A 227281-nucleotide genomic window follows, 5' to 3' on the forward strand; every position below is an offset into this window, starting at 1 on the left:
GACGCCGGTGCCGCTCAGGCGGAGGCGGCACCGGTGATCCGGTGGATCGAGAAGCTGCGCTCCACGTTCGACCCGTCGACCGTGCCGTAGGCCCGCCCGCCCTCGATCCGCCTGGGGTAGAACAGGATCCGGGAGGCGCGGCCGTCGGCGTCGGCGTAGCCGATCCACACGCCGTCGCGCTCGGCGGCCGCCTCGCGCAGCAGGGCCATGGTCACCGTCGGGTCCGTGGCGGGCAGGGGCCCCGGGCCGGGCTGACCCTCCGCCCGCGCCCGCTCGTAGGCCGCGGCCTCCTCGCCGGCGCGCAGGGCCGTCACCAGCGCCCCAGCCAGCTCGTCGTCGACCGACTGCACCGTCATCGGGGGAGCCGGCGACCGGCGGGCCGGGGTGCGGTGGTGCGAGGTCGGCGGCACGACGACGCCCCCGTCCATCGTCTCCGCGACGGGAGCAAAACCCTTGTCCCGCAACAGCTCCAGCACCGTCGCCGAGTCGACGGGGGAGACGACGACGGTGGGGGCGATGCGGCGCAGCTGGAGCAGGTGCAGTGAGCGCTCGGCCAGCATCGTGTCGAGCACCGCCTCGTCGTCGCTGCGGACGAACGTCGCCGCGGAGCCCACCCGGGTCTGGCCGTGACGGCGGGCGACGTCGCCGACGAGGTACTCCAGGGGCTGGGGGACCGGGGTCAGGCTCGACTCGTGCAGGGCGCTCAGGACCTGGGCGCTCGACCAGCCCGCGTCCAGGGCGCGCCGGACGCTGCCGGCCGAGAAGCGGTGGACGGTGGCGCCGCCGCGGGACTCGACGTCGGCGACCAGGCGCATGAACTGGGCCAGGCGGCCCTCGAGCCGTCCGGGGGCCACGGCGGTGAGGTCGGCCTGGAGCAGGACGTGCTCCACCGGGGCGGGCAGGTGCCCGGCCATCGCCTCGGCGGCGGCCTCGTCCTGTCCGTCGAGCAGGGCGCGCCCGGCGGCGCCGAGCGCTCCTCGACCGGTGACGCCCAGCCACTCCGCCTCGCGCAGCACCGCGCCGACGACCGCCTCGACGTTGGCCGGGGTGCGCAGCGGTCGCCGCCACCCGATCCGGGCGGTCAGGCTCGCGCGGTCGGGGGCCTCGCCGGGCGGCAGCGTGGCCAGCTCGCGCAGCACGTCCAGCCGCAGCTGGCGGCACATCGGCCAGAGGACCTCGGAGCTCAGCGCGTTGACGGTGCCGCCGGCGGCAGCCGTCGTGCCGACGAGGTGCGGGGCGCGCCCCGTCGCCAGCCACGCCGTGGCGAGCCGCACCCAGCGGTCGGCCGAGGGGCGTTGCTGCCACTCGTCATACGCCGGGGTGGGCGCCCACACCGGCTCGATCGCGCCGTCGTCGGCCACCAGGCCGGCGGCGAACGCCGCCTCGACGAGGAACGCGGCATGCGCGGACGGGACGTCCAGGCCGGTCGCGACCCGCTTGAGGTCGCGCACCGACAGGCCGCCCGCCCGCAGCACCCGCGGCGGGCGCGGTCCCCAGTCGGCGGCGAGCTCGTCGACCAGCCCGAGCAGGTCCGAGGCCTGGCCGCCGGCCGCCGCGTCGACCGACGACGGGGCGTGGGTGGTGGTGGTCAGCGGCGGCGGCTCGAGCAGGAGCTCCCGGTGCAGCCGTCCGCCCCGCAGGTGCAGAGCGACCTCGCGGGGCAGGCAGACCTGCTCGGTGGTCACCGCGGTCAGCAGGTGATGGGCGAGCATCCAGCTGCCGGCGAAGGCCAGCGGGCCGCCCGGGGTGAGGACGCCCACGGGCGGGCCCCACGTGAGCTTGTCCAGCACCGCACGGGCCTCGGGCGGGGCCTCCGCCAGCGAGTCCTCCAGGGCCTGCGGGGTGGCCACCTCCTCGGGCAGCGAGCCACGCAGGTCCGCCAGCGCCGGGCCGAGGCCACCGGGGTAGGGGCCCATCACCTCGGTGACCGTGCGCACCACGTGCCAGCCGTCCGCGCCACGCCAGACGAGGGCGCGCTCCCACAACGGGTCGAGGTGGCGCAGCAGGACGCGCGGGCCCAGGCCCAACAGGGCGGCGGCCCGGTCGGTGTCGACCGGGTCGCCGGCGACGACGAGGGCCTCGAGCACCTGAAGCCGGCCCCGGTCGAGCCCGTCGAGGGCGCGCTGGACGCTGGCCCGGGTGGACGCGCGGGCGGCCAGGGAGGTCAGGTCCGCCGGGGCGGGCCGGGCGAGGTCCGGGCGCAGCGAGATCAGGCGGCGCAGCTGGGGGTCGGAGCGCCCGCGCACGTCCTCGGCGAGGCTGCGGGCCCGGGAGGCGGGCCGGGAGGAGGAGGCAGGCACACGCCATACGGTAATCGCGGCCGTGTCCCTCTTGCCGCTGCCCGGGGGCGTGGTGAGGATGGGGCGCGTGCAGACACCGGTGATGCTGTCCTACAGCTCAGGCCCGTCGCAGACCCCGCTGCTCGGTGACACGATCGGCGACAACCTCGAGCGCACGGTCGCGCGGCACGGGGACCGGGAGGCGCTCGTCGACGTGCCGAGCGGGCGCCGGTGGACCTACGCCGAGCTCAACGCCGACGTCGACGCCCTCGCCCGAGGGCTGCTGGGTCGCGGGATCGAGGCCGGGGACCGGGTGGGCATCTGGTCGCCGAACTGCGCCGAGTGGACGCTGCTGCAGTACGCCACCGCCAAGGTCGGCGCGGTGCTGGTCAACGTCAACCCGGCCTACCGCAGCCACGAGCTGGCCTACGTCGTGCGGCAGTCAGGCATGCGGATGCTCTTCAGCGCGGTGGCGCACAAGACCTCGGACTACCGGGGCATGGTCGAGGAGGTGCGCGGAGACTGCCCCGACCTGGCCGAGGTCGTGTGGATCGGCGAGGGCTCCTGGTCCGACCTGGTCGCCTCGGGCGGGGCGGTCGAGGACTCGGCGCTCGCCGCCCGGATGCGCACGCTCAGCACCGACGACCCGATCAACATCCAGTACACGAGCGGCACCACGGGCTTCCCCAAGGGCGCCACGCTGAGCCACCACAACATCCTCAACAACGGCTACTTCGTCGGCGAGCTGGTCAGCTACACCGAGGCCGACCGGGTCTGCCTCCCGGTGCCCTTCTACCACTGCTTCGGCATGGTGATGGGCAACCTCGCGGCCACCTCGCACGGCGCGTGCATGGTCATCCCGGCGCCGTCCTTCGACCCCGCGGCGACGCTGGAAGCCGTTGCGGCAGAACGCTGCACGTCGCTCTACGGCGTGCCGACCATGTTCATCGCCGAGCTCGGGCTGGCCGACTTCGGCACCTACGACCTGTCGACCCTGCGCACCGGCATCATGGCCGGGTCGCCGTGCCCGGTGGAGGTGATGAAGCGGGTCGTCGCCGAGATGCACATGTCGGAGGTGGCCATCTGCTACGGCATGACCGAGACCTCGCCGGTGTCGACGATGACCCGCATCGACGACGACCTGGCCCGGCGCACCGAGACCGTCGGTCGGGTCATGCCCCACCTGGAGGTCAAGGTCGTCGACCCCGTCACCGGCCTGACCGTGCCGCGCGGCGAGCCGGGCGAGCTGTGCACCCGCGGATACAGCGTGATGCTCGGCTACTGGGAGCAGGCGGACAAGACCGCCGAGGCGGTCGACGCGGCGCGGTGGATGCACACCGGCGACCTCGCGACGATGGACGAGGCCGGCTACCTCTCGATCGTCGGCCGGATCAAGGACATGGTCATCCGCGGTGGCGAGAACGTCTACCCGCGCGAGATCGAGGAGTTCCTCTACACGCACCCGGCCATCGCCGACGTGCAGGTGATCGGCGTGCCGGACGCGAAGTACGGCGAGGAGCTCATGGCCTGGGTCGTCATGAAGCCCGGCCAGGAGGCGCTCACGGTCGAGGCCGTCCGGGAGTTCTGCAGCGGCCAGCTCGCGCACTACAAGGTGCCGCGCTACGTCCACGTCGTCGACGGGTTCCCGATGACGGTGACCGGCAAGATCCGCAAGGTGGAGATGCGGGCGCAGGCCGTGGAGATCCTCGGCCTGCAGGACGCCGCCGGCATCCGGCACGCCTGAGCCGGTGCCCTCCACAGCCCCCGGTATGCCGCGCCTCCTCACCCGCCTGCCGTGCCCCGCCTCCTGCTGCTGAACGGCTTCCCGGCCAGCGGGAAGTCGACGCTGGCACGGCGCTACGTCGCCGACCACCCGCTGGCCCTCGACCTCGATGTCGACCGGCTGCGCGGGCAGCTCGGCGTGTGGCGCGAGGACCGGCACGCTGCCGGTCTGGCAGCCCGGGACCTCGCCCTGGCGATGGCGCGCACGCACCTGGCGGCCGGTCACGACGTCGTGGTGCCGCAGTTCCTGGGCCGGCGCCGCTTCGTCGACCAGCTCGCCGAGGTCGCCGCGCACAGCGGTGTGCCGTTCCACCATGTCGTCCTCCTGGCCGACCGGGAGGGGGCGATCCAGCGCTTCCACGAGCGGGCGGCCCGCGCCGCGGAGGAGGACCACGTCGACGCGGCCCGCCACGTCGCCGGGGACGGCGGCGAGGCCGCCCTGCACCGCATGTACGACCACCTCCTCGAGGTGGTCGCGGAGTGCCCGGGAGTCGTCCTGGCGCCGACCGTCGACGGCGAGGTGGAGGGCAGCTACCGCGCCGTGCTCGCCGCGGTCCGGGCCTGAGGGCGCGGGGACGCCGGGCAGAACCACCCGGTTGGGGCGGTTCGTCCGGTGCAGCCGGATTGGTGTGAGTCATAGCCGATTCCTAGGAAAGGGCCTGCCGGGCCTCAGGATCGGAGCGCATCCTGTGGGTGTCGAAAGGACTGCCATGTCGCAGCAGCCGCCCCCCGAACCACACGGGCCGAGCGAGCCCACCCAGCCGATGCCCCCCAGCCCCACCGCGCCGCAGCCGCAGGTGCCCGCCGCGCAGCAGCCCCCCGCCCCGCCGCCGGCGACGTCGTCGACGCAGGCCGCCCAGGGCGCGCCCCCGGCCGCCGCCGGACCGGCGGGCGCGACCGGCGCGGCCCAGGGCCCGCCGCCGGGTGGACCGGGTCAGCCGACGCCGGTGGGCTACGGCGGCCCGCCTCCCGGCCGCTGGCAGCGGGCGACGGCGACCACCGGGCGCCGGTGGGCCCTGGCCGCGGTGGCTGCCGTGGTCGCGCTCGTCCTCGTCGCCGTGGTGGCGGCCACCGGGTTCTTCATCGGTCGTCGGGTGGCCTTCGGTGGCGACCGGTCCGGCTTCATGATGGGCCAGCGTGACGACGGCCTGAACGGCAACCGCGGCGACCGCAACGGCCAGGGCAACGGCCAGGGCAACGGCCAGAACCGTCGCCCGCTCATGCCCGGTATGCCGGGTGGTCGCCTCCCGTCGCTGCCCGGCAGCGGCGCGGCGCACGGGGAGTACACGGTGCAGGGCCGCACCGTGCTCTTCCAGTCCGGCCAGGTGACCGCCCTGTCCAGCACCTCGGTCACCCTGCGCAGTGACGACAGCTTCACGCAGACCTACACGATCACCAGCCAGTCCCGCGTCCGCGGGATGCAGCTCGGCGCCGTCCGCACCGGTGACACCGCTTTCGTCATCGCAGCCAAGGACACCCGCGAGGTCGTGCTGCTGACCGTCATGGGCCCCCAGGGTTCCGGCGGGACGAGCTGACCCTTTAGGTTCTCGGGGCGTGAGCACTCCCGAGCTGCCCAGCGGGGCCCAGTGGACCATCCGGCACGGCGACCAGGAGGCCGTGGTCGTCGAGGTGGGCGGTGGCCTGCGCACCTGGACCCGTGGCGGCGAGCCGGTCCTGTCCGGCTATGCGCCCGACCAGCAGTGCACCGCCGGTCGGGGACAGCTGCTCATCCCGTGGCCCAACCGGGTCGCGGACGGCCGCTACTCCTTCGGGGGCAAGGACTTCCAGCTCGCGCTCAACGAGCCGGCCCTGCGCAACGCCAGCCACGGGCTGGTCCGCTGGGCCCTGTGGACGCTGCTGGAGCACGAGCCGCACCGGCTCACGGTGGGCTACCGGCTGCATCCCCAGCAGGGCTGGGCCGGCTGCCTGGACCTCGAGGTCACCTACGAGCTCGACGACGCCGGCCTGACCGTGACACCGCGGGCTCGCAACGTCGGCGCCTCCGCCGCGCCCTTCGGGTTCGGCGCGCACCCCTACCTGACCGCGGGGGAGGACCTCGTCGACGAGCTGGAGCTCCGGCTGCCGGCGAGCCGGCGCCTCCTCGTGGACGAGCGGCTGCTGCCCACCGGCCTGGAGCCGGTCGCGGACGGCCCGATGGACTTCCGGGACGGGCGGAGGGTCGGTGACACCGCGCTGGACACGGCGTTCACCGACCTCGCCGTCGACGGCGACGGACGCTGGCGCGTCGAGCTGACCCGACCCGGGGCCGGGCGGGCCGTCACCCTCTGGGCGGACGCGGCATACGGCTGGGTGCAGGTCTTCTCCGGCGACGCGTTCGCGCCGGACCTGCGGCGTCGCAGCGGACTGGCCGTCGAGCCGATGACCTGCCCGCCGAACGCCCTGGCGACGGGCACCGACCTGATCGTGCTCGAGCCCGGCCAGGAGTGGTCCGCGGCATGGGGGATCACGACGGCCTGACGGCTGCGGGTGGGAGATGGGGGCACGGACTGGGCGAAACCGATTTTCGGGTGCACCACCGGCCGGATAGCCTTGGCACAGCGCACCGTGCGCCAATGTGTCATGCCCGGCATCGGCCGGGCTGGCCAACCTGACGAGCAAGAGGTGGACAGTGCCGACGGGCAAGGTCAAGTGGTACGACGCGGAGAAGGGCTTCGGCTTCCTCAGCGACGACGAGGGTGGCGACGTGTTCCTGCACGCCAATGCGCTGCCCGAAGGGGTGACCACGCTCAAGGGCGGCACACGCGTCGAGTTCGGCATCGTCGAGGGCCGGCGCGGGGCGCAGGCCCTGTCGGTGCGGCTGCTGGACCCGGCGCCCTCCGTGGCGGCCGCGGTCCACGAGAAGAAGCGCCTCAAGCCGGATGAGATGGCCGTCGTCATCGAGGACGTCATCAAGCTGCTCGACGGGGCCTCCAACAGCTACCGCCGGGGCCGTCACCCCGACAAGGCCATGGCCGCCAAGGTGGCCAAGGCGCTGCGCGGCGTGGCCGACCAGCTCGACGGATCTGCGGGCTGATCGTCATGCCACCCAAGGACGACGCCACCCTCCGCAGCGCGGTCGACCTCGCCCGTGAGGCGGCCGAGGGCATCGCCGAGCGGGGCACCGTCGGCGACCACATCGGCTTCTCCATGGACGACGAGCGGCTGGCCACGCACTACTTCGCCTGCACCGCGCCGGCCTACCCCGGCTGGCGCTGGGCGATCACCGTGGCCCGGGTCTCCCGCGCCCGCAAGGTCACCGTGTGCGAGACCAACCTCGTCCCGGGCGACGGCGCGCTGCTGTCTCCGGAGTGGCTGCCCTACGAGCAGCGCCTGGCGCCGGGGGACCTCGGCGCCGGCGACGTGCTGCCGTTTATCGAGCAGGACCCCCGCCTCGAGCCCGGCTTCGAGGCCACCGGCGACGAGGACGTCGACCAGGTGGCGCAGTGGGAGCTCGGGCTCGGGCGACAGCGCGTCCTGTCGGCCGAGGGCCGCGAGGAGGCGGCGCAGCGCTGGTACGACGGCGAGAACGGCCCCACCTCCCCGGTCGCCGAGCAGGCTCCCGCTCCGTGCTCCACCTGCGGCTTCTTCATGCCGATGGTGGGTGCCCTGCGCTCTTTTTTCGGCGTCTGCGCCAACGCCTGGTCTCCCTCCGACGGTCGCGTCGTGAGCCTTGACCACGGCTGCGGCGCGCACAGCGAGGTCGACATCGAGCGCCCCGAGCCGGCTCCGGCCGACCAGCCGATCGTCGACGACTTCGCCTACGACGTCCTGACCTGACCCGGCGGGCGCGCCCCGACCGGTGCCGGGGCGTACCCGCGGGTAGCCTTGCCCGCATGCCGTGGACCCCCGCCGACCTGCCCCGCATGGAAGGCCTCCGTGCCCTCGTGACCGGTGCCAACTCCGGGATCGGCTGGCACACCAGCGCCGCGCTGGCCCGTAGCGGTGCGCACGTCACCCTGGCCTGCCGCAACACCGAGTCGGCTGACACCGCGGCCCAGCGCATCCGGGCGACGGTGCCGGACGCCAAGGTCGAGGTGCGCCACCTCGACCTGTCTTCGCTGGAGTCGGTGTCCCGCCTGAGCCAGGAGTGGGACGGGCCGCTGGACCTGCTGTTCAACAACGCCGGCGTCATGACGCCTTCGACGTGGCAGCCGACCAGCGACGGCTTCGAGCTGCAGTTCGGCACCAACCACCTCGGCCACTTCGCCCTCACAGCGGGGCTGCTGCCGGCGCTGAAGGCGGCGCGCAACCCGCGGGTCGTGACCGTCTCCTCGATCCGCCACCACTGGGGCACCGAGTCGGTCCTGGCGGGCAACCCCGCGGAGGACTACCGCCCGGGCCCGGCCTACGGCAACTCCAAGCTGGCCAACCTGCTCTTCGGCCGGGAGCTGCAGCGCCGCGCCGCCGTCCACGCCCCGCACCTGACCTCGACGATGGCCCACCCCGGCGTCTCCGCGACCGGCCTGGTCACCGACACCCAGGGCATGGGCGCCAACCCGGTGGTGCGCGCCCTCGCCCCGGCCGCCCTGCGGCTGGCCTTCCAGTCCGCCGCTGCCGGGGCCAACCCCAGCCTGTATGCCGCGACCGAGGCCGAGCCGGGCTCCTACACCGGGCCGCAGTGGCTGGGGGAGACCCGGGGGCCGGTCGGCCCGGCCCGCCTGAGCGCCCAGGCCGAGGACGCCCGGCTCGCCGATCGGCTGTGGGAGCGCAGTGCCGAGCTGACCGGGGTGGGCTTCGGCTGGGAGTCCTGACCCGTAATACCGGGCTGGTCTTGCCTCGCGCGCAGGCGGGGTGAGCCGGAACGGAAGCGGTGGGTCTCAGGCGTCGGCGGCGTTGCCGCGACCGCGGCGCACGTAGGTCCAGCCGATGCCGCCCAGGACGATGCCGGCGACGCAGGCCCACGGCCACCAGTGGCGCGAGCCGGTGTGCAGGGCCGGGACGACCAGCGTGACGACCAGCGCGACCGCCCAGACCAGCATGCCGACCTCGATGACGCGCGTGGTCCTGACCTTCAGCGGCTCGGGCGCGGGGCGGGACGGCGTGATCACCCTCGCACTCTATGCGGCATCGTGCGTCAGGTTGCGGCCCCACCCCCTACCCTGTAGGCCATGCCGTCTACCGCCACGTCGCCACGGCCCACCGCTACGCGCGGTGCCCTGGACAACTTCTTCCGCATCACCGAACGCGGCTCGACCATCGGGCGGGAGGTGCGCGGCGGGTTCGCCACCTTCTTCACGATGGCCTACATCGTGGTCCTGAACCCGCTGATCATCGGCACCCAGACCGATGGCACCGGCCACTTCCTGGGGGGCGGCAACGCACCCAACCTCGCCATGGTGGCTGCGGCCACGGCCCTGGTGGCCGGCGTCATGAGCCTGCTGATGGGCGTCGTGGCCAACTACCCGCTGGCCATCGCGGCAGGCCTGGGCCTGAACGCGTTCGTGACCTTCGGGATCGCCAAGCTGCCGCAGATGACCTGGGCCGACGCCATGGGCCTGGTCGTCATCGAGGGCATCATCATCACGGTGCTGGTGCTCACCGGCTTCCGCCAAGCGGTCTTCCGGGCCGTGCCGCCGCAGCTGAAGATCGCCATCAGCGTGGGCATCGGCCTGTTCATCACGATCATCGGCCTCGTCGACTCCGGCTTCGTGCGCAAGCCCGTCGCCGGTCCCGTGCCGGTCGAGCTGGGCATCGGCGGCTTCCTCGCCGGCTGGCCGCTGCTGGTCTTCATCGTCGGCCTGCTGGCGATCATCGTGATGATGGTCAAGAAGGTGAAGGGCGCGATCCTCTACGGCATCGTCGGCGCCACCCTGCTGGCCATGCTCGTCGAGCTGACGTTCAACGTCGGCAGCCAGACCGACAAGACCGGCAAGGTCGTCAACCCGGCCGGCTGGGGCCTCAACGTCCCCAAGCTCCCGGACAACGCCTTCGACATCCCCGACTTCGGCCTGCTGGGCCACTTCTCGCTGCTGGGCTCCTTCTCCAAGATCGGCATCGTCTCCGCGGCGCTGCTCGTCTTCACCCTGGTGCTCGCCGACTTCTTCGACACGATGGGCACCATGGTCGCCATCGGCGCCGAGGGCGGTCTGCTCGACAAGGACGGCAACCCGATCGGCGCCCAGAAGATCCTCGTGGTGGACGGCCTGGCGGCTGCCGCCGGTGGTGTCGGCAGCGTGAGCAGCAACACCGGCTTCATCGAGTCCGCGGCCGGCGTGGGCGAGGGCGCCCGCACCGGTCTGGCTGCGGTCGTGACCGGCGTGCTCTTCCTGGCGTCGACGTTCGTCGCCCCCCTCGTGGCAGTGGTGCCCTACGAGGCGGCCACGCCGGCGCTGGTCGTCGTCGGCTTCCTGATGATGCAGCAGGTCAAGGGCATCGACTGGGACGACCTGGAGATCGCCTTCCCGGCGTTCCTCACCATCGTCCTCATGCCGTTCACCTACTCGATCACGGTCGGCATCGGCGCCGGGTTCGTGCTCTACGTGCTGATCAAGCTGGTGCGCGGCAAGGCCCGCACGCTGCACCCGATCATGTGGCTGGTGTCGGCGCTGTTCGTCGTCTACTTCGCGATCGACCCGGTCAAGGAGATCCTCGGCGTGAAGTGAGCAGGGCCGCTTCGGCGGTCAGTGGTGAGCGGCGGGTCCATGGTCTCCATGGGCCCGCCGCTTCGCGTTGCACGGGGTAGAAACGGAATACTTAGCACAGGTAATGAGTTATGCTAACGACATCAGGGAGGCAGCATGACCACCAAGGCGAAGGCGCCGACGTCGACCTCTCTCGCGACGTTGGCCAACGACCTGCGACTGGCCTGCATGAGGATCAGCCGGCGGGTCCGCTTCGAGAGCACCGACCTCGTGGCGCCGCACCAGTTCAGCGTGATGGCACGGCTCGAGGAGACGCCCCGCACCCCGCGCGAGCTCGCGGACATCGAGCGGGTGAGCGCACCGAGCATGAGCCGCACCGTCGCGGCCCTGGTCGAGCGGGGGCTCGTCCTGCGCGCCGACGACCCCACCGACGGGCGACAGGTCATTCTGTCGCTGACGCCCGAGGGTGCACGCACGCTCAAGGACATCCGCCGCCGCCGCGACGAGTGGATGGCCAGCCGGATCAAGGACCTGTCCGCCGAGGAGCGCGAGGTCCTCACCAGGGCGAGCGAGATCCTGCTGAGGGTGGCGGGACAGTGAGCCCCACCTTCCGTTCCCTCGCCATCTACAACTACCGGGTCTATGCCGCTGGCGCGCTCATCTCCAACGTCGGCACGTGGATGGGCCGGGTCGCCCAGGACTGGCTGGTCCTGACCGAGCTCACCCACCACTCCTCGGTGGCGCTCGGCGTCGTCACCGGCCTGCAGTTCCTTCCGCTGCTCCTGCTCGCCCCGTGGTCGGGCATGATCGCCGACCGGTTCAACAAGCGACGCATCCTCACCGTGACCCAGAGCTCGCTCGCGCTCACGTCGGCGCTGACCGGCGTGCTCGTGGTGACCGGCACCGTTCAGCTCTGGCACGTCTACGCGCTCGCGTTCCTCCAGGGCGTGGCGACCGCGGTGGACAACCCGGCCCGGCAGACCTTCGTGTCCGAGATGGTGCCGCGCGACGAGCTCGCCAACGCCGTCGGGCTCAACAGCGCCTCCTTCAACGCCGCCCGCCTGATCGGCCCCGGCGTGGCCGGGCTGTTGATCGCCGCCGCGGGCACCGGGCCGGCGTTCCTCATCAACACCCTGACCTTCGTCGCGGTGCTCGTCGCGCTCTGGCGGATGCGGGTCGGTGAGCTCAAGCCGGCTCCCCGCGCCCGCGGCAAGGGCCAGATCGTCGAGGGCGTGCGCTACGTGCGCAGCCGTCCGGACCTCATGCTGATCATGGCCATCGTGTTCGTGCTCGGCACGTTCGGGATGAACTTCCAGATGACGACGGCGCTCATGGCCACTGCCGTGTTCCACAAGGGCGCGGGGGAGTACGGCCTGCTCGGCTCGATCATGGCCATCGGGTCGCTCTCGGCGGCGCTGCTCTCGGCGCGTCGCCCCCGTCCCCGGCTGCGGATCCTGCTGGTCGCCCTCGGCGGGTTCGTCGTCTCCACGGCGGCCGCCGCCCTGGCGCCGACCTACCTCTGGTTCGCGGTGCTGCTGGTGCCGGTGGGCCTGAGCGCCCTGACGGTCCTCACGAGCGCCAACTCCATGGTGCAGCTGAGCGTGGCCCCGCAGATGCGTGGCCGGGTGATGGCGCTCTACATGGCGATCTTCATGGGGGGCACGCCGCTCGGCTCACCCCTGGTCGGCTGGATCGGGTCGGCGTGGGGGCCGCGCTGGACCATCCTCATCGGGACCATCACCGTCGCCATGGCGCTGGTGGCTGCGACGATGTACCTCATGCGTAGCGAGAACCTCCACGTCGAGTACGAGTGGCGCGGCCGGCCACGGCTCGCCCTGGTCCGCCACGCCGAGCAGCCGATGCCCGAGATCGCGGCCTGATGACCCCGCGCTTCCGCCGGCTCATCGTGCTGCTCGCGCTGGCCGCCCTCCTGGTCGTCGCCGTGGTCGGGGCGCTCGTGCACTGACAGCCGTGCCGGGCCGGACAAGTCGGGCCGGACAACACGACGGAGCCGGCGCCACCTTCCAGGGTGGCGCCGGCTCCGTCGTGTGCGAGGTCCGTCGGGACCTCATGTCGGTCCGGTCGGTCAGACCGGGTTGCAGAGCGAGTGGTCCAGCAGGGAAGCGCACGACGCGGTCGGCGTCGCCACCGGCAGGTCCCCGGTGGTCAGCGGCAGGGAGGTCGTCGTCGGGCTGGCCGCCGTCGTCGTGGGGGTGGTGCCCGAGGTCGACTTCTCGCCGAAGATCGGGGGGAAGACCCCGCCGCCGCCACCCGTGGAGGTGCTCGGGGAGGGTGAGGGCGAGTCCGGCGTCGTCGTGGAGGGGCTCGGGGAGCTCGGGGAGCTCGGGGTGCGCTGCCTGGTGGTGCTGGGGGCCTGGTTGGGCGTGGTCGTCTTGGGCGCGAAGTGCGGCAGCTTCGGCGCCTGGTGCCCCGGCTGGCCCGGCTTCGGCGGGCCCTGCGGGCGGTCGGCGAACGCGGCCGGCAGGAACGACGCGGGCAGCTCGTTGACGTCGCTGCGGTAGGCCTCGGCGATCGCCTCGACGGTCTGGGCGTAGGCGTCGGAGTAGTTGTAGCGAAGGATCGCGAAGTAGAGGCCGCTCGGCTGGCTCAGGTCGGTGTCGCCGGCGCAGAGGTAGGCGCCGGTCGCGGCCGCGGAGTCGGCCATGCTCTGGGGGTTCTTGAAGCCGTCGGCATCGGCGTCGGTGCCCACGCTGCGCCAGGTGCTCGGGATGAACTGCATCGGCCCGACGGCGTGGTCGTAGATCGGGTCCTGGTCGAAGCGTCCGTTGTCGGTGTCGGCGATGCGGGCCGTCCCCCGGCTGCCGTCCAGGGCGATCCCGTAGATACCCGGGGTCGCGATGCCCTGGCTGTCCAGGTGGTTGCCACCGAAGCGGGCGTGGTCGCTCTCGACCTTGCCGATGGCCGCGATCAGGGCCCAGTCGAGGTGGCAGTCCGGCGAAGCGCCACGGACCAGGTCGGCGGCGCGGTGGTAGGCGGCCAGCGCCTCCGACGGGATGCCGTGCGTGTCGAGGACCACCGGGGTGGCGCTCGTGGACTTCGTGCCCTTGGCGATGCCCAGGCCCTTGGCCACCTGGGCCGGGGAGAGCTGTGGCGTGGCGTGGCCGCTGAGGACCCGCGCGGGCACCTGCATGACCGGTGCCGAGGCTGAGGCCGCCGAGGCGCTCTCGTTGTGCTGCCCCGTCGCGGCGAGGGCGACCCCGCCACCGATCAGGCCGAGGGCCGGGATCGCGGCGAAGATCCTGCGCCAGGGGACGGTGACCGTCCTCGTGCTCGCTCGTCCGTGCTTGCTCACGACTGTCTCCTTGCTGTGTAGCTCCCACCCCCGGGGCTTGCGATCGGTCAACGAGCCGGGCGCGGGGAAGTCACGGGAGGCGCCACGAGCTTGACGTCCCTCACAGTGGCGGGCCCCCGGCATACGCTCGGGATCGGCCGCGCTCGTCGTGCAGAGGGGACCGTCATGTCATCACAGCAGGAGTCCTTTTTGCACCGTTTGCCCAGATTCTGGCTGGGGATCGCTGCGGCCGTGGTGCTGGCGGTGGTCGGCGTGGCCGTGGTGGCCCGCTGCTCCGGCGGCACGACAGCCCCCAAGGCGGCGCCGACGACCCCGACACCCACGCGCGCCACGGCCACCCCCACCGCCAGCGCGCCGGCGCGCAACCCGCTCACGGGTGTCGGTGCACCCCCGTCCGGCCCGGTCATCGCCGTCAAGGTGGACGACACCGAGAACGGCCGGCCCTCGCGCGGGATCGACCAGGCAGACGTGATCTACCTCGAGCAGGCCGAGGGCGGCCTGAGCCGGATGCTCGCGGTGTTCAGCGGCAGGCGGCCGCGGGTCGAGGCGGTCCGCAGCGTGCGCACCAGCGACCCCGAGCTGCTCGGGCAGTACGGCCGGGTCGTCCTCGTCTTCTCCGGTGGCGCCCGCCCCGTGCTGCCGATCATCGCCCGCTCGACGCTGCACACCGTCAGCAACGACCAGGGCGGCCCCGGCTTCGCGCGCGACCCGTCCCGACCGGCGCCGTACAACCTCGTCTCCGACCTCGCCGTGGTGGCGCGCGCGGTCAAGGGTGACGGGGTACGGGACGTCGGGTTCCGCTTCGCCGCCAGCGACCCTCGGCTGGCCTCGGCGCCGGCCGCGAAGCAGGTCACCACGCGCGTCGGCGCGACCACGGTCAGCTGGGTCTGGGACCCCGCGAGCCACCGCTACGTGCGCACGGTCGGCGGGACGCGCCTGCGCACCGCCGCGGGCGTCCCGTTGGGCAAGCCCAACGTGCTGGTGCAGTTCTGCTCGATCGTGCCGGACCGGCGCGACATCGACGTCAACGGCAACCCCTCGCAGTACACGCACACGATCGGCTCCGGCCGGGTCGTGCTCTTCCGCGACGGCAAGCGGATCGAGGGTCGGTGGTCCCGCCGGAGCCTGGCGGCGCCGACGTCGTTCACCGACGCGAGCGGCAAGCCGCTGACCTTCGCCCCCGGCGGGCTGTGGGTCGCACTGGTGGCCACCACCGCCAAGGTCTGAGCCGCCGAGTCTGGGCCGCCGAGGTATGGGCCGCCACGCTCTGGGCAACCCTCACCTGCCGCCGACATCGACGAGACGCACACCACCCCTCACGGGTGGTGTGCGTCTCGTCGATCTCAGGGGGCCGGGTGACCTCAGCCGAGCTGGGTGACCACGTGCTCGATGCAGCCGATGAGCGCCGAGACGTCGTCGGGCTCGACCGCAGGGAACATCGCCACGCGCAGCTGGTTGCGGCCCAGCTTGCGGTAGGGCTCCACGTCGACGACGCCGTTGGCCCGCAGCACCTTGGCGACCGCGGCCGCGTCCACCTCGTCGGTGAAGTCGATGGTGCCGACGACCTGGGAGCGCGCGGCCGGGTCCGCGACGAACGGCGAGGTGTATGCCGTGTCCTCGGCCCAGGAGTAGAGCCGCCCCGAGCTGTCGGCGGTGCGCTTGACCGCCCAGTCCAGGCCGCCGTTGCCGTTGATCCAGCGGACCTGCTCGGCGAGCAGCGCCAGCGTCCCCACGGCCGGGGTGTTGTAGGTCTGGTTCTTGCGCGAGTTGTCGATCGCGGTCGGCAGGCTGAAGAAGTCCGGCACCCACCGGCCGGTCGCGGCGATCTCCTCGACCCGGGCGAGCGCGGCGGGGGAGAACGCGGCCAGCCACAGGCCACCGTCGGCGGCGAAGCACTTCTGCGGGCCGAAGTAGTAGACGTCGGACTCGGCGATGTCGACGGGCAGGCCGCCGGCGCCGGAGGTGGCGTCGACGAGCACCAGGGCGTCGTCGTCGGCGCCGGCCACGCGCCGCACCGGCGCCATGACGCCGGTGGAGGTCTCGTTGTGCGGCCACGCGTAGACGTCGACCCCGGCCTCGGCGACCGGCGCGGCGAGGGTGCCCGGCTCGGCCTTGATGATGCTGGAGCTGCCCAGGAAGGGCGCCTTGTCGGTGACCGTGGCGAACTTGCTCGAGAACTCGCCGAAGGCCAGGTGCTGGGCGCGCTCGCGGACCAGGCCGAACGCCGCGATGTCCCAGAAGGCCGTCGAGCCGCCGTTGCCGAGGATGATCTCGTAGCCCTCGGGCAGCGAGAACAGCGTGGCCAGGCCGTCGCGCACCTCGCCGACGAGGTTCTTCACCGGCGCCTGACGGTGGGAGGTGCCGAGCACGGTGCGGCCGAGCGAGGCGAGGTAGTCGACCTGCTCGGGGCGGACCTTGCTCGGGCCGGAGCCGAACCGGCCGTCCTTGGGCAGCAGCTCGGCGGGGATGGTCAGGGTGGCGGCGTCGGTCACGACGGATCGTCCTTCGGGTCAGAGGCGGGCTGCGACAGGTCTGACGCCGTTGTCAGGACGCCATTCAAGCAGCCTTGTCCGACCCGTGGACGTCTTATCCGTGGTGTGGGACGGCACTCGCCCGGACCGAGGGGTCCGGGCGAGGGCCGTGGCGCAGGGTCGTGCGTGGGTCAGACGGCGTGGCCGGGGGCGACCTTGTCGTCCCAGCCGGCGACGGCCTCGGCCGGGCGGGCGCCCTCGCCGATGTAGCGCGCGGAGGGGCGGATCAGCCGGCCGGTGCGCTTCTGCTCCAGCACGTGCGCGGACCAGCCGGCGGTGCGGGCGCAGGTGAACATCGGCGTGAACATCGAGGCCGGCACCTGCGCGAAGTCGAGCAGCACCGCGGCCCAGAACTCCACGTTGGTCGCCAGCACCCGGTCGGGCCGGCGGGCGTGCAGCTCCTCCAGCGCGGCCTTCTCCAGGGCGGCGGCGACCTCGAAGCGCGGGGCGCCCAGGCGCTCGCACGTCGCGCGGAGGACGCGCGCGCGAGGGTCCTCCGCGCGATACACGCGGTGACCGAAGCCCATCAGCCGCTCGCCCTTGTCGAGGACGTCCTTGACGTAGGCGGTCGCGTCGCCGGTGCCCTCGACGCCCTCGATCATGTGCAGCACCCGGGAGGGCGCGCCGCCGTGCAGCGGGCCGCTCATGGCGCCGACCGCGCCGGAGAGGCAGGCGGCGACATCGGCGCCGGTGGAGGCGATGACGCGGGCGGTGAAGGTGGAGGCGTTCATGCCGTGCTCGGCGGCGGAGACCCAGTAGGCGTCGACGGCCTCGACGTGGCGGGGGTCGGGCTCGCCGCGCCAGCGGATCATGAAGCGCTCGACGATGGTGCGGGCCTTGTCGACCTCGCGCTGCGGCACCATCGGGCGGTCCTGACCGCGCGCGGACTGGGCGATGAAGGACAGGGCCATGACCGAGGCGCGGGCGAGGTCGTCGCGGGCCTGGGCGGGGTCGATGTCCAGCAGCGGGCGGAAGCCCCACACGGGGGCGAGCTGGGCCAGGGCGCTCTGGACGTCGACGCGCACGTCGCCGGTGTGGACCGGCAGCGGGAACGGCTCGGCCGGCGGCAGGCCCGGGTTGAACTTGTTGTCGACCAGCAGCCCCCACACGTTGCCGAAGGACACCTTGCCGACCAGGTCGTTGATGTCGACCCCCCGGTAGCGCAGCGCGCCACCCTCCTTGTCGGGCTCGGCGATCTCCGTCTCGAAGGCGATGACGCCCTCCAGGCCGGGCTTGAAGTCGCTGTCGCTCATCAACATTCTCCGTCCCGCGCCCGACCGCGTTGTCGGGGGCGCATGCCATTCTGCACCTCATGCCGGCGGCGCGGACCGCGGCCCGGTGACCACCCGTCATACCTGCCCCAGGAGACGACTCATGGCCCGAGCGCCACGCCCGATCGAGGTGTCCCTGCCCGACCTGGAGCCGTTCCCCGGCGGCGAGCTGGCGGCGGGGGAGGACTACGACGCCCTCGACCTGCGCGGCCTGGACCTGTCCGGGCAGGTCGGCCGGGACGCCCGTTTCCTGGAGTGCGCGCTCACCGACTGCCGGCTCGACGAGACCGACCTGCGCGGGGCCAGGCTCTCCGACTGCGTCCTGACCGGCGTGCAGGGCGTCGCGCCGGACCTGTCCGCCACGACGTGGTTCGAGGTCGAGGTCCGCGAGCCGCGCCTGGCGGCCGTGCAGGCCCACGGCGCAGACCTGCGGCGGGTGGCGTTCCGCGGCGGGCGGATCGACTACCTCAACCTGCGCGGGGCGAGCCTGCACGAGGTGCGCTTCGAGGGCTGCCTGCTGCGGGAGGTCGACTTCGCCGAGGCGACGCTGGTCGACGTGACGTTCGAGGGCTGCCAGCTCGTCGAGGCGGACTTCTCCCGCGCCCGCCTCGACCGGGTCGACCTCAGCGGGGCCGAGCTGCGCGACCCCAAGGGGGTGACCAGCCTGTCCGGCGCCACGATCGGCCACACCCAGCTGTTCGACCTCGCGCCGGCCTTCGCGGCCCAGCTCGGCCTCACCGTGGTCGAAGGTCGCTAGCCTTCGGGCCATGACGCCTGCCGACCGCCGCGACTACCACGGTGAGGGACTGCTCGAGGAGCAGCTGGCCGCGACGCCCTGGCAGCAGGTGACGGTGTGGGTCGACGCGGCCCGCCACCGCTCCGCCGTCGAGGGCGACGTCCCGGAGCCGACCGCCCTGTCCGTGGCCACCGTCGACGAGCAGGGACGCCCGGACGTGCGCACCGTCCTCATGCGCTTCCTGGACCCCTCCGGGCCGGGGTTCGTCACCAACCTCGACTCGGCCAAGGGCCGCCACCTCGCGGCCAACCCGCACGTCGCGGCCTCCCTCACCTGGCCCTCGATGTATCGCGCGATCCGCTTCCGGGGCACGGCCCACCAGATCGCCCGCCCCCGGATCGAGGAGTACTTCCGCGGGCGGCCGTGGGGGTCGCGGATCAGCGCCTGGGCCTCCGAGCAGTCCCAGCCCGTGCAGAGCCGGGCCGAGCTCGAGGCCGCCTACGCGAGGTTCGCGCAGCGCTGGCCCGACCACGGCCGGCCGGAGGACGTGCCGGTGCCGCCGTCCTGGGGCGGCTACCGGATCACCTGCGACGAGGTCGAGCTGTGGGCCGGCCGACGCGACCGGCTGCACGACCGGCTGGTCTTCGTCCGGGTGGGCGAGGGCTCTCTCGACGACGCCGGGGCCTGGCGGGTCGAGCGCCGGCAGCCGTGAGAAGATCGGTCCACATCACGGGACGCCCACGGGTGAACTTGCGAGTAACCCCCGGCCGTGTCCTAGCGTGACTGCAGTCACATCGTGACAGCGGGCGTCACCGTCGCCGTTCGCCGCCAGCCCCGTCCGGGGGCCGCCGCGACCTGCGAGGAGCTTCTTTGTCCACCGACGCCACCACCCCTGCCGTGCACCGGGTCGTCGCCGACGTCACCGAGCGGATCCGTTCCCGCAGCCGTGACACCCGCCGCGAGTACCTCTCGCGCATCCAGCACGCGGCCGCCGAGCGCGGCGGCCGCCTGACCCGCGCCGACCTCGGCTGCAGCAACCTCGCCCACGCCGTGGCGGCGTGCGGCGGCTCGGACCGGGCCGCCATGGCGGGGGAGAGCGCCGTCAGCCTGGGCATCGTCACCTCCTACAACGACATGCTCTCGGCGCACGCGCCTTTCGAGCACTACCCGCAGCAGATCAAGGACGTCGCCCGGGAGGCCGGGGCCGTGGCCCGCGTCGCCGGCGGCGTGCCCGCGATGTGCGACGGCATCACCCAGGGCCGCGCCGGCATGGAGCTGAGCCTGTTCAGCCGGGACGTCATTGCGATGTCGACGGCGATCGCGCTCTCGCACGACTGCTTCGACGGCGCCCTGATGCTCGGCGTCTGCGACAAGATCGTGCCGGGCCTCGTCGCCGGTGCGCTGGCCTTCGGCCACCTGCCCACGGCGATGGTGGCCGCGGGCCCGATGAGCAGCGGCCTTCCCAACGCAGACAAGGCTGCGGTCCGCCGCGCCCACGCCGCCGGCGAGGTCGGCAAGGAGGAGCTGCTCGCCGCCGAGACGGCGTCCTACCACTCGCCGGGCACCTGCACCTTCTACGGCACCGCCAACTCCAACCAGCTGCTCATGGACGTCATGGGCCTGCACCTGCCCGGCGCCGCGTTCGTCTCCCCGGACGACCCGCTGCGCGCGGCGTTGACGGCTGCGGCGACGCGCCGGGTGGCCGAGATCGCCGCGGGCGAGCACTCCTACGGCATCGGCCACGTGGTCGACGAGCGGGTCGTCGTCAACGGCGTCGTCGCCTTGCTCGCGACCGGCGGGTCGACCAACCACACGATGCACCTCATCGCGATGGCCGCCGCGGCCGGCGTGCAGCTGACGTGGGAGGACTTCGACGACCTGTCCCGCGTCGTGCCCCTGTGCGCGCGGATGTACCCCAACGGGACCGCCGACGTGAACCACTTCCACGCCGCCGGTGGCACGCCGTTCCTCGTCGGCACCTTGCTCGACGCCGGGCTGCTGCACGAGGACGTGCTGACCCTGGCCGGGCCGGGCCTGTCCCGCTACCGCCAGATGCCGACCCTGGCCGGGGACGGTCAGGCGGTCTGGCACGACGTGGCGCCCACCAGCGGCGACCTCGAGGTGCTGCGCCCCGCCTCCGAGCCCTTCGCCGCCGACGGTGGCCTCCGGGTGCTCAGCGGCTCGCTCGGGCACGCCGTCATCAAGGTCTCGGCGGTCGCGCCGGAGCACCGCGTCGTCGAGGCGCCGGTGCGGGTGTTCACCGACCAGGTCGGCTTCCTCACCGCCTTCTCCCGCCGCGAGCTCGACCGCGACGTCGTCGTGGTGATCCGCGAGCAGGGCCCCTCCGCCAACGGGATGCCCGAGCTGCACTCCCTCACCCCGTCCCTGGGCGTGCTGCAGAAGCGTGGCCACCAGGTGGCCCTCGTGACCGACGGCCGCATGTCCGGGGCCTCCGGGGCGATCCCGGCGGCGATCCACGTGACGCCGGAGGCGGTGCACGGCGGCCCGATCGCGCGGCTGCGCGACGGTGACGTGGTCCGGGTCGACGCCGACCGGGGGAGGCTCGACGTGCTCGTGCCCGCCCCCGAGTGGGACGAGCGCCGACCCGTCACGACGGCCGCAGCCGAGACCTTCGGCACCGGCCGCGAGCTGTTCGCCGGGATGCGCCACCTCGTCGGCCGGGCCGACCAGGGCGCCCACGTCTTCGGCCCGGTGGACACCGGGGCCACGACCGACCACCACCTTCAGGAGAGCGCCTCATGACGACCCTCACCGAAGCCGGCCAGCCGAGGACCGCCGCCGACCTGCTCGCGGTGAGTCCCGTCATACCGGTCGTGGTCGTGGACGACGTCGAGCAGGCGGTGCCGCTCGCGCAGGCCCTGGCCCGCGGCGGCGTCCGGATCATCGAGATCACCCTGCGCACCCCCGCCGGCCTGGCCGCGATCGAGCGGGTCGCCGCGGAGGTGCCCGAGATGGTCACGGGCGCGGGCACCGTCACCAGCCCGGAGCAGGTGCACGCCGTGCTGCGGGCCGGGGCGCAGTTCCTGGTCACCCCCGGCTCGCCGCCCGGGCTGCTGTCCGCGGCGGTCAGCTGCGGCATCCCGCTGCTCGCCGGGGCGGCCACCCTCACCGAGATGATGACGCTGGCCGAGCACGGGCTGCCCGCCATGAAGTTCTTCCCGGCCGAGGCCAGCGGCGGCGTCGACTTCCTCAAGGCGGTGTCGGGTCCGCTGCCGGGCCTGCGCTTCTGCCCGACCGGCGGGGTGACGCCGGGCAACGCTGCGGACTACCTCGCGCTGCCCAACGTGGGCTGCGTCGGCGGCTCGTGGCTCACGCCGAAGGACGCCGTGGCGGCCGGGGACTGGGTCCGCATCGAGGACCTCGCGCGCGAGGCGTCGACCCTGCCGCGCTGAGCGCCCCCGGACACACCACGACCCGGCCTGCGAGGAGCAGGCCGGGTCGCGGCATGGAACAGCCCGTGAGCTCCGGTCCTTGCGGTCCGGGGCGCGATGGACGAGTCGCGCATCCTCACGGGCTGCGGTGACTGCTGTGAATTGCGGTCACCCCTGCCGTCCACGACTGGCACACCCGAGGGGGCCAGGGAACGGGCTGGGCTTAACGCTCAGCCACCTCACGCGTCCGTTGTGAAATCACTTCTCGGACCACCTCCCTTCTCGTGTGCCCACGACGGTAGGTCGCTCTCCGGCGCGGCGCAATGCCTTATTGCGCCAAGGCCTGCCGGGGTCGGGGAGTGGGTCGAGGAGCCGGTCAGACGGTGGTGACGACCTCGTCGAAGTCCAGGCGCGGGCTGCGCGGGAACCACGCGTCGGGGCCGGGCTTGCCGATGTTCACCACGGCCAGGGCGCGGTGCTCGCCGTCGGGGAAGAACTCCTTCGTGACCGCGTCGGCGTCGAAGCCGGTCATCGGGCCAGCGGCCAGGCCGGCCGCCCGGACCCCGAGGATGAAGTAGGCGATCTGCAGGGTGGCGTTGAGCTCGGCGGTGCGGACGCGCATCTCCTCGTTGGCCGCGAACATGTCCCTGGCGGCGGGGAAGTGCGGGAAGACCTTGGGGAGCTCCTCGTGGAACTCGTTGTCGGCGGCGAGGATCGCGACCAGCGGGGCGGCCTCGGTCTTGGGCTTGTTGCCGTCGGCCATGAGCCCGACGAGCTTGGCCCGGGCCTCGTCGCTGCGGACCAGGACGACACGCAGCGGCTGGTTGTTCATCGACGTCGGCGCCCACTTGGCGAGCTCGTAGATCGCGCGGACCTGCTCGTCGGTGACGGGCTCGTCGGTGAACGTGTTGGCGGTGCGGGCCTCACGGAAGAGGAGGTCCTGCGCCTCGGGGGAGAGGACCAGCTGGTCGGCGAACTCCGCCTCGAACTCGTCGATGGCGCCGGTCTGGGTCTCGGGGTAGGTCGTCATGAATAGTTGAACGGTAAACGACTTCCCGGTATTTCCAGACTAGCTGTCCGGTTTGTGTGGTCTGCGCCACGTCCGGCGCTTCGGTCTCGAGCTCAGGCGGGGCGGACCGAGGCGGGGTCGACGGCGATCCAGACAGCCTCGGCCTGGGCGAGGAGGCGGCCGTCGGCGGCATACAGGGCGGTCCCGGAGAGGAACTTGCGGCCCTCCTGCCCCCGCGGCCACGCCATGACGACGCACTCGTCGCCGACCTGCGGCAGGGCGTGGACCTGCGCCGTCATCGTGCCCAGCACCATCGCGCGGCCGGCGATGCCGGAGGCCCAGGCGCCGGGGCAGTCCAGCGCCGCCCACACGATCTCGTGCGTCACCTCGTGCGGGCGCCAGGCGGCGGCCCGCAGCGTCTCCTGGCCCGGCAGGGCCCCGGTGTGCAGGCACAGGGCGTCGTCGGGGTCGCGGTCGGTGCCGCAGGTGAAGCAGGTCGGGAAGGGGTGCTCGGCCAGTCCTTCGTAGCCCGGTCCGGCTGCCTCTGCAGCCGCGAAGGAGACCGGCGCCGGCGTCCCGGCGGCGCCGAGCGGCTCGGCCGAGATGGCCTGGGCCACCAGGGTCTGGCCGTCCCAGAGCTCGACGGTGCCGTCATCGGCCCGCGTCACGTCCATCTCGGCGTCCAGCGGAGGGGGCGTCCGCAGGCGCACCGTCACCGCGCCGCGGCCCTGGCCCTCCTCGGTCTCCACGAGCCCGGCGAGGTGGCCGCTGACCCACCCGCCGTTGCCGGACTGCGGCGGGCCGCAGAAGCGGGCGGGGACGACGAAGGACTCGCTCACGGGCCGCACGCTAGCCCTTGGCTGCCTCGTAGCGGCGCAGGGCCTCCTCGCGCGCCTCGGCGTGGTCGAGGATCGGCTCGGGGTAGCCCTGGTCGTAGGCGCCGTCCGCCTTCCACGGCTCGTGCACCGCGCCGCCCCGGACGTGTGCCAGCTCGGGGACGTAGCGGCGCACGTAGTCGCCGTCGGGATCGAACTTCTTCCCCTGGGTGACGGGGTTGAAGACCCGGAAGAAGGGCGAGGCGTCGGTGCCGGTCCCGGCGGCCCACTGCCACCCGTGGGAGTTGGAGGCGATGTCGCCGTCGCGCAGGTGCTCCATGAAGTGGCGGGCGCCGTGCGGCCACCACACGTGCAGGTCCTTGACGAGGAAGCTGGCCACGATCATCCGCACCCGGTTGTGCATCCAGCCCTCGGCCAGCAGCTGGCGCATCCCGGCGTCGACCACGGGGTAGCCGGTGAGCCCGGCCTTCCACGCCTCGAAGCCCTCGCCCGGGTCGTCGTAGTCCATGCCCTTCAGGGCCGGCTTCAGGTCGGCCCACGCCGAGTCGGGGCGGTGCCAGAGCACGTCGGCGTAGAACTCCCGCCACGCCAGCTCGGTGACGAAGGTCTGCGGACCCTTCCTGCGGTGGTCGGGGTGGGCCGCGATGTCGGCGAGCATCGTGCGCGGGTGGATCTCGCCGAACTTCAGGTGGGCCGACATCATCGACGTGCCGGTCAGGTCCGGCCGGTCGCGGGTCTCGGCGTAGTCGGCCAGGCCGTCGTCGAGGAACGCGTGCCAGCGCTCCAGGGCGGCCTCCTCGCCGGCCGCCGGCAGCTCGGGCACCTCGCCGGTGACCTCCGGGAGGTCCTGGCAGTCGACCCGGCGCACCCAGCGGAGCCCACTGGGCACCGGGGCGGGCTGCGGCCAGCCGTGCGCGCGCCACGCGCGTGAGAAGGGTGTGAAGACCTGGTAGGGCGTGCCCCCGCCGGTCGTGATGGTGCCCGGTCCCACCGCGTATGCCGTGCCGGTCGCCTCGAGCGGGCAGTCCAGGTCGGCCAGGGCCCGGCGCACGGCCTCGTCCCGGCGCCGGCCGAACGGCGTCGACTCGGCGCTCACGTGGACGGAGCCGGCCCCCAGCTCGCGGGTCACCGCGGGGACCACCTGCGCGGGGTCACCGACGCGCACGACGAGCGCACCGCCATACCGGGCGTGCAGGGCGCGCAGGGAGGCGTGCAGCCACGCGCGACGGGCGGGGCCGGCCCCGTCCCAGAGCCTCGGGTCGAGGACGAACAGCGGCAGGACCGCCCCGCCGCCGGCGGCCTGGTGGGCCGACCCCAGTGCGGGCAGGTCGGTGAGGCGCAGGTCGCGGCGAAGCCAGAGCACGGTGTCGGGCACGAATGAGAGGCTATGCGCTGTGACCGACCTGATCGACACCACCGAGATGTACCTCCGGACGATCTACGAGCTGGAGGAGGAGGGCATCCCGCCGCTGCGTGCCCGCATCGCGGAGCGGCTCGGTCACTCCGGCCCGACCGTGAGCCAGACCATCGCCCGCATGGAGCGCGACGGGCTGGTGTCCCTGGCCGGTGACCGTCACCTCGAGCTCTCCGAGGAGGGGCGGCGCCTCGCCACCCGGGTGATGCGCAAGCACCGCCTCGCCGAGCGGCTGCTCGTCGACGTGATCGGCCTGGAGTGGGAGTACGTCCATGACGAGGCCTGCCGCTGGGAGCACGTGATGAGCGAGCGGGTCGAGCGCAAGATCCTCCAGCTCATCGGGGAGCACCGCGAGTCCCCCTACGGCAACCCGATCCCCGGCCTGGACGAGCTCGGTGAGGAGGCCGGGGAGGACTTCCGCCTCGGGGTCAGCAGCCTCGCGGCGCTCGCCGGCGACGAGCCGAGCGTCGTCACGGTGCGCCGGATCGGGGAGCCGGTGCAGGTCGACCACGAGGCGCTGAGCCTGCTGACCGTCGCCGGCCTCCTGCCCGGCAAGCGGGTCCGCATCCGCCGCGAGGCGGGGCGGGTCATCGTCGTCCGCGACGGCGCGGAGGAGGCGGCCGGCGTGTCCTTGCCGGAGAGCACCGCGGCCCACGTGTTCGCCGCCCCGGTCTGAGTCGCCCCCACCAGGCCTGTCCGGTCCGTCCCGTTCGGTGGCGGTTCGGGGTGTCCGATGTGCCCTGATCTGCGGCGATTCGTCGTGCCCGGGCGGGGCGGACGGGAGATGGCCGGAACGAACCACGAAACACCCGTGACCTCGATGTGACAAGGGCCTTTGGTCTGTGTACGGTGACAGGGCTTCCTCTCCCCCTGGAGGGAGCTCCCGATGTGGCTTGCCTAATCCTGCCGTCACGCCCGGGACAGTGAACACAACCGCATGGCAGGAGCGGGGGACCCAATTGCGGGGCGTCGAGAGACGCTCCTTGGGGTGAAGCCCTCAGGCGGCTACCGACCCAGGTCGGCTGGCTGCCTCAGGGCCGGGTGCATACCTCCCACCCGAACCCGACAGCTCACCTCGTAGGCACTGGAGAGGTCTGCTCATCGTGTCGAAGCACCATGCCGGGCGCCACCGCGCCGCAGGTCGCCAGACGACCACCAATGCCCTGACGTCTGCTCTTGGCCGTTCCGGCCAGCCCGCCGCCAAGGCGTCCGCGGTCCTCGCGGTCTCCGGTGGTCTCGTGGCCTCGTTCAGCATGCCTGCATCGGCTGCGCCGGCCACCCACAACCCCGAGGCCGCGACGCCGACCAACGCCCCCGGCACGGTCGCCGTCTCCGCGCCGAGCACCGCCGCCGCGCCCGTCGCGCCGTCCTTCGGTGAGGTCGGCTTCGACGCCGTCGCCCCGAAGGCCGCCCCGGTGCACCGCGCCGTCGAGACGGTCAGCCGCAGCACCGAGCGCGTCGCGATCAACATGCCTTCGCCGGCCGCCGGCGTCCTGGGCATCGCGTCGATGTACGCCGGGACGCCCTACCTCTGGGGCGGCACCACTCCCGCGGGCTTCGACTGCTCGGGCTTCACCCAGTACGTCTTCAACAAGATCGGCATCTCGCTGCCGCGCACGGCCGAGCAGCAGCGTGTGGCTGCCACCCGCGTGACCAACCCGCAGCCGGGCGACCTGGTCTTCTTCGGCGCTCCCGCCCACCACGTCGGCATCTACGCCGGTGGCGGCATGATGTGGGACTCCCCGCACAGCGGCTCCGTCGTCGGGAAGCGTCCGATCTGGAACGACCCCAACATCTCCTACGGCCGCTTCAGCTGATCGAGGCTGCCAGGCTCTGACGCCGCAGGCCCTGCTCCTTCCCGGGAGTCAGGGCCTGCGGCGTTGCCGCGTCTTTGCGACACTGGGGTCATGAGCACCGTCAGCACCGAAGCCGCCACGCCCTCGGCGACGGACCGGTCGCCGGGCATCGTCCTCGAGGTCTGGTCCGACGTCGTGTGTCCCTGGTGCTACATCGCCAAGCGCCGGCTCGAGCAGGCCATCGCCGGCTTCGAGCGCCCGGCCCTGGTGGAGGTCCGCTACCGCTCCTACGAGCTGGACCCCCGCACCCCGGTCGGGGCCGGCGTGAGCGTCTACGACTACCTCGGGCAGCGGTATGGCGGCGGGCCCGAGGCGGGCCGCGCCATGAGCGCCCGGGTCGCCCGGGCTGCTGCCGCCGACGGCCTGCGCCTCGACTTCGACAAGGCGATCTGGACCAGCTCCTTCGACGCCCACCGGATGGTCCACCTCGGCATGGCCCAGGGCGGGCCGGCCCTGCAGTCGGCGGTCAAGGAGCGGCTCTTCGCCGCCCACTTCGCCGAGGGCAAGGCGCTGGACGACGTCGCGACGCTGCAGCGGCTTGGGGCCGAGGCCGGCCTCGACGAGCACGTCCTGGCCGCCGTGCTGGCCTCGGACGACTTCGCCAAGGACGTCCGCTCCGACGAGGCCGAGGCGCGCGATCTCGGCATCACGACGGTGCCGTTCGTCGTGGCCAACCGCTCGGTGGCCCTCTCCGGCGCCCAGCCGGTCGAGGTGTTCCAGCAGCTGCTCCACCAGGTCTGGCGCGAGTCCGACCGCTAGGGCGGGCATGCCCGGCCGGGACGCGCCTGCGCGGAATGCCGCGACCGGCATACCCGTTGTTGCAGCGGTCCGGTCCCTGCCACAGTCCCTGGAGGACACGTATGACCACCCCCGGCCTCACCCCTCAGGTCGACGTGCGCCGCGCGGCGGACCGCTTCTCGACGCGCATCGACTGGCTGGACTCCCACCACTCGTTCTCCTTCGGCCACCACTACGACCGCGCCAACACCCATCACGGGCTGCTGCTGGTCAACAACGACGACGTCGTCGACCCCGGCACCGGGTTCGAGACCCACCCGCACCGGGACATGGAGATCGTCACCTGGGTGCTGCAGGGGTCGCTGGTGCACCAGGACTCCACCGGGCACAACGGCGTGATCTACCCCGGACTGGCCCAGCGGATGAGCGCCGGCAGCGGGATCCTGCACTCGGAGAAGAACGACTCCTGGCGCCTCGGCGGGGCCACGCACCGCGACCCGGTGCACTTCGTGCAGATGTGGGTGCCGCCGGACGAGAGCAACATCAAGCCCGGCTACGAGCAGCTCGAGATCGAGGACGAGCTGCTGGCCGGCGGGCTGGTGCCGGTCGCCTCCGGCATGGACAAGCACGACGGCGCCTCCGCCATCCGCATCCGGAACAAGTACGCCGCGCTGTATGCCGCGCGGCTGCAGCCTGGTCAGTCGGTCCAGCTGCCGGAGGCGCCCTTCCTGCACCTGTTCGTGCCGCGCGGTGCGGTCACCCTCGAGGGGGCCGGGCCCCTGGCCGCCGGGGACGCCGTCCGGTTCACCGCCACCGGCGGGCAGCGGGTGACCGCCACCGAGCCGGCCGAGGTCCTCGTGTGGGAGATGCACGCCACCCTGGCCGGCTGACCGCCCCGGGTGCACGACCACGCCCCGCCGGGATGCCCGGCGGGGCGTGGTCGGGTCGGCGGGCCCAGCCGCCCGGGGGGGTCAGGCCGCAGGCTCCAGCACACGCGCGTCGGGCAGTGCGGCCTCGGCATGGGAGGGCCGGGCCGGGCGGCGGGCCGCCAGGGACAGGACCAGCAGCACGGCCACCCCGATGAGGGCGGCGGCGACGCCGAACCCGCGGTCCGCGCCGAGGACGAACAGCGACTTCGCGTGGGCCGAGGCCGCAGGGGAGGAGGCCGCCCCCGGTCCGGCGGTGGCGAAGACGGTGACGAGCACCGCCAGGCCCACGGCTCCGCCGAGCTGCTGGGTGACGTTGACCAGGCCGGAGGCGATGCCGACCTCGTGCGTCGCCACGCGGGCCATGCCGGCGTCGGTGAGCGGGACGAACGAGGTGCCGTTGCCGAGCGCGAACAGCACCATGGAGCCGATCAGCTGGGTGTAGGTGGTGTCGACCCCGAGCCGGGTCAGCAGGACCAGGCCCACGGTGGACATCGCCATCCCGACCAGCATCACGGGGCGGGCGCCGAATCGCGGCACGAGGACGCGGGTGGCCAGCTGGGAGCTGATGAACACCGACACCGGGAAGGGCACGAACGCGAGCCCGGTGCGCACCGGCGACCAGCCGAGGACGAGCTGGAAGTACTGGCTGAGGAAGAAGAACGCGCCCATGCTCCCGGCGACGAGCAGCAACCGCGCGACATACGCACTCGCTCGCTCGCGGTCGGCGAACAGGTGCAGCGGCATGATCGGGTGCTCGTGCCTGCGCTCGACGAGGACGAAGGCGGCCATCAGGGCCAAAGCGGCCGCGAACGAGGCGACGGCCACGCTGCTGCCCCAGCCGTCGGCGGCGGCGCGGATGAAGCCGTAGACCAGGGCGGTCATGCCCGCGGTGGACAGCAGGCTCCCGGCGACGTCGACGCGGCCGGCCCGGCCACGGGCGGTCGGCAGCACCCGGGACAGCGCCAGCACGACGAGGCCGATCGGCACGTTGACGAACATCACCCAGCGCCAGGAGGCGTAGGAGGTGAGCAGGCCGCCGGCGATGAGGCCGATGGCGGCACCGCTCGCGGAGACGATCGTGTAGTAGCCGACGGCCCGGGTGCGGTCGCGCGGCTCGGGGTAGAGGCCCATGAGGATCGCCAGGGCCGACGGGGCGGCGAGGGCCGCGCCGACGCCCTGCGCGGCGCGGGCGAGGAACAGGTGGGCGCCCACGTCGGCAAAGCCGCCGAGCAGGGAGGCCACGGTGAACAGGGCCATGCCCACGGCGAAGACGGTGCGGCGCCCGAACAGGTCGCCGGCGCGGGCGCCGAGCAGGAGCAGGCCGCCGAAGGCGAGGGTGTAGGCGTTGACGACCCACGAGAGGTCGGCGGGCTGGATGTGCAGCGCCTGCTGCATGTCCGGGAGCGCGATGTTCACGATCGCCGAGTCCAGGACGATCATCATCTGGGTGGTGAGGACGACGGCCAGCGGGAGCCAGGTCCGGGTGGGGGTTGCGGAGCGGGAGCTCATGATCAGGAGGTCCTTCCCGGCGGGCGGGGCTATCATGGTGACGAAAGCGGAGGAGCCCTCCGCGTCGTGACCGACAGAGAAGCGGAGACTTCCTCCGCTTAGAGAAGACTATACGGAGGCTGCCTCCGTTTCTGCAAGGTGGTGACTCGGGTTGTCCCCTGACGAGGGCAAGGCGCTGCGTGCCGATGCCGCCCGCAACCGGGCGCGGCTCCTGGAGGCGGCGACGACGCTGTTCGCCGAGCGGGGCGTCGAGACGTCGCTGGACGAGGTCGCCAAGGCCGCCGGCGTGGGCATCGGCACCCTCTACCGCAACTTCCCCACCCGCGAGGACCTGGTCGTGGCGGTCTACGGCGCCCAGATCGACGCCCTCGACGCGCGCTCGCGGGAGCTGGCGGCGAGCGAGGACCCCGGGGAGGCCCTGCGCGAGTGGATGCGCGGGTTCGTCGACTTCTACGCCGTCAAGCAGGGCATGGTGACCCTGCTGCGGACGATGATGAACGGGAGCCGCTCCGAGCACTTCCAGCAGACCCGGGAGACCCTGCGGCTGGCCGCGGAGCGCATGCTCACCCCCGCCATCGACGCCGGCGTGATCCGCGAGGACGTCGCCGCCGCGGAGCTGCTGCGGGCCCTGGGTGGGATCTGCCTCACCAGTGAGCCGAGGTCGACCCCGACCTCCTCGACCCTGGCCCTGGTCGACCTCGTCTACGACGGGCTGCGCTACGGCGCCCCGGTGGCCGCGACCCGCGGCTGACGCCGACTGCCGTGGCCCGGGGCTGACGCCGTGGGCGGTGGCTACGCCCTGCGGCGCCCGGCGAGCACGGCCCACAGCCCCACCGGCACCAGCCGGGCCAGCTTCATCAGCACGGCCATCCGGGTGGGGAAGATGATCTCGCTGCGGTCCCGCTCCAGGCCGTCGCAGATCGCCCGCGCCGCCTCGTCGGCCTCGATGAGGAAGGGCATGGGGAACTCGTTGGTCGCGGTCATCTCGGTGCGCACGAACCCCGGGCACACGGTGGTCACGTGCACCCCGAGCCGGCGCACCGACAGGCGCAGGGACTCCAGCAGGTTGATCTGCGCGGCCTTGGTGGCGCCGTAGGCCTCGGCTCCCGACAGCCCCCGGTAGCCCGCGACCGAGGCCACCCCGGCGATGACGCCCCGGCGCCGCTGGACCATCTCCGGCAGCACCGCCGCGATGCCGTTGCTCATGCCGACGAGGTTGACCTGGAGGTGCCGTTCGAAGGAGTCGGCATCCCAGGTGCCGGCCTCCATCTGCTCCCAGTGGCCGGCGGCCAGCACGACGAGGTCGATCGGCCCGAGCCCGGCCCGGACCTGGTCGGCCGCGGCGCGGACGTCGCTGCGGGAGGTCACGTCGACGGGGACCACGAGCATGCGGCCCTCGGCGACCTCGGTCAGCCGTTGCGGGCGGCGGGCCGAGACCGCGACCCGCGCGCCCCGGGCGGCCAGCTCGCGCGCGACGGCTGCGCCGATGCCGCTGGAGGCGCCGACCACCCAGGCGACGCGGCCCTCGAGGTCCACTAGGGACGCACCATCTGGAGCTGGCTGACCCCGAGGTAGCCGGTGCGGAAGCCGGCCTCGCAGTAGGCCAGGTAGAACTCCCACATCGAGCGGAAGGTCTCGTCGAAGCCGAGGGTGCGGATGTGGTCCCAGTCGGCGAGGAACCGGCCGCGCCACTGCTTCAACGTCTCGGCGTAGTGCCAGCCGAGCTCGCGGCGCTGGGCGACCCGCAGCGAGGTGTGCCCGGCCAGGGTCTCGTCGATCGCCTGCAGCGAGGGGATGATGCCGCCGGGGAAGATGTACTTCTGGATCCAGGAGTAGGTGCGCCGGGTGGCGCGCATCCGCTCGTGCGCCATGGTGATCGCCTGGATGGAGACCCGCCCGCCGGGGGCGAGCAGCCGGTCGATCGTGGCGAAGTAGATGGGCCAGTACTTCTCGCCGACAGCCTCGATCATCTCCACGCTGACGATGGCGTCGAACTGCCCCTGGACCTCGCGGTAGTCCTGCAGCCGGACCTCGACCCGGTCGGTCATGCCCGCGGCGGCGATCCGCTGGCGCGCGAGCTCGGCCTGCTCCTCGGAGATGGTGATCGTCAGCACCTGGGCGCCACGCTGGGCGGCCCGCAGGGCCAGCGCACCCCAACCGGTGCCGATCTCGAGCACCCGGGTGCCCTCGCGGACCTCGGCGAAGTCGAGCATGCCGTCGATCTTGCGCAGCTGGGCGGCCTCGAGGTCGTCACCGTCCTCGAACCACGCCGACGAGTAGCTCATCGTCGGGTCCAGGAACGCGGCGAACAGGTCGTTGCTCAGGTCGTAGTGGCGGTGGATGTTCTCCCGGGAGCCCTCGAGGGTGTTCTCCTCGTGGTGCGGGAGGCGGTCATCGACGACGGTGCGGAACCTCTGCAGCCACTCGGGCACCAGCTGGCTGAGCTTCGCGGCGAACGGCGAGAGCAGGTCGGCCAGGTCGGTCCCTGGCCCCGGGCGCCAGTCGCCGGCCATGAAGGCCTCGCCGAAGCCGATCTTGGTGTCCTTGCCGATCCGGGCGAAGAACGCCTCGGGGCGCACGATCTCGAAGACCGGGGACCCCTCGCCGCCGGCGCCGACCGTGCGGCCGTCGGGGTAGGTCGCCCGGACGGGCACCAGGCCCATCGCGCGCTCGAAGAGGACCCTGGCCACTCGGGCGTGCAGCGGGGCGGTCGGGACCCGCTCGAGGGCGTCCCAGCGCAGGGACGTGGGGGCAACGGCGGTCATCTCAGACACCTTCCTGCGCGCGGTGGCGCGGTCGGGGGGCAACGGGCAGGCGGCGCAGCCACAGCCAGATGCCATGCACCCGGATGAGCGCGCTGACCTGCTGGGGCATCAGCGGTCGGCGAAGGAGGAGCCCGGCGAGGCGTCGGGGGGTGGCCGGCCGGGGCGTCCCGCGGAACGTCGCTCCGAAGGCGACCTCCCCGTCACGGGTCAGCACCACGGTGGTGGCGACCTGCTCGGGGGTCAGGGTGAAGCGCAGCTGGTAGCGGCCGGACACGTCGTAGAACGGGGAGACGTAGAGCTCCTTGTCCGTCCAGGCGGCGCCGTCCTCGCCCGGGGAGAGCAGGTAGGCGTGCCGCTCGCCGTAGGTGTTGTGCACCTCGGCGACGACGCAGGCCAGCGTCCCGTCGGCGCGGAAGCACCAGTGCACCGACAGCGGGTCGAAGACGTGGCCGAGCACCCGTGCGTTGGCCAGCATGAGCACGCGCCCGCCCTGCAGGTCCACGCCGCGACCGGCGAGGAAGGCCACGACGTTGTCCTTGATGCTGCGGCCCGGCCCGCCGAGGTGGTCCTCGGCCCGGAAGCCGGCGAACGGACGCAGCCAGCGCGGCATACGGGGCAGGTCGTCCAGGTCCACCAGCCACTGGTAGACGCCGTAGCGGAACGCGTGCCGGACCGGGCCCCGGCGCCGGTGCGAGACATGACCCTCCACCAGCGCCGGCAGCGGCGGCAGGTGCGCGGTCGTGGCCATGGTCACCAGTCGACCCCGAAGTGCCGCGCCGCCTCCACCCCGGAGCGGCAGCCGTCCTCGTGGAAGCCCCAGCCGTGGTAGGCCCCGGCATACACCGTGGTGCTGCTGGCCAGGCCCGCCAGCCGGCCCTGGGCCGAGACCGCCTCGGGGGTGTAGATGGGGTGCTCGTAGTCCATCACCGCGAGGATGGCAGAGGGGTCGATGCGTTCGCGCGCGTTCAGCGTGACGAGGTAGTCCTCGGGGGAGGCGTGCCCCTGGAGGCGGTTCATCCAGTAGGTCACGACGGTCGCGTCGTGCAGGTCCGTGCACGAGGTCATCAGGTAGTTCCACGAGGCCCTGGCCTGCCGCGCCGCGGGCAGGATCGAGGCGTCGGTGTGCAGGACGGTCTCGTTGCGGGAGTAGCCGAAGGCCTTGAGCGTCTCGACCTCGGCGTCGGTAGGGTCGGTGAGCATGCCGAGGGCCTGGTCGGCGTGGGTGGCGATGACCACCTTGTCGAAGTCGTGCCGGTCGCCGCGGGAGTCCACGACGGTGACCCCGTCGGGACGGCGGGTGATGTCACGCACGCCGGCGCCGACGTGCACGGCCGGCAGCTGGGCGCCGATCCGCTCGACGTAGGTGCGGGAGCCGCCGACGACCGTGAACCACTGCGGCGAGCCGGTGACGCTGAGCATGCCGTGGTGGTCCAGGAAGCGGAACAGGTAGCGCGCCGGGTAGAGCAGCGCCGTCTCCTGGCCGGCGGACCACACGCAGGACACGACGGGCACCGCGTAGTGGGTGATGAAGTAGTCCGAGAAGCCCTCGCGCCGCAGGAACTGCCCGTATGTCGTGAGGTCGCCCTCGCGGCTGTCGTCCAGGAAGGCGCTGGCCCGCCGGTGGAACCGCTTCACCTGGCCGAGCAGGCGCAGGAAGGTGGGGTCGGCGACGCGGGAGCGCTGGGCGAGGATGCCCTTGAGACCGCGGCCGCCGGCGTACTCCAGGCCACAGCCCTCGCAGCGGATGCTCATGCTCATCTCGGTGGGGCGCACCGGGACGTCGAGCTCGGTGAAGAGGCGGCGCAGCAGCGGGTAGGTCCGGTCGTTGTGCACGATGAAGCCGCTGTCCACCGCGTGCCCGGAGCCGTCGCTGGCCGTGACGTCGTGGGTGTGCGCGTGCCCGCCGAGCCGGTCGTCGGCCTCGAAGAGGGTGACGTCGTGGGTGCGGTTGAGCAGGTACGCCGCGGTCAGGCCCGAGACCCCGGCCCCGATGACCGAGACGGAGGGGCGCGATGCTGTCGGCCTCATCGCGCCCCTCCTGCTGCGCGCCAGGAGGAAGCGCGCAGCGGCTGCGTGGCGCGAGGGGTGCGGGGGTGAGGCGTCACCGGAGCGATCCCTTCCGTTCGGCGCGCGCGGCGTGTGCCGCGGTCAGGCGTTACGGCGGAGGTTCGGAGACAGGGCGTGGGGTGGATTGGTGCGGCTGCGCGCAGCGTAGTTGACCGGGCGCGCTGTGGGCAGGATCGTCGGGGTGAGCCCACGGTGAAGGGTTGACCACACCCGGGTGTGGTCAACCCTTCACCGTGGGGGCGCCGGAATCAGCGGCTGACGAGCTCCGGGGCCTCGGGCAGGGCGGCCACCGGGCCGACCTCCTGCGCCGCCACGACGTCGGCGTCGGCCAGCGGTGCGGCCGGCGCCACGGGCTCGGCGGGGACGCCGGCGCCGGCGAGGGCCGTCCAGCTGAGCCGTCGCTCGCGCCAGGAGAAGATGACCAGCTTGGCCACCTCCTCCACGACCCGGGCCAGGAACACCCCGGCGATGCCGAGCGGGGAGTGCAGCCCGAGCAGCACCGCGAGGGGCAGGCCGACGAGGAACGCGCCCCCGGCGTCGCCCAGGATGACCCCGCGGGCGTCGTCGCCGCTGGGCAGCACGCCGGCGCCGATGATCATGTTGCGCACCTTGACGACCTGGAACGCGGCGTTGATCAGGATGCCGACCGCGGCCGCGTGGCGGACGTCGTCGCCGGCCTCGCTGTAGAGCGGCTGGAGCAGGAACGCGCAGCCGGCGAACAGCAGGCCGAAGCCCACGCCCGTGCGGATGCCGGCCGCCTTGATCCGGCGGACCCACGCCGCGGCCGCGTCGGCGTCGCCCTGACCCACGGAGCGGCCGACGAGGGCCGTCGTGGCGCTCATCAGGCCCAGGCTGCCGACGATGAAGACGCCCTCGAGGGTGGCGGCGATCTGGGCGGCGGCCAGGGCGCGGTCGCCGAGGCGCTGACACACGACGTTGTAGAGGAACGTGCCCACGGTCCAGAACAGCTCGGTGACCGCCAGGGGCAGCGCCAGCACCAGCAGCGGCCGCAGGACGCGGTCCCAGCCGCCGCGGAAGGTGGGCGCCTCCCACCGCGCGACCCGGTGCACGGCATACACCTGGGCGGTGAGGATGGCGAGCTTGAGCAGCGTGGTGACCAGCGTCGCCACGCCGGCGCCCTCGACGCCCAGGCGCGGCAGCGGGCCGGCGCCGGTCACCAGAGCGAAGCCGAGCGCGGCGTTGAGGACGACGGTGCCGGACGTGGCCAGCATCGGTGCGCGGGCGTGGCCGGTGGAGCGCAGCACCCCGCTGAGCAGCATGCTCAGGACGGCGGGGGTCAGCGACAGGCTCATCAGCCGGAAGTAGCCGGCGCCGGCGTCGGCCACGGTCGCCGAGGCCCCGGTGACCCGCAGCAGCTCGTGCGCCATCAGCAGCGGCCCGAGCGAGCACACCGCCGCCATCGCGGCGGCGACGACCAGGGCGGTGGACACGGTGGTGTTCATGTCGTGCCGGCGGCCAGCGCCGTGCGCCCGTGCGACGAGGATGCTCACCGACGCACCGAGCGCCCCGAGGGTCAGGACGAGGATGAAGCCGAGGCTGTTCGCGAAGCCCACGGCCGCGATCGCGGTGGCGCCGAGGGTGCCGACCACGACCTGGTTGACGAAGTTGAGGACCAGGTTGAGGACGAACTCCGCGCTGACCGGGACGGCGATGCGCGCGATCTCGCGGCCGGGGGACGGCGTGGCGCCCCCGTCGGCTGCGGACGTGCGGCGGCGCAGGGCAGGCATGGTGGTCCCCCGGAGCGTGGTGGTGATCGATGGTGGGGCCCGGCTCGACGGCCAGGCTGGGGGCCGTGGCGGTGGCGGGCGGTGCTCCAAGGATATCGGCGGTTGCCGGGCCGGTCGCCCACATTTCACGCCGTGGGCGGTATGTCGAGGGCCGGTCCGCTACTGCCCGTAGGAGAGGCGCAGGTCCGCGTTGATGAGCACGTCCAGCCGGTGCCGGAGGTGCGCGCTGAGGGAGTCGCCCGGCGGCGCGGCTGGCGACAGCAGGGTCCAGCGCAGGGAGGTGCCGCCGTCGTCACGGGGCGCCAGCTCTAAGCGCACGACGTCCTCGGGGCGCGCTGGCCACAGGGAGGACCAGACGACCAGCTGCGACGGCTCGGCCTCCAGCACACGCGGCTCGACCTCGTCCTCGAGCAGGCTCAGCCACGGCCGGGCGGCCGGTTGGTGGGGGGTGGTGAGCGAGCCCCAGACCACGTGCGGCGGCGCAGGCAGCGCGCGCTCGCGGGAGCCGATCTCGATCACGCCACGAGCGTATGCCGGGTGCTCACCTGCGTCAGGTGGGTTGCGACGACGGGTGGCCGGGTCAGCGTCGGGGTGCCGGCTGCGGCGGCTGGGGGCCGCGGTAGCGCCCGTGTCCGCGGAACCGCAGGGGGGTCTCGTCGTACTCCTCCAGCGCGTGGGCGACCCACCCGACCGAGCGGGCGATGGCGAAGACGACCTCGCCGGCGGTGCGGGGCATCCCGGCCGCCACCGACAGCGCCGCCAGGGCGAGGTCGATGTTGGGCCGCTCACCGCTCTCCTCAGCGAGCGCGTCGACCGCGGCCACGACCCGGCGCGCGGCCCGCTCCCGCGCCAGCAGCTCCAGGATCGCGGCGGCCCGGGGGTCGCCGTTGGGGTAGAGCCGGTGGCCGAACCCGGGCAGCGGACGGCCGGTGCGCAGGTGCTCGGTCACGACCTCGGTGGCGCCGGTCGCGAGCGCGTCGGTGAGCACGGCATGGGCCAGGGTGCTGGCGGCGCCGTGCAGCGGGCCCTCCATGGCGGCCAGGCCCGTGGCGACGACGGCGTAGGGGTGGGCCCGCACTGAGGCGGCGGTCAGCGCGGCGACCGTCGAGACGGCCAGGTCGTGGTCCATGAGCAGCACCAGGGCGGCGTCGAGGCACGTCAGGAGGGCCCTCGTCGCGGGCTCGGGGCTGAGGGCGGCCCACAGCCGCCGGGCCAGCGGCTCCTCGGGAGCCGGCGCCGGGCCCAGGCAGGGGAGGGCGTCGACCATGAGCGCGACCAGGCCGGCCGCGGTGGCGGTGGCAGCCGAGTCACGGACGTCGTAGCGGTGGGGGTCGACCGCCCCGGCGGCGGCGACGGCGACCCGGAGCCGGCCGACGAGGTCCGCGGCCGCTGGCAGGCCGCCGGCGGCCTTGCGGGCTGCCGCCAGCGGGACCGCCGGCGCGGCGAACGTGGCGCCGTCGGTGCCGCCGGTCCACAGCCAGGCGGCGGCCCGCTCGAAGGGAAGGGTCCGGGCCAGGTCGACCGCGTCGACGCCGCGGAACCACAGGTGGCCGTCCGCGATGAGCGTGGTGTCGGTGTCGACCACCGGCCCCCGCCAGGACGGGGCGGACGCCGGGCGCACGCTGCGGGCGCGGTCCAGCAGGGCGTCGACCTGCTCGCGGTCGAACACCGAGCCCCGGCCGGTGGGTGCCCGGTGGCTGGTCAGCAGACCCCGGCTGACGTAGGCGTAGACGGTCTCGAGGCGGACGCCGAGGCGGTCGGCGACCTCCCGGGAGGTGAGCTGGTCGCTCGGGCGACGGGACGGCATACATTGACTGTATCAACGTTGACTGTGTTCCATGGTGGGCGCAGAGTGCTGGTGACCGCGCGGCACGGGCCGCGGGCTGTCAGTGAAGGAGCGGGCATGACCGCGCTGGAGCAGGACCTGGTCGAGGTGCCCCGAGGACTCAAGGGCGTGGTCGTCACCGAGACGGCGCTGGGGCACGTGCGCGGGCGGGAGGGGTTCTACCACTACCGGCAGTACTCGGCGGTGGATCTCGCGGGCCGTCGCTCGCTGGAGGACGTGTGGCACCTCATGCTGGAGGGGCGGCTGCCCGATGCGGCCGAGCGCCCGGCGTTCACCGCCGAGGTGGCCGCGGCCCGGCAGCTGCCGCAGCAGGTCGAGGACGCGCTGCCGGCGATCGCGGCCAGTGGGGAGCCGATGACCGGGCTGCGGACGGCGCTGTCCTGGCTGGGGGCGGCGCACGGGATGCGGCCGGTCTACGACCTCACGCCCGCACAGCGGCGCGCCGACGCCGTGACGCTCTCGGCGGCCGTGCCGACGATCCTCGCCGCCCTGCACCGGCTGGCCCGCGGGCTGGACCCGGTCCTGCCGCGTCAGGACCTCGGGCACGCCGCGAACTACCTGTGGATGATCACCGGGAAGGAGCCGGCGCCCGAGCACGCGCGGGCGGTGGAGCAGTACCTCGTGCTGACCGTCGACCACGGGTTCAACGCCTCGACGTTCACCGCCCGGGTGATCGCGTCCACCGGCGCTGACGTGGCCGCCTGCCTGGTCGGGGCGCTCGGTGCGCTGTCCGGCCCGCTGCACGGCGGGGCGCCCAGCCGCGCGCTGGACACCCTCGACGCGATCGGCACGCCGGAGCGCGTTGACGCCTGGGTGCGCCGGGCTGTCCTGGCCGGCGACCGGATCATGGGCTTCGGCCACCCGATCTACCGCACCGAGGACCCGCGCTCGCGGATGCTGAAGTCGGTCGCCCGCGGGCTGGCCGGTGAGTCCGCCGACGCGGCCCGCCTGGTGGACTTCGCCGAGCAGGTCGAGTCAGGTGTCCTGTCGGTGCTGGCCGAGCTGAAGCCCGGCCGCGAGCTCAACACCAACGTGGAGTTCTTCGCCGGCGTCGTCATGGAGCTGTGCGGGCTGCCGCGGGCGATGTTCACCCCGACGTTCGCCGTGGCGCGGGTCATCGGCTGGTCGGCCAACGTCCTCGAGCAGGCGCTGGACAGCAAGATCATCCGGCCCGACTCGCGCTACGTCGGCCCGCCGCCCCCGCAGCCGGTGCCCGCGCCCTGAGTGGGAGCCTGTCGGGGTGAACGTCCCCGACCACCTGAGGGCGGCGCTGCGCGACCTCGTGGCGCCGTCCCTTCGCGATGCGGGCTTCCGCGGATCGGGGCAGACGTGGCGCCTGGCCTCCGCGGGCGGCGACGTCGCGGTCGTGAACGTCCAGCTCTCGCAGTGGAACACCGACGCCGAGGCCACGGCATACCTCAACCTCGCTGTCCTTCCTGCCGCCTGGTCGGCCTGGTTGCGCGAGTCCGGCGCGGCCGGCGGTGAGCAGCCCGGCGAGGTGCACGGCCTGTATCGCGCGCGGCTGGAGCCGCTGCCCACCCACCGTGGGGCTCCGGGCGGCTGGGAGTGCTGGGACGAGGTGTCGGCCCGGCTGGCGGCACGCGACATGAGGTCACGGCTGCTGTCCTCCGACGGCCTGCCGGCGGTGCGTCGGCTGCTGTCGCCGGAGCGCTTCACCCAGGCGCTGCGGGACGGGCAGGCGGGGGTCCTGTCCGGCTCGCGGGGCTGGTGCGACGTCGGCCTGGCGGTGCTGCTCAGCGAGGTGGGCGGGGACGAGCTCGACGAGGTCTGCGACCGGCTGCTCGCCACCGACGGTCCGCGGCCGTGGCGGGAGCACGCTGCGGCTGTGGTGCGGTGGGCGCGGGCGCGGGCTCAGGCTCGCGTTCAGGACGGAGAGTTGTTGGGGTGGGGTCAGGACACTGACAACCCTCCACGCTGGCCGATCGGCGCCGCGGGGCGCGGCCCGCGCATACCCTCTGAGGGTGGAGCCGGAGGTGGGGCAGGAGCGGCACACCGCTGACGGGTGGCTGGTGCTGCCGTTCCCAACCGGGGCGGCGTTCGAGGCGTGGCTCGACGCGCACCACGACGACGAGCCCGGGCTGTGGGTGAAGTTCGCCAAGAAGGGGCGGGGCATCGCGACGCTGACCCTGGAGGAGGCGCAGGAGGTCGCGCTGTGCTTCGGCTGGGTGGACTCGAAGATGCACCGGGTCGACGACGACTACTACGTCCTGCGGTTCCAGCCGCGGAGGCCCCGGTCAAACTGGTCGTCGACCAACCGGGCCCTGGCCGAGCGGCTCCGGGCCGAGGGGCGGATGCGCCCTTCGGGGGTCGCGCAGATGGAGGCCGCCAAGGCGGACGGGCGCTGGAACGAACCCTGACCGGCTCGTCTCGTCCACCGTCCCGTCTCGTCAGCCTGCCGTAGGTGCGAGGCCCGCAGTTGGCGGGGGTGCACCGCCTCGGACGTGCCTACCGTGACGGCATGGACGTACCCGCGCCTCAGCACACCCGGCCGGCGGGTGTCGACGATGCCACGATCGCGGCCCTGGGCAAGCTGTCCGAGGCCCTGGAGGAGGTCGAGGAGGCCCGTGGCCACCTCTACGCCTTCCACCGGCTGACCGGCGCCGGTGACATGAAGGTCATGCAGGCCGTGGAGCTGCTGCACCGGGCCGGTCACCACATGCTGGCCGAGCGGATCGACACCGAGCTCGTGGGCCGCAACGTGCTGGAGGGGCGGTGGACCTTCCAGGTCGTCGAGGAGTACGACGACGGCTACTACGCGCTGTTCAAGTGCCTGGAGGAGGTGGCCCGCCATCAGCTGGTGAAGGGTCGACGGCACCTCTACGAGTCCGAGATGAAGGAACGCGAACGCACGCCCGGGCACCGCCACCACGAGGCCCGGCCGCCGGAGCTGGCCGACCCCTGCTGACGTCGCCCCGACCGGCCCGGGTGTGACCTTCTGCCCCTGCCGGGTCTCGTGCGCACTGCCTAGCGTGGAGGCACAGGTCCCGAGGGAGGTCGAGATGGCAGTCGCCGCAGTGCGCAGTCGCCCCGCCCTCGGCGCGCGGCGTGCCGGCTACGTCGTGGCGGTCGTCGTCAACGTGGCAGTCCTGTATGCCGTGAACCGCTGGCCCGGGTGGGAGGCCGTGCCGTTCCTGACCGGTGACACCGTGCTGGTCCTGGGTCTGGTCAACGCCTCGATCCTCGTGACCCTGCTGGCCAACCTCGTCTACCTCGTGCGCGACCCGCCGTGGCTGAGGTCCATGGGTGATGTGGTGACCACGGCGGTCGGCCTGGCGGCGATGGTGCGCATCTGGCAGGTGTTCCCGCTGGACTTCGGCGACACCGCCGTCAACTGGGCCCTCGTCGCGCGCATCCTGCTCGTGGTGGGGATCGGCGGCAGCATCGTGGCGATCATCGTCCAGCTCGTGTCGCTGGTCACGCGGCGCGGCAGGCCTCGGTGACGACACGGCATACAGCGTGAACGGGCACGACTGAGCCTGCCGCGCGCCCGCGTTGCTTGCCCGGGGTCGCTTGAGGAAGCGATGACCGGCTGTGGGGTGACCGGCGCCGGCCGGCTTCCTGGTGTTCATGCGCTGGCCGCGATCTGGTGGTGTGCGGCTCCTAGCGTCCGGGCGCATGAGAGCTCTGCGATTCGTGGCAACGGCGGTCAGCGTGGCCGGGCTGTGCCTGTCCGCCACCGCCGTTGCCCAGGCCACACCGGGGAACCCCAACAGCCCCACGGTCCAGCCCCAGAAGACCCAGTTCGACCTGCAGGCCCACCGTGGCGGCATCGGCATGACCACCGAGGAGTCGCTGCCGGGTTTTGCGAAGGCTCTGCGCCTCGGGGTCAGCACCCTCGAGCTCGACACGCACATCACCAAGGACAACAAGGTCGTCGTCAACCACGACCGCCAGATCAGCTCGCAGAAGTGCAAGGACACGGCCCCTGCGTTCCCGGGTGACCCGATGTACCCCTACGTGGGCAAGTACATCAAGGACCTGACGCTGGCCGAGATCAAGACGATGGACTGCGGCTACCAGCAGCTGCCCGGCTTCCCCGAGCAGGAGCAGATCAAGGGCTGGCGGATGGCCGAGCTCAAGGACGTCCTCAACCTGGTGAAGGCGTACCACGCCAACCAGGTCAAGCTGAACATCGAGACCAAGGTCGAGGCCGGGGCGCCGGAGCAGACCGCGCCGCGGGAGCAGTTCGTCACCCGCGTCTGGCAGGAGATCCACGCCTCCGGCATCGAGCGCCAGGTCACCATCGAGTCCTTCGACTGGGGCGCGCTCCAGCTCATGCACAAGCTGGCGCCGACCTACCCGCTCGTCGCCCTGACCAACTACGACTTCCTCGAGGTCGGCAAGCCCGGGAAGTCGCCCTGGCTCGGCGGGGTCGACGCCGACGACTACGACGGTGACTTCGTCAAGGCCGCCGAGGCTGCGGTGCCCGGCCTGACGGCACTGTCGCCGAACTACGGCTTCCCGCAGAACGGCAAGGTCGGCGACCCCGGCTTCCGCTTCTACCCGGACAAGCAGATGGTCTCCGAGGCGCACGCCCGGGGGCTGAAGGTCGTCCCGTGGACCTGCGACGACAACACCACCATCAAGGAGCTGATGGACATGGGCGTCGACGGCATCATCACCAACTACCCCAACCACGTTCGCGACCTCATGGCCGCGCGCGGCATGCGCCTGCCCAAGGCCTACCCCGCTCCCTGACGCACGACGTTCGCACCAACTCAAGGCGGGTATGCCGCGTGGTCGCCCACGCGGCATACCCGCCTTTGCATTGGGGCACAGCGAGACTCAGTCGTTGAGTGCCTCGAGTGCGCGGCGTCGCGGGCTGGCTCAGCGGTGCGTTCTCTCCGGGAAGGCAGCCACGACCAGGTTGAGGACGGAGCCGTTCACGACCGACGCCCCGAGGGCCCTGACGATGGCCGAGGTGAGGTCTTCTGCACCGGGGTGCAGGACCACCAGCAGCACGGCAACGGCCGCGGCGGCCAGCGCGGACCACGTCCACCGCAGTGCGTAACGCTGGCCGTAGGTCAGTGGCCTCCTGGGCATGGTGCCGGCCCCCACCGGGACCGGGTGCCACTGGTTGTCGGCGGTCAGCGCGTGGCCGTTGATGACGTCCCCCACCTTGTAGTCCATGGGTCTGTGATAGCCGAGATGGCCGGGGCCGTGCGGTGGCGCTTGGGGATAACTACCCGGGGCGACGGCTCGGGGGCTGTGCGGCGGAGCCCTGCGACGGGACACGGGTGGTGATCCCGGGCGAGGCGACGCTGATCGGTCCGCCGAAGGCTTCGGCGGCGGCGTCCTCGGCGGCCTGCGGGTCGGTCCCGGGCCAGAGATGGGTGAGCATGAGGCGGGCGGCACGGGCCTGCTCGGCGTACTGACCGGCCAGCCGCACCGTCAGCAGGTAGGGCGCGTCGGCGGCCGGCACCCGGTGGAGGTACGTCGCCTCAGACAGCAGCAGGTCGGCGCCCTCGGCGAGGCGCGGGATGTCCGGGCTGGGGCCGGTGTCGCCGGTGTAGGCGAACACGGCCTGGGGTGTGCTCAGGCGGATGCCGGCGTTGGGCACGAAGTGGGGCAGGAGCCACGTGGCGGAGGCGAAGGGGCCGACGTCGAAACGGTCGCCGGGCTGGAACTCGTGCAGACGGTAGGAGCCCGCGAGCATGCTCGGCTTGTCGAGCGCGAGGACCGCGTCCAGCGCTCCGTGGGGAGCGAACACCGGCAGGGCCGGCGGCGGGTCGTCGCTCAGGGCCCTGGCCCGCAGCAACGGGTTGAGGTCCGCGCAGTGGTCGGGGTGCCCGTGGCTGATCAGCACCGCGTCGACCGTGTCGACTGCAACGTGGTCGAGGAGGCGGGGCAGCGTGGCGTAACCGGGGTCGACGAGCAGGCGGAACCCGTCGTGCTCGAGGAGGTATCCGCTGCAGGCCTGAGCTGCCGTGGGCCATGCTCCGCAGCCGCCGAGAACCGTCAGGTGCATGGCACACGACCCTAGTGACAGGCCGTGGACGTTGGCCTGCCGATTCTTGGACCGGCGGCGGCGGGAAACTCGCTTGTCGGGGGCCGGAGGGACGTTCAGGATCGTGCGATGACGCCAAGCCCGCCGGACGGTCGCGCCGGCATCACGGCCGACCTGGTCCGGCGCCTCGTCCGTTCCCAGTTCCCCCACTGGGACGACCTGCCGGTGGTCCCCGTCTCGGCTGACGGCTGGGACAACCGCACGTACCGGCTCGGGGAGGACAAGTCGGTGCGCCTGCCCACGGCGGCCGGCTACGTGCCGGCTGTCCTGAAGGAGGACCGTTGGCTGCCGCAGCTGGCGCCAAGCCTTCCGGTCGCCGTGCCGACGGTGCTGGGCGTCGGCGAACCGGGTGAGGGCTATCCGTTTCCGTGGTCGGTCCGCGAGTGGCTGCCGGGTCAGACCGCCTCGACCGCGCGGGTCGAGGACCTGTCAGGGTTTGCGGTGTCGGTGGCCGAGTTCCTCGGGTCGTTGCAGCGCTGCGACGTCGTCGGGGGGCCGGCCGCCGGTGAGCACAGCTTCTACCGGGGCGCCTCGCCGGCTCACTACGACGAGGAGACGCGCCGGTGTCTGGCTGCGGCCGAGGGGCACATCGACACCGGTCGAGCAGCGGCGGTCTGGCAGGCGGCCCTCGCTGCCGAGTGGACCGGTGAGCCCGTGTGGTTCCACGGCGACGTCGCTGCCGGGAACCTGCTGGTCGAGGGTGGGCAGCTGGCTGCGGTCATCGACTTCGGCACCTGCGGCGTGGGCGACCCGGCGTGCGACCTGGTGATCGCGTGGACGTTGCTGGGTGGGACGAGCCGAGAGGCCTTCCGGGAGGCGGCGGAGCAGGACGAGGGGACCTGGGCCCGGGCCCGGGGGTGGGCGCTGTGGAAGGCGCTGCTCGGCCTGACCGGGCACCTCGACAGCGACCGGGACCGGGTGGCGGCCGAGGCGCGGCTGATCGGCGACGTCCTGGCTGACCACGAGCGGCACGGCTAGGGCGGGGACGGCGGGTCAGGCATCGAGCGTCGTTGGCGCTCAATGAACTTGGCGCCGCCGAGGCGGATGTGAGCCACCCGCGTCTGCCGCGCCTGCCGCGTCAGCGGGTGCGTCGCATGTGGCGTTGCTTCATCCGCACGACGTTCGCGGCGTGCTTGCAGGCTGCGCGCCGGGTGAACGCCTCGCACACCAGCGGTTCACCACCCCAGACGGGTGGGTGACCAATCATGGCGGCGGGCCTCGAACGTCCACCCGTCATTCTCGAGGTCGGTCATGCGGACCATCATGCGCTCCGTCGACGACGCCGCTGTCTGGGCAAGGCCGCGGGCGGTGTCGAGCCCGGCATGACCCGGATCGCGGGCCGGGAAGCCACACGCGGCTGCTACCGGTTTCACAGGATGGCCATAGGCGTGCGCGACACCGTGAGGGCAATGGTCGGCCAGCCCGACCGCCCCTCGACGAAGGAGCAAGCATGCCCGCCAACAAGATCCTCACCGGCGCTGCGGCCGTCGTGGCCGCGGCCGGCCTGATCGGGACGGGTGCTGCCCTGTCCAACGCCGCGACGACCCCGTCCACCTCGCCCACGACCGGAAGCTATGGCACCGCGCCGGGCGGGTACGGGAGGCCGGACGGTGCCGCGAATCCGCACAACGACGCCACGGTGACCGGCGCCGAGCTGACCAAGGTCACGGATGCGGTCAAGGCGAAGGACTCCGCAGTGACCGTGTCGTCGGTCCGCAAGGACCCCGATGGCTCGTATGACGTGTTCGGCACCAAGTCCGACGCGATGGTGATGCTCGAGGTGAGCAAGGACCTCAAGACGATCACCACCAACACCCACGGTCCCGGTGGTCCCGGCGGGCACCCGGGCGGAGGCGGCAGCCACGACGCCGCCGTGACCGGCGCCGAGCTGGCCAAGGTCACGGATGCGGTCAAGGCGAAGGACTCCGCGGTGACCGTGTCCTCGGTCCGCAAGGACCCTGACGGCTCGTATGACGTGTTCGGCACCAAGGCGGGCGCGATGGTGATGCTCGAGGTGAGCAAGGACCTCAAGACCATCACCACCAGCACCCACGGCCCCGGTGGTCCCGGCGGCCCGCGCGGCTGAGGCGTTTCGGCCTGAACACCCTTGGAGGGCCCTGGACCTGCCACCCGCGCAGGCCCAGGGCCCTCGTGGCGTCTTCGGTGCACCCTCCCGAACGCCCTCCGCAGCGCGAGCCGTCAGAGGTGCTGGACGATCTGGATCGGGTTGCCGTCGGGGTCCTGGACCCAGGCGATCAGGAGGCGACCGAGCCACTGGTGCGGCTCCGCCAGCCCTCGCACGCCGGCAGCGGTGAGCTTGGCGTAGGCGACGGCGGTGTCGTCGGTCCACAGGATGACGGCTGCGCGCTGACCGGTGGGAACCGGGTCGAGGCCGTGGTCGTCCCGGGTGGAGGCCGTCGAGGCGATCCCGAACTTGTAGCCGTCGAGCTCGAGGTCGACGTGGATGGGCTCTCCTTGCGTCGGGACCCGGAACGTCTCCTCGAAACCGAGGGCGGAGTAGAACGCGATGGCCCGCGAGACGTCATCGCTGAACAGGATGACCTGGGGAGTGCGGAACATGGCCGCGACAGTAGCGGCCGGCCCGCGCACTCGCGGGGTGTATCGCGCGCCGCCGCCTTTGCCGATCAACGACGGCGGCAAAGGTTGGGCGGGCTCGCGACTTAGCGCCCGTCCTGACCGGAGATGATCCGGATGACGTTGCCGGGACCGTTCGAGAAGCCTGCGCCACAGTGGCATTCAGCGAGCCAGAGTCCGCCCAGAACGGCCCAGCCGTTGAGCTGGAGCAGTCGCCAGCCCTGGCGCCCTGGCTGCCAGAAGTAGGTGGCTTCGGTGGCGATCCCGAGGATGGGGGCGAAAGACATCGCGACGAGCCATGCCTCGGCGAACCTGCTCTGGCGCTGGCTGGCCTTCCCCACCGGGTGGCCATGTCTCGTCTTTCGTCTCAGCCTCGCGGGGGGAGCGGTGCGCCGGGCAGACTGGTCGACGGCAAGTGGCCCGAGGGGAGCGAGCGGGGTATGGGCGAGGACGTGCGCACCATGGCGGAGTGGTGGCTGCGGGCTGCCGCGCTTGCCGCGCTCTTCGTCGTTGGGGCCGCGCTGGGCTGGTACCTGAATGGCGGCGTCATGCTTGCGTCAGGGCGATTGACGGCCGGCTGGCTTGTGGCGTTAGCCCTCTGTGTCGGAGCCTGGCTGTCTCGGCGCGTCACGTGGTTCAAAGCGGGAGCCTTCGGTCTGGCCGCTGGGGCGATCTTTGCCTCGGCGACGCTCACGGCGCTCACCTATTTCTTGTCCGAGTCCGGCTGACGGCGGCGGCCTGCGCATTGACCTGAAGTCCTCAGGCGGAGCGGTGACCCGCTGCGATGCGGGTACGGCGGCCGGGCGCACGCGGTTGAAGAACCGGACACGTCGAGAGGGTGCAGCGGGTCCCTCGGTAGTCGGCCCCGAGCGGGCCTCCGTCGTTGACAGCGCCCGAGACGGTGAGCCGAGGAGTAGTCGAGGCGGGGCATTCCGACTGGATCGGGTTGATGCATGACGGTCGTGTATCGGCTGAGGTTGGCACTTGTCGGATCAGGCGAGTGGATCGCGCCAGGCCAGTACGTCCACGGACGACGTGTCGGTCCCCGCCGATACGTTGCCGCGATGAGTGCGCCTGTTCCCTGGAGACCCCGAGTCGTCCTGACCACGACCGCAAGTGTCGACGGCAGGGTGACGGTGACTGAGTCCGAGCGGTTGTTGGATCCGGGGGTTAGCGCGAGATGGCAGGCAGCGTGGCCGGACGATGTTGAACTTCTGATCGAGCAACGGCGGCGCTGGATCGAGGACTCGTACACACCGACGGTCGTCCTCGAGGGCAGCGGGACCTTTGTTGCCGGTGACGCGACCTCGCGATGGGCCGAGTGCTCTGAGGGGGAGGCGGAGGAGCTCTACACCGACCACCTGCCCCGGCGGGCCCCACGCTGGTTCGCCGTCGTCGATGGCAGGAGGCGCGTGGACTGGACGTACACCGGGGATGACGAGACCGCCCTGCTGGTCCTGGTGTGCCGGACGACGCCCAGCGGATACCTGAAACACCTCCGAGAGCTGGGCGTCGGCTACCTCGTCGTCGGCGAGGACCGAGTGGACCTATATGAGGCACTGAAGCGGTTGGCAGCCACGCTGGGTGCCAGCACCGTCATCGCGGACGGGGGTGGCGGCCTCAACGGCGCTCTACTGCGGGCTGGACTCGTCGACGAGGTTCACGTGATCACCTTCCCGGCCCTCGTCGGCGGTCTGAGCACCCCGTCATTCGTTGACGGCACCCCACTGCCACGCGGAAGCTCACCAGTCCGACTCCGCCCAATGGGGCTCGTCCAAGGAACCATGGGGAGCATCTGGGCGCGATACGAAGTGCAGCATCCGAGGTCCGTGCTTCGGCAGATGCAGTCAGAAGGGCACCAAGAGGCCTAGCCCATGGTGTCCAGCATCGTCATCGAGCCCTGACGGCGGCATAGGCGACGTCCATGATGTCAGCCTTGGAGTCGAGGTCCTCGACCTCCTCCAGCGGGACCCACTGAGCGAAGTCGGTCGATCCACCAATCTCGGTGGTGCCGAGCTCGCCCCCGATGATGTTTGCCGAGAACACGACGCGTAGCGACTTGTAGGGCCGACCGTCTCGCCCACCATCGGGGGTGGTGAACGAATGCGCGGCGATCGCCGAGCCGACCTCCACCAGGTAGCCGGTCTCCTCCAACACCTCGCGTTCCACTGCTTCCGCCCGTGAGCGCGTAGCGGTGGGGGGCGTGAGGACGGCGCGGAGCGCCGCCCGCAGCGCGGGGTCCCACCGGCGAAGCGCGGAGGGCGCGAGCCGGGCCAGGGTGCGCGACGGAGCCGCGCCATAAGCGTTGTGGAGCAGCGTCATCACGCGGTCTTGGAGGCTCTGGCCGATGCGCCGGGTGCGCCGGGTGCGCCGGTGACTGAGGTCGCGGCCCGGTATGGGGATTCGCGTGAGGCAGTGCATGCCAGGTTGGGCCGTTATCGGGACTTCGGTCTGCCGGGGTTGGTGGACCGTCTGCATCGGCCGCGGGCCGTCCGTGGCAGGAGGGCGCGGAGGTGGAGGCGTTGTTGTTGCGGTTGCGGACCGATCATGGCCGGTGGGGGCCACGTTGGCTGGCCCCTGAACTGGGCCGGGCAGGGGTGGAGCCGCTGCCGTGGTCTCGCTCTACACCTTGGTTCCCCAGTGCGCGGGCGTCACTGGCACGGCTTCGTCTGGCTTAGTCGGACCGGCACGGTCCTGGCCTTGTCGAGCAGGACGGACAGACAGCCGAGAGTGGCGTTGCTGCGCGAGTCGACCAGCTCCAGGGTGAGGTGGACTTGCGCTGGGCCAGTGGCAACGAAGATGTCGCTGGCTCCGGGTCGAAGGCGGAGCGTCTCCACCGACGTGCGGACGTCCACGGTGGCGTTGAGGTCGTTGCGAACCTCCGCCTTCCATCCAGGCTCGCCCGGACCCGTTGGCCCCAGGGTTTGGACGAAGTTGCCCAGCGCAGAGAAACCGAGGATGGCAATGGCGGAGATGGCGAGGGCGATCAGCAAGACGATCCGGCGCGTGTGGGTCACGGCACACCCCTTCCGGCCCCTCAACAAGGACCCGATGGCGAATGGTGCGGCACCAGCGCGATGAGCGGCATCGCCCGTTCGGCGCATCTTGAACAGAGTTGGTTCGAGCGCACCGCCGTGAGCCTGAGGGGCACACAAATGCGTCCAGACTTGTGTAGAAGCGCGCCGACGCTGGTGCCCTGCTCGGGTGTGCCCTGCTACAGGCAGCTCGCTCGTGCGGTGACGGCGCGACGGGTGGCCAGGGGGCCGTAAAGGGCCTCCGACCTGCGGAAACTGGTGGTGCCCTCGGGCAGATTCGAACTGCCGACACCCGCTTTAGGAGAGCGGTGCTCTATCCCCTGAGCTACGAGGGCGGGGCCTGGTCGCAACCCTCGCTGCACGGCTCGCTGGAACCTGCCCCGATGGTGACGCCGTGAGAAGGGTAGCCCAAGGCCACCGCCCACCCCATCGTGGTCGCGCGTGCCGTGCCGACCCAGCCCAGCGCCCGCGACGGATCCCGATCCTCGGCGCAGTTCGGGCGGGGCTGTGCTCGCGGCCGCCCCCGCCGGACCGCCCGCTCAGGTCCTGGTCAAGGGCCAAACCAGCTCGAACCGCTCGAAGACCACACCCAGGTCGTCGGAGAACGGCAAGCCCATCGCCGCGCACTGGCTGGTGAAGAAGCGTGCATGGGCGTCCAGCCACCAGTCCCGCGTCCGGTCACCCTCGCCCTCGTCCCACGCGAAGGAGTCGTCAACCGAGGTGAGCGGGCCGACACGCACGTCCGTCGTGCGCACAACGGCCAGCGGCCGGCCGTCGCCACCGAGCACGAGGCACCGGTCGCCCACTTGGGGCAACGGCTCGTCCTCTGCCTCGAAAGCCCGCAGCAGACCCGCGGTTGCCCTCTTGGGACCGTGCAGCACCAGGAGCCCGAGCTCGTCTGCGAGCTCGGCAGAGTCGCCGAACGCGAAGGCCGTCACGAGCGGTCCGTCGTAGCCGCTGTCCGTGACGTAGCACGCCCACATCGCGTCGACTGCTGCCTGGTCGGCGGGGGCGATGTCCACGAACCCTCACGTTACGCAGAACGATGCGTCGGCGCCGACCGAGGACCCTGCGGACGATGCGCGGCCCGGAGCCAGAAGAATGGCCGCAGCCGTCCCCGCTCGTGGGCCTGGAGTGTGCTTGGCTGACCCGGTGAGCGGGCAGTCGCGGCTGGAGCAGGCAGGAACCGATGCTTGGGAGGCGGCCATTGGCCGCGCCCACCGGGCAGACCCCGTCGTGGGCGCTTCCGGTGGCCCGGCGGGTAACGCGCGGCTCACCGCGTGGACCGGCCTGGTGCTGCTGGTGTTGTTCGTGGCCGAGCTCGTCACCCTGCTGGACGTGCGCGGCCTGATCAGCTGGCACCTCGCCCTCGGGGTCATCCTGGTGCCGCCGGCGCTCCTGAAGACCGCGACCACCGGATGGCGCCTTGTGCGCTACTACACCGGACGGGCGCCGTACCGGCAGGCCGGCCCGCCTCCGCTGCTGCTGCGAGTCCTGGGGCCACTCGTGGTGGCCGCGACGCTCGGCCTGCTGGGCACCGGTGTGGCCCTGGTGCTGCAGGGTGAGTCGGCAAGTCGCCAGCCGCTCGTCTCCGTGCCGGGTCTGGGTCTCGGCACGCTCACCCTGCACAAGGGAGCGTTCGTCGTGTGGGCCGTCGTCACCGGCCTGCACGTGCTGGCGAGGATCTGGCCCGCCTGGCAGCTGACCGGGGGGACGCGGCTGTCGGTCCCCGGAGCGCGTCGCCGTGGCGTCGCCCTGGTCGCCGCACTGGCGCTGTCCGTGGTCTGCGCGGGGTGGGTCCTCGCGCACGAGAACGGGTGGGGAAGCCGATCGGGCGGTGAACGGCGCGATGAGGGTCTTGCGCACGTGGTGATGCACTCCGGGACGGTGGCAGCTGACGCTGCGGCAAAGGGTCCCGGCCGAGGGCCCCTGCCGGTGGCGTGACTCCCGGCCGGGGCTCAGCCGCGGTGGGCGTCGAAGAGCCGGTGGACCCGCCGGGCACCGACGAGCGCCGTCACCCAGGTGGCCAGAGCCAGGACGAGCACCCCGTTCAGTGGCGACCGCGACGTGAACGCCGCCGTGGCTGCGGTGCCGCAGATGACCGGCACCATCAGCGAGACGGACTGCCAGGCGACCATGGTTGACATGCCGCCGAACGGCGAGAAGGCCGACATCGGGGGCAGGCCACGGAACGCCGCCATCATCTGGCCGGTCAGCACGATCCCGCCCATGGCCAGGGCCCAGAGCAGCCCTCGCAGCGACCCGTGGCCTGAGCCCAGCATCACCAGCCCGACTCCCGAGACAGTCAGGACGTAGAGCAGGCCGGGCATCACCAGGTGGGCCCGGGCCTCGACCATCGGGCTCAGGCCGAGGAGGGGCGGGGTGCCGGCGTTGTCGCCGTGCAGCCGTAGGCCCTCCGACCAGGCGCCGAGCCCGAAATAGGCCAGCAGCACGCTGACCAGGGTGATCAGGCTGGGCAGCCCCGCGGCCGCCCGGACCAGCCCGTATGCCGCGGCGGCCGTGAGGAGGAGACCCATCACCCCCCTGCCGGGAGCCCGCCGCAGGCCGAGCCAGTCGCGCGACACCACCGTCCCGACCGGGCCCCGGGCCCGCAGGTGGATCGCGCGTCCGCGAGTGGTCGGTGCCGCCACCTCCAGGCGCGCAGCCCGGAGGTCGCCGGCGAGCACCGCCCCGCCGACGGTCACCGAGCGGGCGGACTGGGTCCGCAGCAGCGTGAGGTGCAGGGCCCGCAGGGACCGCCTTGGCCCGAGCCCGAGCTCCAGCCCCAGCCCACGATCGCCGACCGGCCAGGCGCGGACCTGCCCGTGCAGCCACGTCCCGGCGACGACCGCGCCCACCAGCGCCCCCGCCAGCCCACCCGGCACGATGGCGACGGCAGCCGCGAGGGACGCGATCGCCATACCGGCTCCTGTGACGACGCCCAGTAGGAGCCCGCCGACGGCGCAGCCGAGCAGGCCCAGCCGCCACCAGCGGCGCAGGACGACCGCGCGGTCCAGGGGGCTGGTCGCGACCTGGTCGAGGTAGGGCAGCTCGGGCACGACCGGCCCGCGGACCCGGCCGGCGCGGTAGGCGAAGGCCAGCGTGAGGACGAGGGCCAGGCCCCCGGCGACCACCGCGCGGCTCCCGCTCAGGTGGGCGGCCAGCCACTGCGGGTCGAGGAACCGGAAGAACGCCTGGGCGGCCGGGACGCCATAGGTGCCAGCGGCGATGACCGCGACGTAGACGGCATACGCGGCGTTGCGAGGACCGGCGGACTGCTCGCCGGTGATGCTGTTGCGCGCCTCCCGCAGCAGGTCGGCGTCGCGGCTCATGCCGGCACGACGTCGATGACCCGGTCTGCGATGCGCTGGGTCAGGTCAGGGTCGTGGCAGGCGACGACCATGGCCACGCCGGCCTGCTTGCGGGTCAGGAGCAGGTCGCCCAGGAGCCCCCGCTTGTGGGTGTCGAGGCGCTGCTCCGGCTCGTCCAGCAGCAGCACCCGCGCGGGCCGGGTGAGCACCAGCGAGAGGTGGAAGAGCTGCTGCTGGCCCGAGGAGAGCTCGTGCGGGAAGCGGTCGGCGAGGTGGCCGATCTCGAGGGCCGCGAGCATCGCGACGGCGCGCTCGTCCGCTCCCGCACCACGACCCCAGGTGGCCTCCAGGAGGACCAGGTGGTCGCCCAGGGTCAGGTCGCGGTATGCCGTGGGCGCGCCGATGAGGGCGGCAACAGTGCGGCGGATGGCCGGGTTGCGCTCGTCGGCGACAGCGCCGTCGACGGTGGCCTTGCCCTCGCTCGGGCCCATGGTGCCGGCGAGGATCCGCAGGAGCGTGGTCTTGCCGCTGCCGTTCTCGCCGCGCAGGACCACGCACTGCCCGGAGCCGACCGCGAGGTCGATCGGGCGCAGGAGGACGTTGCCGTCGAGTGCCTTGCCCACCCCGGCCGCGACCAGCGACACCGGCTCGACGGCGCCGTCAGCGCCCCGGGTCTCCGCAGCCCCAGCCATGTGCTCCCTCTCCCTCGTGCGCCACCGACGTCCCTGCTCCGGCGTTCCGAGGCGGCCTCGGCAGTCCTCGCCAGCCAGATCCTCCGCGGTTCCGTGAGGGAAGTCCAACACCCTGCAGTTCGAGACGAGGAACGGGTTCCGGACACCCGGCGACCCGGCGCGGGGCCGGCTACGGCGCGAAGCGCTCGAGGTAGCCGCTGACGAGGTCGACACCCCGGGCGATGAGGTCCTCCTCGCCGCCCAGGTCGTGCTCGAAGGCGAGCTCGAACACGCGGTCCCCGACCTCGACCGCGAGCTCGACGTCGCGCACCGGGGTGTCGGGACGGAGCAGCCCCGCCTCGATCGCGAACCCGTGCAGCATCGTCGCGACGCGCCGGTTGTGCTCCCGGCAGAAGTCCTTCACCGCCGCGTTCGTGCGGCTGCGCCACCAGATCACCACGAAGCCCGGACGCCGGTGGTACACGGACACGAAGGCCCGCATCGTCGCCTCGACGACCGAGCGGACGTCCGGATGGGGCAGCGAGGTGACCGCCTCGGCCACCCGGGCGTCCATCTCGGCGGTGTCGCGCTGCACCAGGGCCAGGACGATCGCGTCACGGCCGGTGAAGTACTGGTAGATCGACGCCACCGGCACCCCGGCCCGGGCGGCGATGGCCCGCGTGGACAGGCCGCCGACACCCTCCTCGACCACCAGGTCCGCCGCCGCGTCGAGGACCAGCTCCACGCGCTCCCGGCTGCGCCGCTGGCTCGGCGCGCGACGGTCCCCCGGTGCGGTCGCCGGGGCCGTCTCGCCCCGTGTCCGTGCTGTTGCGGCAGGCATGACCCGAGTGTACAAAGACCAGAACCTGAATCATGTTCATATTCGAGGGAGTCGTCGATGGGCACGGATCCGGTCGTCGTCATCGGGGCAGGGCCGGGCGGGCTGGCCGTGGCCGCCGAGCTGGGCAGGCGCGGGATCGGCGCGGTGGTGCTCGAACGGGCCGCAGAGCCGGCAGCGAGCTGGCGCGCCCACTACGACCGGCTGCACCTGCACACCCCACGGTTCCTCTCGCACCTGCCGGGGCTGCGCATTCCCGCCAGCGAGGGTCGCTGGGTCTCGCGCGACGGCGTGGTGCGCTACCTCGACCGCTACGTCGAGCATCACGGGATCGACGTCCGCACGGGCGTGGAGGTCACGCGGGTCGATCGGCGCGGCGGCGCGTGGTTGGTGCGCACGACCGCCGGTGACCTCCCCGCGGCGGCCGTGGTGGTGGCCACCGGCCACAACCACACCGCCGACGTGCCGGAGTGGCCCGGCCGCGCCGGCTTCACCGGCGAGCTGCTCCACGCCGCGCACTACCGCAACGGGCGGCCGTATGCCGGTCGCGAGGTGCTCGTGGTCGGCGCCGGCAACACGGGGGCGGAGGTCGCGGTCGACCTGAGCGAGCACGGGGCGCGGCGGGTGCTGCTCGCGGTGCGCACGCCACCGCACATCCTGCAGAGACAGACCCTCGGCGTGCCGGCGACCCTCGGGGGCGTGGCGATGCGGCACCTGCCGCCTCGGCTCGCCGACGCCCTGATCGAGCCGTTGCGGCGCCGGACCGTCCCGGACCTGACCGCGCACGGGCTCCCCGACCCGGGTCCGGGAGCGTATGCACGGGCAGCCCGTGGCGAGATCCCCGTCCTGGACGTGGGTCTGGTTGATGCGGTCCGGGCAGGCCGGGTGGAGCCGGTCGCGGGCCTGACCGGCTTCGACGGTCCGCGGGTCCTGCTGGCCGACGGGTCGAGTCTCGAGCCAGAGGTCGTCATCGCGGCCACCGGCTACCGGCGCGGGCTCGAGCCCCTCGTCGGTCACCTCGGCGTCCTGGATCGCACGGGGCGGCCGATGCCGCGCGGTGCACGCACGCTCCCGGCCGCGCCGGGGCTGTACTTCGTCGGCTTCGCCAACCCCGTCAGCGGGATGTTCCGCGAGATCGGGATCGAGGCCCGGCGTGTGGCTCGGGCGGTCGCGGAGGGGCGGCCGCCCGGGGACAGCAGTTCAGCCGCGCGACGCCAGGGCTCGCCGGATCCTGGTGTGCCCGAACCGCTGTCGCGGCCGGTACCTGGCGCGGCGGACGCCGACGCGAGGACGGCGGCGGCTACGGGGGTGGCGTCATGACCGGGGTGAGCCGCCGGCGTCTGCTGGGGGGCTTTGCCGGCACCGGCCTGCTCGGCGCGGCGGGCCTGGCGACGGCTGCCTCAGCCTCGGCCGCCTCGGTGCGAGCGGCGCATCCGGCGGCGCACGGCATACCGGGTGCTGAGGCGGCCGCGTCGCGGCCGCCGCTGCCCTCCCGGGTCGACGTGGTCGTCGTCGGGGCGGGCATCTCGGGGCTGGTTGCGGCACGCGAGCTGCAGCGGGCCGGCCGATCGGTGCTGGTGCTCGAGGCGCGGGACCGGGTCGGGGGCCGGGTGCTCAACCACACCCTGTCCGGCGGTCAGGTGGTCGAGTCAGGTGGCGCGTTCGTCGGGCCGACCCAGGACCATGTGCTCGCGCTGCTGAAGGAGCTGGGCATCGCGACGTTCAAGGAGTACGACCAGGGGCAGAACGTCTACGTGGCGCACGGCCTGACCCTGCGCTACACCGGCACCGTCCCACCGGACCCGACGATCCTGCCCGATGCCGCCAAGCTGCAGCTGCAGCTGGACGACATGGCCACGCAGGTGCCGGTCGATGCGCCCTGGAACGCGCCGCGCGCCGCCGAGTGGGACGCGAAGAGCTTCGACACCTGGCTGCGGGAGAACACCGCCAACCCCGCGACCCGCACCCTCCTGCTGTCGTGGCTGCAGCCGCTGGTGGGGGCCGACCCTGCCGAGATGTCACTGCTGTACCTCGTCTGGTACGTCGCCACCGCAGGCAACGCCGACAACCCGGGCACCTTCGAGCGCTCGGCGAGCACCGGCGGCGGGGCCCAGGACTCCCGCGTGGTCGGCGGGTCCGGGCTGATCCCCCTGCGTCTGGCCGACCAGCTCGGCGACACGGTCGCGCTCGAGGCGCCGGTGCGCCGGATCAGCCAGGACGGCGGCGGGGTCGAGGTCGTCACGGACCGCGGAACGGTCGCCGCCGCGCGGGTCGTCGTGGCCGTCCCGCCGCCGCTGGCCGCCGCCGTCGACTGGGCGCCGGCACTGCCCCCGCTGCAGGCCCAGCTGCTGCACCGGCTCCCGATGGGCAGCCTGATGAAGTGCGACGCGGTCTACGACCGGCCGTTCTGGCGAGACGCCGGCCTGTCCGGGCAGGGGCTCATCGACTCCGGTCCGGTGAGGGTCAGCTTCGACAACAGCCCGCCGGACGGCAGCGTCGGCGTGCTGCTGGCGTTCGTCGGCGGCTCGACCTGGCGCGACTGGGGCAACCGCCCACTCGCCGAGCGCCGTCAGGGGATCCTGCAGGCGTTCGCCCAGATCGTGGGTCCGCAGGCGCTGGACGCCGTCGACTACGTCGAACATGACTGGACCCACGAGCAGTGGTCCACCGGCGGGCCGACCGCGGTCGCCGGCACCGGCGTCGTCACCGCCTACGGCCGCCACATCCGCGAGCCGTACGGCCGGGTGCACTGGGCCGGCACCGAGACCGCGACGTACTGGACCGGCTACATGGATGGGGCGATCAGCGCGGGGCTGCGGGCCGCGCGTGAGGTCCTCGACGCAGGCTGAAGGCGGACGTCGCCCGCCGACGGCCAACCGCCGTCAGCCCTGCGACGCTCGGTAGACCAGGAGGCCGGCCGCGACGGCGACGACGATCGCCAGGACGAGCAGGGTGATCTTGACGGCGCTGTACGGACGCTCCCCGACGACCTCGCCCGTGTTGGCGTTGACGTACACGTGGTACGTCTTGCCACCGACGATGTAGGTCGCCATCCACAGCGGCATCAACAGCAGCCGGAACAGCACGTCCGCGTCCATGGTGCGCATCGACGAGACCTCCTGCTCGTCGCCGCCGATGTCGGCGCGGCAGTCCTGCTCGATCTGCCTGGCCATCTGGCGCCTGGCGTCGGCGAAGCCGGCGTCGGCCGGGACGGTGTAGCGAGGGGTGTCGAACCCGGCGAGGTACTTCGGCTCGTAGGCCGCCGCCGCGGTGGTCTGCCAGGGTCCGAGCTTGTCCAGGGTGCTCACGCCGGGGGCGGTCACCCCTGGTGCGATGACGTCGACGAAGGCGCGCGAGACGCGCCCCGACGCGGCATACCAGCGGGTGTGCTGGACCTGGCGGGTCCGGGTCTCCTGCTGGCCGTTCACGGTGACGGTGTACGTCTCCGTCACCCAGTAGTGCTCGCCGCGGCGGCCGGTGTAGTCGGTTGTGGTCCGGTCGTCGAAACCCCAGTGCGGCAGGTAGCAGCCGACCATGCTGTCGGTCCGGACGACCTTCTTCAGGGCGTTCGGCGCGAACCAGCGTGATCCGGCCCAGTCCTTGAACTCCTGGGTGGCGCGGTCCCTGGTGACCGAGAACGGGACGACCCCGTCGGGCTGCTTGAGCTGGCCGTGGAGGTCGTCGGTGACCACGAGGGCGCCGTGGCAGGTCGGGCAGCGGCTGGAGAAGGCCGTCGTGGCCTGTGCCGACCCGCAGTTGGCGCACTCGACCGAGAACGGCGGCAGCGAGGCGAGCGCGACGTGCGCCGCCGCGGCATACGCGCCGTAGTCGTTCTTGTGGCTTGGGGCGAGCGCGATCTCGGTCCGCGAGCCGCAGTAGGGGCAGCTGAGGGTGGACGTGCCCGGCACGAACTCCAGCGCAGCCCCGCAGGAGCTGCAGGCGTACTGGTGCTGGGTGTTCGCCTCAGAGGCGGCTGGAGCCGCGGACGCCGCCGGAGCCGCGGGCTCCGTGGGGTTCGTCGAAGCCCCGGGCGCCCCGTGAGCCGGGACCCCGGACGCGCTGTCGGCAGGCATCAGGCCGGCGGCAGCGGAGGGGGAGTGGGGCCCTCGAGCTCGGGGACGTCGCCCAGTCGCGTCCACTCCTGCATCCCGGCCCGCCAGACCAGGGTGTCGGATGTGGCGGAGCGGTCGGCGACGCGGCCGGCCACCTCCGCCGGGCTCAGCGGCCCGACCTGCTGGCCGTTGATGCCGAGGTACCACTGGGTCGTCCCGGGCAGCGGCGGCGGAACCGTGGCCGCTGGACCCGCCGGTGCGGGCGCAGGCACCGCCGTCGGCTGGAGGGCGGAGGCGAGCTGCGCGCCGAGGGCGGCACCGGCCCCGACCCCGACGCCGAGGCCGGCCGTGCCGCCGGGGTTTGCCGCCGCGGTGCCGATCGCCTGCGCGGCCTCGAACTTCGTGTACCGGTCGAGGTCCCCGAGCACGCCCATGGACGTGCGGGCGTCCAGGTTCTTCTCCACCTCGGGCGGCAGCGAGACGTTCTCGATGATGAAGCGCGGCACCGTCAGGCCGAGGTGGTTCAGGTCCTCGCTGATGATCGGTGCCAGCCGCTGGGCGATCTCGTTCTGGTGGGCGGCCACATCGAGCACGGCCACGCCGGAGGTGGCCAGCGCGCTCGCGACCCGCGCGACCACCGACTGCCGGATGAACTCCGAGACCTCGTCGGTCTTGAACTCGGGGTCGGTGCCGACCAGCTCGCGCAGCAGGACCGCCGGGTCGCTGACCTGGAACGTGTAGGCCCCGAACGCCCGGATCCGCACCATGCCGAACTCGGGGTCGCGCATCACGATCGGGTTCTGTGTGCCCCACTTCTGGTCCGTGAACTGGCGGGTGCTGACGAAATAGACCTCGGCCCGGAAGGGGCTGTTGAAGCCGTGCTTCCACCCCTGGAGCGTGGACAGGACCGGCAGGTTGGCGGTCTCCAGCGTGTACATCCCGGGCTGGAAGACGTCGGCGATCTGGCCCTCGTTGACGAAGACCGCGACCTGGCTCTCCCGGACGGTGAGCCGCGCCCCGTTCTTGATCTGGTTCTCGTAGCGCGGGAAGCGCCACACGATCGTGTCCCGGGTGTCATCGGTCCACTGGACGATGTCGATGAACTCGCCCGTGATCTTGTCGAACAGTCCCACCGCGCCGCCCTCCAGATGCTCCGACCCTCGCCAGCAACGTACTGCAGCCGCCGCTCCTGGCAGGGACGTTGTCGGGAACTTCCTCGGGGGCACAGCGGGTCGTGCGTTCCGACGGGAGGCCACCGTTGCACTGTCTGCGCAAGGCCGCGCTAGCCGACGTCGTAGCCGGTCGCCGCGACGAAGGTGGAGGCGTCAACCCGGAGCCGGAGCATCACCTGCCACCGTCCGGGTGAGGGCACGCTGACGAGGGCGTCGTCGACGCGGCCGGCCGTCGTGGGCAGGTCGAGGTCGATGGGGCCGACCCCATGTGCCGGGTTGGTGAACGAGGCGGCCGCCAGCTGAAGGGCGACGGGCCGACCACCGGGGGTCGACGCCCGCACCGACATCCCCTCGTAGCCGGGGCTGGTGGGGCGCACCGTGACGTCGACCCGGATGGTGCCGCCAGCGGCGTTGCGGGCCACCACCGACGTGGTGAACGACGGCAGGTAGGCCTGTCGTCCCGGCACCGCGTTGACCAGCACTGCGGTCAGGGCGAGCACCACCGCGCCCAGAGTCGCCTCCGCCGCGACCGACCGCCGCAGCGCCACCACCCGGGCCGGAGCCCGTTCCGCGCGGCCGGTCGAACGCACCAGGACGCTGCCGCTCGTCCTGTGGCCCGCGTATCTGGCGGCGCCTCCGCTGGCGGCAGGCTCGCCGCCGCCGCCGCCTCCTCCTCCCGCCCGACCGGCGTGGCGGGCGACCCAGCGCCGCCCGTACGACGCGAGGAGAAGCATCACGGCCAGCAGCACGACCTTGCCCAGGACCAGCCGGCCGTACGCCGTGATGACGAGGGCGTCCCAGGCGCCGACCTCCCGCCAGGCCTGGTAGGCGCCGGTGACCGCCAGCGTGGCCACGGCGGCCATGGCAACGCGGGACCAGCGGGGGAGCACTGTGCCGAGGTCGGCGGCGGCCGCAGCATCCACGTACGGGGTCAGCAGCACCGAGCCCAGGACCAGCAGGCCGCCCAGCCAGATGCACGCCGCGGCCACGTGGAGAGCATCCATGGTCGATGCGAGGGGCACCCAGGTCCCCTGCCCGGCGTGCCCGGCGAAGCTGAACGACTCGACGACGAGCAGTGCCAGGCCGCCGAGGTCCACCCGGCTCGGCGGCCGGCCCAGCCGACGGGCAGACCGCCAGACGAACACGGCCGCGAGCAGGGCCACGAGGCGCAATAGGAGCAGCTTGCCGTAGATGCTGCCGATCGTGACCCCGAGCAGCGAGCCGTCGGCGACGTCAGCCAGGGACCGCGACGCCCCGTAGGGCCCCTCCACGACGAACAGGACTGCGGTGCCGACGATCGCGGCGCCCCACGCCACGGCCAGGAGCCAACGGGAGCGGGCGAGCCACCAGCCCCCGGGCCACACCACGCTGAGGAAGAACACCGCGCCGAGCAGGACGATCGAGCCGCCGAGCGCCCCGAAGTCCGCCACTTCGTGCACCCCGCCGAGCAGGGTGTCGTCCCGTGCTGGCGCCGCCGGCCGTCCGGCCGGCACCCCGTAGCCGAAGCTGAAGCTGCCCGAGGCGGGGTGGCCGTCGTCCGAGACCACGTGCCAGATCACCAGGTAGGCGCCGCGGGCAAGGTGGGGGGTGAGCCGCACCGCGACCGTCTGGGCGACCCCTGCGGGATGGAAGGCCCGCCCCGCGGTCACCCCACGTCCCTGGCCGTCCACCACCTTGATCGACCCGGCGCTGATCCCGACCCCCTCGTCGAAGGTGACCGACACCGTTGCGGGCGCCATGGCGACCTCGCCGCCCTCCGACGGGGACGTCGACCGCACCGTGGCGTGGGCCGAGGCGGGGCCGGCGCCCAGCAGCAGGACCACGAGGGCCACGACCACGGTCAGGATGCCGGTGCGTCCCAGCCGCAGGGCCCGGGGGACGGCACCACGCGTCATGACGAACCCGGCAGCGGGATGTCGACCCGGTGACGGATGACCGGCGGCAGGCATGTCGAGCGGCTGCACGCCGCGTAGGTGACCCAGGCATGGGCGGGCAGGCCGTGGGTGACCCGGACCCGCTGGCGCACGGTGACCGGGCCGTCGGGGTAGACCGCCAGGGGCTTCTCCACCCCCTTGACCTGCAGCGACTCGGGCCGCGCGTCGGGCACCGCCGCGCCCACCGGGGCCAGGGCGCCGCCGACCTCGAGTCGCGTCGGCCGGCCCACCCCGCCGACGCCGTTGGCGGGGAGGGCGACGCTGTAGAGGTGGAAGCCGGGCTGTTGCGGGGTGAAGCGCGCCGTCAGCACCGGCTCGCCGCTACGGCCGGCGGCCCAGCCGAGCGCCACCGTGACGCCGCCCTCACGGACCGTGCCCACGATGCCGGCGGTCGGATCGGGACGGGCCGCCGGCGCGGTCGCCGAGCACCCAGCCACGAGGGCGGTCGTGAGCACCGGGACCAGGATGGCGACCGCGCGGGTCCTCACCACGACCTCAGCAGGACGTCCGCCGCCAGGCAGAGGAACAGCGCGCTGAGGTAGCTGATCGACGCGTGGAACATCCGCATCGGTCGCACCGGAGCCCCGCGGGCCACCTGCCGTCGCAACAGCTCGACCTCGCGCACGAACACCCCGCCGAGCACCACCGCCGCGCCGGCATACAGCAGGCCGGTGTGCGCGACCGGCCACAGCACCAGCGACGTCGCGACGGTGAGCCAGGTGTAGACCGCCATGCGGTGGACCACGGTCCGGGCCGGGGCCACCACCGGCAGCATCGGGACGCCGGCTGCCGCGTAGTCCTCCCGGAACCGGATCGCCAGCGCCCAGAAGTGCGGCGGCGTCCAGAAGAAGACGATGGCGAAGAGCAAGAACGGCGCGAGCGCGAGCCGTCCCGTGACCGCGGCCCAGCCGATCAGCGTCGGCATGCAGCCCGCGCTGCCGCCCCACACGATGTTCGAGGACGTGCGGCGCTTGAGGATCAGCGTGTAGCCCAGGACGTAGACCACGATGGCCGCGGCGGTGAGGGCCGCCGCCAGCGGCGTGGTGGCCCACCAGAGCAGGAACACCGCACCCACGGCGAGCGCCGACCCGAACGCGACTGCGCCCCGGGGCGAGACCAGCCCGCCGTTCAGCGGCCGTCGTGCGGTGCGGTGCATCACGGCGTCGATGTCGCGGTCGAGGAAGCAGTTGAGGACGTTCGCGCTGCCGGCCGCAGCGGCCCCGCCGCCGAGGGTCACCGCGACCAACCCGGTCGGCGGCCAGCCCTTCGCGGCCAGGAGCATGGCCGGCAGGGTGGTCACCAGGAGCAGCTCGATGATGCGCGGCTTGGTCAGTGCCAGGTATGCCGTGACGGTGGTCCGCAGCGCGGCCCACCGGGGCAGGGGGACGGCGGAGCTGGTCATCGGTGACCGCCCCGGGGAGGGGTGCCGCCCGCGGCGGAGGGGCGCGTCATACCGGCGCCAGCCTGGCCAGCAGCGGGCGCAGCTGCGCGGCCGTCACCGGTCCCACCACGCGTGCGGCCACCCGGCCCTGCGGGTCGACCACGAGGCTGCCCGGCACGGCGGTGGGCAGCCAAGGCGAGAGACGGGGCAGCAGCGACCCCCGGTCCACCAAGTGCGGGTAGGACGACCCGGTCGCCCCGAGTGCCGACGTGGCGGCGCGAGGGTCGGCGTCCTCGTCCAGCCCGACGAACCGGACCCCCGAGGCCCGCAGCTGGGCGGCGAGCGCGGCCAGGCCCGGGAGCTCGGTCCGGCACGGTTCGCACCAGGACGCCCACACGTTGAGCACCACGGTGCGTCCGCGCAGGCTCGACAGGGCCAGCGTCGGCCCGGCCAGGGTCCCGCCCCGCAGGGCAGGAAGCAGCCGGCGCTGACCCACCGGGTACACGGTCAGCCCCAACGGGTAGCGGTTGGCGTCCGAGGGTCCCGTCGTGGCGCCGGCGGTTGCGGTGTGCCCGGCCGCCTGGCCGGGCACGGTCGGAGCGGACGCCGACGACGACCCGCCTCCCGCGCACCCGGCGAGGAGCCCGGTGAGGGCCAGCACCCCGCAGGCCCACCGGGACAGCGCTCGCCGGGCCCCCACCGCTACGGCACCACGCGGGGGATGGCCCCCAGGGACGTCGTAGCCGCGGTGAGGATCGCTGCCACGGCCACCCACGCCCACCAGTAGCCCACCAACCGCACCTGCCAGCCGTTCGTGGCGTAGCGGCCCAACCGGGCCCGGTTCCAGACACCGATGCCGATGAAGAGGGTCACGAGGAGGTGGAACGCGTGGTAGCCGGCCAGGGCGAACCACGTGGAGGCGTAGGAGCCGTTGGCCACCCGGATCCCCGCCGTCCCGAGCTGGTAGGCCTGAAGCACCAGGCCGACCAGGACCAGCAGGGCCGCCAGCAGCAGGCCGAGCCGGAGGCGGCCGGGTCGGTCGGCTCCGGTCTGGGCCCAGTAGTAGAAGGCCAGGCTCACGACCATGACCCCGGCGATGACCCAGCCCAGCCCGATGGGCACCGTGTGGCCGCGCGGAGGGACCCACCCGTGCTCGGTGTTGAGGGCCCTGAGGTAGAGGTAGCTGAACACCAGCGACAGGAGGAACGCGGCGTCCCCGACGATGAGCAGCAGCACGCCGAGGCGTTGCGTCCTCCCGATCTCCTCGGGGCTGCCATGGGCGAGGATCGAGGCGTGGGTCTCGGCGGTCATCGGTCGTGCCCCTCACCTGTGGGCGCGGCCGGTTCGGGCGGCAGGACACCGTTCGCGCCGCCATTCACCACGCCAGCCGGGGTGAGTGCCGGTGTGGTGGCCGGCTCGGCAGCGGGTGTGGCCTCGCGGGATCCGTTCTCGCTGTAGCCGTAGAAGTCCGAGGTGACCACGGGCAGGACGGGGAAGTTCTCCAGCGGCACCGGCGTCGGGACCTGCCACTCCAGCGTCTTCGCCCCCCACGGGTTGCCCGGAGCGAGCTCCCCGTGCCGCCACGAGTGCAGGATCGCGTAGAGGAAGATGAGCATGCCGATGCCGATGACGTAGGCACCGATCGTGGACACGATGTTCCCCGTCGCGAACATCGCCGCGGGTTCGGAGACGCGACGCGGCTGACCGGCGAGCCCGACGGCGAACATCCCGAGGAACGTCACGTTGAAGCCGACCTGGGCGGTCCAGAACCCGATGCCGCCCCAGCGCTCGTTGAGCATGCGACCGGTCATCTTCGGGAACCAGTAGGCCAGCGCACCCAGCGCCCCGGTGAGCCCGGCGCCCATCAGGGTGTAGTGGAAGTGGGCGGTGACGAACATCGACCCGTGCATGGCCTGGTCCACTGGGACGTCGGAGAGGTAGATGCCGGTAATGCCACCGATGGTGAAGTTCCACAGGAGCGCATAGACGGCCATCACCGGCAGACGCATCCACACCGGCCCTCGCCACAAGGTGCCGAGCAGGACGAGGAAGAGCAGCCCGGTCGGGATCGAGATGAGCTCGGTGGTCACCATGAACGGCGCGTTCAGCGGCGGGGCCCACCCGGCCATGTACATGTGGTGCGCCCAGACGAACAGGCTCAGCCCGACGATGCCGCCGATGCCCAGCACCGCGCCGTTGAAGCTGAACAGCGGCTTGCGGGTGAACACCGGCGTGATCTCGAGCAGTGCGATGATTGCCGGCAGCAGGATCACGTAGACCTCGGGGTGGCCCATGAGCCAGAACAGGTTCGAGTACAGCCAGGGGTTGCCCCCGCCCGAGGCGACGTAGAAGGTGGCGCCCAGGGACCGGTCCATGGCCAGCTCGACCATGGCGACCATGAACATCGGGAAGGCGATGAGCCCCAGCGCGACGCTGGTCACGACGCCGAAGACGAAGATCGGGGTGCGGTTCCAGGTCATGCCCCGGGCCCGCATGCGGACGGCGGTGGTGGTGATGTTGGCGCCGGCCAGCGCCGTGGAGACGCCGAAGATGACGATGGTCACGAGGAACGCGTCCATGCCCGGCGGCGCCTGGTCCGACAGTGGGGCATAGGCCGACCAGCCGGTCGGGATGCCCCCGAGGAAGAACGCCGAGAGCAGCACGGGGATCGCGGCGAAGAGCAGCCAGTAGCTCAGGGCGTTCAGCCGCGGGAAGGCCATGTCCCGGGCCCCGATCATGATCGGCAGGATGAAGTTCCCGAACGGACCGCTCACCATGATGATCGTCGCGATGATCATGATGATGCCGTGCAACCCGACCAGCTCGTTGTAGGTGAGCGGGCCCACGAGCTGGTCTCCGGGGCTCGAGGCGAGGTTGGTCCGGATGAGCATCGCCAGCGTCCCGCCGACCGCGAAGAGCACCATCGTCGTGACGAGGTACTGCATCCCCACCACCTTGTGGTCGGTGGTGAACCGGAAGTAGCGCCATACCCCCTCGTCCTTGCCCGCGAGGAACTCCTCGTCCTGCGGTGACAGGTCACGGCCGAGCAGCCACCGGAACGGCCCCACGAACGCGCCCACCCCGACCAGGAACCCGACGGCCCAGCAGAGCATGGTGATCAGGGTGACCGCGTCGGTCTTGTGGTTGCCCTCCTCCGGCGAGGCCAGCAGGCCGTTGGAGATCAGCCACCCCAGGAACGCCAGGACGACGCCGAGCACGACACCCGTGACGACACTGAGGCGGCGCATCAGGCCACCTCCTGCGGGCGGTGCTGCCACGGGTCCTTGCGTGGTCATCGTGGCCATGACGTCCCCTTCCCTGTGGGTCGCCTCATGACGCCGCCTTCTGCGCGGTCCGCAGCCAGGCCGCGAAGTCGGTGCTGCTCAACACGTGCACCGGCGTCTGCATGTACGAGTGGTAGAGCCCGCACAGCTCGGCGCACCGGATGGTGAAGGTCCCGGTCCGGTCGGGCGTCACGTCGGCGGTGGTCGTCTCGCCCGGGTTGGCGTCGACCTTGATCCCCATCTGCACGATCCAGAAGGAGTGGATGACGTCCTTGGACGTCACGCGGAACTGGACGCGCTGGTTGACCGGGAGGTAGAGCTCGTCCGAGACCTGGTTGCCGGTGCGCGGGTAGTCGAAGGTCCAAGTCCACTGTTGGCCCGTCACGTTGACCACGAGCGGGGGAGTGCTCGCATTCGCCACGCTCGACGGTGGCGTGAGGACGACCAGGCCCCAGATCAGCAGGAACAGGCACAGGACCGTCGATGTGACCAGCCAGGTGGCCTGGACCCGCGCATTGCCGCGGATCGGGGGCGCCGTCTCCGGGGGAGCGTCCTTCCCGCGATGGCGCCACACCAGGAGGCTGTAGGCCAGGATGGCCCACACCATCGCGGCCACCGGCGCCGACGCGATGCTGAACCAGGTCACGGTCGACTCGATCTCGTGCATCGTGGGCGACGCGGGAGGGCCCATGACCCGGGCCGGGACGAAGAGGGCGAACAGCAGCAGGAGCACCGTGAACCCGGCCCACAGGAGCAGGATCGGGAAGACGGGCGGGCGGCGCCACCCCGGCCTGCCGGGTGGTGCCGGGGTCCGGGGTGGCTCGGCGCCGACGGGCGTCTCGGTCGCGGTCATCGTGTCCTGCCCCTCACTGTCCCGCTGCCGTCGTGGTGGCCGTCCCGGTCACCGTGACGGTGCCCTCCATGTAGGTCTGCGTCGACATGGGTCCGCCGAACTTCGCGTAGTAGCCGTCGCCGCAGGGGAACTCGCACTGGAACACGTAGTTGCCCGGCCCCTTCGTGATGAACGAGAACACGACCGTGTGGGGCTTGGGGTAGCCGTTCGCCAGGGCAGGGGCGTCGTCCGCCACCGCCGGCAGCGGCACCGAGACGAACAGCGGGTCCTGGTCGGTCACCAGGCTGTGCAGCGTGAACGTGTGCCCGATGTGCGCCGGGTCGACCGCGGTGACCGTCTTGCCGTCCACGGTCATCGTGTTGTCGACCGTGCCGTGCACCTGGGCGAAGTACGGGTTGGTGATCTTCTCGCCGGTGTCGTACTGCTGGATCGTCACCGTGACCAGGCTGTGCGCGGGGACGGACAGGTTGGTGGTCGGGCCGTAGGTCACCCAGCCCGGCTCGGCTCCGCCGTCCTTGCCGTGGGGCCCGGCCATGCTGTCCGGCCACGTCTGGAGTGTGAGGAAGGAGTGCGGCAGGCTTCCTTCGGGGGTGTTGGCGACGCCCTGGACGGTCGCCCGCAGCGGTGCCGGAGTGGGGGAGGAGTGAGCCAGCGACGCGCCGACCACCCCCACGGCGACGACTCCGCCGAGGACAGTCGCTGAAGCACCGATGAGCATGTGCATCCGTCTGACCACCTCCGGGCCACTCCCGGCGACCCCGTCGACGCGGAGGACCCACCCCGACTCGGTCGATGTTCCGAGAGTCGACCCGGCGCAGGTGACGGGCGAAGGGACCTTTGGCAGGGGTCGTTTCCGGCGGAAGCGCGCAATACGGATGGTTCGCCCGGTGCCTTGGTCCCGGACCGCACCGGGCGCGCGGACCTACCATCCGAGACGTGACGGAAGTCGTCGGTTTCCTCGGCCGGTGGGACCTGGCGCTCGTCCCGGCGGCGGGAGTGGTCGTGGCGGCGACGTCCTACCTGTGGGCGGTCCGCCGGTTGGCCCACCGGCGGCCCTCACCCCCGTGGCCGGGCTGGCGCACGTCGTCCTTCCTGACGGGCCTGGCGCTGCTGGCGTTCGTGGTCATGGGCCCGATCGGCGCCTTCGACGACGAGCTGTTCTGGGCCCACATGGTCCAGCACCTCACCATCATGATGCTGGTCGCGCCGCTCCTGCTCCTGGGCGCGCCGGTGCTGCTGGCCCTGCGGGCGTCCCGGCGGGACACCCGACGCCGCCTGCTGGTCCCGGCGCTGCGCAGCCGCCCGGTGCGGCTGCTCACCAACCCGGTCCTGACCTGGGTCCTGTTCGCCGGGGCGCTGATCGGCACGCACTTCACGCCGTTCTACAACTATGCGGTGAGCCACCCGGTGGTGCACGACTACGTCGAGCACCCGCTGTACCTGGGCGTGGCGCTGCTCTACTTCTACCCGCTCATCGGGGCGAACCCGGTCCCGCACGGCCCGGCGCCGCTCACGAAGGTGGCCTCCCTGGTGCTCATGATGGGGCCGGAAGCCATGACCGGGTTCTTCATCTACACCGCCCGCCACGTGCTCTACCCCGCTTACGCCGCGGTGTCCCCGCGCCCGTTCGGCCTTGACGCGCTGAGCGACCAGCAGCTCGGCGGCGGCCTCATGTGGTGCTCGGGCATGGTGATCGGCGCGACGTGGATCGCCGTCGCCACACAGGCGTGGCTGCGGGCGGAGGCTCGCAAGGGGCGCCGCATTGACCGCCAGATCGCCGCCGGGTTGCCCGGACCGGCCGCCTCGTGAGCCGGCGGGTGCGGGCCGGGGTCCCCGGGCCGGACGTGTCAACGGCCGGCGAGCGGCGGCGGGTCCGGCGTCTCAACGTCGTGGCCGCGATCGCCATCCCGGCGTGCCTTGCGGCGGCCGCCCTCGAGCTGGCCCGCGCCCGCTCCGGCAACCAGCTCAGCTGGGTCTACGCCTTCGAGTGGCCGCTCTTCGCCGCGTTCGGTGTGTACATGTGGAGGAGGCTGGTCCGCGAGCAGGCGCCCGGTCGCCAGGTGCGCACCGTCCCGCCCGCGGACCGGCAGCCCCGTCACCCGGCGGGGGATCCAGATGCCACAGCGGATCCGCAGCTGACGGCGTGGCAGGAGTACCTGGCGCGGCTGCACGCCCAGGAGCCGCCCGGTGGCCCACCAGGTGGTGGCTGATGCCCCCGCGCAGCCCGTTCCGGCCGGACCGTGCGCAGTTCGTGCTGGGGGTCGCCACAGCCCTGGCGTATGCCGTGGGCTACCCGCTCGCGCTCGTCGTCGGCTCGCCGTTCGGCTGGGTGCTCGTGACGCTCGGCGGCTTCCTGCTCCTGGCGTTGGGGGTCGTCTCCGTCCGGCGGATCCACCGCAGCGGCCGGGACGTGTGACACCTGCTGGTCAGCCGGCCAGGAAGCTGAGCTGCACCTGCCGGTCCGGGTTGTCCAGGTTGAGGTCGACCAGGCAGATGCTCTGCCAGGTCCCGAGCGTGAGGCGCCCACCGCGGACCGGCACCGTGGCATAGGGCGGCACCAGCGCCGGCATCACGTGCGAGCGGCCGTGACCCGGGCTGCCGTGGCGGTGCCGCCACCGGTCGTCGGCCGGCAGCAGGTCCCGCAGCGCGGCGAGCAGGTCCTCGTCGCTGCCGGCGCCGACCTCCAGGATCGCCAGCCCGGCGGTGGCGTGCGGCACGAACACGTGCAGCAGCCCGTCCCCGAGCTCGGAGACGAACGCGTCACAGTCGTCGGTGATGTCGAGGACGGCTTCCTGCCGGCCCGTCCGGTAGTTCCTGGTCTCGGTGCGCATGCCCCCATGCTGCCCGCCGGCCGGTCCGCGTGGACCGCCGGTATGCGCGGTCAGCCCTGGCGCACCGGCAGGACCAGCTGGGAGGGGTGCGCGGCGTCGTGGTGGATGCTCAGCACCCCGGCACTGCTGGCCAGCTGGGGCAGCGGCGCCACCAGGTGCGGGGTGTCGAAGGCGTGCAACGCGACCCGCAGCGTGTGCCCGGCCGGCAGGACGGCGCCGGTGGGGAACAGCTCGACCCAGGTCTCGTAGACCTGCCTCGGCGTCACCGGCAGCACCGAGGCCTTGGTGAACGGGTGGTAGGGCTGGAGCACGGTGCCGTCCACCACCCGGGAGCGCGAGCGGTCCAGCGCCCGCAGCGAGAGCACCTGCCAGCCGCCGGTGAGCTGGGTGACGGTCCCGTCCGGCGCCACGTCCTCCAGCCGCGCGGCGACCATGCCGTCGCGGGCCGTGGTCGACACGAACGTGCGCAGGCCTACGGGGCCGTAGAGGCTCAGTGGCGAGGTCAGCTTCAGGTCGTACGCCGCGCCGGTCGCGTCGTCGACGCGATGGTCGGTGGCGCACGGCGTGGTGGGCACGATGCCTCCCGTCCACTGCGACGAAGACCGGCTGCACAACCCCGAAACCGCCACGGGCGCAACGGGATCCGCGGCACCTGTGCCCGTTCCGGTCGTCAGGCGGCCGGGCGTCTGCCCCGTCGCCGACCCGGTGCCGGGGCCGGAGAGCTGCAGCGTGCGGGCGTGCACCGACGGCGGCATCCACGACGGGGCGGTGGCCCAGCCGCCGGAGCCCAGCTTCCAGTAGGTCACCGGCGCGACATCACGATCGAGGCCCGCGTCCGGCACGCCACGGACGTAGTGGTCGAACCAGCGCAGCGCCGCGGCGTCGAGGCTGGGCACCCCGGGGGCCGGCAGGTGCGGCTGGGACCCCGTGGCCGCCTCGACGTGCGTCCACGGCCCGACCAGCAGCCGGGTCGGCACCTTGCGCTGGCGCAGCCGCTCGTAGACCAGCGGCTCCCCGCGCTGGAAGATGTCGTACCAGCCGCCGACCACGAAGGTCGGCACGGTGACCTTGTCCAGAACGCTGATCGGCGAGCGCTGCCGGTAGAACGCCCCGTCATAGGCCAGGTCGTCGCCGGTCATCGTCGACATCAGCGTGGGCAGCTGGAACGCCCCGGCGCCGCCGAGGTGCGCCGCGAGGACCCCCGCCGCCATCACCGGGTCGGCGGCGGCGCTCGTCGGCGGCAGCACCCCGGTGGCCGTGACCAGCCCCAGCCACAGCGGGATGAAGCCGGCGTCCACCTGCCCGCCGGAGGCCACGACGTCGCGGTAGACGTCGGCCGCCGGCACGATCGGGAACGCGGCCTTCAGCCCGCGCGGGTGCAGCGCGGCGGTGAACAGCTGGTTGATGGCCATGTATGACGCGCCGAAGGTCGCGACCCGGCCGTCGCTCCAGGGGCGCCGGGCCGAGGCGGCCCACTCCACGACCTCCTTGCCGTCCTGCTGCTCGCGGGTGCCGAAGGAGTCCCACGTGCCCTGCGAGCCGCCGGTGCCGCGCACGTCGGTGATCACCTGCACGTAGCCGCGCTGCACCAGGTAGGTGTCCGGCGGGGAGATGACGGCGTTGGCCTTGTTGTACGGCGTCTGGGTGACGACGACGGGGAAGCGCCCCGGCGCCGGCTGCCCGGAGGCGCCGGCCGGGCGGATGACGTCGGCCCGCAGCACCGCGCCGTCGGACATCGTGATCTTCACGTCCCGCTCGGTGACCGTCCCGAAGGTGGCCGGGCGGGCGGTCCAGCCCGCCCCCGCGGCCGCGGATCCTGCGGCGCCCGGCGCGGGCGCCGGCCAAGGTGAGGGGACCGCGGAGCCGGCGGCGCGCGGTACGGCAGTGATGTCGTCGGGCAGCAGTGCCGCGGCGGGGGAGGCCTGGGCGGCGACCACCGCCGCCGAGACGAGCGCTGCGGCAAGGACCAGGGCGGAGCGGGACTGCGGCACGTGGCGCCTCCTACGCGGGGTGACCCGGACGTGGGGTCAACGACGCGGGCAGGAGGGGGTTATGCGGACGTCCGGTGCCTGGTCAGCGGCCGGCCGGCACGATCCCTTCGAGCTGGGCGACGAGCTCGGGGACCAGCTCGAACGCGGTCTCCTCGGCGACGTTCGGCATGCTGATGATCGCGTGGTCGATGCCCAGTTCGGCCAGGGCCCCGAAGCGGTCCACCGCCTGCGCGACGGTCATGCCTCCCTCGCCGCCGCCCCGGGAGAGCCGCAGCCGGCCCAGCGAGGTCTTCTCGATCTGCTCGTAGGGGCGGCCCAGCCGCTCGCAGTGCGCCTGCAGCACCCCCAGCTTGTGCTGCACCGCGTCGTGGCCCATCTCGAAGATGTTGCAGGCATCGGCGTACTCGGCGACCATCCGCAGCGTCTTGCGCTCGCCCATCCCGCCGATGAGGATCGGCGGGTGCGGCCGCTGCAGCGACTGCGGGGAGTTCAGCGGCCGCTCGAGCCGGAAGTGCTTGCCCTCGAACGGTTCCTCGTCCCCGGACCACATCTGCCGGGCGATCTGAAGGGTCTCCTCGAGGTGCTCGAACCGCTCGCCGAGCGACGGGAAGGGCACGCCCAGCCCGCGGTGCTCCTGCTCGTTCCACGCCGCGCCGATGCCGAGCCAGGCCCGCCCGCCGGAGAGCACGTCGAGGGTCGTCACCGTCTTGAGCAGGATGCCCGGGTGGCGGTAGGTCACGCCGGTCACCATCGCGCCGAGCCGGATGCGCTGGGTGACCCCGGCCGCGAAGGACAGGGCGGTGTAGGCCTCGAGCATCGGCTCCTCGGCCGCCCCGACCGAGCGGATCTGGAAGAAGTGGTCCATCACCCACAGGCTGGCGAAGCCGGATTCCTCCGCGGAGCGGGCGATGCGCGCGAACGTGGGCCTGATCGAGCCCGGGGCGTCGGGCCAGGTGAAGCTGGGGACCTGCAGACCGATCAGCATCCATCCATCATGCGCCCGGAACGGGCGCTTGCGGGGCCCTCGGCGCGCGTCCCGGCCGGCCGGCATACCTGTTCGTTAGCCTGCGGGGGTGACCCAGAGCTCCGACGTGACAGCCAACCCGGACGAGCCTGAGGCGGGGACCCCGGAGCCGGCCGACCCGCGGGCCGCGCGCGTCGCGGCGGCGGTCAAGGCCTGGCAGCGGCACCTGGTCGACCTCGGGGGGCGCAACACCCTGCTGTGGCACCGCGACCTGCCCTCGGGCACCCTCGAGCTGACCAACGCCCACCCGGGCGGGCTGGCCATGCTCCTGGCCGGCCGCGCGACGCGCCTGTCCGACCTGTTCCGGGAGCCGGCCGCCCTGGCCGAGGCCCGGCGCCGCGCCCGCGTCATCCGGGCCAAGACCACCGAGCTGCACGAGGAGCGGGGCATCGCGGCCGGCTTCGTCGCGGTGGGCATGGCCACCTGGCAGGTGCCCGGAGCCTCCCGGCCCCCGGCGGCGCCGGTGCTGCTGCGCTCCTGCGTCCTGCGTCCGCGCGGTGCGGCGCAGGAGGACTTCGACCTCGACCTGGGCCCGGACGTCGAGTTCAACCCGGTGCTCGAGCATTACCTGCGCAGCGAGCAGGGCCTCGACGTCGACGCCGACGCGCTGGCCGACATGGCCACGGTCACCGGCGCCTTCGACGCCGAGCCGGTCTACTCCGCGCTGGCCGCCGGGTGCGAGGGCGTGCCGGGGTTCACCATCGCCCCGCGCCTGGTGCTGGGCACCTTCTCCTACGCCAAGCTGCCCATGGTCGCCGACCTCGCCGCGCAGCTGGACACCCTGGCCGACCACGACGTCGTGGCGGCGCTGGCCGGGGACCCCTCGGCGCTCAAGGCCGTGCGCACCACGGTGCCCGAGCCGGTCGTCGACCCCGACCCCGACCGCGAGCACCTGGTCCTGGACGCCGACTCCTCCCAGCAGGCGGTCATCGAGGCCGTCCGCTCGGGGGCGAACCTCGTCGTCAAGGGCCCGCCGGGCACGGGCAAGAGCCAGACCATCGCCAACCTCATCTCCTCGCTGGCCAGCGACGGCCGGCGGGTGCTCTTCGTCGCCGAGAAGCGGGCCGCGATCGACGCCGTCGTCAGCCGGCTGGAGCGCCTCGGTCTCGGCGACCTCGTCCTCGACGCCTACGACGGCGCGACGAACCGCCGGCGCCTCGCCCAGGGCCTGGGCGAGACGCTCGAGCGCGCGCTCGAGGCCACCGACCCCGACCACGCCGCCGTCGAGCGCACCCTGGTCGAACGACGGACCCGCCTCGTGGAGCACTCCCGGGCGCTGCACGAGAGGCGCGAGCCGTGGGGCGTCAGCGCGTGGGACGCCCAGCTGGCGCTGGCCACGCTCTCCGCGCGACCGCACGCGCCGACCTCACGGGTGCGCATCCACGGCGAGGCGCTGCGCTCGCTGTCCCGGGACCGGGTCGCCGAGCTCAGCCGTGCGCTCACCGAGGTCGCGTCCCTGGGGGCCTGGACGCCCGGGCTCGAGGACGACCCCTGGTATGCCGCGCGGGTCACCTCCCCGGAGGAGGCCGCCCAGGCGCTGGAGATCTGCAGCCGGCTGGCCTCCGGTGGGCTGGAGGGGGTGCGGCGCCGGCTGGGGGAGACCCTGCGCGAGGCCGGACTGCCGGAGGCGGAGACGCCCGCCGACTGGGCCGCGGCCCTGGCGATGCTCGAGCAGGTCCGCCAGACCCTGGAGGTGTTCCGCCCCGAGGTGTTCGACGTGCCGCTGGTGGACTTCGTGGCTGCCACCGGCAGCTCCGCCTACCGTTCGCAGCACGGGATCAAGCTCGGCTGGTGGGCGCGTCAGCGCCTGCGCCGGCAGGCCCGGCGCCTGCTGCGGCCGGGCGCCCCGCCGCCGGACCTGCACCAGCGGCTGCAGCTGGCCCAGCGGCAGCGGGTGGAGTGGCAGCAGCTGGCCGGCGCCGGGGCCAGGCCCGAGGTGCCTTCTGGCCTCGAGGAGGCCGAGCGCGCCTGGTCCGCCCTGGCCGCCGAGCTGGGCTGGCTGGGGCAGCGCCTGGCGGAGACCTCCGGCGGCGGTGACCTGCTCGGCAGCCCGCTCGACGCCCTCCAGGTGCGCCTGGCGCTGCTGGCCTCCCGGGCCGACCGGCTGGCCGTGGTGCCCCGCGTGGTGACGGTGCTGGACGAGCTGCGCGAGGCCGGGATGGGCCCGCTGGTCGACGACCTGGCCACCCGCGGGGTGCTCGTCGACGACGTCGCGCCCGAGGTCGACTTCGTGTGGTGGACCTCCCTGCTGGACGACATCACGGTCCGCGACCCCGCCTACGGCGCCCACGACGGGGAGTTCCTGCGCCGCGTCGGCTCGGAGTACGTCGAGGCCGACCACGCCCACCTCGACGGGACCGTCGACCGGGTCCGCGCCGCGGTCGGTCGCCGGCTGCGCGAGGTCCTGGCCGACCACCCCGACCAGGAGGCGCTGGTCCGGGCCGAGGCGTCCAAGTCGCGGCGGCACCGCCCGCTGCGCGAGCTGCTGCCGCGTGCCGGCGAGGTCCTGACCGCGGTCAAGCCGTGCTGGGCGATGAGCCCGCTCGTCGTGGCGTCCGTGCTGCCGCCCGGGCGCTGGTTCGACGTCGTCATCTTCGACGAGGCCTCGCAGGTCCCGCCCGCCCAGGCGGTCTCGGCGATCTCCCGGGCCACCCAGGTCGTCGTCGCCGGCGACGAGCGCCAGCTGCCGCCGACGAGCTTCTTCACCGCGGCCGACGACGGCGACGCCGCGCCCGACACCGAGGCGCTGACGGAGGGGTTCGAGTCGGTGCTCGACGTGCTCACCGCCGCGCTGCCGGTGCGCCGCCTCACCTGGCACTACCGCTCCCTGGACGAGCGGCTCATCGCCTTCGCCAACACCCACGTGTATGACGGGTCGCTCGTCACCTTCCCCGGCACCAGCCTGGACCCGGTGGTCCGCCTCGACCTCGTCGACGGTTCCGCCCTGGTCCAGCCCGGCCAGGAGGCGATCGAGAGCACCGAGGCCGAGGTCGACCGGGTCGTGCAGCTGGTCCTGGAGCACGCGCGCCGGCGGCCGCAGGAGTCGCTGGGCGTGATCACGCTGGGGATCAAGCACACCGCCCGGATCGAGGACGCGCTGCGGGCCGCGCTCGTGGACGCGCCCGGGGTCGGCTCGTTCTTCGACGAGGCCGCGCCGGAGCGGTTCTTCGTCAAGAACCTCGAGCGGGTCCAGGGCGACGAGCGGGACGCGATCATCCTCTCGATCGGCTACGGCAAGACCCCGCACGGCCGGGTCCTGCACCGCTTCGGCCCGCTCAACCTCGAGGGTGGCGAGCGCCGCCTCAACGTGGCGATCACCCGGGCCCGGCGACGGATGACCGTCGTCGCCGCCTTCGGCGCCGACGACATGGACCCGGCCCGCCTCAAGGCGCGCGGGGCGGTCATGCTGCGGGACTTCCTCGCGTATGCCGCGAACGGCGGCTCCACGGGCCGCGTCGCGGATGCCACCCGCGGGACCGCAGCGGGGGCGGGGCTCGACCCGCTCGTGGCGGACTTCGCCCAGCGGCTGCGCTGGGAGGGGCTGGTCGTGCACGAGCGCTACGGCAGCTCGGGGCACCGGCTCGACCTCGCGGTGGAGGACCCGCGGCGCCGGGGCCGGGTCCTGGTCGCCGTGGAGACCGACGGCCCCGGCTACGCCGCGATGACCAGCACCCGCGACCGGGACCGGCTGCGCATCGAGCAGCTGCGGCGCCTCGGCTGGGAGCACGTGCGGATCTGGAGCACGGACCTGTTCCGGGACCCGGCCCGCGACGTGGCCCGCGTGACCGCCGCGCTGCGCGGGGCGTCCCGGGCGCTGGAGCTGAGCGAGAATGGGGCCCTGACGTCACCGCGCCCGGGCGAGCAGGAGTCCATCCACTCCGCCGCACCGGGGGCCGGCGCTTCCGGCGCCACAGCACCCACCGCGTCGGTGGCTTCGGTCGGGACCCTCCAGGGGGCCCTGCCGGGATTCGACGAGCACGAGGAGGAGCACGTGTCGACCGCCGACGAGCCGACGACGCAGGCTGTTGACCAGGACGCCGAGCCGATGGGCGACTCCGGGGACGTCGTCCCCGGGCCGGCTGCGGAACACACCGCTCCGCGGCTGTCCGGTCAGGAGCCGGGGCCGGAGTCCGGGTCGGAGCCAGAGGCCGCGGACGACGGTGGGGACGCCGCCGACGAGGCTGCCGACGCCCGACCCACGGTGCCGGTGCGACGGAGCGCGCCCGAGCAGACCCGTGACGACACCGACGCCGCGTGGGGCGAGCGCCGCGACGAGGACGCGCACGACCGCTGGCTGCAGGAGCAGCGCCCGCCGCACTGGGAGTGACGCTCGGTTGTCCATGGCATGACGAAGGCCGCGGGACCTCGCGAAAGCGTGGTCCCGCGGCCTGTTCGTTTGCGGGCCACGGTCACCGTCGCGAGCGGAACGGCCTGGCGCTCGGGAGGGGAGCAGCGGCAGGCGGCCTCAGTAGGCGTTGCTGCGCTCGCGGAGCAGGTCGCGGATCTCCTGGAGCAGCAGGATGTCCTCCGCCGGGGCCTTGGGCTCAGGCTCCTGGCCACGCTTGCGGCGCTCGGCGATGGCGTTCATGGGCATCACGATCAGGAAGTAGACGACCGCTGCGGTGATCAGGAACGTGATGACCGCGTTGATCATCGCCGACACGTCGACGGTCGTGGCCTTCTCGATCGCGGGGCTCCCGTGCTTGAGGGAGAACGACAGGCCGCTGCTCTGCGGTCCGCCGAAGACGTTGAGCAACGGCTTGATGATGTTGCCGACCAGCGTCTGCACGACAGCGGTGAACGCCGCGCCGACGACCACCGCAACCGCGAGGTCGACGACGTTGCCGCGCATGAGGAAGTTCTTGAAGCCCTTGATCATTCGTGCGGTCCCTTCGGTGTGGCGGGCATACCCGCCCGACCGTAGCGGAGCCGGATTCAGGGCTGGCAGGGGGCGATCACCGGGTGGTCAGCGGTCGGCACGGTGAGCGTCACCCCGGCGCGGAGGCGCCGGCGTCAGCGGTCGGCGCGCAGGGTGAGTGTCACCCCGGAGCCCACGGACGCGGCACCGGCGGCGCGAGCCAGGGCGGCCGCCTGTGTGTCGGAGACGGCGACCACCACGCCCGGTGCGGCGTCGGAGGAGGCGCCCGCCCCGAGCAGGCCGGTCGGCCCGCCGGCGCCCGCAGACGTCGCGGAGCCGTCGGTCGCGAGGACGAGCAGGTCGCTGCCGACCTGCCGGCCGGTGGCGTTGTCGATGAGGTCGACGTGGTCGCCGGGTCGGACCATCGCGGTCATCCGGGCATCGGGCACGGCCACCCGGGCCGCGACCTGACCGGCCGGCAGCCCGGTCAGCAGGCCGGGGCCGTGCAGCCGTGCGGGCGTCAGTGCGTCGCCGGCCGAGAGGGGTGAGGACACCCGGTGCCCGACCAGTGCCGCGACCGAGGAGGTGGCCCCGGCCGGCGCCGTGCCCGGCGCCCAGCGGGCCGGCCGCAGGTCAGCGGCCGTCAGCTGCTGCCCGGCGGCGAGGTCGTGCGCGGCGACCAGCACCGGCACGCCGGTGACGGCCGGGGTCGGCAGGAACGCGGAGAGCGCCAGCCACGCGGCGACTCCCACCAGCAGGGCCGCGAGGACCCGGCGGGCACGGGCCCGGCGCCAGGCCGCTCGTCGCCCCGGCCCACGCCAGCCGGCCAACAGGCCCTGGGCCCGGCCGCCAAGGCTGGCGGGGTGAGGGTCGAGCAGCCCGGCGCCGGCGCTCATGGCAGCTCGATCGGCAAGGTGATGCCGTCCAGGGCCCGGCGGCAGGCGCAGGTGGCCGTGGCGTCGTCCTCCGCGGACGGCATCTCGGCGATGGTCGAGGCGAGGACGGTCTTGAGGTCATCGACGTTGCGGGCGAACACCCGCAGCACCTCCTCGTGGGTGACGGCCTCCCCGCCCTCAACCCCGGCGTCATGGTCGGTGACCAGCGCGATCGTGGTGAAGCACATCGCCAGCTCACGGGCGATCGCCGCCTCGGGCATCGCGGTCATGCCGACCACGGACCAGCCGGCCTGCTGGTGCCAGTGCGACTCGGCGCGGGAGGAGAAGCGCGGCCCGTTGACGACCACGAGGGTGCCGCCGTCGGTGACGTCCTTGCCCGCCTCGTGGGCCACCCGCGTCACGACCTCGCGGCCGCGCGGGCAGTAGGGGTCGGCGAAGGCGACGTGCACGACCGGCCCGACCGCGTCGTAGACGGTGTGCTCCCGGCCCCAGGTGCGGTCGACCACCTGGTCGGGCACGACGATGGCTCCCGGGCCGAGCTCGGGCTTGAGCGACCCCACGGCGCACGGCGCGAGGACCTGGCGCACGCCGACCGAGCGCAGCGCCCAGAGGTTGGCGCGGTAGTTGACCCGGTGCGGCGGGAACCGGTGGCCCTGCCCGTGGCGGGCGATGAAGGCGACCTGCCGGCCGGCCAGGGACCCGACCACGACGTCGTCGCTGGGGTCGCCGAACGGCGTGGTGACGCGCACGCGCTCGGCGCCCTCGAGGAACTCGTAGAACCCTGATCCGCCGATGACGCCGACGTCGGCGCGCGGGCCGGATGCGGTGGGGGAGGAAGTCATGCGGGCGAGACTAGCCGCGGGCCTGCACCGTCCCGAGGGGCCACCGGAGCCCTGTGGACGATGGGACGAACGCCCGGGGGCATGTGGACAACCCGGGTCAGTGGACCGCCGGCGCCCACCCGCCGGAGCGGCGGATCAGGCCGCGGAGCCCGCCCCGGTGGAGGTGCTCGACGAGGTCGAGGACGACGAGCCGGAGCCGGACGACGAGCCCGACGACGAGGTCGAGGACGAGGAGTCGCCGGAGGAGGAGGAGGAGGAGGAGCTCGAGCCGCTGTCGGACTTGGCCGCCGGGACGCTCGCGGAGGAGCCCGAGCGGGAGTCGGTGCGGTAGAAGCCCGAGCCCTTGAAGACCACGCCGACGGCGTTGAACAGCTTGCGCAGCCGGCCCTCACACGCGGGGCAGACGGTCAGCGAGTCGTCGCTGAAGGACTGCACGACCTCGAAACGGTGATCGCACGCGGTGCACGCGTAGGCGTACGTCGGCACGGGGTCCTCCTGTATCAGCACTCTCGGGCAACGAGTGCCAGAAGTGTACGACGGATCCGCTCCTGGCTTGACAACTGAACAGACAGGTCTGTCTACTTATCTCGGGTCACCGACCCCCACCAGCTCACCCCACCAGCTCACCCCCCATGCGGAAGAAGGAACTCTCATGAAGATCGCCGTCCTCGGCACCGGCATGGTCGGCCAGGCCATCGGCACCAAGCTGGCCGCTCTCGGCCACGAGGTCGCCATGGGCTCGCGCGACGCCGACAACCCCAAGGCCACCGACTGGGCCGCCGGTGAGGGCCACCGCACCGCGGCCACCTTCGCCGACGCCGCGGCGGGCGCCGAGCTCGTCGTCAACGCCACCGCGGGCGTGGCCTCCCTGGAGGCCCTCGAGCTGGCCGGCGCCGACAACCTCGCCGGCAAGGTCCTGCTGGACATCGCCAACCCGCTGGACTTCAGCAACGGCTTCCCGCCCTCCCTGTCGGTCGTCAACACCGACAGCCTCGGCGAGCAGATCCAGCGCACCTTCCCCGGCGCCAGGGTCGTCAAGAGCCTCAACACCATGAACTGCGAGGTCATGGTCGACCCGGCGCGCGTCGGCGGCGGCGACCACGACGTGTTCGTGGCCGGTGAGGACGCCGACGCCAAGGCCACCGTCACCGAGCTGCTCGCGTCCTTCGGCTGGACCCCCGAGCACATCCACGACCTCGGCGGCCTTGCCGCGGCCCGGGGCACCGAGATGTACCTCCCGCTGTGGCTGTCCCTCATGGGCTCCCTCGGCAGCGGGAACTTCAACATCAAGGTCGTGCGAGGCTGACGGCCATGAGCGCAGCCCGCGACCGGATCCTCGACACGGCCTTCCGGCTCTTCTACGCCCACGGCGTCCGGAGCGTCGGGGTCGACACGATCATCGCCGAGTCCTCCGTCGCCAAGGCCACGCTCTACAAGCACTTCCCGGGCAAGGACGACCTGGTCCTTGCCTACCTCGAGCGGGTCGACGCCGGATGGCGCGGCTCGCTCGAGGCCGCGGCCACGGCGGCCGGACCGGACCCGCGCGACCAGCTCGTCGGGATGTTCGACGCGCTGACCGCGGCCTGCCGTCGCGACGGCTTCCACGGCTGCGCGTTCATCAACACCGCCGCCCAGTCCGAGTCCGGCACGCCGGTCCACGCCCGCACGGTGCAGCACAAGGCCGCGGTCCGGGACTGGGTGCGTGGCCTGGCCACGCAGGCCGGGGCGCAGGACCCGGACTCCCTGGCGACCGCGCTGACCCTGCTCCTCGACGGCGGCCTCGCCACCGGGGTGCTCGACGGCCGGCCCGAGGCCGCGGAGGCGGCCCGGTCGGCCGCCGCCACGCTGGTTGCCGCGGCCTGCCCGCGCGACTGACGGCACGGCATACCGGCCTGGGTGTGCCGTGCCGTCACCTCCGCGTCCGGTCCCACCCCGGCACCACCGCCCGCCCGGGGTGATGCCAGGGGTGATGCCCGGGGACGGGGCGGGGTTGTGCGGGCGGGCGTGGCGCGGCAGGGTGTCGGCCATGCCCAGGCCGACCTGCGACTGCCCCGCCGGATACACGACGTACGAGCAGTTCTGGCCGTACTACGTGGCGATGCACTCCCGGTCCAGCACGCGCTGGGCCCACCTCGTCGGCACAACGCTGGGCGCCGCCACCGCCGCCCACGGGCTGGTCCGCCTGCGCAAGCCGTCGTGGCTGCTCCTGTGGCCGCTCATGGGCTACGGCTCGGCGTGGCCCAGCCACTTCTTCATCGAGAAGAACAACCCGGCCAGCTTCGGCCACCCCGCGTGGTCGCTGCGGGGCGACTTCGAGATGATCCGCTGGATGCTCACCGGGCGCGACGCCGAGCTCAGTGCGATCGCGGAGGCGTGGTGGCGCGAGCACGACCACGCCGCAACAGCCTCGAGCGCGCAGGCTCCGGCTCTCCGGGCCGGCTGACCCACCCCGCGAGCCGGCCCCGCTGGCTCACCGCGCGGATCCGGCGCTCGACCTGGCGACGGGTCTCGGCCGTCGCCACGACCAGCAGCTGGTCGCCGCGGCGCAGCACCGTGTTGGGCGCCGGCACGAATGACTCCTCACCCCGCACGACGAGGGTGACGTTGGCGCCCTTGGGCAGCCGCAGCTCGAAGACCTCGACGCCGTGCAGGTGCGACTCGTCCCCGACCTGCACCTGGAGCAGCTCGGCGCGCAGGTCCTCCAGCGGCGTCGCCTCGACGTCGAGGTCGAGCAGCCGGTCCGGGTCGGTCAGCCGCAGCCGCCGCGCGATCCACGGCAGGGTCGGGCCCTGGACCAGGGTGAAGATGACCACGAGGACGAAGACGAGGTCGAACAGCCACGTGACGTTCGGCGTGCCGACGGTCAGCGGCACGGTGGCCAGGACGACCGGCACCGCCCCGCGCAGGCCGGCCCAGGACAGGAACACCTGGTCGCGCCACGGCACCCGGAACGGGGTCATCGACACCAGCACCGACAGCGGCCGGGCGACCAGCAGCAGCACCAGGCCGATGACGACGGCCTTGCCGACCTGGCTGGGCAGCCGCTCGGGGGAGGCGAGCAGGCCGAGCAGGACGAACAGGCCGATCTGCGCCAGCCAGCCGACGGCCTCGGCGAAGCCCCGGACCGCCGGGCGGTGCGGCAGCGCCATGTTGCCCAGCACGAGGGCGGCGAGGTAGACGGCGATGAAGCCGCTGGTGTGGGCCAGGGTGGCCACGGCGTAGGCCAGCACCGTCAGGGCCAGCACGCCGAGGGAGAACAGGCCCGAGGACTGCGGTGCGATGCGGCGCAGGGCCCGCCCACCGGCATACCCCAGGACCAGCCCGATGGCGCTGCCGCCCAGCAGCTCGGCGGTAGCCAGCAGCACCAGCTGCCACCAGGTGTGCGTCTGGGCATGGGGGGCGGCCTGCTCGGCCAGCGCGACCACGAGGATGACGACCGGGGCGTCGTTGAAGCCGGACTCGGCCTCGAGCATGCCGGTGATCCGGCGGGGCAGCGGCACCCGGCGCAGCACCGAGAAGACGGCGGCGGCGTCAGTGGAGGACAGCACGGCACCGACGAGCAGCGCGATGCCCCAGGGCAGGTCGAGCAGGAAGCGGGCGGCGATGCCCACCACCCCGACCGAGACGACCACGCCCAGGGTGGACAGCAGGGCGGCGGGTGCGACCGAGCGCCGGATGCCGTCCCAGTGGGTGGTCAGGCCACCCTCGGCGAGGATGAGCACCAGCGCGCTGTAGCCCAGCACCTGGGTCAGCTCGGCGGAGTTGAACCGGATCCCCACCCCCGCCTCGCCGATCACGAGCCCGATCGCGAGGTAGAGCAGCAGCGACGGCAGGCCGGAGCGGACCGAGAGGCGCACCGCGGCCACGGACAGCAGCAGCACCAGGGCCCCGACCAGCAGGGCAGGGCTGAGCGCCTCGACGGTGAACACGGCTGGCGCCACCTGTGCCGTCACGTCCACCGTCCTCCTCGCCGTGCGTCGGATGCTGCCGTGGGGACCGGGCGTGCGCGCCGCCGGGTCAGTGGTGTCCTAGTCTCGCAGGGTGTCTCGCGCCAAACTCGTCCGCCGCATCATCGTGTCGCTCGTGGCGGCGCTCCTCGTGGCTGTCCTCGTCGGAGTCGTCGTCGTGGTGGGCCTGGTCCGCCACTCCTTCCCCCAGACCACCGGTCAGGTGTCCATCCCCGGGCTGAGCTCGCGGGTGTCGGTGCTGCGCGACGAGCACGGCGTGCCACAGATCTACGCCGACAGCCCACAGGACCTCTTCCAGGCGCAGGGCTACGTCACCGCGCAGGACCGGTTCTTCGAGATGGACCTGCGCCGGCACGTCACCGCCGGGCGCCTGGCCGAGCTGGTCGGCCCGGCCGGAGTCAAGACCGACAAGGTGATCCGCACGATGGGCTGGCGCCGGGTCGCCGAGCAGGAGCTGCCCAAGCTCTCGGCCAGCACCCGGCAGTACCTCCAGGCCTACGCCGACGGGGTCAACGCCTACATCAACCAGATGGGCACGCCCTCGAAGATGGCCTTCGAGTACGCCGTCCTGAGCCAGAAGGTCGACAACTACCACGTCGAGCCGTGGACCCCGGTGGACTCCCTGGCGTGGCTCAAGGCCATGGCGTGGGACCTGCGCGGTGACTACGACGACGAGCTGACCCGGGCGCGGCTCGCCGGCAGCATGTCGATGTCCCACATCGCCGAGCTCTACCCGGACTACCCGTTCAACACCCACAAGCCGATCCTGTCCGGCCAGGACTGGAGCCCCGCCAGCACCTCCGGCACCGGCTCCACCGACGGCACGGGGACCGGCACGACCGGGACGGGCGGCACCACCGGCGCGGCAGCGGACGGCACCGGCACCTCCTCCGGGGCGAGCGGCACCACCGGCGCGGCGAGCGCCGCCAGCGGCTACCCGGCATACCTCGCGGACAAGGGCGTCAAGCTGGCCTATGACCAGGTGAGCCAGGCCCTCGACAGCGTGCCGGCGATGCTCGGCCGCGGCGACGGCATCGGCTCCAACTCGTGGGTCGTGGGACCGCAGCGCTCCAGCACCGGCAAGCCGCTGCTGGCCAACGACCCGCACCTCGCGCCGGGCATCCCCGGGATCTGGTACCAGACCGGCCTGCACTGCCGGAACGTCAGCTCCTCCTGCCCCTACGACGTCGCCGGCTACTCCTTCTCCGGCCTGCCGGGCGTGGTGATCGGCCACAACCAGAGCATCGCCTGGGGCTTCACCAACCTCGCGCCGGACGTGAGCGACTTCTACCTCGAGAAGGTCAGCGGCGACCAGGTGCTGCGTGACGGCCGCTACGTCCCGCTCAAGACGCGCCAGGAGACGATCAAGGTCGCCGGCGGCAACGACGTCACGATCACGGTCCGCGACACCACCCACGGCCCGCTGATGTCCGACGTGCTGCCAGCCGTCGCCGACGCCGGCCGCAACGCGCCCGTCGACGGCCAGAAGGACCCCAGCACGTATGACGTGTCCCTCGCCTGGACGGGGCTGCTCCCCGGCCGGACCGCCGACGCGCTGTTCGCGATCGACCGGGCGCAGAGCTTCGAGCAGTTCCGCACCGCGGCGAAGAACTTCCAGGTGCCCTCGCAGAACCTCGTCTACGCCGACGTCAACGGCCACATCGGCTACCAGGCGCCGGGCCAGGTCCCCGTCCGCCGGTCGGCGGTCAAGGACGCCCCGCCCGGCTACTGGCCGGCCCCCGGCTGGGACTCCCGCTACGACTGGCACGGCTTCGTGCCGTTCAAGGACATGCCGACGTCCTTCGACCCGCCGGAGGGCTACCTCGTGGCCGCCAACCAGGCGGTGACCGAGAGCCAGTCGCCGTTCCTCACCACCGAGTGGGACTACGGCTTCCGGGCGCAGCGGATCCGCGACCTGCTGAACGCCACGCCCAAGGTGACGCCGGCCCGCATGGCGCAGATCCAGGGCGACACGGTCAACACCTTCGCCCCGCAGCTGGTCAAGCACCTGCTCTCGCTCAAGGTCGACCCGTTCACGGCCGACGCCCAGAACCTGCTAAAGCACTGGAACCACACCACGCCGGTGGGTGAGTCGCCCGACGGGGCGGCCGCGGCCTACTACAACGCGGTGTGGAGCAACCTGCTCGAGCTGACCTTCGACGACGAGCTGCCCAAGGACCTCAAGGCCGACGGCGGCGGCCACTGGATGCAGGTCGTCCAGGGGATGCTCGACAAGCCCCGGGACACCTGGTGGGACAACAAGGGGACCGCGGGCGTCCTCGAGGGCCGCGACGAGATCCTGCGCCAGGCGATGGTGCAGGCCCGTCTCGAGCTGACCAAGCAGCTGGGCAAGGACCCGGTGACGTGGCAGTGGGGCCGGCTGCACCGCCTCGAGCTGAAGCATCAGGTCCTCGGCGGCGACGGGGTCCCCGGCTACGTGCAGATGCTGTTCAACCGTGGGCCGATCGACATGCCCGGCGGGTCCTCGATCGTCGACGCCAACGGCTGGAACGCCGGCGAGGGCTACAACGTGGACTGGGCGCCGTCGATGCGGATGGTCGTCGACCTCGGCAACCTCGACGGCTCACGCTGGGTGAACCAGACCGGTGCCTCGGGTCACGCCTTCAGCGACCACTACGCCGACCAGGTCGACGCGTGGTCGCGCAACGAGACCTTCGCCTGGCCGTTCAGCGACAAGGCCGTCCGGGCGGCGACCGAGGACGAGCTCACGCTGGTGCCCGGCGCCGCCAAGGGCTGAGGACCTACCCCTCCAGCCGCACCGCCACGAGCCCCCGACCCGGGGTGACCACCGCGTCCACCCCGGCGTCGTGGGGCTCGTGCGGCAGGGGGCCCTCGACATACTCCTCGTCGTTGACGACCGCGACGACCCGGGCGGTGGGGGAGCGGCGGGCCAGGGCCCGGTCGTAGCTGCCGCCGCCCTGGCCGAGGCGGACCCCGCCGTGGTCGACGGCGAGGGCGGGCGCGACGACCACATCGACGGCCGCGATCGCCCCGCGGCCCAGGGGAGCGGTGACGCCGGCCCCGCTCCCGGCGGCCCTCCAGTCGAGGTCGTTGTCGGGCAGCAGCACGGGCACGAGCACCTGTATGCCGCGTGCCACCAGGGCGTCGATGAGCACGTCGGTGGGGGGCTCGGTGGGCAGGGCCTCGTAGGCCGCCACGGAGGTGACGTCGGCCGGCAGGGCTGCGAGGATGGCGGAGGCGATGGCCTCGCCGTCGGCCAGGCGGTCACGCTCGGTAACCTTCGCGCGACGACTCGCGCGGATCTCCCGTCGCAGTGACGTTTTGGCCGTTGTCGGGCTCGTGGTGCTCATGTAGGGATTGTCCTGTAACCGCTTGGTCAAGACCCCCGCAGCCGTGGTCGGCGACGTGCCACGATGGCGGGTCCGCCCGCGAAAGAAGGTGCCGTGTCCGTCCGTAACCGGCTCGCCGTGATCCTGGGCTCGGTGCTGCTGCCGCTGCTGCTCGGCACCGGCGTCGTGGTGGCCGTGGTGGTCCCGGCCCACGACAAGCTCCAGGCCCAGTCGAGCCTGAAGGTGGTGGCGGAAGCGGTCTCGGCCCTGCAGGCCGAGACCTGCGTGGACCTGGTGGCTTCGGCCCGGCTGGTCGGCAACGACATCAAGAATGGCGAGACCCCCGTCGAGGCCCTGCGCCAGCACCTGCGCCAGGCCGTCCGCTTCGCCGCGGTCTCCCGCAACGGCATCGTGCTGGCCCGGGCCGGGACCGCGCCGCCCGGCGTGGCGGAGGCCAAGCCAGTGCCCCACCTGTGCTCCAGCCCCGGCGAATCCGCGGGCACGCCCACGGTCGTGTCGACCAGCCTGCACGGCGCGTCCGCCGCCCCGGTGCTCTCGACCGTGCCGGGCCCGGCACTGATCACCTACTCGGCGGCGACCAAGACGGCGCAGGGGCCGGTGCTCGTCGTGGTCGCGACGCCCCTGGACGGCCGGCAGCTCGAGGCCTGGCGGGCTGCCGTCGGAGCCCCCAACGACGTCCGCCTGGCGGCCGCCTGCCCTGACGGCGGGGTGACCGCCACCGGCGTCGGGACCACGGCCCGGCCGCTCGCTGCCGCCGCCGCGCGGATGCGGCTGGGCAAGCCGGCCGCCATCAGCGGGATGCACATCGTCCGCGCGTCGACCGGCACGGGACGTCCCTGCGTGGTCGTCGCCGCGATGAAGGCGCCGAGCCGCCTCGCCACCTCGGCCCTCACGTGGGGTCTGCTCACCCTCGCGCTGGCCGTCGGTGCGGTGCTGGTGTGGTGGCTGGCCCGACAGCTCACCCAGCCGGTCCTCGCCCTGACCGTGGCTGCCGAGCGGGCCGCCCGCGGCGACCTGGCGGTGCGGCTGCCGGTCAACGGCAAGGACGAGGTGGCCCGGCTGGCCAGCAGCTTCAACCACATGGCCGGCCAGCTGGACCTGCGGATGACCGAGATCCAGGACAGCCGGGACCGCCTGCGCCAGAACGTCCAGCGCCTCGGCGACGCCCTCCAGCGCACGCACGACCTCGACGGCCTGCTCTCGGCCGTCTGCGGCATCAGCGCAACGGCGACCGACAGCCAGCGCGTGACTGCCTGGCTGGTCGAGGGCAACAGCCTCGTGGCCCGGGTCGTCTGGCCGGGAGGGGCCGCGCGGACCGGGGTGCGCCGGGTGCCGGTCGGCGACAACCTCCCGGGCCAGGTCGTGGCCGACGGGGTGGTCCGCCGGCTCGTGGCCGGGTCGCGCGAGGACGTCACCCTGCGTGACGGACCGGCCATGGCCGCCCCGCTGCACCGCGGCGAGATGATGCTGGGGGCGCTGGTCGTGGAGCGCACCGGCGACGGGCAGTCCTACACCGTCGAGGACCAGGCGATGCTGACCTCGATCACGGGGCCGGCCGGCATCGCCATCGACAACGCGATGCTGCACCGCAAGGCGCAGCGCATGTCGGTGATCGACCCGCTCACCGGCGTCGGCAACCTGCGCATGCTCACCACCACGCTGGCGCGCGAGGTGGACCGGGCCCAGCACTTCGGCCGCAGCGTGTCCCTGCTGCTGCTGGACATCGACCACTTCAAGGACCTCAACGACAGCCACGGCCACGGCGCCGGCGACGCGATCCTGCACGGCATGGCCCAGCGGGTCGCGGCCAACATCCGCTCGGTCGACACCGTCGCCCGCTACGGCGGGGAGGAGTTCGCGGTCGTGTGCCCCGAGCTCGGCCCGGAGGAGGCCCTCGAGCTCGCGGCCCACCTGCACCAGGCGATTCGCGGCTCGGGCTTCTCGATCGAGGACGGCGTGGTCGACGTGCGCGTCAGCATGGGCGTGGCCTCGTGGCCCCAGCAGGCGACCACCTCGACCGAGCTCATGCGGGCGGCGGACGCCGCGCTGTCCCAGGCCAAGCGGCGCGGAAGGGACCGAGTGACCGCGGCCGTCGCCCAGCACCGATAACCTCACGGCATGACAGCGTCCACCTCCCGCAACGGATCGTCCCCCGTGCTCAAGGCGGTGATCCCGGCTGCCGGCCTCGGCACCCGGTTCCTGCCCGCCACCAAGGCGACGCCCAAGGAGATGCTCCCCGTCGTCGACAAGCCCGCCATCCAGTACGTCGTGGAGGAGGCGACCCGCGCCGGCCTCAAGGACGTGCTCATGGTCACCGGGCGCAACAAGGCCGCCCTGGAGGACCACTTCGACCGCCACTGGGAGCTCGAGCAGGCGCTGGAGGCCAAGGGCGACCAGCTCCGCCTGGCGCGGGTGCGCAAGTCCACCAGCCTCGCCAACGTCCACTACGTGCGCCAGGGCGAGCCCAAGGGCCTGGGCCACGCGGTGCTCTGCGCGGCCGACCACGTCGGCAACAACCCGTTCGCCGTGCTGCTCGGCGACGACCTGATCGACGCCCGCGACCGGCTGCTCGAGCAGATGATCGCGGTGCAGCAGGAGCGCGGCGGCAGCGTCGTCGCCCTGATGGAGGTGCCCGCGGACTCGGTCCACCTCTACGGCTGCGCGGCCGTCGAGCGCGACGGCGACAGTGACGTCGTGCGCATCACCGGCCTGGTCGAGAAGCCCGACCCCTCCGACGCGCCGTCCAACCTCGCGGTCATCGGCCGCTACGTGCTCGACCCGTCGATCTTCGAGGTCCTGGCCAAGACGCCGCCCGGGCGCGGCAACGAGATCCAGCTCACCGACGCGCTCCAGGAGCGGGCGGCCTCGACCGAGCTCGGCGGCGGGGTCCACGGCGTGATCTTCCGCGGCCGCCGCTACGACACCGGCGACCGCCTCGACTACCTCAAGGCGGTCGTGCGCCTGGCCGTCGAGCACCGCGAGCTCGGGACGGACTTCGGCGCGTGGCTGCAGGAGTTCGTGGCCGGCCGCGAGGACGTGGCGCAGGACTCCCCGGTCGCGTGATCAGCGTCGAGCAGCACCTTGGCCGGATCCTCGACACGGTCCGGCGGCTGCCTCCCATCGAGCTGGGCCTGATGGACGCGCTCGGGTGCGTGCTCGCCGAGGACGTCCGCAGCGCGGCCGACCTGCCCGGGTTCACCAACTCCGCCATGGACGGGTATGCCGTGCATGCGGCGGACGTCGCCGCCGCCACCCCGGCGGCGCCGGTGCGCCTGCCCGTCGTCAACGACATCGCGGCGGGCAACACCAAGGCGCTCAGCCTGGCGCCGGGGCAGTCGATGCGGATCATGACCGGCGCGCCGTTGCCGCACGGGGCCGACGCCGTCGTCCCGGTCGAGCGGACCGACGCCGGGCTCGCCACCGTCGCGATCGAGTCCGCGGTGGAGGTCGGCCAGCACGTGCGCCCCGTCGGGGACGACGTGCACGAGGGGGACATGGTGCTGCGCGCCGGCGGGCGGCTCGGCTCGCGCCAGCTGGCCCTGCTCGCCGCCGCCGGCCGGTCGGCCGTGCGGGTGGTGCCCAAGCCCCGGGTCGTGGTGGTCTCGACCGGTGACGAGCTGGTCGAGGTCGGCCAGAAGGCGGGCTTCGGCCAGGTGGTCGACAGCAACGGGCTCATGCTGACGGCGGCGGTGCGGGCCTTGGGGGCTGTGCCCTTCCGGGTCGGCCCGGTGGTCGACGACGCCACCGAGCTGATGGCGACGCTGGAGGACCAGCTCGTGCGCGCCGACGCGGTCATCACCACCGGCGGCGTCAGCGCGGGGGCCTACGACACCGTCAAGGAGGTGCTGTCCCGGGTCGAGACGGTGCAGTTCGACAAGGTGTCGATGCAGCCCGGCATGCCCCAGGGCTTCGGTGTCCTCGGCGAGGAGGAGACCCCGGTGTTCACGCTGCCCGGCAACCCGGTCAGCGCCATGGTCTCCTTCGAGGTGTTCGTCGCGCCCGCGCTGCGGGCGATGGCGGGGCGCCCCGAGCACGAGACGTCGCTGGTCCCCGCGGTCGTCGAGGGCGGCTGGTCCGCCCCGGCGGGCAAGACCCAGTTCGCCCGCGCCGTCCTGCGGCCCAGCCGGGCCACCGGCAGCAACGGCCAGGACTGCGACTTCGTGGTGTCCCTCGTGGGCTCGCAGGGCTCGCACGTGCTCGGCGGGCTGGCCGCGGCCAACTGCCTGGCCGTCATACCGGCCTCGGTGACCGAGGTGAGCGAAGGCGACGTGGTCCGCTGCCACCCACTCGGCGCCATCATGGAGGCGTGATGGAGGAGCGGCCGCTGACCCACGTCCGCGCGGACGGCACGGCCCACATGGTCGACGTCAGCGCGAAGCCGGTCACGGCGCGCCGGGCACGGGCGGCCGGCCGGGTGCTGCTCTCGCCGGCGGCGGTCGCCGCCCTGCGTGGCGGCACCGTGCCCAAGGGGGACGCCCTGGCCGTCGCGCGGATCGCGGGCATCCAGGCCGCCAAGCGCACCCCCGAGCTCATCCCGCTGGCGCACCCCGTGGGGGTCCACGGCGTCGAGGTGGACCTCGTGGTGGTGGACGACGGGGTCGACATCACCGCGGCGGTGCGCACCGCCGACCGGACCGGCATCGAGATGGAGGCGCTCACCTGCGTGAGCGTGGCTGCGCTGGCCCTCATCGACATGGTCAAGGCGGTCGACAAGCACGCCCGGATCACCGACGTGCGGGTGACCGCCAAGTCGGGCGGGCGTTCGGGGGACTGGAGCGAGGCATGAACAGCGCCGTCGTCATCACCTGCTCGACGCGGGCGGCCGGTGGTGTCTACCCCGACCGGTCCGGGCCGGTCATCGTCGAGGCGCTGCGGGGCTGGGGGCTGGAGGTCGGCGAGCCGATCGTCGTCGCCGACGGTCCGGACGTCGAGGAGGCGCTGCGTGCGGCCGTGGCCGCCGGACCGGACCTCGTGCTCACCACCGGCGGCACCGGGCTGACCCCCACCGACGGCACTCCCGAGGCGACCGGTCGGGTCGTGGACCGGATGGTGCCCGGCATCGCCGAGGCGATCCGGGCGGCCGGCGTCGCCGCCGGGGTCCCCACGGCGATGCTCTCCCGCGGGGTGGCCGGTCTCGCCGGCCCGACCCTGGTCGTCAACCTGCCGGGCTCCACCGGTGGGGTGCGCGACGGCCTGGCGGTGCTCGAACCCGTGGTGGCCCACGCCATCTCGCAGGTGCGAGGCGGCGACCACCGATGACCCTGCCGTGGCCCGTGAACCTGTCGGCCACACTGCCCGGCGGGTCCACGGTCGAGCTCGGGCCGCTGCGGCTGCGCCAGCGCAAGGAGTGGGAGGCGCTGCGCCGCGACAACGCCGAGTGGCTGCACGAGTGGGAGGCCACCGCGCCGGAGCCGGTGAGCGGCCGGGTGGGCTACCGGCAGATGGTGCGCTACTTCAACCGCGAGGCGGTCGACGGCCGGATGCTGCCGTTCGCGATCTCCCTCGACGGCCGGCTGGTCGGGCAGATGCACCTCTTCGGGGTGACCTGGGGCTCGATGCGTTCGGGGGCCGCCGGCTACTGGGTGGCCAGATCCGTTGCGGGACAAGGGATCGCGCCGCTGTCACTGGCGCTGCTGACCGACTACGCGCTCGGCGCGGTGGGCCTGCACCGGGTCGAGGTCAACATCCGACCGGACAACGCTGCCAGCCTGAAGGTGGTGACCAAGCTCGGCTTCCGCGACGAGGGGCTGCGGCAGCGCTACCTGCACATCAACGGCGCGTGGCGGGACCACCGGACCTTCGCGCTGACGACCGAGGACCTCGTCGGCGAGCGGCTCATCGACCGGTGGAACCACCTGCACCACGCGCCACATTGGCGACACACCGACGCGGGTCCACGACCCTAGCCCCGGCGACCCATAGCGTCTGGTCCGTGCAACCCAGCAGCCTGATCTTCCTCGTCATCATCGCGATCTGGGCTGCCTATCTCCTCCAGCACTGGGTGCGTCGTCGGGAGCACCTGGCGACCGCCCGCTCGGTCGACCGGTACTCCGACGCCATGCGCGTGCTCGAGCGCCGGGGCCCCCTCGCGGAGGCCACCGCCGGCGCCGCGCCCCGCTCGTACGCCGTGAGCCCGACCCGCCCCTCGCGTCCCGAAGGACAGGTGCACCGCGCTGCGGCCGTGACCGAGCAGCCCCGCCCGGCACGCCCCGAGGCATCCGACGTGGAGAGCCGTCCCGAGACCTTCCGCCCGGCGGCCGCCCACCACGAGGCCGGCCCCGCGCCCCGCCGGCACCACGTGGCCGGGGTGCCGGCCCGTCGCCTGCGCGGCCTGTCCTTCCTGGGTTCCCTCGTCCTGCTGCTCGTGACCCTGCCGCTGGGCGGCTTCGGTGTCCTCGGCTGGTGGAGCAGCCTGGCCGCCCTCGGCCTGCTGCTCGCCGACCTGGCCTGGCTGCGCCGCGCGGCCCAGGTCGAGCGCGCGGCCCGCCGCGCCGCCTGGTTGCGCGCCCGTGAGGCGGTTGCCGCCGGCGCCGAGCCGCGCCGTGCGGCCCCGTCGCAGCCGGCCGCCCTGTCGGCACGGTCCGTGGCCCACCCCGAGGTGTCCGCGCCCCCGGCGTCCGGGACCCCCCGGTCCACCGAGGTGGCCGCTGCGGGTGCGTCCGCGACCGCCGCCTCGTCCTCGAGTCTCGCCGACGCGGAGGCCGAGCCGGCCACGATCGTCGACCCGGACGCCTGGCAGCCGGTGCCCGTGCCCAAGCCGACCTACACGATGAAGGCCCGGGCCGTGGTGCCCGCGCAGCCGGCCCCCGTCCCGGCGCCGGCCGTGGCCTCCACCTTCGGTGCCGTCGTCGCCGAGGGCGAGCTCGACGGCCTGCTCGACCGCCGCGCCGCCGCCGGCGCCTGAGCCGGCCACCCGGCATACCGGGCTGCTGCCTAGGGTGGGGGCATGGCTGACATGACCTACCGTCCCCTCGGCACCTCCGGCCTGATGGTCAGCACGGTCGGGATCGGCTGCAACGCGTTCAGCCGGCGTGCCGACGCGGAGGCGACCGTCGCGATCGTCGACGCGGCGATCGAGGAGGGCATCACCCTGTTCGACACCGCGGACATCTACGGCATCGAGCCGGGGGCGAGCGAGACGCTGCTGGGCCGGGCGCTCGGCTCGCGGCGGGACGATGTCGTGGTGGCCACGAAGTTCGGCATGGACATGCAGGGCAAGAACGGCCCGGACTTCGGCGTGCGCGGCTCGCGGCGCTACGTGCGCAAGGCCGTGGAGGCGAGCCTGCGCCGGCTCGGTACGGACTGGATCGACCTCTACCAGCTGCACCAGCCCGACCCGGTGACTCCGATCGAGGAGACCCTGGCGGCGCTGCACGAGCTCGTGCTGGAGGGCAAGGTCCGCTACGTCGGGTGCTCCAACTTCGCTGGGTGGGAGCTCGTCGACGCCGACTGGACGGCGCGGGCCGGCGGCTACGAGCGGTTCATCTCGGCGCAGAACCGCTACTCGCTGCTGGACCGCTCGGTCGAGGCCGAGCTGGTGCCGGCCTGCGAGCAGCTCGGCGTGGGGATCCTGCCGTACTTCCCGCTGGAGTACGGCCTGCTGACCGGCAAGTACAAGCGCGGCGAGGCGGCGCCGTCGGGCTCACGCCTGGCGGTCGAGCAGGCGCGGTTCGACGGGGCCGACTGGGACCGGATCGAGGCGCTGGAGGCCTTCGCGGCGGAGCGCGGCCTGACGATGCTCCAGGTGGCCATGGGTGGCCTCGCGGCGCAGCCGGCGGTCACCTCCGTCATCGCCGGGGTGACCCGCCCGGACCAGGTGCGCTCCAACGCGCAGGCCGGGCTCTGGGAGCCGGACGTGGAGGACCTGGCGGCGCTGGAGTCCTTGGGCTGAGCCGGGTTTCAGCGCAGCGCGCCGGTGGTGTTATCGTGTGGCGCGCACCATGGGGCTGTGGCGCAGCTGGTAGCGCACCTCGTTCGCAACGAGGGGGTCAGGGGTTCGAGTCCCCTCAGCTCCACCCATGGACAAAGGCCCTCTCCCGGATCCCGGGAGAGGGCCTTTGTCGTCTCGTGCGGCAGTGCCGCAGACGGAGGATCGGTCAGCCTGCGCTGGCTGGAGCCGATGGGCTCTGCGCCATGGCGGCTGCGTGCGGCCGTGGTGTCGCCCAGCGCGACAGCCGGGCCGCGGTGACCCAGGCGACGACGACGGCCACGATCACGACGGAGACCAGGTTCACGGCGTCGGCCTGCAGGAACACCAGCGTGAGCAGCACCGAGGTCAGCGGCAGCCCTCCCAGCATGACCACGGTCATCGCCCCGATGCCCATGCCGACGGCGTCGATCATCGGCAGGCCCGGCAGGTGGGACAAGGCGATGCCCGCGGCGGCGCCGATGAACATGGCGGGGAAGGTCGGCCCACCCCGGAAGCTGCTCAACGAAGCGCTGTAGGCCAGGCCCTTGCAGAGGATGAGCAGCACGAGGGCACCGACCGACCAGCTGCCGGCCCCCTGGATCAGGGGCGCCAGCGACGCCTGACCGGAGAAGAGCACCTGGGAGGAGCTCTGGCCGGTGACCTGGGCGAAGAGGACGGCCAGCCCGCCGATGGCCAGTCCGACCAGCGGGGTGAGCAGGACCCGGCGACGCTCGACGACCGGCTGCAGCTGGAGCGCCAGCCGGCGGATGGCGGTGCCCAGCACGGCCGCGCCCAGGCCGATCCCGATCGCCCACCCGAACTCCGCCCCGGTGGGGGTGGTGGCGGGTGGCAGGTGCGGCACGGCGAGGGAGAAGATCCCGAACCCGGTCAAGGAGTCCAGCCCCACGAACACCAGCGCGCCAAGCCCGGCGGCCAGGAGACCCGGGGCCAGCACGACGCTCGCCATCCCCCCGCCGATGCCGGCCACCTCCAGCAGCATGAACGCTCCCACCAGCGGCGAGATCAGCAGGGTCGAGATGGCCGCGAAGCTTCCCGCCGCGCCGATCACCAGGACGGCCTTCTCCGGCGCGTCGCGCTTCACCAGGTGCACGACCAGGACGGCGACGCCGGTACCGATGAGGATCAGCGGTCCCTCGGGGCCGAGCACCGCGCCCAGGACGAGGGTGGCGAGTGCCGCCAGGGCGATGCCGGGCAGGTCCCGTGCAGCGACCGCCCCTCCAGCCTTGAAGCCCTCCGCCGGGTGGTGGCCGCCCGTCCCCGGCAGGTAGCGCAGGGTCAGCGCCACGAGCAGGCCGCAGAGGGTCAGCATCGGCAGCGGCCACCAGGCTGGGGTGCCGCTGAAGCCGAGCTCACCGGGCAGGGTGGTGAAGACGTACTTCTGGCCTGCGGCCACCACCTGCAGGAAGGCGTACGCGATCACGGCCACCGGGATCCCCATCACGGCTCCGAAGACCAGCAGCACCAGGTATCCGCGGCTCCGGACCACCTCCCGAGGGCTGGGCGCGTCCGGTGTTGGTGTGGGCGCTGCTGAAGAGGTGGCCATGTCTCAACCCCTCCAGTGGTGTCGTCGGCGTCCGTGCCGTCCCCATGTCGGCGTGTCCCGTCCCGTGTCCTCGCCGCACCACCGGGTCGCGGGCGGGCGAGCAGGCCAGTGTGCCCAGCAGACCAACGTGGGCGGCCGTCGTCATCACCCGGAAGGGATGAGGGCACTGGTGAGGATGACCAGCTGCTGGGTCGCGCGGGTCATCGCGACGTAGCGGTCGACCGCTCCCTCGATGCCCGGTCCGAACGTCTCGGGGTCGACGAGGACGACCAGGTCGAACTCGAGCCCCTTGGCCAGCTCCGGGGTCAGCGACCGGACCCGGGGCCTGGCCGGGACCGCCGGCCCGGAGGCCGCGGCGCCGATGACGCAGGCGACGCCCTGGGCGTGGGCTGCCAGCCAGGAGTCGAGGACGGCGTCGAGGTCCGAGGTGGAGCCGTGGGTGACCGGGACCCCGCTCTCGCGGATCGAGGTCGGCACGTTGGCGTCCGGGAGCGCCGCACGGATAACCGGCTCGGCCTCGGCCATGACCTCCTCCGGCGTCCGGTAGTTGATGCTCAGGGACGCCAGGTCGACGTGGTCGAGCCCGATCCGCCGCAGGCGCTCCTCCCATGACTCCGTGAAGCCGTGCCGTGCCTGGGCGCGGTCACCGACGATGGTGAGGCTGCGCGAGGGACAGCGCAGCAGCAGCATCTGCCACTCGGCGTCGGTCAGCTCCTGGGCCTCGTCGACGACGACGTGCGCGAACGGGCCCGCGAGCAGGTCGGGGTCCGCGCGGGGCACGGCGTCCACGTCGACGAGGTTCTCCTGCAGGTCCGGGTGACGCAGCATCGACATGACGTGCATCTCGGAGTCGTCGCTCGCGATCAGGTGCTCGATGACCCGGGCCATCTCCGCGCGCCCGGCCGCGATGGCGGCCTCCTGGCGGCGCTGCCGTCGTGAGGCCTCGGGGTCGCCGAGACGCTGCCGGGCCGCGTCCAGGAGCGGGATGTCGGACACCGTCCACGCCTCGGGGTCGGCACGCCGCAGCACCTTCACCTCCTCGGGGGACAGCCACGGCGCGCACAGGCGGAGGTAGGCCGGAACCGTCCACAGGTCCCCGACGAGGTCGGTGGCCTCGAGCACCGGCCACGCCCTGTTGAAGGTGGTGACGAGCTCCCGGTTCTGCTGCATCGACCGGCGCAGCTGGTCGGTCGAGGCGTCCTCGTCCTCGAGCTTGCCGGCGAGGAGGTAGACGAGCTCGCCCCAGATCTCCTCGCGCGCCTCGTTGTGCGGGGTGCCGGGGTCGGGAGCCTCGAACGCCGCAGCCCAGTCCCGGGCGCTGAGCCACACGTCGCCCCAGGGGGTCTCGACGTCCATTCCCTGGGTGGGTGGCTCCTCGTACAGCCGGACTGCCGGATCGATCGCCTCCACCATGGCCGCGGACGACTTCAGTCGCGCCACCTCCGGGTCGGCCTCCACCGCGGCGGCGGCCCCCTCGGGGACGAGGTCCCGCAGCGTGCACGTCTGCACACCCTCCTCCCCGAGGCCGGGGAGGACGTCGGCGACGTAGGCGAGGTAGGGCTGGTGCGGACCGACGAACAGCACGCCGCCGCGGCGGTGCCCCAGGTGTGGGTCGGAGTAGAGGAGGTATGCCGAGCGGTGCAGGGCGACCACGGTCTTGCCGGTGCCCGGGCCGCCGTCGACGACGAGCGCGCCGCGGGCTCCCGCGCGGATGATCGCGTCCTGGTCGGCCTGGATGGTGCCGAGGACGTCGCGCATCCGGGCCGAGCGGTGGCTGCCGAGGGAGGCGATGAAGGCGGACTGGTCGTCCAGCGCGGCGCGCCCGACCAGCCCGTCCGGGGTGAACACCTCGTCCCAGTAGTCGCTGACCCGGCCGCCCGTCCAGCGGTACCGGCGGCGGCTGGCCAGCCCCATCGGGTTCCCGTGGGTCGCGCCGAAGAACGGCTCGGCCGCCGGGGAGCGCCAGTCGACCAGCAGCGTCCGGCCGTCGCCGTCCTTGAGACCGAGCCGGCCGACATACACGGGCTCGGCGTCCTCGGTGCCGACCATGTGCCCCAGGCACAGGTCCAGCCCGAAGCGACGCAGGGCACGCAGGCGAGCGGTCAGCCGGTGGATCTGCATGTCCCGCTCCATCGCGTGCTGACCGGCTCCACCGGGGGCGTGGCGCTCGGCGTCGAGACGGTCGGACAGGTCGGCGATGGAGCGCTCGAGGCTCGCCGCGAGGGCGGCGAAGTGCTGCTCGTCGGCGGCGATCAGGGCCGGGTCGGCCTTGGCGGTGAGGTGGTCGGGAAGGTTGAAGGCGCTGGTGGGCAGGAGGGTCACGCGATCAGCTCCGATCGGGCAGCGCAATGCGCCGTGGGTTCTGGCCTCGGCCGGCGATTCTCAGGCAACACCCGGGCCTTGCCGCAAGCCCCCCACTGCGCTATAGATTGAAAATGGAGAGGGAGGTCCCTCTCCTCTTTCATGTCCAGCCGCGCGGTTGATGCTGGCGAGCGCCTCTCCTTCCCGGGGCTACGGTGAGGGTCCTGACCGCTTCGCCGTTGGAGGCGCAATGAGTGCGAGCACCACGTTCGCGGCCGTGATCCGGCTCAGTGGGAGGACCAGCACCGGGATCCCCGTCCCCGCGGACGTCGTGGAGGCGCTGGGCGCGGGCAAGCGCCCTCCCGTGCGGGTGACGATCGACGACCGCTACACCTACCGCAGCTCCGTGGCGCCGATGGGCGGTGAGTACCTCGTCTCGTTGAGCGCGGAGCACCGCGAGGCCTCCGGGGTGGGGGCCGGGGACAAGGTGGAGGTGCATCTCGAGCTCGACACCGACCCCCGCGAGGTCGCGGTGCCGGCCGACCTGGCCCTCGCCCTGGAGGGTGAGCCGGAGGCGCGAGCGTTCTTCGACGGGCTCTCGTTCAGCCGGCAGCAGTGGTACGTGCTGCCCATCGAGCAGGCGAAGAAGCCCGAGACCCGGCAGCGGCGCGTCGAGAAGGCGGTCGGCCTGCTCAAGGACCGGCACACGCCCTGACGCCGTGACGCGTCCCCGACACCGGGGCGCGCGGGACACCATCCCTGGCGGGCGACGGTCGGGCGACGGTCGGGCGACCGTCGGGGGCCTCGTGGGGGGATCCGCGGGGCCGGCAGCGGTGCGAGACTGGCGCGCGAGGTGGTCCCGATGACTGTGACCCATGGTGTCGACCAGCTGAGCAGACCGGCCGGCGTGACGTCTCCGGGCGGGGGCGTCCCGGGACGCCAGCGGACCCGCCCCGACGGGGTGGTCCACCGCAGCCCCGAGGAGCGCATGGCGAGGGGCAGGGCGGCGCGGGCCGCCGTGCCGAGGTCGGCCCATGGCCGGTGGGCGCCTCCGGCAGAGCGGATGGACCCGGTCGCGCTGCTCGAGGAGCAGGCCACGAGCCGGGTCCCCGAGCTCGTGCCGATCCGGTACGGGCGGATGCTGGTCTCGCCCGGCACGTTCTACCGCGGCGCGGCGCTGCTCATGGCCTCCGACCTGGCGGCAAGCCCCCGCTCCGGCATCACGGTGCAGCTGTGCGGCGATGCGCACCTGTCGAACTTCGGTGTGTTCGCCTCACCGGAGCGGCAGCTGATGTTCGACATCAACGACTTCGACGAGACCCTGCCCGGCCCGTGGGAGTGGGACGTGAAGCGGTTGGGCGCCAGCTTCGAGATCGCCGGCCGGGACCGTGGCTTCGCCCCCGACGACCGCCGCGACATCGTCCTCGCAGCCGTGGAGGAGTACCGGACCACCATGCGCGCCGCCGCGGCGATGGGCACGCTCGACGCCTGGTACGCCCACATGGAGAGCGGGCAGCTCGCCGGGTGGCTGGAGACGCAGGTGAGCCAGAAGCGCCTGGGACGCAAGGAGGCGCAGGAGGCGGCCAAGGACATCGCGAAGGCGCGCACCCGGGACAGCGTGCGGGTGTTCGCCAAGCGGACCCACGACCGCGACGGTGAGCTGCGCATCGCCAGCGACCCGCCGCTCATCGTGCCGCTCGAGGAGCTCGTCATGTCGCGGGAGTCCCGCCGGCAGGCCGAGCGCTCCGTCCAGCGGCTGATCCGTTCCTACCGGCGGACCCTGGCCCACCAGCACCATCCCGTCGAGGAGTTCCAGTACGTCCACATGGCACGCAAGGTGGTCGGCGTCGGCAGCGTCGGGACCCGTTGCTGGATCTTCCTCATGGTCGGCCGGGACGAGCGGGACCCGTTGTTCCTCCAGGCCAAGGAGGCGCAGCCCTCGGTCCTCGAACGCTTCCTCGGCCCGGACGCCCACGGGCACCACGGCCAGCGCGTCGTGGTGGGCCAGCGGCTGATGCAGGCGGCCAGCGACATCTTCCTGGGCTGGCAGCGCGTCACCGACATCGACGGCCAGATCCGGGACTACTACATCCGCCAGTTCCACGACTGGAAGGGCTCGGCCGACGTGGAGACCATGCGCGTGCCGGGCGCCAAGGCCTACGCCCGGCTCTGCGGCGGGACGCTGGCCCGGGCGCACGCCCGTTGGGGCGACCGGATCGCCATCGCGGCCTACCTGGGCCGCGGCGACGCCTTCGACCGGGCGGTCGCGCGCTTCTCCGCCGCCTACGCCGACCAGAACGAGCGGGATTACGAAGCCCTCCTCGCGGCCGTGAGATCGGGCCGGGTCACGGCACAGGCCGGCCTCTAGCCGGCCGGCCCGCTGCACAGACCCGCCTGTATGCCGGGTGGCCGCGGCCCGTGGCCGCCGCGGAGTCGTGGCCGCCGGCGACCTTGCAGGTTGGCCCCGGCATCCGGGGCGCGCGGGCGGGTGGTGCGCGGCGCGATACCGGGGCGGGCAGACAGCCCTGCCCTCTTGACCCCGGTCGGTCCCGAGGCGCACTCTAGAACCTGTTCGTTCTAGAACTAGGTGGTTATTGATGGCGACGGACCGGCTCAGCCTCCTCTTCGGCGCCCTCGCCGACCCGATCAGGCGGGCGATCCTGCTCCGGCTGATGGACGGGCCGGCGACGGTCGCCGAGCTGGCCGAGCCCTTCGACGTCTCCCAGCCGGCGATCTCCAAGCACCTCAAGGTGCTAGAGGGTGCCGGCCTGATCTCGCGCACCCGGCGGGCGACCGCCCGGCTCAGCCACCTGGAGGCGGAGCCGTTGCGCGAGGCGACCACCTGGCTGGCGCGATACCAGAGCTTCTGGGACGAGAGCCACGAGCGGCTCGACGAGCTGCTCGCCGCCTTGCAGGGGGCGCCGGAGGGCGCCCCTGACCGCACCGCGGTCACAGCGAAAGGAGAAGGCGATGGCCAAGACCGAGATCACCGCTGAGCCCGGCGTGCCGCTGATCGAGATCACGCGCGAGTTCGACGCGCCGCGGGACCTGGTGTTCCGGGCCTACACCGACCCCGAGCTGCTCGTGCAGTGGCTCGGGCCCCACCGGCTGACGATGCGCGTGGAGGAGCACGACCTGCGTGACGGTGGACGGTGGCGCTTCGTCCACGTCGACGATGAGGGTCACGAGTTCGGCTTCCACGGGGTCTTCCACGGCAACCCCTCCCCGGACCTGACGATCCGCACGTTCGAGTGGGAGGGCCTGCCCGGCCACGTCTCGCTCGAGACGCTCGTGCTCGAGGAGCAGGACGGCCGCACCATCGCGCGCAACGTCAGTGCCTTCCCGTCCCTCGCGGACCGTGACGGCATGGTCGAGAACGGGATGGAGGTCGGGGTCCGCGAGGGCGACGAGCGCCTCGAGGCGCTGCTGGAGGAGCTGCAGGCCGGTTGAGCCCTGCCCTGCCCCTGCCGGCGACTCAGGCCGGCAGGGGCGTGGCCACCGGCGCGGGTGCTGCGCCCGGGGTCACCGGGACCTCCGTGGTCGCGGGGAATCCCGTGGCAGCCGAGCGCCCCGTGGCGGCCGGGGACGGGCGGGCTGCGGCCAGCAGCTCGCTCGACTGCAGGGTGTTGCCGGGGTCGGCGGCCCGGTCGAGCAGCCACTGGGCCGTGTCGGGCTCGGTCTCCGGCGGGATGGCCAGGAGCGTGATGGTGCGGCCGCTCAGCAGGGTGAGGTTGACCTGCTGGGGCTCCGTCAGCTCGAACCAGCCGACCTTCACCCGGCGCTGTCCCACCGCCACGCGGCGGCCGGTGGGGGCCCATGCCCGGCGGTCGTAGGTCAGGTGGATGACCGTCGTCTGGTGGGCCACGCCGACCGCGGTCACGAGCGGGCCCAGCTCTGCGGTGAGGTCCCTCGACCGCGGCCACCAGCCGCCGTCGAGCGGGCCGCTGTGCGGGGTGTCGGCCAGGGCGAGGCGCACCGGCGGCTGGAGGGCTGACGCGGCGCGGTCGCGAGCGAGGGCACCGGGGTCGATGGTGGCCGGAGCCGTGATGAGTCGGGCGTACTCCGCAGGGGAGATGCCGCGGGTACGTGTGCGTGATGACATGATCGCCGCCAGAGCCGGGCGTCGCCGCCCGAGGAGAGTGCCGCACGGGGGCCGGCTGCGACGTGGCTGTCGGGGCTCGAGGAGGTCCCTGTGCTTCCCAGCGTACGCCGGTCGCGGTCTTTCGCCGGGACCTTGGGGCCTCTGGTCCCGCCCGGGCTGCGCCCGCTCACCGGTGCGTTCGCCGGTCGGTCCGGCCCGGCTCGCGTGCCCCGGCTCGGGGACCGGCGAGGCGTAGAGTGGAGGGACCGAGGACCTCCATCACGAGGACGCACCGCCTTCGTCGCCCCCGGCGCACTGCACCAGCTGGCCCGCACGGCCAGGGACGGATCTCGGACATGACCGCCAACAACAGCAACCCTCCCTTCTTCCCTGTCCCGACGGCGGCGAGGGACCCCCGTCTGCCCCTGATCTCCAGCGGGCCCGGTCGGGAGGGCTACCCGGACGGGGCATGGTGCCCGCGGTCGGCGGACCTCGTCACCGAGCTGGGCACGCTCCTGGCCGACCTGAAGACGCAGGGTCTGGAGATCCGGCGCGTCGTCTACAACCCCGAGCTGTGGGGCCGCGCGCCGCGCCGGGCCGTCGTCGACACCCGGACCATCGACCTCGGCACCTCGCGGGCCTTCTACCCCCACCTGGTGAGGCTCTTCCCGACGGAGGGACGCCCCTACGTCGACCTGCTGGTCATCTTCCCGAGCGGGCACGGTGTCCGACCGGTCACGGCGCCGGCCGTGGTCCCCCCGCTCCCGGAGTGGCGTGACATGACGCCGGAGCAGGTCTGGGAGTCCGAGGGCGGCCACCTGCGCCCCACCGGCACCACCTGAAGGGACGGGGCTCGATGAGCACCACCGTCATCATCCTTCTCGTCGCGGTAGCCCTGTTCGTGCTGTGGGCCCTGTTCGCCCTGCGGGTGGTGCAGCAGTACGAGCGCGGCGTGGTCTTCCGCTTCGGCCGGGTCCGCGAGCACGTGCGGTCTCCCGGCCTGGCCGTGATCGTGCCGGTCCTCGACCGGCTCCGGAAGGTGAACCTTCAGATCACGACGCTGGGTGTGCCCGCGCAGGACTGCATCACCCGGGACAACGTCTCGGTCCGGGTTGACGCGGTGGTCTACTTCCAGGTCGTCGACCCGGTGAAGGCACTGGTCAACGTCCGCGACTACGAGTACGCCATCTCGCAGGTCTCCCAGACCTCGATGCGCTCGGTCATCGGCCGGGCGGACCTCGATGAACTGCTGTCCAACCGGGAGAAGCTCAACGCCGAGCTGACGTCGATCATCGACGCCCCGACCGAGGGCCCCTGGGGCGTCAAGGTCCTGCGCGTCGAGGTCAAGGACGTGGCCCTGCCCGACACGATGAAGCGCTCGATGTCGCGCCAGGCCGAGGCCGAGCGTGAGCGGCGGGCGCGCGTCATCGCCGCCGACGGGGAGTTCCAGGCGTCCAAGAAGCTCGCCCAGGCCGCCGTGACGATGTCGGCCGATCCCGCCGCCCTGCAGCTGCGCCTGCTGCAGACCGTGGTCGAGGTCGCTGCCGAGAAGAACAGCACCCTCGTGATGCCGTTCCCGGTCGAGCTCCTGCGCTTCCTCGAGCATGCGGCGCGCCCCGAGGGCAGTCGCGCCGCGGTGCCGGAGCCGGTCGCCGTCGTCGCGCCGGAGCCGGTTGCTGTCGTCACGCCCGAGGCGGTTGCCGTCGTCTCGCCCGAGGCGACCCCGCTCGTCGGGAACGGCAAGAGGGTGGAGGGCCTGGCGGAGTCGATCGGCTGAGCGGACAGGTCCGTCCGGGCTCGGCCCTTCGTCCGGGCCGACGACGCCAGCGGTGCCGTCAAGGCGGCCCCAGCGGTGCCGTCAAGGCGGCCCCAGCGGTGCCGTCCGCGCGGCCTCACCGGTTGCAGAACCTCCCGCTGTCGACCTGCCAGGTGCCGTCGCGGCCGCGCACGACGTGGAGCTCGATGCCCTCGGCGACGACGGTCGCCTCGGTGCTGGTCCGGGTCTGCGTCTGCCAGCCCGTCGTGGACGGGGCCACCCCGGTGACCTCGCCGTGCTCGGCCAACCGCCTGGCGGCGGCCTCCGGCGTCGATGAACCGCCGACCTCCGAGGCCAAGGAGAGGCTGAAGAAGCTGCCCTCGCCACGGCAGTAGATCCCGGGCGAGGCCTCTCTTGGTGCACCGACGCCAGCCTGAGGTTGCGCGCCGACAGGACTCGTCGACGCGTCATCGTTCGCCTGCCTCACCCCACAGGCGCTGGTCCCCGCGGCCAGGGCGAGCAGGACCAGCACGGCGAGCCTCCCCCGAGCCATGGGTCGATCATCCGGGCGCGAGGCCCGGGTGGCAACCACCGGCGACGGTGAGGGACGCGGGCGGCGCGGCCCGGCATACCGGTGTGGTGGTGGTGAGGTGCACGACCAAGGCCCGACCCGGCATGCGGGACGGGCCTCGGGCTGGCCGATCACATCGGGGTGAGCTCGTAGATGTCGATGGCGAAGCGACCCTTGCCCTCGGTGAGGAAGGGGTGGCCTCCGACGAGCGCCCTTGCGGCGTCGAGGTTCTCGGCCTCGACGATGGTGTAGCCGTTCTGGTCGGATGCCTCGGTCGTGGCGCCGTCGTCGGTCACTGCGACGCGGGCGCCGAACGGTGAGCCGAAGTCGACGAGTGACGCGCCGACCTTGTTGCCCCAGTCGGTCCAGGCCTTCTGCAGCTGCTCGCCGACCTCGGGGGTGATGTCGTCCATCGGGGTGGCGGGGCCGCGGTAGAGGTACAGGAACTTGGTCACGATGGTCCGCTCCTTCTGTGCTGGTCGGGTGGTGCGGCCGGTATGCCGTGTGGTCACCACCGCGGGTCGCGCCCGGTGCGCGCCCTACTTCCCCGACGAATGCCCGGGCACCGAATCGACAGGACGTGTGTTCATCCGTGCCTGCTTCAGGCGGGCGAACGCGGTGGGCGTGCCGAGGTGGTCCACGAACGACGCGACCCGCTGGGCGCACTCGCGTGGGCTGAGGGCGCTGGTGTCCACCTCGACGTCGTAGATCCCGTGAGCGTGGACCTGGGCGAACTGCCACGCTGCCTGCCCCAGGGGGCGGTCGCCGCGCTCGCGCTCGCGGAGCGTCACGGTGTCGAGGGGGCAGTGGACGCCGACGAACGTGACGTCCTCGGCGGGGAGGGTCTCGAGGCAGTCGGCCAGCCGCCAGGCGAAGCTCAGGACGTGGTCGACGACGACGTTGTTGCCGGCGGCCACCATTCCGGCCACGGCCCGGTGGAAGCCCATCGACGTTCGGGTCAGCTCGGCCGGCAGGTCCACCTCGGCGATCTCGTTCTGCGACCGCATGGCGTGGAACGCGTCGACGGGCATGTGGAACCACGTGTCCTCGAGCATCGTGAGCAGCTCGCGGGCGATGCTCGACTTCCCCGAGCTGGATGTGCCATTGAGGAAGATGACTCTGCCGCGGCGCGTCGTGGCCGGCACCTCGACGGTGAGGGCGGTGGGGGCGTCGATCTGCGGATCCATGGCGGTCATGGCGGTGATTCTGTCGCGACGGGTGGGGCCGCCGCGGGCAGTTGGGGGCCGGGGGCCTGTCGGTGGTCGAATGTATGTTCGAATCATGCACCAGGGGGATCGTCGCCAGGGAGCCGCGGCCAGCGGGTCCGGCGGCGTGCCCGGTTCCGGGGAACTCCACGCGGCTGTGGGCGCGCAGGGCACTGGTGGCGACGTCGCGTCGTTCGCGGAGCGTTTCGCCGTGGTGGGAGCCGCGGTGCGCGCGCTGACCGGGCTGGTCGAGGTGGTCCATGAGTGCCAGGGGTCGGATCTGGGGCCGGCGATGGGCGGGCTGGATGAGCTGCGGCGCCTGGTCGAGGCGGCGCAGGTGACGGTGCTGGGTGAGGCGGTGGAGCGCGGTGAGGTGACCGCGACGCATGCCTCGGCGTCGGCGTGGGTGCTGGAGTGGGCTCCGTCGTATCGGTGTGGTGGGGTCAAGGACCTGGTCACCGTGGCCACGGTGTGCACGGGGCGGCCGGTCGTGGCGGGTCAGGTGATCGACCACGGCAGCGTGCGGCGGCTGCGCTCGTGCGTGCTGTCCGGGCGGGTCGGGGTGCGTGGGGCGGCGGTGGCGTTGGCGGAGATGCACAAGCTCGCGCCGCGGTTGACGCGTGAGGCGGTGCCCACGGTGTGGGAGGGGTTCTTGCACCTGGCGGCGACCGAGGGGCCGTCGGGGGTGCGGGGGTTGCGGGAGCGGATCATCGCCGAGCACGGCCGGGAGGGTGAGTTCCAGGTGCGCCAGGACCGGCTCAAGCACGGGGTGAGCCTGTCCCAGCCCCGCAGCGACGACGGGATGGTGGAGTACCTGCTCCGCCTGGACCCCGAGGGGGCGAGCGTGCTGGAGGCGGCGATCGGGCCGCTGTCCGCCCCGCAACCCGCCGAGGGTGTCTCGGATCTGCGCAGCAGCGACCAGCGGCGCGGGGACGCGCTGGTCGAGGTGTGCCGTCGCTCGGCGGCGGCCGGGGAGGACGTCTCGGCCCAGCCCAAGGCCATGGTCTATGTGACGATGGACCACGAGAAGCTGCGGGACGCCTGTGGGGCCGGGACGGTGCTGGGCGACGGGACCCTGCTCGGCCCGGAGACGGTCCGCCGGATCGCCTGCGACGCCGGGATCATCCCGGTCGTCCTGGGCACCGACGGGGAGATCCTCGACCTGGGAAGGACGAGACGCCTGTTTCCCCCGCAAGCGGGAGGTGCCCCCACCCCGGCGCAGCTGAAGTACCTGTGGCTGCGCGACAAGGGCTGCACCATCCCCGGCTGCACGGTCCCGCCATGGTGGTGCGACGGGCACCACGTCACCCACTGGGGCGACGGCGGACCGACCGACAAGCGGAACGCCGCCCTGCTCTGCGGGCGGCACCACACGATCGTGCACCAGCGAGGGCTGACCGCCACCGTCACCGACGCCGGGGTCACCTGGCACCTATGACGACCCCGCCCCGCACCCGGCCGATCGACGGCCGGGTCAGACGCATGCGCCAACCGTTCCCATGCGGGACCGGAACCGCGTGGCTGCCCCGGCGGCGATGGCGCTCAGACCCGCGGACCCGGCTCTGCCCCGGCGGAGTCAGCGCCCAGGGAATCGACTCCGATCCATCGGGTCCGACTCGCCGGTCAGATCCAGCTCGGGAACCACATGCGCCAGGCCCACTGGGTGTAGGGGATCACCTGTGCGGTGTAGATCGGGTAGAAGAAGGCGAAGAGCGCGACCGTCAGCACGACGTACGCCCCTGCGAAGGCCAGCCCCCACTGCCGTCGGCGACGCGTGGCACGTTCGGAACCGATCGCCATACCGAGCACGTAGGTGACAGCGAGGACGACCCAGGGGGCGAAGGCGATCGCGTAGAAGCTGTAGATGGTGCGCGCCTGGTAGTTGAACCACGGCAGGTATCCGCCGACGAAGCCGGCGAGGATCGCGCCGGCGCGCCAGTCGCGACGCAGCGCCCACATGAACAGCAGCACGAACAGCGCGATCGTGGCGCCCCACCAGACCGTCGGGGTGCCGATCGAGGTGATCGCCTTGCTGCACAGGTCGACGGTGCAGCCGTTCTGCCCCTTCTTGGGGCCCTCGTAGAAGAACGACGTCGGCCGGCCCTGGATCAGCCACGACCACGGGTTCGTCTTGTATGGGTGTGGTGAGGAGAGCGTGATGTTGAAGTGGTACATCTCCTGGTGGTACTGCCACAGCGAGCGCAGCGGTCCCGGCACCCACCCGAAGGACCGCGACGGGTGCGACACGGCCCACTGGCGGTCGTAGCCGTCGCGGGACAGGAACCACCCGGTCCACGAGGCGAGGTAGACCGACAGGGCGACGCCGACCATCACCACGCCGGCGAACGCCGCGTCGAACGCGGCGGTGCCGACGACCCAGCGCCGGATGCCCGCGGCGCGGCGGGCGCCCATGTCCCAGAGCACCGTCATCAGCCCGAACGCGGCCAGGAAGAACAGCCCCGACCACTTGGTGCCGGCCGAGAGCCCCAGGCAGACCGCGGCCACCCACCGCCACGGGCGCCAGCCCAGCCAGGGGCCGTAGACGAGCCCGCGCGTGCCCGGGGCGACACCGGACTCGCGCAGGGCGCCGACCTTGGCGGCCAGGATCTCCCGCGACCGGTCCCGGTCGACCAGCAGGGCGCAGAAGCCGGCGAACGCCCAGAACATCACGATGAGGTCGAGCAGCCCGGTCCGGGAGTGCACGAAGTGGTGCCCGTCGAAGGCGAGCAGCAGGGCGGCGATCGTCCCCATCAGCGTGGAGCCGAAAAGGCGGCGCCCGGCTCGGCCGATCATGAGGATCGACAGCGTGCCCAGCAGCGCGACCGAGAAGCGCCACCCGAACGAGCTCGTCGCGCCGAACAGCTGCTCGCCGACGGCGATGACCCACTTGCCGACAGGCGGGTGCACGACGAAGTCCGCCGTGGTGCCGAAGACGTCCGGCGTCCCGTTGGTGAACATCGCGTCCGGGTACTTGATGCTGTCCGGCACACGCTCCTCGAAGCCGTGCTGGATCATCGAGTACGCCTGCTTGACGTAGTACGTCTCGTCGAAGACCAGCTGGTGGGGGTTGCCCAGCTTCCAGAACCGCAGGAACCCGCCCACTGCGGCGACGATCAGCGGCGCGAGCCACCCCCACAGCCGGTCGGTCGGCCTGGTCCCGAGCAGCCGTGATCGCAGCTGCTCGGTGGAGGTCATGGCGGTCATCGTATTCAGAGGGCCTGTGCCCTCCCGCAGGAGCACGACGGTCGACCCGGCGCGTGTCGCGGCGGGTGTCACGGCGCCGGTCACCGTGGGGGTCTCCGCACACCCCGGTATGCCGGGTGGCTGGCTGCTGCGCTCGAGGCGGCGTGCGGGGCGGCGAGGTGAGGGAAGGCGGCGTGCGGGGCCGCGGGGGGAGAGGGCGCGGTCACCGGGGTGTGAGCGGACGTGGCGCCCAGTCCAGCCAGGTCCCCCGCGGGTCGAAGTCGGCGAGCAGGGTGACGTCGGTGACCGTGCCGTCGCGGAAGGTCACCGCGGTGAGCGCTCCGGTGTCGGGCCCGGCTCCCGTGTCGCCGTGGCGGTCGCCGGTGATGTCGCCGGTCCCGGTGATGTCGCCGGTGACGTGGCTGTCGCCGGTGCCGTCGACGAGGCTTTCGCGGCTGAGCAGGGGCAACGGGGCCGCCGCGCTCTCGGCGACGACCCACACCAGGTCCCGCCCGGCGGCGGCCAGCAGCTCCGGGAGCCGGGAGCGGTCCTGTGCGGACAGCCCGGGAAGCACCGACCGGCCGTAGACGACGGGCAGCTCGTCCTCCGGCAGGGCGGCCAGCAGCTCGGGCAGCAGGCGCATCGGCTGGCCGGAGTGGACGCTCACCTCGACCTCCCGCAGCTCGGCGAGGGCGGTCTCGAGCCGGTCCAGCAGGGCCGTGTCCTCGGGCCAGACCCCGGAGAGCAGCCACTCCACGGCGTCGGCGTCGTCCGGCGAGATCGGCGTGCGGTCGATGCCCACGCGGCTGCCGATCTCGAGCCGGTGGTGCAGCTCCTCGGGAGTGCGGCCCGGCAGGCGGCAGGTCAGGTGGACCGGGCCATGGCCGAGCAGCTCGCTGCCGTAGTCGTAGCGGTAGCGGTCCAGGAGCAGCCCCAGCCCGGCGCCGGCGCCGATCTGGAGGAGGCCGAGCGGTCGCCCGGGGTGGCGCGCGGCGACCCAGGACAGGGCGGGGCGGACCTGCGCCCACCCCTGCGGGTCGTCCTCGCGCACGGGGTGCCGGCACAGCTCTGCCAGTCGGTCGCCGTGGGCGCCGACCAGGTCGCGGAAGGCCTCGATCAGTCCGGCGTCCGGCGGGTAGGGACCCTCGAGCGTGGGGTAGTAGTGCGCCAGCGGGTGCTCGGGCACCGCGGTCCGCAGGAGGTAGTGCACCGCGGTGAACAGCCGCAGCGGCTGCTGCCCGGCCTCGGGACCGGCCGCGGCCAGGGGTGCGCCCAGCTCGGGGTCGGCCACCATGGCCAGCAGGAGGGTGCTGTAGACCGGGCTCGCGGACAACCGGCCACCGGCGGCGGAGCGGAAGGTGCGGACGAGCTCGGAACCGTGCCCCATCTCGGTGACCGCCATGTGCATCCCCCCTGCTCATGCGCCCAGACACGGGCTGCCGCAACTCTAGAGCAGACCTGAGAGGATCGCCCGGTGACCAGCCCTGCGACCAGCCCTGCGACGAGCCCTGTGACGAGCCCTGGGACGAGCCCTGTGGCGAGCACCGAGCCCAGCTCCGAGCCGAGCCCGGCGACGCGAGCCGCCGATGACGCCGGCGTGCTCGTGCTGGCGGCTACGCCGATCGGCGACCCGCAGGACGCCGCTCCCCGGCTGGCTCGTGAGCTGGTCGCCGCCGACGTCGTGGCGGCCGAGGACACGCGCCGGCTGAAGCGGCTGTGCGCCGCGCTCGGGGTCGAGCCGGCCGGGAGCGTGCTCAGCTACCACGAGCACAACGAGTCCTCGCGCACGCCGGAGCTGCTGGAGCGGTTGAAGGGTGGAGCCCGGGTCGTGGTGGTCACCGACGCCGGCATGCCGTCGGTGTCGGACCCCGGCTACCGCCTGGTCTCCGCCGCGGTCGAGGCCGGGGTGCGGGTCACCTGCGTGCCCGGCCCCAGCGCGGTCCTCATGGCGCTGGCGGTCTCGGGTCTGCCGGTCGACCGGTTCTGCTTCGAGGGCTTCGCGCCGCGCAAGCCGGGCGAGCGGGCCCGCATGCTGGCGGCGCTGAAGGACGAGCGCCGCACGATGATCTTCTTCGAGGCCCCGCACCGGCTCGACGCCACGCTGGCCGCGATGGCCGACGCCTTCGGTCCGGAGCGCCCGGCCGCGGTCTGCCGGGAGCTGACCAAGACCTACGAGGAGGTCAAGCGGGGCGGCCTCGGCGAGCTGGCCGCGTGGGCAGCCGACGGCGTGCGGGGCGAGATCACCGTGGTCGTCGGGGGAGCGCCCGCGGCGGTGAGCGACCCCGACGAGGCGCTGCGCGTCATACAGGAGCGGGTCGCGGCGGGGGAGCGGCTCAAGGACGTCGCGGCCGACGTGGCCGCGAGCACCGGGCTGTCGAAGAAGTCCCTGTATGACGCGGCCGTCGCCGCCCGCAAGGCCTGACGCCGAAGCGCAGGTCCCAGCGGCGACGTCCCAACGACGACGCCTCAGCCGAGACGGCTCAGGCGGCGAGACGCTCGGCGGCGCGCCGGAGGTTCTCCAGGGTGATCTGGATGCCGCGACGGTTGCTCTTCATCCGGGGGCCGAGGGCCTTGTCGGCCGGCACGCGGTACCAGCCCGGTCGCCGGTCGGTCCACTCCTCGGCCACGGTGCAGCCCGTCGCGGTGGGGACGATGTAGTACTCCCAGCGCGCGACCGTCATCGGCCCGAACGTGATCTCGAAGGCCAGGTTGCGGCCCCGCTCGGCGCTGGCGATGCGGCCCTGCGTCATCCAGCGCACCGAGCCGGCCCGGTTGTGGCCGACGAAGGTCGCGCCCTTGGTGGCCTCCGTCGCGCCCCCGCGCCAGGTGACCTTCTCGCACTCCGGTGACCACTCGCCCATACGAGGCAGGTCGGCGATCAGGTCGTAGACCAGCTCGGGCGGGGCGGCGATGTCGAGGGTCTCGCGCAGGTCGGGCACCGGTCGATCATGACACCTGCCCGCGCGACCCCGGCGCACGCGGCCGAAAAGGGGATGCACCTCACCCCTAGGATTCGGGCATGAGCAAGGTCCTGTCTGCAGTCGCCTGGCCGTACGCCAACGGTCCCCGGCACCTCGGCCACGTGGCCGGGTTCGCCGTGCCCTCCGACGTGTTCAGCCGGTACATGCGGATGGCGGGGCACGACGTGCTCATGGTCTCGGGCACCGACGAGCACGGCACACCGATCCTGGTCCAGGCCGACAAGGAGGGCGTGAGCGCCCGCGAGCTGGCCGACCGCAACAACCGCCTCATCGTCGAGGACCTGCAGGCGCTGGGCTGCTCCTACGACCTGTTCACCCGCACGACGACGGCCAACCACTACGCCGTCGCGCAGGAGCTGTTCACCCAGGTCTGGAAGAACGGCTACATGATCGAGCGCACCACCAAGGGTGCGATCTCGCCGTCGACCGGCCGCACCCTGCCGGACCGCTACATCGAGGGCACCTGCCCGATCTGCGGCTACGCCGAGGCGCGCGGCGACCAGTGCGACAACTGCGGCAACCAGCTCGACCCGACGGAGCTGAAGGACCCGCGCAGCAAGATCAACGGCGAGGTCCCCGAGTTCGTCGAGACCCAGCACTTCTTCCTGGACCTGCCGTCACTCGCCGAGGCGCTGGGCGGCTGGCTCGACGAGCGCGAGGCCTCGGGCACGTGGCGGCCCAACGTCATCAAGTTCAGCCAGAACATCCTCAAGGACATCAAGCCCCGGGCGATGACCCGCGACATCGACTGGGGCATCCCGGTGCCGATCGAGGGGTGGCGCGACCAGCCGACCAAGCGCCTCTACGTGTGGTTCGACGCGGTCATCGGCTACCTGTCCGCCTCGATCGAGTGGGCGCGACGCCTTGGTGACGACGAGCGCTGGCGCGACTGGTGGGGTGACCCCGAGGCGCTGTCCTACTACTTCATGGGCAAGGACAACATCACCTTCCACTCCCAGATCTGGCCGGCGGAGCTGCTGGCCTACGCCGGTCGTGGCGACCACGGCGGCGAGCCGGGGCGCTACGGGGTGCTCAACCTGCCCACCGAGGTGGTCTCCTCGGAGTTCCTCACCATGGAGAGCAAGCAGTTCTCCTCCTCGCGGGGCCATGTGATCCTCGTGCGCGACGTGCTCTCGCGCTACCAGCCCGACGCGCTGCGGTACTTCCTGTGCGCCGCGGCCCCGGAGGGGCAGGACAGCGACTTCAGCTGGCGCGAGTTCGTCACCCGGACCAACGGCGAGCTCGTCGCGGGCTGGGGCAACCTGGTCAACCGCACGGCGTCGATGATCGCCAAGAGCTTCGGCCAGATCCCGCCCGCCGGCGAGCTCACCGAGGAGGACGAGAAGCTGCTCGTCACCGTGCGCGAGGGCTTCGAGGTGGTCGGCGGGCTCATCAGCCGGCACCGCCTGCGCCAGGCCATCGCCGAGGCCATGCGCGTCGTCGGCGAGGTGAACAAGTACGTCACCGACCAGGCGCCGTTCAAGCTCAAGGGCGAGGACGAGCGCGAGCGGCTCGGCACGATCCTGCACGTCACGGCGCAGGCCGTGCTCGACTGCAACACGATCCTGAGCCCCTTCCTGCCGCACTCGGCCAACGCCGTCCACGCGACGTTCGGTGGCACCGGCGAGTTCATGCCGATGCCGGTCATCGAGGAGGTCACCGACCTCGACGACGGCCACCCCTACCCGGTGGTCACCGGGGAGTACTCCCACACCCCGGAATGGTCGTCTCGGCCCGTGGACGTCGGTGCGCCTGTGACAAAGCCCACGCCGATCTTCACCAAGCTCGACCCTTCGGTGGTTGACGAGGAGCTCGGGCGTCTCGGCGGCGACGAGGCAGGCGAGGCCGACGAGGTCGCCGGGTGAGTCCCGGCGACCGCCCTCCGGCACCGGACCCGCTGCCCATCCCGGTCGTCGACAACCACACCCACCTCGACATCAGCAGGGACGGAGAGGAGCCGCCGGACCTCGCCCGCGCGATCGCCGAGGCGGCCGCCGTCGGGGTGCCGCGGATGGTCCAGATCGGCTGCGACCTCCCGGGCGCGCGCTTCACCGTCGAGGTCATCGACCGGTATGCCGCGCTGCTGGGTGGGGTGGCCCTGCACCCCAACGAGGCGCCGCGCCTTGCCGAGCGCGGTGAGCTGCCCGGGGCGCTGGCCGAGATCGAGCGCCTCGCCGCCCACCCGCGCGTGCGCGTGATCGGCGAGACCGGGCTGGACTACTTCCGCACCGGTCCTGAAGGCGTTGGGGTCCAACAGGATTCGTTCCGCTGGCACATCGACCTGGCCAAGCGCACCGGCAAGGCGCTGCAGATCCACGACCGGGACGCGCACGAGGACGTGCTGCGGATCCTGGCCGAGGAAGGGGCCCCCGAGCGGACGGTGCTGCACTGCTTCTCCGGCGACATGGCGATGGCCCGGGAGTGCGTCGAGCGGGGCTACTACCTGAGCTTCTCCGGCACCGTGACGTTCAAGAACGCCGGCGCCCTGCGCAACGCCCTGAGCATCACCCCGCTGGACCAGGTGCTGGTCGAGACCGACGCCCCGTACCTCACGCCGAGCCCCCACCGCGGGGCCACCAACGCGTCCTACCTGGTGCCCCTCACGGTGCGGGCGATGGCCGGCACGCTCAACGTCGACGTGCCCTCGTTGTGCACCGCGATCGCCGCCAGCTCGGAGCGTGTCTACGGTCCCTGGTGACGCCATCGGGCGTTGGTGAACTACAGGCCTGTTGTTTACCTTCAGTTGACCTTTCGTGGGCCCGTGGGCATGGTGGAGAGCTGTTGGCCGGGATCGGAACCCCCTGGTCGGCGCGCATCCGGGGGTGTACGGCGCAGTCGTGCACCCCTTGTTCGTGACTGGTACCGACCTGCCTGACAGCGGGTTGTCCTCTGTTCGGAGGCCCAGGCTCGCGGGTGCCCGACCGACCAGGTCCGTGCCCGGGGAGTCCTAGCTCTGGAGCATCGTGATCGCTTTCCCGATTCGGCGCATCGCCCAGGCCTCAGTTGTCGCCAGTGTCGTTGCCGCCACAGTCGGCTTCGCGAGCTTTGACAAGGCCGTCGCCCTCTCGGTGGACGGCAGGACCGCCTCGGTCCACACCTTCGACAGCACCGTCGGAGACCTGCTCGCGGCCAAGCACATCAAGCTCGGGGCCCACGACGTCGTGGCCCCCTCTCTTTCGGCCCCGCTCAAGGACGGCCAGAAGGTCACCGTCCGCTACGGGCGCCAGCTCACCGTCGACCTCGACGGCAAGACCAAGAACTACTGGACCACCGCCACGACGGTGGCATCCGCCCTCGACCAGCTCGGCATCCGGGCCGACGGCGCCAAGCTGTCGGTGTCCCGATCCGAACCGCTCGGCCGACAGGGGCTCACCCTCACGGTCAGCACCCCCAAGCCCGTCACCGTCAAGGTCGACGGGACGACCCGCAAGGCCATCACGACCGGAGCCACGGTGCGCGACGCGCTCGCCGAGCTGAAGGTCCCGGTCGGTCCGATGGACAAGGTCAAGCCCGGCCTCAGCACCCTGCTGACCGCCAAGGGCGCCACCATCGACGTGGCCCGCATCAAGCAGAAGACCGTCACGGTCACGGAGTCGATCGCGCCCGGCGTCACGCAGCGCACCGACTCCTCCCTGGCCAAGGGCACCACGAAGACGGTCACGGCCGGCAAGCCCGGGTCGAAGCTGGTCACCTACGCCCAGACCTTCGTCAACGGCAAGCTGGCGACCCGGGTCGCGAAGAGCGTCAAGGTCGTCTCGCAGCCGGTCGCCAAGGTCGTGGCGGTGGGCACCAAGGCCCCCGCGCCGGCGTCCGCCGGCCCGATCCCGTCCTCCGGCGGCCTCAACTGGGCCGGTCTGGCCCAGTGCGAGTCCGGCGGCAACCCCCGGGCCGTCGACCCGTCGGGCACCTACTACGGGCTCTACCAGTTCGACCAGAGCACGTGGAACTCCGTGGGCGGCTCCGGCAGCCCGATCGACGCCTCCTCGGCCGAGCAGACCAAGCGGGCGCAGATCCTCTACAGCCGTGTGGGCGCCAGCGCCTGGCCGGTGTGCGGCAAGAACCTCTGAGTGAAGAGGCCCTGACCCAGAGGTCCTGACCCAGGGGCCCCTGATCCAGTGGCCCCTGACCAAGGGACTCTGAGCCGTATTCCGTGCCGGTCGCCTCAGGTGCGCCGCCCGGCGCACCCGGCACCCGGCATACCGCCTGACGACCGTGGCCCCGAACCTCACCGGTTCGGGGCCACGGCCGTGTTCCCCCTAGGCTTCGGGGCATGGCAGACCAGGACGCGACCGGGGAGGGCCCGAGGGAGAGCCCGGGGGAGGGCACGGAGGGCACCGGTCTGCTCGGTGCCGCGCAGATCCGGGAGGTCGCCGCCCGCATCGGGGTCCGCCCGACCAAGCAGTGGGGCCAGAACTTCGTCGTCGACGCCAACACGGTGCGCCGCATCGTTCGGGTCGCGGGCGTCGGGCCACAGGACGTCGTCGTCGAGGTCGGCCCCGGGCTGGGGTCGCTGACCCTGGCCCTGCTGCCGCAGGTCGACCGCGTGGTCGCCGTGGAGGTCGACCCCACGCTGGCCGCCGAGCTGCCGCACACCGTCGCGCGACTCGCGCCGACCCGCGCCGACCGGCTGTCCCTGGTCCACGCCGACGCGCTGACCGTGCGCGAGCTGCCCGACCCGCAGCCCACGGCCCTCGTCGCGAACCTGCCCTACAACATCTCGGTCCCGGTGGTGCTCGGCTTCCTGCAGCACTTCCCGACGATCGAGCGGGTGCTGGTCATGGTCCAGCTCGAGGTAGCCGAGCGGCTGGCCGCCGCCCCCGGCAGCAAGGTCTACGGCGTGCCGAGCCTCAAGGCCGCGTGGTACGCCGACGTGCGCCTCGCCGGCACGGTCGGTCGCGGCGTCTTCTGGCCGGTGCCCAACGTCGACTCGGGCCTGGTCTCCCTCGTGCGGCGCGAGCCCCCCGCCACCGACGCCTCCCGCGAGGAGGTGTTCGCCTGCATCGACGCCGCGTTCGCCCAGCGGCGCAAGACCCTGCGGGCCGCCCTCGCCGGGTGGGCCGGCTCGGCCCAGCGCGCCGAGGAGGTGCTGCGGTTGGCCGGCATCGACCCGCGCACGCGGGGCGAGCAGCTGGACATCACCGCCTTCGCCGCGATCGCCTCCGCGCGACGCGGCCTAGGGTGTCCCTCATGAGTCTCGCCGTCCCGCCCTCCCGCTCGGTGACGGTCCGGGTGCCCGCCAAGGTCAACCTCGAGCTCATCGTCGGGCCTCGCCGCGCCGACGGGTTCCACGACCTGGCCACGGTCTTCCAGGCGGTCAGCCTGTATGACGACGTCACCGTCCGCCCCGCCGACGACTGGTCGGTGCAGGTGTCCGGCGCCGAGGCGCACCTCGTGCCGCGGGACGGCGACAACCTCGCGGTGCGCGCCGCCCGCCGGCTGGCCGAGGCTGCCGGCATCGAGGAGCCCGTCGCCATCACCATCCGCAAGGAGATCCCGGTCGCCGGTGGCATGGCCGGTGGCTCCGCGGACGCCGCCGCGGCCCTGCTGGCCTGCGACGCCGTGTGGGGGCTGGGCACGCCCCGGCACGCTCTCGAGGAGCTGGCCGGCGAGGTCGGCAGCGACGTGCCGTTCGCCCTCGTCGGCGGCACCGCGGTCGGCTCCGGCCGCGGCGAGCAGCTCGCGCCCGTGCTGGCCCGGGGCAGCTACCAGTGGGTGTTCGCGTTCAGCGACACCGGCCTGTCCACCCCGAGCGTGTATGCCGAGTGCGACCGGCTGCGGGAAGGGCGCGACATCCCCGCACCGCAGCCCACGGCCGCGATGATGACCGCCCTGCGCTCCGGCGACGCCGCGGCCCTCGGCCGGGCGCTGGTCAACGACCTGCAGCCGGCCGCCCTGTCGCTGCAGCCGCAGCTGCGCGAGGTCCTCGCCGTGGGCCAGGAGTGCGGCGCCTTCGGCGGCCTCGTCTCCGGCTCGGGCCCGACGGTCGCCTTCCTCGTCCCCGACTCCGAGGTGGCGCTCGACCTCGCCGTCGCGCTGGCCGCCTCCGGCCTGGCCGCCGGGGTCAAGCGCGCCACCGGCCCGGTGCACGGGGCGCAGATCGTGCCCGGCCCCTCCGTGGTGAGGGTCGACTGACCGTGGCCAACCTCGTATCCGTCGAGCGCGCCTCCCTGGCCCTCGGCACCACCCTCGTGCTCGACGTCGTCTCCCTCGGCGTCAACAGCGGCTCCCGCATCGGCGTCGTCGGCCGCAACGGTGGCGGCAAGTCCACGCTGCTCAAGGTCCTCGCCGGGATCCAGGGCGTCGACGAGGGACGGGTCACCCAGGTCGGCACCCTCTCGGTCGGCATGCTCACCCAGGCCGACTCCCTCGACCCGGACGCGACCATCCGCCAGGCCGTGCTCGGCGACCTGCCCGAGCACGTCTGGGCCGGGGACCCGCGGGTCCGCGACGTGCTCGACGGCCTGCTCGGGGGCATCGACGCCCCCGACGTGGGCGGCCTCGAGGCCACGGTCGGCCCGCTCTCCGGTGGGGAGCGGCGCCGGCTCGCCCTGGCCGCCCTGCTGGTGGCCGACCCCGACCTGCTGCTGCTGGACGAGCCGACCAACCACCTCGACGTGGAGGGCGTCGCCTGGCTGGCCCAGCACCTGGCGACCCGACGCACCCGCACCGGGACCGCGGTGGTCGCGGTGACGCACGACCGCTGGTTCCTCGACGCCGTCGCCACCACCACGTGGGAGGTCACCGAGGGGCAGGTGCACTCCTACGAGGGTGGCTACGCGGCCTACGTGCTGGCCAAGGCAGAGCGCGAGCGGGTCGCCTCCGTCACCGCGGACCGGCGGGCCAACCTGCTGCGCAAGGAGCTGGCCTGGCTGCGCCGCGGCGCGCCGGCCCGGACCAGCAAGCCCAAGTTCCGCATCGAGGCGGCCTCGGCGCTGATCGCCGACGAGCCGCCGCCGCGCGACGACGTGACGTTGATGCGGTTCGCGACGACCCGGCTCGGCAAGGACGTCATCGACCTCGTCGATGCCACGGTCGAGGTCGGCGACCGGCCGATCCTCGAGCACGTCACGTGGCGCCTGGCCCCCGGCGAGCGGGTGGGCATCGTCGGGGTCAACGGCGCCGGCAAGTCCACCCTGCTGCGCGCCGTCACCGGCGACGTGCCCCTGGCCTCGGGCACCCGCAAGGTCGGCAAGACGGTGTCGCTGGCCTTCCTGACCCAGGAGGTGCGCGAGCTCGAGCGGTTCGAGGACTGGCGGGTCATCGAGGCGATCGAGGACGTCAAGCAGTTCACGATGCTCGGAGACAAGGAGGTCAGTGCGAGCCAGCTGGCCACCCGGCTGGGCTTCACCGGCAGCCGCCAGCGCACCCGGGTCAGTGACCTCTCCGGTGGGGAGCGCCGCCGCCTCCAGCTGCTGCGCCTGATGATGGCCGAGCCCAACGTGCTGCTGCTGGACGAGCCCACCAACGACCTCGACATCGAGACGTTGACCTCCCTGGAGGACGTCCTCGACGGCTGGGCCGGCACGCTGCTCGTGGTCTCCCACGACCGATACCTGCTCGAGCGCATGTGCGACCGCCAGGTCGCCCTGCTCGGCGACGGCCGGATCCGCGACCTGCCCGGGGGCGTCGAGGAGTACCTCGAGCTGCGTCACGCGGCCCAGGCCGCGGCGTCCGCGGCCTCCTCCGGCTCGTCGGGCGCCTCCGGCTCGTCCGGCTCATCCGGCGCGGCACCGGCGGCCACTGCCGGTCCTTCGGCGGCCGAGGTCCGCGAGGCGCGCAAGGAGATGGCCCGCGTGGAGCGACAGCTGTCGAAGCTGGCCACGCAGGAGGAGAAGATCCACGCCGACATGGCTGCGAAGGCCACCGACCACCAGGCGGTGCTCGAGCTCAACGCCCGCCTGCGCGCGATCGTCGACGAGCGCGAGGAGCTCGAGCTGGCCTGGCTGGCCGCGGCCGAGGTCGCCGGCTAGCTACCTGCCCTCGGGCACGGCCTCGTCCGGCACGACCTCGGGTGTGGGTGGTTGGGCCCGGTCCTCCTCGTGGTCCCGCCGCACCACGCTCCACATCGACCAGGTCACCGCGACCAGCGGGACCGCGACGACCGCGCCGACGACGCCGGCGAGCACGGTCCCCGACGCCACGGTGAGGGCCACCACGAGCGGGTGCAGCCGCACGGCGCGGCTCATGACCAGCGGGTGGAGGACGTGCCCCTCGAGCTGCCCGATCACCACGATGAGGGCGAGCACGAGCAGGGCGATGAGCGGGCCGCGGGCGGCCAGGGCCACCAGCGTGGCCACCGCCAGGGCGATGGGGGAGCCGATCAGCGGGACGAACGCCGCGAAGAAGACCAGCAGCGCCAGCGGCAGCGCGAGCGGCACGCGCAGGATGAGCAAGGTGAGGCAGACGATCACGGCGTTCGTGCCCGCGATGACGACCACACCGCGCGTGTAGCCCGCGAACGTCGCCCAGCCGGCACGAGCCACGGCGTCCCAGCGATGACCGTCACCCCCGGTCTGGGAGACCAGCCAGGCCCAGATCCGCTCGCCGGAGCTGAGGAAGAAGATCGAGCAGAACACGGCCAGCACCAGGCCGGTCAGGAGCTCGACCGCCACCCCCGCACCGCCGAGGGCGTGACCGGCGAGGGAGCTGCCGTTGTGGGTGACCCACAGTCGCGCCTGCTCACCCAGCCGGGTCAGGTCGACAGCGCGCAGGTGCAGCGGGCTGCTGGCCAGCGAGCGCTCGATGTCGGAGAGCCCATCGGCGAACTGGGCGGACAGGCTGCTGGACTGGACCGCCACCGAGTTGGCGATGAAGGTGAACACCCCGGCGAAGACCGCAATGGTCAGGAGCAGGGTTGCCAGCACCGCCAGCCCGCGGGGCACTGCCCGGGCCCCCAGGTCGACCAGCGGGCGCAACAACGCCGTGGTGACCAGCCCGACGAACACCGCGACCGCCACGAACGTCAGCCGCGACAGGGCGGCGAACACGAGGTAGACCGCCGCCCCGACGACGATCAGGCGCCAGGCGTAGCCGGCTGCGACCCGCAGGCCGAAGTGCACGCTCTCGTCGGGCCTCGGCGACCGGGGCCCGGTCGTGGCGGGAGACGGACCGGGCGGTGGGAGGGTGCCTTGGCCGCCCCTCTGGGTCTGCGGCTGGCGCGGCCCGCGGCTGGAGGGCTGCCCGCGCCGGGGCCCGCTGTCACTCTCGTTCATGAGGTCCTCATCTCCTGGCGGGCACCGGTGCCGCGCTCAGCGTTCGAACGGGGCCAGCAGGCGGCGCAGCAGGTCGGCGAGGTCGTCCCGCTCGCCCTCGGGAAGCTCGGCGAGCAGGTCGCGCTCGCGGTGGAGCAGGTCGGCCATGGCCGCGTCGACGACGGTGCGCCCCGCGGGGGTGAGCGCCACGATGACGCCCCGGCGGTCGGAGGGGTCGGGGCTGCGTTGCACCAGGCCGCGGAGGGTGAGCCGGTCGACCCGGTTGGTCATGGTGCCGCTCGTGACGAGCGTCTGCTGGACCAGCTGGCCGGGGGAGAGCTGGTAGGGCTCGCCGGCCCGGCGCAGCGCCGAGAGCACGTCGAACTCCCAGCCCTCAAGGCCGTGCTCGGCGAAGGCGGAGCCTCGGGCCAGGTCGAGGTGCCGGGCAAGGCGGGAGACGCGCGAAAGCACGTGGAGAGGGGCGACGTCGAGGTCCGGCCGCTCCCGCGTCCATGCGTCGACGATCCGGTCGACCTCATCGGGGGGAGTGGCGGGCATGCTGGAAAGTCTAGCGGCCGTCAAGTATCTTGATATCAAGAGACTTTTGTGAGGCGCACTCGCCGGGACCGGAGGATCCAGCCATGACCGCACGCCCGTCGGTGACGTGGGACCCGGGTCAGTACGCCCTCTTCGAGGACCACCGCAGCCGTCCCTTCGCCGACCTCATGGCGCGGGTCCGGGTCGAGCAGCCCCGGCTGGTGGTTGACCTCGGCTGTGGCCCCGGCGGCCTGAGCCTGGGCCTCGCGGCGCGCTGGCCGGCCGCCCAGGTCATCGGGGTCGACTCCTCCGCCCACATGCTCGACCAGGCACGCCGGCGCGACACCGCCCACCGGGTTGAGTGGGTCGAGGCCGATGCCGCCACGTGGGAGCCGCCGAGCGGCATGGACCTGCTGGTCACCAACGCCACGCTGCAGTGGGTGCCGGGTCACCTCGACCTCATCCCCCGCTGGGTCGCCGCGCTGGCGCCGGGAGGGTGGTTCGCCATGCAGGTGCCGGGCAACTTCGACGCCCCGTCCCACCGCCTGCTGCGCGAGACTGCCGCCGCGGCCCCGCGCAGCGCCGAGCTGCTCGGCGCGCTGCGGCACGGGGACCCGGTGGCCGAGCCCGCGGCATACACGGTCCTGCTGGCGCAGCTCGGCTGCGCGGTGGACGTCTGGGAGACGACCTACCAGCAGGTGCTCGACCCGGCCGGCGAGCAGGACTGCCCGGTCCTGGAGTGGACCAAGGGCACCGCGCTGCGCCCGGTGCTGGATCTGCTCACCGGTGAGCAGGAACGCGCGGACTTCCTGCAGGTGTATGCGGCGCGGCTGGCTGAGGCGTACCCGCGCCAGGAGCTCGGCATGCTGTTCCCGTTCCGCCGAATCTTCGCCGTCGCCCACCGCAGGGCCTGAACACACGCTTGAACCGGGCCTTGATCCGCACTGAATCCGCTTGAAGGAGAACGCCATGAGCTTCATCGCCGGACTGCACCACGTGCAGGTGTCCTGCCCCGCGGGGTCGGAGGACACCCTGCGCGCGTTCTACGTCGGGGTCCTCGGCATGGAGGAGCTGACCAAGCCGCCGGCGCTCGCCGCCCGGGGTGGTGCGTGGTTCCGGGCCGGGAGCTGTGAGATCCACTGCGGCGTGGAGGACCCCTTCGTGCCCGCGCGCAAGGCACACCCCGGCGTCGCCGTCACGGACGTGGGCGCGCTGGCCGAGCGGGTTGCGGCCGCGGGAGCGCAGGTGCGGTGGGACGACAACCTGCCCGGCGTGCGCCGGTTCCACACCGACGACCCGGTGGGCAACCGGCTGGAGTTCCAGCAGGCCTGACCTTCGGCCCGGGCGTGCCCGTGGGGGCCGGGCGCACACTGGCGGCGTGTTCATCGACCGCAAGGACGCCGGCGCCCGCCTCGGCGAGGCGATGGCCACCCACGACGGCGACCTCCAGGACGGCAACCTGGTCGTGCTGGGGCTGCCCCGCGGGGGTGTGCCGGTGGCGGCCGAGGTCGCGTCCGCCCTGCGTGCTCCGCTGGACGTGCTCGTGGTCCGCAAGGTGGGGGTGCCCTGGCAGCCGGAGCTGGCGCTCGCCGCCGTGGGCGAGGGTGGCGCGGCGGTCTTCAACGAGCGGGTCGTGGCCGCGAGCGGCCTCGACCCCGACCAGCTGCGGCGCCTGGTCGTTCGCGCGACCGAGGAGGTCGACGCTGTCGTCGCCGACCTGCGCGGCGGCGGTGCTCCCGTCGACGTGAGCGGCCGCACCGTCGTGGTCGTCGACGACGGGGTCGCGACCGGGGCGACGGCCCGTGCCGCTGCCGCCGTGCTGAGGCACCGCGGCGCCGCCCGGGTCGTCCTCGCCGTGCCGGTGGCGTCCCCGGACGTGCTGCCGCTGCTGGAGCACGACTACGACGAGGTGGTCGTGCTGGAGACGCCGGCGCACCTGCGCAGCGTCGGTGAGTGGTACCGCCGGTTCACCCAGGTCAGCACGGCCGAGGCGCGCGACGTGCTCGTGGCCTCACGCGCCGGCTGAGGCCGCCCCTTGGGTCGCCCCGGAGCTCAGCCCTTGGCCAGGCGCAGGGAAGGCTTGGGCTCCAGGCCGGCCAGGCCGTTCCAGGCGAGGTTGACCAGGTGGGCGGCGACGTCGGCCTTCTTGAACTTGCGCGAGTCCAGCCACCACTGGCCGGTCAGCGCGACCATGCCGACGAGCATCTGGGCGTAGATCGGAGCCGTCTTGGGGTCCAGCTTCTGTCGTTTGAACTCCGCGGCGAGGATGTGCTCGACCTGCGAGGCGACGTCGCTGATGAGGCTGGCGAAGGAGCCGGTCGACTGCCCGGTGGGGGAGTCGCGGACCAGGATGCGGAAACCGTCGGTGGATCCCTCGATGTAGTCCAGCAGCGTCAGGGCTGCCTGCTCGAGCAGGGCCCGGGCGTGTCCTCCAGTGGTCAGCGCGCCGGTGATCCCGTCGAGCAGGGTGCGGATCTCGCGGTCGACGACGACGGCGTAGAGGCCCTCCTTGCCCCCGAAGTGCTCGTAGACCACGGGCTTGGAGACCCCGGCCTTGGAGGCGATCTCCTCGACGGTGGTGCCCTCAAAACCCTTGTCGGCAAAGAGCTTCCGGCCGATCTCGATGAGCTGCTCACGGCGCTGCTTGCCCGTCATGCGCGAGCGTGCTGCGGCGGGGGTCTCGGCCTTGTCGCGGGTGGAGGTCACGGTGCCATCATGCCGAACGGCTCCTTCTGCTTCTGGGCACGGGGACTACCGTGTCCGGTTGTGAGGCGAGACAGCAGTGCAGTTCGCGTGCTGGCCGGCCCTGTGGTGGGCCTGGTGCTGGCGGGTGGTGGGCTCCTGCTGGGCGGGTGCGGCGGGCCGGACGGGCAGGCTGACGGTGTGCCGTCCGCGCAGGCTTCGCGGTCGGCAGCCGGCCCCGCCACGAGGGTTGCCTCGCCCCGTGCTTCGGTGTCCAGCCCCTCCCGGAGCAGTGCACCGGCAACGAATCGCCCTCAGGCCGCGCGGGTGAAGCCTGCCACCACCCCCGCCGCGGTGGTCCCGGTGCCGATCCACCCGGCATACATCCCGTTCTCCGACAAGCGGAAGACAGAGACGGCGAGCTACGCGCGCCGGCACTACGGCGTCGCGTCGTGGCACCTGCACCCCTCGATGATCGTGCTGCACTTCACCGAGACGACGACGATGTCCTCGGCGCGCAACACCTTCGCCCAGGACGTGCCCAACACCGGTGAGCTGCCGGGCACCTGCGCGCACTTCATCGTGGACCAGGACGGCAAGGTCTACGCGATCGTGCCCGTGACCATCCTGTGCCGGCACACGATCGGCTTGAACGACAAGGCGATCGGCATCGAGATGGTGCAGTCGACCAACGGCCACCCGGCGAGCTGGGCCGACCAGCAGATCCTGGCGCGACCGGCCCAGATCACGTCGGTGCTGCGGTTGGTGCGCCTGCTGCAACGGCAGTGGGGCATCCCCACCTCGCGCGTGATCGGTCACGCGATGGCCAATGCCGACCTGGCGTTCCGCGACCTGCAGGGGTGGCACAACGACCACTCCGACTGGCAGGCCGCGGACGTCATGGAGCTCCGGCGGAGGCTGGTGCGCGGCTGACGCGCGCAGACGTGCAGCTGACCCGCTCAGGCCGAGACGCGACGCGCGTCGAGCCGGGACTGCTTGGGCCAGCGCACGTCCCACGCCTGTCCGGTCTTCTCGAACGCCCAGATGATGCGGGCACTGGAGTCGATCTGGCCCTTCTCGACGCCGTGGCGGGCGCAGGTCGGGTCGGCGTGGTGCAGGTTGTGCCACGACTCGCCCATGGACAGCACGGCCAGCCACCAGACGTTGCCGGACTTGTCGCGCGAGACGAACGGGCGCTCGCCGATGGCGTGGCAGATGGAGTTGATCGACCAGGTCACGTGGTGGAGCAGGCCGACGCGGACCAGGGAGGCCCAGAAGAACGCGGTGACCGCGCCCTGCCAGGACATCGACAGCAGGCCGCCGAGGACGGCGGGCAGCAGCATCGAGACGACCACCAGCCCGGGGAAGGCGCGCTCGATGCGCTGCATGTCCTTGTCGGCCATGAGGTCGGGGGCGTACTTGCTGCGCGGGGTCTGCTCGGTGTCGAACAGCCAACCCATGTGGGCCCACCACAGGCCCTTGATGAGTGCCGGGACGCTCTCGCCGTAGCGCCAGGGGGAGTGCGGGTCGCCCTCGCGGTCGGAGAACGCGTGGTGGCGGCGGTGGTCGGCGACCCAGCGGATGACCGGGCCCTCGATGGCGAGCGATCCCGCGATGGCGAGGGTGACGCGCAGCCAGCGCTTGGCCTTGAACGAGCCGTGGGTGAAGTAGCGGTGGAAGCCGACGGTGATGCCGTGGCCGGCGATCGCGTACATGACGAAGGCAAGCACCAGGTCACGCCAGCCCAGGCCCCAGCCCCACGCCACCGGCACGGCGGCCAGCAGGGCGAGGAACGGCACGACGATGAAGAAGCCCAGGGCGATCTGCTCGCCGGTGCCCTTGTGCTCGAACTGTGGGGGCGTCTCGGGGCTCGTCGAGGTCGTCGAGGGGGTTGTCGCGCCGGGCGGGTCCTTGAGCCGCGTGGGCTCGGGGGCGAACGTGGTCATGGGGGGCCTTCCGTCGAGTACTAACCTACGCCAACGTAACCTACGTTTGCGTAGGTTGACCAGCCCCGAGGCGTCGCAGCCCGGTGGACGCTCGGGGCCGCCCGTGCGGATTCCTCCGGTATGCCGGGTGGCCGCTACCCTGAGCGCGTCCTGTTCAGGGACGTTCCCCGGTTGGTCTGCTGGCAGGGCCCGCCTGACTTTGAATCAGGACAAGCGACGTAGGTTCGATTCCTACCCGGGGAGCACAAAGCCGCAGGTCAGCGCACCATCGCTACCTGCGGCTCCTTCGTGCTCCGTGACCGTCGCCGCCGCGGAGCGGGGGCGTCGTGCCGCGCACAGCGCCTACTGCGGGGGTTGCGGTTCCTGGTCGTGCTCGCGATGCCAGGCTTCCTTCCGGGCTTCCTTCTCCCTCTTGAGGCGCACCTTTGGGTCGTGCTCCTCGTCCAGCTGGGCGGGCCCGCCGAAGATCAGCCCGATCTTCTTCATCCGGTACTTGAACCGATAGCCCAAGGAGATGCCTTCGTGGTTGAAAAGTCCCATCTGCTACCTCCGAACTAGGTCGACAGCGCCTGGCATGAGATCCCGGGGGATCGTTGCCAGAACTTCGCGGACTGCTCCGCGGATGTGGGGGAGCGGGGTCTGGTTGCCCGGTGTCGTTCACGAAGGGCGTCGGTCTGGGTGGCTTGGCGCCGAAGTGTTCCGGCGACCTCCGATCGGACGGCAAGCGGAAAGGCAACCATCTCGTCTCGTCGTCTCGCGCCACGTCCAACGCCCGCCACCCGGGCAACTATCGGGCCGCCAGAGACCCAGGCACATCACCCCAGAGGGGTGAACCGCCGAAGGCGAGACCGCGGAGGGCAGCGCTGTCGCGCCTGCGGGCGCCATCTGCAACCAGCCTGTCGAACGCTGCGGGTGTGCACTGTCCGCGGTGGTCGCCCGGGCCAGCCGCTGTGCCATGCACAGCTGAGCACTTCCTCCTTGACGGAGAGGACTCTGTAATGCAGAGTTCAGTCGTCACGATCGAGTCGAGGGGTTGGGGTGGGCATGGAGGACGCGCGTGGTCTGTTGCGAGAGGTCGAGGGGCTGCGGGGCAGGGCGCGAGCCGACCAGCAGATGTCCTCGGTCCCCCTGCTCGTCTTCGGCGTCCTCGGCGTCGCGTTCGGCTTCGTGGCCGAGGGTGGCCCCGGCGGCAGCATCGGGTACTGGCTCGTCGCCGGCCCCTTGGGCCTCGCGATGGTCGCGTGGTGGCACCGCCGGCATGCCCGCCAGATCGGGGCCGGTCCCGGACGAGGTCCCTACGTGACGACGGCCGTCGCCCTGCTGGTCCTGTTCCTGGTGGTCCTGCCGTTGCTGTTCCTGGCTCCCATGCCGGCGGTGGCCCTGATGCTCCTCATCGTCGCCGGGCGCCAGGGGAACGGCCACCTGGGCGGTTGGGCGGTGGTCCTGGGGGTGGTCGGCGGGTTGGAGAACCTCTCCTTCTTCAACAACCGGCTCTACGACCTGGCCCAGTCGCTCGGCTGGTTCGCCAGCCAGGACGGCTGGTTCCCGGGTGCCTCGGTCATCGTCTACGGCCTCCTGGGTGCGGCCATGATCTGCGCGGGCTGGCGGGCACGACGGGCGGAGCTCCGGTGACCGACGCGCCGGACCCGCACCCCACCAACGGCCTGGACGATGTCGTCCATCAGCGCGCCCGTCTCGGCATCCTGACGGTCCTCGCGGAGGTCGGCCGCGCCGACTTCCCCTACCTCAAGTCGCTGCTGCAGCTCACCGACGGCAACCTCGGTCGGCACATCGAGGTGCTGGCGGACCAGTCCCTGGTCGAGGTCAGCAAGGGGTACGAGGGGCGGCGACCCCGCACCTGGGTCACCATCACCAAGGCCGGGCGCACGGCCCTGGCTGCCGAGATGGACGCCCTGAGGGACCTGGTGCGGCGGTTCGACTCCAGGTCGTAAGAGCGCGGTCGTGACGCCCGGGTGGCGTCGCGCCTCCCGTGTCAGGGAACGGGGGCGCTGCCCGGCAGGAGCTCGGCGACCAGCGACTCGACACGTGAGCGGATCTCGTCGCGGATGGGCCGGACGGCCTCGACGCCCTTGCCCGCGGGGTCCTCGAGCGCCCAGTCCTCGTAGCGCTTGCCGGGGTAGATCGGGCAGGTGTCGCCGCAGCCCATGGTGATGACGACGTCGGAGTCCCTGACCGCCTCGGTGGTGAGGACCTTCGGGGTTGCGGCGGTGATGTCGATGCCCTCCTCGGCCATGGCGGCAACGGCGGCGGGGTTGAGCTGGTCAGCAGGCTCGGAGCCAGCGGAGCGGACCTCGACCCGGCCGCCGGAGAGGTGGGTCAGATAGGCGGCGGCCATCTGCGACCGGCCGGCGTTGTGGATGCAGACGAACAGGACGCTGGGCTTGTCGGACATGCGGGGGAGCCTTTCAGCGGGCGACGGGTGCCGAGGCGGTGTCGTCCGCGTGGTGGGGGAGGACCACGTCGTCCGCCGCGGCGGCGACATCGGGGTACAGCAGGCGGACCAGGGCAAGGCCGACGACCGCGCCGAGCAGCTGGGCGACGACGAACCCGGGCACGGAGGTGGGCGCGATGCCGGCGAAGGTGTCGGTGAACATGCGCCCGACGGTGACGGCGGGGTTGGCGAAGCTGGTGCTGGAGGTGAACCAGTACGCGGCCCCGATGTAGGCGCCGACGGCGGGGGCGGCCAAGGCGCCACGGCCGGTGCGGGCCAGGGCGAAGACCACCGCGACCAGACCGGCCGTCGCCACGACCTCCCCGACCCACAGGTGCGGGTCGCTGCGCTCGTGGCCGGAGATGGCCATGGGCGCGGCGAACATCAGGTTGGCCAGCGCCGCCCCGGCGATGGCGCCCGCGGTCTGGGCCACGGCATACAGGCCCACGTCCCGTCCGGGCAGGCCAGTGCCGCGGCGGCGGCCCAGTGCCCAGTCGGCGGCGGAGACCACCGGGTTGAAGTGGGCTCCCGAGACTGGGCCCAGCATGAGGATCAGCACGGTCAGTCCGAGCGCGGTGGCCGTGGAGTTCTCCAGCAGCTGCAGGCCCACGTCCTGCGGGGAGAGCCGTTGCGCGGCGATGCCGGAGCCGACCACCACGGTGACCAGCAAGGCGGTGCCGAGGAGCTCGGCCAGCAGTCGCCGACCCAGGGCGGGAGCGGCGGTCATCAGCAGGGCCGCTTGGGTGCGGTGCGGGCGGCCTCGGCCAGGGCGCCCAGCTGGGCGGCGACCTGCTCCAGCGCCTCGGGGCGCAGCCGGTAGTAGGTGTAGCGGCCGCAGGGCTCGGTCTCGACGACCCCTGCCTCGCGCAGGCGGCGCAGGTGGTTGGACACGGCGGTGGGCAGGGCGCCGGTGGCCTCGGCCAGGTGGCAGGTGCACAGCTGCTCCCCGGCGAGGAGGGAGACGAGCTGGGCCCGCAGCGGGTCGGCGAACAGCTTGAGCGCGACATCGTCGAGCCGGGCCGAGTCCGCGGGCCGAGGTGTGATGTTCACGGGAACCTGAGTAGTCATCGCAGGATGAATCGTGCTGCGCCGGTACCGCTGCGGTCAAACGAACGGTGGGTGAACAGGCGTGAGCCCACCAGCCGGCGGGGCGGTGGGCTCACGCGAAGGTGTCTCAGCAGCAGGCCGCGGCGGAGACCTTCTCCCCACCCTCCCCTCGCTCCTCGCGGGTCGCTCCGGTGCCGCAGCAGCCGCCGGTCGAACCGGCGTCGCCGACCTCCAGGCTGGTGCGCCCTTCGAGCTCGGGCTGGGCGTCGGCCAGGACGACGTAGTTCTCCCAGCGCTGCCCATCGGGGCCGGTCACCCAGTGCTTGTCCTGACGGGCGTAGCAGCACACGACGTCACCCTCGACGTCCAGCGTCAGTCCGGCGGCTTCGAGCCGGTCAGCCTCGGCCTCGACCTCGGCCATCGAGCCCCGCTCCACCCCGAGGTGGTTCAGGGTGCCGCTGGCCGCGGGGTTCTCGAAGAGCACCAGCTTCAGCGGCGGGTTCTCCACGGCGAAGTTGGCGTAGCCGGGCCGGCGCTTGGCCGGGGCGGTGGCGAACAGGGTCGAGTAGAACTCGACCGCGGAGTCCATGTCGTTGACGTTCAGGGCGAGCTGGAGACGGGACATCGTGACTGCCTTTCGGTGGGGGTGAGCGGGTCAGGCGCAGCAGACGGCGACTGGGGATGGGGACGTGGCCCGTGCGGGAGCGGGGGCGGTCCGACGCAGCTGCCAGGGCAGGGTGCGCAGGGCGCCCAGCACGCGGGTCGGCGCTCCCGGCCTGGTCGAGGACAGGTGGGCGTGCGCGGTGCGGCGCTGGACCTCCTCGTCGCGGGCGATGGCGAGGGCGTGGGTGGGGCTCATCGGCAACATAAGGGTCTCCTCTGCTTTGGGCCGTGCAACCTCTTCGATGTTCGTAACATACCTGTTATTTGACGTTCGTCAAGAAGGTTGCGAGGATCTCCTCATGCCCAAGCCCCTGCCCCTCCTGCAGGACGCCTCTCCGATCTGCTGCGCCCCGCTCGGTGCCCCCTCCGCCCGCCTGTCCAGGGACGACGCGGTCGGCCTGGCGGTGCGGCTCAAGGCGCTGGCCGACCCGGCACGGCTCCAGCTGGTGGACCACCTTCTGTCCCAGCCCGACTACGAGGCCTGCACCTGCGACCTGGCCCCAGTCATCGGGCTGTCAGAGCCGACGACGAGCCACCACCTCAAGCAGCTGCTCCAGGCCGGGCTGGTCACCAAGCGCCGGGACGGGATGAACGTGCACTACCGCCTCGCCCCCGACGCCATGAACGCCCTCTCCAAGGTGCTCGACACCGGGTGCTGCTGACCAACTGACGCTCCGATCAGGTCCCGCGGCACGCAGGCAGCGTGAGCTGGCGCCGGTGGTGGTCGTAGTGCTGCGTCGCGTAGTGGTAGACGTCGGCCAGGGTCATGAACTCCCGGAAGTAGGGGTCCCACCCCGTCGGGAAGCACATCCCCCGAGCCAGGCCCGCCTCGCTCTCCTCCAGGAGCCGGGCCTGCAGCTGGCCGACCACGCCGTCCATCCACCGCTCCATCCGTGCGTGGCCCAGGACGCGCGCCCCGGCCAGGGAGCCGATGTAGTTGACCCGGTGGAAGGGCCCGGTGGCCGCGTTCAGGGCGGCAGCGAACCGGCGCGAGACCCCGAGGGGCGCGTGGGACAGCCCCCGGACCAGGACCAGCAGGGTGCGCACGACCAGGTAGCCGAACAACATGTGGAACAGCAGCTGCTCGTTGGTCCACCGGGTCCCCTCGCTGGGCTCCCGCAGGTCCGCGCTGGTGGCCGTGTCCAGGACGTGGCGGAAGTCGATCCGGACCCTGTCCATCTCCGCGACGATCGCCGAACGATCCATCCGGCCCTCCCTCACCCGCTCGAACGATACGCGCGAGCGGGTACATCAGCCCCCGACCGCAGGAGCCCTTTCCCGGAACGGCTCGCTCACGGGCGCCAGTCTGGCGGCGGGTCCTCACCCACGCGGCCGTCCACGGCCTCCCGGAGCAGGTCGGCGTGCCCGGTGTGCCTGCCGTACTCCTCGAGCAGGTCGCAGAGCATCCTGCGCAGACTGGGCCGGCGCCCGTCGGGCCACGACATGTCGATCAGCCGGTCGAGGCCGCCGTCGTCCAGGGCGGCGGCGAGCCGGTCGCGGGACCGCTGCGCCGCAGCGTCGTACAGCGCGTAGAGCTCGGCCGGGCTGTCCTGCGCGGCCGAGGTGAACTCCCAGTCGGGCTCGGCGTCCCAGTCGACCCTGTCCCAGGGCACGCCGAGTGGCTCGCCGGCCAGCCTGCCTGTGAAGTAGTGCTCCTCGACGAGGGCCAGGTGCTTCAACAACCCGCCCAAGCTCAAGGTGGTGGCGCCGATGCGTGCCTGCAGCCCGGCGCTGTCGAGGCCGTCGGCCTTCCACCGGAACGTGGCGCGCAGCCGGTCCAGGGCAGCGGCGAGGTGCTCGGCCTCGGTGCCCGCGACCGGCGGTTCCCAAGGCGGGTTGTCAGCGGTCAGGTTCGTGGTCATGGCCGCACCGTACGACGGGTTCCGGACGGATCGCTTCCGGAATGCGTGACACCCTGTGCAGGTGGACGAGACCAACCCCACCGCGCGGGCGCTGGTGTGCCTCCAGGTGCTCCAGGACAACCCCGGCATCACCGCGGGTCGGCTGGCCGAGCGCCTCCGGGTCTCGGACCGGGCCGCCCGCCGCTACGTCAGCATCCTGCGCGAGGCCGGCATCCCGGTGGAGGCCACGAGGGGTCCTTATGGCGGCTACCGCCTCGGCCGGGGGCTGCGCCTGCCGCCACTGGTGTTCACTGCCACCGAGGCGCTCGGCCTGGTGATGGCGGTGCTCGACGGCCACCACGCCGCGAGCGACCCCACCGACCTGGTCGGCGGCGCGCTGGGCAAGATCGTGCGGGCGCTGCCGGAGCCGGTCGCGGCGCAGGCCGAGGCGGTCCGCCGGGCCACCGCCGCCGCTCCCGACCGCGCCGCCGCGCGGCCCGACCCGGCCACCACCTCGGCCCTCGTCCAGGCCTGCTCGGACAAGCGCCGGGTCCGGCTCGACTACCGCACCGAGGCCGGGTCGGAGTGGGTCATCGAGGCCGAGCCGTGGGCCGTCGTCGTGCGCCATGGCCGCTGGTACCTCCTGTGCCGATCGCTGCGCGCCGACGCCGTGCGGACCTACCGGGTGGACCGGGTGCGCGACGTCCAGGTGCTCGACGACACCTTCAGCCCCCCTGCGGACCTCGACCCGGTCGCGCTGCTCGAGGAGCACCTCGCGGTCGGGTGGGAGCACGACGTCGAGGTCGTCATCGAGGCGCCTCCGGAGACGGTGGCCCGCTGGCTCCCACGTGCCCCGGGGCGACTGGAACCGGGCGACGCCGGGACCACCCGGCTGGTCGCCAGCACCAGCAACCCGATGTGGTTCGCCGGTCAGCTCGCCGGGATCCCGACGGCATACCGGATCGTGCGGTGCCCCGAGCTCGCTGAGGCCGCGCGCGACCTCGGCCGGCGGCTGCAGGCCGCGGCCGGGACCCTTGCCTGAGGTGGCGGCGACGGCCCGGGTGCAGGTCAGAGGGGCCCGCTGGCACGCCCCTGATCGGCCCCGTGGACGCCGTGGCGGTCCCGACCGTGCCCCCCGTGCCAGTCGACGCAGAGCACGGTGGCGTCGTCCTTGAGGGCGTGTCCGGTCGCGGCCAGGACGCGGTCGGCCATGGCTCGCACCGCCTCCCGGGGGTGGAGCGCTCGCGTGTCGGTGATTGCGGCAGCCAGGTCCAGGCCGGCGGCGTTGCGCTCGAGCACGCCGTCCGTCACGAGGACGATGCGGTCCCCGGGCTCCAGGGGCAGGTGGCTGGAGCGGAAGGTGGTGTCCGGGAAGAGGCCGAGCGGGAGGTCCACGGGCAGCTCGATGGGGACGACCCGTGAGCCCCGGGCGAGGTAGGGCTCGACGTGCCCGGCGTTGACCAGCTCCATCGACCCGGTGCGCAGGTCCACCCGACCGACCAGGCCCGTGACGAAGTCCTCGAGCCGGCTGCTGGCGGCATGGTCGTGCAGCGCCCGGTTGGTCGCGACGACCTGCTCCAGCAGGGTGGCGCCCTCGTTGCGCGTGTTCCGCAGGCTTCCCACGCACAGGGTGGCGTTCAGTGCAGCCGCCACCCCGTGCCCCATGGCGTCGGTCATCGACAGGTGCAGGACGTCGCGGGCCAGGCTGAAGTCGAAGGTGTCGCCAGCGATCCCGGCCGCGGGCTCCAGCCACCCGGCGAGCGTGAAGGCACCGGCTTCACACGTCTGCGGGCCGGCCAGCAGCCGGTGCTGGATCTCCGCGGAGAGGCTCAGCGGCCGGGTGCGCTGCCCCCACTCGTACAGGTCGGTGTGCCGGCGGTTGGCGATCACCACGAACGCCAGCAGGTGGGCGAGCTGGGCGACCTCGGCGACGGTCCCGGGCTCGGGAGCCTCCGGGAGCAGGACCTCGAGGAGCCCGATGGCCTCGCCGCGTTCCGTGACCGGGGCGAGCACCCGCCACCGGTCCGGTCCTGCCGATCCCCCGGGCGCCGGGCCGAGGTCCTGGACCTGCACCCGTTGCCCGCGGATCACCTGCTCCTCCGGCCCGCCGTCGAACGGCAGGACGGTCGCGGACTCCTCGGCCTGCCGCCGCTCCCCGCGGCCGAACGGCATGCTGATGCCCGGAGCCCGTGCGCGGAGCGGCACGTGGGCGAGGCGCACCAGGGCGCGACCGGAGAGGTCGGCGATGAGGAACGACACCGATGCTGCGCCGAGGGCCAGCCCGAGCTCACGCGTGACGGACTCGACGGCCTCGACCGGTGACGCCGCCTCCGCTGCGGCCAGCACCGCCCCTAAGGACCGTCGGCCGCCGGTGGGCTCCATTTCCGGAGCATAGGCGCGGGCGGGCGACGTGTGCTGATGCGCTGGCTCGGGACCTCGTCGTCCGTTGCGCGGAGGGCAGCCTGCGTCAGGATGAGGACCATGACCTCGACCCGCACGACCCGCCACCTGCGCGCCCCCCGGTCACGGGTCTACCGCGCGCTCGTCGACGCCGACGCGATCGCGCGGTGGAAGGTGCCCGCGGGGATGACCTGCGAGGTGCACGGCCTCGACGGTCGGGAGGGAGGCGGCTTCCGGGTGTCGCTGACCTACCTGGACCCCGACCGGCAGGGCAAGACCTCGGCGCACACCGACACCTACCGGGGCCGGTTCGTGCGCCTGGTGCCGGACGAGCTGGTCGTCGAGGTGGACGAGTTCGAGAGCGCCGACCCGGCCCAGCAGGGGGAGATGACCATCACGGTGACCCTCGCGGATGCCCCCGACGGGGGCACCGACCTCGTGGCGGTGCACGACGGCCTGCCCCGTGGGGTCGCCCCCGAGGACAACGAGACCGGCTGGCGCGAGGCCCTCGACCGGCTGGCCGCCCTCGTCGAGGACGGGCCTAGGCCTGCGCACTGACGGGGAGGGGCGGGGGGAGCGTTCGCGAGGCGCGGCCGGGAGCCGGCCGCACGGCATACCGGTATGCGCGGCCGCGCGGGTGCGGGCGGACGGCCGGCAGCCGCACGGCATACCGGCCGCGTTCCCGCGTCCCCGTGTCGCCGCCGCCGGGCACCGGACCTAGCCGAGGTCGATGCGGGCCCAGTCCATGTCGCCCTTGAACCAGTCGGCCCCGGGCTTGGACCCGAGGTAGAGCGGCTCCCTCTTGACCGTGATGCTGCCGATCTTGACCGCCTTGGACAGGACCTGGGCGCCGTCGACGGTGAGGGTCACCGCGGTGTCGGTCTTGGAGCAGACCAGCGTGTGCCACTGGCTGTCGGCCAGGTTGGGCCCGGCGACGAGCGTGGTCTTGGTGGCGCTGCCGTTGAAGAAGCACAGGGCCTGGGCGACCGTGCGCTGCTTGCGGGCCACGACCTCGAGGCGGAAGGTGCCGGCCGGGTTGGCGCGGACGATGTCGTAGTCCCCGACCGCGGTCGAGGGGACGGTGTCGAACCGGATCCGGGCCGACACGGTCACGGGCTTGGTGCCGATCGGCACCTGGGTGGCGCCCTTGACCGTGACCGACCCCGACGAGCCGTCGAAGGTGAGGAAGTCCCCGTTCGAGGTCACGCCTCCGTTCATGGTCCCGTCGAGGTGGTTCGGGCCGCTGTCCGTCACCTTCGAGGACGACGGGGGGTCGTTCATCTCCCAGTCGGCGAAGGTGGTGGTGCCGGCGCCCGCCAGTCCGGGCGCGATGGCGGCGCTGGCCGCGAGGCTGAGAAGTGGGTGCATGGGTGCTCTCCTTCGGGTGCGCCGATCGGGTCCGGCCGATCGGAGTCCGCCCCGGCCGGATCCGCTCCGCCCGGGCCAGCCCCGGCCCGGGCGACGGGGGTCACGGTCGATGCGCGCCCCCACGACGCGCCCACAAGCGACCGAGGCTGGCCTCACCATTCCTGCGTACGCCGGAGCCCGGCACGGGCGATTGGACGGGCTCCTCCTCACCCCTTCGTCTGATCTGCCTGTCCCTCACCCCGCGTTCCATGGAGGGACGGGAGGGCGGTGACCTCTCCCGACCGACGACTCCCCAGGGGGTAGGACCACCGATGCTGACCTTCGTCCTGGGCACCGGGCGGTGCGGCTCGACGCTGATCGCCGAGCTCATCGCGCGGCACCCCGACGTGGGGTTCGTCTCCAACGTCGACGACAAGCTGGCCCGGCTCAACCTCAAGGGGCGGTGGAACAACGCGCTGTTCGCCCGGTCCGCCGAGCGCGACCCGTCGTTGCGGCCGTTCCGGGACCGGCGTCGGCTGATCGAGCCCGGCCGGATCCGCGTGGCCCCCTCGGAGGGGTGGTCCATCCTCGAGCGACAGGTGTCCGGCATCTTCCCCCAGCCCACCCGTGACCTCACCGCCGAGGACGCGATGCCGTGGCTGCAGAACCGGATCCGCGAGTTCTTCGACAGCCGGGCAGAGGCCCAGGGCAAGCCGGTGTTCATGCACCACCTCACCGGGTGGCCGCGCACCGGTCTGCTGACGGCGACCTACCCCGACGCGCGGTTCGTCAACGTGGTCCGGGACGGCCGCGCGGTCGCCAACAGCTGGCTGCAGATGGGCTGGTGGGACGGCTACCAGGGGCCGGACCGCTGGTACCTCGGCCCGCTCCCGGAGGCCTACCGGCTGGAGTGGGAGGAGTCCGCGCGCTCCTTCGTCGTCCTGGCCGGCCTCGGCTGGAAGCTGCTCATGGACGCCCTCGAGGAGGCCCGCTCGCACGTGCCCGACGAGCAGTGGCTGGACGTGCGGCTCGAGGACGTGATGGAGGACCCGCGGGGGCAGATGCGCACCGTGCTGGACTTCCTCGACCTGGAGTGGACCCCGAGCTTCGAGGCCGGCTTCGCCCGGCACACCTTCCAGGCCAGTCGCGGCCAGGCCTGGCGCCGGGACCTCAGCCCGGCGCAGGTCCGCCAGCTCGAGGCGGTCATCGCCAAGCCGCTGCTGGCCCACGGCTACGAGCTGAGCACCCCCGAACCCCCCGAGGCCGCCGCCGGCCCCCACCTCCGCTGACGCGACGTCGGCCCACCGAAGGAGTCCCCGTGACCCAGGACACCGCAGTCCCGACCACTGCCGAGACCGTCAGCGCCGGCGCCTGCACGATCTACGTCGTGCGGCACGGCACCACGACGATGAACGTGGAGAACCGTTACCGCGGCCGCCGGGACATCCCGCTCGACGCCCAGGGCTACCAGGACGCCGTCGACGCGGCCCGCCAGCTGTCCAAGGTGGGCCTGGCCGCGGTCTACACCGGCAGCCTGCGCCGCACCATCGCCACCGGCCAGATCATCGCCGACGAGGCCGGGGTGCCGGACATCCGGATCATGCACGGCCTGATCAACGTCGACTACGGCGCGTGGGAGGGGATGACCTCCCAGGAGGCCGAGATGTACGACCCGGTCGCCTTCCGGCTCTACAAGACCTCGCCCTCGCGGGCGGTCTGCCCCAACGGTGAGCGGCTGCGCGACGCCCAGGAGCGGATGGTCTCTGCGCTGCAGCTCATCGGCTCGCGCCACCCCGGCGAGCACGTGGCGGTGGTCTCCCACGCCGTGATGATCCGGCTGGTGGTGGCCGCCCTCGAGCACACCGAGGGTGAGCAGTGGCGCATCCCGGTGGGCCGCGGCTCGCTCACCACGATGATGGTCCAGGACGGCCGGGTGCGGCTGCACCGGCTGCCCGACGGTGACGACGTCGACTGACGGGGTCAACTGGTCGGAGGACTGACGGCCCGGACTGACGGCCTGGGCTGACGGCCGGACTGACCGCTTGGGCTGACGGCCGGACTGACCGCTTGGGCTGACGGCCTGGGCTGGCCCGGCCTGGGCTGACCCGGCCTGGGCTGACCCGGCGGGGGTCCGCGCCCGCGTCGGCTGCGGGCGGGTCTGCCCTGGGGTGGGTGTCGGCTGCGCGGACGCGCGCGTCCGCGCAGATCAGGGCCCGTATGCCGGGTGGCCGCCCCGCGTGCGGACCCCACCCCGGCGGCGGTGAACCGGGGCGTGACCGGCGGGTAGCATGGCGGCGGCAGCGTGGCCGGGAACCCTCGGTGCGCTGTCGGCCTCCGACGTCGACCTCCTGGAGCCCACCCGCGTGACTACCTCCCGCCCGGCTGCCGTCATCGTCCTCGCCGCAGGCGAAGGCACCCGCATGAAGTCGGCCACCCCCAAGGTGCTGCACCCCATCGCAGGACGGACCCTCCTGGGTCATGCCATCGCCGCCGCCCGGGGTGCCGACCCCGAGCACCTCGCGGTGGTCGTCCGGCACGAGCGCGACCGGGTCGCCGCCCACGTCGCCGAGGTCGACCCGGCGGCGGTCATCGCCGACCAGGACGAGGTGCCCGGCACCGGCCGCGCCACCGAGTGCGCCCTCGACCTGCTGCCCGCGGACCTCGAGGGCACCGTGCTGGTGACCTACGGCGACGTGCCGCTGCTGACCGCGGCCACGCTGCACGACCTGATCGAGGGCCACCATGCCAGTGGCAGCGCGGTCACCGTGATCACGGCGACGCTCGAGGACCCGCACGGCTATGGCCGCATCCTGCGTGACGAGCACGGCGAGGTCGCCGGCATCGTCGAGCAGAAGGACGCCACCGCGGAGCAGCGGGAGATCACCGAGATCAACTCCGGCCTCTACGCCTTCGACGCCACGGTGCTGCGCAAGGCGCTGGCCGAGGTGGGCACCGACAACGCCCAGGGCGAGAAGTACCTCACCGACGTGCTGGCCATCGCGCGCCGCGAGGGCCTGAAGGTCAGCGCGCACCTGGTCAAGGACCTCTGGCAGACCGAGGGCGTCAACGACCGGGTCCAGCTGGCCCGCCTCGGCGCCGAGCTCAACCGCCGCATCGTCGAGGGCTGGATGCGCGAGGGCGTCACCGTCGTCGACCCCGCCACGACGTGGGTCGACGCCGACGTCACGATCGGCCGCGACACGGTGATCCAGCCCGGCACGCAGCTCAAGGGCGCCACGACGATCGGCTCGGGCGTGACGCTCGGCCCGGACACCACCCTGGAGGACGTCGAGGTCCGCGACGGCGCCAGCGTCGTGCGCACGCACGGCTCGCTCGCCGTGATCGGCGAGGGCGCCACGGTCGGCCCGTTCGCCTACCTGCGCCCCGGCACCGAGCTCGGGACCAAGGGCAAGATCGGCACGTTCGTCGAGACCAAGAACGCCCAGATCGGCGCGGGCTCGAAGGTGCCGCACCTGACCTATGTCGGTGACGCGACGATCGGTGAGGGCACCAACATCGGCGCGGCCAGCGTCTTCGTCAACTACGACGGCGTCAACAAGTCGCGCACCACCATCGGCAGCCACTGCCGCACCGGCTCCGACAACATGTTCGTCGCTCCCGTCACCGTCGGCGACGGCGCCTACACCGGCGCCGGCACCGTGGTCCGCAAGGACGTCCCGCCGGGCGCACTGGCCATCAACGTCGCCCCCCAGCGCAACCTCGAGGGGTGGGTCCTGGACAAGCGTCCGGGCACCGCCGCAGCCGAGGCGGCCACCGCCGCCCTCGCCGACCAGTCCGCCCCGCAAGCCCAGCCCGACGCCCCCGAAGGGACCCCCGCCTCATGACCGGTCTGAAGCGCACCACCGAGAAGAACCTCATGGTCTTCTCGGGTCGGGCCCACCGCGAGCTCGCCGAGGAGGTGGCCTACCAGCTCGGCACCGACCTCGTGCCCATGCAGGCCTACGAGTTCGCCAACAGCGAGATCTACGTCCGCTTCGAGGAGTCCGTCCGCGGTTCCGACGCCTTCGTGATCCAGAGTCACACGGCCCCGGTCAACGAGTGGATCATGGAGCACCTGATCATGGTCGACGCGCTCAAGCGCGCCTCGGCCAAGCGGATCACCGTCGTGATGCCGTTCTACGGCTACGCCCGCCAGGACAAGAAGCACCGCGGCCGCGAGCCGATCTCGGCCCGCCTGATGGCCGACCTGTTCAAGACGGCCGGGGCCGACCGCCTCATCTGCGTCGACCTGCACACCAGCCAGATCCAGGGCTTCTTCGACGGCCCGGTCGACCACCTGATGGCGCTCCCCGTCCTGTCGGACTACGTGCGCAACAAGTACGGCCGGGAGCAGCTCGCCGTCGTCTCGCCCGACGCGGGCCGGATCAAGGTCGCCGAGCAGTGGTCGGACCGCCTCGGCGGGGCGCCGCTGGCGTTCATCCACAAGACGCGCGACATCACCCGCCCCAACGAGACGGTCGCCAACCGGGTCGTCGGTGAGGTCAAGGGCCGCACCTGCATCCTGGTCGACGACATGATCGACACGGCCGGCACGATCACCAAGGCCGCCGACGCGCTCATCGCCGACGGCGCCTCCGACGTCATCATCGCCGCGACGCACGCGATCCTGTCCGGCCCGGCCGTGGACCGGCTCAAGAACTGCGCCGTGCGCGAGGTCATCGTCACCAACACCCTGCCGATCGCCCCCGAGCGCCACTTCGACAAGCTCACCGAGCTCTCGATCGCGCCGATGATCAGCCAGGCCATCCGCGAGGTCTTCGAGGACGGCTCCGTGACCAAGCTGTTCGACGGCAAGGCCTGAGCCCCGCGGGGCGTCGGGCAGGAGATCGGCGGGGCGGATGCCCCGCCGATTTCCGTATCCGGCGGCTGCTCGCCTACCATTGCGAGGTTGCCTCGGCGAGGGACGCTGCAGGGCTGGTGTGGAACAGCACCGGTTGCAGCAGTCCGTGATCGACGCGGTGGCGCCGGACGCCTGTCCCGCGCCCGCACGCGCCGGTTCCGCCCGCGTCGTGCCGCGCCCCGCGTCGAGGCCCACCGCACCAGAGCACTACACCCATCCGTGCGCGTGCCGCTCCCACTCGGCACGTGTCATCGACTGAACCACTGGAGAGACGTCGTGTCCGAGATCAAGCTCGTCGCCGAGACCCGCACCGAGTTCGGCAAGGGCGCTGCCCGCCGCATCCGTCGCGCCCACCAGATCCCCGCCGTGATGTACGGCCACGGCACCGAGCCGGTCCACATCACCCTCCCCGGCCACGACACGATGATGGCCCTCAAGCACGCCAACGCGCTGCTCACCATCGTGATCGACGGCAAGAACCACCTGGCCCTGGCCAAGGACGTCCAGCGCGACGCCATCAAGCCGGTCATCGACCACGTCGACCTCGTCGTGGTCAAGAAGGGCGAGAAGGTCACCGTCGACGTGCAGGTCCACGTGACCGGCGACGCCGCCCCGGAGACCGTCGTGACCGTCGAGCAGCAGACCGTGCAGCTCGAGGCCGAGGCCACGCACCTGCCTGAGACCGTCGAGGTCTCCGTCGAGGGCGCCGAGGCCGGCACCCAGATCCACGCCTCCGACCTGACCCTGCCCAAGGGCACCTCGCTGGTCACCGACCCCGAGCACCTGATCGTCAACGTCAGCCAGGCGATCACCGCCGAGGCCCTCGAGGCCGAGCTCGCCGAGGCCGAGGCCGAGGCCGGCATCGAGCACGAGGAGGCCGAGGCCGCCGCCGAGGAGACCGAGGCTGCCGAGGGCGCCGAGGCCACCGAGGGCACCGACGAGGCCTGAGCCCGCGTGGGCCCGGGGCGCTGCGCCCCGGGCCACCCGGCATACGGCACATCCCATGGACACCTGGCTCATCGTCGGACTCGGCAACCCCGGTCCCTCGTATGCCGGTAACCGGCACAACGTCGGCGCCATGGTCATCGACGAGCTGGCTGCCCGCGCCAGTGCAAGCCTGCGCTCGCACAAGGCGCGGGCAGTCGCCTCCGAGATCCGGCTCGGGACGCTGCCCGGTGGCGCGCCCGGCCCGAAGGCGGTCATCGCCCGGCCGCTGTCGTACATGAACGAGTCCGGCGGCCCGGTGGCCGGTCTGCTCTCGTTCTACAAGATCCCCGTCGAGCGCCTCGTCGTCGTCCACGACGAGCTCGACATCCCCTTCGCCGACATCCGCCTCAAGCGCGGCGGCGGCGAGGGCGGCCACAACGGCCTGAAGTCGGTCACCAAGTCGGTCGGCACCCGTGACTACCTGCGCGTGCGGGTCGGCATCGGCCGCCCGCCCGGCCGCATGGACGCCGCCGCGTTCGTCCTCAAGGACTTCTCCGGCACCGAGCGCAAGGAGCTGCCCTTCCTGCTCGGCGACGGCGCCGACGCCGTCGAGGCGCTGGTCGCCGACGGCCTTGAGGCCACCCAGCAGCGCTTCCACTCCCGCTGAGCCGACGCCGCGCCCGAGTGCCTCCCACCGTCGACGGAGGCGACGCAGGCGGGACAGTGCCTTTGCATGAGCTGTGGGCTCCTGCCAACGGCCGAACCCGGGTCATCCCGTGAGGCGATGGATCACGACCCCCTCTGCTGCAAGGTGATTGGGACGGTGAGTCCCCCTGTATTCAGCCTCTCCCATGCTCCCGTCCCGTGCCGTCCAGGCGCGGTGAGGAGAGGGGAAAGGCGATCGCGGATGACCGACTACGCGCGTCCGACCCGGGGGAAGCGGCGCCGGCGCCACGGCCGGCCGCTGACCTTCGACCCGGCGCCCGCGCAGCGGCTCATCGGCCCACCTGGCCCCGCACCTGTCCTCCCGGCACCGACCGAGGCGCTGGACGCACCCCCGCTCGTCACGCCTCGCGCTCGGGAGTGGGAGCGCACCTACCGGCGCACCGCCCTCCTGATCGACCTCGGCGCGGGCTCGCTCGCGGCGCTGCTCGGGTGCATCATCCGGTTCAGCGCCGAGCCCCACCTGGCCTACGTGCTGCTCAGCCTGGCCGTCCCGGTCGCGTGGATCGCCGCCGTGACCTGCGCCCATGGCTACGAGACGCGCTACATGGGGGTGAGCACCGAGGAGTACCGCGCCCTCGTCGACGCCGCCGTCGGCCTGTTGGCGCTGCTGTCCTTCATCGCCTTCGCCGGCCAGCTCACCATCGCCCGCGGCTACGTCATCCTCGTGCTGCCCGCACTGCTGGTCCTCTCCCTCATCGGCCGCAAGTCCCTGCGCCGGTGGCTGCTGGTCCAGCGTCGACAGGGCCGGTTCATGCAGCGCACGGTCGTCCTGGGCCGGGCCGACTCCGCCCGTGACCTCATCCGGCAGATCCACGCCGCACCGGTGCACGGCCTGGAGGTCGTGGCCGCCTGCGTCTCCGGGCTCGACGGCGCCTGGGAGGACTCGCCCGAGCTCGAAGGAGTGACCGTCTACGGCTGTCCCGACGACGCCGTGGCGGCGGTCGACCTCTTCGACGCCGAGGTGGTCGCGGTCGCGAGCCACCCCGACCTCGGCGGCAAGGTGCTGCGCCGGCTCGCCTGGTCGCTCGAGGAGCGCCGGGTCGACCTCGTCGTGGCCCCTGGCATCCTCGAGGTGGCCGGTCCGCGGCTCTCGATCCGGCCGGTGGCCGGCACACCGCTGCTGCATGTCGAGCGTCCGGTGATGTCCGGCGTGCGACGGGCCATCAAGGTCGTCGTCGAGCGGAGCATGGCCATCGGCATCGCGATCGCCGCGCTGCCGGCCATCGAGCTCGTCGCCCTCGCGGTCCACCTGGACTCCAGCGGGCCGATCCTGTTCCGGCAGAAGCGGGTCGGGGCGCGTGGCGAGCCGTTCGAGATGCTCAAGTTCCGGACGATGGTGACCGACGCCGAGGCGCGGCTGGGCGAGATCGCCGACGGGCACGAGACCAACGCCGTGCTGTTCAAGAAGCGCGACGACCCGCGGGTCACCCGGGTGGGCCGGATCCTGCGGCGCTACTCCCTTGACGAGCTCCCCCAGCTGCTCAACGTGCTGCGCGGCGACATGTCCCTGGTGGGCCCGCGGCCGCCGCTGCCGGCCGAGGTCGAGAAATACGAGCCGGACGCCATTCGGCGGCTGCGGGTGCAGCCGGGGCTGACCGGGCTGTGGCAGGTCAGCGGGCGCAGCGACCTGTCGTGGGAGGAGTCCCTGCGGCTCGACCTCTGGTACGTCGACAACTGGTCCCTGGTGCTCGACCTGCAGATCCTCTTCCGCACGCTGCGGGCCGTCCTCCGCGGCGCCGGGGCCTATTGACCTCCCGATCTTCCGGGTCGACGCCGCCGCGGCGACCCGGACGGCGACCGGCCGTCCGGCCCGGTCGTGTCACCACGAAATGAACATCCTGACCATGGGGGCTCCATGTCGAACCGTAGAACCTTGCCCACCGTCCTCGCGACGTCCTTGCTCACGGCCACGGTGGTGGGGGTGGTTGCCACCGCCGCACAGGCCTCGGTGGGCACCAACCCGATCTCCTGCGTCCAGCCCGACGGGCGGGTGAGCGCCATCGCGATCTCCGGGGGCACGGCATACCTGGCGGGGAGCTTCACCCACGTCAAGGACAAGAACGGGACCACGGTCACGCGCACCCGGCTGGCGGCCGTGGACACTGCGACCTGCACGCTGCTCCCGTGGTCGCCGTCGGCCGACAACAACGTCCTGGCCATCACGGTCCAGGGCGGCACGGTCTACGTCGGTGGCGACTTCACCCACATCGGCACCACGGTGCGCAACCGGCTCGCGGGGCTCGACGCGACCTCCGGGGCGCTGCAGGCCTTCGACCCCAACGTCAACAAGACCGTCCGGGCGCTCACGTCCTCCTCGTCGACGGTGTATGCCGGTGGCACGTTCACCTCGGTCGGGGGGACCGCCCGTGGCAAGCTGGCCGCGTTCGCCGTGTCCGACGGGAGCCTGAGCGGCTGGAAGCCCAAGGCTGGCGGAGCCGTCAACGCCCTGGCCATGTCGGCCGACGGCAACGACGTCTATGTCGGCGGCACCTTCACCAGCCTCAACGGCGCCTCCTCGGCCGCCTACATGGCAGCGGTCTCGGCCGGTGGTGCGGGAGCCGTCGACCCGGCCTTCGACCCGGCGCCGACCTTCCCGATCCTGGCCATCGCCGCGGACTCGCGGGGCGTCTACGCCGGCGGTGGTGGCTCAGGTGGACACTTCGTCATCTGGAACCTCGACGGGACGCTCCAGCACCCCGTCTACCAGACCGACGGTGGCGTGCAGGCGGTCGCGGTGGACGGTGACTCCATCTACGAGGGTGGTCACTTCACCAACTACTGCGTCGGCAACACCGGCCACGGCAGCCCGTTCCTGTGTGACACCAACCTCCCGCGGCGCAAGCTGTTCGAGGTGTCCTTCACGACCGGGCAGCTGACCGCCTGGAACCCGTCCCTGAACAGCGCCCACGGCGTCTTCGCCCTGGCCGTGGACGGGGCGCACAACCTGTGGGTCGGTGGGGACTTCACCACCGTCAACGGGTCCAAGGTCAACCACCTCGCCGTCTTCCCCGCCATCCCCTGACAGTCGGGGTCGTCCCGAGGGGCCGTGTCCGCCGGGCACGGCCCCTCCGGCGTGCACCGGGTCGTCCCGGGGCCGTACGAGGGGTGGGTATGGCCCGGGGGCCATACCAGGGGCGGGTATGCCGGTCGCCCCCTCAGCGGGGCCGCGCACCATCGGCTCGGGTCGCCGGGGTCGGTGGTGCGCCGTCGCTCTGCCGAGGAAGAGGGCGCTCTGCCGCGGTTCGAACCCCGGCAGGGCGACACGTTCCCCGGCAGAGCACCGGCAGCGCAGGTGGGTGGCCGCATCGGGGGGCGCTCCTCCGAGCGCAGGCACGGGGCAGGCCCCGCCACCCGGTGGGTGACGGGGCCGTGCCGCGTCGGGGAGGTCGGGTCTCAGGGCGTGCCGGTGACGAGCACCAGGCCCTGCTGGACCCGGCCCGCGGTCCCGACCCAGGTGAAGTCGCCGCCGATGAGCAGCCCCTGGGGCACCGCGGCGAAGGACCAGATCCCCATCGCCGAGTCGAACGGCGGCGCGTCGGGCAGCAGCGTCCCGTTGCCGGCGTCGAAGACGGCGAACCGCTGCCGGACCACGTTCGTGGTGTTGGTCGTCGAGGCGCGGCACAGGTTCCCGTGCGTGCCATAGTAGAAGTCGCCGTTGACCTCGAGGGCGCCCTGCATCCCGCCGTTGCAGATCGTCCGCCAGATCAGGCCGGTGCTGTTCGTGGTGCTCGACAGGTTCACCGCGTCCCACTGGTAGATGTAGTCGGGGCAGACGTCCCCGCCATACAGGCGCTTGCCGTCCGCGCTGAGGTAGAGGTGCGTGATCCACGGGCCGAGGTTCGAGCACGTGCCCACCCCGCCGAGCTGGCGCGCGTTGAGCGCGCCGGTCGACCCGCTGACGACGGCGATCCCGCCCGCCACCGCGCGGCCGTTGACGGTCGTGAACGGCCCACCGACGAAGACCAGGCTGCCGTCGGGCTTGACCGCGAGCGTCAGGGCCATCCCTCCGGCACGCAGGGTCCCGGTGGGACCGACGGTGTTGGTGACGAAGCCGGTGTAGACCGCGCCGCTGTAGCCGCTGATCTTGGCCACGTGGCTGCGGGCGTTGCCGTTGACCGAGGTGAACTGCCCGGCGGCGAACAGCGCGCCGCCGCCGTAGCCGATGGCGATGACGTCCTGGTTGAACGACGGGTGGAAGAGCGGGTCGACGAGGCCGGTCGAGGTGTTGATCGAGGCCATCTTGGAGTGCGCCTGGCCCTGCACGTGGAGGAAGGAGCCGGCGAGGTAGAGCCGCGACCCGTTGGGGGCGAGCTGCAGGTCGAGCACCTCGTTGTCGGTGTCCGCCCGGAAGGAGGACACGACGGCTCCCGACTGGGCGTCGAGGGCGGCGAGGCCCTTGCGCACCGCGCCGTTGACGCTGGTCATCTCGCCGCCGACGAACACCGAGTTGCCGGAGCCGGCCAGCGCCAGCGGCCGGTCGCCGGCGACCGGGTTCCACCCGGTCAAGGCGCCGGTGCTGAGCGAAAAGGCGGCCGCGTTGTGCCGGCTCGTGGCGCCCGAGTTGCTGAAGTTGCCACCGACGTAGACGCTGCCGCCGCTGACCGTCAGGGCGTTGACCACCGGGGAGCACGGCGGGTTGTTGCGGGCATAGCCGGTGGTGTGTCGCAGGTGGCAGCCGTTGAGGGCGGCGTTGAACCCGGTGAGGGCCCCGGTGGAGGTCACGGCGCCCACACGGATGCGGGTGCTGCCGTTGAGGTAGCTGAACCCGCCGCCGACGTAGACCGTGCCGTTGGACGGGTTGACTGCCAGCGCGTTGACCGACCAGCTCGCACTCGGCGCCCACGTCGTGACGCCGCCGCTCGAGGTGTACCAGCCGGCCAGCCGGTAGCGGGTCACCCAGGAGGTGCCGTTGCCCGCCCAGGTGAACGTGCCGCCGCCGTACAGGCGGGTGTGGTCCGGTGACAGCGCCAGGGTCGTGACCGGGGCGGTGGTGCCCCCGCGGAACGTGCCGTCGAGCGCCCCCGTCGAGAGGGAGAGCTTGGCCAGCCGGCCGCGCGTGACGCCGTTGACCGTGGTGAAGTCGCCGCCGGCGAACAGCGAGCTGCCGGCGGTCACCAGGGCGCGGACCGTGGCGTTCGGCGCGGCGGACCAGCCGGGGAGCACGGCGCCGGTGGTGGCGTCGACCGCGGCCAGCCGGGCGGCGGTGCTCGTGCCGATGCCAACGAAGTCCCCGCCGAGGTAGACGGTGGAGCCGTTGACGGCCAGGGCGAGGACCGACCCCTTGGGCCGGGGAGCCCAGCCGGTCACGTTGCCGCTGGCGGTGACCTGGGCCGCGCCGGGTCGGTAGGCGCCGCCGACGTGGCTGAACGAGCCGCCGATGTACCACCCGCCCGAGCCGTCGGGCACGGCTGCGCGGACGAGGCCGTCGACCAGGGGGGCGCCGGGCAGCATCTGGCCCGAGCCCGCGCTGACGCCGACGCCGTAGCCCGTCGAGGGACCCACGTAGTCGAACCCGCCGGAGAGGTAGACCCGTCCTCCGGCCGGCACGATGTCGGTCACGCGGCCGTTCGTGCCCCACCACGACGGTGCCTGGCCGAAGCTGGGGTAGTAGTCCAGGTCCGGCGGCGACGCCGATGCCGCGCCGGGCAGGGTCAGGGATGCGAGCGGGACGATGAGGGCCGCGAGCAGGCCGAGCAGCAGGGCGCCGCGACGACGCGGGCGGCGGTTGACCAGGCGGCTGGTCAGGGGAGAGGTCATCAGCAGCCCGCCCTCGACACGACGGAGGAGGCCGCCGCAGCCATCTGCCCGGCGTTGCCGACGGCGGCGTTGGCCTTGGCGTCGTTGTCCGAGGCCCCGGTGAGCGTGGTGCCCTGCAGCGCCGCGGCCGCGGACAGGGCCTGCTGCACCTCGGTCACGGCGATCGTGGCCGGTGGGTGGGACTCGGCGGCGAGCGCGCTGCGCAGGACGCCGAGGTCGGCACCGACCTGTGCCACCGCCGTGTGCAGGCCGGTGAGGCTGCTGCGCATCCGGGTGCCGACCGCGTGCAGTGACGCGGCGGCGGTGCGGGCCCGTGCCGCCGCCGCCCAGGCGGCCGCTGCGTTCGAGCGCACCAGGCTGCAGTTCGCGGCGCCGCCGGTGCCGGTGGCCGCGCGGGCATGCGCCAGGCTGGTGCGCTCGGCGGCCAGGGCGCTGAGCAGGGCCTGTCGCTGGGTCGAGGAGGAGCTGGCGTTGTGCACCGCGGCGGACGCCGACGTCAGCGTGAACAGCGCGGTCGTGAGCCGCTGGTTGGCGGCCAGCACGCGCTGTTGGCCGGGCGTGAGCGACACCGGGGCGATGGTCTCCGGGGTGGTGGAGGTCGGCGAGGCGGAGGTCGTGGTCGGTGCCGCGGCAGTGGGCGCCGCGGTGCTGGTGCTGGTGCCGGTGCCGGCCGAGCTGCAGCCGCCCAGGGCCAGGGCTGCCGCCACACCGGCGAGCGCCACGGTGACGAGCAGGCGGCGAGTGCTGCGGGCGGCCGACCTCACCATGACGTCCGCCCGACTTCCCGCGGAGGCACTGTCGCGTGGCCCTCGCGCGTCCGTCGACGTGGTGATCTCACGGGGACCTCCTGGAGGTACAGCTGTTCGAGCTGGTCCACGACGGCGTCCCAGCGGTAGGTGTCGAGCACCTCGGACCTCAGGACCGCGGCGCCCACGCGCTCGATCGGGGTGGCGTCGAGGGCGGCGGTGAGCTCCCCGGCCAGGGCCGCCTCGTCCCCGGTGCGGAAGATGCGCCGGCCCGGTGCGCTCCGGCGGAGCACCTCGACGTGGGGGTCGATGTCGCTGGCCACCACGGGAGTGCCGTGCGAGGCGGCCTCGAGCAGGGTGAGGGGCAGCCCCTCCAGCAGCGAGGGCTGGACGAACACGGCGGCGTGCCGGTACAGCTCGGCGAGCAGGTCGCCGTACGCGAAGCCGGTCAGCACCACGCGGGGGTCGTCGGCGGCGAGGGCGTGCAGGTGCCGGGCGTAGTCGTCGGTGAAGCTCGAGTCGCCGACGATGACCAGGGGCCGGTTGCCCGGCACGCGGCGGTAGGCCCGCAGCAGCTGGTCCGGGGCCTTCTCGGGGACGAGCCGGCCGACGAACAGGGCGTAGCCGCCCGGCGTCAGTCCCAGCTCGTCGACGATCCGCAGGGGCGGCAGGTCCGGCGGCTCGGTGACCCCGTTGGGGATGTAGTCGCAGCCGTGGCTGAAGTGCTCGCGGTAGTGCCGTTCCAGCGCCCGCGAGACCACGACGGTGCGGTCGGGGACGTGCCCGCTCATCCAGTGACCGGCCCCCAGCACCGCCTGCGCGGCGTGCCCCCACTTGCCGCGCTGGTGGTCCAGGCCGTGAACCGTCAGCACCACCTTCGCCGGCGAGAGGAAGTGGGGGAGTGGCGTCATCAGCCCGGGCCCCATGCCGTGGTAGTGCACGACGTCGCAGCCCCCGAGCAGCCCCAGGGCCGTGGAGGAGGCGCTGTGCACGATCGCGTCCAGGTGCTTGGTGCCCACCGTCGGTGCGTTGCGCAGCTGCATGCCCAGGTATGCCGTGTCCCCGGACGTGCCGTAGGTGGAGCGGCAGAAGACGGTCACCTGGTGGCCGCGCTCGGCGAGCCGGCGCCCCACCTCCTCGACGTGGTGCTCGATGCCGCCGAAGGTCGCCGGCAGGCCCTTCTGCCCGATCATGACGATCCGCAGCGACCGTGGGCTCTCCCCGGGCACGGGTCCTGGGGGAGGCGACGCAGCGGCGGTCCGCTCCGGGGTGGACGGCACCGCGGAGGTCGACACGGCGGTGGCCGCGCCGGCGGCCGCGCGGGCGCGCCGGGAAGTGCGGTGGGGGACGGTCCTGAGGTGGATGCTCAACGGGTCTCCCGTCAGGGCTGGACGTGCCGGCGCTGCGAGCGAACGTGAGGTCCCGCCGCGCGTACGCATTTCTGATCAGACGTGAAAAGCCTTACCCAGCAGGGAGATTCGTGGTCCCCGTGAATGCACGATGTGCCGCTACGGGATCTGCGTACGGACCTGCGGTGGATGCACGACGCGCCCTTCATGCACCTGGCGTAGCCACGCCCTCGGCGAGGCCGGCGCGTCGGCGGCCGCTGACCAGGGCGCGCAGCATGGTGCGGTCATCGGCGCTCAGGCCCAGGACCAGGACGGCCCCGAGGTAGACCAGACCGATGGCCAGGGCCCCCACGACCAGGCCGACCCACCCGTCGAGGTAGCGGTGGACGAGACCGGCCACCAGCAGCGTCGGCACCGCAGCCGTCAGGGCCTTGATGATCCCGGCTCCGGCCGGGGCGACGCCCAGCACCCAGCGCACCTGCAGGGCCTTGGCGACGTTGGCGACGACGAGGGACACGCTCCAGGCCACCGCGGCCCCGACCGCGCCGTGCTCGGGGATGAGCATCAGGTTGAGGACCACGTTGAGGACGAGCACGCCGACGTTGTCCACCATGTTCAGCCAGACGCGACCGGACATGGTGAGCACCGTGCCGACGGGTCCGGCCGCCGCGCTGACCAGCTGGCCCGCGGCCAGGATCACCGTGATCGTGGCGCCGGTGCGGAAGCCGTGACCGAACAGGCGCAGCATCTCGTCGGGGAAGACGACCAGGAGGACGAAGGCGGGCATCGACAGCCGCAGGATCCAGCTGGTCGCGCTGCCGAACGTCCGGGCCAGCTCGTCGGCCTGCCCGGTGTGGTGCAGGTGGGCGATGTGGGGCGAGAAGGCGGCGTTGATGGGCGCCATGACGAACACGGCGAGCATGACGATCCGCGTGGCGACGTTGTAGACGCCGACCTCCTGGGCGGTGCGCATGTTGCCGAGCAGGAGGGTGTCCGCCCAGATCAGCCCGGTGGCGGCGAGCGCCGAGACCCAGCTGACCATGGAGAAGCCGGTGATCTCGCGAATGCGGTAGACCGGACGCGCGGCGGGTGCCAGGCGCATCCGGGAGGCCAGTGCCCAGGCCGCCAGCGCCGCGGCGGACCAGGCCCCGATGACCAGTGCCCACAGGCTCCCCTTCAGGCCGGTTCCGAGGGCCAGGGCCAGCACGGTGAGGGCGAGGCGGGCCAGCGGCTCGTAGATCCTCCCGATCAGCGTGAAGGGCCGCTGCGTGCGCCACCCCTGCGTGGCGGCGAGCGCCGCGTCGCTGAACGCGGCCGCCGGGAGGGTCAGCCCCACGAGCCGGATCCCGTCGGCCAGGCCGGGGTCGTGGAAGAGCGAGGCGACCCAGGGCGCGACGGCGGCCAGGCCGGCTCCGAGGACGACCGACCCGGCGAGGGTCACGCCCAGGCCGAGGCGAACGGTGCCCCGCAGGCCCGCGGCGTCGTCGTCGGCGAGGTGGATCGCGACGAAGCGGGTCAGCGCCGAGCGGAAGCCGGCGAGGGAGAGCAGGCCGAGCAGCGACAGCAGCGCGTAGCACTCGGCGTAGCGGCCGACGGCCCGGCTGCCCAGGACGTTGGCCAGCACGGCCATGATGGCGAACAGTGCCGCCTGGTTGAGGACCGCGCCGATGAGGTTGAGCCCCCCGCCCCGGGCCATGCCCTTCAGGTGTGCTCCTCCGGTGGCGGCGGTGCCGCCACCGGAGGAGCGCCCGGTTGTCGTCATTCCCCGGCGGTGCTCAGCCGGAGACGCTGGGTCCGGCGCCTGCGCCGGCGGGCTCGCGACGCTCCAGCCGCTCCCGCGCCGACCAGGCAGGCTGCTCGGGGTCACCGGCCGTCGTCGGCGCGGTGGGCCCCTCCGAACGGGACCGGCTGATCAGCTCGAGCATCGCGACCAGGGCGATGGCCACGAAGATCGCGGCACCGGTGACCGGGAGGACCAGACCCAGCAGGGACGAGGTCTGGTCGACCGCGTTCGTGTTGCTCACGTACGCGACCTTGGACGGGTCGGCGGCCGAGAGCTGGCCGCGGGCCTGGGACAGCGCCTGCTGGCTGGCCGTCACGGCGGCGGCCGCGGCGTCCCGGTCAGCGGTGAGCTGCTGGAACTCGGCCAGCAGCGGCCCGAACTTGGGCAGCTCCGCCTTGACCGAGGCGATGGCCCCGCTGATCGCCGCGGCGCCGGTGGTCGAGCCGTTGGCCGACTGCGTGGCCCACTGCTGGGTCAGGCTGTTCAGCCGCTGGAGCGTGGCCGAGTACACCTGGGCCGGGTCGACCATCCCGTTCGTCTTCTCCCAGTTGACGATGGCGGCGTTGGCCGTCTTCAGCTGGTCGTTGGCGGCGGCGAGCTGGCCGGTGGTCAGCTGCACCTGGGTGGCGAACAGCGTCTGCAGGGTCTGCTTCGACAGGCTCTCCAGCACGGGCCGGACGACCGCCTTGTGCGGGCTGGTGAAGGTCACCTGCATGACGCTGCTGGCGCCGACCTGGGTCACCGCCAGCCCGTCCACGATGTCCGAGCGGGGCACCTTCGTCTGGGCGCTGACCGCGTCCAGGACGGCCGGGGTGTTCGCGGTGGCCTGGAACTGCGCCACGAACTGGTTCACCGCCTGGGCGCCGGTGTACTGGTTGCTCGTCGAGCCCCCGATCAGGGCCGGGGCCGACACCGTGCTGGTGGCGGTGTACTGGGTCGGAGCCGCCATGACGAGGTAGGCCGTGACGGCGGCCGCGAGGAGGGGCACCCCGAGGAGCACCCACAGTCGGCGTCGGGCGACGCGCAGGTAGTCGGCGATCTCCATGCGATTCTCCTTGTTTCTCAGCGCAGTTCGGCACCCGAGCGCGCTGCGGGACGAAGCGCCGGGCTGTGGGGGGCAGGGAGGCTCCCGCTCCGCGAGACGTACGACGCGGCGGCGGTGAAGGTGATCAGGTACCAGAGGCTGACCACGTTGGACATGACGTTGGCTGCGAGGCTGGTGATGATGAAGCACCACGCGCAACCGAGGGCTCCGGCGGCCACGCCACGCTCGAAGCTGCGCGGCCGCGACCGGGCGATGGCCCGCCGGGCGTTGCCGACCATGGCCAGCAGGGCCGCGACGTAGGTGACCAGGCCGAGCAGGCCGGTCTCGACGTAGGCGCGGATGAAGTCGTTGTGCGGCTGCTTGGCCGCGTCGGTGGAGTACTGCGTGACGTTCAGGCCGATGCCGGTGACCGGGTTCTTGTTGGCCAGCGGCAGGACCTCGGTCCAGTAGTTGATCCGCCATGCGAGCGTGTTGCCGGTCGGGCCGCCGCCGGCCGTGGCGGACGTGCTGAGCTCGGCGAACCGGCTGCTCACGCTGGGGAACACCACGGCGGCGGCCAGCACGGCGACCGCGACGCCGCCGAGGATGACCTTGCTGCGCTGGACGACCCCGACGATGACGATGCCGACCACGGCGGCGATCAGGGCGCCGCGGGTGATCGTCAGGACGAGGTAGATGCCTGTGAGGGCCAGCATCGGCAGCAGGACCAGCTGCACGCGACGGGAGACGTGGGGCGCGATCGCCACCCCGAACACCAGCATGAAGGCGAGGTAGCGGGCGAAGGTGTTGGCCTGGGCGAAGGGCCCGGTGAGCCGGGTGAAGCTGCCGAGGACCTCCGAGGCCGAGTGCCCGGTCGCGATCGTGTACGTCTGGTACAGCAGCGGGAACACGAGCCCCGCGTACGCAGCGGTGAGGACGCGCCGCAGCATCTCGGGCGTGGTGATGAGCTGCTCGAGGACGACGTACATCATCACCACGGACAGGATCCGCAGCGCCTCCAGCGCACTGGCCTGCGGCTGCGAGGAGCCGGGGATGCCGACGAAGCCAGCGACGCAGAACGCGACGAGGGCCAGGCGCAGCCGCGAGCCGCGGAGGTGACCGTTCCGCGCATACTGCGCGATGAGCCACAGCGCGGCGGCGAGCAGGAAGAGGACCGCCAGGATCGTCGAGGGGTCCAGCGCGCGGGCGGCGGCCGTGTTGGTCAGCGTGTTGCCCGACGACGGGCCGCTGAGCTTGAACAGGTCGATGCTCGAGCGCACGCCCAGGATCAGCAGCACGAACGTGGAGAAGCGGGTGAACGCCAGCGTGGCGAGGACACCGGCCAGCACGGCGGCCAGGGGCACGATGACCAGCCGGCGGTCGGTGCCCGCCGTGGACATGCCGCTGAACACCGCGGCGCCGGCCATCAGCACGGCGGCGACGATGGTCAGGAGCCGGGCGGGCAGGGAGGTCCGGTGCTGCGCTGCGGGGCTGACGGCGGTCACGCGGCCATCTCCCAACGGAAGTCGATGCCCTCCAGGGCGTAGAGGCGGGCGTTGTGCGGGGCGTAGTAGTCGGCCAGCCACCGGGCGGTCTCGCCCGACAGGTCCGCCGCGTAGCGACCGGTCTTGAGCGCCCGCAGCCCCTCGAGGTGCACCTGCGGCAGGCCCAGGAAGTCCCACACCCGGGCGAGCTGGCTGTTCGGGTCGGCGAACAGCGACTCGCTCTGGAGCACGAGCACCTGCTCGGCCGGGAAACGCTGGTAGAGGGCGTTGAGCTGCTCGGCGTAGTGGCCGCGCTGCAGGTAGGCGTGGTGGCGGTGCTCGAAGCTCTCGTAGCCGGGCTCCCGGCGCATCCGCTCCTCCTCGCCGTCGAGCCGCTCGGGCTCCCGGGCCAGGGCGACGTCGAAGGGCAGGTCCTCGGTGCCGGCCGCCACCTCGTACTGGTGGTGGGACCAGGCCCGCGCGATGGGGTCGCGCAGGACGGCGATCAGCCGGGCGTCGGGCAGCTCGCGGGCGATCCGGTCAACGGCCAGCGGGTGGAACATGTAGTAGGGGCTGGCCTCGCCCGTGACCAGCCAGCCGGGCCGCGGCTTCTCGAATCCCGAGTCGAACCAAGCCCGCCCGCGCCCGTGGTTGACGTCGAAGTAGTGCGTGCCCTTGCGGGTGCGGCACGGTGCGACGTTGGGGTGCTGCGTGATCCAGTCGTACGCCGAGGACGAGCCACCGCGCTTGGTCCCGATGACGAGGAAGTCCGGGGTCATGCGCGTGCCGCGTGCCAGCCACGGCCGGAAGGGGGCCAGCAGGTCGGCCCCGGTGCGACGGATGCTCACCGCGCGCTCACCTCGCGGCCCCGCGGGCAGTGGCGGCTCGGGCCGGGGCGGACGGCGCCACGCACGGTCCCCGGCGGGGTGCCGCCAAAGCCGTCCTGCTCAACGCAACTGGTCACGAGCATCTCCAGAGCTGCCACTGATGCGATCTCGTCAACGACGCTAGGTGCGCTGCCGGGGCGCTGGACCCGCCCGCGGCATGAGGGGCCTGTACGCCATTGGGATGACCAGTTCCACAGGGCTCTTTCAGGTGGGCGGGAGGATCGGCCAAACCGCCTCGACGGCCGTCATCGGTGTGCTGCACTGGAGCCATGAGCGAGGCCGGACGACTGGTCTTCATCGGTGGGCTGCACCGCAGCGGCACCACGCCGCTGGCCGACGCCCTGGCCCGGCACCCCGACATCAGCGGCCTGTCCGGCACCGGCGTCCCCCACGACGAGGGCCAGCACCTGCAGCCGGTCTACCCCAAGGCCAGGACGTATGCCGGGTCCGGGCACTTCGCGTACGCCCCCGCCGCGCACCTCACCGAGGAGTCGCCCCTGGCGACGCCGGAGAACGCCGACCGCATCCTGCGGTCCTGGGAGCCCTACTGGGACCTCGATCGCCGGCTGCTGCTGGAGAAGTCCCCGCCGAACCTCATCATGGGCCGGTTCCTCCAGGCGCTGTACCCGGGCTGCGCGCTGGTCATGGTGGTGCGACACCCGGTGGTCGTCGCGCTGTGCAACAAGAAGTGGCGGCGACTGGCCTCGCGCAACATCCGGCGCTACTCCACCCTGGACGGCCTCGTCGGGCACTGGGTGCACGCCCACCGCATCTTCCTGGAGGACGCCCCGCACCTGGAGCGGCTCCACGTCGTCCGCTACGAGGACCTCGTGGAGCGCCCCGAGGAGGAGCTCGCGCGCATCCAGGCGTTCCTGGGCCTGACGACGGCCTTCCCTGCGGGCTCGATCCGCAGCAGCCACAGCGACCGCTACGCCCAGCAGTGGGAGGCCATGCGGCGCGGCGTCGGCCCGGGCGCGTTCCAGCGCCGGCTGATCACCAGGCACCACCGCGAGGACATCGCGGCGTTCGGCTACGACGTCGACGACCTCACCGTCCGCGGCGACTGGCCCACCGAGGTGCCGCGCGCCGTCGGCTCCTAGCCGGACCTGAGGGAGGCCCGGCGCTGGTCGGCGTCGTCCGGCGCTGGAGGGCGGGCCGGCCCGGGTGCGCTGCCACCCGGCATACCGGTCCGGGCTCGTGCCGTGAGCGGCTCAGGCGGAGGCGATCACCGACGCCACCGGCTCCCGGGTCGTGACGATGACCGGTGCGGTCGCCACCGTCAGCTTCGCCCCGCTGACCGTGGACGGCCGGGCCCCCGGCGTCGCCGACGTCGCGCCGGTGCCCACGCTGATGGTCACCGGGCCCCCGGAGCTCCACAGCACCAGGGTCGAGTGCTGGCCCACGGTCATCGCGACGCCGTGCAGGTCGCCCCGCTCGACGGGCGTGACCCGCGCGCCGCGTGAGGCGGCCACCAGGTCGCGCATGATCACGCCGGCGGTCCGCACGGTGCCGTCGGGGTCGAGCAGGCCGTAGCGGACCTCCTGACCGTGACGGTTGTCCGTGGCCGTCGCCAGGGGCAGCCAGATGACCCGGCTGACGCCACCGGCCAGCAGCAGCGAGACCGTGCGGGTCATGTCGGCGGCGCGCTCCTGCTCGCTGACCGCGGCGCCCTTCCAGAAGCTGCCGACCTCCCACGCCTCGATCGGGTGCCCGGAGGGGGTGTGCGAGGCGAGGTAGTCCGTCAGCAGCGGTGCCGCGTCCCAGGGCTCGTAGAAGTGCACCTGCCGGATGTCGGTCACCCCGCGCTGCGCCAGGGACGTCGCCACGGCCAGGTAGGACAGGTTGCGCCGGCCCTGGTCCGAGGAGAGCACCGCGCGCAGCTGGTCGACGGTGGTCACCTGCGGGATCTGCTCCCCGCGCGTGCCGATCCGGCGCGCGAAGTAGGTGTTGAAGGCCGTCACGGCCTGGTCCGGCTTGCCCTCGGCGAGCAGCATGTCGGCGATGCCGTAGCCATAGCTGGTGCTGCTCATGCCCGCGTCGGCCACCCTGGCCGTGTGGTCGGTGGCCCGGATCTCCCTGGCTGCCGTCTCGGTGAGGGTCTGGAGCTGCTGAGGGGTCCCGGACCAGAAGCTCGCGGAGTTGACCTCGTTCTCGATCGCGTAGGTGTGCACGCCCATCGGCGCGAAGTGCGTCACGACGTCGTGGACGAACGAGCGGTAGGCGCCGAGGTCGGTCGGCATGGCGGACTCGGTCTTGTTGCCCCCGCCGCGCACGATCTGGCCCTGGCCGCCGGTGGCCCAGCACGCGCCGACGCGGATCTTGATGTCCAGGGTGATGCCGTGCCGGCGGGCGGCCTCGGCGACCTGGTCCGGTTGGCGCCAGCTCCGCTGGCCCTGGTTCTTCTCGACGTCGCACCAGACCAGCTCGGTGAAGGTGGTCGTGCCGCGCAACGACTCCAGGTAGGGCTCGAAGGTGTCGAGGCGGGACATGTCCCACTTGGCGCCCAGGGGGCTCACGCCGCTCGGCGAGCTGGTGCCTCCACCGTCGGTGCCGGTCCCCCCACCGCCGCCGGTCCCGGTGCCTCCGCCGGTCCCGGTCCCACCGCCGACGGAGCTGGAGCCGGTGGCGACCGGCGTGCCGCCCCCGCCGGTGCATGCGCCGAGGACCAGCACCAGCTGGGCCGACCCTGCGGCGAGCAGGAGCCGCCACCCGCGAGGACGCCGCATCAGAGGTACCCGAGCTCCTTGAGGGTGGGCCGGGCCGTGAACCACAGCAGGGCCCGCATCAACGGGTCGAGCTCGCGCTGGTGGGAGCCGACGCGCGAGCGGTAGACGGCGTCGCTGGTCCCTGCGTCGGTCTGCCGGGACTGCAGCTGGCGGTGGTAGCGCTCCGGCACGTCGTGCTGCTTGCGGTCGAACTCCAGGACCGCCGGCTCCCAGGGCTCGCCGAGGAAGTCGAACAGCCGGCGCAGCGTCGCCTCGCCGTCGGTGACGAGGTCCTCGTAGCGCAGCTCGAGGTACTGCTCCGGGGGCAGGCTGGACGCGGCCGCGCGGGCGGCGGCGATGTAGCGCGGCCACTTCACCGAGGACTTCACGCTCGACCAGTAGCCGAACCGCTTGCGGTGCGACACGGCCACGTCCCGCCCGTCGCGGATGACGTGGACGACCTGGGCGTCCGGGAAGACCCGGGTGATGAAGTCCATCGACAGCGCGTAGCGGGGGCTCTTGTCGGCCCAGCGGGTCTTGCCCCGGGCGGCGGCGTAGTCGCTCTGCATGCCGCCGAAGAAGGCAGCGATCCGCTCGAGCCACTCCTCCTGGGTGAAGCCATACTGCGACAGGCGTTTCCAGTCCGCGCCGACGACGCGCTCGAGGTCGGCCAGGAAGCGCGTCTCCGGCCCGCACGCGATGTGCGAGTGGGAGTCGAGCATCAGGCGCAGCATCGTGGTGCCGGAGCGCTGGCAGCCGACCACGAAGATCGGCCGGGGCATCAGGTCGCTCATCGGTGGTCCTCCCCGGCAGTGGTCGACCCAGTGGTCGATCCGGCAGTGGTCGATCCGGTGGTGGTCGGCCCGGTGGCCGAGCCCTGCTCACGCATGACCGCCTCGAGGCGCGCCCCCATCCGGTCGCACAGCTCGCGCACGCGCGGGTCGATGTCGAGCTTGCGGCTGCCGTGCGAGGTGCGCCGCTCGACGTGGGCGCACAGCTGCGGGCGGTACGGGAAGCCGATGAACGCGCACAGCCGGCGCATGGTGGCCTCGGGGTCGGCGACGAGGTCGTCGTAGGACAGCAGCAGCACGTCGTCGCGGCGGTCCAGCCCGAGGCTGAAGAACAGCCCGTTCCGCACGGCCCAGAACAGCGCGGCGGCCGAGTCGGGCGACATCGTCGCGGTGTCGAACGAGCGCACCAGCGCGAGGGCGTCCTCGTCGAGCCGGGCCGCCTGCCAGTCCCCGTCGGCCTGGCCCGCGGCGATGCGCTGCAGCGCCTGGAGGTTGGAGTCGCCGAACTTGGAGACCTCGGACCGGGCGCGGTCGTCGACGTCACGCACGACCCACACGGCGCGACCGGGGGTGGCCGTCGGCAGCGCGAGCAGCTCGTCGACGCGTTGGGAGTCGCACAGCGGCTTGACGAGCACGATGCGGTGGCGGCTGCGCGCGATGACGTCGAGCAGCACGGTGTCGGGGCGCATCCGGAAGCGGTGGAACAGGCGGCGGTCGTTCTCGTTGTGCACCTCGACCTCGGGCGCCTCGTCCAGGCCGCGCAGGAGCATGTTGGTGCCGGAGCGCTGCAGCCCCACGACGTAGACCGGGCGCCCGGTGCCGACCGGCAGCCCGTCGGAGCGGCGCCAGCGCCACTTGGCCACCGCGGTCCCGACCCGCTCGCGCGGGTCGAGGCGGTCCTCCTCGACCAGCCTGCCGATGCCTTCCGTGCGCGCCCACTGCACGTGCCGCGCGATGCGCTTGAGGGTGTATGCCGCGCGGCCGGGCTCGCGCCGCGCCGGCACCCTGTCGGTGGGGGTCATGCGGCCCGCTCCGCGGCCCGGCGCTGGGCGGCCAGCACGGAGGTGAGCTCGGCCAGGCGCTCGGGCCGGTGGGTGCGGACGTGCTCGAGCAGGGACTCGGCGTCCGTGGCCCCGGTCGCGCCGTAGCCGTGGGCCAGGAAGGCGACGTGCTCGCTCTCGCTGAGCCCCAGCGGGCCGAGCAGGGTGGCCGTGTTGTCGATCAGGCGGCTCATCGGCCGGTGGTCGATCCGGTAGAGGGCCGGGGTGAGCTCCTGTCCGGCGGCCAGCAGCAGCGCGAGGCGGTGCCCCCCGTCGCCGACGTGCACCGGGCGGTCGACGACCGCGCCGCTGTCGGTCGGCAGGCCGCCGCGGGCGCCGCGGAGGGTGACCGGGTGGCGGTCGTCGAAGCCGACGGCGCAGAAGGAGTCCCACAACGCCGCCGAGCGCAGCACGCGCTCGGCGAACTGCTGCTCGAACAGGTCGCGGTCCTGGAGCACCCACGGGCGGAACCGGGCCATGGCCACCTTCTCGAACCACACGGCATACGGCCCCTGGCGGGCGGCGGCGACCAGCTCGGCATCGCTGCCGTGGCCGGCGACGCGCTGCTCGGCGACCTGGGTGAAGAGGTCGGCGCGGACGAGCACGTCGTAGCGCAGTGGGCTGATGAGCTCGCGCACGGACAGCGTCTCCCGGCCCGAGGTCTTGGGGCGCCACGTGGCGGCACGCCGCGCGGTGCGGCGCAGCGTGGCCGTGGGCGAGCGCTTCACGCGGGCCGCCGTGGGGGGTGGGGCAGCGAGGTCTGGGGCACCTGCATCTCCCGTCGTGATGTGTCTGCCGGGCCGATGACCGACCTCCAGTGAAACACCACCCCGGGGGAGCGCAGGGGCGGTTTCAGGGAATGCACAGGCAACCTGCATTTGACGTAGAGCCAGCAATGTCCGGGCTCGGCCGGATCTGTCTCTTTGGACCGAAAAGCGTTGGGAGGCGGATGTTTTCGCGTTTCACGGACGCGTCGTCGGCGGTGTGGTGCACTGGGTGGAGCCGGAACGAACCATCGGACAGAACCCTGGCGGGACGCGCGGGAGGCGGGTGCCTTGCGGATCCTCCACGTCAACAAGTTCCTCTACCGTCGCGGCGGCGCGGAGGGCTACATGCTCGACGTCGCCGAGCTGCAGCGCGGCCAGGGCCACGAGGTGGCCTTCTTCGGCATGGAGCACCCCGACAACGACCGGCCGCAGCGCTTCGGCGCGAGCTTCCCGTCCTTCGTCGAGCTCGAGCCGCCCCCGCCCGGGGTGGCCCGGGTGCGGGCCGCGGCGCGGATGGTGTGGTCGCCGTCGGCGTCCCGCGGCATGCGGGACGTGGTCCGGGAGTTCCGGCCCGACGTGGTGCACTGCCACAACGTCTACCACCAGCTCTCGCCCTCGGTGCTGCACCCGCTGCGCGAGGCCGGAGTGCCCTGCGTGATGACGCTGCACGACTACAAGCTGGCCTGCCCCAGCTACCAGATGCTCGACCACGGACGGCTCTGCGACGCCTGCGTCACCGGCGGGCTGTGGCAGGCGGCGCGGCGCCGGTGCAAGGACGACTCCCTGGGCGCCAGCACGCTGCTGTCCCTGGAGTCGTGGCTGCACCGGACGACGGGCGCGTGGTCGGCCGTCGACCTGTTCATCAGCCCCAGCCGGTTCCTCGCCTCGGTGATGGGCCGGGCCGGTGTCTTCCCCGAGCGGATGCGGGTAGTCAACCACTTCGTCGACCCGGCCGGACCGGGCCCGGCCACCGGCCCCGGGGAGGGCCTGGTCTTCGCCGGCCGGCTCGCCCCGGAGAAGGGGGTCGACGTGCTGGTCGAGGCGGTCGCCCGGCTGAGCCGGCCGGTGGTGCTGCGCGTGGCCGGTGACGGGCCGGCCCGTGCCGGGCTGGAGGAGCTCGCCGCGCGCCGGGCCCCCGGCCGGGTGGAGTTCCTCGGCCGGCTGGACAAGCCCGCGCTGCAGGAGGTGGTGCGCTCCAGCGTCGCCACCGTCGTGCCGTCGCGCTGGCACGAGAACCAGCCGATGACGGTGCTGGAGTCCTTCGCCGCCGCCGTGCCCGTGGTCTGCACCGACCTCGGCGGCCTGCCCGAGCTGGTCCGCGACGGCCTCGACGGGCGGGTCGTGGCCGCGGACGACCCGGCGGCTCTCGCCGGCGCCCTGGAGCAGCTGCTGGCGGACCCGTCGGGCGCCCATGCCATGGGTGCCCGGGCCCGCGAGCGGATGCTGGTCGAGTTCAGCCCGCAGACCCACCTCGAGCGTCTGGACGCGGTCTATGAGGAGGCGCGGATGCGCTTGCACGCCAACGACTCCAGCCGGGCGGGAGCGCGCCGATGACGCCTCCGACCCAGGGCTCGTCCACCACCCCGGCCGAGCCGGTGCGGGTGCTGTACTTCGCCGGCAGCGGGCGCAGCGGCAGCACCGTCATCAACAACATCCTCGGGCAGGTCGACGGCGCGTTCGCCGCCGGCGAGCTGCGCTACCTGTGGCAACGAGGCGCGGCGCAGAACCGCCTCTGCGGCTGCGGTGAGCCGTTCGCGAGCTGTCCGCACTGGCGGGAGGTCATGTCCAGGGTCGTCGCCGACGAGGCGCCGCTGGACGCGGCCGGCATCGGGCAGCGGCTGCTGTCGCGCCTGCGGATGGCGCGGGTGCCGGCGATGCTGGCCCGCCGCGCGGTGGGTCGCGCGCCGGTCCCGGCGCATGCCGACGACCTCGCCATCGCGCGGCTCTACGCCGCCCTCGCCGAGGTCACCGGGGCCCGCGTGGTGGTGGACTCCTCCAAGCTGCCGCCCTATGCGCTGCTGCTGTCCGGCCTCCCCGGCATCGAGCTCTACGTCCTGCAGGTGGTCCGGGACTCCAGGGCCACGGCGTTCTCCTGGCGGCGACGCAAGCAGGCCCGGGACTACGAGGGTGAGCAGGACGGCCTGATGCCCCAGCAGCAGCTGTGGAAGAGCTCGCTGCTGTGGCTGTGCTGGAACAGCCTCACGGTGCTCCTGTGGCGGCGGGCCGAGGGCCGCTACCTGCGCCTGCGCTACGAGGACTTCGTGCGGGCCCCTCGCGAGTCGATGGAGCGGGTCGTGCGCATGGTTGGGCTGGACCCGGCGACGCTGCCCTTCGAGACGCCCACCAGCGTGCGGCTCGAACCGACGCACTCGGTTGCGGGCAACCCCTCACGGCACCGGGTGGGGTGTGTCGAGGTGCGCCCGGACCGCGAGTGGCTCGAGGCGATGCCGCGCGGGCAGCGGGTGCTCGTCACGACGTTGACCGCGCCGGCCCTGCGGGCCTTCCACTACCCGCTGCTGCCCGGCGGCGGGCCCTAGGGCTCGAGCGTGGCGGGCAGGGTGGCGGGCAGCGTGGCGGGCATGCCGAAGGCCAGGACGTGACGGGCACCGACGAACGCGTTGCTCTCCACGACCTTGCCGTCCACGACCCGCAGGACGTCGACGACCAGCGCCTCGTAGTGCGTGCTGCCGGGGTGGCGCAGGTAGTTGACCAGCGCCGGCCGCCCGTTGGCCGAGGTGGGGAACGTGCGCCAGTCCAGGGGACGGCCGAGGAACTGCGCGGCCGCGTCGATCCCGACCACCGCGGGCTCGGGCGGCATGGTGATCCGGACGTCGTCGGCGAGCAGCACGCGGAACTCCTCCGGTGTCCTCGCTGCGGCGTAGCGGCGCAGGACGTCCTCGTCCTCGCCGGTCAGCTGCGGACGGCGCCAGGCCTGCGGATCTGACGGGACGCGGCCACGCAGGGTGCGCCGGGCCCGCTGGAGCAGGCTGTTGAGGGCCGTCACCGGGGTGTCGAGCGTGCCGGCGACCTCCTGGGCCGTCCAGCCGTGGACGTCGCGCAGCACGAAGGCGGACCGCTGCCGTGGCGGCAGGTACATCAGCGCCGCGAGCAGGGCCAGCTCGACGGTCTCCCGGGCGGCCACGCCGGCCTGCGGGTCTGCCTCCAGCAGGGCGTCGGGGTAGGGGCCGAGCTCGGTGGACCACTCCAGCGGGTCTCCGGAGGGCACGGTGCGTCGCGCGGCCGCCTTGCGGCTGTCGAGGAACAGGTTCGTGGCGATCCGGTAGAGCCAGGTCCGCGCCGACGCCCGTCCCTCGAAGTTGCCGCGGGCCCGCCAGGCACGCAGGAACGTCTCCTGCACCAGGTCGTCCGCGTCCGCCACGTTCCCGGCGAGCCGGTAGCAGTGCACGTGCAGCTCGCGCCGGTGCTCGGCGAAGGCGTCCAGCAGCCAGGCCCCTCGCTCGTCCTGCGCCTCGGGCACCTGGCCCCCTCTGTCCGGAGTCGTCGTCACGACAGTACTGACGATGCAGGTCCACGTCCGTCATCGGTGACCGATGACGACCGGCCGCTCGGTCGTCAGTACCAGGTGGCACACCCACGAGACGTGAAGGAGACCTCATGACCACCACCCCGGCGCACCGCCCCGCCCTGCCCCCGGTCGTCGACCGGGCGACCTGGCTGCGCGAGCGCGACACGCTGCTGGCCCGCGAGAAGGCGCACACCCGTGAGGGGGACGCGATCGCCGCCGCTCGGCGCCGGCTGCCGATGACCCCGGTGCCCGCGGTGACCGTCCAGGGCCCCGGCGGCAGCACCCCGCTGCTGGAGGTGTTCGAGGGGCGCCGGATGCTGATCGCCTACTTCCACATGTGGCACGACGGCGCGCCCGTGGAGGACCAGTGCGAGGGCTGCACCTTCTCGACCTGCCACATGCAGACGCTGGACTACCTGCACGACCGGAACGTGACGTATGCCGTGTTGTCCCAGGGCGCGTACGACGAGGGCGCCGCGTTCGCGCAGTTCATGGGCTACCCCTTCCCCTGGTACTCGGCGCGGGACTCCGACCCCGCCCTGGCTGACGGTCGCGACTTCGGGTTCATCGCCTGCTACCTGCGCGACGGGGACGAGGTCTACGAGACCTGGTGGACCACGGACCGGGGCGTGGAGGCGTTGATGACCAGCTACCACGCCCTGGACCTCACGGTCTACGGCCGGCAGGAGCACTGGGAGAGCTCGCCCGAGGGCTGGCCACGGCGCGACGGGCACCCGTGGCGCCGTGACGGCCGCCCGGTGGCGCAGTGGTCCCGACCGGGCGTGGCGGCGCAGAAGGCGTCCTGCTGCGGGAGCTGACCTCGGTGGCGCGGGACGTGCACGCGGACCACGGCAACGCGGGCCGGCCGAGCGCGGGCAGGCCCGACGCGGCCCGGCGATGTGCGGGCACGGCAATGCGGGCAAAGGTACGGGAGCCAGCCGGGTGGTTGGTGGTTGGCTCCCGCACCGATTGCCCGCCCCCGGGCCGCCCTGGTCAGGTCAGGACGCCTCCCCGATCATCCCCGCGGCGACTGTGCGGTGGGTGCTCTCGTCGATGAGGACGAACCCCCCGGTCGTGCGGTTGCGCGAGTACTCGTCGCACATGAGCGGCACCGTGGTGCGGAGCTTGACCCGGCCGATCTCGTTGAGCCGCAGCTCATCCGCGAGCTCGTCCCGGTGAAGCGTGTTGACGTCGAGGCGGTAGCTGAGGTCACGGATGATCGTCCGTGCCGACCGCGTCGTGTGCTTGATGGCGTACTTGCGGCCCACCTGCAGCGGAGCGCTCTCGTCCATCCAGCAGATCATCGCGTCGACGTCCTGGGCCACGACCGGCCGGTTGGTGGGCCGGCACAGCATGTCCCCGCGCGAGATGTCGATCTGGTCCTCGAGCCGGACGGTCACCGACATCGGGGCGAAGGCTTCCTCGATCTCGCCGTCGGCGGTCTCGATCGCCTTGATCCTGGTGGTGAAGCCGGACGGCAACGCCATGACCTCGTCGCCCCGGCGCAGCACGCCGCCGGCGATCTGTCCGGCATACCCGCGGTAGTCGTGCCAGTCATCGGACTGGGGCCTGATGACGTACTGGACCGGGAAGCGGACGTCGATGAGGTTGCGGTCGCTGGCGACGTGGACCGTCTCGAGGTGGTGCAGCAGGCTCGGCCCGTCGAACCACGGCATCCGCTCCGAGCGCGACACGACGTTGTCGCCGTGCAGGGCCGAGACCGGCAGGACCGTCAGGTCGGGCACGCGCAGCTTGGCCGCGAACGAGACGAACTCGGCGTGGATCTCGTCGAAGACCTCCTGGGAGTAGTCGACGAGGTCCATCTTGTTGACGCACAGCACGAGGTGCGGCACCTGCAGCAGCGTGGCCAGGAAGGCGTGCCGCCGGCTCTGCTCCACGATGCCCTTGCGGGCGTCGACGAGGACGAGGGCCAGGTCGGCCGTCGAGGCGCCGGTGACCATGTTGCGGGTGTACTGCACGTGCCCCGGGGTGTCGGCGATGATGAACTTGCGCCGGGGCGTGGAGAAGTAGCGGTAGGCGACGTCGATGGTGATGCCCTGCTCGCGCTCGGCGCGCAGGCCGTCGGTGAGCAGGGCGAGGTTGACGTGCTCCTCGCCGCGGTCCCGGCTGGTGCGCTCGACCGACTCGATCTGGTCCTGGAACACCGTCTTGGTGTCGTAGAGGAGCCGGCCGATCAGCGTGCTCTTGCCGTCGTCGACCGACCCTGCGGTGGCGAACCTGAGAATGTCCACGATCAGAAGTACCCTTCCCGCTTGCGATCCTCCATGGCTGCCTCGCTGAACTTGTCGTCCCCCCGGGTCGCTCCGCGCTCGGTGATCCGGGTCGTGGCGACCTCGTCGATGACCTTCTCGACGGTGTCCGCGTCCGAGGGCACGGCGGCGGTGAGGCTGGCGTCTCCCACGGTGCGGTAGCGGACGCGACGCGGGGTGACCGGCTCACCGGCCCGCGGCCGAAAGAACTCGTTGGCCGCGAACAGCATCCCGTCGCGCTCGACGACCTCCCGCTCGTGCGCGAAGTACAGCGACGGCAACGCGATCCGCTCGCGGGCGATGTAGTGCCAGACGTCGAGCTCGGTCCAGTTCGAGAGCGGGAACACCCGGATGCTCTCCCCGGCGTGGATCTGGCCGTTGTAGGTGTTCCACAGCTCGGGGCGTTGGTTCTTGGGGTCCCACTGCCCGAACTCGTCACGGAAGGAGAAGATCCGCTCCTTGGCCCGGGCCTTGTCCTCGTCGCGCCGGGCGCCGCCGAAGATGGCGCTGAACCGGTGCTTGGCCAGGGCGTCGAGCAGCACCGGTGTCTGGATCCGGTTGCGGGTGCCGTCCGGCGGCTCGCTCACGCTGCCGTTGTCGATCGCCTCCTGGACGCTGGCCACGATGAGCTGCACCTTGAGCTCACGCACCCGGCGGTCCCGGAACTCCAGCACCTCGGGGAAGTTGTGGCCGGTGTCCACGTGCATGACGGGGAAGGGGATCCGCGCCGGCCAGAACGCCTTCTCGGCCAGGCGCAGCATGACGATCGAGTCCTTGCCCCCCGAGAAGAGCAGCACCGGCCGCTCCAGCTCGGCGACCACCTCGCGGAAGATGAAGATCGCCTCCGCCTCCAGGGCGTCGAGCTGGCTCAGCTGGTAGTCGTTGGCCATGACGGGGGGCGGCGGGTTCATGAAGCCATCTCCTCGGCGGCGGGGGCAGCGGGGGCAGCGGGGGCAGCGGGGGCATGAGCGGTCGCGGTGGTCGCGGCAGCGGCGGGGACCGCGGCCGGGGCGTCAGTCGCGACGGCCGCGGTGAGGTCGGCGATGGCCCGCAGCAGCAGGTCGGCGACCTCCGGCCGGCAGATGAGCAGGTCCGGCAACAGCGGGTCGGCACGGTTGTAGCGCAACGGCGTCCCGTCGATCCGGCTCGTGTGCAGCCCGGCCGCCCGGGCCACCGCCACCGGGGCGGCGGAGTCCCACTCGTACTGCCCGCCCGCGTGGACGTAGGCGTCCACCGTGCCGTCGAGGACCGCGGTCGCCTTGATCCCGGCCGAGCCCATCGGCACGAGCTCCGCGCCGAGGCGCTGCGCGAGCTGCTGGACGAAGACGGGGGGACGGGAGCGGCTCACCGCGAGTCGCAAGCGCCGCGGTATGCCGGTCGGCCGGGTCGGCGGGGCATCGGTGGCCAGCGTCGAGCCGAGTGCGGGACGCCCCACGGCGCCGGCGACCAGGTCGCCGTGCTCCCAGAGTGCGACGTGCACCGCCCAGTCCTCCCGCGGGACCTCGCCGAACTCCCGGGTCCCGTCGAGCGGGTCGATGATCCAGACCCGTTCGGAGCTGAGCCTGGCCAGGTCGTCCAGGCCCTCCTCGCTGAGCACCGCGTCGTGGGGGCGCTCCTCGTGCAGCCGTCGCATGAGCAGCTCGTGCGAGCGGGCGTCCCCCTCCTTGCGCAGCTCGGTCGTGTCCTCCGGGCCGGAGCTGCGAAGGCGCAGCAACAGCTCCCCGGCCTCATCGGCGAGCAGTCTCGCCAACACGTCGTCCTCGTGACTCACACCGACTCCTCGTCCATGGACGGGGCGGCGGCCACCGCCCTGTCAAGCGGCCGGTCCAGCCAACGACCCGATCCGTCCGGATGCGGGGGGTTGGTGGTCGAGACGGCCAATTCGATTGTGGTTGCGTGGATTCGCTGGATGATCGCTATGAAGGCGTAGCGCGCGGTCACCCTTTTGCCGGGGTCAGGACTCCGTCTGCGGCAGGGGCACGGCGCCGCGTGTGCGCCGGCGGGCGATGGCCGGGAAGCCGTGGCGCCGCCGGACGAGCATCCACACCACGGGGGCGACCAGCGCGATGGCCACGAGGACGATGCCGGTGACCGGGGTGCTGACGCCGAGCAGCTTCAGCGCGGAGGCCAGCAGGACGAAGGCCAGGGCGCGCCGGACGATCCCGCCGGGGGCGCGTGCGGACAGCTGGGCGCCCACCCAGACCCCGGGCACGGCGCCGAGCAGGAGCGAGGCCGTCAGGCCGAGCTTGAAGTCGCCGAAGAGGATGTGGCCCAGGGCCGCCGACGCCACCAGGGGGACGGCCTGGAGCAGGTCGGTGCCGACCAGCTGGCTGGCCTTGAGGCGGGGGTAGAGCGCCATCAGGGCGATGATGATCAGCGAGCCGGAGCCGACCGACGTCATGCCGACGACGAGGCCGCCGACGGCCCCGACGGCGATCGTGGGCAGGGGCCGCAGCCGCACGTCGGGACGGTCCTGGGGGAGGGCCTCGGCCGACCCGTCACGGCGCCGGGCCCGCTCGAGCAGCCGCAGGTAGGCCCGGACGATCAGGCCGGCGGCGGCGATGAACAGCGCGACGCCGAGGGCGGTCTGGACTGCGTCCTGGACCTCCTTGCCGCTGCCCAGGGCGCGGGTGACCAGCACCCCGCAGAAGGCGGCGGGGATCGACCCCACGCACAGCCACTTCACCAGGCTCAGGTTGACCGTGCCCCGGCGCAGGTGGACGAACGACCCGACCGGCTTCATGACGGCACTGGCGACCAGGTCGCTGGACACCGCGGTCAGCGGCGGCACGTTGAAGAGCAGGACCATGACGGGGGTCATCAGCGCACCGCCGCCCATGCCGGTCAGGCCGACGACGATGCCGATCCCCAGGGAGGCCAGCACCATCAGCGGGTCGATGCTCATGCGGTCACCTCCGGGAGCCAGCCGCCGACGTGCAGGTAGCCCAGGACGTGGGCGACCGCCTCGTCCGGGTCCATCTGCGAGGTGTCGACGACCACCTCGGCGTCCTGGGGTTCCTCGTAGGGGTCGGAGACGCCGGTGAACCCGGGCACGAGACCGGCCCGCGCCTTGGCATAGAGACCCTTGAGGTCGCGGGCCTCGCACTCCTCGAGGGGCGTGGACACGTGCACCAGCACCATGTCGCCCACCGGCTCCACCATGGCCCGGACCGCGGCCCGGGTGCTGGCGTAGGGGGCGATGGGGGCGCACACGGCGATTCCGCCGTGCCGGGCGATCTCGCTGGCGACGAAGCCGATCCGGCGCACGTTCATCTCCCGCGAGTCGCGGTCGAAGCCGAGCCCGGCGGAGAGCATCCGGCGCACCACGTCCCCGTCGAGCAGCGTCACCGACCGGTCGGTCATCGCGGCCACCCGCTCGCGCAGAGCCCGCGCGAGGGTCGACTTCCCCGACCCGGACAGCCCGGTGAACATCACCACGAGCCCGCGGGCATGGCGCGGCGGGCGCCACCGGCGCAGCACCTCCGGGGCGCCGGGGCTGAGCAGGGACAGCTCCCCGTCGGTGCCGAGCTGGAGCTCCTCGAGGGCCTCGTGCCACTGCCTTGCGCCCTTGGCCTCGTCGCGGGCCGCCAGGTGCACCAGCGGCACCCCTCCGGCCGCGGTGCTGACCAGCTGGCCCAGGACCAGGTCGCTGTCGGGGTCGCGCCAGGCCAGCGGGGCGGAGCGGACCCGCACCCGCTCGGTCGGCCCCAGCTCCTCCGCCAGCAGCCGGGCCAGGCGCAGCATCACCGGTCCGGGGACCTTCCCGTCCTGGGAGGGGCCTTCGGACACCAGGACCAGCACCTGCCCGGAGGCGGCAGCCACGGCTGCGGCAAGGACCTCGGCGTCCCCGGTCATCGGCGGCCGGCCGACGAGGACGACGGCGTCTGCCTCGGCGAGGTCCTGCGGGGTGAGCGCGTCCGCCCGGTTCTCGCCGGACTCGCGACGCCGCCACGGCCGCGCCAGGCCGAGCACCTCGCGGACGGCGCCGTCCCCGGGTGAGGCGTCCCCGGGTGAGCCGGCTCCGGATGCGCCGGCACCGTCGGGGTCGTCATCGGCGTCGACGAGCCGCACGTCCTCCAGCACCGCCAGGGGAGTGGACTCGTGGTCACGCAGCACCGCCCGACCGGCCCGGGTGAGCTCGCCCGCCAGGTCGCCGGGTACGCGCAGCCGGACGGTGGGCGGGTCGGGCAGCGACTCGGGCGCCGCCGGTGCGGTGGCCGCGAGGGGCATCCCCAGGGCCTGGCGGCCCTGCAGGACGTGCATGAGCACGAGCTCGAGGTCGAACACCGCTGCAGGGTCGAGGTCCACCTCGGGGGGTGGGGTGTCTGACGGCAAGGACGCGGGGGGCGACGACAGGTCGTCGGGCACGGCACAGCTCCATCCCGGCGGGGTCAGCCGCGCCGGTGTCCCGGCTGCGACCCCCTGTGCCCGCGCCCTCCCACGGTAAGCACGGACCTCCCGGCCCGTCCGGCAGTCGGCCGAAAACGGCCCGGGGAATGGCCCGTGGGATGGCCCGTGTGGAGGACCCGGGAAATGGCCCGGGATCACCCCGCAGGTGGTTGTCCCCGGGCAGTCGTACGCTGAGTGAGGCCCGCTTCCACCGGAAGTGGGGCTTTCGTGCTGTCCGCCCGACCCCACCCAGTGCAGGAGCCATGAGCCTCACCAGCCTGCTCGACGTCCTCACCCGCGATGACCGGGTCGGTGCCGCCCTCGACCTCGCCGGAGCCCCGGCCCAGGTCGTCGACGTCGCCGTCGCGGCCGGGGTCCGCCCGGCCCTGCTCTCCGCGCTCGCCGGGGCGCTCGACGGCGCGCGCGACGGCGCAGTGGACGGGCACGGCCGCGCCGGCCACCCGGTGCTCGCGGTCACGGCGACCGGGCGGGAGGCCGAGGACCTCGCCGCCGCGCTGCGGTGCTTCCTGCCGCCCGACACGGTGGCCGAGTTCCCGTCGTGGGAGACGCTCCCGCACGAGCGGCTGTCCCCGCGCAGTGACACCGTCGGTCGCCGGCTGGCCGTCCTGCGACGGCTGGCGCACCCGGACCCGGCCGACCCGGCATACGGCCCGGTCGCCGTGGTCGTCGCCCCGGTCCGCGCCGTGCTGCAGCCGCTGGTGACGGGCCTGGGCGAGCTGGCGCCCGTCGCGCTGACGGCGGGGCAGGAGGCCCCGCTGGAGGAGGTCGTCGAGGCGCTGGCGGCCGCGGCCTACACGCGCACCGACCTGGTCGAGCGCCGCGGGGAGTTCGCGGTCCGCGGCGGCATCCTCGACGTCTTCCCGCCGACCGAGGAGCACCCGGTCCGGGTGGAGTTCTGGGGCGACACGGTCGAGGAGATCCGCTGGTTCAAGGTCGCCGACCAGCGCAGCCTCGAGGTCGCCGAGCACGGCCTGTGGGCGCCGCCGTGCCGCGAGGTGCTGCTCACCGAGGACGTCCGCAAGCGCGCCGCGACGCTCGCGGAGCAGCTGCCCGGGGTCGCCGACATGCTCGGCAAGCTGGCCGAGGGCATCGCCGTCGAGGGCATGGAGTCCCTCGCGCCGGCCCTGGTCGACGGCATGGAGTCGCTGCTCGACGTGCTGCGCCCGGGCACCCACGTGGTCCTGGTCGACCCCGAGCGCATCCGCACCCGCGCCCACGACCTCGTGGCCACCAGTGCCGAGTTCCTGGAGGCCAGCTGGGCCAACGCCGCCGCAGGCAACGCCGTCCCGGTCGACCTGCAGGGCCTGCTCGGCACGGCGTCGTACTGGTCGCTGGCCCAGGTGCGCGAGCACGCCCTGGCCCTGGGCCGGCCGTGGTGGTCGCTGACCTCCTTCGCCACCGACGCCGAGCTGGCCGAGTTCGTCGAGGACGACCAGCCCGGCGAGCGGGTGACGGTCGACTCCGCCGACGTCGAGGCCTTCCGCGGCGACACCGAGGCCGCGGTCGGGGAGCTGCGCCGCTGGGCCGCCGAGGGCTGGCACACGCTGGTCGTCACCGACGGCCACGGCCTCGCCAAGCGTGTCAGCGAGGTGCTCTCCGAGCACGACGTGCCCAGCCGGCTCGAGGCCGGGGTCGGGGCCCTCGAGCCGGGCCTCGTCCACGTCACCACCGGGTCGCTCGGCCGCGGGTTCGTCCTGCCCGGCGTGCGCCTGGCGGTCGTGACCGAGGCCGACCTCACCGGCCAGCCGGGGCAGGGCAGCTCCACCAAGGACATGCGCCGGATGCCCTCGCGCCGGCGCAACATGGTCGACCCGCTGCAGCTGCGGCCCGGCGACTACGTCGTCCACGAGCAGCACGGTGTCGGGCGCTTCGTCGAGATGATGCAGCGCACCGTCGGCGGTGCCACCCGCGAGTACCTCGTCATCGAGTACGCCTCGAGCCGCCGCGGCCAGCCGGCCGACCGGCTCTCGGTGCCGACCGACCAGCTCGACCAGGTCACCCGCTATGTCGGGGGCGAGGCCCCGACATTGAACAAGCTCGGCGGCGCCGACTGGGCCAGGACCAAGAGCCGGGCGAAGAAGCACGTCAAGGAGATCGCCGGCGAGCTGATCCGCCTCTACAGCGCCCGCATGGCGACCCAGGGGCATGCCTTCGGCGCGGACACCCCGTGGCAGCGCGAGCTCGAGGACGCCTTCGCCTACGTCGAGACCCCCGACCAGCTCAGCAGCATCGACGAGGTCAAGGCCGACATGGAGCGGTCGGTGCCGATGGACCGGCTCATCTGCGGCGACGTCGGCTACGGCAAGACCGAGATCGCCGTCCGCGCGGCGTTCAAGGCGGTGCAGGAGGGCAAGCAGGTCGCCGTCCTCGTGCCGACCACCCTGCTCGTGCAGCAGCACTTCCAGACGTTCTCCGAGCGCTACGCGCAGTTCCCGGTCGTGGTCAAGGCGCTGTCCCGGTTCCAGACCGACCGCGAGGCCCGCGAGGTCCTCGACGGCCTCGCCGACGGCAGCGTCGACCTGGTCATCGGCACGCACCGCCTGCTGTCCAGGGAGGTCCGCTTCAAGGACCTCGGCCTCGTCGTCGTCGACGAGGAGCAGCGCTTCGGCGTCGAGCACAAGGAGCAGCTCAAGCAGCTGCGCACCGCCGTGGACGTCCTCGCGATGTCGGCCACGCCGATCCCGCGGACCCTGGAGATGGCGGTGACCGGCATCCGCGAGATGTCGACGCTGGCCACCCCGCCGGAGGAGCGGCACCCGGTGCTCACGTTCGTCGGCGCCTATGACGAGAAGCAGATCGTCGCGGCGATCCGGCGCGAGCTGCTGCGCGAGGGCCAGGTCTTCCTGGTCCACAACAAGGTCAGCTCGATCGAGAAGGCCGCCGGCCGGCTGCGCGAGCTCGTCCCGGAGGCGCGGATCGCCACCGCCCACGGCCAGATGGGCGAGCACCGCCTCGAGCAGGTGGTCCTCGACTTCTGGGAGAAGAAGTTCGACGTCCTGGTCTGCACCACCATCGTCGAGACCGGCCTGGACATCTCCAACGCCAACACCCTGATCGTCGAGCGGGCCGACGTCCTCGGCCTCTCGCAGCTGCACCAGCTGCGTGGCCGGGTCGGTCGTGGCCGCGAGCGCGCCTACGCCTACTTCCTCTACCCGCCGGAGAAGCCGCTCACCGAGACGGCGCACGACCGGCTGGCCACGATCGCCAGCCACACCGACCTCGGTGCCGGCATGCAGGTCGCCATGAAGGACCTCGAGATCCGCGGCGCCGGCAACCTGCTCGGCGGGGAGCAGTCCGGCCACATCGCCGGAGTCGGCTTCGACCTCTACGTCCGGCTCGTCGGCGAGGCGGTTGCCGACTACCGCGGGGACGTCGACACCGCACCGGTGGAGATCAAGATCGAGCTGCCGGTCGACGCGCACCTGCCCCACGACTACGTGCCGGGGGAGCGGCTGCGCCTGGAGGCCTACAAGAAGCTGGCCGTCGTCGAGGACGAGGCCGGCCTGGCCGAGATCGAGGCCGAGCTGCGCGACCGCTACGGCAACCCGCCCGAGCCGGTGCAGAACCTGCTCGAGGTGGCCCGGCTGCGCACCGTGGCCCGCCGGGCGGGGGTGGCCGACATCAGCGTCCAGGGCAACTTCGTCCGGTTCGGCCCGGTCGAGCTCGCCGAGAGCGCGCAGCTGCGCCTCCAGCGGCTCTACCCCGGGTCGCTGGTCAAGGACCAGGTCCGTACGATTCTCGTGCCCAAGCCCATGACCGCGAGGGTCGGGGGCAAGCCGTTGCGCGACACCGCCGTCCTGCGGTGGGCCAGCGACCTGGTCGACGCCGTCCTGCTGGACAGCGTGGCCGGCGCGGCACGGGTGGCCACCCGCTGAGAGGCGGGCGGCGGGCACGACCTGCACGATGAGCTGGACCAGCGCTTGCCGGCAGCCGGCGGCCCGACGAAAGGAACGTCCGTGAAGGTTCTCCCGACGGGGCGCAAGTCCCTGTCCGCGGTCCTCGTGCTCGGCGCCGCCCTGGCGCTGACGGCGTGCGGCCCGCAGCAGGCCGGGGCCGCGGCGATCGTCGGTGACCGGGTTATCAGCGACAAGGACATCCAGACCGCCGCCCAGGAGACCAACAAGGGCGTCCAGGGCCTGCGGCAGCCCATCACCTCCCAGCAGACCCTGCGCTTCCTCATCATCGCGCCCTACCTCCTCGACGCCGCGGCCAAGGGAGGCCATGGTGTCTCCGAGTCGGAGGCGAAGCAGGTGCTGTCCAAGCTGCCGAACCCCTCGCCGGCCACGATCGAGTTCGTCCGCGCCATCCTCGCCTCGCAGCTCCTGACCCCCGAGGAGGGGAAGGTGGTCGAGTCGCGGCTGCGCAAGGCCCACGTCACGGTCAACCCGCGCTACGGCAAGCTCGACCTCGCGACGTTGCAGTTCGACACCACCCCGCCGAACTGGATCAAGTCCACCCCGGCGCCGACCGCCAGCCCCCAGCCGGCGCAGTAGGCCGCACCCGCCGTGTCGCGCCGCCGCCTCACCCTCCTGCTGAGCACCGCCCGGGTCGCCCCGGGCCTGCTCACCCGCGACGCCTGGGACACCCTCGCGGGTGCCGACGCGGTCCTGGCCGGCGACGCGGAGGAGGGCCAGGCCGCGGCCCTGGCCGAGTCCGGTATCGCGGTCGCGCACCTGGGTGCGCAGCACCCCGCGGTCCTCGCCCGCGACCTGGTGGACCGGGCGGTGGAGGGCGACGTGGTCTGGGTCGGCTCCGCCGACGGCGACCCCGGCCTGACCGACGCGCTGGCCGCCGAGGTGAGCCGCCGCCCGGACCCGCCGGAGGTCGAGGTCCTGGTCGGCTCGTGGGACGCTCCCGGGGCGCGGCTGCTCGACCTGGTGGCGGTGATGGACCGGCTGCGCACCCCGGGCGTCTGCCCGTGGTACGCCGAGCAGACCCACGAGTCCCTGCTGCCCTACCTCATCGAGGAGGCTTACGAGGTCGTCGAGGCGATCGAGTCCGGCGACCGGGCCCACATGCTGGAGGAGCTCGGCGACCTGCTCTTCCAGGTCGCCTTCCACGCCCGGGTGGCGGCCGAGGACCCGGCGGCGCCGTTCGACATCGACGACGTCGCAGCAGCCCTCGTCGACAAGCTCGTCCGGCGCAACCCGCACGTCTTCGGCGACGTCGAGGCCGAGACCGCCGAGGACGTGACCGCGAACTGGGAGGCCATCAAGGCGCAGGAGAAGCCCCACCGGGAGTCGCCGCTGGACGGCATACCGGCCGGGCTGCCCGCGCTGGCGCGGGCCGACAAGGTGCTCTCGCGGCTGGAGCGCGCGGACTCCGCGGACCTGGCGGCGACCGCGGCGGCCGGCGACGACCTGGGGGCGCGGCTGCTGGCCCTGGTGGCGGAGGCCCGGGCAGCCGGCGTCGACGCCGAGACGGCCCTGCGGGCCACGCTGCGCGCCCTCGAGCAGCAAGCCCGCGGCGAGACCGGCTGACCCGCCACCGCGGTGCGCCCTCGGCGGCCCCACTCCGCTCCTGACCGGGGGTGCGGGTCGGTCATCGGCCGTCGCCGGGGCAGCCGTTAGGCTCGGGGGCGTACCCGTCCGGCCCACCGCAGGAGTTGTTTGTGGCCAGCATCGAGGCAGTAGGCGCGCGCGAGATCCTCGACTCGCGCGGCAACCCCACCGTCGAGGTCGAGGTCGCCCTCGACGACGGCACCATCGCCCGCGCGGCGGTCCCCTCCGGAGCGTCCACGGGCGCCTTCGAGGCGGTCGAGCGTCGCGACGGTGACACCAGTCGCTACGGCGGCAAGGGCGTCGAGCAGGCCGTCGACGCCGTCCTGGACGAGATCGGCCCGCGCCTGCTCGGCTTCGAGGCCAGCGAGCAGCGCCTCGTCGACGCCGAGATGCTGGCGTTGGACGGCACCGCCAACAAGGGCACCCTGGGCGCCAACGCGATCCTCGGCGTCTCGCTGGCCGTCGCCCGCGCCGCGGCTGACTCCGCCGGCCTGCCGCTGTTCCGCTACATCGGCGGCCCCAACGCCCACGTGCTGCCGGTGCCGATGATGAACATCCTCAACGGTGGGTCGCACGCCGACTCCAACGTCGACATCCAGGAGTTCATGATCGCCCCGATCGGCGCCGGCTCGTTCCGCGAGGCGCTGCGCTGGGGCACCGAGGTCTACCACGCCCTCAAGGCGGTCCTGAAGGAGCGCGGCCTGTCCACCGGCCTCGGCGACGAGGGTGGCTTCGCCCCCAACCTCGAGAGCAACCGCGCCGCCCTCGACATCATCGCCGAGGCGATCGGCAAGGCCGGCTACACCCTCGGCACCGACATCGCCCTGGCGCTCGACGTCGCGGCCTCGGAGTTCTGCGAGGACGGCGTCTACACCTTCGAGGGCCAGCAGCGCACGGCTGCCGAGATGACCGCCTACTACGCCGAGCTGGTCGAGGCCTACCCGCTGGTGTCCATCGAGGACCCGCTGGACGAGGACGACTGGGAGGGCTGGGCGACCATCACCGCGGTGCTGGGCGACAAGGTCCAGATCGTCGGCGACGACCTGTTCGTCACCAACCCCGAGCGGCTCCAGCGCGGCATCGACAACGCCACGGCCAACGCCCTGCTGGTCAAGGTCAACCAGATCGGCTCGCTGACCGAGACCCTGGACGCGGTCGACCTGGCCCAGCGCAACGGCTACCGCGCGATGATGAGCCACCGCTCCGGCGAGACCGAGGACACCACCATCGCCGACCTGGCCGTCGCCACCAACTGCGGCCAGATCAAGACCGGTGCCCCGGCCCGCTCCGAGCGCGTCGCCAAGTACAACCAGCTCCTGCGCATCGAGGAGGAGCTCGACGAGGCCGCGCGCTACGCCGGCGCCGGCGCCTTCCCGCGCTTCAAGGGCGCCCGGGCCTGACGGCCCGCACAGGGGACCGGCTCGTGGCCGCCAACCGACCCGGCAGTGCGTCGAGGACTCCTCGGCGCACTGCCCCGTCGCGCTCCGGCGCGGCGCCCACGAGCCGCCCCTCCGCCGCGCGCCGCCCGACGCCCAGGCAGGCCGCGGCCCCGCGGGGGCGACGCCCCGGCAGTGAGCAGGGCACCCCACGGTCGTTGCGGCGCATGGCGATCCTCGCGTCGATCTTCGTGATGATCGCGGTCACCCTCGTCCCGACGCTGCGCTCCTACCTGCGCCAGCAGGGCGAGATCGCGGCCATGCAGCACAAGGTGGCCCAGCAGAAGCAGGCCGTCGAGGCGCTGCGGACCCAGCGGGCCCAGTGGGACGATCCCGCCTACGTCCAGCAGCAGGCCCGGGAGCGGCTCAAGCTGGTCAAGGTCGGCGAGCGCTCCTACACGGTCCTCGACGCAGCCCCGGCGGCCCGGCAGAGCAACGACCCCAAGGTGGCCTCGCTGCCGGCCTCCTCGGGCCGCAACCACCCGTGGTACGGCCAGCTGTGGGAGTCCATGGTCATCGCCGACAACCCGCCGTCCTCCACCCCCGGCGCCACGACGCCCCTGCCCCAACCGATCCCAGGACAGAGCACCAGATGAGCACCGTTGACGCCGCCGACCTCGCCGCCGTGGAGCAGCAGCTCGGCCGGCCACCGCGTGGCGTCGCCGAGGTGGCGCACCGCTGCCCCTGCGGCAACCCCGACGTGCTGCGCACCGAGCCGCGGCTGCCCGACGGCACGCCGTTCCCCACGACCTACTACGCCACCTGCCCCCGGCTCACCGGTGCCATCAGCACGCTCGAGACCAGCGGGCTGATGCGCGAGATGACCGACCGGCTCGGCGAGGATCCCGAGCTGGCGGCCGCCTATGTCGCGGCGCACGAGGACTACCTGCGCCGCCGGGCCGAGCTCGGCGAGGTGCCCGAGATCGACGGGATCTCCGCCGGCGGGATGCCCACCCGCGTGAAGTGCCTGCATGTCCTGGTGGCGCACTCCCTGGCCGCCGGTCGCGGGGTCAACCCGCTCGGCGACGAGGCCCTCGACGCGCTCGACGACTGGTGGGCAGGCGGCCCCTGCGTGACCCCCGGGGAGGCCGGGTGACCCGCGTCGGCGCCGTCGACTGCGGCACCAACTCCATCCGCCTGCTCATCGCCGACGTCGACCCGGCGGCCGGCAGCGTGCACGACGTGGTGCGCCGCATGGAGATCGTGCGCCTCGGCCACGACGTGGACCGGACCGGCGTCATCGCCCCCGAGGCCATGGAGCGCACGCTGGCTGCCTGCCGCGACTACGCCGCCCAGTGCGAGGAGCACGGGGTCGAGCGGGTCCGGTTCGTGGCCACGTCCGCCTCGCGGGACGCCCGCAACGCGGCCGAGTTCGTGGCCGGGGTGCGGGAGGCGTTCGCCTCCTTCGGGATCGCGCCCGAGGTCGTGAGCGGGCACGAGGAGGCCTCGCTGTCCTTCCGGGGAGCGACGGGGGAGCTGCGCGGCGCCGGGGTGCCCGGCCCCTACCTCGTGGTCGACCTCGGCGGCGGCTCGACCGAGTTCGTCCGCGGCACCGACGACGTGGAGCAGGCCCTGTCGGTGGACATGGGCTGCGTGCGGATGACCGAGCGGCACCTGCACTCCGACCCGCCCGGCGAGGCCGAGGTCGCGGCGGCCACCGCCGACATCGAGGCGCAGATCGACCGGGCGGCCGCCGTGGTCGACCTGCGCGGGGTCAAGGCCCTCGTCGGCCTGGCCGGCACGGTCACCACCCTGACCGCGCACGCCCTCGAGCTGCCCGCCTACCAGCCGGAGCGCATCCACCTGGCCCGGCTCACCCCCGACCAGGTCGTGGCCGCGGCCGGCGACCTGCTGACCCGCAGCCATGAGGAGCGGGCCTCCCTGCCCTACATGCACCCCGGACGGGTCGACGTGATCGGCGCCGGCGCGCTGATCTGGCGTTGCATCGTCGAGCGCGTCCGCCGCGAGGCCGGCGTCGCCGAGGTCGTCACCAGCGAGCACGACATCCTCGACGGCATCGCCCTGAGCGTGGCCTGAGGCCGGTCGGAGGCACGAGGTGGGGGAGCCGGTCGGGGAGCTGCTGCCGCACCCGGTGACGGGCGAGCTCTTCCCCTCGCCGGTACCCCCCGGCACCGGCTGGCCCGGCGACCCCGCGACCGCGCAGACCCCCGTGGCCCGCACGGCGGCCCAGGTGGTCCGGCTGGCCGCCGGGGTCGACGACGTGGCCGAGCTCGACGCCCGGGTGAGCGTCTGCCGCGCCTGCCCGCGCCTCGTGCGCTGGCGTGAGGACGTCGCCACCGGCGGCAAGCGCGCCGCGTTCGCCGACCAGCCCTACTGGGGCCGGCCCGGGCCCGGCTTCGGCGACCCGGCGCCCGCGGTGCTCGTGGTCGGGCTCGCGCCGGCAGCCAACGGCACCAACCGCACCGGGCGGATGTTCACCGGCGACCGCAGCGGCGGCTGGATCTACGCCGCGCTGCACCGGGCGGGCTTCGCCGCCGAGGCGCACAGCCGGGCCAGTGGGGACGGCCAGCACCTGACCGGGGCCCGGATCGTCGCCGCCGTGCGCTGCGCGCCGCCGGAGAACCGCCCGACACCGGCCGAGCGGGACACCTGCGGCGCCTGGCTGGACCGTGACCTTGCTCTCGCCGCCCCGACGCTGCGCTCGGTCCTGGCCCTCGGGTCGATCGGCTGGACGGCGACGCTGCGGTCCGCCCGCCGGCTCGGGTGGACCGTCCCCCGGCCGGCTCCACGGTTCGGCCACGGTGGCGAGGCGACGCTGATCACGAGCAACGGCAAGGGGATTCGCCTGCTCGGCAGCTACCACGTCAGCCAGCAGAACACCTTCACCGGCAAGCTCACCGAGGCCATGCTCGACGCCGTCCTGGCCCGCTTGTGACGCCGCGGCGCCCGCGGCGGCGAGGCGCGTCATACCACAGCCGGCGGGCTGTCCGGAAGGTGGGCAGACTTTGTGAAAGTTTTCACGAGTAGTACCGTTTAGCCCCGTGAGCAAGCGAATTGTGGTCCTGGGTGGCGGTTACGTCGGGCTCTACACGAGCCTGGGGTTGCTGAAGAAGCTGCGCAAGGGTGAGGCGACCGTCACGGTCATCGACCCGCGCTCCTACATGACGTACCAGCCGTTCCTTCCTGAGGCGAGCGCCGGCAGCCTGAGCCCGCGGCACGTGGTCGTGCCGCTGCGCCGGGTGCTGAAGGGCGCCGAGATCATCAACGCCGAGGTGACCAAGGTCGACCACGCCAGCAAGGTCGTCACGGTCCAGCCGCTGCAGGGCGACTCCTACGAGGTGCCCTACGACACCGTCGTCGTGGCGCTCGGCTCCAAGGCCCGCACCCTGCCGATCCCCGGCCTGGCCGAGTTCGGCATCGGCTTCAAGACGGTCGAGGAGGCGATCTGGCTGCGCAACCACGTGCTGCGCTGCCTCGACATCGCCGCGTCCACGCAGGACGAGGAGCGTCGCCGCCGGGCCCTGACCTTCACCTTCGTCGGCGGCGGCTACGCCGGCACCGAGGCGATCGCCGAGCTCGAGGACATGGCCCGCTACGCGCTGCGCTACTACCCGCAGATCAAGGCCGAGGAGCTGCGCTTCGTCCTCGTCGAGGCCGCCAACCGGATCCTGCCCGAGGTGGGCCCGGACATGGGTCGCTACACCCTCGACGAGCTGCGCCAGCGGGGCATCGACGTGCTCCTGGAGACGCGCCTCGAGTCCTGCATCGACGGTCACATCGAGCTCTCCGACGGCCAGCGGTTCGACTCCGACACCCTCGTGTGGACCGCCGGCGTCAAGGCCAGCCCCGCGCTGGCCAACACCGACCTGCCGCTCGACGAGCGCGGCCGCCTCAACTGCGACGCCGACCTGCGCGTCCACGGCCTGCAGGACGCCTGGGGCGCCGGCGACAACTCCGCCGTGCCGGACCTGACCAACCCCGGCCAGTTCTGCTCGCCCAGCGCCCAGCACGCCGTGCGCCAGGCCAACCACCTCGCCGGCAACATCGTCAACGCGCTGCGCGGCAAGGAGGTCACGCCCTACCGCTACAAGCACGTCGGCTCGGTTGCCAGCCTCGGCCTGCACAAGGGCGTCGCGCAGGTCTACGGCGTCAAGCTGCGCGGGTGGCCGGCCTGGTTCATGCACCGGACCTACCACATGTCGCGGGTGCCCACCGTGAACCGCAAGATCCGCGTCATCGTCGACTGGACCCTCGCGCTGTTCTTCAACCGCGAGATCGTCAGCCTGGGCGAGATGGCCCAGCCGCACGACGAGTTCAACCGGGCGGCGGGCGGCCACCTGTGAGCCACCCTTCGCAGGTGATCGCGGTGACGGTGCTCGGCCAGGACCGGCCGGGCATCGTCGCCGACGTCACCGGCGCCCTCGCGGACCTGCACGGCAACCTCGAGGACTCCACGATGACGCTGCTGCGCGGGCACTTCGCGATGGTCGTGCTCGTGCGCACCGGGGCGAGCGTGGAGGCCGTGGAGTCCGCGCTCAAGCACCTGACGACCGACGGCTCGCTGGTCATCAACGCCCGGGTGCTGGCCGACACGCCCCCGGCGCCGGGCGCCGGCCCGGCCTACGCCCTGCACGTGCACGGCGCGGACCGGCCCGGGATCGTCGCGACGATCACCCGCGTCGTGGCCGGGCACGGCGGCAACATCGTCGACCTGGGCACCCGCCTGGGCGGCGAGCTCTACGTCCTCATGGCCGAGCTGGAGCTGCCCGACGTGGCGGCGGCTGAGGCGCTCGAGCGCGACCTGCGCATCGTCGCCGGCGAGCTCGGCGTCGAGGTCCACCTGACCCCGGTCGAGGACGAGCTCTTGTGACCTCGCAGGCCCTGCCCCTCTGGAGCATGCCCACGCTGCCCGAGGGGCGGGTCCTGCCGGTCGTGCAGGCCCCGGACCCCGTCCTCGGCACGCCCGGTGCGCTCGTGGACCCGGCCGGGCCGGAGACCGTGCAGCTGGCCGCGGACCTGCTCGCGACCCAGGCGGTCTCGCCCGGCTGCGTGGGCCTCGCGGCCCAGCAGGTCGGCCTGGCCGTGCGCGTCTTCAGCGTCGATGTGACCGGGCACGCCAAGACCCGCACCTGCCACGGGGCCTTCGTCCTGTGCAACGCCGAGGTCGTCAGCGCCACCCGCAAGGAGCGCGGCCGCGAGGGTTGCATGTCGGTGCCCGACTTCACCGGTGACGTCGCCCGCGCCCGGCGCCTGGTCGTGCGCGGCCAGCTCCCCGTCACGGGGGAGTGGGTCGAGATCAGCACCGACGGCTTCGAGGCCGTCGCCCTCCAGCACGAGGTCGACCACACCGAGGGCCTGCTCTTCCTGGACCGCGTGGCGGGTGCCCACGCCGTCCACCCGCGCCGCACGTATCTGTAGCCTGACGCCTGTCCCCGTAGCCCAACGGCAGAGGCGAGCGACTTAAAATCGCGAAAGTGCGGGTTCGAATCCCGTCGGGGGCACGGTGGGGTCTTCGCAGCCATGCGGGCCTGCTCCTCGCAGGAGCGCGCTGGCACAAGCGTGTCCCCTCACACGGCTTGGGCGAGCCGGGGTTGCCAGGAGGCCCGGGGCGGGCACAGTAGGGCTCATGACCACGGAACCGGACCCGCCCAGGCTCAAGCCCGGCTACAACGTGTGGTTCGGCCTCCAGCACGTCACCCTGACCGGGTTCCGTCACTCCGGCCGCCGGGAGAGCTGCCCCAAGTGCAGTCCCTCGTCGGCGCATCCGGCCGGCACCGAGGAACAACGGACCGTGATCGACCCGGCCGACGACGCACCCCGCTGACCGGCCCGGTCCCGGAGGCGTCACCGAGGGTCTGTCCCTTCCGTTGCGGGACGCAGCCGGCTGGGACAGGCTGCCCAGACGTCGAGCGCTGATCGACGGCCGCGGACAGTCACGGGGCTGCCCGCGAAACCGAGGGGAGCGGGGTTGGGGATGCGGAAGCTGCGGATGGTCCTCCTGGTCGTGGTGCTGGTCGCGAGCGCGTTCGCCGTGGTCCGGGGTCTGGGCGGGGGTCTCCTCTGGGGCGCGCTGGCGGCTGTCGGCCTCGCTGGGGAGCTGTATGCGCGGCACGTCGAACGCGGCGCGGGAGGACGGACCCGTGGGCTCCGCGTGTACTCGTGGCTGTTCGCTGCAGCGCTGGTGGTGGTCGTCGGGGTGTGCGTCGCCCTGGCGGTTGCGGGTCCGCGCGAGCACCGGGGCAGCTTCATCGGCATGGCCATCCTGTGGTCCGCGATGGCCACCGGAGCCGTCTGGATCGTGGTCGCGGCGGAGAGACGGCTGCGCCGCGACCCCGCTCACCACGCGTAGACCGGCAGCGGGAGTACCCCGGGCCGTCGGCCGGATGTGGCATCGTGCTGGCTCTGGAGGGCGTGGCGGCGGAGCCGGCCCGGGTCCACCCGGCCGCTCACCCGACGCGGCAGTCTTGGACTTGGCGACCACTCCGGCTTTCCGGGAACTTCTCAGGTCTCCCGGACATCCTTCCTGTGACGGGCCGCCACGGCGGCATGACGTGCTGGAGGCACACCATGAGCAACCCGGTGTTCAACCGGATCGACAAGCAGGTCCGACAGGGCGCCTACGCCGGTTTCGGCGAGCAGCGAGCCGGCGCGGCCACCCCGCAGGACCGGCCCGTGGAGGACCTGAGCGCGCAGCAGCTGCAGCAGATGTATGACGCGCAGCCCGCCAGTGCGGTCCAGGCGGGGCGGATGACCCTCGACGACGTGGTCATGAAGACGCTGGCGCTCTTCACCATCGTCGTCGCCGTCGCCGCCGGGTCCTGGTACCTCACGGCCAGCAGCCCCGCGCTCACGACGCCGATCTGGCTGGCCGGCATGTTCGGCGGCCTCGTCGTCGGCTTCGCCATCGCCTTCAAGAAGACGGTCAGCGTCCCGCTGATCCTGACCTACTCGGTGCTCGAGGGCGGCTTCGTCGGCGCCATCAGCCGGGCCTTCGAGACCTACCGCGACGGCGTGGTCGGCCAGGCCGTGCTCGCCACGATCGTCACGTTCGCCGGCATGTTCATCGCCTGGAAGATCGGCGTCATCAAGGTCTCCGCCCGCTCACGCCGGATCTTCGCGATGGCCCTGGTCGGCTACCTGCTCTTCGGCCTGGTCAACGTCGTCTTCGCCCTCGTCACCGGTGGGTGGGGCCTGATCGGCAGCCAGTTCGGCCTGGTCATCTGCGTCATCGGCGTCGCCATGGCGGCCTACTCCTTGGCCATCGACTTCGACACCATCGACCGTGCGGTGGCGGCGAGCCTGCCGGACAAGTACTCCTGGCTGATGGCGCACGGCCTGATCGTGTCGCTGGTGTGGCTCTACCTCGAGCTGCTGCGCCTGTTCACCCGGGCCCGCCAGTAGTGCCGCCCGTCGTGCCGGTGCTCGACCCGGTGCCCGAGCCCGTGCGCACCGAGCTCGCCCGGGTCGAGCAGCGCTGGCGCCAGCTGCCGCTGGACCGGGCCGAGCGCTCGGCCGGGGCGGTGCGCGAGATGGTCCAGCGGCTGGCCGACGCCGTCGCCGAGCGGCGCGGCCAGGACCCGTGGCCGGTGCCGGACCTCGGGCCCGCCACCCTCATGGACCAGCTCGGCGTGATGGTCTACGACGCCAGCGAGGTCGGCCTCCTCGAGGACCTGGAGGGGCAGCTCGGCGACCTGCGTCGCGCACTGGCCTGACCGGCATACCGGCGCTCGTCCCCGCACCATCCCGACCGGACGCACCCGATCCGTCGAACCAAGCCCCTGACGGGGCCGGTTCGACGGATCTCGTGCGTCCGGTGCGGGTGGCTCAGCCGTGCAGGTGGGCGACCGCCGCCCACGCGGGGTCGAGCTGGGAGGCGACCTGGACGCGGCCCTGGTCCCACCCGCCGACCGCGGCGCGGACCTGCTCCACGGCGGGCGTGGTGCCGTCCACGTACAGGTGCAGCACCCGCACCCCGTCGTGGCTCTCGTGGGCGACGACGCGGCCGCTGGAGCCGACCCGACGGACCAGGTGGTCCTCGAGGTCACGCAGCCGGGGCAGGCTCTCCTCGCCGGGCAGGCCCTGCAAGGCGGTGTCGCTGTAGGGCACGACGACGGCCACGTGGGTGTCCAGGTGCGGCGCGGTGGCCGGGCGCAGCGGCACCTGCGTCATCGCGAGCACCGGCAGCCCGGTCGGGCCGAAGCCCTCCAGCACGGCCCACGTCGGCTCGCCGTCGCTGTCGGTGTGCTCCTCCTCCAGGGACCGCACGACCGAGCGCAGGCCGGTCAGGGGGATCGAGTCCAGCGGCTCGAGCTCGGCGGCGGTGACCTCGCCGAGCCAGGTCTCCACGGCCGACTCCCCGAGCACCGTGTCGAGCAGCAGGAACGCGGCCTGGGTGCGGGTCTGCGGGTCCAGCGCCTCCCAAGCGGGGTGGTGCACGCTCACGTCCACGGCGCTGCCCACGACGCGCGCCCCAGCCGTGGCCCGCCCGATGTCCACCTGCTGCCCGCCGATCTCCAGCGACACGGTCGCGGCGTCGGGCGCCGGCTGGCGCATGTCGGCGAAGGCCCACACCGCATCGGCCGGGGGCGCGGCCAGCCGCCACCGCCGGGCCACCGGGCGGGCAGCGGGGTCGCCGCCGGCGGTGACCACGAGCACGTGCTGGCTGTCGGTGCCGGGACCGAGCTCCCAGGCCAGGGCCGGGTCCACGGCGACCACCCTGGTGTTCAGCGCCTCGACCACCCCGCCCGGCTCACGGGCCTCGATGGCAGCGGCCACGGCTCCGGCGCCCTCGGCGGACCACCAGGCCCAGAAGTCGGCGATGGCTGCGGAGGCATCCGGCGTGGTCGCCTTGCGGCGGGAGAAGAGACCCATGGCGTCATCCTGCCCCGCGCCGTGCGTGTGGCACCGACCGGACGCACGAAACGGCCCGTCCCGGCCCCGGCGAGGGGGCGGAACGGGCCGTTCGGTGCGCTCGGTGCGCGGGTCCGGTCGAGCGACGCGGTCAGCTGAGGCGCTCGTAGATGACCGCCATGCCCTGGCCGCCGCCCACGCACATCGTCTCGAGGCCGAACTGACCGTCGCGGGCCTGCAGGCCGTTGAGCAGCGTGGTGGTGATCCGGGCGCCGGTGGAGCCGAACGGGTGGCCGAGGGCGATTGCGCCGCCGTGGACGTTGAGCTTGTCGAAGTCCATGCCGAGGTCGTCGGCCGAGGGCAGCACCTGCGCGGCGAACGCCTCGTTGATCTCGTAGAGGTCCATGTCACCGATGCTCATGCCGGCGCGGGCCAGGGCCTGGCGGGAGGCCTCGACCGGGCCGAGGCCCATGACCTCGGGTGAGAGGGCGGAGACGCCGGTGGACACGACGCGGGCCAGCGGCGTGAGGCCGAGCTCGCGCGCCTTGGTGTCGCTCATGACGACGACCGCGGCGGCGCCGTCGTTGAGGGGGCAGCAGTTGCCGGCGGTGATGGTGCCGTTCTCGCGGAACACGGGGCTCAGCTGCGAGACGCCCTCCAGCGTCACGCCGGCGCGCGGGCCGTCGTCGGTCGAGACGACGGTGCCGTCCGGCGTCGTGATCGGCGTGATCTCGCGGGCGAAGAAGCCGTCGGCGATGGCCTTCTCGGCACGGTTCTGGCTGGAGACGCCCCACTCGTCCTGGCGCTGGCGGGAGATGCCGCGGGACGTGGCGACGTTCTCGGCGGTCTGCCCCATCGACAGGTAGACGTCCGGGAGCAGACCCTCCTCGCGCGGGTCGGTCCAGGTGCTGTTGTCCGTGGCGATCCGCACGCTGCGGGCCTGGGCGTCGGCGAACTTCGGGTTCTGCCACTCGGCCTTGGAGCCGCCGGCGCCCGAGAAGTCTGCGTAGCGCGAGACGCACTCCACGCCGGCGCTGATGAACACGTCGCCCTCGCCGGCCTTGATCGCGTGGAAGGCCATCCGGGTGGTCTGCACCGAGGAGGCGCAGAAGCGGTTCACCGTCGCCCCGGGCAGGTGGTCGTAGCCGGCGAGCACGGCCACGACGCGGGCCATGTTGGAGCCGTGCTCGGCCCACGGCTCGGCGCAGCCGAGGTAGAGGTCGTCGACCAGCCGCGGGTCCAGGCCGGGGACCTTGTCCAGGGCGGCCTGGACGACGGTCGCCGCGAGGTCGTCGGGGCGGACGTCCTTCAGCGAGCCCTTGAAGGCGCGCCCGATCGGGCTGCGGGCGGTCGAGACGATGACGGCTTCAGGCACGGTTCCTCCACTGACGGCTCTTGATGCGCCGTCGATGCTATGCCTGCGCCGGGGCCTCGGGGGTGTGTCCTTGGTCTCCCGGGCCGGCCTCGCCGTCCACCATCGCCGGTATGCCGTCCGGCCGGCCCTGCGGGGCCGGCCCGGCCATGGCCGCGCTCGCCTCCCGGGTCGGGGCACCGGACCCTGCGTCGGCCCTCGCGTCGGACCTTGTGTCGGCCGGCCCGTCCGCCCCCACCTGGGCACCGACCTCGCCGGCACCGACCACCTCGGCGCCGCCCTCGTCGAGCTCGCTGCGGTCGGTCACCGGGGCCCGGCGCCGGCGCAGCAGCACGGCCCAGCGGCCGCGCGGGCCGCGGGACTCGCCCTCGACGGCGGTGGCGCTGACCTCGGTGCCGGGGTCGCGCACGGCCTGGACGGCGGCGACGGCGACGGGGCTGACCCCCTCGCCGCGGCGGGCATCCGGCACGCGGTGGTCGTCGACGCCACCCCAGATGCCCAGGGCGGCGCAGACGCTGGGCAGCAGGGCGGCCGCGGCCCGGGCGTAGCCGGCGGGGGAGGGGTGGAAGCGGTCGGCGCTGAACAGCTCGTGCGGTCGCTCGGCGAACTCCGGGCCGAGCAGGTCGCCGAGGGAGACGGTGCGGCCCCCGGCCTCGACCACCGCGACGGTCTGGGCGGCGGCCAGGTCGCGGCTCCAGCGCCGGGCCAGCAGGCGCAGCGGCTGGGCGACCGGCTCGATGGTGCCCAGGTCGGGGCAGGTGCCCACGACGACCTCGGCGCCGGCATCACGTAGCGTGCGCACCGTCTGCTCGAGGTGGCGCACCGCGATGGCCTTGTCGATGCGGTGCGTGACGTCGTTGGCGCCGATCATGATGAGCGCGACGTCGGGCCGGGGGACCTCCTCGAGGGCGTTGGCCAGCTGCACCTCCAGGCCGGAGGACTCCGCTCCGACCACGGCCACGTTGGTCAGCCGGACCGGCCGGCCCATGAACGCCGAGACGCCGTTGGCGACGATCGCGCCCACGGTCTGGTGCGCGCTGTCGGCCCCCATGCCCGCCGCGGAGCTGTCCCCGAGCACGACCAGCTGGACCGGCTCACCCAGCCCCGCGCCATACAGGGCGTTGTCGTCGGGGGAGCCGTCGAAGGGCTGGCCGACGACCCGGCGGGCGAGCTGGGCCTCGACCTTGAGCACGGCGTAGCCGATCAGGCCCAGCGCACCGATGCCCGCCGCACCGACTCCACCGCCGTAGGCGGCGGTGGCTGCGATCCTGCGTGCGCGTCGTGCCCTGCCCATCAAGCCTCACCTCGCGTGCTCAGCGTGCCTCGTCGGGGGTCCGTCGGGATCCACCACGGTAACGAGGGGCCTCGCCCGAATGTCCCGCGGGACAGGCGTATCCGCAACCGTGCAGCCCGGCAGCCTCCCGCGGCGGCGGCCCGGGCTGAAGCAGTGTCCGAAGTCTGGGACGATGGGCCGGTGAAGTACGCCGAACACATCGCCGACCTGGTCGGGAACACGCCCCTCGTCAAGCTCAACGCCGTCACCGAGGGCATCACCGCGACGGTGCTGGCCAAGGTCGAGTACATGAACCCGGGCGGGTCCGTGAAGGACCGCATCGCGCTGCGCATGGTCGAGGCCGCGGAGGCCTCCGGCGAGCTCAAGCCCGGCGGCACGATCATCGAGCCGACCTCGGGCAACACCGGTGTCGGCCTGGCGCTGGTCGCCCAGCGCAAGGGCTACAAGTGCATCTTCGTCTGCCCGGACAAGGTCGCCGAGGACAAGCGCAACGTGCTCAAGGCCTACGGCGCCGAGGTCGTCGTCTGCCCGACCGCGGTCGCCCCGGAGCACCCCGACTCCTACTACTCGGTCAGCGACCGACTGGTGCGCGAGACCGAGGGCGGCTGGAAGCCCAACCAGTACGCCAACCCCGAGGGCCCCAACAGCCACTACGCCACCACCGGCCCCGAGATCTGGGCCGACACCGACGGCAAGGTGACCCACTTCGTGGCCGGCGTCGGCACCGGCGGCACGATCAGCGGCACCGGCCGCTACCTCAAGGAGGTCAGCGAGGGTGCGGTGCGCGTCATCGGCGCCGACCCCGAGGGCTCGGTCTACTCCGGCGGCACCGGCCGCCCCTACCTCGTCGAGGGCGTCGGCGAGGACTTCTGGCCCACCGCCTACGACCCGTCCGTGGTCGACGAGATCATCGCGGTCAGCGACGCCGACTCCTTCGCCATGACCCGCCGCCTGGCCCGTGAGGAGGGCCTGCTCGTCGGCGGCTCCTGCGGCATGGCGGTCGTCGCCGCCCTGCGCGCGGCGAAGGACCTCGGCCCCGACGACGTGGTCGTCGTGCTGCTGCCGGACTCCGGGCGCGGCTACATGTCCAAGATCTTCAACGACGACTGGATGGCGTCCTACGGCTTCCTCAAGGAGGTCGGCCAGCGCACCGTCGGCGAGGTGCTGCACGCCAAGTCCGGCGACATCCCGGCCCTGGTCCACACGCACCCCACCGAGACCGTGCGCGACGCGATCGAGATCCTGCGCGAGTACGGCGTCTCGCAGATGCCGGTCGTCAACGCCGAGCCCCCGGTCATGGCCGGCGAGGTCAGCGGCGCCGTGAGCGAGCGCGACCTGCTCGAGGCGCTGTTCACCGGCGAGGCCCACCTGGCCGACCCGGTCGAGAAGCACATGGGCAAGCCGCTGCCGCTGGTCGGCGCGGGCGAGCCGGTCTCCGAGGCCCGCCACGAGCTCGAGACCGCCGGCGCGATCATGGTGATCGAGGACGGCAAGCCGGTCGGCGTGCTGACCCGGGCGGACCTGCTCGGCTTCCTCGTCGACTGAGGACAGTCCGACCGGACACCCGTTGACCCGTGTCTCGGGGCCGATCAGGCCCCGAGGCGCGGGTTTCGCCGTGTCTCGTCGTGGACGGGGCGGGAGGCCAGGGTCGACAGGGCCAGGCCGAGGAGCACGCACAGCGTGTTCTGCACCGGGTCGACCGGCACGAACAGCAGGATGCTGCTGCCCCACGGCGCGGGCTGGAGCCCGCTGGCGACGTAGCCGAGCAGCCCGAAGGACGCCAGCGCCGCGCCGGCTCCCGCGACCCAGGTCCGCCAGGCCGATGCCGGTATGCCGGGCGCCTGCTCCCGGGGTCCGCCCACCGGGGTGGTGGCCGGGATGCCTTGCGCCGCCGGGTGATTCGGCGGTGTCGCGGCAGGCGCGACGGCCGGCGTCACAGCAGGCCGCTTCGGCGTCCGGCCGCGCTCCAGGGGAGCCAGCAGGGTGGCCAGGCCGAGGGTGACGGTGGCCAGGGCGAGCAGCCAGAGTGGCCGGGTGGCCCACCACAGCCCGCTGCCGGCGGCGGGCAGCGTGAGGCCGAGGCCGACCAGGGCCAGGTAGCCCAGCACGAGCACCGACAGGTGCCACAGGTAGACGGTCATCGCCATGGCGCCGAAGCGCACGACCGCCGCCCACGCCCGGGGCCGCGTCAGCCATCGCGCGATGCGGTCCCGCAGCAGCAGGGCGCCGGCCAGCTGGCCGATCGCGAGCACCAGCAGGCAGATCGTGGGTGGCGTCATGTTGGACGTCTCCCCGGGCAGGCCGACCATGCTCACCGGGTAGGGGCCGAGCGTCGTCAGGACGCCCAGCAGGGCCAGGCACCCGGCCACGACGCCGGCGAGCCGCCCTCGGGACCACGCGGTGAAGCGGCCCTCGGCGTACCAGAAGCCGAGCTGCTGGGCGAAGAGCCAGACGAGGCCGAGGTTGAGGTAGCCGACGTTCTCCATGCCGCGCCAGAAGCGGAACCAGTCGACGACCACGGCGCCGACCGCCAGGGTCACGAGGGTCGAGGTGGCCGAGCGCTCGTGCCAACGGAGCATCGCCGGGGCGAGGGCGGTCGTCGCGACGTAGACGCCGAGGAACCACAGCGGCTGCCCGAGCAGCAGGCTGACCAGGTCGAGCCGGTCCGGGGCCAGGCCCGCGGCGTTCGCGATCGGCAGCAGCAGCTGCCAGGACAGCACGAAGACCAGGGTCGGGCGCAGCAGCCGGACCAGCCGGCCCTGCAGGTAGGCCGGGTAGCCCTCACCGCGCCGGCGCAGGCTGCGCCACACGGTCAGGTTGGAGAAGCCGCCGGCGATGAAGAACAGCGGCATCACCTGCAGCAGCCAGGTGGCCGGCTGCAGCGCCGGGACCGCCGTGAGCGCGTTGCCGCCCTCGAGCCGGCCGTGGTCGACCACCACCGTCGCCATGAGCCAGTGCCCGAGGACCACGACGAGCAGGCTGCCCGCGCGCACGGCGTCGATGAACCGGTCCCGGCCGGCGGGGGTGGAGGCGGCGACCCGCTCGGTGAACGTGGGTCGGCTCGGGGCACTCGTCATACCAGCAGCGTGGCAGCGCCACCCGGCCCCGCACCTGAGTACAACGCCCCACGTCACACGGCGACCGAACGCGGCAAACCGCCCGTTTCCGGGCCCATGAGGGCCGGAAACGGGCGGTTTCGTGCGTCCGGTGGGACGGAAGGGTCCGTCAGCCGCGCTTGACGAAGCCCTCCTGGACGAGCCAGTCCATGGCCACCTTGGCCGGGTCCTGGCCCTCGACGTCGATCTTGGCGTTGAGCCGGCGCAGCGTCGTGTCGTCGAGCTTGGCCGCCACGGGGGCGAACAGCTTCTCGATCTGCGGGTTCTTGCTCAGGACCGGCTGGCGCACGACCACGGCGACGTTGTAGGCCGGGAAGAACTTGCGGTCGTCCTGCATGACCTTCAGGTTCAGCGACTGGATCCGGCCGTCGGTCGTGTAGATCTCGCCGAAGTTGCACTGGCCCTGGGCGGTCGCCTCGTAGATGGCGCCGGTGTCGAGGGTCTTGACGTTGCTGCGCGGCACCGCAGACCCCAGCGGCACGCCGTACTTCTTCAGCATCGGCTGGAAGCCGTCGTTGCGGCTGGCGAACTCCGACTCCACGCAGAACGTGCGGTCCTTCGGCTTCAGCTTCCCGAGGTCGGAGAGCTTGGTGATGCCGAGCCTCTTGGCCGTGGCCGCCGTCGTCGCGAACCCGTACGTGTTGTTCATCGGCGCGGGCTTGAGCCAGGCGAGCTTGTTGGCCTTGAGGTCGGCGTCCCGGACCGAGGTGTACTGCTTCTCCCGGTCGGGGATGCCGTTCGCGTGGCCGAGGTAGGAGATCCAGGCGGTGCCGGTGTACTCCCACTCCAGGTCGATCTGGCCGGAGACCTGCGCCTCGCGGGCGCTGGCGCTGCCGGGGATGTTGGTCAGGTCGGTCACCTTGGCGCCGTTGGCCTGCAACAGGATCCCGGCGATCTTGCCCAGCAGGATCTGCTCGCTGAAGTTCTTCGAGCCCACCGAGATGGCGGTCCCGTTCATCGGCTTGACGCCCTTGACCGGGCCGTCGAGCTTGGCGGCGGGCAGGAACCCGCCACTGGTCTGCAGGCCGCAGCCGGAGAGCAGGGTGCCGGCTGCCAGGGCAGCAACAGCAGGTATGCCGGCCCGTCGCGTGAGTCGCGCGCGGCGGCTGGTGCGGGCGGTCATGAGGTGAGCCCCTTCGGTCGGACGATCTCCTCGATGACGTGGCCGGCCCAGTCGACGGCAAGCGCGAGCAACGCGACGAGCACGGCGCCACTGACGAGGATCGGGTAACGGAACAGGGTGATGCCGGTGACGATCAGGCTGCCCAGGCCACCCGCGTTGATGAACGTGGCCAGCGTGGCCGTGCCCACCAGCAGCACGAGTGCGGTCCGGATGCCGGCCGCCATCACGGGGACGGCGAGCGGCAGCTCGACCTTGAACAGCACGGCGGTGCTGGACATGCCCATGCCACGGCCGGCCTCGACCAGGGTCCGGTCGACCTGGTTCAGGCCGACGATGGTGTTCTGGAGCACCGGCAGCAGTGCGTAGAGCGCCAGGGCGATGACCGCGGTCTTGAAGCCGAACCCGACCCACATGGCCAGCAGCACGATGAGGCCGATGGCCGGGGCGGCCTGGCCGGCGTTGGCGACGCCGACGACGGCGGTCGAGTAGCGGCGGAAGCGGGGCCGGGTCAGCAGGATCCCCAACGGGATCGCCACGACCAGCACGACCGCCGTCGCGACGAGCGTCACCTTCAGGTGCTGCACCGCGAGGGTGTTGATCTCGGACCACGCCAGCTGGCGGGCCTCGATGCTGTCGAGCGTGGCGGTGCTGCGCCACAGCACCCAGGCGCCCAGGGCGATGAGGATGGCGACCGGCTGGATCATCAGCCGGCGACGGGTCGGGCTCACCGGTGGCCCTCCTCCGCGGTCGGGGGCACCTCGGCGTGCTGCTGGAGGACCTCCGCGGCCAGGGCGGCCTCGGTGTCGTCCGGCGAGGTCGGGTGCGTCGCGGGACGCTCGAGCTCGGCGGCATCGGCCATGGCCTGCTCGGCCTGCTCGCGGGTCTCCTGGAGCAGGCTGACCAGCGCGCCGATGCGCACGATGCCGAGGTACTCGTCCCGGCGGCCGGTGACGACGACGCCGCCGTGGCCGGAGACGAGCATGGTGTCGAGCGCGTCGTTGAGGGTGGCGCGGCGGTCGACGGTGACCAGGTCGTGGTTCTCGTCGGAGATCACCGGCTGGTCCTCGATGGCGCGCAGCCAGTCCCAGCGCAGCGGGCGGCGACGCTGGTCGAGCACCACCACGGCGCGGTGGCCGTTGGCGCGGGCCCGCTGGAGGACCTCGGGGCCGGACTCGCCGACGGTGGCGGTGGTGGTCTGCTCGAGGTCGATCTCGCCGACCCGGCTCAGGGTCAGCTGCTTGAGCGTGGAACCGGCGCCGATGAAGTTCTCCACGAAGCGGTTCGCCGGGGCGGCGAGGATGTTCGCGGGGGTGTCCAGCTGGGCGATCTCGCCGCCCTCGCGCAGGATGGCGATCTGGTCACCGAGCTTGACGGCCTCGTCGAAGTCGTGGGTGACGCAGACGATCGTCTTGCGCAGCTCCTCCTGGATGGACAGCAGCTCGTCCTGGAGGCGCTGGCGGGTGATCGGGTCGACGGCGCCGAACGGCTCGTCCATGAGGATCACCGGCGGGTCGGCGGCCAGGCCGCGGGCGACGCCCACACGCTGCTGCTGCCCACCGGAGAGCTCACGCGGGTAGCGGTCGCGGTAGCGGGCCGGGTCCAGCCCCACGAGGTCGAGCAGCTCGTCGACGCGCTCGGTGATCCGCGCCTTGTCCCACCCCAGCATCTGGGGGACCATCGCGATGTTCGCGGCGACGGTCATGTGGGGGAACAGGCTGCCGCCCTGGATGACGTAGCCGATGTGACGGCGCAGCTCGTCCGCGTTCTTGGCGCGGGCGTCCTCGCCGCCGATGAGGATCTGGCCCGACGTGGGCTCGATCAGGCGGTTGATCATCTTCAGGGTGGTCGTCTTGCCGCAGCCCGAGGGGCCGACGAGCATGAGGATCTGGCCTGCGGGGATGTGCAGGTTGACGTCCTCGACCGCGGCCTTCTTCTGGCCCGGGTAGCGCTTGGTGACGCCGACCAGCTCGATGTCGACACCGCTCACGGCGTCGTCGGTGGAGGTGATCGTCGGCGAGGTGGTCTGGCTGGTGGTCTGGGTGGTGGTCGTGTCAGACACGGATCCCCCTAGGGGTCGTGACGCGCTGGAGCAGCACCAGCAGGCCGTCGAGGACAAGGGCGAGGATGACGACTCCGACCGTCCCGACGACGGCGGACTCGGTGGCGCCGGCGCCACCGAGGCGCGCCAGGCCGTTGAAGATGAAGGAGCCGAGGCCGGGGCCTTGCACGTAGGCGGCCACGGCGGCGATGCCCATGCACATCTGGGTGGAGACGCGGACACCGGCGAGCACGACCGGCCAGGCGAGCGGCAGCTCGACCCGCATCAGGGTGCGGGTCCGGCTCATGCCCATGCCTCGGGCGGACTCCACCAGGGTGGTGTCCACGCCGTTGAGGCCGACGACGGCGTTGCGCACGATGGGCAGGGCGGCATAGAAGACGATGGCGGTCACGGAGGGCAGCACGCCCAGGCCCAGGACAGCCAGCAGGAACGCGAGCAGGGCGAGCGCGGGGACGGTGAGCCCGATGCTGCTGATCCCGTTGGCCAGGCCGGCGAGCCTGGGGATGCGGTGCACGAGCACCGCGACGACGAGGGCCAGGACGGTCGCGATGGCGACGCTCTGCACGACGAGGCTGACGTGCTGGTAGGCCCCGAACATCAGCGCGTCGCGATGTTCGGAGATGAACTCCCACATGGAATTGGCCGATCCTTCCCGGGCCTCCTCGGCGAAGGCCCTGTACGGCAGGCGGCCACTCAACCTAGTGACGGACCGGCATCGTCCTGAAAGTTGAAATCAGGAGACCGGGCCGTTACGCGCGCGTGTACGCGGGCGCGCACCTGCGCGCCCTGATGACGACGCGTCGAGGTGTGGCCAGGACCACGCCTCGCGCTGGGAACTCGGTGAGGGGGACGAAACGGACGTTCCGGACATCCATGGCAGCGGCGCCGGGGGAGGGGCCCGCCGGTGCCACCGGGGCGTCCGGGAGGGGGAGCGGCCGCCGGGGTTTCTGGTGCAGGGTCCACCGATGGTAGCCCGGCGATACCCCCGCGCACAGCCCCTGAACAGGGACTTTGGTCCCGCGGCACGGTCCCGGGAGGACTCCCGGGACGCCTGTGGTCAGTGGGGCGGGAGCACGTCCTGCTGGGCCGGGAGCTGGTCCTGGCGGACGATGCCGACCGGGCAGGTCATCCCGTTGGGGCCGTGGTTGCAGTAGCCACCGGGGTTCTTGTGGAGGTACTGCTGGTGGTAGGCCTCGGCGTAGTAGAAGGTGCCGACGTCCGCGGCGGGCCGCAGCTCGGTGGTGATCTCGCCGTGGCCGTGCTCACGCAGGACCTGCTGGAACGCCTCGCGCGTCGCCCGCGCCGCGGCCTCCTGGCCCGGGGTGGTCCAGTAGACGGCCGAGCGGTACTGCGTGCCGACGTCGTTGCCCTGGCGGAAGCCCTGGGTCGGGTCGTGGTTCTCCCAGAACGTCGCGAGCAGGCGCTCGGGGCCGACCTGCGCGGGGTCGTAGGCCACCAGGACCGCCTCGGTGTGCCCGGTGCGCCCGGTGCACACCTCCTCATACGTCGGGTATGCCGTGTGGCCGCCCATGTAGCCCGCGGCGGTGGTCACCACGCCGGGGACGCGCCAGAAGATGCGCTCGGCGCCCCAGAAGCACCCCATGGCCACGTGGAGGACCTCCGTGCCTGCCGGCCAGGGGCCCTGCAGGGGCGTGCCGAGGACCTCGTGGGTGGTCGGCACGGTGAAGGGGTAGCCCTCCCGGCCGGGCAGGGCCTCGTCGGCCTCGATGAGCTGTCGCTTGGCTGAACCGAAGAGCACGAACTCAGTGTCACACGGAGCGCAAGGCCCTCCTCCGCGCGGGGTGCGCGCCGGTCTGGTGGGCCGGCTCGGGCGCCGGCGCAGCCTCACGGCCGGCGTGGCCGTCCCGTGAGGGCGAACCGGCCCGGCAGGGGTGGGCACACGGCATACCGGCTGGTGGGTGTGTTGGCCCCACAGGAGCCGCCGCGGGCGGGCAGATTGGGGCACATGTCGGAAATTTCGTCGCAGGGGGTTGTCGTGCCGCAGATCGGCGGGCAGGATGTAAGCGCTTACATCGGACAAAGGGGTCGGAAGGAGGATCACGTGAGCAGTGCCGAGCAAGGCCGACGGGCCGCGACCATCTACTCGGTCGCCCAACGAGCGGGCGTCTCGATCGCTACGGTCTCCCGGGTCCTCCAGGGCACGACCTCGACGTCGGAGGCGACCCGGCGCAAGGTCATGCAGGCGGTCGAGGAGCTCGACTACGTGCCGCTGCGGGCCGCCCGGAGCCTGGCCGTCCAACGGCACGAGGCGCACGGGCTCGTGGTGCCCGAGCTGCGCGGCCCCTACTACGCGGAGCTCCTCACCGGCTACGAGTCTGCCGCGGCGGCGCTCGGGCAGAGCGTCGTGCTCGTCGTCACGGCACGACGGGACGACCCCACGCAGGCGGTCCGCGACCTCGCCGGCCGGGTCGACGGCCTGGTGCTGTCCTACTCGACCATCTCCGACCCGGTCGTCCAGTCGCTGGCCCGCACCACCCCTGTCGTGCTGGTCGCACGCCCCCAGGTGCCGGGCACCGACGCGGTCGTGACCGAGAGCACCGGCAGCGCGCAGGCCATGACGACCCACCTGATCGAGCACGGCCGCCGGCACCTGGTCTTCGTCGGCGACCCAGACAGCTCCTCCGACGTCCAGGCCCGCTACACCGGCTTCCGCCTGGCGCACGCCGCCGCCGACATCCCGGTGCGGCGGCCGCCGCTACGGGTGCCCTTCCTCGAGGCCGCCGGCGTGCAGGTCGCCGACGAGATCCTGCGCCGCCGTGTCAGGGTCGACGGGCTGGTCTGCGCCAACGACGAGCTGGCCCTGGCCGTCATGAAGCGGCTGCAGGGCAGCGGCGTGGCCGTCCCCGACGACATCGCCATCGTCGGCTGGGACGACGTGATGACCGCCCGCTACATCACCCCCGGCCTGACGACGGTGCGCCAACCGATGCGCGAGCTGGGGGAGGCGGCCGCGCGGCGGCTGCACGAGCGGATCACGGGCCTGCCGGCTCACCCCGACCCCATCGTCCTGCCCACCGAGCTGGTCCTGCGTGCCTCCTGCGGCTGCACCGACAGGGACCGTCCCACCACCACTGCCGCAACCACCCCCACCCCCACCACTCCGTCGACCCCCCGGGGCACCGCCCCACCGAGGAGGAACACCTGATGAGACGTCACCCCCACGTGCTCGCCGTCGCCGCCGTGGCGACCGCGGCCCTCGCGCTGTCCGCGTGCGGTCGCTCCACCGAGACCGCCAGTGGCCAGAGCGCCGCCAAGGACATCAGCTCCGGCAAGGCCAAGGGAACCATCACCGTCTGGGCGATGGGTGCCGAGGGCGAGAACCTGCCGACGCTGGCCAAGGAGTTCGAGGCGGAGAACCCGGGCACCACGGTCAAGGTGACGCCGATCCCGTGGGACGCGGCGCACGACAAGTTCACGACGGCGATCACCGCCGGCAAGACCCCCGACGCGGCCATGGTGGGCACGACGTGGATGGGTGAGTTCGCCGGCCAGGGGGCGCTCGACCCCACGCCGAAGTCGATCGACCCGGCCGGCTTCTTCCCCGGTGCGCAGAAGACCACCGAGGTGGGTGGCACCTCCTACGGCGTGCCGTGGTACGTCGAGACCCGCCTCGTCTACTACCGCAAGGACCTCGCGGCCAAGGCCGGCATCACGAAGCTGCCGACGGACTGGGCGGGCCTGAAGTCGATGGCGCAGGCGCTGAAGACCAAGGCCGGGTCCAAGTGGGGCATCAACCTGCAGGCCGGCGGGACCGGCTCGTGGCAGACGATCATGCCGTTCGGCTGGTCCAACGGCGCCAAGATCGCCAGCGACGACCAGAAGAAGTTCACCTTCGACACCCCGCAGCTCGCCGAGGCGGTGAAGTACTACCAGAGCTACTTCACCGACGGCCTGGCCCCCAAGCAGCTGCCCGACGGCCAGCTCGAGCAGGACTTCGTCAACGGCTCGATCCCGATGTTCATCTCCGGCCCGTGGGAGATGGGTGCGGTCGAGAAGCTCGGCGGTGCCGGCTTCAAGGACAAGTACGGCGTGATGCCGATGCCCAAGAAGGTCAGCGCCACCTCGTTCGTCGGCGGCTCGGACTTCGCCGTGTTCAAGGCCTCGAAGAACCGCGACAGCGCCTGGAAGTTCGTCCAGTGGCTGTCCGACCCCAAGACGCAGGCCAAGTGGTACAAGCTGTCCACCGATCTGCCCTCGGTGCAGAGCGCCTGGTCCGACCCGAGCCTGTCCGGTGACGCCAAGCTTGCCGCCTTCGGCCAGCAGCTCAAGGACGCGCAGGCCCCGCCGGCGATCGCCACGTGGGAGCAGGTCGCGGCCGCGTTCGACACCGAGATGGAGAAGGTCACCAAGACCGGCAGTGACCCCGCTGCGGCGCTGAAGACCGTCCAGAGCAAGGCCGAGTCCATTGGCACCGGGAGCTGACACCCTGCGGCCCGGCGAGGTGACGCCGGTCCCCGCGGCGTCGCCGGCACCCACCCGCGGGCGGTCCTCGGGCCGCTCGCGGGAGGGGGTCGCCGCCTGGGTGCTCGCCCTGCCCTTCTGCCTGCTGTTCGCCGTCTTCACGGCTTGGCCGGTGCTGTCCTCGCTCTACATGAGCTTCACGGACATCAAGCAGAAGGACCTGCACACCCCGTTCGCGGTCAACCCCGTCGGGTTCGACAACTACGCCAAGGTCCTGGCGGACCCGACCTTCCGGCAGGCCGCGGGCAACACCGCGATCTTCGTGCTGCTCGGCGTCCCGCTGACCCTCGGCCTCGCCCTCGCTGCCGCCCTGGCCCTGGACAAGGGGATCACCCGGTTCCGTGGTCTGTTCCGGGTCGGCTACTACATGCCGGTCGTCACCTCGATCGTCGCGGTGGCCGTCGTGTGGCGGTTCATCCTCGAGCCCGACAGCGGCCTGCTGAACACCATGCTCGGCTGGGTCGGGATCCAGGGCCCCGACTGGCTCGGGTCCACCACCTGGGCCCTGCCCTCGATCATCGTCATGGCCGCCTGGCGCAACTTCGGCACCGCCATGGTCATCTTCCTGGCGGGCCTGCAGTCGGTCCCCGCGCTGCTGCACGAGGCCGCCGCCATCGACGGCGCAGGCCCCTGGAAGCGGTTCCGGCACATCACCCTGCCGATGCTGCGGCCCACGGTGCTGTTCGTCAGCGTCACCACCGGGATCGGCTACCTGCAGTTCTTCGAGGAGCCGCTGGTGATGACCAAGGGCGGCCCGCTGAACTCCACCCTCTCGATGTCCATGTACACCTACCAGCAGTTCGGCTTCGGCAACTACGGCTTCGCGGCCGCGATGAGCTACGTCATGTTCGTCGTCATCGTCGCCCTCACCGCCCTGCAGTTCCGCGCGCTGCGGTCCAACACGTGAGCGAGGCGATCCCGTTGACCAACAAGCGATCCGGCGGCGGGGGCCGCTGGTGGCTCTACGCGGTGCTCACCGTCGGCCTCCTGGCCGTGGTCGGCCCGTTCATCTGGATGCTGCTCGGCAGCTTCAAGGGCGAGGGCGAGCTGCGGCGCGTCCCGCCGACCTGGTGGCCCGAGACCGCGACGCTGGACAACTACACCCAGCTGTTCAGCAAGCTGAGCTTCCCCCGGTTCTTCGCCAACTCGGTGCTGGTCGCGGCCGCGGTCACCATCGGGAACCTGCTGTTCTGCTCGATGCTCGGCTACGCCCTGGCCAAGCTGGAGTTCCGGGGCAAGAAGGCCCTCTTCGCCGTCGTCATGGGGACGCTGATGGTGCCGGGCATGGTCACCTTCGTGCCGCTGTTCATCCTCGTCGCCAACCTCGGCCTGGTGGACAGCTACCCGGGGCTGATCCTGCCGTTCCTCGTGACGCCGTTCGGGGTGTTCCTCATGCGGCAGTTCATCCTCGGCCTGCCCGACGACCTGCTCGATGCCGGGCGCGTCGACGGCGCGAGCGAGCTGCGCATCTTCCGCCAGATCATCCTGCCTCTGTGCGGGCCGGCGCTGGCGACGCTGGGGATCCTCACGTTCCTCGGCAGCTGGAACAACTTCCTGTGGCCGTTGGTGGTCTCCACCTCCGAGGAGCACTACACGCTGCCAGTGGCCCTGGCGCTCTACTCCACCGGCCAGAACTCGACGAACTACGGCCTGCTCCTCGCCGGGGCGACCGTGGTGATCCTGCCCGTCCTCGCGGTGTTCCTGGTCTTCCAGCGCCGCTTCATCGAGGGCATCGCGAGCACCGGCATCAAGTAGCGCTGCGCCGGCACCCGCATCAGTGACGACCGCCAGAACCGTTGACACGCAAGGGACTCCGATGACCAACCGCACCCCGACCCGCCGTCAGCTCCTCGCCGGAGGAGGCGCAGCCCTCGGCCTGGCGGCGCTCGGCAGCACCCGCGCCGCCGCAGACACCCCGCCGACCGCCTCCCCGGTGGGCCTCACCGGGGCGAGCGGCGCCACGGCCGCCGGGGACGGCGGCATACCGACGGCGACGTTGCTGCGCTGGGCGCGCGACACGTGGCGCTCCATGGTTGCGATGACCGACCCCGGCACCGGCCTGGTCTCGGACAACATCGAGGGCTCCCTGACCGGAACGGGCAGCCGCTACACCTCCCCGACCAACATCGGGGGCTACCTGTGGAGCGCCGTCGTGGCGCGCGAGCTGGGCATCATCAGCGCCGCCGAGTGCACCCGCCGCATCGCCCAGACGCTGACCACCCTCGGCCGGCTGCAGCGCAACGCGGCGAGCGGACAGTTCTACAACTGGTACGACGTCACCGACGGCTCGGTGCTGACGACCTGGCCGGACGACGGCAGCGTCGTGCACCCGTTCCTGTCCAGCGTCGACAACGGCTGGTTGGCGGCCGCGCTGATGGTCGTGCGCAGCGCGGAGCCGACGCTGGCCGGGCAGGCGCAGGCACTGCTGCGGCCGATGAACTTCGGCTCCTACTACGACAAGGCGGCCCGGCCCGGGGGCCTGATGCGCGGCGGGTTCTGGGAGACCGAGCAGCCGGGCAGCGTGCGCGGCAACTACCTCGGCGTCGGGCCGGACGTCTACTACACCGGCCACCACTACGACACGACCGTGTCCGAGACGCGGATCGCCAGCTACATCGCGATCGCCCGCGGACAGGCACCGCGCGAGCTGTACTTCGCGACGTGGCGCACCTTCCCCGACGGCTGCGACTGGTCGTGGCAGGAGCAGAAGCCGGTCGGCGAGCACCGCACCTACCTGGGCCTGGACGTGTTCGAGGGTGCCTACACCTACCGCGGCATGCACATCGTGCCCGGGTGGGGCGGCTCGATGTTCGAGGCGCTGATGCCAGACATGTTCGTGCCCGAGGCCACCTGGGCGCCGCGGTCGTGGGGTGTCAACCACCCGCTGACCGTCCGCGCCCAGCGCGAGTTCGGGCTCGAGGACACGAAGTTCGGCTACTGGGGCTTCTCCCCGGCCAGCAAGCCGACCGGCGGCTACGACGTCTACGGCGTCGACCCGATCGGCCTCAACCCCGACGGCTACCCCGCCGACCTCGAGGGCACCAACTGGGACATCGGCTTCGAGGGGTGCCGCGAGGGCACCAACCCCGACCCGGCCTGGGGCGACGGGGTCGTCACCCCGCACGCGTCGTTCCTGGCGATGATGCACGAGCCGACCGAGGCCGTCGCCAACCTGACCAGGATCGAGGGGACGCTGAAGGCCTACGGCCCCGGCGGGTTCTACGACGCGGTCGCGGTGAGGTCCGGGGTCATCGCGAAGCGCTACCTCTCGCTCGACCAGGCGATGGTGCTCGGCTCCATCGGCAACGTCCTGTCCGACGACGTGATCCGCCGCTGCTTCACCCGTGGTGAGGTGCAGGACGTCATCAAGCCGCTCATCGGCCTCGAGCAGTTCGGCGCCGGCGTCGTGTCCTGACGCGCGGCCAGGTGCATCACTGCGCTGCCGGCAGGGTCGGGTGGTCGGTGGGGTAGATACCGATCGCGAACCCGTACATGCTCTCGCCGGACCGTGGCATCCGATCGAGCTCGGCAACCAGCTCGGCCATCCGGCTCCAGAACTCCGAGGCCTGGTCCTCCGAGATGCGCGCATGTCGGATGAAGCCCCAGAGCTTCCCCTGCTCGAACGCCGTCGCGGACTCGCGTGCCGCCACCTCGAAGTCGTTGAAGTCGCGCGGCATCTTCTCGCCGGCGGGGGATGGCTCCGCTGCCACGTGGAACATGCGCGCGGTGCGCCCGTAGAAGCGCTCCTCGATCGCCCGCACCTTCCGCGTGCGCACCACCTGGAGCAAGCCGTTCCGGGTGAGCACGTCCACGTGGTGCGCGACGGTGCTCTTGGGGCGCCCGACCGCGGCCGCGAGCTCGCTGACCGTCGCGGCCCGCTCGTGGAGGAGCTGCAGGATCGTCGTGCGGAGCGGGTGGCCGATGGCCTTCACCTGGTCGGCGGTGGACAGCGCGATCCGGTCGGCGAGCTCGTAGTCCGGAGGGTTGTCGACCATGGCCGAACAGACTAGCATCGCGGAACATTCCAAAAGAGTCGATCAATGGGGGAAGGGGACCGCTGACGTGACCGAGGTGCTGCTGTACCACCACATCCAGGGCCTGACTGACGGCGTGCGGGCCTTCGCCGACGACCTGCGACAGGCCGGCCACACCGTGCACACGCCCGACCTGTTCGACGGCCGCACGTTCGCCAGCGTCGAGGAGGGGTTCGGGTTTGCGCGTGACACCGGGTTCGACGCGATCCGGGAGCGCGGTGCCGCCGCGGCCGACGAGCTCGGCCCCGAGCTCGTCTACGCCGGGTTCTCCTTCGGCGTGACCATCGCCCAGCGGCTCGCGCAGACCCGGCCCGGCGCGCGCGGGGCACTGCTCATGTGCTCCTGCATCCCGGTCGCGGAGTTCGGGGAGGCCTGGCCGGAGGGGGTGCCGGTGCAGATCCACGGCAAGGAGGGCGACGAGTTCTTCGACGAGGACCTGCCGGCCGCCCGCGAGCTCGCCGGCTCCGTGGCGGCCGCCGAGCTGTTCGTCTACCCCGGCGATCAGCACCTCTTCGCCGACTCCTCGCTCGACGCCTACGACCCGGAGGCGTCCGCACTGCTCATGGAACGGGTGCGCGCCTTCCTGGCCTCCGTCTGACAGGCGCGGGCCTGCCTGGGCGGGCCGACGCCTGGCCCGGGGATGGGCAGACCCCGTCGTCGACCTGCTCACGCGTCCTCGACGAACAGGGGCACCCCGTGAGACCCCACCCGCGACGGGCCGGGGGCTTGCTAGCGTCCCCGGCGTGCACCGCCCCGCGCCCCGTCGCCTCACCCGTCGCCTCGTCCAGCTGTATGCCGGGCTGCTCACCTTCGCGCTCGGCGAGGCCATGGTCGTGCAGGCCCACCTGGGCATCCTGCCGTGGGACGTCCTGCACCAGGGCCTGGTCCACCAGCTCGGGCTGACGATCGGGCAGTGGTCGGTCATCGTCGGGGCGGTGGTGCTGCTGGCGTGGCTGCCGCTGCGCGAGCGCCCCGGCCTCGGGACCGTCAGCAATGTCTTCGTCATCGGCTTCAGCCTCGACGCGTTCCTCGCGGTGCTGCCGGTGGCCCACGCCCTGCCGGCCCGGATCCTGTTGCTGCTGGGAGGGATCCTGCTCAACGGCGTGGCCACCGCGGCTTACATCGGCGCGCGGCTCGGACCCGGTCCGCGGGACGGGCTGATGACCGGCCTGGTCCGCCGCACGGGCGGCTCGGTGCGGGTGGTCCGCACCACCATCGAGGTCGCGGTCGTCGTCATCGGCTGGCTGCTCGGCGGCAACCTCGGCGTCGGAACGGTGCTGTTCGCGCTGGCGATCGGCCCGGTCGTGCACGTGTTCCTGCCGCGCCTGACCGTCCCCGGCGGCCCCGACACCCACTGACGCCCTCAACCCTTCGGTCGGACTGGAACCGGGTGCGCAGAGAGGGACGTTTCTCCGGGTCTCGCGAGACGCGAACCCGGAGACACGTCCCTCTCGACGGGATGGCGCGGCCGGCTCAGGCGGGCGCGACCTCGAGCGGGCCGGCGCCCGGGTGGGCGGTGACCGTCACCAGGTCGCCGTCACGCTCGACCCAGTAGGCGTCGGTCTCGGGGACCTCTCGCTCGGTGCGGAGCACGACCACGGTGCCTGCGGGGTCGCCGGCGTGGCCGAGGCCCGGGCCGAACGCCACCGATCCTTCACCGGCGGAACGGATCTCGGCGTTGGCCCACTCGATCCGGCCCCAGCCCAGGTCCAGGCCCAGCGGCAGCATGAACCCGCTGCGCGGCGGCAGCGTGAGGGCCTGGCCCTCGTGCAGCTCCCTGCCGTCGAGCACCAGCCGGACCGTCGGGCTGTAGCCGGTGATGTTGAGCAGGTGCACCAGCCGCTGGCCGTCGTCGGTCGCGGTGGTCGTGGCGTAGACGCCGGGCACCGAGGTCTGCGCGCGCAGGCCGGGGTGGGCGCCGAGCTCGCGCAGCGCGCGCCCGAAGACGTGGGTCGAGGGCATGAGCTCCGCCGCCAGGATGACCGCACGCCCCTCGCCGAGCGGCACGTCCACGCCGCAGGCCCGGCCGTCGGTGTCGGTGAGCACGACGTCGCCGCGCACTGGGTGCAGCTCCTGCCACCAGCCGACGCGGGTCTCCGCCCACGGCGCCGCCCAGCCGTGGGTGACCACCGAGGGGTAGGTGTGCCGCGACTCGCGCACGACCTCACCCGGGCGCACGCCCAGGGCGTCGGCGAGCACCGTGCAGGACCGGCCCTCGAGGTCCAGGCGCGGCAGCGGGCCGAGGAGCAGCAGCCCGCCTCCGGCCTCGACGTGGCGGACCAGGCGCCGCTGGACGTCCGGGGCGAGGTGCCGCCCCGTGGCCAGGGCCACGACGCCGCCGGGGCGCGGGTCGTCGTGCTGCAGGTCGACGGCGCCGAAGCGGTAGCCGTCCAGCAGCAGCGAGCGGCCCAGCGCCTTGCGCTGGCCGGCACCGCGGTGCGCCGAGAGGTCCTCCACGACGTCACGCATGGCCGCGCTGCCGGGGTGGGAGTACTCGGTCATGTAGGAGTCGAGGACGAACCCGAGCTGGACGTCGTCGTGCTCCTCGTCCATGCGGGCCAGCCACGGCTCCAGAGCAGTGACGGCATGGACGACGCGCTTGGTCGGCTCGTAGGTCAGGCCGCGCTGGCCCTCCGGCCCGACGGGGGCAGCGGTGCCGTGGCGCTCGCCGGTGAAGCTGATCCGGTCGTTGCCGTCGCCGACCGGCTCGTCGAGCGGGCCGTTGATGCCGCCGGCGAACAGGTAGTAGTTGATCAGCCGGTTGCCCTGGGCCAGCGACAGCCGCGTCTTGAGGTCGACCGTCGAGGGGTCGTAGAGCATCTCGGTGCCGCCGCCGTAGTCCCCGGTGCCGGCCTCGAACTCCATCGAGGTGATCGGCTGGTGCTCGTCGTGCACGGCGGCCATGAACGCGTTGAGGACGTAGAGGTCCGTGGTCGTGCTCAGGGTCATGTCGCCCATGTAGTGGTCCGAGCCCGAGAGCATCCCGGGGACCCGCGCATACGTCTGCACGAGCTGGCTGATGCCGATCGGGAACGGCGCCCCGTCGCCACCGGCGGTGCCGTGGATGTTGATGACGAACGGGATCCCCTCGATCCCGTTCGCCTCGGCCATCTCCCGCAGCGCCTGCACGTAGCGCGCGAAGCGGTCCCGCATGAACGTGCCGAGGTCCAGGCGCAGCGCCGCCGCCCACTTCTCCTCGGGGGAGCGCACCGCGGCAGCCCAGGCGGCGTCGTCGTCAAGGTCGACCGGGTAGCGGGCGGCGACCTCCTCGCCGTGCTGCTCGCGCACCCACCGGCGCAGGTCGTCCACGAGGTGGTCGGTGAGGTCGGGGGTGTTGCTGACCCACGCCAGCATGCCGACCTCGTTGTCGAGCTGGAGCGCGATCACGTTGCCGCCACGGGGTTGCAGCCGCTCGGCGATCGGGGGCAGCACCGCGTCGAACCAGCGGCGGCACTCGGCCAGGTAGGCCGGGGCGAGGTAGTCCACCGTCCGGGTCGTGGCCGGCGCCCCGTCCCAGCCCGACGGCACGATCTCGGGGTGCTCGTCGTAGAGGCGGAAGGGCAGGCCCTCGTTCTTCAGCTCGGCCATGATGAACGGGCCCGGCCGGGCGATGAACCACAGCCCCTCCTGCGCGCACAGGTCGATGAACGCGGCGACGTCCCGCTCGGGCAGGGTCTCGCCGGTGACGTCGATCGTGCCGTCCGGCCGCTCGTGGACCAGCCAGGGGATGTAGGACGCGACCGCGGTGCAGCCGGCCTCCTTGAGCAGCGCGATGCGCTGCGGCCACTCCTCGCGGGGGACGCGGAAGTAGTGGATCTCGCCCGCCATGACGATGCGCGGGACGCCGTCGACCAGGATCTGGCGACGCTGGGTCTCGATCATGGGAATCCTTGTGGCAGTGGGGTGTTCGTGGCAGTGGGGTTGGTGTGCAGGGGTGGGGCCGTGGAGCCGCCCCGGGCACGGGTATGCCGGGTGCCCGGCCGCGCGTGCCGCGGCCGGGTCCCGGGGTGGATCAGGGCGTGACGGTGATGCTGGCGCGCGAGCCGCGGGTGGCGTCCGGGCCGGCCACGAGGACGATCTCGCCGGTGTCCACCTTGCGGGTCAGGTCGCGGCCGAAGTAGCCGACCTGGTCGGCGGTCACGGTGAAGGTCGCGGTGCCGGTGGCGCCGGGCTCGAGGTCGAGGCGGGCCCAGTCGAGCAGCTCGATGTTGGGCCGGGTCACCTCGGCGACCGGGTCGCGGAAGTAGAGCTGGACCACCTCGCGCCCGGCCCGCGAGCCGGTGTTGGTGACCTCGATGCTCACCTGCACCGAGCCCCCGTCGCGGGAGAGCTCGCTGCTGTCGACGTGCAGGTCGCCGTAGGCGAAGGTCGTGTAGGTCAGGCCGTGCCCGAACGGCAGGCGCGGCTGGACCAGCGCATCGATGTAGCGGCCCTCGGTGTAGTCCTGCTCCGGCGGCAGCAGGCGGCTCGTCGGGCGCTGGTGGGTCGAGGTGGGGATGTGCCCGGTCGTCCGGGGGAAGGTCATCGGCAGCCGGCCGAAGGGTGCGACGTCGCCGAACACCACGTCGGCCAGGGCGTTGCCGGCCTCGACGCCGGGGTGCCAGGCCAGGATGACCGCGTCGGCGAGGTCGAGCACCGGCCCGAGCTCCAGGGGCCGGCCGGCGTAGACGACGACGACCAGCGGGCGGCCGATGCCCGCCAGCTCGTGCAGGACCTCCAGCTGCCCGGCGGGCAGGCCGATCCGGCTGATGGAGTTGGCCTCGCCGGAGCGCGAAGGGTGCTCGCCGATGACGGCGACGGTGACGTCGGCCTGGCGGACCATCTGCACGGCGCGCTCGCTGTAGCGCCCGTCCTGGACCATCAGCTTGTCGCCGAGGCGCTCGCGGAAGGCGGTCTCCGGGGCGATGACGTCCTCGCCCTTGCCGTCGAGGACCCAGGTGCCGAGCAGCGCCTCGCCCTCCTGTCCGAAGGGGCCGGTGAGCAGTACCGTGCCGGGCTCCTCGGGAAGCGGCAGGACGCCGTTGTTGGACAGCAGCACCATCGAGCCGTGGGCCGCCTCCCGGGCCAGGGCCCGGGTCTGCTCAGTGGGCTCGCCCGAGCGCTCGGGGGTGCCGGTGTAGGGCCGCTCGAACAGGCCGAGGCGCAGCTTGAGCCGCAGCACGCGCCGCACCGAGTCCTCGACGAGGGCCAGGTCCACCTCACCGGACTCCACCAGCTCGGCCAGGTGCGCGAGGTACGCGCCGGAGACCATCTCCAGGTCGATGCCGGCCTCGATGCCGTACTTCGCGGCCTCGCGCAGGTCGGCGGCGATGCCGTGGTTCATCAGCTGGCCCACCCCGCCCCAGTCGCCGACGACGACGCCGTCGAAGCCCCACTCGTCCTTGAGGACCTCGCGCAGCAGCCGGCGGTTGGAGTGCATCGGCACCCCGTCGACGTCGTTGAAGGCGGCCATCACGGTCAGCACGCCGGCGTCGACGGCGTCCTTGAACGGGCGCAGGTGCAGGTTGCGCAGGGTGTTCTCACCGACGGAGACGGTGTCGTAGTCGCGGCCACCGGCGGCCAGGCCGTAGCCGACGAAGTGCTTGGCGCAGGCGGCCAGGCGGCCCTTGGTACCGACCGGGTCGCCCTGGAAGCCACGCACGGCCGCCGCGCCGAGCCGGCCGGAGAGCACCGGCTGCTCGCCGAAGGACTCGGCGACCCGCCCCCAGCGCGGCTCCTCGGAGATGTCGACCATCGGGGCGAAGGTCCACGCCACGCCCTCGAGGTGGGCCTCGTCGGCGGCCACCTCGCAGGCGCGCTCGACGAGGGACTCGTCCCAGCCGGCGGCGAGGCCGAGGGGGATGGGGAAGACCGTGCGGTGGCCGTGGATCACGTCGCGGCCGAAGAGCAGCGGGATGCCCAGGCGGCTCTCCTCGATGGCGAGGCGCTGCGCGGCGTCGATGGCCGAGGACAGCAGGCCCTCGTCCTTGACGTTGCCGCCGGTGGCGCCGCTGGCGTAGAGGCTGGAGCTGATCCTGCCGCTGCGGATCAGCTCGGCGTCACGCTCCGGCTCGATGTTGGCGCTCTGGTGCAGCTGGCCGACCTTCTCGGCCAGCGTCATGACCGACAGCAGCGCCTCGACGCGCTCCTCGAGCGGCCGGTCGGTGTCGAGCCAGGGGCGGTCGGTGGGCCGCCCGGGGGCGGGGTCGCCGGTCGGGTCGGCCGGGGTGCCGTCGGGGGTGGTGGGGTCGGTGGGCATGGTCAGCAGATCTCCACGGTGAGGACGTCGTCGGTGCCGGTCAGGGCGGCGCGCAGCGCGGTCAGGTCCACGCTGACGCCGGCCCGGCGGTAGGGGTTGTCGAGCTCGGTGGTCGGCAGGTCGGTGCCGTTCAGGGCGACCCGGGAGGGGCCGCTGGTGCGGCCACGCACGGTGAACTCGACGCGGACCACGCTCTCGCCCAACGGGATCCGGGCGACGAGCCCGTCGAGGTCGGCCGGCAGCACCGGGTCCACCTCGAGGCGGTCGCCGCGGCGGCGCAGGCCGAGGACGCACTCCTGGAGCAGCCGCAGGAACAGGCCCGGGCCGGAGGAGTAGACGCGCCAGCCGCCCTCGAGCTCGACCTGGCCGGCCATCAGCTCCGCGTAGCGCTCGGCCGCCTCGTAGCGGTCGGCGAAGACCCCGTCGGAGGAGGAGTAGTAGGTCGTGGACTGCCGCACCCGGGCCTGCTCGACGCGTTCGGGCATGCCGACCGGGTTGGCCAGGCAGAACGCCTCGAACAGCCGCTCGGCGTCGCCCCGGCGGGCCAGCGCCTCGGCGTAGCGCAGGTGGGCGTGGGTGTACATCAGGCCGATCTCCCGGCCCCAGAAGGTGCTGCCCTCGGCGCGCTGGAAGACCTCCATCGGGCCGCCGCGGTAGGCCGCCGGCTTGTCGAAGAGCCGGGCGCCGTCGGGGCCGAGCAGGTGCTCGCGGATCATCGCGAGGTGGTGGTCGGCCTCCTCGGGGGAGAGCAGGTCGGCGGAGATGGCGTGGATCCACGGCAGCACGCCGTAGGTCAGGCCGGTGCGGTCGTCGCTGGGGTGGACCAGGTGCTCGACCCGGCCGTCGTCGTGCAGCAGGCCGTAGCCGGCGAGCAGCCCGTCGGCCTTGAGCACCTCGTGCATCGCCGCCTGGGTGGCCTCGGCGAGCCGCTCGGCGTCGTCGGCCAGCTGGTCGGCGACCGAGAGCGTCGGGGCGGCCTCGCGCAGGCCGGCGGCCAGGGTCCGCAGCGCGTGCACCTGCAGCGTCGCGGTCCAGGTCGAGACCAGGCGCGCCGCGAGCTGCGGGTCGGCCGGCTGCAGCGAGTCGTTCCAGTCGCCGTGGCCGTATGCCGGCAGCGGGCTCCCGGGGACGGTGCACTCCCGGATGCGCTCCAGGGCGCGCCGGGCGTGCACCAGCACCGGGGCGGCGTCGGTCGGGCCGTCGTCGCCGGTGAACGGGACCTCCGCAGTGAGCAGGCTGCCGTCGCCACTGGCGCGCAGGTACTCGCCCAGGGCCAGCAGCGGCCAGAACACGACGTCGCCGTGCGAGCCCTGCTGCCCGTTTGCCGGGACCGGCGGGAGGAAGTCGAACGCCTGCGGCCAGTCACCGCGGGCGTTCTGCGCGCGCAGCACCAGCAGCAGCACCTCGCGCAGCGCGTCCGGCCGGTCCAGGCTCAGCAGCAGGCCGACCGGGCCCTGGCACACGTCGCGGGTCCCCCAGCCGCCGCCGGTGAACTGCTCCAGCCCCCGCGGGGACAGGTAGTGCACGAAGGCGTCGTGGGCGAACCACGGCAGCACCTGGTCCAGGCGGGCGACCTCGTCGGCCCGGGCGGAGCCGGCAGGGGCCTCGAGGCTGAGCGAGGAGCGCACCGAACCCCACAGGTCGTCGCCGCGGTCCTCCCGGATGCGCGGCTGCACCGCGTCGTCCGCGCCGACCACGTCCGTCGTGAGGGTGAGCTCCCAGTGGTCGCTCGCCGTCGTCACCAGGGTCACGAAGGGCAGGCCCCGGGAGGTGTCGTCGGTGAACAGCGTCTCGTCACGGCATACCTGCTCCACCGAGCCCGCCGACCAGGCGAGGGAGTATGCGCGGCCCTCGCCACCGACGGTGGCGCCCGCCTCGTGGGCGCTCAGGTGCGGGGCGTCGGGAGCCTGCCCGTCGTCCGCACCCAGGGCGGTGTGCAGCGAGACGAGGAGGCGGCGGGGCCCGCCGTGCAGCAGGCGCACGGCGAGCCCCAGCTCGTGGTGCCCGGTGGGGGCGGTGGCGGTGACCTCGAGGGTCACGGCGTCGTCGGCGTACCACCAGCGGCAGGACCCGGGCGTGAGCGCCCAGGCGCTGGGCAGGTCGAGCAGCTTCCAGCCGTCGGCGGTGTCGACGAAGACGCGCAGGCCCTGGGCGCGCAGCAGTCCCAGGTAGGTGCGCCGGGTGGACAGCACCGTGCCGCGGCTGACGTGGCCCTGGGTGACCTGGCTGTGGAAGCCGCCGGTCATCCAGCACGTGCTTGTCAGCACTCCCGAGTCGGGCACGAGGGCGTTGCCGGTGCGCAGGATGTGCCCGTGCGGGCGCAGGACCCGGCGTTCCTTGGCCGCCGTGACGACGTGGGTGCCGTCGGCGGTGAACGCGCTGAGCAGCGTCGCGCCGTCGTGCTCCTCCTGGGCCAGGGGGCTGCCGGCCAGGTCGGCCAGCTCGGTCGCGGTGAGGTCGCGTGCGGCGAAGGCGGCCGCCCCGAAGAGGGAGGGCGTCTGGGGCGTGGCGACGGCGTCGGTGTCGGGGTCGGCGGTGAGGTCGCTGTCGCCCTGGGTGCCGTGCTCGTCCGCCGGCGTGAGCGCCTCGGGCTGGCGCAGGGCCAGCGCGGCGAGGTCGGCGTCGGCGGAGGAGGTGGCGGCCGGGTGGTCGACCTGCGTGATGCCGAAGAAGCCGGTCCGCAGGTCCGCGCCGGGGGCCAGGGCGACCGGCGCGTCCTGCACGACGGCGAGGGTGTGCTCGTGCTGGAGCCTCGTGGAGGGCAGCTCGGCGCGGTCGAGGCCGACGAGCGCGCGGGAGCCGTCAGCGGTCCGACCGACCAGCTGCAGCGCGTCGGTGGCCCAGCCGGCGCCGTGGCGCAGGGACCCCACGAGAGCCCAGGGGACCCGCTCGCCGGGCATGTTCTGCCGGACGGCGAGGGCGGTGCCGGCCTGCGGCGTGGCCACCGGCGTCACGTCGAGGTACTGGCTGGCGTAGAACTCGTTGACGCGCACGTTGCCGTAGGGCGTGAGGGCCAGGTCGTGGGCGCAGACGACGTCGACGGTGACCTCGGCGCCCGTGGTGTTGGTGACGTCGACGTGCCAGAACCAGGCGGTGACCTCCTCGGCGAGCCGCAGCCGCACGGCATACCGCAGGCCCTGCCACTGACCCGTGACCAGCGGGCCGTCCTCGCTCCACCGGACCTCGCCCGGCGCGGCCGGGCCGAGCAGCGGAGTCCACGTCGCGCGCCCGTCCTCCAGACGGCGCAGCCAGAGGTTGGCCAGCCCGGTCTCGAGCTCGCTCGCGGGGTGGAGCAGCAAGCTCAGGTCGCCCGCGTCGAGGCGCTGCAGCGCGGCCCCGGAGGTGAGCTGTGCGGCCATCCCTGACCTGCTGGTTACACGATGGACAGGGAGCGTCGGCGGCGCCTGAAGAGTGAAAGACACACGAGATGTCTACCACCTCGCGGCTGCTGGTTCCTACCCCGATCGTGCATGAAACTGGATGTAAATCGGGACGGATGCGACAGGGCGTGACTGGGCAAGGTGTGAAAGTAGTTTCATGGACGTAACCATTGACCGGCCGCTTGACGGCGCTCTACGTTGGCCGAAATTTCACCCAGCAGGGGAGTGCCCATGTTTCGCAGGACCACCATCGCTGTCGTCGTCGCGGCCTGTGCCGCCACCGGCCTGACCGCCTGCTCCGGCAAGGTCGGGGCGGCCGGTGGAGGTGGGTCCGGCAGCGACGGGATGATCGCCAGCCTGACCTTCCCGTCCGACGCGCCCACGACCGTCGGTGGCCTGGTCAACTACAACCCGTTCGCGCCGACGCCGCTCACGAGCACCTGGCTCTACGAGCCGCTGATGGTCCGCAACGGCCTCAGCTGCGACGTGACGCCCTGGCTCGCCACGGCATACAAGTGGGACGGCGCGACCAAGCTGACGTTCACCATCCGCGACGGCGTGAAGCTCAGCGACGGCCAGCCGCTGACCGCCAAGGACGTGGCGTTCACCTACAACCTGGGCAAGAAGTACGCCGCCGCCGACAAGGCCGGCTTGTGGAACGACACCTTCGGCGCCCCGGCGAAGTCCGTGACCGCCGAGGGCAACACGGTCGTCATGGAGTTCACCGGCCCCGCCGTGGCGAAGTTCGACGACATCATCAAGGCGCCGATCGTTCCCGAGCACGTCTACGGCTCGGTGGGCGACCCGACCAAGTTCATCGACAAGAACCCCGCGGGCTCCGGGCCGATGAAGGTCAAGAGCTACAACGGCCGCCGCCTCGTGCTCGAGCGTCGCGCCGACTACTGGCAGGCCGACAAGATCCACGTCAAGCAGCTGGTCCTCGAGGGGCAGTACGACGCCTCGCAGGCCTCGCTGAAGCTGCGCAGCGGCCAGCTCGACGCCTACTGGGGCGAGATCCCCAACCCGCAGCGCGCCTTCGTCGCGGCCGACCCCAAGCACAACCACTTCTACTACGCGCCCAACGGCACCACGGTTCTCACGCAGAACCTCAAGCAGAAGCCGTTCTCCGACGTGAAGTTCCGTGCGGCCATGGCGCCGGCGCTCAACCGCCAGGAGATGTCCGACAAGGCGACCTACGGGATCATGAAGCCGGCCAGCCAGACCGGCCTGAAGCTGCCGACCATGTCCAAGCTGCTGCCCGACAGCTACAAGGGCAAGGACACGGTCACTCCCTATGACGTGGCCAAGGCCAACCAGATGCTCGACGCAGCCGGCTACAAGAAGGGCGCGGACGGCAAGCGCACCAACCCCGACGGCTCGCCGCTCAACCTGACCTTCAGCGTGCAGGCCGGCTTCATCGACTACCAGGCCATGGCCGACGTGATCGCCCGCGACTACAACGCGGTCGGCATCCCGACCAAGGTCGTGGCGTCAGCGCCCGACTCGGTCGACGCGCAGAAGAAGTCCGGCGACTTCCAGATGATGCTCGAGTACCTCAACGGCGGCTGCACCATCGCCACGAACCTCGGCTCGAAGCTGGCGACCAACCAGATCCCGAAGCCGGACTCGATCCTGCCCAACGTGCAGCGCTGGTCCGACCCGGCCACCGACAAGGAGGTCGCCGCGCTCGGTGCCACGAGCGACCCGGCCCAGCAGAAGTCCTACGTCGGCCAGATCGTCGACACGATGATGACGCAGTTCCCGGTGACGGCGCTGCTCTACGCCCCCACGCGGATCATCTACCGCACGGACAAGGCGGTCGGCTGGCCGAGCGAGTCCGACCCCTACGCGCACCCGACTGACAACCGGCTGCTCATCCTGACCCACCTGCGCCCGGCCCAGGGCTGAGCCGGCACCCCGGCGCGGCCAGGAAGGAGAGGACAGCATGCGCTACTTCGCCAGACGGATCGGCTTCTTCCTGGCCACGCTGTGGGCGGCCATCACGTTGAACTTCATCATCCCCAGGCTCCAGCCCGGGGACCCCGCGGAGGTGATGGTCCGCAAGCTCGCCGGCAAGGACGCCGAGCTCAATCCCGCGGCCGTCAAGGCCATGCGGGCGATGCTCGGCGCCCCCGACGGCAGCCTGTTCCAGCAGTACGTCGACTACCTCCAGGCGCTCGCGCACGGCAGGTTCGGAATCTCCTACACCTACTTCCCCTACCCCGTCACCGAGGTCATCGGCCACGCCCTGCCGTGGACCCTCGTCCTGGTCGGGGTCACCCAGGTCCTGGCGTTCGTCATCGGCGTCACCCTGGGGGCCTTCGCGGCCTGGCGGCGCAACACCCGCTTCGACAGCGTGGTCACGCTCGGCTCGACCTTCCTCGGCACGCTGCCGGGCTTCTGGATCGCGCTGCTGCTCCTGTTCGCGTTCGGCTACACCCTCGGGTGGTTCCCGACCTCCGGCGGCTACGAGGACTCGATGCCCGGGTGGAACCTCGGCTTCATCGGCGACGCCGCCCTGCACTCGCTGCTGCCGGCGGCCTCGCTGCTCGTCACCGCACCGATCGGCTGGATCCTCGGCATGCGCAACACGATGGTGATGAACCTCGGCGAGGACTACATCCGGCTGGCCCGGGCCAAGGGGCTGCCCGACCGGGTCGTGGCGCTGCGCTATGCCGCCCGCAACGCCCTGCTGCCCAGCGTCACCGGCTTCGCCATCGCCCTCGGTGGCGTCCTCGGCGGCTCGATCCTCGTCGAGACGATCTTCGACTACCCGGGGATGGGCCGGCTCATGGGGGAGGCGGTCGGCAACCGGGACTTCCCTCTGCTGCAGGCGCTGCTGCTGTTCATCATCGTCGGCGTCCTGCTGGCCAACCTGGTCGCCGACCTCCTCTACGGCGTGCTGGACCCGCGCGCCAGGAAGGCGGGCCAATGAGCACCGGAGTCGTCCAGCCCACCGACCGGGCCGAGCTGCCCGTCGACGTCCCTGCCGAGGAGGCCTCGGTCACCCCACCGCGCTGGTACGCCCTCATCTGGGGCAACCGCAAGGCGCGCATCGGCATCCTGCTGCTGGCGTTCTTCGTCGTGGTCGCCGTCCTCGCACCGGTGATCGCGCCCTACGACGGCGCCCGCACGGACTTCGAGGCCCTGCTGCCCCCGTCGGCGGCCCACCCGCTGGGCACCACGACCCAGGGCGGGGACATCTTCTCCCAGCTGGTCTACGGCAGCCGGACCTCGTTGCTGGTCGGCCTGTTCGGCGGCCTGTTCGCCACCGCCATCGCGCTCGTGGTCGGCCTCGTGTCCGGCTACAAGGAGGGCACGATCGTCGACGACCTGCTCTCCTTCGTCACCAACGTGGCCCTGGTGGTCCCGGTGCTGCCGCTGATGATCGTCCTGGTCGCCTACTCCGACGTCCGCGGCCTGCCGTTGCTGGTCTTCGTCATCGGCATCACCTCGTGGGCCGGGCACGCCCGGGCCAAGCGGTCCCAGATCATCACGCTGCGCAACCGCGACTTCGTCACGGCCGCGAAGTTCTCCGGCGAGAGCACGTTCCGCATCGTCTTCCGCGAGATCCTGCCGGGCATGACCTCGCTCGTCGCGGCGGGCTTCGTCGGCGCCGCGACCGGGGCGATCGGCGCCGAGGCGGGCCTGTCCTTCCTCGGCCTGGGCGACCCGTCCACGGTCTCCTGGGGGACGATGCTCTACCAGGCCAACGCCCAGGGCGCCGTCGCCCAGGGCCTGTGGATCTGGGTGCTCGTGCCCGGACTGACCCTGGCGCTGCTCATCACCTCGTTGACCTTCATCAACTTCGGCGTCGACCTGCTGAGCAACCCCCACCTGAGGGAGGAGTGACCATGGCGTTGCTGGAGGTTCGTGACCTCTCCGTCCGCTACGAACCCAAGCTGCACCGGCCGATCACCGCCGTCGACGGCGTCTCCTTCGATGTCGCCGAGGGCGAGTTCGTCGGCCTCATCGGGGAGTCCGGCAGCGGCAAGTCCACCCTCGGCACGGCGCTGCTGCGGCTCACCGAACGGCCCGGCCGGATCAGCGGCGGCAGCATCACCTTCGACGGGCAGGACATCACCGCCCTGGGCGAGGACCAGCTGCGCGCCCACCGCTGGCGCGACATCGCCACGGTGTTCCAGAGCAGCATGAACTCCCTCAACCCGGTCGTCCGGATCGAGGGGCAGTTCCGCGACGCCATCGAGGCGCACAGCGACCTGCGCGGCGCCGCCGTGACCGAGCGGGTCCGCGAGCTGTTCGACATGGTCATGATCGACCAGCGCTTCATCAGCGCCTACCCGCACGAGCTTTCCGGCGGCATGAAGCAGCGGGTGAACCTCGCGCTGGCCCTGGCGAACCGGCCGCGGTTCGTCCTGCTCGACGAGCCCACCACCGGCCTGGACGTGGTGGTGCAGCGCTCGATCCTGGACAACATCCGCCGGCTCCAGCAGGAGCAGCAGTTCGCCGTGCTGTTCATCAGCCACGACATCGGCACGGTCGTGGACCTCTCCGACCGGATCCTCGTCATGTATGCCGGGCGGCTGGTCGAGTCGCACGCGGCCAGGGACATGCTCCGCTCGCCGTTGCACCCCTACACCAAGGGCCTGCTCGGCTCGTATGCCGACCCGCGCGCCGAGACCATCGCGATCACCTACGTGCCGGGCCGGCCGCCGGACCTGACCCGGCCGCAGCAGGGCTGTTCCTTCGCCGCGCGCTGTCCGGAGCGGATCGCCCTGTGCGACGAGCAGACCCCGCAGCTGCTGCCCCTCGCCGGCGGCGAGGCGGCCTGCCACGTCGCGCGGCTGCAGCTCGAGGGCGGCCCCGGCGCGGCGGACCTGCCGCCGCGCACGACGACGTTCGCCGGCCCGCAGTTCGTCAAGAGCGGCGCGGACGCGGACCCCGCCCAGCGGCGCGAGCCGTTCCTCACCGTCGAGGGCGTCGGGCGCGTCTTCGAGCGCCGCCGCGGCCTGCACGTGTCCCGGGTCGAGGCGGTCGCCGACGTGTCGTTCACGCTGCGACCCGGCGAGGTCACCGCACTGGTCGGTCAGAGCGGCAGCGGCAAGACGACCCTGGCTCGCATGATCACGGCCGTGGAGCGCCCGACCTCCGGGACCATCCGCTTCCGGCCGGCCGACGGGGCCGAGGTGGCTGTGGAGTCGTTGCGCGGCAAGGGTCTTCGCGACTACCGCCGCAGCGTCCAGATGGTCTTCCAGGACCCCTACTCCTCGCTGAACCCCACCAAGACGCTGGAGTACGCCCTCACGCGCCCCCTGCGCAACTTCCGCGGGATGTCGGCCGCGCAGGCCCGTGAGGAGGCGGCCCGCCTCCTGGAGCGGGTGGCCCTGACGCCCTCCAGCCGGTTCCTCGGCCGCTACCCCTACGAGCTGTCCGGGGGCCAGCGCCAGCGGGTCGTCATCGCCCGCGCCCTGGCCGCCGACCCCCAGCTCATCGTCGCGGACGAGCCGGTCTCCAGCCTCGACGTGTCGATCCGGGCCGAGGTGCTCGAGCTGCTCCAGTCACTCGTCGACGACTCGGGGGTGGGCGTCCTCTACATCACCCACGACCTGCTCAGCGCCCGGATGATCGCCGACGAGGTGCTCGTGCTCAACGAGGGTCGCGTCGTCGAGCACGGCCCGGCCCTGCGGGTCATCCGTGAGCCGGAGGACGCGTACACGCGGACCCTGCTCGCGGCCGTCCCGAACCCCTTCGCCGAGCACCTGGTCCCGTGACGCACCGACCCCCTGCTTGTGCCGATGGGGGCGGGGCGGCACAGTGGCCTCGCTTCACGGCGGGAGGAGAGCTCATGAGCAGGGACGAGGCCGGCCCGGTCACGATCTACACGGTGGCCGAGCGGGCCGGGGTCTCGATCGCGACCGTCTCGCGGGTGCTGCAGGGTTCGCGCCCCGCCTCGGCGGAGACCCGCAGCAAGGTCCTGCGCGCCGCGGCCGAGCTGGACTACGTGCCGCTGCGCGCCGGCCGCGCGCTGCCGGCCAACCGGCACGAGGCCCACGGCCTGGTCCTGCCCGAGCTGAGCGGTCCCTACTACTCGGCGATCCTCATGGGCTACGAGTCCGCGGCCGCGCACTACGGGCAGAGCGTGGTCGTGGTCGTCACGGCCAACCGCAGCGACATGCGGCGCACGGTGCGCGACCTGAGCGGCCGCGTCGACGGCCTCGTCATCGCGCAGTCCACCCTGCCCGACCAGGCCGTCGCGGCCATCCGGCGCAAGATCCCCACGGTGCTGCTGGCTCGCGAGCCCATCCGCGGCTGCCCGACCGTCACCACCGAGAACGTCCACGCCGCAACGGAGCTGACCCGCCACCTGCTCGAGCACGGCCGCTCGAAGCTGGTCTTCGTCGGCGACCCGCACGGCTCCCCGGACGTTCAGCACCGCTACCAGGGGTTCCGCGCGGCCCTGGAGGAGCGCGGCCTGGAGGAGGCGGCGCCCCCGATCCCGGCGATCCTGGTGGAGCGGTATGCCGCGGACGTCGCCGCCGAGGTGCGCCGGCTCCGGTCCCGCGTGGACGGGGTCGTCTGTGCCAACGACGAGCTGGCCCTGGGCCTGATGGTCCTGCTGAACGCGCAGGGGGTGCGGGTGCCGCACGACCTGGCCCTCACCGGCTGGGACGACATCATGACGGCCCGCTACATGGGGCTGAGCACGGTGCGCCAGCCGATGCACGAGCTGGGCCGCCTGGCGGCCACCCACCTGCACCGCCTCGTCAACGACCCGGGGCTCGCCGACCGCCCCGACCCCGACCCGCTGCCCAGCCGCCTCGTCCTGCGCGGCTCCTGCGGCTGCCACTGGGACCGCACCACCGCGGTGCTGGGCCAGGGCGGCCCCGACTGACCCTCGACACGACGCCCCCGGAGGACCTGTGACCGACGCCCTCGACGACGCCCTCGACGACACCCGGGACGCGACGCTGAGGCGGTGGGCGGCCGACACGTGGCGCTCGTTCGTCGCCATGACCGACGAGGGCACCGGCCTGCCGGCCGACCGCATCGACGGCGACCTCGATCCCGCCTCGCGCAGCCTCAACACCTCGCCGACCAACATCGGCGGCTACCTGTGGAGCGCGGTCGCCGCGCGCGAGCTCGGCATCATCGGCGCGGACGAGTGCCGCGACCGCCTCCGCCGGGCCGTCGACACCCTGACGACGCTGGGCCGTCACGAGCCCAGCGGCATGTTCTACAACTGGTACGCCATCACCACCGGTGAGGTGATGCGCGAGTTCCCCGGCGGTGACGTCATCCACCCGTTCCTGTCCAGCGTGGACAACGGATGGCTGGCCGCCGGGCTGATGGTCGCCGCGTCCGCCGAGCCGGCGGTCGCCGGGACCGCAGGGGCGCTCGCGCGGTCCATGGACTTCGGCTCGTTCCACGACCCGCAGGCCCAGGCACACGGCATACCGGGCGGCCTGTTGCGCGGCGGCTTCTGGGACGAGCCCCCGGGCGAGGCCCCGCACGTGGTGGGCAACCACCACGGTCGCGGCCCGGACGTCTACTACACCCCGCACTGGTACGGCCCGTTGATGTCCGAGCCGAGGATCGCCAGCTATGTCGGCATCGCCCACGGACAGGTCCCGCCGGAGCACTACGCCGCCATGCACCGGCGCACGCGGGAGCACCGGGGCGTGCGCCTCGTGGCCACGTGGGGCGGCTCGATGTTCGAGGAGCTGATGCCGGACCTGCTCGTGCCCGAGGACGTCTGGGCGCCGGCCTCGTTCGGGGCCAACCACCGGCTGATGGTGCGGGCGCAGCGCGAGTTCGGCATGGAGGAGGCCGGCTACGGCGCGTGGGGCTTCTCGCCGGCGAGCATCCCCGGCGGCGGCTACAGCGAGTGGGGCGTCGAGGCCGTCGGGCTGACCGCCGGCGGCTACCCCTCGGACATGGAGCGCACCCTGGCCGAGGCCGGCACCTGGGGCGACGGGGTCGTCACGCCCCACGCGGCGTTCCTCGCGCTGCGCTACGAGACCGGGGCGGTGGTGGCCAACCTGCGCCACCTCGAGGAGGACCTGGGTGCCTACGGCCCGGGCGGGTTCCTCGACGCGGTCGCGGTGCACTCGGGCACGCTCGCCGACTGCTACCTCTCGCTCGACCAGTCGATGGTCATGGCCGCCCTCGGCAACGCGCTCGGCGACGACGTCGTGCGCCGCGGCTTTGCCACCGCCGAGGTCGAGGCCGCGCTGCGCCCGCTGCTGGCAGCCGACGAGCAGTTCGACCTGCCGCCGACGCCCTGACAGATCGGCGTCATCAGGGCTCCGATCGGCTTCAGGGGAGGCGTGCGGCGGCCGTTAGGCTGGCCCGCATGACCGAGCACAGCGACACCGGCTTCTCCACCCGCGCCATCCATGCGGGGCAGGAGCCCGACCCCCAGACCGGCGCGGTCGTGCCGGCGATCTACCAGGTCTCGACCTACAAGCAGGACGGCGTCGGCGGCCTGCGCGGCGGCTACGAGTACAGCCGCTCCGCCAACCCGACCCGCACCGCGCTGGAGGAGTGCCTCGCGGCCCTCGAGGGTGGCGCCCGCGGCTTCGCGTTCGCCTCCGGCCTGGCCGGCCAGGACACGGTCATCCGCTCACTGCTCACCCCCGGCGACCACGTCGTCGTGCCGAGCGACGCCTACGGTGGCACCTACCGCCTGTTCAACAAGGTCGCCCGCCCGTGGGGTGTGGAGCACACCATCACCTCGATCCACGACGTCGAGGCCGTGCGGGCGGCGATCCGCCCCGGTCAGACGAAGATCGTGTGGGTCGAGACCCCGACCAACCCGCTGCTGGGCATCGCCGACATCGCGGCCCTGGCCGAGGTGGCCCACGAGGCCGGCGCGCTGCTCGCGGTCGACAACACCTTCGCGACGCCCTACCTGCAGCAGCCGCTCGCGCTCGGCGCCGACATCGTCATGCACTCCACGACCAAGTACTGCGGCGGTCACAGCGACGTCGTCGGCGGCGCGGTCGTCGTCGCCGAGTCGGTGACCGTGCCCGGCTTCGAGGACGCGGGTGACCGGATCGCCTTCCACCAGAACTCGATGGGCGCCGTCGCCGGGCCCTTCGACGCGTGGCTGGTGCTGCGCGGGCTGAAGACCCTCGCGGTGCGCATGGACCGCCACTGCGACAACGCCGAGAAGGTCGTGGCGTTCCTGCAGGGCCGCGACGACGTGACCGCCGTGCACTACCCGGGCCTCGAGGGCCACCCCGGCCACGACGTGGCGGCGAAGCAGATGCGCCGCTTCGGCGGGATGGTCAGCTTCCAGGTCACCGGCGGCGAGCAGCGCGCGGTCGACGTCTGCGGCGCGACCTCGGTCTGGACGCTGGGGGAGTCCCTCGGCGGCGTCGAGTCGCTCATCGAGCACCCCGGCCGGATGACGCACGCCAGCGTGGCCGGCACCGAGCTCGAGGTGCCCGCCGACCTGATCCGGCTCTCGGTCGGCATCGAGGACGCCGACGACCTCATCGCCGACCTCGCGGCGGCGCTCGACAAGACCGCCTGAGCCCGGCCCGCCACCCCGTCCACCCCACGCCACCGGGACCGCCGTGACGCAGGTGCTCTGCGTCGACTTCGGGTCGACGTTCACCAAGGCCGTGCTCGTCGACACCGACGCCGGTGAGCTGCGCGCGGCTGCGTCGGTGCCGACCACCGTCGGCACCGACGTGCTCGACGGCTACCGGCAGATCCGCCAGCAGCTCGAGGGCCACTGGGTCGACGAGGTGCTCGCCTGCTCCAGCGCCGGGGGCGGGCTGCGGCTGGCGGTCGTCGGCTACGAGCGCGCCGTGACGGCAGAGGCGGGCCACCGGGTGGGGCTCAGCGCCGGCGCCAAGGTCGTCCACGTCGCCGCCGGGCCGATGTCCGGCGCCGACCTGGCCGGCCTGCGCGCGGCCCGGCCCGACGTGGTGCTGCTCGTCGGCGGCACCGACGGTGGCAACGCGGACGTCCTGCTGCACAACGCCTCCCGGCTCGCCAGGGCCCGCGTCGCCCAGCCGGTGGTCGTCGCCGGCAACGCCGACGCGGCGGAAGAGGTCGCCGGGCTGCTGGGCTCCACCCGGCGGCGGTTCGTGGTCACCGGCAACGTCCTGCCGCAGATCGGCGTCATCGCCCCCGACGGTGCCCGCGCCGCGATCCGCGAGGTGTTCCTGCGCCACGTCATCGGCGGCAAGGGCCTGTCGCGTGGCCCGCAGTTCGCCCAGATGGTCCGCGCCGCGACCCCGGACGCCATGCTCCGCGGGATCGAGACCTTCGCCGCGGCCGTCGACGGCGACGTGCTCGTCGTGGACGTCGGCGGCGCGACGACCGACGTCTACTCGGTGATCACCCCCGAGGGGGAGGACGCCACGCTGCACAAGGACGTCGTCGCCCCGTTGTGGCACGCCCGCACCGTCGAGGGCGACCTGGGCATGCGCTGGAACGCCCTCGGCGTGGTCGAGGCCGCCGGTGCCGAGCACCTGCTGGCGGGTGCGGAGCTCGCCCGGCTCCGGCACTGGGCCGAGCGGGTCGCCCATGACACCGGGCACCTGCCCGCCGACGGCCGCGAGGCCGGTCTGGACACCGAGCTGGCCCGCCTCGCGGCGCTGGTCGCGGTGCGCCGCCACGCACGCCCCGCCCACCCGGGGGAGGGCGGCCGGCCCACGGCCAACCTCGCCCACGTCGTCGGCTCCGGCGGCGTGCTCCGGCACGGCGGCCCAGGGGTCGCCGAGGCGGTGCTCGGGGCGGTCACCCGGGACTACGCGGGCGGCTGGCGGGTCCCGGACGGGGCACGCCCGGCCGTGGACACGGCATACCTGCTCTTTGCCGTCGGGCTGCTGACCGACGCCCCCGGCCACGGCCCGGAGGTGGCCGCCCGGCTGGCCCGAGGGGTCCTCGCAGTCCGCTGAGCGGAGCGACTAGCCTGCGCGCATGGCATCACCGTCGCTGCCCGTGACCCTCGAGGACGTCCTGGCCGCCCAGGACCTCCTCAGCGGGGTCGTCCGCCCCACGCCGCTGGAGTACAGCCGCGCGCTGTCGGAGCGGGTCGGTGCCGACGTCTACCTCAAGTGCGAGAACCTCCAGCGCGCCGGCTCGTTCAAGATCCGCGGCGCCTACACCCGGATGGCACGGCTCAGCGACGAGGAGAAGGCCCGCGGCGTCGTGGCCGCCAGCGCGGGCAACCACGCCCAGGGCGTCGCGCTCGCCGCGCAGCTGCTCGGTATCGAGTCGACGGTGTTCATGCCCATCGGTGCGCCGATCCCCAAGCTGCTCGCCACCCGCGCCTACGGCGCCCACGTCGAGCAGGTCGGCACGACGGTCGACGAGGCGCTGGTCGCCGCCAAGGAGATGGCGATCACGACCGGCGCGGTCCTGATCCACCCGTTCGACCACGCCGACATCGTTGCCGGGCAGGGCACCTGCGGCCTGGAGATCCTCGAGCAGTGCCCCGACGTCAGGACCATCGTCACCAGCGTCGGCGGGGGCGGCCTGCTCGCCGGCATGGCCGTCGCGGTCAAGGCCAAGCGGCCGGACGTGCGGGTCGTCGGGGTGCAGGCCGAGCAGGCCGCGGCCTACCCGCAGTCCCTGGCAGCCGGGCACCCGATGGCGCTGGCTTCGATGTCGACCATGGCCGACGGCATCGCCGTGGGCTGCCCCGGCGAGGTGCCCTACGCCATCGTGCGCGAGCTGGTCGACTCGATCGAGGTGGTCAGCGAGGAGATGATCTCCCGCGCGCTGCTGTTCGTCCTGGAGCGGGCCAAGCTCGTCGTCGAGCCCGCGGGCGGTGCCTCGGTGGCCCGCCTGCTGGCCGCCGGCCAGGGGTCGTTCGACGGACCCGTCGTCGCGGTGCTCTCCGGCGGCAACATCGACCCCCTGCTCCTCCTGCGCATCATCCGCCACGGCATGTCGGCTGCTGGTCGCTACCTGCAGTTCCGCCTGCGGGTGCCGGACCGTCCGGGCTCGCTGGCCGCGCTGCTGGCCGACCTCGCCGCAGTGGACGCCAACGTCCTCGAGATCGAGCACGTGCGCATGGGCGCCACGCTCCACGTCGACGAGGTCGAGATCGCCCTGCAGCTGGAGACCAAGGGGCAGAGCCACTGCGAGGAGGTCCTGCGCACGCTGCGGGCCAAGGGCTACAAGCTGAACTTCAGCTGATCCGCGCCTGCGGCCGGCCGCCGTTGGGTGGGTGGCGGCAAACTCCTCGCAGGTGTCGGTGGCTCGTGCGAGGCTGGCCCGTATGACGCACGCGGTGGTGGCCG

215 protein-coding genes, 4 tRNA genes, 2 pseudogenes and 1 riboswitch (2 of these 222 running past the window's edge) are annotated in these 227281 nt (G+C 72.8%); of the genes and pseudogenes, 121 read left to right on the forward strand and 100 right to left on the reverse strand.

Annotated features, from left to right (window positions below; genetic code table 11):
• Nucleotides 1-2: a 2-nt sliver of a ribosomal protein L7/L12 gene (locus AC3ANM_RS14005; RefSeq protein ID WP_488285027.1), read on the forward strand. The gene continues 442 nt to the left of window position 1, outside the view; just 2 of its 444 coding nucleotides fall inside the window; the start codon falls outside the window, past its left edge; the stop codon is cut by the window's left edge — 2 of its three bases fall inside, at nt 1-2.
• 12 nt (nt 3-14) lie between these two features.
• On the opposite strand, the gene AC3ANM_RS14010 is transcribed toward AC3ANM_RS14005, so the two are convergent.
• Complete coding sequence (locus AC3ANM_RS14010; protein WP_488285028.1) at nt 15-2300, reverse strand: helicase-associated domain-containing protein; 2286 nt, start codon at nt 2298-2300, stop codon at nt 15-17.
• 58 nt (nt 2301-2358) lie between these two features.
• On the opposite strand from AC3ANM_RS14010, the gene AC3ANM_RS14015 reads away from it, so the two are divergent.
• The 7 genes from AC3ANM_RS14015 to AC3ANM_RS14045 all read left to right on the forward strand — a co-directional run bounded on the left by AC3ANM_RS14015 (nt 2359) and on the right by AC3ANM_RS14045 (nt 8812).
• Nucleotides 2359-4023, forward strand: coding sequence for an AMP-binding protein (locus tag AC3ANM_RS14015; RefSeq protein WP_488287957.1), 1665 nt, complete (start codon nt 2359-2361; stop codon nt 4021-4023).
• A gap of 51 nt (nt 4024-4074) precedes the next feature.
• Nucleotides 4075-4626, forward strand: a complete 552-nt coding sequence (locus AC3ANM_RS14020; RefSeq protein WP_488285029.1) for an AAA family ATPase — start codon at nt 4075-4077, stop codon at nt 4624-4626.
• A 199-nt stretch (nt 4627-4825) separates the two neighbouring features.
• Nucleotides 4826-5596 carry a hypothetical protein gene (locus AC3ANM_RS14025; RefSeq protein WP_488285030.1) on the forward strand — a complete coding sequence of 257 codons (771 nt, stop codon included), beginning with the start codon at nt 4826-4828 and terminating at the stop codon, nt 5594-5596.
• A gap of 19 nt (nt 5597-5615) precedes the next feature.
• A complete protein-coding gene (locus tag AC3ANM_RS14030; RefSeq protein ID WP_488285031.1) occupies nt 5616-6539 on the forward strand; it encodes an aldose 1-epimerase family protein in 924 nt (307 codons plus the stop codon).
• Nucleotides 6540-6690: 151 nt separating this feature from the next.
• A complete protein-coding gene (locus tag AC3ANM_RS14035) occupies nt 6691-7095 on the forward strand; it encodes a cold-shock protein (protein ID WP_488285032.1) in 405 nt (134 codons plus the stop codon).
• A 5-nt stretch (nt 7096-7100) separates the two neighbouring features.
• Nucleotides 7101-7838 (forward strand): DUF3027 domain-containing protein, encoded by a 738-nt coding sequence (locus AC3ANM_RS14040; RefSeq protein WP_488285033.1) that lies wholly within the window; start codon nt 7101-7103, stop codon nt 7836-7838.
• A 56-nt stretch (nt 7839-7894) separates the two neighbouring features.
• Nucleotides 7895-8812: an oxidoreductase gene (locus tag AC3ANM_RS14045; protein WP_488285034.1), complete on the forward strand. Its 918-nt coding sequence runs from the start codon at nt 7895-7897 to the stop codon at nt 8810-8812.
• 66 nt (nt 8813-8878) lie between these two features.
• Here the strand turns inward: AC3ANM_RS14045 and AC3ANM_RS14050 are convergent, their stop codons facing one another.
• On the reverse strand, nt 8879-9109 hold the full coding sequence (locus AC3ANM_RS14050) for a DUF2530 domain-containing protein (protein WP_488285035.1): 231 nt from the start codon (nt 9107-9109) through the stop codon (nt 8879-8881).
• Between the two features lie 60 nt (nt 9110-9169).
• Here AC3ANM_RS14050 and AC3ANM_RS14055 point away from each other — a divergent pair, with 60 nt between their 5' ends.
• The 3 genes from AC3ANM_RS14055 to AC3ANM_RS14065 all read left to right on the forward strand — a co-directional run bounded on the left by AC3ANM_RS14055 (nt 9170) and on the right by AC3ANM_RS14065 (nt 12522).
• The gene (locus AC3ANM_RS14055; RefSeq protein ID WP_488285036.1) at nt 9170-10663 is read left to right on the forward strand and encodes an NCS2 family permease; all 1494 of its coding nucleotides are present in this window, start codon (nt 9170-9172) and stop codon (nt 10661-10663) included.
• A 135-nt stretch (nt 10664-10798) separates the two neighbouring features.
• Nucleotides 10799-11242 (forward strand): MarR family winged helix-turn-helix transcriptional regulator, encoded by a 444-nt coding sequence (locus AC3ANM_RS14060; RefSeq protein WP_488285037.1) that lies wholly within the window; start codon nt 10799-10801, stop codon nt 11240-11242.
• Nucleotides 11239-12522 carry an MFS transporter gene (locus AC3ANM_RS14065; protein WP_488285038.1) on the forward strand — a complete coding sequence of 428 codons (1284 nt, stop codon included), beginning with the start codon at nt 11239-11241 and terminating at the stop codon, nt 12520-12522. The genes AC3ANM_RS14060 and AC3ANM_RS14065 overlap by 4 nt, the downstream gene beginning before the upstream one ends.
• A 206-nt stretch (nt 12523-12728) precedes the next feature.
• Here the strand turns inward: AC3ANM_RS14065 and AC3ANM_RS14070 are convergent, their stop codons facing one another.
• Nucleotides 12729-13955 carry a lytic transglycosylase domain-containing protein gene (locus AC3ANM_RS14070; RefSeq protein WP_488285039.1) on the reverse strand — a complete coding sequence of 409 codons (1227 nt, stop codon included), beginning with the start codon at nt 13953-13955 and terminating at the stop codon, nt 12729-12731.
• 198 nt (nt 13956-14153) lie between these two features.
• Between AC3ANM_RS14070 and AC3ANM_RS14075 the strand changes: the two genes are divergently transcribed.
• Nucleotides 14154-15182 (forward strand): DUF3048 domain-containing protein, encoded by a 1029-nt coding sequence (locus AC3ANM_RS14075; protein ID WP_488285040.1) that lies wholly within the window; start codon nt 14154-14156, stop codon nt 15180-15182.
• A 134-nt stretch (nt 15183-15316) separates the two neighbouring features.
• Here AC3ANM_RS14075 and serC read toward each other — a convergent pair whose 3' ends face one another.
• Complete coding sequence (serC, locus tag AC3ANM_RS14080) at nt 15317-16447, reverse strand: phosphoserine transaminase (RefSeq protein WP_488285041.1); 1131 nt, start codon at nt 16445-16447, stop codon at nt 15317-15319.
• A 170-nt stretch (nt 16448-16617) separates the two neighbouring features.
• The gene (locus AC3ANM_RS14085) at nt 16618-17739 is read right to left on the reverse strand and encodes a citrate synthase 2 (RefSeq protein ID WP_488285042.1); all 1122 of its coding nucleotides are present in this window, start codon (nt 17737-17739) and stop codon (nt 16618-16620) included.
• Nucleotides 17740-17860: 121 nt separating this feature from the next.
• Between AC3ANM_RS14085 and AC3ANM_RS14090 the strand changes: the two genes are divergently transcribed.
• From AC3ANM_RS14090 to eda, 4 genes are all read left to right on the forward strand, one after another.
• A complete protein-coding gene (locus tag AC3ANM_RS14090; protein ID WP_488285043.1) occupies nt 17861-18514 on the forward strand; it encodes a pentapeptide repeat-containing protein in 654 nt (217 codons plus the stop codon).
• A gap of 10 nt (nt 18515-18524) precedes the next feature.
• Nucleotides 18525-19205, forward strand: coding sequence for a pyridoxamine 5'-phosphate oxidase (gene pdxH, locus AC3ANM_RS14095; protein WP_488285044.1), 681 nt, complete (start codon nt 18525-18527; stop codon nt 19203-19205).
• 158 nt (nt 19206-19363) lie between these two features.
• Nucleotides 19364-21256, forward strand: coding sequence for a phosphogluconate dehydratase (gene edd / locus AC3ANM_RS14100; protein ID WP_488285045.1), 1893 nt, complete (start codon nt 19364-19366; stop codon nt 21254-21256).
• A complete protein-coding gene (gene eda / locus AC3ANM_RS14105) occupies nt 21253-21906 on the forward strand; it encodes a bifunctional 4-hydroxy-2-oxoglutarate aldolase/2-dehydro-3-deoxy-phosphogluconate aldolase (RefSeq protein WP_488285046.1) in 654 nt (217 codons plus the stop codon). The genes edd and eda overlap by 4 nt, the downstream gene beginning before the upstream one ends.
• A 355-nt stretch (nt 21907-22261) precedes the next feature.
• On the opposite strand, the gene AC3ANM_RS14110 is transcribed toward eda, so the two are convergent.
• From AC3ANM_RS14110 to AC3ANM_RS14120, 3 genes are all read right to left on the reverse strand, one after another.
• Entirely contained in the window at nt 22262-22915 is a 654-nt protein-coding gene (locus AC3ANM_RS14110; protein ID WP_488285047.1) for a malonic semialdehyde reductase, read from the reverse strand.
• Nucleotides 22916-23007: 92 nt separating this feature from the next.
• Nucleotides 23008-23733 carry a hypothetical protein gene (locus AC3ANM_RS14115; RefSeq protein ID WP_488285048.1) on the reverse strand — a complete coding sequence of 242 codons (726 nt, stop codon included), beginning with the start codon at nt 23731-23733 and terminating at the stop codon, nt 23008-23010.
• 10 nt (nt 23734-23743) lie between these two features.
• Complete coding sequence (locus AC3ANM_RS14120; protein WP_488285049.1) at nt 23744-25105, reverse strand: cryptochrome/photolyase family protein; 1362 nt, start codon at nt 25103-25105, stop codon at nt 23744-23746.
• 19 nt (nt 25106-25124) lie between these two features.
• Between AC3ANM_RS14120 and AC3ANM_RS14125 the strand changes: the two genes are divergently transcribed.
• From AC3ANM_RS14125 to AC3ANM_RS14140, 4 genes are all read left to right on the forward strand, one after another.
• Nucleotides 25125-25820 carry an iron-dependent transcriptional repressor DtxR gene (locus tag AC3ANM_RS14125; RefSeq protein ID WP_488285050.1) on the forward strand — a complete coding sequence of 232 codons (696 nt, stop codon included), beginning with the start codon at nt 25125-25127 and terminating at the stop codon, nt 25818-25820.
• Nucleotides 25821-26065: 245 nt separating this feature from the next.
• Nucleotides 26066-26243, forward strand: a riboswitch (cyclic di-AMP (ydaO/yuaA leader).
• 4 nt (nt 26244-26247) lie between these two features.
• Nucleotides 26248-26961, forward strand: coding sequence for a C40 family peptidase (locus AC3ANM_RS14130; protein ID WP_488285051.1), 714 nt, complete (start codon nt 26248-26250; stop codon nt 26959-26961).
• 90 nt (nt 26962-27051) lie between these two features.
• A complete protein-coding gene (locus AC3ANM_RS14135; RefSeq protein WP_488285052.1) occupies nt 27052-27759 on the forward strand; it encodes a DsbA family oxidoreductase in 708 nt (235 codons plus the stop codon).
• Nucleotides 27760-27860: 101 nt separating this feature from the next.
• Entirely contained in the window at nt 27861-28628 is a 768-nt protein-coding gene (locus AC3ANM_RS14140) for a pirin family protein (protein WP_488285053.1), read from the forward strand.
• An 81-nt stretch (nt 28629-28709) separates the two neighbouring features.
• On the opposite strand, the gene AC3ANM_RS14145 is transcribed toward AC3ANM_RS14140, so the two are convergent.
• Nucleotides 28710-30176 (reverse strand): MFS transporter, encoded by a 1467-nt coding sequence (locus tag AC3ANM_RS14145; protein ID WP_488285054.1) that lies wholly within the window; start codon nt 30174-30176, stop codon nt 28710-28712.
• A gap of 151 nt (nt 30177-30327) precedes the next feature.
• Between AC3ANM_RS14145 and AC3ANM_RS14150 the strand changes: the two genes are divergently transcribed.
• On the forward strand, nt 30328-30927 hold the full coding sequence (locus tag AC3ANM_RS14150; RefSeq protein WP_488285055.1) for a TetR/AcrR family transcriptional regulator: 600 nt from the start codon (nt 30328-30330) through the stop codon (nt 30925-30927).
• 41 nt (nt 30928-30968) lie between these two features.
• Here AC3ANM_RS14150 and AC3ANM_RS14155 read toward each other — a convergent pair whose 3' ends face one another.
• From AC3ANM_RS14155 to AC3ANM_RS14185, 7 genes are all read right to left on the reverse strand, one after another.
• Nucleotides 30969-31712 (reverse strand): SDR family NAD(P)-dependent oxidoreductase, encoded by a 744-nt coding sequence (locus AC3ANM_RS14155; protein WP_488285056.1) that lies wholly within the window; start codon nt 31710-31712, stop codon nt 30969-30971.
• Nucleotides 31712-32941, reverse strand: a complete 1230-nt coding sequence (locus AC3ANM_RS14160; RefSeq protein ID WP_488285057.1) for a class I SAM-dependent methyltransferase — start codon at nt 32939-32941, stop codon at nt 31712-31714. Before AC3ANM_RS14160 ends, AC3ANM_RS14155 begins: the two co-directional genes overlap by 1 nt.
• Before the next feature lies 1 nt (nt 32942).
• Nucleotides 32943-33689: a DUF1365 domain-containing protein gene (locus tag AC3ANM_RS14165; RefSeq protein ID WP_488285058.1), complete on the reverse strand. Its 747-nt coding sequence runs from the start codon at nt 33687-33689 to the stop codon at nt 32943-32945.
• Nucleotides 33690-33691: 2 nt separating this feature from the next.
• Nucleotides 33692-34969: an NAD(P)/FAD-dependent oxidoreductase gene (locus AC3ANM_RS14170; RefSeq protein ID WP_488285059.1), complete on the reverse strand. Its 1278-nt coding sequence runs from the start codon at nt 34967-34969 to the stop codon at nt 33692-33694.
• Between the two features lie 287 nt (nt 34970-35256).
• Nucleotides 35257-36756 carry an MATE family efflux transporter gene (locus tag AC3ANM_RS14175; protein WP_488285060.1) on the reverse strand — a complete coding sequence of 500 codons (1500 nt, stop codon included), beginning with the start codon at nt 36754-36756 and terminating at the stop codon, nt 35257-35259.
• Between the two features lie 159 nt (nt 36757-36915).
• Nucleotides 36916-37275 (reverse strand): SRPBCC family protein, encoded by a 360-nt coding sequence (locus AC3ANM_RS14180; RefSeq protein ID WP_488285061.1) that lies wholly within the window; start codon nt 37273-37275, stop codon nt 36916-36918.
• A gap of 61 nt (nt 37276-37336) precedes the next feature.
• Entirely contained in the window at nt 37337-38563 is a 1227-nt protein-coding gene (locus AC3ANM_RS14185; protein ID WP_488285062.1) for a citrate synthase, read from the reverse strand.
• A 96-nt stretch (nt 38564-38659) separates the two neighbouring features.
• On the opposite strand from AC3ANM_RS14185, the gene AC3ANM_RS14190 reads away from it, so the two are divergent.
• The 6 genes from AC3ANM_RS14190 to AC3ANM_RS14215 all read left to right on the forward strand — a co-directional run bounded on the left by AC3ANM_RS14190 (nt 38660) and on the right by AC3ANM_RS14215 (nt 43321).
• Nucleotides 38660-39826 carry a citrate synthase gene (locus tag AC3ANM_RS14190; RefSeq protein WP_488285063.1) on the forward strand — a complete coding sequence of 389 codons (1167 nt, stop codon included), beginning with the start codon at nt 38660-38662 and terminating at the stop codon, nt 39824-39826.
• A gap of 16 nt (nt 39827-39842) precedes the next feature.
• A complete protein-coding gene (locus AC3ANM_RS14195; protein ID WP_488285064.1) occupies nt 39843-40622 on the forward strand; it encodes a DUF4304 domain-containing protein in 780 nt (259 codons plus the stop codon).
• Entirely contained in the window at nt 40585-40980 is a 396-nt protein-coding gene (locus AC3ANM_RS14200) for a YdeI/OmpD-associated family protein (protein ID WP_488285065.1), read from the forward strand. Before AC3ANM_RS14195 ends, AC3ANM_RS14200 begins: the two co-directional genes overlap by 38 nt.
• Nucleotides 40981-41081: 101 nt before the next feature.
• Complete coding sequence (locus AC3ANM_RS14205) at nt 41082-41528, forward strand: hypothetical protein (RefSeq protein WP_488285066.1); 447 nt, start codon at nt 41082-41084, stop codon at nt 41526-41528.
• 94 nt (nt 41529-41622) lie between these two features.
• Nucleotides 41623-42063 carry a hypothetical protein gene (locus tag AC3ANM_RS14210; protein WP_488285067.1) on the forward strand — a complete coding sequence of 147 codons (441 nt, stop codon included), beginning with the start codon at nt 41623-41625 and terminating at the stop codon, nt 42061-42063.
• A gap of 175 nt (nt 42064-42238) precedes the next feature.
• A complete protein-coding gene (locus tag AC3ANM_RS14215; protein WP_488285068.1) occupies nt 42239-43321 on the forward strand; it encodes a glycerophosphodiester phosphodiesterase family protein in 1083 nt (360 codons plus the stop codon).
• A gap of 129 nt (nt 43322-43450) precedes the next feature.
• Here AC3ANM_RS14215 and AC3ANM_RS14220 read toward each other — a convergent pair whose 3' ends face one another.
• Nucleotides 43451-43753, reverse strand: a complete 303-nt coding sequence (locus tag AC3ANM_RS14220) for a hypothetical protein (protein WP_488285069.1) — start codon at nt 43751-43753, stop codon at nt 43451-43453.
• A 52-nt stretch (nt 43754-43805) separates the two neighbouring features.
• Complete coding sequence (locus AC3ANM_RS14225) at nt 43806-44591, reverse strand: MBL fold metallo-hydrolase (protein WP_488285070.1); 786 nt, start codon at nt 44589-44591, stop codon at nt 43806-43808.
• Between the two features lie 108 nt (nt 44592-44699).
• Here AC3ANM_RS14225 and AC3ANM_RS14230 point away from each other — a divergent pair, with 108 nt between their 5' ends.
• Nucleotides 44700-45608, forward strand: coding sequence for an aminoglycoside phosphotransferase family protein (locus tag AC3ANM_RS14230; RefSeq protein ID WP_488285071.1), 909 nt, complete (start codon nt 44700-44702; stop codon nt 45606-45608).
• A gap of 472 nt (nt 45609-46080) precedes the next feature.
• Nucleotides 46081-46716 carry a hypothetical protein gene (locus tag AC3ANM_RS14235; RefSeq protein ID WP_488285072.1) on the forward strand — a complete coding sequence of 212 codons (636 nt, stop codon included), beginning with the start codon at nt 46081-46083 and terminating at the stop codon, nt 46714-46716.
• A 113-nt stretch (nt 46717-46829) separates the two neighbouring features.
• On the opposite strand, the gene AC3ANM_RS14240 is transcribed toward AC3ANM_RS14235, so the two are convergent.
• Both AC3ANM_RS14240 and AC3ANM_RS14245 read right to left on the reverse strand, forming a co-directional pair.
• Nucleotides 46830-47210, reverse strand: coding sequence for a VOC family protein (locus tag AC3ANM_RS14240; RefSeq protein ID WP_488285073.1), 381 nt, complete (start codon nt 47208-47210; stop codon nt 46830-46832).
• A gap of 101 nt (nt 47211-47311) precedes the next feature.
• Nucleotides 47312-47566 (reverse strand): hypothetical protein, encoded by a 255-nt coding sequence (locus tag AC3ANM_RS14245; protein WP_488285074.1) that lies wholly within the window; start codon nt 47564-47566, stop codon nt 47312-47314.
• 99 nt (nt 47567-47665) lie between these two features.
• Here AC3ANM_RS14245 and AC3ANM_RS14250 point away from each other — a divergent pair, with 99 nt between their 5' ends.
• A complete protein-coding gene (locus AC3ANM_RS14250) occupies nt 47666-47953 on the forward strand; it encodes a hypothetical protein (RefSeq protein WP_488285075.1) in 288 nt (95 codons plus the stop codon).
• 336 nt (nt 47954-48289) lie between these two features.
• On the forward strand, nt 48290-49096 hold the full coding sequence (locus tag AC3ANM_RS14255) for a dihydrofolate reductase family protein (protein ID WP_488285076.1): 807 nt from the start codon (nt 48290-48292) through the stop codon (nt 49094-49096).
• A 19-nt stretch (nt 49097-49115) separates the two neighbouring features.
• On the opposite strand, the gene AC3ANM_RS14260 is transcribed toward AC3ANM_RS14255, so the two are convergent.
• The 4 genes from AC3ANM_RS14260 to AC3ANM_RS14275 form a co-directional block, all read right to left on the reverse strand.
• Nucleotides 49116-49547: an NUDIX domain-containing protein gene (locus AC3ANM_RS14260; protein WP_488285077.1), complete on the reverse strand. Its 432-nt coding sequence runs from the start codon at nt 49545-49547 to the stop codon at nt 49116-49118.
• Nucleotides 49548-49876: 329 nt separating this feature from the next.
• Entirely contained in the window at nt 49877-50242 is a 366-nt protein-coding gene (locus AC3ANM_RS14265) for a hypothetical protein (RefSeq protein WP_488285078.1), read from the reverse strand.
• 277 nt (nt 50243-50519) lie between these two features.
• Nucleotides 50520-50595 (reverse strand) — tRNA-Arg (locus AC3ANM_RS14270).
• A gap of 204 nt (nt 50596-50799) precedes the next feature.
• Nucleotides 50800-51282: an ASCH domain-containing protein gene (locus AC3ANM_RS14275; RefSeq protein ID WP_488285079.1), complete on the reverse strand. Its 483-nt coding sequence runs from the start codon at nt 51280-51282 to the stop codon at nt 50800-50802.
• 130 nt (nt 51283-51412) lie between these two features.
• Between AC3ANM_RS14275 and AC3ANM_RS14280 the strand changes: the two genes are divergently transcribed.
• Nucleotides 51413-52204: a hypothetical protein gene (locus tag AC3ANM_RS14280; protein ID WP_488285080.1), complete on the forward strand. Its 792-nt coding sequence runs from the start codon at nt 51413-51415 to the stop codon at nt 52202-52204.
• Nucleotides 52205-52218: 14 nt separating this feature from the next.
• Here the strand turns inward: AC3ANM_RS14280 and AC3ANM_RS14285 are convergent, their stop codons facing one another.
• The 3 genes from AC3ANM_RS14285 to AC3ANM_RS14295 all read right to left on the reverse strand — a co-directional run bounded on the left by AC3ANM_RS14285 (nt 52219) and on the right by AC3ANM_RS14295 (nt 55083).
• Entirely contained in the window at nt 52219-53592 is a 1374-nt protein-coding gene (locus AC3ANM_RS14285; RefSeq protein WP_488285081.1) for a hypothetical protein, read from the reverse strand.
• Nucleotides 53589-54263: an ABC transporter ATP-binding protein gene (locus tag AC3ANM_RS14290; RefSeq protein ID WP_488285082.1), complete on the reverse strand. Its 675-nt coding sequence runs from the start codon at nt 54261-54263 to the stop codon at nt 53589-53591. Before AC3ANM_RS14290 ends, AC3ANM_RS14285 begins: the two co-directional genes overlap by 4 nt.
• 169 nt (nt 54264-54432) lie before the next feature.
• Entirely contained in the window at nt 54433-55083 is a 651-nt protein-coding gene (locus AC3ANM_RS14295; protein ID WP_488285083.1) for a TetR/AcrR family transcriptional regulator, read from the reverse strand.
• A 57-nt stretch (nt 55084-55140) separates the two neighbouring features.
• Here AC3ANM_RS14295 and AC3ANM_RS14300 point away from each other — a divergent pair, with 57 nt between their 5' ends.
• Both AC3ANM_RS14300 and AC3ANM_RS14305 read left to right on the forward strand, forming a co-directional pair.
• On the forward strand, nt 55141-56400 hold the full coding sequence (locus AC3ANM_RS14300; protein WP_488285084.1) for a flavin-containing monooxygenase: 1260 nt from the start codon (nt 55141-55143) through the stop codon (nt 56398-56400).
• A complete protein-coding gene (locus tag AC3ANM_RS14305) occupies nt 56397-57929 on the forward strand; it encodes a flavin monoamine oxidase family protein (protein WP_488285085.1) in 1533 nt (510 codons plus the stop codon). The genes AC3ANM_RS14300 and AC3ANM_RS14305 overlap by 4 nt, the downstream gene beginning before the upstream one ends.
• Nucleotides 57930-57962: 33 nt before the next feature.
• Here the strand turns inward: AC3ANM_RS14305 and AC3ANM_RS14310 are convergent, their stop codons facing one another.
• The 10 genes from AC3ANM_RS14310 to AC3ANM_RS14355 form a co-directional block, all read right to left on the reverse strand.
• On the reverse strand, nt 57963-58988 hold the full coding sequence (locus tag AC3ANM_RS14310; protein WP_488285086.1) for a hypothetical protein: 1026 nt from the start codon (nt 58986-58988) through the stop codon (nt 57963-57965).
• A 164-nt stretch (nt 58989-59152) separates the two neighbouring features.
• Nucleotides 59153-60265: an SPFH domain-containing protein gene (locus tag AC3ANM_RS14315; RefSeq protein WP_488285087.1), complete on the reverse strand. Its 1113-nt coding sequence runs from the start codon at nt 60263-60265 to the stop codon at nt 59153-59155.
• 149 nt (nt 60266-60414) lie between these two features.
• Nucleotides 60415-62199, reverse strand: a complete 1785-nt coding sequence (locus AC3ANM_RS14320; protein ID WP_488285088.1) for a copper resistance CopC/CopD family protein — start codon at nt 62197-62199, stop codon at nt 60415-60417.
• Nucleotides 62196-62729 carry a hypothetical protein gene (locus AC3ANM_RS14325; RefSeq protein ID WP_488285089.1) on the reverse strand — a complete coding sequence of 178 codons (534 nt, stop codon included), beginning with the start codon at nt 62727-62729 and terminating at the stop codon, nt 62196-62198. Before AC3ANM_RS14325 ends, AC3ANM_RS14320 begins: the two co-directional genes overlap by 4 nt.
• Nucleotides 62723-63640 carry a heme o synthase gene (locus AC3ANM_RS14330; RefSeq protein ID WP_488285090.1) on the reverse strand — a complete coding sequence of 306 codons (918 nt, stop codon included), beginning with the start codon at nt 63638-63640 and terminating at the stop codon, nt 62723-62725. The genes AC3ANM_RS14325 and AC3ANM_RS14330 overlap by 7 nt, the downstream gene beginning before the upstream one ends.
• Before the next feature lie 46 nt (nt 63641-63686).
• Nucleotides 63687-64211 carry a TlpA family protein disulfide reductase gene (locus AC3ANM_RS14335; RefSeq protein WP_488285091.1) on the reverse strand — a complete coding sequence of 175 codons (525 nt, stop codon included), beginning with the start codon at nt 64209-64211 and terminating at the stop codon, nt 63687-63689.
• 110 nt (nt 64212-64321) lie between these two features.
• Nucleotides 64322-64930: a cytochrome c oxidase subunit 3 gene (locus tag AC3ANM_RS14340; RefSeq protein WP_488285092.1), complete on the reverse strand. Its 609-nt coding sequence runs from the start codon at nt 64928-64930 to the stop codon at nt 64322-64324.
• On the reverse strand, nt 64927-66867 hold the full coding sequence (locus AC3ANM_RS14345; RefSeq protein WP_488285093.1) for a cytochrome c oxidase subunit I: 1941 nt from the start codon (nt 66865-66867) through the stop codon (nt 64927-64929). Before AC3ANM_RS14345 ends, AC3ANM_RS14340 begins: the two co-directional genes overlap by 4 nt.
• An 82-nt stretch (nt 66868-66949) precedes the next feature.
• Nucleotides 66950-67756 carry a cytochrome c oxidase subunit II gene (coxB, locus tag AC3ANM_RS14350; RefSeq protein WP_488285094.1) on the reverse strand — a complete coding sequence of 269 codons (807 nt, stop codon included), beginning with the start codon at nt 67754-67756 and terminating at the stop codon, nt 66950-66952.
• Nucleotides 67757-67769: 13 nt separating this feature from the next.
• Entirely contained in the window at nt 67770-68480 is a 711-nt protein-coding gene (locus tag AC3ANM_RS14355; protein WP_488285095.1) for a hypothetical protein, read from the reverse strand.
• A 212-nt stretch (nt 68481-68692) separates the two neighbouring features.
• On the opposite strand from AC3ANM_RS14355, the gene AC3ANM_RS14360 reads away from it, so the two are divergent.
• The 3 genes from AC3ANM_RS14360 to AC3ANM_RS14370 are packed head-to-tail and all read left to right on the forward strand — an operon-like array spanning nt 68693 to nt 70172.
• The gene (locus AC3ANM_RS14360) at nt 68693-69565 is read left to right on the forward strand and encodes a cytochrome c oxidase assembly protein (RefSeq protein ID WP_488285096.1); all 873 of its coding nucleotides are present in this window, start codon (nt 68693-68695) and stop codon (nt 69563-69565) included.
• A gap of 35 nt (nt 69566-69600) precedes the next feature.
• Nucleotides 69601-69966: a hypothetical protein gene (locus tag AC3ANM_RS14365; protein WP_488285097.1), complete on the forward strand. Its 366-nt coding sequence runs from the start codon at nt 69601-69603 to the stop codon at nt 69964-69966.
• The gene (locus AC3ANM_RS14370; RefSeq protein WP_488285098.1) at nt 69966-70172 is read left to right on the forward strand and encodes a hypothetical protein; all 207 of its coding nucleotides are present in this window, start codon (nt 69966-69968) and stop codon (nt 70170-70172) included. The genes AC3ANM_RS14365 and AC3ANM_RS14370 overlap by 1 nt, the downstream gene beginning before the upstream one ends.
• 10 nt (nt 70173-70182) lie before the next feature.
• On the opposite strand, the gene AC3ANM_RS14375 is transcribed toward AC3ANM_RS14370, so the two are convergent.
• The 3 genes from AC3ANM_RS14375 to AC3ANM_RS14385 all read right to left on the reverse strand — a co-directional run bounded on the left by AC3ANM_RS14375 (nt 70183) and on the right by AC3ANM_RS14385 (nt 73563).
• Nucleotides 70183-70587: a secondary thiamine-phosphate synthase enzyme YjbQ gene (locus tag AC3ANM_RS14375; RefSeq protein WP_488285099.1), complete on the reverse strand. Its 405-nt coding sequence runs from the start codon at nt 70585-70587 to the stop codon at nt 70183-70185.
• 50 nt (nt 70588-70637) lie between these two features.
• Complete coding sequence (locus tag AC3ANM_RS14380; RefSeq protein WP_488285100.1) at nt 70638-72578, reverse strand: CocE/NonD family hydrolase; 1941 nt, start codon at nt 72576-72578, stop codon at nt 70638-70640.
• 82 nt (nt 72579-72660) lie between these two features.
• Nucleotides 72661-73563: an LLM class F420-dependent oxidoreductase gene (locus tag AC3ANM_RS14385; protein ID WP_488285101.1), complete on the reverse strand. Its 903-nt coding sequence runs from the start codon at nt 73561-73563 to the stop codon at nt 72661-72663.
• Between the two features lie 88 nt (nt 73564-73651).
• On the opposite strand from AC3ANM_RS14385, the gene AC3ANM_RS14390 reads away from it, so the two are divergent.
• Complete coding sequence (locus tag AC3ANM_RS14390; RefSeq protein ID WP_488285102.1) at nt 73652-77929, forward strand: AAA domain-containing protein; 4278 nt, start codon at nt 73652-73654, stop codon at nt 77927-77929.
• Nucleotides 77930-78067: 138 nt separating this feature from the next.
• On the opposite strand, the gene mscL is transcribed toward AC3ANM_RS14390, so the two are convergent.
• The 4 genes from mscL to AC3ANM_RS14410 all read right to left on the reverse strand — a co-directional run bounded on the left by mscL (nt 78068) and on the right by AC3ANM_RS14410 (nt 80684).
• Nucleotides 78068-78481 (reverse strand): large conductance mechanosensitive channel protein MscL, encoded by a 414-nt coding sequence (mscL, locus tag AC3ANM_RS14395; RefSeq protein ID WP_488285103.1) that lies wholly within the window; start codon nt 78479-78481, stop codon nt 78068-78070.
• Nucleotides 78482-78615: 134 nt separating this feature from the next.
• Nucleotides 78616-79356: a Flp pilus assembly protein CpaB gene (gene cpaB / locus AC3ANM_RS14400; protein ID WP_488285104.1), complete on the reverse strand. Its 741-nt coding sequence runs from the start codon at nt 79354-79356 to the stop codon at nt 78616-78618.
• Nucleotides 79353-80198 carry an S-methyl-5'-thioadenosine phosphorylase gene (locus AC3ANM_RS14405; protein ID WP_488285105.1) on the reverse strand — a complete coding sequence of 282 codons (846 nt, stop codon included), beginning with the start codon at nt 80196-80198 and terminating at the stop codon, nt 79353-79355. Before AC3ANM_RS14405 ends, cpaB begins: the two co-directional genes overlap by 4 nt.
• Nucleotides 80199-80333: 135 nt before the next feature.
• Nucleotides 80334-80684: an FmdB family zinc ribbon protein gene (locus AC3ANM_RS14410; RefSeq protein WP_488285106.1), complete on the reverse strand. Its 351-nt coding sequence runs from the start codon at nt 80682-80684 to the stop codon at nt 80334-80336.
• Between the two features lie 166 nt (nt 80685-80850).
• Between AC3ANM_RS14410 and AC3ANM_RS14415 the strand changes: the two genes are divergently transcribed.
• From AC3ANM_RS14415 to AC3ANM_RS14425, 3 genes are all read left to right on the forward strand, one after another.
• Complete coding sequence (locus AC3ANM_RS14415) at nt 80851-81504, forward strand: NADPH-dependent F420 reductase (protein ID WP_488285107.1); 654 nt, start codon at nt 80851-80853, stop codon at nt 81502-81504.
• A gap of 5 nt (nt 81505-81509) precedes the next feature.
• On the forward strand, nt 81510-82073 hold the full coding sequence (locus AC3ANM_RS14420; protein ID WP_488285108.1) for a TetR/AcrR family transcriptional regulator: 564 nt from the start codon (nt 81510-81512) through the stop codon (nt 82071-82073).
• Nucleotides 82074-82224: 151 nt separating this feature from the next.
• Nucleotides 82225-82641, forward strand: coding sequence for an Mpo1-like protein (locus tag AC3ANM_RS14425; RefSeq protein ID WP_488285109.1), 417 nt, complete (start codon nt 82225-82227; stop codon nt 82639-82641).
• Here the strand turns inward: AC3ANM_RS14425 and AC3ANM_RS14430 are convergent.
• Nucleotides 82553-84151: a potassium/proton antiporter gene (locus AC3ANM_RS14430; RefSeq protein WP_488285110.1), complete on the reverse strand. Its 1599-nt coding sequence runs from the start codon at nt 84149-84151 to the stop codon at nt 82553-82555. The genes AC3ANM_RS14425 and AC3ANM_RS14430 overlap by 89 nt on opposite strands.
• 88 nt (nt 84152-84239) lie before the next feature.
• On the opposite strand from AC3ANM_RS14430, the gene AC3ANM_RS14435 reads away from it, so the two are divergent.
• On the forward strand, nt 84240-86924 hold the full coding sequence (locus tag AC3ANM_RS14435; protein ID WP_488285111.1) for a penicillin acylase family protein: 2685 nt from the start codon (nt 84240-84242) through the stop codon (nt 86922-86924).
• A 4-nt stretch (nt 86925-86928) separates the two neighbouring features.
• Here the strand turns inward: AC3ANM_RS14435 and AC3ANM_RS14440 are convergent, their stop codons facing one another.
• Nucleotides 86929-87498 carry a 5-formyltetrahydrofolate cyclo-ligase gene (locus tag AC3ANM_RS14440; protein ID WP_488285112.1) on the reverse strand — a complete coding sequence of 190 codons (570 nt, stop codon included), beginning with the start codon at nt 87496-87498 and terminating at the stop codon, nt 86929-86931.
• Between the two features lie 93 nt (nt 87499-87591).
• On the opposite strand from AC3ANM_RS14440, the gene AC3ANM_RS14445 reads away from it, so the two are divergent.
• The 9 genes from AC3ANM_RS14445 (at nt 87592) to AC3ANM_RS14485 (ending at nt 95513) form a co-directional block, all read left to right on the forward strand.
• A complete protein-coding gene (locus AC3ANM_RS14445; protein ID WP_488285113.1) occupies nt 87592-89607 on the forward strand; it encodes a sensor domain-containing diguanylate cyclase in 2016 nt (671 codons plus the stop codon).
• Between the two features lie 9 nt (nt 89608-89616).
• Nucleotides 89617-90561, forward strand: a complete 945-nt coding sequence (gene galU, locus AC3ANM_RS14450) for a UTP--glucose-1-phosphate uridylyltransferase GalU (RefSeq protein WP_488285114.1) — start codon at nt 89617-89619, stop codon at nt 90559-90561.
• The gene (gene glp / locus AC3ANM_RS14455) at nt 90558-91808 is read left to right on the forward strand and encodes a molybdotransferase-like divisome protein Glp (protein WP_488285115.1); all 1251 of its coding nucleotides are present in this window, start codon (nt 90558-90560) and stop codon (nt 91806-91808) included. The genes galU and glp overlap by 4 nt, the downstream gene beginning before the upstream one ends.
• Nucleotides 91808-92284: a cyclic pyranopterin monophosphate synthase MoaC gene (gene moaC, locus AC3ANM_RS14460; RefSeq protein ID WP_488285116.1), complete on the forward strand. Its 477-nt coding sequence runs from the start codon at nt 91808-91810 to the stop codon at nt 92282-92284. Before glp ends, moaC begins: the two co-directional genes overlap by 1 nt.
• The gene (locus tag AC3ANM_RS14465) at nt 92281-92757 is read left to right on the forward strand and encodes a MogA/MoaB family molybdenum cofactor biosynthesis protein (protein ID WP_488285117.1); all 477 of its coding nucleotides are present in this window, start codon (nt 92281-92283) and stop codon (nt 92755-92757) included. The genes moaC and AC3ANM_RS14465 overlap by 4 nt, the downstream gene beginning before the upstream one ends.
• Nucleotides 92754-93404: a GNAT family N-acetyltransferase gene (locus tag AC3ANM_RS14470; RefSeq protein WP_488285118.1), complete on the forward strand. Its 651-nt coding sequence runs from the start codon at nt 92754-92756 to the stop codon at nt 93402-93404. The genes AC3ANM_RS14465 and AC3ANM_RS14470 overlap by 4 nt, the downstream gene beginning before the upstream one ends.
• 26 nt (nt 93405-93430) lie before the next feature.
• Entirely contained in the window at nt 93431-94402 is a 972-nt protein-coding gene (locus AC3ANM_RS14475; protein ID WP_488285119.1) for a hypothetical protein, read from the forward strand.
• Between the two features lie 51 nt (nt 94403-94453).
• The gene (locus tag AC3ANM_RS14480) at nt 94454-95389 is read left to right on the forward strand and encodes an aldo/keto reductase (RefSeq protein WP_488287958.1); all 936 of its coding nucleotides are present in this window, start codon (nt 94454-94456) and stop codon (nt 95387-95389) included.
• Nucleotides 95390-95440: 51 nt separating this feature from the next.
• A tRNA-Ala gene (locus AC3ANM_RS14485) sits at nt 95441-95513 on the forward strand.
• An 81-nt stretch (nt 95514-95594) separates the two neighbouring features.
• Here AC3ANM_RS14485 and AC3ANM_RS14490 read toward each other — a convergent pair.
• Nucleotides 95595-96662: pseudogene (locus tag AC3ANM_RS14490) on the reverse strand (chloride channel protein); the annotation flags it as partial.
• A 453-nt stretch (nt 96663-97115) separates the two neighbouring features.
• Nucleotides 97116-99293 carry an RNA polymerase recycling motor ATPase HelR gene (gene helR / locus AC3ANM_RS14495; RefSeq protein WP_488285120.1) on the reverse strand — a complete coding sequence of 726 codons (2178 nt, stop codon included), beginning with the start codon at nt 99291-99293 and terminating at the stop codon, nt 97116-97118.
• A 229-nt stretch (nt 99294-99522) separates the two neighbouring features.
• On the opposite strand from helR, the gene AC3ANM_RS14500 reads away from it, so the two are divergent.
• The 4 genes from AC3ANM_RS14500 to AC3ANM_RS14515 all read left to right on the forward strand — a co-directional run bounded on the left by AC3ANM_RS14500 (nt 99523) and on the right by AC3ANM_RS14515 (nt 102722).
• Complete coding sequence (locus tag AC3ANM_RS14500) at nt 99523-99987, forward strand: YdeI/OmpD-associated family protein (RefSeq protein ID WP_488285121.1); 465 nt, start codon at nt 99523-99525, stop codon at nt 99985-99987.
• A gap of 348 nt (nt 99988-100335) precedes the next feature.
• A complete protein-coding gene (locus AC3ANM_RS14505) occupies nt 100336-101640 on the forward strand; it encodes a DUF2252 domain-containing protein (protein WP_488285122.1) in 1305 nt (434 codons plus the stop codon).
• Nucleotides 101641-101869: 229 nt separating this feature from the next.
• Nucleotides 101870-102268 (forward strand): ArsR/SmtB family transcription factor, encoded by a 399-nt coding sequence (locus AC3ANM_RS14510; protein ID WP_488285123.1) that lies wholly within the window; start codon nt 101870-101872, stop codon nt 102266-102268.
• On the forward strand, nt 102243-102722 hold the full coding sequence (locus AC3ANM_RS14515) for an SRPBCC family protein (RefSeq protein ID WP_488285124.1): 480 nt from the start codon (nt 102243-102245) through the stop codon (nt 102720-102722). The genes AC3ANM_RS14510 and AC3ANM_RS14515 overlap by 26 nt, the downstream gene beginning before the upstream one ends.
• Nucleotides 102723-102747: 25 nt before the next feature.
• On the opposite strand, the gene AC3ANM_RS14520 is transcribed toward AC3ANM_RS14515, so the two are convergent.
• Nucleotides 102748-103374, reverse strand: coding sequence for a DUF5994 family protein (locus AC3ANM_RS14520; protein ID WP_488285125.1), 627 nt, complete (start codon nt 103372-103374; stop codon nt 102748-102750).
• A 335-nt stretch (nt 103375-103709) separates the two neighbouring features.
• Between AC3ANM_RS14520 and AC3ANM_RS14525 the strand changes: the two genes are divergently transcribed.
• Together AC3ANM_RS14525 and AC3ANM_RS14530 are read left to right on the forward strand one after the other, a co-directional pair.
• Complete coding sequence (locus AC3ANM_RS14525; protein WP_488285126.1) at nt 103710-104195, forward strand: DUF5994 family protein; 486 nt, start codon at nt 103710-103712, stop codon at nt 104193-104195.
• A 14-nt stretch (nt 104196-104209) separates the two neighbouring features.
• Nucleotides 104210-105130, forward strand: coding sequence for a slipin family protein (locus AC3ANM_RS14530; protein ID WP_488285127.1), 921 nt, complete (start codon nt 104210-104212; stop codon nt 105128-105130).
• Nucleotides 105131-105245: 115 nt separating this feature from the next.
• On the opposite strand, the gene AC3ANM_RS14535 is transcribed toward AC3ANM_RS14530, so the two are convergent.
• The 3 genes from AC3ANM_RS14535 to AC3ANM_RS14545 all read right to left on the reverse strand — a co-directional run bounded on the left by AC3ANM_RS14535 (nt 105246) and on the right by AC3ANM_RS14545 (nt 106876).
• Nucleotides 105246-105662 carry a hypothetical protein gene (locus AC3ANM_RS14535; RefSeq protein WP_488285128.1) on the reverse strand — a complete coding sequence of 139 codons (417 nt, stop codon included), beginning with the start codon at nt 105660-105662 and terminating at the stop codon, nt 105246-105248.
• A gap of 149 nt (nt 105663-105811) precedes the next feature.
• Nucleotides 105812-106135 (reverse strand): YciI family protein, encoded by a 324-nt coding sequence (locus AC3ANM_RS14540; protein WP_488285129.1) that lies wholly within the window; start codon nt 106133-106135, stop codon nt 105812-105814.
• An 84-nt stretch (nt 106136-106219) separates the two neighbouring features.
• Nucleotides 106220-106876: a chloramphenicol phosphotransferase CPT family protein gene (locus tag AC3ANM_RS14545; RefSeq protein WP_488285130.1), complete on the reverse strand. Its 657-nt coding sequence runs from the start codon at nt 106874-106876 to the stop codon at nt 106220-106222.
• Nucleotides 106877-106961: 85 nt separating this feature from the next.
• Between AC3ANM_RS14545 and AC3ANM_RS14550 the strand changes: the two genes are divergently transcribed.
• Complete coding sequence (locus tag AC3ANM_RS14550; protein WP_488285131.1) at nt 106962-108323, forward strand: HNH endonuclease signature motif containing protein; 1362 nt, start codon at nt 106962-106964, stop codon at nt 108321-108323.
• 185 nt (nt 108324-108508) lie between these two features.
• Here the strand turns inward: AC3ANM_RS14550 and AC3ANM_RS14555 are convergent, their stop codons facing one another.
• A complete protein-coding gene (locus tag AC3ANM_RS14555) occupies nt 108509-110080 on the reverse strand; it encodes a dolichyl-phosphate-mannose--protein mannosyltransferase (RefSeq protein WP_488285132.1) in 1572 nt (523 codons plus the stop codon).
• 211 nt (nt 110081-110291) lie between these two features.
• On the reverse strand, nt 110292-111470 hold the full coding sequence (locus AC3ANM_RS14560; RefSeq protein WP_488285133.1) for a DUF2332 family protein: 1179 nt from the start codon (nt 111468-111470) through the stop codon (nt 110292-110294).
• A gap of 132 nt (nt 111471-111602) precedes the next feature.
• Between AC3ANM_RS14560 and rsmI the strand changes: the two genes are divergently transcribed.
• Nucleotides 111603-112490, forward strand: a complete 888-nt coding sequence (gene rsmI, locus AC3ANM_RS14565) for a 16S rRNA (cytidine(1402)-2'-O)-methyltransferase (RefSeq protein WP_488285134.1) — start codon at nt 111603-111605, stop codon at nt 112488-112490.
• A gap of 58 nt (nt 112491-112548) precedes the next feature.
• Here rsmI and AC3ANM_RS14570 read toward each other — a convergent pair whose 3' ends face one another.
• The gene (locus AC3ANM_RS14570) at nt 112549-113007 is read right to left on the reverse strand and encodes an SRPBCC family protein (RefSeq protein ID WP_488285135.1); all 459 of its coding nucleotides are present in this window, start codon (nt 113005-113007) and stop codon (nt 112549-112551) included.
• A gap of 80 nt (nt 113008-113087) precedes the next feature.
• Between AC3ANM_RS14570 and metG the strand changes: the two genes are divergently transcribed.
• The 6 genes from metG to AC3ANM_RS14600 all read left to right on the forward strand — a co-directional run bounded on the left by metG (nt 113088) and on the right by AC3ANM_RS14600 (nt 121019).
• The gene (gene metG / locus AC3ANM_RS14575; RefSeq protein WP_488285136.1) at nt 113088-114914 is read left to right on the forward strand and encodes a methionine--tRNA ligase; all 1827 of its coding nucleotides are present in this window, start codon (nt 113088-113090) and stop codon (nt 114912-114914) included.
• Nucleotides 114911-115747 carry a TatD family hydrolase gene (locus AC3ANM_RS14580; RefSeq protein WP_488285137.1) on the forward strand — a complete coding sequence of 279 codons (837 nt, stop codon included), beginning with the start codon at nt 114911-114913 and terminating at the stop codon, nt 115745-115747. Before metG ends, AC3ANM_RS14580 begins: the two co-directional genes overlap by 4 nt.
• Nucleotides 115748-116012: 265 nt before the next feature.
• Nucleotides 116013-117116 (forward strand): resuscitation-promoting factor, encoded by a 1104-nt coding sequence (locus tag AC3ANM_RS14585; RefSeq protein WP_488285138.1) that lies wholly within the window; start codon nt 116013-116015, stop codon nt 117114-117116.
• Between the two features lie 203 nt (nt 117117-117319).
• Complete coding sequence (gene rsmA, locus AC3ANM_RS14590; RefSeq protein WP_488285139.1) at nt 117320-118240, forward strand: 16S rRNA (adenine(1518)-N(6)/adenine(1519)-N(6))-dimethyltransferase RsmA; 921 nt, start codon at nt 117320-117322, stop codon at nt 118238-118240.
• Nucleotides 118237-119181, forward strand: a complete 945-nt coding sequence (locus AC3ANM_RS14595; protein WP_488285140.1) for a 4-(cytidine 5'-diphospho)-2-C-methyl-D-erythritol kinase — start codon at nt 118237-118239, stop codon at nt 119179-119181. The genes rsmA and AC3ANM_RS14595 overlap by 4 nt, the downstream gene beginning before the upstream one ends.
• A gap of 2 nt (nt 119182-119183) precedes the next feature.
• Nucleotides 119184-121019 (forward strand): ABC-F family ATP-binding cassette domain-containing protein, encoded by a 1836-nt coding sequence (locus AC3ANM_RS14600; RefSeq protein WP_488285141.1) that lies wholly within the window; start codon nt 119184-119186, stop codon nt 121017-121019.
• Here the strand turns inward: AC3ANM_RS14600 and AC3ANM_RS14605 are convergent, their stop codons facing one another.
• Nucleotides 121020-122108 carry an AI-2E family transporter gene (locus tag AC3ANM_RS14605; protein ID WP_488285142.1) on the reverse strand — a complete coding sequence of 363 codons (1089 nt, stop codon included), beginning with the start codon at nt 122106-122108 and terminating at the stop codon, nt 121020-121022.
• Between the two features lie 189 nt (nt 122109-122297).
• Nucleotides 122298-122798, reverse strand: a complete 501-nt coding sequence (locus AC3ANM_RS14610; protein ID WP_488285143.1) for a MarR family winged helix-turn-helix transcriptional regulator — start codon at nt 122796-122798, stop codon at nt 122298-122300.
• An 83-nt stretch (nt 122799-122881) separates the two neighbouring features.
• Between AC3ANM_RS14610 and AC3ANM_RS14615 the strand changes: the two genes are divergently transcribed.
• From AC3ANM_RS14615 to AC3ANM_RS14625, 3 genes are read left to right on the forward strand one after another with little or no spacing between them, the layout of a single operon-like run.
• Entirely contained in the window at nt 122882-123691 is an 810-nt protein-coding gene (locus AC3ANM_RS14615; protein ID WP_488285144.1) for a methyltransferase domain-containing protein, read from the forward strand.
• A 55-nt stretch (nt 123692-123746) separates the two neighbouring features.
• Nucleotides 123747-124109, forward strand: a complete 363-nt coding sequence (locus AC3ANM_RS14620) for a VOC family protein (protein ID WP_488285145.1) — start codon at nt 123747-123749, stop codon at nt 124107-124109.
• Between the two features lie 46 nt (nt 124110-124155).
• Nucleotides 124156-124803 carry a phosphoribosyltransferase gene (locus tag AC3ANM_RS14625; protein ID WP_488285146.1) on the forward strand — a complete coding sequence of 216 codons (648 nt, stop codon included), beginning with the start codon at nt 124156-124158 and terminating at the stop codon, nt 124801-124803.
• A gap of 26 nt (nt 124804-124829) precedes the next feature.
• Here AC3ANM_RS14625 and AC3ANM_RS14630 read toward each other — a convergent pair whose 3' ends face one another.
• Complete coding sequence (locus tag AC3ANM_RS14630) at nt 124830-125432, reverse strand: TetR family transcriptional regulator (RefSeq protein ID WP_488287959.1); 603 nt, start codon at nt 125430-125432, stop codon at nt 124830-124832.
• A gap of 354 nt (nt 125433-125786) precedes the next feature.
• Between AC3ANM_RS14630 and AC3ANM_RS14635 the strand changes: the two genes are divergently transcribed.
• On the forward strand, nt 125787-126392 hold the full coding sequence (locus AC3ANM_RS14635; RefSeq protein ID WP_488285147.1) for a peptidoglycan recognition protein family protein: 606 nt from the start codon (nt 125787-125789) through the stop codon (nt 126390-126392).
• A 26-nt stretch (nt 126393-126418) separates the two neighbouring features.
• On the opposite strand, the gene AC3ANM_RS14640 is transcribed toward AC3ANM_RS14635, so the two are convergent.
• Complete coding sequence (locus tag AC3ANM_RS14640; protein ID WP_488285148.1) at nt 126419-127405, reverse strand: acyl-CoA desaturase; 987 nt, start codon at nt 127403-127405, stop codon at nt 126419-126421.
• A 164-nt stretch (nt 127406-127569) separates the two neighbouring features.
• Between AC3ANM_RS14640 and AC3ANM_RS14645 the strand changes: the two genes are divergently transcribed.
• Nucleotides 127570-127648, forward strand: a tRNA-Gln gene (locus tag AC3ANM_RS14645).
• 99 nt (nt 127649-127747) lie between these two features.
• On the opposite strand, the gene AC3ANM_RS14650 is transcribed toward AC3ANM_RS14645, so the two are convergent.
• Nucleotides 127748-127945, reverse strand: a complete 198-nt coding sequence (locus AC3ANM_RS14650; RefSeq protein WP_488285149.1) for a hypothetical protein — start codon at nt 127943-127945, stop codon at nt 127748-127750.
• A 504-nt stretch (nt 127946-128449) separates the two neighbouring features.
• Between AC3ANM_RS14650 and AC3ANM_RS14655 the strand changes: the two genes are divergently transcribed.
• On the forward strand, nt 128450-129037 hold the full coding sequence (locus AC3ANM_RS14655; protein WP_488285150.1) for a hypothetical protein: 588 nt from the start codon (nt 128450-128452) through the stop codon (nt 129035-129037).
• Nucleotides 129034-129357, forward strand: coding sequence for a winged helix-turn-helix domain-containing protein (locus AC3ANM_RS14660; protein WP_488285151.1), 324 nt, complete (start codon nt 129034-129036; stop codon nt 129355-129357). Before AC3ANM_RS14655 ends, AC3ANM_RS14660 begins: the two co-directional genes overlap by 4 nt.
• Before the next feature lie 41 nt (nt 129358-129398).
• Here AC3ANM_RS14660 and AC3ANM_RS14665 read toward each other — a convergent pair whose 3' ends face one another.
• The 5 genes from AC3ANM_RS14665 to AC3ANM_RS14685 all read right to left on the reverse strand — a co-directional run bounded on the left by AC3ANM_RS14665 (nt 129399) and on the right by AC3ANM_RS14685 (nt 131763).
• Nucleotides 129399-129818, reverse strand: coding sequence for an arsenate reductase ArsC (locus tag AC3ANM_RS14665; RefSeq protein WP_488285152.1), 420 nt, complete (start codon nt 129816-129818; stop codon nt 129399-129401).
• Nucleotides 129819-129831: 13 nt separating this feature from the next.
• A complete protein-coding gene (locus AC3ANM_RS14670) occupies nt 129832-130584 on the reverse strand; it encodes an aquaporin (protein ID WP_488285153.1) in 753 nt (250 codons plus the stop codon).
• Nucleotides 130584-130907, reverse strand: a complete 324-nt coding sequence (locus tag AC3ANM_RS14675; RefSeq protein ID WP_488285154.1) for an ArsR/SmtB family transcription factor — start codon at nt 130905-130907, stop codon at nt 130584-130586. Before AC3ANM_RS14675 ends, AC3ANM_RS14670 begins: the two co-directional genes overlap by 1 nt.
• Before the next feature lie 124 nt (nt 130908-131031).
• Complete coding sequence (locus AC3ANM_RS14680; RefSeq protein WP_488285155.1) at nt 131032-131529, reverse strand: ArsI/CadI family heavy metal resistance metalloenzyme; 498 nt, start codon at nt 131527-131529, stop codon at nt 131032-131034.
• Between the two features lie 30 nt (nt 131530-131559).
• Entirely contained in the window at nt 131560-131763 is a 204-nt protein-coding gene (locus AC3ANM_RS14685) for a hypothetical protein (RefSeq protein ID WP_488285156.1), read from the reverse strand.
• A 103-nt stretch (nt 131764-131866) separates the two neighbouring features.
• On the opposite strand from AC3ANM_RS14685, the gene AC3ANM_RS14690 reads away from it, so the two are divergent.
• Entirely contained in the window at nt 131867-132229 is a 363-nt protein-coding gene (locus AC3ANM_RS14690) for a metalloregulator ArsR/SmtB family transcription factor (protein ID WP_488285157.1), read from the forward strand.
• A 16-nt stretch (nt 132230-132245) separates the two neighbouring features.
• On the opposite strand, the gene AC3ANM_RS14695 is transcribed toward AC3ANM_RS14690, so the two are convergent.
• Both AC3ANM_RS14695 and AC3ANM_RS14700 read right to left on the reverse strand, forming a co-directional pair.
• Nucleotides 132246-132773 carry a DinB family protein gene (locus tag AC3ANM_RS14695; RefSeq protein WP_488285158.1) on the reverse strand — a complete coding sequence of 176 codons (528 nt, stop codon included), beginning with the start codon at nt 132771-132773 and terminating at the stop codon, nt 132246-132248.
• Between the two features lie 86 nt (nt 132774-132859).
• Nucleotides 132860-133429 carry a mycothiol transferase gene (locus tag AC3ANM_RS14700; RefSeq protein WP_488285159.1) on the reverse strand — a complete coding sequence of 190 codons (570 nt, stop codon included), beginning with the start codon at nt 133427-133429 and terminating at the stop codon, nt 132860-132862.
• Between the two features lie 61 nt (nt 133430-133490).
• Between AC3ANM_RS14700 and AC3ANM_RS14705 the strand changes: the two genes are divergently transcribed.
• Complete coding sequence (locus tag AC3ANM_RS14705) at nt 133491-134450, forward strand: helix-turn-helix transcriptional regulator (protein WP_488285160.1); 960 nt, start codon at nt 133491-133493, stop codon at nt 134448-134450.
• A gap of 26 nt (nt 134451-134476) precedes the next feature.
• Here AC3ANM_RS14705 and AC3ANM_RS14710 read toward each other — a convergent pair whose 3' ends face one another.
• Nucleotides 134477-135790, reverse strand: coding sequence for a PP2C family protein-serine/threonine phosphatase (locus tag AC3ANM_RS14710; RefSeq protein WP_488285161.1), 1314 nt, complete (start codon nt 135788-135790; stop codon nt 134477-134479).
• Nucleotides 135791-135889: 99 nt separating this feature from the next.
• Here AC3ANM_RS14710 and AC3ANM_RS14715 point away from each other — a divergent pair, with 99 nt between their 5' ends.
• Entirely contained in the window at nt 135890-136366 is a 477-nt protein-coding gene (locus AC3ANM_RS14715) for an SRPBCC family protein (protein WP_488285162.1), read from the forward strand.
• Between the two features lie 159 nt (nt 136367-136525).
• Here the strand turns inward: AC3ANM_RS14715 and AC3ANM_RS14720 are convergent, their stop codons facing one another.
• Nucleotides 136526-137176, reverse strand: coding sequence for a LamG-like jellyroll fold domain-containing protein (locus tag AC3ANM_RS14720; protein WP_488285163.1), 651 nt, complete (start codon nt 137174-137176; stop codon nt 136526-136528).
• A 311-nt stretch (nt 137177-137487) separates the two neighbouring features.
• Between AC3ANM_RS14720 and AC3ANM_RS14725 the strand changes: the two genes are divergently transcribed.
• The 8 genes from AC3ANM_RS14725 (at nt 137488) to AC3ANM_RS14760 (ending at nt 146691) form a co-directional block, all read left to right on the forward strand.
• Nucleotides 137488-138444, forward strand: a complete 957-nt coding sequence (locus AC3ANM_RS14725) for a sulfotransferase family protein (protein ID WP_488285164.1) — start codon at nt 137488-137490, stop codon at nt 138442-138444.
• 29 nt (nt 138445-138473) lie between these two features.
• A complete protein-coding gene (locus AC3ANM_RS14730; RefSeq protein ID WP_488285165.1) occupies nt 138474-139130 on the forward strand; it encodes a histidine phosphatase family protein in 657 nt (218 codons plus the stop codon).
• 388 nt (nt 139131-139518) lie between these two features.
• A complete protein-coding gene (gene glmU, locus AC3ANM_RS14735; protein WP_488285166.1) occupies nt 139519-141000 on the forward strand; it encodes a bifunctional UDP-N-acetylglucosamine diphosphorylase/glucosamine-1-phosphate N-acetyltransferase GlmU in 1482 nt (493 codons plus the stop codon).
• The gene (locus AC3ANM_RS14740) at nt 140997-141977 is read left to right on the forward strand and encodes a ribose-phosphate diphosphokinase (RefSeq protein ID WP_488285167.1); all 981 of its coding nucleotides are present in this window, start codon (nt 140997-140999) and stop codon (nt 141975-141977) included. The genes glmU and AC3ANM_RS14740 overlap by 4 nt, the downstream gene beginning before the upstream one ends.
• A 315-nt stretch (nt 141978-142292) precedes the next feature.
• Nucleotides 142293-142964: a 50S ribosomal protein L25/general stress protein Ctc gene (locus tag AC3ANM_RS14745; protein ID WP_488285168.1), complete on the forward strand. Its 672-nt coding sequence runs from the start codon at nt 142293-142295 to the stop codon at nt 142962-142964.
• 55 nt (nt 142965-143019) lie between these two features.
• Entirely contained in the window at nt 143020-143610 is a 591-nt protein-coding gene (pth, locus tag AC3ANM_RS14750) for an aminoacyl-tRNA hydrolase (protein ID WP_488285169.1), read from the forward strand.
• Between the two features lie 240 nt (nt 143611-143850).
• Entirely contained in the window at nt 143851-145419 is a 1569-nt protein-coding gene (locus AC3ANM_RS14755; protein ID WP_488285170.1) for a sugar transferase, read from the forward strand.
• Between the two features lie 105 nt (nt 145420-145524).
• The gene (locus AC3ANM_RS14760) at nt 145525-146691 is read left to right on the forward strand and encodes a hypothetical protein (protein ID WP_488285171.1); all 1167 of its coding nucleotides are present in this window, start codon (nt 145525-145527) and stop codon (nt 146689-146691) included.
• Nucleotides 146692-147062: 371 nt separating this feature from the next.
• Here the strand turns inward: AC3ANM_RS14760 and AC3ANM_RS14765 are convergent, their stop codons facing one another.
• The 7 genes from AC3ANM_RS14765 to AC3ANM_RS14795 form a co-directional block, all read right to left on the reverse strand.
• A complete protein-coding gene (locus AC3ANM_RS14765) occupies nt 147063-149426 on the reverse strand; it encodes a hypothetical protein (RefSeq protein WP_488285172.1) in 2364 nt (787 codons plus the stop codon).
• Complete coding sequence (locus tag AC3ANM_RS14770; protein ID WP_488285173.1) at nt 149426-150193, reverse strand: hypothetical protein; 768 nt, start codon at nt 150191-150193, stop codon at nt 149426-149428. Before AC3ANM_RS14770 ends, AC3ANM_RS14765 begins: the two co-directional genes overlap by 1 nt.
• A complete protein-coding gene (locus tag AC3ANM_RS14775; protein WP_488285174.1) occupies nt 150187-151401 on the reverse strand; it encodes a glycosyltransferase family 4 protein in 1215 nt (404 codons plus the stop codon). The genes AC3ANM_RS14770 and AC3ANM_RS14775 overlap by 7 nt, the downstream gene beginning before the upstream one ends.
• A 325-nt stretch (nt 151402-151726) precedes the next feature.
• The gene (locus AC3ANM_RS14780) at nt 151727-153283 is read right to left on the reverse strand and encodes an oligosaccharide flippase family protein (protein WP_488285175.1); all 1557 of its coding nucleotides are present in this window, start codon (nt 153281-153283) and stop codon (nt 151727-151729) included.
• A gap of 13 nt (nt 153284-153296) precedes the next feature.
• The gene (locus AC3ANM_RS14785; protein ID WP_488285176.1) at nt 153297-154349 is read right to left on the reverse strand and encodes a Wzz/FepE/Etk N-terminal domain-containing protein; all 1053 of its coding nucleotides are present in this window, start codon (nt 154347-154349) and stop codon (nt 153297-153299) included.
• A gap of 17 nt (nt 154350-154366) precedes the next feature.
• The gene (locus AC3ANM_RS14790; RefSeq protein WP_488285177.1) at nt 154367-155833 is read right to left on the reverse strand and encodes an O-antigen ligase family protein; all 1467 of its coding nucleotides are present in this window, start codon (nt 155831-155833) and stop codon (nt 154367-154369) included.
• Nucleotides 155830-156660: a sulfotransferase family protein gene (locus AC3ANM_RS14795; protein ID WP_488285178.1), complete on the reverse strand. Its 831-nt coding sequence runs from the start codon at nt 156658-156660 to the stop codon at nt 155830-155832. Before AC3ANM_RS14795 ends, AC3ANM_RS14790 begins: the two co-directional genes overlap by 4 nt.
• Nucleotides 156661-156968: 308 nt before the next feature.
• Between AC3ANM_RS14795 and AC3ANM_RS14800 the strand changes: the two genes are divergently transcribed.
• A complete protein-coding gene (locus AC3ANM_RS14800) occupies nt 156969-157799 on the forward strand; it encodes a sulfotransferase family protein (RefSeq protein WP_488285179.1) in 831 nt (276 codons plus the stop codon).
• Nucleotides 157800-157910: 111 nt separating this feature from the next.
• Here the strand turns inward: AC3ANM_RS14800 and AC3ANM_RS14805 are convergent, their stop codons facing one another.
• From AC3ANM_RS14805 to AC3ANM_RS14820, 4 genes are read right to left on the reverse strand one after another with little or no spacing between them, the layout of a single operon-like run.
• A complete protein-coding gene (locus tag AC3ANM_RS14805; protein ID WP_488285180.1) occupies nt 157911-159425 on the reverse strand; it encodes a hypothetical protein in 1515 nt (504 codons plus the stop codon).
• Nucleotides 159425-160198: a sulfotransferase family protein gene (locus tag AC3ANM_RS14810; RefSeq protein WP_488285181.1), complete on the reverse strand. Its 774-nt coding sequence runs from the start codon at nt 160196-160198 to the stop codon at nt 159425-159427. The genes AC3ANM_RS14805 and AC3ANM_RS14810 overlap by 1 nt, the downstream gene beginning before the upstream one ends.
• Entirely contained in the window at nt 160195-161217 is a 1023-nt protein-coding gene (locus tag AC3ANM_RS14815; RefSeq protein WP_488285182.1) for a sulfotransferase family protein, read from the reverse strand. The genes AC3ANM_RS14810 and AC3ANM_RS14815 overlap by 4 nt, the downstream gene beginning before the upstream one ends.
• On the reverse strand, nt 161214-161963 hold the full coding sequence (locus AC3ANM_RS14820) for a hypothetical protein (RefSeq protein WP_488285183.1): 750 nt from the start codon (nt 161961-161963) through the stop codon (nt 161214-161216). Before AC3ANM_RS14820 ends, AC3ANM_RS14815 begins: the two co-directional genes overlap by 4 nt.
• Before the next feature lie 327 nt (nt 161964-162290).
• Between AC3ANM_RS14820 and AC3ANM_RS14825 the strand changes: the two genes are divergently transcribed.
• Nucleotides 162291-163556, forward strand: coding sequence for a glycosyltransferase (locus tag AC3ANM_RS14825; protein WP_488285184.1), 1266 nt, complete (start codon nt 162291-162293; stop codon nt 163554-163556).
• Nucleotides 163553-164539 carry a sulfotransferase gene (locus AC3ANM_RS14830; protein ID WP_488285185.1) on the forward strand — a complete coding sequence of 329 codons (987 nt, stop codon included), beginning with the start codon at nt 163553-163555 and terminating at the stop codon, nt 164537-164539. The genes AC3ANM_RS14825 and AC3ANM_RS14830 overlap by 4 nt, the downstream gene beginning before the upstream one ends.
• Here AC3ANM_RS14830 and AC3ANM_RS14835 read toward each other — a convergent pair.
• Nucleotides 164536-165480, reverse strand: a complete 945-nt coding sequence (locus AC3ANM_RS14835; protein ID WP_488285186.1) for an RNA polymerase subunit sigma-70 — start codon at nt 165478-165480, stop codon at nt 164536-164538. The genes AC3ANM_RS14830 and AC3ANM_RS14835 overlap by 4 nt on opposite strands.
• A gap of 137 nt (nt 165481-165617) precedes the next feature.
• Between AC3ANM_RS14835 and AC3ANM_RS14840 the strand changes: the two genes are divergently transcribed.
• Entirely contained in the window at nt 165618-166346 is a 729-nt protein-coding gene (locus AC3ANM_RS14840) for a DUF899 family protein (protein WP_488285187.1), read from the forward strand.
• 180 nt (nt 166347-166526) lie between these two features.
• Here AC3ANM_RS14840 and cysN read toward each other — a convergent pair whose 3' ends face one another.
• The 5 genes from cysN to cysC all read right to left on the reverse strand — a co-directional run bounded on the left by cysN (nt 166527) and on the right by cysC (nt 172085).
• Nucleotides 166527-167780, reverse strand: a complete 1254-nt coding sequence (cysN, locus tag AC3ANM_RS14845) for a sulfate adenylyltransferase subunit CysN (protein WP_488285188.1) — start codon at nt 167778-167780, stop codon at nt 166527-166529.
• Nucleotides 167781-167782: 2 nt separating this feature from the next.
• Nucleotides 167783-168709: a sulfate adenylyltransferase subunit CysD gene (gene cysD, locus AC3ANM_RS14850; RefSeq protein WP_488285189.1), complete on the reverse strand. Its 927-nt coding sequence runs from the start codon at nt 168707-168709 to the stop codon at nt 167783-167785.
• A complete protein-coding gene (locus tag AC3ANM_RS14855) occupies nt 168706-169569 on the reverse strand; it encodes a 3'(2'),5'-bisphosphate nucleotidase CysQ (RefSeq protein WP_488285190.1) in 864 nt (287 codons plus the stop codon). Before AC3ANM_RS14855 ends, cysD begins: the two co-directional genes overlap by 4 nt.
• Before the next feature lie 183 nt (nt 169570-169752).
• A complete protein-coding gene (locus AC3ANM_RS14860) occupies nt 169753-170703 on the reverse strand; it encodes a sulfite exporter TauE/SafE family protein (protein ID WP_488285191.1) in 951 nt (316 codons plus the stop codon).
• Nucleotides 170700-172085 carry an adenylyl-sulfate kinase gene (cysC, locus tag AC3ANM_RS14865; RefSeq protein ID WP_488285192.1) on the reverse strand — a complete coding sequence of 462 codons (1386 nt, stop codon included), beginning with the start codon at nt 172083-172085 and terminating at the stop codon, nt 170700-170702. The genes AC3ANM_RS14860 and cysC overlap by 4 nt, the downstream gene beginning before the upstream one ends.
• 365 nt (nt 172086-172450) lie before the next feature.
• On the opposite strand from cysC, the gene mfd reads away from it, so the two are divergent.
• The 16 genes from mfd to AC3ANM_RS14945 all read left to right on the forward strand — a co-directional run bounded on the left by mfd (nt 172451) and on the right by AC3ANM_RS14945 (nt 186818).
• A complete protein-coding gene (mfd, locus tag AC3ANM_RS14870; protein ID WP_488285193.1) occupies nt 172451-176083 on the forward strand; it encodes a transcription-repair coupling factor in 3633 nt (1210 codons plus the stop codon).
• A gap of 81 nt (nt 176084-176164) precedes the next feature.
• Nucleotides 176165-176701 (forward strand): SurA N-terminal domain-containing protein, encoded by a 537-nt coding sequence (locus AC3ANM_RS14875; protein ID WP_488285194.1) that lies wholly within the window; start codon nt 176165-176167, stop codon nt 176699-176701.
• 12 nt (nt 176702-176713) lie between these two features.
• Nucleotides 176714-177688: a nucleoside triphosphate pyrophosphohydrolase gene (locus AC3ANM_RS14880; protein ID WP_488285195.1), complete on the forward strand. Its 975-nt coding sequence runs from the start codon at nt 176714-176716 to the stop codon at nt 177686-177688.
• 131 nt (nt 177689-177819) lie between these two features.
• Nucleotides 177820-179109, forward strand: a complete 1290-nt coding sequence (eno, locus tag AC3ANM_RS14885; RefSeq protein ID WP_488285196.1) for a phosphopyruvate hydratase — start codon at nt 177820-177822, stop codon at nt 179107-179109.
• A gap of 203 nt (nt 179110-179312) precedes the next feature.
• Nucleotides 179313-179741 carry an FtsB family cell division protein gene (locus tag AC3ANM_RS14890; RefSeq protein ID WP_488285197.1) on the forward strand — a complete coding sequence of 143 codons (429 nt, stop codon included), beginning with the start codon at nt 179313-179315 and terminating at the stop codon, nt 179739-179741.
• The gene (locus tag AC3ANM_RS14895; protein WP_488285198.1) at nt 179738-180241 is read left to right on the forward strand and encodes a DUF501 domain-containing protein; all 504 of its coding nucleotides are present in this window, start codon (nt 179738-179740) and stop codon (nt 180239-180241) included. Before AC3ANM_RS14890 ends, AC3ANM_RS14895 begins: the two co-directional genes overlap by 4 nt.
• A complete protein-coding gene (locus AC3ANM_RS14900) occupies nt 180238-181182 on the forward strand; it encodes a Ppx/GppA phosphatase family protein (protein ID WP_488285199.1) in 945 nt (314 codons plus the stop codon). Before AC3ANM_RS14895 ends, AC3ANM_RS14900 begins: the two co-directional genes overlap by 4 nt.
• 19 nt (nt 181183-181201) lie before the next feature.
• Nucleotides 181202-182041: a uracil-DNA glycosylase gene (locus AC3ANM_RS14905; RefSeq protein WP_488285200.1), complete on the forward strand. Its 840-nt coding sequence runs from the start codon at nt 181202-181204 to the stop codon at nt 182039-182041.
• A 106-nt stretch (nt 182042-182147) separates the two neighbouring features.
• A complete protein-coding gene (locus AC3ANM_RS14910; RefSeq protein ID WP_488285201.1) occupies nt 182148-183449 on the forward strand; it encodes an NAD(P)/FAD-dependent oxidoreductase in 1302 nt (433 codons plus the stop codon).
• A gap of 14 nt (nt 183450-183463) precedes the next feature.
• Nucleotides 183464-183976 carry a glycine cleavage system transcriptional repressor gene (locus AC3ANM_RS14915; RefSeq protein ID WP_488285202.1) on the forward strand — a complete coding sequence of 171 codons (513 nt, stop codon included), beginning with the start codon at nt 183464-183466 and terminating at the stop codon, nt 183974-183976.
• Nucleotides 183973-184524, forward strand: a complete 552-nt coding sequence (locus AC3ANM_RS14920) for a peptide deformylase (RefSeq protein WP_488285203.1) — start codon at nt 183973-183975, stop codon at nt 184522-184524. The genes AC3ANM_RS14915 and AC3ANM_RS14920 overlap by 4 nt, the downstream gene beginning before the upstream one ends.
• Before the next feature lie 10 nt (nt 184525-184534).
• A tRNA-Leu gene (locus AC3ANM_RS14925) sits at nt 184535-184607 on the forward strand.
• 125 nt (nt 184608-184732) lie between these two features.
• Nucleotides 184733-184930 carry a hypothetical protein gene (locus tag AC3ANM_RS14930; protein WP_488285204.1) on the forward strand — a complete coding sequence of 66 codons (198 nt, stop codon included), beginning with the start codon at nt 184733-184735 and terminating at the stop codon, nt 184928-184930.
• A gap of 150 nt (nt 184931-185080) precedes the next feature.
• On the forward strand, nt 185081-185455 hold the full coding sequence (locus tag AC3ANM_RS14935; RefSeq protein ID WP_488285205.1) for a hypothetical protein: 375 nt from the start codon (nt 185081-185083) through the stop codon (nt 185453-185455).
• Nucleotides 185456-185673: 218 nt separating this feature from the next.
• The gene (locus AC3ANM_RS14940) at nt 185674-186507 is read left to right on the forward strand and encodes a Bax inhibitor-1/YccA family protein (RefSeq protein WP_488285206.1); all 834 of its coding nucleotides are present in this window, start codon (nt 185674-185676) and stop codon (nt 186505-186507) included.
• Nucleotides 186508-186518: 11 nt separating this feature from the next.
• Complete coding sequence (locus tag AC3ANM_RS14945; protein WP_488285207.1) at nt 186519-186818, forward strand: hypothetical protein; 300 nt, start codon at nt 186519-186521, stop codon at nt 186816-186818.
• 112 nt (nt 186819-186930) lie between these two features.
• On the opposite strand, the gene AC3ANM_RS14950 is transcribed toward AC3ANM_RS14945, so the two are convergent.
• From AC3ANM_RS14950 to AC3ANM_RS14960, 3 genes are all read right to left on the reverse strand, one after another.
• Nucleotides 186931-187977 carry a DUF695 domain-containing protein gene (locus AC3ANM_RS14950; RefSeq protein ID WP_488285208.1) on the reverse strand — a complete coding sequence of 349 codons (1047 nt, stop codon included), beginning with the start codon at nt 187975-187977 and terminating at the stop codon, nt 186931-186933.
• Between the two features lie 130 nt (nt 187978-188107).
• A complete protein-coding gene (locus tag AC3ANM_RS14955; protein ID WP_488285209.1) occupies nt 188108-189331 on the reverse strand; it encodes an acetyl-CoA C-acetyltransferase in 1224 nt (407 codons plus the stop codon).
• 37 nt (nt 189332-189368) lie between these two features.
• On the reverse strand, nt 189369-190622 hold the full coding sequence (locus AC3ANM_RS14960; RefSeq protein ID WP_488285210.1) for an SGNH/GDSL hydrolase family protein: 1254 nt from the start codon (nt 190620-190622) through the stop codon (nt 189369-189371).
• A 180-nt stretch (nt 190623-190802) separates the two neighbouring features.
• Here AC3ANM_RS14960 and AC3ANM_RS14965 point away from each other — a divergent pair, with 180 nt between their 5' ends.
• Nucleotides 190803-192167, forward strand: a complete 1365-nt coding sequence (locus AC3ANM_RS14965; RefSeq protein WP_488285211.1) for a cystathionine beta-synthase — start codon at nt 190803-190805, stop codon at nt 192165-192167.
• Between the two features lie 44 nt (nt 192168-192211).
• On the opposite strand, the gene AC3ANM_RS14970 is transcribed toward AC3ANM_RS14965, so the two are convergent.
• From AC3ANM_RS14970 to msrA, 6 genes are all read right to left on the reverse strand, one after another.
• Nucleotides 192212-193699, reverse strand: coding sequence for an acyltransferase family protein (locus tag AC3ANM_RS14970; protein WP_488285212.1), 1488 nt, complete (start codon nt 193697-193699; stop codon nt 192212-192214).
• Between the two features lie 148 nt (nt 193700-193847).
• Nucleotides 193848-194861, reverse strand: coding sequence for a glycine betaine ABC transporter substrate-binding protein (locus AC3ANM_RS14975; RefSeq protein ID WP_488285213.1), 1014 nt, complete (start codon nt 194859-194861; stop codon nt 193848-193850).
• Nucleotides 194858-195565 (reverse strand): ABC transporter permease, encoded by a 708-nt coding sequence (locus AC3ANM_RS14980; RefSeq protein ID WP_488287960.1) that lies wholly within the window; start codon nt 195563-195565, stop codon nt 194858-194860. The genes AC3ANM_RS14975 and AC3ANM_RS14980 overlap by 4 nt, the downstream gene beginning before the upstream one ends.
• Before the next feature lie 20 nt (nt 195566-195585).
• The gene (locus AC3ANM_RS14985; RefSeq protein ID WP_488285214.1) at nt 195586-196920 is read right to left on the reverse strand and encodes an ABC transporter ATP-binding protein; all 1335 of its coding nucleotides are present in this window, start codon (nt 196918-196920) and stop codon (nt 195586-195588) included.
• On the reverse strand, nt 196913-197554 hold the full coding sequence (locus AC3ANM_RS14990; protein ID WP_488285215.1) for an ABC transporter permease: 642 nt from the start codon (nt 197552-197554) through the stop codon (nt 196913-196915). The genes AC3ANM_RS14985 and AC3ANM_RS14990 overlap by 8 nt, the downstream gene beginning before the upstream one ends.
• Nucleotides 197555-197977: 423 nt before the next feature.
• Nucleotides 197978-198679, reverse strand: coding sequence for a peptide-methionine (S)-S-oxide reductase MsrA (msrA, locus tag AC3ANM_RS14995; RefSeq protein WP_488285216.1), 702 nt, complete (start codon nt 198677-198679; stop codon nt 197978-197980).
• 303 nt (nt 198680-198982) lie between these two features.
• Between msrA and AC3ANM_RS15000 the strand changes: the two genes are divergently transcribed.
• From AC3ANM_RS15000 to AC3ANM_RS15020, 5 genes are all read left to right on the forward strand, one after another.
• Complete coding sequence (locus AC3ANM_RS15000) at nt 198983-200086, forward strand: LacI family DNA-binding transcriptional regulator (RefSeq protein WP_488285217.1); 1104 nt, start codon at nt 198983-198985, stop codon at nt 200084-200086.
• Nucleotides 200086-201363, forward strand: a complete 1278-nt coding sequence (locus AC3ANM_RS15005) for a sugar ABC transporter substrate-binding protein (protein WP_488285218.1) — start codon at nt 200086-200088, stop codon at nt 201361-201363. The genes AC3ANM_RS15000 and AC3ANM_RS15005 overlap by 1 nt, the downstream gene beginning before the upstream one ends.
• Before the next feature lie 19 nt (nt 201364-201382).
• Nucleotides 201383-202309, forward strand: coding sequence for a carbohydrate ABC transporter permease (locus AC3ANM_RS15010; RefSeq protein ID WP_488285219.1), 927 nt, complete (start codon nt 201383-201385; stop codon nt 202307-202309).
• Nucleotides 202306-203157: a carbohydrate ABC transporter permease gene (locus AC3ANM_RS15015; RefSeq protein ID WP_488285220.1), complete on the forward strand. Its 852-nt coding sequence runs from the start codon at nt 202306-202308 to the stop codon at nt 203155-203157. The genes AC3ANM_RS15010 and AC3ANM_RS15015 overlap by 4 nt, the downstream gene beginning before the upstream one ends.
• A gap of 61 nt (nt 203158-203218) precedes the next feature.
• Nucleotides 203219-204817: a glucoamylase family protein gene (locus AC3ANM_RS15020; RefSeq protein WP_488285221.1), complete on the forward strand. Its 1599-nt coding sequence runs from the start codon at nt 203219-203221 to the stop codon at nt 204815-204817.
• Between the two features lie 16 nt (nt 204818-204833).
• Here the strand turns inward: AC3ANM_RS15020 and AC3ANM_RS15025 are convergent, their stop codons facing one another.
• On the reverse strand, nt 204834-205397 hold the full coding sequence (locus tag AC3ANM_RS15025; RefSeq protein ID WP_488285222.1) for an ArsR/SmtB family transcription factor: 564 nt from the start codon (nt 205395-205397) through the stop codon (nt 204834-204836).
• Between the two features lie 67 nt (nt 205398-205464).
• Here AC3ANM_RS15025 and AC3ANM_RS15030 point away from each other — a divergent pair, with 67 nt between their 5' ends.
• Complete coding sequence (locus AC3ANM_RS15030) at nt 205465-206034, forward strand: dienelactone hydrolase family protein (RefSeq protein ID WP_488285223.1); 570 nt, start codon at nt 205465-205467, stop codon at nt 206032-206034.
• Nucleotides 206035-206179: 145 nt separating this feature from the next.
• Complete coding sequence (gene yczE, locus AC3ANM_RS15035; protein WP_488285224.1) at nt 206180-206794, forward strand: membrane protein YczE; 615 nt, start codon at nt 206180-206182, stop codon at nt 206792-206794.
• A gap of 115 nt (nt 206795-206909) precedes the next feature.
• Here yczE and AC3ANM_RS15040 read toward each other — a convergent pair whose 3' ends face one another.
• The 4 genes and pseudogenes from AC3ANM_RS15040 to AC3ANM_RS15055 form a co-directional block, all read right to left on the reverse strand.
• Nucleotides 206910-209318 carry a beta-galactosidase gene (locus tag AC3ANM_RS15040; protein ID WP_488285225.1) on the reverse strand — a complete coding sequence of 803 codons (2409 nt, stop codon included), beginning with the start codon at nt 209316-209318 and terminating at the stop codon, nt 206910-206912.
• A 130-nt stretch (nt 209319-209448) separates the two neighbouring features.
• Nucleotides 209449-211674 carry a glycoside hydrolase family 3 N-terminal domain-containing protein gene (locus tag AC3ANM_RS15045; protein ID WP_488285226.1) on the reverse strand — a complete coding sequence of 742 codons (2226 nt, stop codon included), beginning with the start codon at nt 211672-211674 and terminating at the stop codon, nt 209449-209451.
• Between the two features lie 2 nt (nt 211675-211676).
• Nucleotides 211677-214376 carry a cellobiose phosphorylase gene (locus AC3ANM_RS15050; RefSeq protein WP_488287961.1) on the reverse strand — a complete coding sequence of 900 codons (2700 nt, stop codon included), beginning with the start codon at nt 214374-214376 and terminating at the stop codon, nt 211677-211679.
• Nucleotides 214350-215033: pseudogene (locus AC3ANM_RS15055) on the reverse strand (cellobiose phosphorylase); the annotation flags it as partial. The pseudogene AC3ANM_RS15055 and the gene AC3ANM_RS15050, both read right to left, overlap by 27 nt.
• Nucleotides 215034-215285: 252 nt before the next feature.
• Between AC3ANM_RS15055 and AC3ANM_RS15060 the strand changes: the two are divergent.
• The 10 genes from AC3ANM_RS15060 to AC3ANM_RS15105 all read left to right on the forward strand — a co-directional run.
• Entirely contained in the window at nt 215286-216962 is a 1677-nt protein-coding gene (locus AC3ANM_RS15060; protein ID WP_488285227.1) for an ABC transporter substrate-binding protein, read from the forward strand.
• A gap of 37 nt (nt 216963-216999) precedes the next feature.
• On the forward strand, nt 217000-217989 hold the full coding sequence (locus tag AC3ANM_RS15065; RefSeq protein WP_488285228.1) for an ABC transporter permease: 990 nt from the start codon (nt 217000-217002) through the stop codon (nt 217987-217989).
• Nucleotides 217986-218906, forward strand: coding sequence for an ABC transporter permease (locus AC3ANM_RS15070; RefSeq protein WP_488285229.1), 921 nt, complete (start codon nt 217986-217988; stop codon nt 218904-218906). The genes AC3ANM_RS15065 and AC3ANM_RS15070 overlap by 4 nt, the downstream gene beginning before the upstream one ends.
• A 2-nt stretch (nt 218907-218908) precedes the next feature.
• On the forward strand, nt 218909-220786 hold the full coding sequence (locus AC3ANM_RS15075; protein ID WP_488285230.1) for an ABC transporter ATP-binding protein: 1878 nt from the start codon (nt 218909-218911) through the stop codon (nt 220784-220786).
• Between the two features lie 74 nt (nt 220787-220860).
• Entirely contained in the window at nt 220861-221907 is a 1047-nt protein-coding gene (locus AC3ANM_RS15080; protein WP_488285231.1) for a LacI family DNA-binding transcriptional regulator, read from the forward strand.
• Nucleotides 221908-221935: 28 nt separating this feature from the next.
• Nucleotides 221936-223300: a glucoamylase family protein gene (locus tag AC3ANM_RS15085; protein ID WP_488285232.1), complete on the forward strand. Its 1365-nt coding sequence runs from the start codon at nt 221936-221938 to the stop codon at nt 223298-223300.
• Between the two features lie 68 nt (nt 223301-223368).
• Complete coding sequence (locus AC3ANM_RS15090) at nt 223369-224553, forward strand: cystathionine gamma-synthase (protein ID WP_488285233.1); 1185 nt, start codon at nt 223369-223371, stop codon at nt 224551-224553.
• 43 nt (nt 224554-224596) lie between these two features.
• A complete protein-coding gene (locus AC3ANM_RS15095; RefSeq protein ID WP_488285234.1) occupies nt 224597-225931 on the forward strand; it encodes a glutamate mutase L in 1335 nt (444 codons plus the stop codon).
• 22 nt (nt 225932-225953) lie between these two features.
• Nucleotides 225954-227177 carry a threonine ammonia-lyase gene (gene ilvA, locus AC3ANM_RS15100; RefSeq protein ID WP_488285235.1) on the forward strand — a complete coding sequence of 408 codons (1224 nt, stop codon included), beginning with the start codon at nt 225954-225956 and terminating at the stop codon, nt 227175-227177.
• Between the two features lie 82 nt (nt 227178-227259).
• Nucleotides 227260-227281: the 5' portion of an ATP-binding cassette domain-containing protein gene (locus AC3ANM_RS15105; RefSeq protein WP_488285236.1), read on the forward strand. It continues 989 nt past the right edge of the window; the window shows 22 of its 1011 coding nt (coding positions 1-22); its start codon is at nt 227260-227262; the stop codon falls past the right edge of the window.

The organism is Oryzihumus sp. JJN4-3R (assembly GCF_057747915.1).

Coding starts and splice junctions, on each gene's coding strand:
- AC3ANM_RS14250 (WP_488285075.1), top strand. CDS start 47,666: ATGGGCGAGGACGTGCGCACCATGGCGGAGTGGTGGCTGCGGGCTGCC.
- AC3ANM_RS14355 (WP_488285095.1), bottom strand. CDS start 68,480: ATGCACATGCTCATCGGTGCTTCAGCGACTGTCCTCGGCGGAGTCGTC.
- AC3ANM_RS14680 (WP_488285155.1), bottom strand. CDS start 131,529: ATGTCCCGTCTCCAGCTCGCCCTGAACGTCAACGACATGGACTCCGCG.
- cysD (WP_488285189.1), bottom strand. CDS start 168,709: ATGAACCCGCCGCCCCCCGTCATGGCCAACGACTACCAGCTGAGCCAG.
- AC3ANM_RS14830 (WP_488285185.1), top strand. CDS start 163,553: ATGACGCCTCCGACCCAGGGCTCGTCCACCACCCCGGCCGAGCCGGTG.
- AC3ANM_RS14840 (WP_488285187.1), top strand. CDS start 165,618: ATGACCACCACCCCGGCGCACCGCCCCGCCCTGCCCCCGGTCGTCGAC.
- AC3ANM_RS15090 (WP_488285233.1), top strand. CDS start 223,369: ATGACCGAGCACAGCGACACCGGCTTCTCCACCCGCGCCATCCATGCG.
- AC3ANM_RS14805 (WP_488285180.1), bottom strand. CDS start 159,425: ATGCGGCGTCCTCGCGGGTGGCGGCTCCTGCTCGCCGCAGGGTCGGCC.
- AC3ANM_RS14975 (WP_488285213.1), bottom strand. CDS start 194,861: ATGACCGCCCGCACCAGCCGCCGCGCGCGACTCACGCGACGGGCCGGC.
- AC3ANM_RS15025 (WP_488285222.1), bottom strand. CDS start 205,397: ATGGTCGACAACCCTCCGGACTACGAGCTCGCCGACCGGATCGCGCTG.
- AC3ANM_RS14340 (WP_488285092.1), bottom strand. CDS start 64,930: ATGACCGCCGAGACCCACGCCTCGATCCTCGCCCATGGCAGCCCCGAG.
- AC3ANM_RS15075 (WP_488285230.1), top strand. CDS start 218,909: ATGGCGTTGCTGGAGGTTCGTGACCTCTCCGTCCGCTACGAACCCAAG.
- AC3ANM_RS14595 (WP_488285140.1), top strand. CDS start 118,237: ATGAGTCTCGCCGTCCCGCCCTCCCGCTCGGTGACGGTCCGGGTGCCC.
- AC3ANM_RS14045 (WP_488285034.1), top strand. CDS start 7,895: ATGCCGTGGACCCCCGCCGACCTGCCCCGCATGGAAGGCCTCCGTGCC.
- AC3ANM_RS14555 (WP_488285132.1), bottom strand. CDS start 110,080: ATGACCTCCACCGAGCAGCTGCGATCACGGCTGCTCGGGACCAGGCCG.
- AC3ANM_RS14785 (WP_488285176.1), bottom strand. CDS start 154,349: ATGGAGATCGCCGACTACCTGCGCGTCGCCCGACGCCGACTGTGGGTG.
- AC3ANM_RS14980 (WP_488287960.1), bottom strand. CDS start 195,565: ATGATCCAGCCGGTCGCCATCCTCATCGCCCTGGGCGCCTGGGTGCTG.
- AC3ANM_RS14780 (WP_488285175.1), bottom strand. CDS start 153,283: ATGACGACAACCGGGCGCTCCTCCGGTGGCGGCACCGCCGCCACCGGA.
- AC3ANM_RS14650 (WP_488285149.1), bottom strand. CDS start 127,945: ATGGGACTTTTCAACCACGAAGGCATCTCCTTGGGCTATCGGTTCAAG.
- AC3ANM_RS15070 (WP_488285229.1), top strand. CDS start 217,986: ATGAGCACCGGAGTCGTCCAGCCCACCGACCGGGCCGAGCTGCCCGTC.
- AC3ANM_RS14815 (WP_488285182.1), bottom strand. CDS start 161,217: ATGACCCCCACCGACAGGGTGCCGGCGCGGCGCGAGCCCGGCCGCGCG.
- AC3ANM_RS15045 (WP_488285226.1), bottom strand. CDS start 211,674: ATGCCCACCGACCCCACCACCCCCGACGGCACCCCGGCCGACCCGACC.
- galU (WP_488285114.1), top strand. CDS start 89,617: ATGACAGCGTCCACCTCCCGCAACGGATCGTCCCCCGTGCTCAAGGCG.
- AC3ANM_RS14535 (WP_488285128.1), bottom strand. CDS start 105,662: ATGGCTCGGGGGAGGCTCGCCGTGCTGGTCCTGCTCGCCCTGGCCGCG.
- AC3ANM_RS14690 (WP_488285157.1), top strand. CDS start 131,867: ATGCCCAAGCCCCTGCCCCTCCTGCAGGACGCCTCTCCGATCTGCTGC.
- AC3ANM_RS14715 (WP_488285162.1), top strand. CDS start 135,890: ATGACCTCGACCCGCACGACCCGCCACCTGCGCGCCCCCCGGTCACGG.
- AC3ANM_RS14770 (WP_488285173.1), bottom strand. CDS start 150,193: ATGGTGAGGTCGGCCGCCCGCAGCACTCGCCGCCTGCTCGTCACCGTG.
- AC3ANM_RS14935 (WP_488285205.1), top strand. CDS start 185,081: ATGCGGAAGCTGCGGATGGTCCTCCTGGTCGTGGTGCTGGTCGCGAGC.
- AC3ANM_RS14255 (WP_488285076.1), top strand. CDS start 48,290: ATGAGTGCGCCTGTTCCCTGGAGACCCCGAGTCGTCCTGACCACGACC.
- AC3ANM_RS14295 (WP_488285083.1), bottom strand. CDS start 55,083: ATGCCTGCCGCAACAGCACGGACACGGGGCGAGACGGCCCCGGCGACC.
- AC3ANM_RS14500 (WP_488285121.1), top strand. CDS start 99,523: ATGAGTGCGAGCACCACGTTCGCGGCCGTGATCCGGCTCAGTGGGAGG.
- AC3ANM_RS14665 (WP_488285152.1), bottom strand. CDS start 129,818: ATGTCCGACAAGCCCAGCGTCCTGTTCGTCTGCATCCACAACGCCGGC.
- AC3ANM_RS14725 (WP_488285164.1), top strand. CDS start 137,488: ATGCTGACCTTCGTCCTGGGCACCGGGCGGTGCGGCTCGACGCTGATC.
- pth (WP_488285169.1), top strand. CDS start 143,020: ATGGACACCTGGCTCATCGTCGGACTCGGCAACCCCGGTCCCTCGTAT.
- AC3ANM_RS14285 (WP_488285081.1), bottom strand. CDS start 53,592: ATGAGCCGCGACGCCGACCTGCTGCGGGAGGCGCGCAACAGCATCACC.
- AC3ANM_RS14090 (WP_488285043.1), top strand. CDS start 17,861: ATGGCCCGAGCGCCACGCCCGATCGAGGTGTCCCTGCCCGACCTGGAG.
- pdxH (WP_488285044.1), top strand. CDS start 18,525: ATGACGCCTGCCGACCGCCGCGACTACCACGGTGAGGGACTGCTCGAG.
- AC3ANM_RS14740 (WP_488285167.1), top strand. CDS start 140,997: ATGACCGGTCTGAAGCGCACCACCGAGAAGAACCTCATGGTCTTCTCG.
- AC3ANM_RS14545 (WP_488285130.1), bottom strand. CDS start 106,876: ATGACCGCCATGGATCCGCAGATCGACGCCCCCACCGCCCTCACCGTC.
- eda (WP_488285046.1), top strand. CDS start 21,253: ATGACGACCCTCACCGAAGCCGGCCAGCCGAGGACCGCCGCCGACCTG.
- AC3ANM_RS14760 (WP_488285171.1), top strand. CDS start 145,525: ATGTCGAACCGTAGAACCTTGCCCACCGTCCTCGCGACGTCCTTGCTC.
- AC3ANM_RS14655 (WP_488285150.1), top strand. CDS start 128,450: ATGGAGGACGCGCGTGGTCTGTTGCGAGAGGTCGAGGGGCTGCGGGGC.
- AC3ANM_RS14640 (WP_488285148.1), bottom strand. CDS start 127,405: ATGACCACGTTCGCCCCCGAGCCCACGCGGCTCAAGGACCCGCCCGGC.
- AC3ANM_RS14470 (WP_488285118.1), top strand. CDS start 92,754: ATGACCCTGCCGTGGCCCGTGAACCTGTCGGCCACACTGCCCGGCGGG.
- AC3ANM_RS15020 (WP_488285221.1), top strand. CDS start 203,219: ATGACCAACCGCACCCCGACCCGCCGTCAGCTCCTCGCCGGAGGAGGC.
- AC3ANM_RS14520 (WP_488285125.1), bottom strand. CDS start 103,374: ATGTCATCACGCACACGTACCCGCGGCATCTCCCCTGCGGAGTACGCC.
- AC3ANM_RS14525 (WP_488285126.1), top strand. CDS start 103,710: ATGACCGCCAACAACAGCAACCCTCCCTTCTTCCCTGTCCCGACGGCG.
- AC3ANM_RS14170 (WP_488285059.1), bottom strand. CDS start 34,969: ATGAGGCCGACAGCATCGCGCCCCTCCGTCTCGGTCATCGGGGCCGGG.
- ilvA (WP_488285235.1), top strand. CDS start 225,954: ATGGCATCACCGTCGCTGCCCGTGACCCTCGAGGACGTCCTGGCCGCC.
- AC3ANM_RS14025 (WP_488285030.1), top strand. CDS start 4,826: ATGCCCCCCAGCCCCACCGCGCCGCAGCCGCAGGTGCCCGCCGCGCAG.
- AC3ANM_RS14305 (WP_488285085.1), top strand. CDS start 56,397: ATGACCGGGGTGAGCCGCCGGCGTCTGCTGGGGGGCTTTGCCGGCACC.
- AC3ANM_RS14720 (WP_488285163.1), bottom strand. CDS start 137,176: ATGCACCCACTTCTCAGCCTCGCGGCCAGCGCCGCCATCGCGCCCGGA.
- AC3ANM_RS14510 (WP_488285123.1), top strand. CDS start 101,870: ATGGCGACGGACCGGCTCAGCCTCCTCTTCGGCGCCCTCGCCGACCCG.
- AC3ANM_RS14210 (WP_488285067.1), top strand. CDS start 41,623: ATGGCAGTCGCCGCAGTGCGCAGTCGCCCCGCCCTCGGCGCGCGGCGT.
- AC3ANM_RS14550 (WP_488285131.1), top strand. CDS start 106,962: ATGCACCAGGGGGATCGTCGCCAGGGAGCCGCGGCCAGCGGGTCCGGC.
- AC3ANM_RS14140 (WP_488285053.1), top strand. CDS start 27,861: ATGACCACCCCCGGCCTCACCCCTCAGGTCGACGTGCGCCGCGCGGCG.
- AC3ANM_RS14930 (WP_488285204.1), top strand. CDS start 184,733: ATGACCACGGAACCGGACCCGCCCAGGCTCAAGCCCGGCTACAACGTG.
- AC3ANM_RS14300 (WP_488285084.1), top strand. CDS start 55,141: ATGGGCACGGATCCGGTCGTCGTCATCGGGGCAGGGCCGGGCGGGCTG.
- AC3ANM_RS14530 (WP_488285127.1), top strand. CDS start 104,210: ATGAGCACCACCGTCATCATCCTTCTCGTCGCGGTAGCCCTGTTCGTG.
- AC3ANM_RS14710 (WP_488285161.1), bottom strand. CDS start 135,790: ATGGAGCCCACCGGCGGCCGACGGTCCTTAGGGGCGGTGCTGGCCGCA.
- AC3ANM_RS14950 (WP_488285208.1), bottom strand. CDS start 187,977: ATGGGTCTCTTCTCCCGCCGCAAGGCGACCACGCCGGATGCCTCCGCA.
- AC3ANM_RS14330 (WP_488285090.1), bottom strand. CDS start 63,640: ATGACCAGCTCCGCCGTCCCCCTGCCCCGGTGGGCCGCGCTGCGGACC.
- AC3ANM_RS14240 (WP_488285073.1), bottom strand. CDS start 47,210: ATGTTCCGCACTCCCCAGGTCATCCTGTTCAGCGATGACGTCTCGCGG.
- AC3ANM_RS14290 (WP_488285082.1), bottom strand. CDS start 54,263: ATGGCTGGGGCTGCGGAGACCCGGGGCGCTGACGGCGCCGTCGAGCCG.
- AC3ANM_RS14810 (WP_488285181.1), bottom strand. CDS start 160,198: ATGAGCGACCTGATGCCCCGGCCGATCTTCGTGGTCGGCTGCCAGCGC.
- AC3ANM_RS14800 (WP_488285179.1), top strand. CDS start 156,969: ATGAGCGAGGCCGGACGACTGGTCTTCATCGGTGGGCTGCACCGCAGC.
- coxB (WP_488285094.1), bottom strand. CDS start 67,756: ATGACCGCGACCGAGACGCCCGTCGGCGCCGAGCCACCCCGGACCCCG.
- AC3ANM_RS14215 (WP_488285068.1), top strand. CDS start 42,239: ATGAGAGCTCTGCGATTCGTGGCAACGGCGGTCAGCGTGGCCGGGCTG.
- AC3ANM_RS14480 (WP_488287958.1), top strand. CDS start 94,454: ATGACCTACCGTCCCCTCGGCACCTCCGGCCTGATGGTCAGCACGGTC.
- AC3ANM_RS14085 (WP_488285042.1), bottom strand. CDS start 17,739: ATGAGCGACAGCGACTTCAAGCCCGGCCTGGAGGGCGTCATCGCCTTC.
- AC3ANM_RS14190 (WP_488285063.1), top strand. CDS start 38,660: ATGACCGCGCTGGAGCAGGACCTGGTCGAGGTGCCCCGAGGACTCAAG.
- AC3ANM_RS14465 (WP_488285117.1), top strand. CDS start 92,281: ATGAACAGCGCCGTCGTCATCACCTGCTCGACGCGGGCGGCCGGTGGT.
- AC3ANM_RS14940 (WP_488285206.1), top strand. CDS start 185,674: ATGAGCAACCCGGTGTTCAACCGGATCGACAAGCAGGTCCGACAGGGC.
- AC3ANM_RS14370 (WP_488285098.1), top strand. CDS start 69,966: ATGCCCCCGCGCAGCCCGTTCCGGCCGGACCGTGCGCAGTTCGTGCTG.
- AC3ANM_RS14175 (WP_488285060.1), bottom strand. CDS start 36,756: ATGCCTGCCCTGCGCCGCCGCACGTCCGCAGCCGACGGGGGCGCCACG.
- AC3ANM_RS14700 (WP_488285159.1), bottom strand. CDS start 133,429: ATGACCACGAACCTGACCGCTGACAACCCGCCTTGGGAACCGCCGGTC.
- AC3ANM_RS14145 (WP_488285054.1), bottom strand. CDS start 30,176: ATGAGCTCCCGCTCCGCAACCCCCACCCGGACCTGGCTCCCGCTGGCC.
- AC3ANM_RS14620 (WP_488285145.1), top strand. CDS start 123,747: ATGAGCTTCATCGCCGGACTGCACCACGTGCAGGTGTCCTGCCCCGCG.
- AC3ANM_RS14755 (WP_488285170.1), top strand. CDS start 143,851: ATGACCGACTACGCGCGTCCGACCCGGGGGAAGCGGCGCCGGCGCCAC.
- AC3ANM_RS15040 (WP_488285225.1), bottom strand. CDS start 209,318: ATGATCGAGACCCAGCGTCGCCAGATCCTGGTCGACGGCGTCCCGCGC.
- AC3ANM_RS14695 (WP_488285158.1), bottom strand. CDS start 132,773: ATGGATCGTTCGGCGATCGTCGCGGAGATGGACAGGGTCCGGATCGAC.
- AC3ANM_RS15080 (WP_488285231.1), top strand. CDS start 220,861: ATGAGCAGGGACGAGGCCGGCCCGGTCACGATCTACACGGTGGCCGAG.
- AC3ANM_RS14060 (WP_488285037.1), top strand. CDS start 10,799: ATGACCACCAAGGCGAAGGCGCCGACGTCGACCTCTCTCGCGACGTTG.
- AC3ANM_RS14415 (WP_488285107.1), top strand. CDS start 80,851: ATGAAGATCGCCGTCCTCGGCACCGGCATGGTCGGCCAGGCCATCGGC.
- AC3ANM_RS14515 (WP_488285124.1), top strand. CDS start 102,243: ATGGCCAAGACCGAGATCACCGCTGAGCCCGGCGTGCCGCTGATCGAG.
- AC3ANM_RS14420 (WP_488285108.1), top strand. CDS start 81,510: ATGAGCGCAGCCCGCGACCGGATCCTCGACACGGCCTTCCGGCTCTTC.
- AC3ANM_RS14230 (WP_488285071.1), top strand. CDS start 44,700: ATGACGCCAAGCCCGCCGGACGGTCGCGCCGGCATCACGGCCGACCTG.
- AC3ANM_RS14040 (WP_488285033.1), top strand. CDS start 7,101: ATGCCACCCAAGGACGACGCCACCCTCCGCAGCGCGGTCGACCTCGCC.
- cpaB (WP_488285104.1), bottom strand. CDS start 79,356: ATGAGCGCCGGCGCCGGGCTGCTCGACCCTCACCCCGCCAGCCTTGGC.
- AC3ANM_RS14990 (WP_488285215.1), bottom strand. CDS start 197,554: ATGTGGGAGTTCATCTCCGAACATCGCGACGCGCTGATGTTCGGGGCC.
- AC3ANM_RS14225 (WP_488285070.1), bottom strand. CDS start 44,591: ATGCACCTGACGGTTCTCGGCGGCTGCGGAGCATGGCCCACGGCAGCT.
- AC3ANM_RS14615 (WP_488285144.1), top strand. CDS start 122,882: ATGACCGCACGCCCGTCGGTGACGTGGGACCCGGGTCAGTACGCCCTC.
- moaC (WP_488285116.1), top strand. CDS start 91,808: ATGGAGGAGCGGCCGCTGACCCACGTCCGCGCGGACGGCACGGCCCAC.
- AC3ANM_RS14160 (WP_488285057.1), bottom strand. CDS start 32,941: ATGACCGCCGTTGCCCCCACGTCCCTGCGCTGGGACGCCCTCGAGCGG.
- AC3ANM_RS14505 (WP_488285122.1), top strand. CDS start 100,336: ATGGACCCGGTCGCGCTGCTCGAGGAGCAGGCCACGAGCCGGGTCCCC.
- AC3ANM_RS14890 (WP_488285197.1), top strand. CDS start 179,313: ATGGCGATCCTCGCGTCGATCTTCGTGATGATCGCGGTCACCCTCGTC.
- AC3ANM_RS14425 (WP_488285109.1), top strand. CDS start 82,225: ATGCCCAGGCCGACCTGCGACTGCCCCGCCGGATACACGACGTACGAG.
- AC3ANM_RS14895 (WP_488285198.1), top strand. CDS start 179,738: ATGAGCACCGTTGACGCCGCCGACCTCGCCGCCGTGGAGCAGCAGCTC.
- AC3ANM_RS14220 (WP_488285069.1), bottom strand. CDS start 43,753: ATGGACTACAAGGTGGGGGACGTCATCAACGGCCACGCGCTGACCGCC.
- AC3ANM_RS14610 (WP_488285143.1), bottom strand. CDS start 122,798: ATGCCCGCCACTCCCCCCGATGAGGTCGACCGGATCGTCGACGCATGG.
- metG (WP_488285136.1), top strand. CDS start 113,088: ATGAGCAAGGTCCTGTCTGCAGTCGCCTGGCCGTACGCCAACGGTCCC.
- AC3ANM_RS15065 (WP_488285228.1), top strand. CDS start 217,000: ATGCGCTACTTCGCCAGACGGATCGGCTTCTTCCTGGCCACGCTGTGG.
- AC3ANM_RS14630 (WP_488287959.1), bottom strand. CDS start 125,432: ATGACGGGCAAGCAGCGCCGTGAGCAGCTCATCGAGATCGGCCGGAAG.
- AC3ANM_RS14560 (WP_488285133.1), bottom strand. CDS start 111,470: ATGGCGGTCACCGAGATGGGGCACGGTTCCGAGCTCGTCCGCACCTTC.
- AC3ANM_RS14970 (WP_488285212.1), bottom strand. CDS start 193,699: ATGACGAGTGCCCCGAGCCGACCCACGTTCACCGAGCGGGTCGCCGCC.
- AC3ANM_RS14205 (WP_488285066.1), top strand. CDS start 41,082: ATGGACGTACCCGCGCCTCAGCACACCCGGCCGGCGGGTGTCGACGAT.
- AC3ANM_RS14670 (WP_488285153.1), bottom strand. CDS start 130,584: ATGACCGCCGCTCCCGCCCTGGGTCGGCGACTGCTGGCCGAGCTCCTC.
- AC3ANM_RS14375 (WP_488285099.1), bottom strand. CDS start 70,587: ATGCGCACCGAGACCAGGAACTACCGGACGGGCCGGCAGGAAGCCGTC.
- AC3ANM_RS14440 (WP_488285112.1), bottom strand. CDS start 87,498: ATGAGCACCACGAGCCCGACAACGGCCAAAACGTCACTGCGACGGGAG.
- AC3ANM_RS14165 (WP_488285058.1), bottom strand. CDS start 33,689: ATGGCCACGACCGCGCACCTGCCGCCGCTGCCGGCGCTGGTGGAGGGT.
- AC3ANM_RS14320 (WP_488285088.1), bottom strand. CDS start 62,199: ATGACGCGTGGTGCCGTCCCCCGGGCCCTGCGGCTGGGACGCACCGGC.
- AC3ANM_RS15005 (WP_488285218.1), top strand. CDS start 200,086: ATGAGACGTCACCCCCACGTGCTCGCCGTCGCCGCCGTGGCGACCGCG.
- mfd (WP_488285193.1), top strand. CDS start 172,451: ATGAGCCTCACCAGCCTGCTCGACGTCCTCACCCGCGATGACCGGGTC.
- AC3ANM_RS15060 (WP_488285227.1), top strand. CDS start 215,286: ATGTTTCGCAGGACCACCATCGCTGTCGTCGTCGCGGCCTGTGCCGCC.
- AC3ANM_RS14385 (WP_488285101.1), bottom strand. CDS start 73,563: ATGCTGATCGGTCTGCAGGTCCCCAGCTTCACCTGGCCCGACGCCCCG.
- AC3ANM_RS14185 (WP_488285062.1), bottom strand. CDS start 38,563: ATGCCGTCCCGTCGCCCGAGCGACCAGCTCACCTCCCGGGAGGTCGCC.
- AC3ANM_RS14260 (WP_488285077.1), bottom strand. CDS start 49,547: ATGACGCTGCTCCACAACGCTTATGGCGCGGCTCCGTCGCGCACCCTG.
- mscL (WP_488285103.1), bottom strand. CDS start 78,481: ATGATCAAGGGCTTCAAGAACTTCCTCATGCGCGGCAACGTCGTCGAC.
- AC3ANM_RS14685 (WP_488285156.1), bottom strand. CDS start 131,763: ATGAGCCCCACCCACGCCCTCGCCATCGCCCGCGACGAGGAGGTCCAG.
- AC3ANM_RS14345 (WP_488285093.1), bottom strand. CDS start 66,867: ATGCGCCGCCTCAGTGTCGTCACGGGTGTCGTGCTCGGCGTCGTCCTG.
- AC3ANM_RS14960 (WP_488285210.1), bottom strand. CDS start 190,622: ATGGGCAGGGCACGACGCGCACGCAGGATCGCAGCCACCGCCGCCTAC.
- AC3ANM_RS14110 (WP_488285047.1), bottom strand. CDS start 22,915: ATGACGACCTACCCCGAGACCCAGACCGGCGCCATCGACGAGTTCGAG.
- AC3ANM_RS14405 (WP_488285105.1), bottom strand. CDS start 80,198: ATGACTTCCTCCCCCACCGCATCCGGCCCGCGCGCCGACGTCGGCGTC.
- AC3ANM_RS14055 (WP_488285036.1), top strand. CDS start 9,170: ATGCCGTCTACCGCCACGTCGCCACGGCCCACCGCTACGCGCGGTGCC.
- rsmA (WP_488285139.1), top strand. CDS start 117,320: ATGGCAGACCAGGACGCGACCGGGGAGGGCCCGAGGGAGAGCCCGGGG.
- AC3ANM_RS14860 (WP_488285191.1), bottom strand. CDS start 170,703: ATGAGCATCGACCCGCTGATGGTGCTGGCCTCCCTGGGGATCGGCATC.
- AC3ANM_RS14235 (WP_488285072.1), top strand. CDS start 46,081: ATGCCCGCCAACAAGATCCTCACCGGCGCTGCGGCCGTCGTGGCCGCG.
- AC3ANM_RS14015 (WP_488287957.1), top strand. CDS start 2,359: ATGGGGCGCGTGCAGACACCGGTGATGCTGTCCTACAGCTCAGGCCCG.
- AC3ANM_RS14135 (WP_488285052.1), top strand. CDS start 27,052: ATGAGCACCGTCAGCACCGAAGCCGCCACGCCCTCGGCGACGGACCGG.
- AC3ANM_RS14765 (WP_488285172.1), bottom strand. CDS start 149,426: ATGACCTCTCCCCTGACCAGCCGCCTGGTCAACCGCCGCCCGCGTCGT.